Origin of the sequence: Actinoplanes sp. GCM10030250 (assembly GCF_042666575.1) — a bacterium.
GTDB lineage: Bacteria > Actinomycetota > Actinomycetes > Mycobacteriales > Micromonosporaceae > Actinoplanes.
The window spans coordinates 1-209,624 of the sequence record NZ_JBHTDO010000013.1 but is presented as its reverse complement, the minus strand read 5'-3'; the positions used below and the strand labels follow the sequence as shown (position 1 = coordinate 209,624).

Annotated in this window: 187 protein-coding genes and 1 riboswitch; of the genes, 77 read left to right on the top strand and 110 right to left on the bottom strand. The window is 70.9% G+C overall.

Translation table 11 applies throughout. The annotated features are described in order from the left end of the window. Positions 1-281: 281 nt before the first annotated feature. From tatC to ACFQV6_RS19195, 5 genes are all read right to left on the bottom strand, one after another. Positions 282-1,322, bottom strand: a complete 1,041-nt coding sequence (gene tatC / locus ACFQV6_RS19215; protein ID WP_378028867.1) for a twin-arginine translocase subunit TatC — start codon at positions 1,320-1,322, stop codon at positions 282-284. Between the two features lie 11 nt (positions 1,323-1,333). Next, entirely contained in the window at positions 1,334-1,717 is a 384-nt protein-coding gene (gene tatA, locus ACFQV6_RS19210; RefSeq protein ID WP_378028866.1) for a Sec-independent protein translocase subunit TatA, read from the bottom strand. A 131-nt stretch (positions 1,718-1,848) separates the two neighbouring features. Beyond that, positions 1,849-2,091 (bottom strand): hypothetical protein, encoded by a 243-nt coding sequence (locus ACFQV6_RS19205; protein WP_378028877.1) that lies wholly within the window; start codon positions 2,089-2,091, stop codon positions 1,849-1,851. 15 nt (positions 2,092-2,106) lie between these two features. After that, a complete protein-coding gene (locus ACFQV6_RS19200) occupies positions 2,107-3,138 on the bottom strand; it encodes a helix-turn-helix transcriptional regulator (protein ID WP_378028865.1) in 1,032 nt (343 codons plus the stop codon). Beyond that, on the bottom strand, positions 3,135-4,148 hold the full coding sequence (locus tag ACFQV6_RS19195) for a helix-turn-helix transcriptional regulator (RefSeq protein ID WP_378028864.1): 1,014 nt from the start codon (positions 4,146-4,148) through the stop codon (positions 3,135-3,137). The genes ACFQV6_RS19200 and ACFQV6_RS19195 overlap by 4 nt, the downstream gene beginning before the upstream one ends. Positions 4,149-4,215: 67 nt before the next feature. Between ACFQV6_RS19195 and ACFQV6_RS19190 the strand changes: the two genes are divergently transcribed. Next, entirely contained in the window at positions 4,216-5,193 is a 978-nt protein-coding gene (locus ACFQV6_RS19190) for a cation diffusion facilitator family transporter (RefSeq protein WP_378028863.1), read from the top strand. A 10-nt stretch (positions 5,194-5,203) separates the two neighbouring features. Continuing rightward, entirely contained in the window at positions 5,204-6,286 is a 1,083-nt protein-coding gene (locus ACFQV6_RS19185; protein ID WP_378028862.1) for a DUF3866 family protein, read from the top strand. Here ACFQV6_RS19185 and ACFQV6_RS19180 read toward each other — a convergent pair. The 10 genes from ACFQV6_RS19180 to arc all read right to left on the bottom strand — a co-directional run bounded on the left by ACFQV6_RS19180 (position 6,262) and on the right by arc (position 17,218). Next, entirely contained in the window at positions 6,262-7,707 is a 1,446-nt protein-coding gene (locus ACFQV6_RS19180; RefSeq protein ID WP_378028861.1) for a diguanylate cyclase, read from the bottom strand. The two genes, ACFQV6_RS19185 and ACFQV6_RS19180, sit on opposite strands and share 25 nt — an antisense overlap. A 90-nt stretch (positions 7,708-7,797) precedes the next feature. Further along, the gene (locus ACFQV6_RS19175) at positions 7,798-8,010 is read right to left on the bottom strand and encodes a hypothetical protein (RefSeq protein ID WP_378028860.1); all 213 of its coding nucleotides are present in this window, start codon (positions 8,008-8,010) and stop codon (positions 7,798-7,800) included. 126 nt (positions 8,011-8,136) lie between these two features. Beyond that, positions 8,137-9,495 (bottom strand): Pup--protein ligase, encoded by a 1,359-nt coding sequence (gene pafA, locus ACFQV6_RS19170; RefSeq protein ID WP_378028859.1) that lies wholly within the window; start codon positions 9,493-9,495, stop codon positions 8,137-8,139. 390 nt (positions 9,496-9,885) lie between these two features. Next, positions 9,886-10,767, bottom strand: a complete 882-nt coding sequence (prcA, locus tag ACFQV6_RS19165) for a proteasome subunit alpha (protein ID WP_378028858.1) — start codon at positions 10,765-10,767, stop codon at positions 9,886-9,888. A 32-nt stretch (positions 10,768-10,799) separates the two neighbouring features. Beyond that, positions 10,800-11,639: a proteasome subunit beta gene (prcB, locus tag ACFQV6_RS19160; RefSeq protein ID WP_378028857.1), complete on the bottom strand. Its 840-nt coding sequence runs from the start codon at positions 11,637-11,639 to the stop codon at positions 10,800-10,802. Beyond that, positions 11,558-12,229 carry an endonuclease VII domain-containing protein gene (locus tag ACFQV6_RS19155; protein WP_378028856.1) on the bottom strand — a complete coding sequence of 224 codons (672 nt, stop codon included), beginning with the start codon at positions 12,227-12,229 and terminating at the stop codon, positions 11,558-11,560. The genes prcB and ACFQV6_RS19155 overlap by 82 nt, the downstream gene beginning before the upstream one ends. 5 nt (positions 12,230-12,234) lie before the next feature. Beyond that, positions 12,235-12,450 carry a ubiquitin-like protein Pup gene (locus ACFQV6_RS19150; protein ID WP_229076444.1) on the bottom strand — a complete coding sequence of 72 codons (216 nt, stop codon included), beginning with the start codon at positions 12,448-12,450 and terminating at the stop codon, positions 12,235-12,237. Positions 12,451-12,550: 100 nt separating this feature from the next. Further along, positions 12,551-14,068, bottom strand: a complete 1,518-nt coding sequence (gene dop / locus ACFQV6_RS19145) for a depupylase/deamidase Dop (protein WP_378028855.1) — start codon at positions 14,066-14,068, stop codon at positions 12,551-12,553. A 47-nt stretch (positions 14,069-14,115) separates the two neighbouring features. Beyond that, positions 14,116-15,378, bottom strand: a complete 1,263-nt coding sequence (locus ACFQV6_RS19140; protein ID WP_378028854.1) for an acyltransferase family protein — start codon at positions 15,376-15,378, stop codon at positions 14,116-14,118. Between the two features lie 58 nt (positions 15,379-15,436). Further along, entirely contained in the window at positions 15,437-17,218 is a 1,782-nt protein-coding gene (gene arc, locus ACFQV6_RS19135; protein WP_378028853.1) for a proteasome ATPase, read from the bottom strand. Positions 17,219-17,392: 174 nt separating this feature from the next. On the opposite strand from arc, the gene ACFQV6_RS19130 reads away from it, so the two are divergent. After that, positions 17,393-17,683 (top strand): ferredoxin, encoded by a 291-nt coding sequence (locus ACFQV6_RS19130; protein ID WP_378028852.1) that lies wholly within the window; start codon positions 17,393-17,395, stop codon positions 17,681-17,683. 11 nt (positions 17,684-17,694) lie between these two features. Here the strand turns inward: ACFQV6_RS19130 and ACFQV6_RS19125 are convergent, their stop codons facing one another. The 3 genes from ACFQV6_RS19125 to ACFQV6_RS19115 form a co-directional block, all read right to left on the bottom strand. Further along, a complete protein-coding gene (locus ACFQV6_RS19125) occupies positions 17,695-18,285 on the bottom strand; it encodes a hypothetical protein (RefSeq protein ID WP_378028851.1) in 591 nt (196 codons plus the stop codon). A gap of 62 nt (positions 18,286-18,347) precedes the next feature. Then, entirely contained in the window at positions 18,348-19,415 is a 1,068-nt protein-coding gene (locus ACFQV6_RS19120; protein ID WP_378028850.1) for an SAM-dependent methyltransferase, read from the bottom strand. A 67-nt stretch (positions 19,416-19,482) separates the two neighbouring features. After that, positions 19,483-20,559 carry a site-2 protease family protein gene (locus tag ACFQV6_RS19115; protein WP_378028876.1) on the bottom strand — a complete coding sequence of 359 codons (1,077 nt, stop codon included), beginning with the start codon at positions 20,557-20,559 and terminating at the stop codon, positions 19,483-19,485. Positions 20,560-20,766: 207 nt separating this feature from the next. Here ACFQV6_RS19115 and ACFQV6_RS19110 point away from each other — a divergent pair, with 207 nt between their 5' ends. Together ACFQV6_RS19110 and ACFQV6_RS19105 are read left to right on the top strand one after the other, a co-directional pair. Then, positions 20,767-21,891, top strand: a complete 1,125-nt coding sequence (locus tag ACFQV6_RS19110; RefSeq protein ID WP_378028875.1) for a RecB family exonuclease — start codon at positions 20,767-20,769, stop codon at positions 21,889-21,891. Between the two features lie 64 nt (positions 21,892-21,955). Further along, entirely contained in the window at positions 21,956-22,654 is a 699-nt protein-coding gene (locus tag ACFQV6_RS19105; RefSeq protein WP_378028849.1) for a response regulator, read from the top strand. A gap of 144 nt (positions 22,655-22,798) precedes the next feature. On the opposite strand, the gene ACFQV6_RS19100 is transcribed toward ACFQV6_RS19105, so the two are convergent. Together ACFQV6_RS19100 and ACFQV6_RS19095 are read right to left on the bottom strand one after the other, a co-directional pair. After that, on the bottom strand, positions 22,799-23,440 hold the full coding sequence (locus tag ACFQV6_RS19100) for an HAD family hydrolase (RefSeq protein WP_378028874.1): 642 nt from the start codon (positions 23,438-23,440) through the stop codon (positions 22,799-22,801). A 199-nt stretch (positions 23,441-23,639) separates the two neighbouring features. Next, positions 23,640-24,350, bottom strand: coding sequence for a neutral zinc metallopeptidase (locus ACFQV6_RS19095; protein WP_378028848.1), 711 nt, complete (start codon positions 24,348-24,350; stop codon positions 23,640-23,642). Positions 24,351-24,582: 232 nt separating this feature from the next. On the opposite strand from ACFQV6_RS19095, the gene ACFQV6_RS19090 reads away from it, so the two are divergent. Together ACFQV6_RS19090 and ACFQV6_RS19085 are read left to right on the top strand one after the other, a co-directional pair. Further along, positions 24,583-25,344: an ABC transporter ATP-binding protein gene (locus tag ACFQV6_RS19090; protein WP_378028847.1), complete on the top strand. Its 762-nt coding sequence runs from the start codon at positions 24,583-24,585 to the stop codon at positions 25,342-25,344. Further along, on the top strand, positions 25,344-27,881 hold the full coding sequence (locus ACFQV6_RS19085; protein ID WP_378028846.1) for an ABC transporter permease: 2,538 nt from the start codon (positions 25,344-25,346) through the stop codon (positions 27,879-27,881). Before ACFQV6_RS19090 ends, ACFQV6_RS19085 begins: the two co-directional genes overlap by 1 nt. A 125-nt stretch (positions 27,882-28,006) precedes the next feature. Here the strand turns inward: ACFQV6_RS19085 and ACFQV6_RS19080 are convergent, their stop codons facing one another. The 3 genes from ACFQV6_RS19080 to ACFQV6_RS19070 form a co-directional block, all read right to left on the bottom strand. Then, a complete protein-coding gene (locus ACFQV6_RS19080) occupies positions 28,007-28,450 on the bottom strand; it encodes an SRPBCC domain-containing protein (protein ID WP_378028845.1) in 444 nt (147 codons plus the stop codon). Next, entirely contained in the window at positions 28,447-28,776 is a 330-nt protein-coding gene (locus ACFQV6_RS19075; protein WP_378028844.1) for an ArsR/SmtB family transcription factor, read from the bottom strand. Before ACFQV6_RS19075 ends, ACFQV6_RS19080 begins: the two co-directional genes overlap by 4 nt. A gap of 84 nt (positions 28,777-28,860) precedes the next feature. Then, positions 28,861-29,415, bottom strand: a complete 555-nt coding sequence (locus ACFQV6_RS19070; protein ID WP_378028843.1) for a hypothetical protein — start codon at positions 29,413-29,415, stop codon at positions 28,861-28,863. 140 nt (positions 29,416-29,555) lie between these two features. Here ACFQV6_RS19070 and ACFQV6_RS19065 point away from each other — a divergent pair, with 140 nt between their 5' ends. Next, positions 29,556-30,425 carry a PAC2 family protein gene (locus tag ACFQV6_RS19065; protein ID WP_378028842.1) on the top strand — a complete coding sequence of 290 codons (870 nt, stop codon included), beginning with the start codon at positions 29,556-29,558 and terminating at the stop codon, positions 30,423-30,425. A gap of 63 nt (positions 30,426-30,488) precedes the next feature. Here the strand turns inward: ACFQV6_RS19065 and ACFQV6_RS19060 are convergent, their stop codons facing one another. From ACFQV6_RS19060 to ACFQV6_RS19050, 3 genes are all read right to left on the bottom strand, one after another. Next, on the bottom strand, positions 30,489-30,695 hold the full coding sequence (locus ACFQV6_RS19060; protein WP_378028841.1) for a DUF397 domain-containing protein: 207 nt from the start codon (positions 30,693-30,695) through the stop codon (positions 30,489-30,491). Between the two features lie 145 nt (positions 30,696-30,840). Continuing rightward, entirely contained in the window at positions 30,841-31,056 is a 216-nt protein-coding gene (locus ACFQV6_RS19055; protein WP_378028840.1) for a DUF397 domain-containing protein, read from the bottom strand. Positions 31,057-31,278: 222 nt separating this feature from the next. Next, positions 31,279-32,166 (bottom strand): helix-turn-helix domain-containing protein, encoded by an 888-nt coding sequence (locus ACFQV6_RS19050; protein ID WP_378028839.1) that lies wholly within the window; start codon positions 32,164-32,166, stop codon positions 31,279-31,281. Here ACFQV6_RS19050 and ACFQV6_RS19045 point away from each other — a divergent pair. Further along, positions 32,068-32,298: a hypothetical protein gene (locus ACFQV6_RS19045; protein ID WP_378028878.1), complete on the top strand. Its 231-nt coding sequence runs from the start codon at positions 32,068-32,070 to the stop codon at positions 32,296-32,298. The two genes, ACFQV6_RS19050 and ACFQV6_RS19045, sit on opposite strands and share 99 nt — an antisense overlap. A 97-nt stretch (positions 32,299-32,395) precedes the next feature. On the opposite strand, the gene ACFQV6_RS19040 is transcribed toward ACFQV6_RS19045, so the two are convergent. Next, the gene (locus ACFQV6_RS19040; RefSeq protein ID WP_378028838.1) at positions 32,396-32,806 is read right to left on the bottom strand and encodes a DUF6232 family protein; all 411 of its coding nucleotides are present in this window, start codon (positions 32,804-32,806) and stop codon (positions 32,396-32,398) included. Between the two features lie 327 nt (positions 32,807-33,133). On the opposite strand from ACFQV6_RS19040, the gene ACFQV6_RS19035 reads away from it, so the two are divergent. Further along, positions 33,134-33,925: a GntR family transcriptional regulator gene (locus tag ACFQV6_RS19035; RefSeq protein ID WP_378028837.1), complete on the top strand. Its 792-nt coding sequence runs from the start codon at positions 33,134-33,136 to the stop codon at positions 33,923-33,925. A 28-nt stretch (positions 33,926-33,953) separates the two neighbouring features. Here ACFQV6_RS19035 and ACFQV6_RS19030 read toward each other — a convergent pair whose 3' ends face one another. Continuing rightward, positions 33,954-35,318: an alpha/beta fold hydrolase gene (locus tag ACFQV6_RS19030; RefSeq protein WP_378028836.1), complete on the bottom strand. Its 1,365-nt coding sequence runs from the start codon at positions 35,316-35,318 to the stop codon at positions 33,954-33,956. Between the two features lie 109 nt (positions 35,319-35,427). Between ACFQV6_RS19030 and ACFQV6_RS19025 the strand changes: the two genes are divergently transcribed. Beyond that, the gene (locus ACFQV6_RS19025; protein WP_378028835.1) at positions 35,428-36,585 is read left to right on the top strand and encodes a sensor histidine kinase; all 1,158 of its coding nucleotides are present in this window, start codon (positions 35,428-35,430) and stop codon (positions 36,583-36,585) included. Beyond that, positions 36,573-37,262 (top strand): response regulator, encoded by a 690-nt coding sequence (locus tag ACFQV6_RS19020; RefSeq protein ID WP_378028834.1) that lies wholly within the window; start codon positions 36,573-36,575, stop codon positions 37,260-37,262. Before ACFQV6_RS19025 ends, ACFQV6_RS19020 begins: the two co-directional genes overlap by 13 nt. A gap of 91 nt (positions 37,263-37,353) precedes the next feature. Here the strand turns inward: ACFQV6_RS19020 and ACFQV6_RS19015 are convergent, their stop codons facing one another. The 6 genes from ACFQV6_RS19015 to ACFQV6_RS18990 all read right to left on the bottom strand — a co-directional run bounded on the left by ACFQV6_RS19015 (position 37,354) and on the right by ACFQV6_RS18990 (position 42,580). After that, positions 37,354-37,734, bottom strand: a complete 381-nt coding sequence (locus ACFQV6_RS19015; protein ID WP_378028833.1) for a hypothetical protein — start codon at positions 37,732-37,734, stop codon at positions 37,354-37,356. Between the two features lie 256 nt (positions 37,735-37,990). Beyond that, a complete protein-coding gene (gene mshC, locus ACFQV6_RS19010) occupies positions 37,991-39,235 on the bottom strand; it encodes a cysteine--1-D-myo-inosityl 2-amino-2-deoxy-alpha-D-glucopyranoside ligase (RefSeq protein WP_378028832.1) in 1,245 nt (414 codons plus the stop codon). A gap of 54 nt (positions 39,236-39,289) precedes the next feature. Beyond that, entirely contained in the window at positions 39,290-40,105 is an 816-nt protein-coding gene (locus tag ACFQV6_RS19005) for an SCO1664 family protein (RefSeq protein ID WP_378028831.1), read from the bottom strand. After that, positions 40,102-40,704, bottom strand: a complete 603-nt coding sequence (locus ACFQV6_RS19000) for a DUF3090 domain-containing protein (RefSeq protein WP_378028830.1) — start codon at positions 40,702-40,704, stop codon at positions 40,102-40,104. Before ACFQV6_RS19000 ends, ACFQV6_RS19005 begins: the two co-directional genes overlap by 4 nt. A gap of 131 nt (positions 40,705-40,835) precedes the next feature. Beyond that, positions 40,836-41,528 carry a histidine phosphatase family protein gene (locus ACFQV6_RS18995; RefSeq protein WP_378028829.1) on the bottom strand — a complete coding sequence of 231 codons (693 nt, stop codon included), beginning with the start codon at positions 41,526-41,528 and terminating at the stop codon, positions 40,836-40,838. Next, complete coding sequence (locus ACFQV6_RS18990; protein ID WP_378028828.1) at positions 41,528-42,580, bottom strand: LLM class F420-dependent oxidoreductase; 1,053 nt, start codon at positions 42,578-42,580, stop codon at positions 41,528-41,530. Before ACFQV6_RS18990 ends, ACFQV6_RS18995 begins: the two co-directional genes overlap by 1 nt. 131 nt (positions 42,581-42,711) lie before the next feature. On the opposite strand from ACFQV6_RS18990, the gene ACFQV6_RS18985 reads away from it, so the two are divergent. The 5 genes from ACFQV6_RS18985 to ACFQV6_RS18965 are packed head-to-tail and all read left to right on the top strand — an operon-like array spanning position 42,712 to position 46,869. After that, positions 42,712-43,707, top strand: a complete 996-nt coding sequence (locus ACFQV6_RS18985; protein ID WP_378028827.1) for an aldo/keto reductase — start codon at positions 42,712-42,714, stop codon at positions 43,705-43,707. Beyond that, the gene (locus ACFQV6_RS18980; RefSeq protein ID WP_378028826.1) at positions 43,707-44,861 is read left to right on the top strand and encodes a sensor histidine kinase; all 1,155 of its coding nucleotides are present in this window, start codon (positions 43,707-43,709) and stop codon (positions 44,859-44,861) included. Before ACFQV6_RS18985 ends, ACFQV6_RS18980 begins: the two co-directional genes overlap by 1 nt. Then, a complete protein-coding gene (locus ACFQV6_RS18975) occupies positions 44,858-45,499 on the top strand; it encodes a response regulator (RefSeq protein ID WP_378028825.1) in 642 nt (213 codons plus the stop codon). The genes ACFQV6_RS18980 and ACFQV6_RS18975 overlap by 4 nt, the downstream gene beginning before the upstream one ends. Positions 45,500-45,535: 36 nt before the next feature. Beyond that, positions 45,536-46,672: a hypothetical protein gene (locus tag ACFQV6_RS18970; protein ID WP_378028824.1), complete on the top strand. Its 1,137-nt coding sequence runs from the start codon at positions 45,536-45,538 to the stop codon at positions 46,670-46,672. Positions 46,673-46,677: 5 nt separating this feature from the next. After that, the gene (locus tag ACFQV6_RS18965; protein WP_378028823.1) at positions 46,678-46,869 is read left to right on the top strand and encodes a DUF5703 family protein; all 192 of its coding nucleotides are present in this window, start codon (positions 46,678-46,680) and stop codon (positions 46,867-46,869) included. Positions 46,870-46,954: 85 nt separating this feature from the next. Here ACFQV6_RS18965 and ACFQV6_RS18960 read toward each other — a convergent pair whose 3' ends face one another. Then, positions 46,955-47,641: a hypothetical protein gene (locus ACFQV6_RS18960; protein WP_378028822.1), complete on the bottom strand. Its 687-nt coding sequence runs from the start codon at positions 47,639-47,641 to the stop codon at positions 46,955-46,957. Positions 47,642-47,663: 22 nt separating this feature from the next. Next, positions 47,664-48,974, bottom strand: coding sequence for a M20/M25/M40 family metallo-hydrolase (locus ACFQV6_RS18955; protein WP_378028821.1), 1,311 nt, complete (start codon positions 48,972-48,974; stop codon positions 47,664-47,666). Positions 48,975-49,050: 76 nt separating this feature from the next. Here ACFQV6_RS18955 and ACFQV6_RS18950 point away from each other — a divergent pair, with 76 nt between their 5' ends. Both ACFQV6_RS18950 and ACFQV6_RS18945 read left to right on the top strand, forming a co-directional pair. Beyond that, the gene (locus ACFQV6_RS18950) at positions 49,051-49,620 is read left to right on the top strand and encodes a hemerythrin domain-containing protein (protein WP_378028873.1); all 570 of its coding nucleotides are present in this window, start codon (positions 49,051-49,053) and stop codon (positions 49,618-49,620) included. 126 nt (positions 49,621-49,746) lie between these two features. Next, positions 49,747-50,739, top strand: coding sequence for a LysR family transcriptional regulator (locus ACFQV6_RS18945; protein ID WP_378028820.1), 993 nt, complete (start codon positions 49,747-49,749; stop codon positions 50,737-50,739). A 26-nt stretch (positions 50,740-50,765) separates the two neighbouring features. Here the strand turns inward: ACFQV6_RS18945 and ACFQV6_RS18940 are convergent, their stop codons facing one another. Beyond that, the gene (locus ACFQV6_RS18940; RefSeq protein ID WP_378028819.1) at positions 50,766-53,366 is read right to left on the bottom strand and encodes an ATP-dependent Clp protease ATP-binding subunit; all 2,601 of its coding nucleotides are present in this window, start codon (positions 53,364-53,366) and stop codon (positions 50,766-50,768) included. A gap of 311 nt (positions 53,367-53,677) precedes the next feature. Between ACFQV6_RS18940 and ACFQV6_RS18935 the strand changes: the two genes are divergently transcribed. The 5 genes from ACFQV6_RS18935 (at position 53,678) to ACFQV6_RS18915 (ending at position 59,112) form a co-directional block, all read left to right on the top strand. Then, positions 53,678-54,064: a hypothetical protein gene (locus ACFQV6_RS18935; RefSeq protein WP_378028872.1), complete on the top strand. Its 387-nt coding sequence runs from the start codon at positions 53,678-53,680 to the stop codon at positions 54,062-54,064. Positions 54,065-54,414: 350 nt separating this feature from the next. After that, positions 54,415-54,675, top strand: coding sequence for a hypothetical protein (locus ACFQV6_RS18930; RefSeq protein ID WP_378028818.1), 261 nt, complete (start codon positions 54,415-54,417; stop codon positions 54,673-54,675). 4 nt (positions 54,676-54,679) lie between these two features. After that, positions 54,680-55,582, top strand: a complete 903-nt coding sequence (locus tag ACFQV6_RS18925) for a hypothetical protein (protein ID WP_378028817.1) — start codon at positions 54,680-54,682, stop codon at positions 55,580-55,582. Positions 55,583-55,639: 57 nt separating this feature from the next. Continuing rightward, complete coding sequence (locus ACFQV6_RS18920) at positions 55,640-58,399, top strand: FtsK/SpoIIIE domain-containing protein (RefSeq protein WP_378028816.1); 2,760 nt, start codon at positions 55,640-55,642, stop codon at positions 58,397-58,399. After that, on the top strand, positions 58,396-59,112 hold the full coding sequence (locus ACFQV6_RS18915; protein ID WP_378028815.1) for a hypothetical protein: 717 nt from the start codon (positions 58,396-58,398) through the stop codon (positions 59,110-59,112). Before ACFQV6_RS18920 ends, ACFQV6_RS18915 begins: the two co-directional genes overlap by 4 nt. A gap of 135 nt (positions 59,113-59,247) precedes the next feature. Here ACFQV6_RS18915 and ACFQV6_RS18910 read toward each other — a convergent pair whose 3' ends face one another. From ACFQV6_RS18910 to ACFQV6_RS18900, 3 genes are read right to left on the bottom strand one after another with little or no spacing between them, the layout of a single operon-like run. Further along, positions 59,248-59,424 carry a hypothetical protein gene (locus ACFQV6_RS18910; protein ID WP_378028814.1) on the bottom strand — a complete coding sequence of 59 codons (177 nt, stop codon included), beginning with the start codon at positions 59,422-59,424 and terminating at the stop codon, positions 59,248-59,250. A gap of 40 nt (positions 59,425-59,464) precedes the next feature. Next, positions 59,465-60,700 (bottom strand): cupin domain-containing protein, encoded by a 1,236-nt coding sequence (locus tag ACFQV6_RS18905; protein ID WP_378028813.1) that lies wholly within the window; start codon positions 60,698-60,700, stop codon positions 59,465-59,467. A 2-nt stretch (positions 60,701-60,702) separates the two neighbouring features. Continuing rightward, positions 60,703-60,963, bottom strand: coding sequence for a BatC protein (locus ACFQV6_RS18900; RefSeq protein WP_378028812.1), 261 nt, complete (start codon positions 60,961-60,963; stop codon positions 60,703-60,705). Positions 60,964-61,061: 98 nt separating this feature from the next. Here ACFQV6_RS18900 and ACFQV6_RS18895 point away from each other — a divergent pair, with 98 nt between their 5' ends. After that, the gene (locus tag ACFQV6_RS18895; protein ID WP_378028811.1) at positions 61,062-61,838 is read left to right on the top strand and encodes a DUF72 domain-containing protein; all 777 of its coding nucleotides are present in this window, start codon (positions 61,062-61,064) and stop codon (positions 61,836-61,838) included. Between the two features lie 234 nt (positions 61,839-62,072). Here ACFQV6_RS18895 and ACFQV6_RS18890 read toward each other — a convergent pair whose 3' ends face one another. From ACFQV6_RS18890 to ACFQV6_RS18880, 3 genes are all read right to left on the bottom strand, one after another. Further along, positions 62,073-62,495 (bottom strand): TraR/DksA family transcriptional regulator, encoded by a 423-nt coding sequence (locus ACFQV6_RS18890; RefSeq protein WP_378028810.1) that lies wholly within the window; start codon positions 62,493-62,495, stop codon positions 62,073-62,075. A gap of 201 nt (positions 62,496-62,696) precedes the next feature. Then, positions 62,697-63,329, bottom strand: a complete 633-nt coding sequence (locus ACFQV6_RS18885) for a uridine kinase (protein WP_378028809.1) — start codon at positions 63,327-63,329, stop codon at positions 62,697-62,699. A gap of 145 nt (positions 63,330-63,474) precedes the next feature. Then, positions 63,475-64,032 carry a winged helix-turn-helix domain-containing protein gene (locus ACFQV6_RS18880; RefSeq protein WP_378028808.1) on the bottom strand — a complete coding sequence of 186 codons (558 nt, stop codon included), beginning with the start codon at positions 64,030-64,032 and terminating at the stop codon, positions 63,475-63,477. A gap of 259 nt (positions 64,033-64,291) precedes the next feature. Between ACFQV6_RS18880 and ACFQV6_RS18875 the strand changes: the two genes are divergently transcribed. Continuing rightward, positions 64,292-64,639 carry an ankyrin repeat domain-containing protein gene (locus ACFQV6_RS18875; protein WP_378028871.1) on the top strand — a complete coding sequence of 116 codons (348 nt, stop codon included), beginning with the start codon at positions 64,292-64,294 and terminating at the stop codon, positions 64,637-64,639. 97 nt (positions 64,640-64,736) lie between these two features. Here ACFQV6_RS18875 and secA2 read toward each other — a convergent pair whose 3' ends face one another. Then, positions 64,737-67,028: an accessory Sec system translocase SecA2 gene (secA2, locus tag ACFQV6_RS18870; protein WP_378028807.1), complete on the bottom strand. Its 2,292-nt coding sequence runs from the start codon at positions 67,026-67,028 to the stop codon at positions 64,737-64,739. A 191-nt stretch (positions 67,029-67,219) separates the two neighbouring features. Between secA2 and ACFQV6_RS18865 the strand changes: the two genes are divergently transcribed. The 4 genes from ACFQV6_RS18865 (at position 67,220) to ACFQV6_RS18850 (ending at position 71,635) form a co-directional block, all read left to right on the top strand. Beyond that, positions 67,220-67,960 (top strand): ATP-binding protein, encoded by a 741-nt coding sequence (locus ACFQV6_RS18865; protein WP_378028806.1) that lies wholly within the window; start codon positions 67,220-67,222, stop codon positions 67,958-67,960. Beyond that, entirely contained in the window at positions 67,957-68,991 is a 1,035-nt protein-coding gene (locus tag ACFQV6_RS18860) for a chemotaxis protein CheB (RefSeq protein ID WP_378028805.1), read from the top strand. Before ACFQV6_RS18865 ends, ACFQV6_RS18860 begins: the two co-directional genes overlap by 4 nt. A 10-nt stretch (positions 68,992-69,001) precedes the next feature. Next, on the top strand, positions 69,002-70,834 hold the full coding sequence (locus ACFQV6_RS18855) for a CheR family methyltransferase (RefSeq protein WP_378028804.1): 1,833 nt from the start codon (positions 69,002-69,004) through the stop codon (positions 70,832-70,834). A 72-nt stretch (positions 70,835-70,906) separates the two neighbouring features. Continuing rightward, positions 70,907-71,635 carry an STAS domain-containing protein gene (locus tag ACFQV6_RS18850; protein ID WP_378028803.1) on the top strand — a complete coding sequence of 243 codons (729 nt, stop codon included), beginning with the start codon at positions 70,907-70,909 and terminating at the stop codon, positions 71,633-71,635. 54 nt (positions 71,636-71,689) lie between these two features. On the opposite strand, the gene ACFQV6_RS18845 is transcribed toward ACFQV6_RS18850, so the two are convergent. Next, on the bottom strand, positions 71,690-72,829 hold the full coding sequence (locus ACFQV6_RS18845) for a SigB/SigF/SigG family RNA polymerase sigma factor (RefSeq protein WP_378028802.1): 1,140 nt from the start codon (positions 72,827-72,829) through the stop codon (positions 71,690-71,692). Between the two features lie 103 nt (positions 72,830-72,932). After that, on the bottom strand, positions 72,933-75,104 hold the full coding sequence (locus ACFQV6_RS18840; protein ID WP_378028801.1) for a hypothetical protein: 2,172 nt from the start codon (positions 75,102-75,104) through the stop codon (positions 72,933-72,935). A gap of 285 nt (positions 75,105-75,389) precedes the next feature. On the opposite strand from ACFQV6_RS18840, the gene ACFQV6_RS18835 reads away from it, so the two are divergent. Both ACFQV6_RS18835 and ACFQV6_RS18830 read left to right on the top strand, forming a co-directional pair. Further along, on the top strand, positions 75,390-75,911 hold the full coding sequence (locus tag ACFQV6_RS18835; RefSeq protein ID WP_378028800.1) for a hypothetical protein: 522 nt from the start codon (positions 75,390-75,392) through the stop codon (positions 75,909-75,911). Between the two features lie 269 nt (positions 75,912-76,180). Next, positions 76,181-77,659: a glutamate--cysteine ligase gene (locus tag ACFQV6_RS18830; protein ID WP_378028799.1), complete on the top strand. Its 1,479-nt coding sequence runs from the start codon at positions 76,181-76,183 to the stop codon at positions 77,657-77,659. Here the strand turns inward: ACFQV6_RS18830 and ACFQV6_RS18825 are convergent. The 13 genes from ACFQV6_RS18825 to ACFQV6_RS18765 form a co-directional block, all read right to left on the bottom strand. After that, a complete protein-coding gene (locus ACFQV6_RS18825) occupies positions 77,602-78,012 on the bottom strand; it encodes a cobalamin biosynthesis protein (RefSeq protein ID WP_378028798.1) in 411 nt (136 codons plus the stop codon). The genes ACFQV6_RS18830 and ACFQV6_RS18825 overlap by 58 nt on opposite strands. Beyond that, entirely contained in the window at positions 78,009-79,346 is a 1,338-nt protein-coding gene (locus ACFQV6_RS18820; protein ID WP_378028797.1) for a cobyrinate a,c-diamide synthase, read from the bottom strand. Before ACFQV6_RS18820 ends, ACFQV6_RS18825 begins: the two co-directional genes overlap by 4 nt. Further along, positions 79,340-79,939: a cob(I)yrinic acid a,c-diamide adenosyltransferase gene (gene cobO, locus ACFQV6_RS18815; protein WP_378028796.1), complete on the bottom strand. Its 600-nt coding sequence runs from the start codon at positions 79,937-79,939 to the stop codon at positions 79,340-79,342. The genes ACFQV6_RS18820 and cobO overlap by 7 nt, the downstream gene beginning before the upstream one ends. A gap of 198 nt (positions 79,940-80,137) precedes the next feature. Then, positions 80,138-82,480 (bottom strand): VWA domain-containing protein, encoded by a 2,343-nt coding sequence (locus ACFQV6_RS18810; RefSeq protein WP_378028795.1) that lies wholly within the window; start codon positions 82,478-82,480, stop codon positions 80,138-80,140. 56 nt (positions 82,481-82,536) lie between these two features. Further along, positions 82,537-82,662, bottom strand: a riboswitch (cobalamin riboswitch). 193 nt (positions 82,663-82,855) lie between these two features. Beyond that, positions 82,856-84,157, bottom strand: a complete 1,302-nt coding sequence (locus ACFQV6_RS18805; protein WP_378028794.1) for an ABC transporter permease — start codon at positions 84,155-84,157, stop codon at positions 82,856-82,858. Between the two features lie 8 nt (positions 84,158-84,165). Further along, positions 84,166-84,861 carry an ABC transporter ATP-binding protein gene (locus tag ACFQV6_RS18800; RefSeq protein ID WP_378028793.1) on the bottom strand — a complete coding sequence of 232 codons (696 nt, stop codon included), beginning with the start codon at positions 84,859-84,861 and terminating at the stop codon, positions 84,166-84,168. After that, complete coding sequence (locus ACFQV6_RS18795; protein ID WP_378028792.1) at positions 84,861-86,153, bottom strand: peptidoglycan-binding protein; 1,293 nt, start codon at positions 86,151-86,153, stop codon at positions 84,861-84,863. The genes ACFQV6_RS18800 and ACFQV6_RS18795 overlap by 1 nt, the downstream gene beginning before the upstream one ends. After that, the gene (locus ACFQV6_RS18790; protein ID WP_378028791.1) at positions 86,150-87,124 is read right to left on the bottom strand and encodes a hypothetical protein; all 975 of its coding nucleotides are present in this window, start codon (positions 87,122-87,124) and stop codon (positions 86,150-86,152) included. The genes ACFQV6_RS18795 and ACFQV6_RS18790 overlap by 4 nt, the downstream gene beginning before the upstream one ends. Before the next feature lie 106 nt (positions 87,125-87,230). Then, positions 87,231-87,662, bottom strand: a complete 432-nt coding sequence (locus ACFQV6_RS18785; RefSeq protein WP_378028790.1) for a hypothetical protein — start codon at positions 87,660-87,662, stop codon at positions 87,231-87,233. A gap of 199 nt (positions 87,663-87,861) precedes the next feature. After that, a complete protein-coding gene (locus ACFQV6_RS18780; protein WP_378028789.1) occupies positions 87,862-89,427 on the bottom strand; it encodes a gluconokinase in 1,566 nt (521 codons plus the stop codon). 34 nt (positions 89,428-89,461) lie between these two features. Next, a complete protein-coding gene (locus ACFQV6_RS18775) occupies positions 89,462-89,959 on the bottom strand; it encodes an SRPBCC family protein (RefSeq protein WP_378028788.1) in 498 nt (165 codons plus the stop codon). Continuing rightward, positions 89,956-90,255 carry an ArsR/SmtB family transcription factor gene (locus tag ACFQV6_RS18770; protein ID WP_378028787.1) on the bottom strand — a complete coding sequence of 100 codons (300 nt, stop codon included), beginning with the start codon at positions 90,253-90,255 and terminating at the stop codon, positions 89,956-89,958. Before ACFQV6_RS18770 ends, ACFQV6_RS18775 begins: the two co-directional genes overlap by 4 nt. Positions 90,256-90,352: 97 nt before the next feature. Continuing rightward, the gene (locus ACFQV6_RS18765) at positions 90,353-91,636 is read right to left on the bottom strand and encodes a citrate synthase (RefSeq protein WP_378028786.1); all 1,284 of its coding nucleotides are present in this window, start codon (positions 91,634-91,636) and stop codon (positions 90,353-90,355) included. A 173-nt stretch (positions 91,637-91,809) separates the two neighbouring features. On the opposite strand from ACFQV6_RS18765, the gene ACFQV6_RS18760 reads away from it, so the two are divergent. Then, positions 91,810-92,670 carry a universal stress protein gene (locus tag ACFQV6_RS18760; protein ID WP_378028785.1) on the top strand — a complete coding sequence of 287 codons (861 nt, stop codon included), beginning with the start codon at positions 91,810-91,812 and terminating at the stop codon, positions 92,668-92,670. A gap of 111 nt (positions 92,671-92,781) precedes the next feature. After that, positions 92,782-95,115 carry a putative bifunctional diguanylate cyclase/phosphodiesterase gene (locus ACFQV6_RS18755; protein WP_378028784.1) on the top strand — a complete coding sequence of 778 codons (2,334 nt, stop codon included), beginning with the start codon at positions 92,782-92,784 and terminating at the stop codon, positions 95,113-95,115. Positions 95,116-95,294: 179 nt separating this feature from the next. Here ACFQV6_RS18755 and ACFQV6_RS18750 read toward each other — a convergent pair whose 3' ends face one another. Beyond that, on the bottom strand, positions 95,295-95,918 hold the full coding sequence (locus ACFQV6_RS18750) for a hypothetical protein (protein WP_378028783.1): 624 nt from the start codon (positions 95,916-95,918) through the stop codon (positions 95,295-95,297). 314 nt (positions 95,919-96,232) lie between these two features. On the opposite strand from ACFQV6_RS18750, the gene ACFQV6_RS18745 reads away from it, so the two are divergent. The 4 genes from ACFQV6_RS18745 (at position 96,233) to ACFQV6_RS18730 (ending at position 100,440) form a co-directional block, all read left to right on the top strand. Next, positions 96,233-97,006 (top strand): exodeoxyribonuclease III, encoded by a 774-nt coding sequence (locus tag ACFQV6_RS18745; RefSeq protein ID WP_378028782.1) that lies wholly within the window; start codon positions 96,233-96,235, stop codon positions 97,004-97,006. Positions 97,007-97,118: 112 nt separating this feature from the next. Then, positions 97,119-98,834 (top strand): PP2C family protein-serine/threonine phosphatase, encoded by a 1,716-nt coding sequence (locus ACFQV6_RS18740; protein ID WP_378028781.1) that lies wholly within the window; start codon positions 97,119-97,121, stop codon positions 98,832-98,834. After that, a complete protein-coding gene (locus ACFQV6_RS18735; RefSeq protein WP_378028780.1) occupies positions 98,831-99,889 on the top strand; it encodes a B12-binding domain-containing protein in 1,059 nt (352 codons plus the stop codon). Before ACFQV6_RS18740 ends, ACFQV6_RS18735 begins: the two co-directional genes overlap by 4 nt. Positions 99,890-100,170: 281 nt before the next feature. After that, positions 100,171-100,440, top strand: coding sequence for a hypothetical protein (locus ACFQV6_RS18730; RefSeq protein WP_378028779.1), 270 nt, complete (start codon positions 100,171-100,173; stop codon positions 100,438-100,440). A 75-nt stretch (positions 100,441-100,515) separates the two neighbouring features. Here ACFQV6_RS18730 and ACFQV6_RS18725 read toward each other — a convergent pair whose 3' ends face one another. The 3 genes from ACFQV6_RS18725 to hrpA form a co-directional block, all read right to left on the bottom strand. After that, the gene (locus tag ACFQV6_RS18725) at positions 100,516-101,250 is read right to left on the bottom strand and encodes a LamG-like jellyroll fold domain-containing protein (protein WP_378028778.1); all 735 of its coding nucleotides are present in this window, start codon (positions 101,248-101,250) and stop codon (positions 100,516-100,518) included. A gap of 454 nt (positions 101,251-101,704) precedes the next feature. Next, positions 101,705-102,085, bottom strand: a complete 381-nt coding sequence (locus ACFQV6_RS18720) for a DUF6401 family natural product biosynthesis protein (RefSeq protein ID WP_378028777.1) — start codon at positions 102,083-102,085, stop codon at positions 101,705-101,707. Between the two features lie 352 nt (positions 102,086-102,437). After that, positions 102,438-106,367, bottom strand: a complete 3,930-nt coding sequence (hrpA, locus tag ACFQV6_RS18715; protein WP_378028776.1) for an ATP-dependent RNA helicase HrpA — start codon at positions 106,365-106,367, stop codon at positions 102,438-102,440. Positions 106,368-106,488: 121 nt separating this feature from the next. Between hrpA and ACFQV6_RS18710 the strand changes: the two genes are divergently transcribed. Further along, positions 106,489-106,863: a response regulator gene (locus tag ACFQV6_RS18710; RefSeq protein ID WP_378028775.1), complete on the top strand. Its 375-nt coding sequence runs from the start codon at positions 106,489-106,491 to the stop codon at positions 106,861-106,863. 8 nt (positions 106,864-106,871) lie between these two features. On the opposite strand, the gene ACFQV6_RS18705 is transcribed toward ACFQV6_RS18710, so the two are convergent. After that, on the bottom strand, positions 106,872-109,202 hold the full coding sequence (locus ACFQV6_RS18705; protein WP_378028774.1) for an ATP-binding protein: 2,331 nt from the start codon (positions 109,200-109,202) through the stop codon (positions 106,872-106,874). 34 nt (positions 109,203-109,236) lie between these two features. Then, entirely contained in the window at positions 109,237-110,364 is a 1,128-nt protein-coding gene (gsmA, locus tag ACFQV6_RS18700) for a sporangiospore maturation cell wall hydrolase GsmA (RefSeq protein ID WP_378028773.1), read from the bottom strand. A gap of 238 nt (positions 110,365-110,602) precedes the next feature. Here gsmA and ACFQV6_RS18695 point away from each other — a divergent pair, with 238 nt between their 5' ends. Beyond that, complete coding sequence (locus tag ACFQV6_RS18695) at positions 110,603-111,523, top strand: phosphatase PAP2 family protein (protein WP_378028772.1); 921 nt, start codon at positions 110,603-110,605, stop codon at positions 111,521-111,523. Between the two features lie 167 nt (positions 111,524-111,690). Next, positions 111,691-112,227: a general stress protein gene (locus ACFQV6_RS18690; RefSeq protein WP_378028870.1), complete on the top strand. Its 537-nt coding sequence runs from the start codon at positions 111,691-111,693 to the stop codon at positions 112,225-112,227. A 95-nt stretch (positions 112,228-112,322) separates the two neighbouring features. Here the strand turns inward: ACFQV6_RS18690 and ACFQV6_RS18685 are convergent, their stop codons facing one another. Continuing rightward, on the bottom strand, positions 112,323-113,114 hold the full coding sequence (locus ACFQV6_RS18685; RefSeq protein WP_378028771.1) for an RNA polymerase sigma factor SigF: 792 nt from the start codon (positions 113,112-113,114) through the stop codon (positions 112,323-112,325). A gap of 234 nt (positions 113,115-113,348) precedes the next feature. On the opposite strand from ACFQV6_RS18685, the gene ppgK reads away from it, so the two are divergent. After that, positions 113,349-114,173, top strand: coding sequence for a polyphosphate--glucose phosphotransferase (ppgK, locus tag ACFQV6_RS18680; RefSeq protein ID WP_378028770.1), 825 nt, complete (start codon positions 113,349-113,351; stop codon positions 114,171-114,173). A gap of 71 nt (positions 114,174-114,244) precedes the next feature. Then, positions 114,245-114,712: a PPOX class F420-dependent oxidoreductase gene (locus tag ACFQV6_RS18675; RefSeq protein WP_378028769.1), complete on the top strand. Its 468-nt coding sequence runs from the start codon at positions 114,245-114,247 to the stop codon at positions 114,710-114,712. A 280-nt stretch (positions 114,713-114,992) separates the two neighbouring features. Here ACFQV6_RS18675 and ACFQV6_RS18670 read toward each other — a convergent pair whose 3' ends face one another. Continuing rightward, entirely contained in the window at positions 114,993-115,574 is a 582-nt protein-coding gene (locus tag ACFQV6_RS18670) for a hypothetical protein (RefSeq protein WP_378028768.1), read from the bottom strand. A 517-nt stretch (positions 115,575-116,091) separates the two neighbouring features. On the opposite strand from ACFQV6_RS18670, the gene ACFQV6_RS18665 reads away from it, so the two are divergent. The 4 genes from ACFQV6_RS18665 to glgB are packed head-to-tail and all read left to right on the top strand — an operon-like array spanning position 116,092 to position 123,305. Next, on the top strand, positions 116,092-118,056 hold the full coding sequence (locus ACFQV6_RS18665) for an alpha-1,4-glucan--maltose-1-phosphate maltosyltransferase (protein ID WP_378028767.1): 1,965 nt from the start codon (positions 116,092-116,094) through the stop codon (positions 118,054-118,056). Between the two features lie 10 nt (positions 118,057-118,066). Beyond that, positions 118,067-119,824, top strand: a complete 1,758-nt coding sequence (gene treS, locus ACFQV6_RS18660) for a maltose alpha-D-glucosyltransferase (protein ID WP_378028766.1) — start codon at positions 118,067-118,069, stop codon at positions 119,822-119,824. Then, positions 119,821-121,158, top strand: a complete 1,338-nt coding sequence (locus tag ACFQV6_RS18655) for a maltokinase (RefSeq protein WP_378028765.1) — start codon at positions 119,821-119,823, stop codon at positions 121,156-121,158. Before treS ends, ACFQV6_RS18655 begins: the two co-directional genes overlap by 4 nt. Next, the gene (glgB, locus tag ACFQV6_RS18650; RefSeq protein ID WP_378028764.1) at positions 121,155-123,305 is read left to right on the top strand and encodes a 1,4-alpha-glucan branching protein GlgB; all 2,151 of its coding nucleotides are present in this window, start codon (positions 121,155-121,157) and stop codon (positions 123,303-123,305) included. The genes ACFQV6_RS18655 and glgB overlap by 4 nt, the downstream gene beginning before the upstream one ends. A 50-nt stretch (positions 123,306-123,355) precedes the next feature. On the opposite strand, the gene ACFQV6_RS18645 is transcribed toward glgB, so the two are convergent. Both ACFQV6_RS18645 and ACFQV6_RS18640 read right to left on the bottom strand, forming a co-directional pair. Beyond that, positions 123,356-123,880 carry a GNAT family N-acetyltransferase gene (locus ACFQV6_RS18645; RefSeq protein ID WP_378028869.1) on the bottom strand — a complete coding sequence of 175 codons (525 nt, stop codon included), beginning with the start codon at positions 123,878-123,880 and terminating at the stop codon, positions 123,356-123,358. 20 nt (positions 123,881-123,900) lie between these two features. Then, entirely contained in the window at positions 123,901-124,620 is a 720-nt protein-coding gene (locus ACFQV6_RS18640; RefSeq protein WP_378028763.1) for a PP2C family protein-serine/threonine phosphatase, read from the bottom strand. A 328-nt stretch (positions 124,621-124,948) separates the two neighbouring features. Here ACFQV6_RS18640 and ACFQV6_RS18635 point away from each other — a divergent pair, with 328 nt between their 5' ends. After that, a complete protein-coding gene (locus tag ACFQV6_RS18635) occupies positions 124,949-127,366 on the top strand; it encodes a Tex family protein (protein WP_378028762.1) in 2,418 nt (805 codons plus the stop codon). 50 nt (positions 127,367-127,416) lie between these two features. Here the strand turns inward: ACFQV6_RS18635 and ACFQV6_RS18630 are convergent, their stop codons facing one another. Continuing rightward, positions 127,417-129,207, bottom strand: coding sequence for a serine/threonine protein kinase (locus tag ACFQV6_RS18630; RefSeq protein ID WP_378028761.1), 1,791 nt, complete (start codon positions 129,205-129,207; stop codon positions 127,417-127,419). 379 nt (positions 129,208-129,586) lie between these two features. On the opposite strand from ACFQV6_RS18630, the gene ACFQV6_RS18625 reads away from it, so the two are divergent. Beyond that, a complete protein-coding gene (locus ACFQV6_RS18625; protein ID WP_378028760.1) occupies positions 129,587-129,835 on the top strand; it encodes a PspC domain-containing protein in 249 nt (82 codons plus the stop codon). Between the two features lie 21 nt (positions 129,836-129,856). Here the strand turns inward: ACFQV6_RS18625 and ACFQV6_RS18620 are convergent, their stop codons facing one another. From ACFQV6_RS18620 to ACFQV6_RS18610, 3 genes are read right to left on the bottom strand one after another with little or no spacing between them, the layout of a single operon-like run. Then, positions 129,857-130,408, bottom strand: a complete 552-nt coding sequence (locus ACFQV6_RS18620; protein WP_378028759.1) for a TlpA family protein disulfide reductase — start codon at positions 130,406-130,408, stop codon at positions 129,857-129,859. 7 nt (positions 130,409-130,415) lie between these two features. Further along, entirely contained in the window at positions 130,416-131,891 is a 1,476-nt protein-coding gene (locus tag ACFQV6_RS18615) for an NADH-ubiquinone oxidoreductase-F iron-sulfur binding region domain-containing protein (protein WP_378028758.1), read from the bottom strand. Beyond that, positions 131,888-133,597, bottom strand: coding sequence for a translation initiation factor III (locus ACFQV6_RS18610; protein WP_378028757.1), 1,710 nt, complete (start codon positions 133,595-133,597; stop codon positions 131,888-131,890). The genes ACFQV6_RS18615 and ACFQV6_RS18610 overlap by 4 nt, the downstream gene beginning before the upstream one ends. 370 nt (positions 133,598-133,967) lie before the next feature. On the opposite strand from ACFQV6_RS18610, the gene ACFQV6_RS18605 reads away from it, so the two are divergent. Further along, positions 133,968-134,768: a hypothetical protein gene (locus ACFQV6_RS18605; protein WP_378028756.1), complete on the top strand. Its 801-nt coding sequence runs from the start codon at positions 133,968-133,970 to the stop codon at positions 134,766-134,768. Between the two features lie 4 nt (positions 134,769-134,772). On the opposite strand, the gene ACFQV6_RS18600 is transcribed toward ACFQV6_RS18605, so the two are convergent. Continuing rightward, on the bottom strand, positions 134,773-135,387 hold the full coding sequence (locus tag ACFQV6_RS18600) for a hypothetical protein (RefSeq protein WP_378028755.1): 615 nt from the start codon (positions 135,385-135,387) through the stop codon (positions 134,773-134,775). Positions 135,388-135,500: 113 nt separating this feature from the next. After that, entirely contained in the window at positions 135,501-137,270 is a 1,770-nt protein-coding gene (locus ACFQV6_RS18595; protein WP_378028754.1) for a glycoside hydrolase family 6 protein, read from the bottom strand. Positions 137,271-137,534: 264 nt separating this feature from the next. On the opposite strand from ACFQV6_RS18595, the gene ACFQV6_RS18590 reads away from it, so the two are divergent. The 4 genes from ACFQV6_RS18590 to ACFQV6_RS18575 all read left to right on the top strand — a co-directional run bounded on the left by ACFQV6_RS18590 (position 137,535) and on the right by ACFQV6_RS18575 (position 142,072). Continuing rightward, positions 137,535-138,152, top strand: coding sequence for an RNA polymerase sigma factor (locus ACFQV6_RS18590; protein WP_378028753.1), 618 nt, complete (start codon positions 137,535-137,537; stop codon positions 138,150-138,152). Beyond that, positions 138,149-139,120 carry a hypothetical protein gene (locus tag ACFQV6_RS18585; protein WP_378028752.1) on the top strand — a complete coding sequence of 324 codons (972 nt, stop codon included), beginning with the start codon at positions 138,149-138,151 and terminating at the stop codon, positions 139,118-139,120. Before ACFQV6_RS18590 ends, ACFQV6_RS18585 begins: the two co-directional genes overlap by 4 nt. A 348-nt stretch (positions 139,121-139,468) precedes the next feature. Beyond that, positions 139,469-140,932 carry a diguanylate cyclase domain-containing protein gene (locus ACFQV6_RS18580; protein WP_378028751.1) on the top strand — a complete coding sequence of 488 codons (1,464 nt, stop codon included), beginning with the start codon at positions 139,469-139,471 and terminating at the stop codon, positions 140,930-140,932. A 96-nt stretch (positions 140,933-141,028) separates the two neighbouring features. Next, the gene (locus ACFQV6_RS18575; protein ID WP_378028750.1) at positions 141,029-142,072 is read left to right on the top strand and encodes a hypothetical protein; all 1,044 of its coding nucleotides are present in this window, start codon (positions 141,029-141,031) and stop codon (positions 142,070-142,072) included. Between the two features lie 281 nt (positions 142,073-142,353). Here the strand turns inward: ACFQV6_RS18575 and ACFQV6_RS18570 are convergent, their stop codons facing one another. Beyond that, positions 142,354-143,496, bottom strand: a complete 1,143-nt coding sequence (locus ACFQV6_RS18570) for an acyl-CoA dehydrogenase family protein (RefSeq protein ID WP_378028749.1) — start codon at positions 143,494-143,496, stop codon at positions 142,354-142,356. 45 nt (positions 143,497-143,541) lie between these two features. Here ACFQV6_RS18570 and ACFQV6_RS18565 point away from each other — a divergent pair, with 45 nt between their 5' ends. Continuing rightward, entirely contained in the window at positions 143,542-146,490 is a 2,949-nt protein-coding gene (locus ACFQV6_RS18565; RefSeq protein WP_378028748.1) for a glycine--tRNA ligase, read from the top strand. Positions 146,491-146,625: 135 nt separating this feature from the next. Continuing rightward, positions 146,626-147,738, top strand: a complete 1,113-nt coding sequence (locus ACFQV6_RS18560) for a glycerophosphodiester phosphodiesterase (protein ID WP_378028747.1) — start codon at positions 146,626-146,628, stop codon at positions 147,736-147,738. A gap of 95 nt (positions 147,739-147,833) precedes the next feature. On the opposite strand, the gene ACFQV6_RS18555 is transcribed toward ACFQV6_RS18560, so the two are convergent. The 6 genes from ACFQV6_RS18555 to ACFQV6_RS18530 all read right to left on the bottom strand — a co-directional run bounded on the left by ACFQV6_RS18555 (position 147,834) and on the right by ACFQV6_RS18530 (position 155,704). Continuing rightward, a complete protein-coding gene (locus tag ACFQV6_RS18555) occupies positions 147,834-148,142 on the bottom strand; it encodes a hypothetical protein (RefSeq protein ID WP_378028746.1) in 309 nt (102 codons plus the stop codon). 11 nt (positions 148,143-148,153) lie between these two features. Further along, the gene (locus tag ACFQV6_RS18550; RefSeq protein ID WP_378028745.1) at positions 148,154-149,383 is read right to left on the bottom strand and encodes an anion permease; all 1,230 of its coding nucleotides are present in this window, start codon (positions 149,381-149,383) and stop codon (positions 148,154-148,156) included. Between the two features lie 226 nt (positions 149,384-149,609). Beyond that, on the bottom strand, positions 149,610-151,679 hold the full coding sequence (locus tag ACFQV6_RS18545; RefSeq protein ID WP_378028744.1) for a PQQ-dependent sugar dehydrogenase: 2,070 nt from the start codon (positions 151,677-151,679) through the stop codon (positions 149,610-149,612). Next, on the bottom strand, positions 151,679-152,446 hold the full coding sequence (locus tag ACFQV6_RS18540; RefSeq protein ID WP_378028743.1) for a sugar phosphate isomerase/epimerase family protein: 768 nt from the start codon (positions 152,444-152,446) through the stop codon (positions 151,679-151,681). Before ACFQV6_RS18540 ends, ACFQV6_RS18545 begins: the two co-directional genes overlap by 1 nt. A gap of 565 nt (positions 152,447-153,011) precedes the next feature. Then, positions 153,012-154,304: an aspartate aminotransferase family protein gene (locus ACFQV6_RS18535; RefSeq protein WP_378028742.1), complete on the bottom strand. Its 1,293-nt coding sequence runs from the start codon at positions 154,302-154,304 to the stop codon at positions 153,012-153,014. A gap of 23 nt (positions 154,305-154,327) precedes the next feature. Continuing rightward, positions 154,328-155,704: a PLP-dependent aminotransferase family protein gene (locus ACFQV6_RS18530; protein ID WP_378028741.1), complete on the bottom strand. Its 1,377-nt coding sequence runs from the start codon at positions 155,702-155,704 to the stop codon at positions 154,328-154,330. 162 nt (positions 155,705-155,866) lie between these two features. Here ACFQV6_RS18530 and ACFQV6_RS18525 point away from each other — a divergent pair, with 162 nt between their 5' ends. Genes ACFQV6_RS18525 through ACFQV6_RS18495 form a run of 7 tightly spaced genes read left to right on the top strand, consistent with a single transcriptional unit; the run spans position 155,867 to position 162,644 of the window. Next, complete coding sequence (locus tag ACFQV6_RS18525; protein WP_378028740.1) at positions 155,867-156,709, top strand: nitrilase-related carbon-nitrogen hydrolase; 843 nt, start codon at positions 155,867-155,869, stop codon at positions 156,707-156,709. After that, complete coding sequence (hydA, locus tag ACFQV6_RS18520; protein ID WP_378028739.1) at positions 156,706-158,106, top strand: dihydropyrimidinase; 1,401 nt, start codon at positions 156,706-156,708, stop codon at positions 158,104-158,106. Before ACFQV6_RS18525 ends, hydA begins: the two co-directional genes overlap by 4 nt. Before the next feature lie 10 nt (positions 158,107-158,116). After that, positions 158,117-159,112: a TIGR03842 family LLM class F420-dependent oxidoreductase gene (locus ACFQV6_RS18515; RefSeq protein WP_378028738.1), complete on the top strand. Its 996-nt coding sequence runs from the start codon at positions 158,117-158,119 to the stop codon at positions 159,110-159,112. Next, positions 159,109-159,951, top strand: a complete 843-nt coding sequence (locus ACFQV6_RS18510; RefSeq protein ID WP_378028737.1) for an ABC transporter permease — start codon at positions 159,109-159,111, stop codon at positions 159,949-159,951. Before ACFQV6_RS18515 ends, ACFQV6_RS18510 begins: the two co-directional genes overlap by 4 nt. After that, entirely contained in the window at positions 159,948-160,739 is a 792-nt protein-coding gene (locus ACFQV6_RS18505) for an ABC transporter ATP-binding protein (protein WP_378028736.1), read from the top strand. The genes ACFQV6_RS18510 and ACFQV6_RS18505 overlap by 4 nt, the downstream gene beginning before the upstream one ends. Further along, positions 160,739-161,503, top strand: a complete 765-nt coding sequence (locus tag ACFQV6_RS18500; protein ID WP_378028735.1) for an ABC transporter permease — start codon at positions 160,739-160,741, stop codon at positions 161,501-161,503. Before ACFQV6_RS18505 ends, ACFQV6_RS18500 begins: the two co-directional genes overlap by 1 nt. Before the next feature lie 13 nt (positions 161,504-161,516). Then, entirely contained in the window at positions 161,517-162,644 is a 1,128-nt protein-coding gene (locus tag ACFQV6_RS18495) for an ABC transporter substrate-binding protein (RefSeq protein ID WP_378028734.1), read from the top strand. Positions 162,645-162,648: 4 nt separating this feature from the next. Here the strand turns inward: ACFQV6_RS18495 and ACFQV6_RS18490 are convergent, their stop codons facing one another. The 5 genes from ACFQV6_RS18490 to ACFQV6_RS18470 form a co-directional block, all read right to left on the bottom strand. Beyond that, a complete protein-coding gene (locus ACFQV6_RS18490) occupies positions 162,649-163,422 on the bottom strand; it encodes a hypothetical protein (RefSeq protein ID WP_378028733.1) in 774 nt (257 codons plus the stop codon). A 67-nt stretch (positions 163,423-163,489) separates the two neighbouring features. Beyond that, entirely contained in the window at positions 163,490-164,347 is an 858-nt protein-coding gene (locus ACFQV6_RS18485) for a hypothetical protein (RefSeq protein ID WP_378028732.1), read from the bottom strand. Then, positions 164,344-164,850, bottom strand: coding sequence for a hypothetical protein (locus ACFQV6_RS18480; RefSeq protein WP_378028731.1), 507 nt, complete (start codon positions 164,848-164,850; stop codon positions 164,344-164,346). The genes ACFQV6_RS18485 and ACFQV6_RS18480 overlap by 4 nt, the downstream gene beginning before the upstream one ends. Positions 164,851-164,932: 82 nt before the next feature. Then, positions 164,933-167,239, bottom strand: coding sequence for a putative bifunctional diguanylate cyclase/phosphodiesterase (locus tag ACFQV6_RS18475; protein ID WP_378028730.1), 2,307 nt, complete (start codon positions 167,237-167,239; stop codon positions 164,933-164,935). After that, complete coding sequence (locus ACFQV6_RS18470) at positions 167,236-169,104, bottom strand: diguanylate cyclase domain-containing protein (RefSeq protein WP_378028729.1); 1,869 nt, start codon at positions 169,102-169,104, stop codon at positions 167,236-167,238. The genes ACFQV6_RS18475 and ACFQV6_RS18470 overlap by 4 nt, the downstream gene beginning before the upstream one ends. 159 nt (positions 169,105-169,263) lie before the next feature. Here ACFQV6_RS18470 and ACFQV6_RS18465 point away from each other — a divergent pair, with 159 nt between their 5' ends. After that, complete coding sequence (locus ACFQV6_RS18465; RefSeq protein WP_378028728.1) at positions 169,264-170,352, top strand: hypothetical protein; 1,089 nt, start codon at positions 169,264-169,266, stop codon at positions 170,350-170,352. A 57-nt stretch (positions 170,353-170,409) separates the two neighbouring features. Here the strand turns inward: ACFQV6_RS18465 and ACFQV6_RS18460 are convergent, their stop codons facing one another. Further along, complete coding sequence (locus ACFQV6_RS18460) at positions 170,410-171,039, bottom strand: hypothetical protein (protein WP_378028727.1); 630 nt, start codon at positions 171,037-171,039, stop codon at positions 170,410-170,412. 288 nt (positions 171,040-171,327) lie between these two features. Here ACFQV6_RS18460 and ACFQV6_RS18455 point away from each other — a divergent pair, with 288 nt between their 5' ends. Beyond that, complete coding sequence (locus ACFQV6_RS18455; protein WP_378028726.1) at positions 171,328-172,653, top strand: protein kinase; 1,326 nt, start codon at positions 171,328-171,330, stop codon at positions 172,651-172,653. A 57-nt stretch (positions 172,654-172,710) separates the two neighbouring features. Here ACFQV6_RS18455 and ACFQV6_RS18450 read toward each other — a convergent pair whose 3' ends face one another. After that, positions 172,711-173,721 (bottom strand): LacI family DNA-binding transcriptional regulator, encoded by a 1,011-nt coding sequence (locus ACFQV6_RS18450; protein WP_378028725.1) that lies wholly within the window; start codon positions 173,719-173,721, stop codon positions 172,711-172,713. Between the two features lie 227 nt (positions 173,722-173,948). On the opposite strand from ACFQV6_RS18450, the gene ACFQV6_RS18445 reads away from it, so the two are divergent. From ACFQV6_RS18445 to ACFQV6_RS18435, 3 genes are all read left to right on the top strand, one after another. Then, entirely contained in the window at positions 173,949-174,881 is a 933-nt protein-coding gene (locus ACFQV6_RS18445; protein WP_378028724.1) for a GlxA family transcriptional regulator, read from the top strand. A 64-nt stretch (positions 174,882-174,945) separates the two neighbouring features. Further along, positions 174,946-175,938, top strand: coding sequence for a type I glyceraldehyde-3-phosphate dehydrogenase (gene gap / locus ACFQV6_RS18440; RefSeq protein ID WP_378028723.1), 993 nt, complete (start codon positions 174,946-174,948; stop codon positions 175,936-175,938). A gap of 21 nt (positions 175,939-175,959) precedes the next feature. After that, positions 175,960-176,973 carry a LacI family DNA-binding transcriptional regulator gene (locus ACFQV6_RS18435; protein WP_378028722.1) on the top strand — a complete coding sequence of 338 codons (1,014 nt, stop codon included), beginning with the start codon at positions 175,960-175,962 and terminating at the stop codon, positions 176,971-176,973. Positions 176,974-177,024: 51 nt separating this feature from the next. Here ACFQV6_RS18435 and ACFQV6_RS18430 read toward each other — a convergent pair whose 3' ends face one another. Then, a complete protein-coding gene (locus ACFQV6_RS18430; RefSeq protein ID WP_378028721.1) occupies positions 177,025-177,597 on the bottom strand; it encodes a helix-turn-helix domain-containing protein in 573 nt (190 codons plus the stop codon). A gap of 47 nt (positions 177,598-177,644) precedes the next feature. Here ACFQV6_RS18430 and ACFQV6_RS18425 point away from each other — a divergent pair, with 47 nt between their 5' ends. Continuing rightward, positions 177,645-178,664: a class I SAM-dependent methyltransferase gene (locus ACFQV6_RS18425; RefSeq protein ID WP_378028720.1), complete on the top strand. Its 1,020-nt coding sequence runs from the start codon at positions 177,645-177,647 to the stop codon at positions 178,662-178,664. A 233-nt stretch (positions 178,665-178,897) separates the two neighbouring features. Here ACFQV6_RS18425 and ACFQV6_RS18420 read toward each other — a convergent pair whose 3' ends face one another. Both ACFQV6_RS18420 and ACFQV6_RS18415 read right to left on the bottom strand, forming a co-directional pair. Then, positions 178,898-181,042, bottom strand: a complete 2,145-nt coding sequence (locus tag ACFQV6_RS18420; RefSeq protein WP_378028719.1) for an MFS transporter — start codon at positions 181,040-181,042, stop codon at positions 178,898-178,900. Continuing rightward, entirely contained in the window at positions 181,039-181,437 is a 399-nt protein-coding gene (locus ACFQV6_RS18415) for a hypothetical protein (protein WP_378028718.1), read from the bottom strand. Before ACFQV6_RS18415 ends, ACFQV6_RS18420 begins: the two co-directional genes overlap by 4 nt. 196 nt (positions 181,438-181,633) lie before the next feature. On the opposite strand from ACFQV6_RS18415, the gene ACFQV6_RS18410 reads away from it, so the two are divergent. Further along, positions 181,634-182,314 carry a hypothetical protein gene (locus tag ACFQV6_RS18410; protein WP_378028717.1) on the top strand — a complete coding sequence of 227 codons (681 nt, stop codon included), beginning with the start codon at positions 181,634-181,636 and terminating at the stop codon, positions 182,312-182,314. A gap of 118 nt (positions 182,315-182,432) precedes the next feature. Here ACFQV6_RS18410 and ACFQV6_RS18405 read toward each other — a convergent pair whose 3' ends face one another. From ACFQV6_RS18405 to ACFQV6_RS18365, 9 genes are all read right to left on the bottom strand, one after another. Continuing rightward, positions 182,433-183,599: a hypothetical protein gene (locus ACFQV6_RS18405; protein ID WP_378028716.1), complete on the bottom strand. Its 1,167-nt coding sequence runs from the start codon at positions 183,597-183,599 to the stop codon at positions 182,433-182,435. A gap of 356 nt (positions 183,600-183,955) precedes the next feature. After that, positions 183,956-185,551, bottom strand: coding sequence for a serine/threonine-protein kinase (locus ACFQV6_RS18400; protein WP_378028715.1), 1,596 nt, complete (start codon positions 185,549-185,551; stop codon positions 183,956-183,958). Positions 185,552-185,923: 372 nt separating this feature from the next. Next, complete coding sequence (locus ACFQV6_RS18395; protein ID WP_378028714.1) at positions 185,924-187,258, bottom strand: polysaccharide lyase family 1 protein; 1,335 nt, start codon at positions 187,256-187,258, stop codon at positions 185,924-185,926. 4 nt (positions 187,259-187,262) lie between these two features. Further along, a complete protein-coding gene (locus ACFQV6_RS18390; RefSeq protein WP_378028713.1) occupies positions 187,263-187,598 on the bottom strand; it encodes a cupin domain-containing protein in 336 nt (111 codons plus the stop codon). Between the two features lie 38 nt (positions 187,599-187,636). Then, complete coding sequence (locus tag ACFQV6_RS18385) at positions 187,637-188,755, bottom strand: Gfo/Idh/MocA family protein (RefSeq protein ID WP_378028712.1); 1,119 nt, start codon at positions 188,753-188,755, stop codon at positions 187,637-187,639. Further along, a complete protein-coding gene (locus ACFQV6_RS18380) occupies positions 188,752-190,215 on the bottom strand; it encodes a mannitol dehydrogenase family protein (protein WP_378028711.1) in 1,464 nt (487 codons plus the stop codon). Before ACFQV6_RS18380 ends, ACFQV6_RS18385 begins: the two co-directional genes overlap by 4 nt. Continuing rightward, positions 190,206-191,495, bottom strand: coding sequence for an enolase C-terminal domain-like protein (locus ACFQV6_RS18375; protein ID WP_378028710.1), 1,290 nt, complete (start codon positions 191,493-191,495; stop codon positions 190,206-190,208). The genes ACFQV6_RS18380 and ACFQV6_RS18375 overlap by 10 nt, the downstream gene beginning before the upstream one ends. Beyond that, on the bottom strand, positions 191,492-192,922 hold the full coding sequence (uxaC, locus tag ACFQV6_RS18370; protein ID WP_378028709.1) for a glucuronate isomerase: 1,431 nt from the start codon (positions 192,920-192,922) through the stop codon (positions 191,492-191,494). The genes ACFQV6_RS18375 and uxaC overlap by 4 nt, the downstream gene beginning before the upstream one ends. 8 nt (positions 192,923-192,930) lie before the next feature. Next, the gene (locus ACFQV6_RS18365; RefSeq protein WP_378028708.1) at positions 192,931-194,265 is read right to left on the bottom strand and encodes a Gfo/Idh/MocA family protein; all 1,335 of its coding nucleotides are present in this window, start codon (positions 194,263-194,265) and stop codon (positions 192,931-192,933) included. A 213-nt stretch (positions 194,266-194,478) separates the two neighbouring features. On the opposite strand from ACFQV6_RS18365, the gene ACFQV6_RS18360 reads away from it, so the two are divergent. Genes ACFQV6_RS18360 through ACFQV6_RS18340 form a run of 5 tightly spaced genes read left to right on the top strand, consistent with a single transcriptional unit; the run spans position 194,479 to position 199,244 of the window. Further along, positions 194,479-195,504, top strand: a complete 1,026-nt coding sequence (locus tag ACFQV6_RS18360; RefSeq protein ID WP_378028707.1) for a LacI family DNA-binding transcriptional regulator — start codon at positions 194,479-194,481, stop codon at positions 195,502-195,504. 8 nt (positions 195,505-195,512) lie between these two features. Next, positions 195,513-196,820: an ABC transporter substrate-binding protein gene (locus ACFQV6_RS18355; protein WP_378028706.1), complete on the top strand. Its 1,308-nt coding sequence runs from the start codon at positions 195,513-195,515 to the stop codon at positions 196,818-196,820. 5 nt (positions 196,821-196,825) lie between these two features. Then, positions 196,826-197,803: a carbohydrate ABC transporter permease gene (locus ACFQV6_RS18350; protein ID WP_378028705.1), complete on the top strand. Its 978-nt coding sequence runs from the start codon at positions 196,826-196,828 to the stop codon at positions 197,801-197,803. Further along, on the top strand, positions 197,803-198,639 hold the full coding sequence (locus ACFQV6_RS18345; protein ID WP_378028704.1) for a carbohydrate ABC transporter permease: 837 nt from the start codon (positions 197,803-197,805) through the stop codon (positions 198,637-198,639). Before ACFQV6_RS18350 ends, ACFQV6_RS18345 begins: the two co-directional genes overlap by 1 nt. 11 nt (positions 198,640-198,650) lie before the next feature. Next, on the top strand, positions 198,651-199,244 hold the full coding sequence (locus tag ACFQV6_RS18340) for a hypothetical protein (protein ID WP_378028703.1): 594 nt from the start codon (positions 198,651-198,653) through the stop codon (positions 199,242-199,244). 233 nt (positions 199,245-199,477) lie between these two features. Here the strand turns inward: ACFQV6_RS18340 and ACFQV6_RS18335 are convergent, their stop codons facing one another. After that, positions 199,478-199,945: an Lrp/AsnC family transcriptional regulator gene (locus tag ACFQV6_RS18335; RefSeq protein WP_378028702.1), complete on the bottom strand. Its 468-nt coding sequence runs from the start codon at positions 199,943-199,945 to the stop codon at positions 199,478-199,480. 131 nt (positions 199,946-200,076) lie between these two features. On the opposite strand from ACFQV6_RS18335, the gene ald reads away from it, so the two are divergent. Then, positions 200,077-201,192 carry an alanine dehydrogenase gene (ald, locus tag ACFQV6_RS18330; protein ID WP_378028701.1) on the top strand — a complete coding sequence of 372 codons (1,116 nt, stop codon included), beginning with the start codon at positions 200,077-200,079 and terminating at the stop codon, positions 201,190-201,192. A gap of 107 nt (positions 201,193-201,299) precedes the next feature. Here the strand turns inward: ald and ACFQV6_RS18325 are convergent, their stop codons facing one another. Continuing rightward, positions 201,300-201,488 (bottom strand): hypothetical protein, encoded by a 189-nt coding sequence (locus ACFQV6_RS18325; protein WP_378028700.1) that lies wholly within the window; start codon positions 201,486-201,488, stop codon positions 201,300-201,302. Positions 201,489-201,577: 89 nt separating this feature from the next. Next, a complete protein-coding gene (locus ACFQV6_RS18320) occupies positions 201,578-203,137 on the bottom strand; it encodes a beta-1,3-glucanase family protein (protein WP_378028868.1) in 1,560 nt (519 codons plus the stop codon). Between the two features lie 237 nt (positions 203,138-203,374). Between ACFQV6_RS18320 and ACFQV6_RS18315 the strand changes: the two genes are divergently transcribed. Then, positions 203,375-204,106 (top strand): lytic polysaccharide monooxygenase, encoded by a 732-nt coding sequence (locus ACFQV6_RS18315; protein ID WP_378028699.1) that lies wholly within the window; start codon positions 203,375-203,377, stop codon positions 204,104-204,106. A gap of 131 nt (positions 204,107-204,237) precedes the next feature. Here the strand turns inward: ACFQV6_RS18315 and ACFQV6_RS18310 are convergent, their stop codons facing one another. The 6 genes from ACFQV6_RS18310 to ACFQV6_RS18285 all read right to left on the bottom strand — a co-directional run bounded on the left by ACFQV6_RS18310 (position 204,238) and on the right by ACFQV6_RS18285 (position 209,538). Beyond that, positions 204,238-205,065: a MetQ/NlpA family ABC transporter substrate-binding protein gene (locus ACFQV6_RS18310; RefSeq protein WP_378028698.1), complete on the bottom strand. Its 828-nt coding sequence runs from the start codon at positions 205,063-205,065 to the stop codon at positions 204,238-204,240. 71 nt (positions 205,066-205,136) lie between these two features. Beyond that, positions 205,137-205,793, bottom strand: coding sequence for a methionine ABC transporter permease (locus ACFQV6_RS18305; RefSeq protein WP_378028697.1), 657 nt, complete (start codon positions 205,791-205,793; stop codon positions 205,137-205,139). Beyond that, complete coding sequence (locus ACFQV6_RS18300; RefSeq protein WP_378028696.1) at positions 205,790-206,773, bottom strand: methionine ABC transporter ATP-binding protein; 984 nt, start codon at positions 206,771-206,773, stop codon at positions 205,790-205,792. The genes ACFQV6_RS18305 and ACFQV6_RS18300 overlap by 4 nt, the downstream gene beginning before the upstream one ends. Before the next feature lie 137 nt (positions 206,774-206,910). Continuing rightward, the gene (locus ACFQV6_RS18295; RefSeq protein ID WP_378028695.1) at positions 206,911-207,579 is read right to left on the bottom strand and encodes a response regulator; all 669 of its coding nucleotides are present in this window, start codon (positions 207,577-207,579) and stop codon (positions 206,911-206,913) included. A 16-nt stretch (positions 207,580-207,595) separates the two neighbouring features. After that, positions 207,596-208,831, bottom strand: a complete 1,236-nt coding sequence (locus ACFQV6_RS18290) for a sensor histidine kinase (RefSeq protein WP_378028694.1) — start codon at positions 208,829-208,831, stop codon at positions 207,596-207,598. After that, entirely contained in the window at positions 208,828-209,538 is a 711-nt protein-coding gene (locus ACFQV6_RS18285) for a hypothetical protein (RefSeq protein WP_378028693.1), read from the bottom strand. The genes ACFQV6_RS18290 and ACFQV6_RS18285 overlap by 4 nt, the downstream gene beginning before the upstream one ends. Positions 209,539-209,624 lie beyond the last annotated feature (86 nt).

The following is a 209,624-nucleotide window of genomic DNA, read 5'->3' as shown; positions in this document are numbered from 1 at the left end:
CCAGGCATCCCTCCGCCACCCCCAGGCCCGTCCCCGCTCCCATCCGAGCATGGCCAGCCGCACACATCGGCGTTACGTGTGCGCCGACAAGGCCCCTGACGTGCCTGAACGCGCACACAACCTCAACGTGTGCGCCTAACTCCCAGAAGGCGATAACCGCGGCGAAGGCGACCCGCGACGCGCAGCCGAAGCCCCGAAGCGGAACCACCGCCGCCACCGCGAAACGAAACGACCGCCGCCCCGGCAACAGGGCGGCGGTCATCAGTTCCGAACGAACGAACTCAGGTCATGTCGTCAAAACGGCGTTCCAGCGGCGCAGGCTTAGCCACCGGTGCGGGCCCGTCGATAGGCGCCCGCCCATCAATCGGGGACCGCCCATCAATCGGGGACCGCCCATCAATCGGCGTGCGCCCGTCAATCGGCGTAGGCCCGTCGATCGAGGTCGGCGCCTCGATCGGGTCCGATGCCCCGACCGGCACACGTTCCTCGGCGAGCGGCGAGATCTCGTCGTCGTCAAGCCCGGCGTAGATCTCCTTGCCCCGGCCCTTGCGCCTGTCGTTGAGGAAGGCGACACCGACGGCGATGAAGTACAGCAGGGTGATGCAGCCCGCCAGCAGCGTCATCCCGAACGGCCCCGGGTCGGGGGTGGCGATCGCCGCGAACACGAACGACAGGAACACCACCGCACGCCACCAGCTGAGGAGCCGGGCCGCACTGACCACGCCGGTGAAGTTCAGCATCAGCAGGAGCAGCGGGAACTCGAACGCCGCGCCGAACAGCAGCAGCATGTTCATCACAAAGCCGACGTACGACGTGACCTCGAGTTTGGTCGGCTCGCCGATGACACCGGCCTGCATGATGAAGGCCAGGCTGTGGCCGATCACGAAGTAGGCGAGGACCACGCCGGCGCTGAAGAGCGGCGTGGCGAGTGCCACGAAGATGTATGCCCATTTGCGCTCGTGCCGGTGCAGGCCCGGAGCGACGAACGCCCAGAGCTGGTAGAGCCAGACCGGGGCGCTGACGACCAGGCCCACCCACAGCGCGATCTTCAGCCGCAGCATGAGCTGGTCGGTCACCGCGAGCGTGATGAACTCGCAGCTGCCCGACTGGTCGGCGGAGCTGGGCAGGTCACAGTAGGGAGCCTTGAGGATCCCGAAGACCCACTGGGAGATGACGAAGCCGACGATCAGACCCACGACGACGGCCACCGACGCCACGAAGAGCCGGTTACGCAGCTCCCGGACGTGCTCGATGAGTGTCATCGAGCCGTCGGCGGCCTGCTCGAACTTGGTCGGCCCCGGGCGGCGCAGACTCAGACGCATCGGCCCGGGGGTCAGCGGTCGTTGGTGCGCTGCACCGGGTCGACGAACGGCTGCGCCTGCGGCTGCTGGTAGCCCGCGGGCGGCGGCTGGTAACCGGCCGGCGGCTGCTGCTCATAACCGGCGGGCGGGGCCTGCTGGTAGCCGGGGGGCGGCGCCTGCTGGTAGCCCTGTTGCTGGTACGGCTGCTGCACCTCACCCTGAAGCGGCGTGCGGCTGTGCTGCGGCTCGGCCTTCTCCGCGACGTTGTCGTCGTCGACGAGACCCTTGGTCTCCGCCTTGATGATGCGCAGCGAGCGCCCGAGGGAGCGGGCCGCGTCAGGCAGCCGCTTCGCGCCGAAGAGCAGCACGAGGACCACGACGAGAACGATGATGTGCCATGGCTTCAGCACGCCCATGGGATGACTCCAGTCGGTCGGATCAGGTTGCGGGGTCCATCGTACGTGTGGTTTCTGGAGAAGTTGCCCGCCGGAGGGCCCATGATTCTTATGATCTTGAGAAGTCCCGGGCAACCGGGCACGAACAGCCGTTAGCGTCCCAGTCCGGCCTGGATCTGAGCGACCCGGCCCTGCGCGATCTCAGCACGGTCCTGCAAGCCCTGCACGGTCTGCTGCAGGGACTCGGCCCCCGCCTGCAGCCGCAGCGCCTCCTCCTGCCGCCGCTGCAACCGGCGCGCCGCACGCTGCAACCCGGACAACCGCCCGAGCAGGCGCACAGCAAGGGACACCAGCACGACCAGCGCGATCGCCACCACCGCGATCCAGACCCACATCACCACCCGGCCACCCTACCGGCCCGGCTCGGCCCCGGCCCCATCCGGCGCGGAAAGAAGCCCCGGCGAGGGCGGGGACGCGACCGGGGGAGGACCCGGCGCCGCGTACTGATCCAGGGCGGTCGTCGCCTGGGCACGGATCCGCTCCACCAGCTCGGGCGGCCCGAGCACGGTCACCTCCGGCCCGACCCCGGCCAGGAACCGCTGCGCCCACCCCAGATCGGTCACCCGCATCGTGACCAGCCACTCCGGCGAATCCCGCCGCACCTCTTCGACCGGGTAGTACTCGGTGATCCACCGCCCGCCCCGGGCCACCCGCAGCGTCACCAGCGGCAACTCCGGCCCCGGCCGGAAAACCCCGTCGCTCACGTCGTGCGGCACCGCCTCGACCGGCGGCACCGAGGGCTCCGGCAGCTCGGCCAGCGCGTCGATCCGGTCGATCCGGAACATCCGGGTGCCCTCGGCGCGGCGGCACCACGCTTCCAGGTAGGCGAAGCCCTCCACCATCAGCATCCGCATCGGGTCGACGACCCGCTCGGTGGTCTCGTCGCGGGCCGCGGTGTAGTAGGTGAGGCGCAGTGCGTGTCCCGAATCCACTGCCGCCCGTACCTCAGCGAGTTTCTTCTGATTGGCGGGAAGGCGCACGGCGACCGGTGCGTCCGCCAGATCGCCCGCCGCGCTCTCGATCTTCGCCAGGGCGCGCTCGATGGCGTCGCGGGTGCCGATGCCGGGTGTCTCGGCGAGCATCCGCAGCGCCACCACCAGGGCCAGGGCCTCGTCCGGGTTGAGGCGCAACGGCTTGTCGATGCCGGCGTCGTGGCTGATCGTCACCCGGTCGCCGTCGAACGCCATGTCGATCAGGTCGCCGGGGCCGTACCCGGGAAGCCCGCACACCCAGAGCAGCTCCAGGTCCTCACGCAGCTGCTTGTCGGTCACGCCCAGGTCAGCGGCTGCCTCGGCCACCGCGATGCCGGGCCGGGCCAGCAGGTAGGGCACCAGGTTGAGCAGCCGCCCGAGACGATCAGCCGACGTCCGCGGAGGCGTCACGAGGTCACCGCCGGAGCCACCCGAGCCGCCGGAACCACCGGCTCGTAGCGGACGACCAGCTCCTTGAGCTGCTGGATCACCGCGTCCCGCAGCTCCGGCGGCCCCTCGGCACGAACGTCCGGCCCGTACCCGGCGATCCGGGAGGCCAGCCACTCGGCGTCACCGTACGCAATGGTCAGCCGATCTCCCCCGGGCAGCGCGACAGTCTCGCTCGCCATCCGCCGCAACCCGGCCGCGCGGCCCGGCCGGACCGTGACGATGGCCCGCCCGTTGCGGGCGATCGGCCCCGACGAACGGGCCACATGGCTGATCAGGTCGGCGTCCGCGGGCGGCGCGAAGGCGCCTTCGCGCCCGACCAGGCGCACGTCGCCGACGATCCGGGACAGCCGGAAGCAGCGGGTGGCGGCGCGGTCCCGGTCGTGACCCACCACATACCACCGGCCGCGCCAGCAGACCACGCCCCACGGCTCGAGGCGGCGGGCGCTGGGCTCGTCGCCCTCGGGACGCCGGTATTTGAAGGTCACGGCGCGGCGCTGCCGGGCGGCGGCGGTGAGCGGGCCGAACGACGGGTCGACGGTCACCACCGGCTCGACACCGAGGGTGGCCTGCGGATCGACCTCGACGCCGGCGGCGCGCAGCTTGGCCAGCCCGGAGGAGGCGGCCGCGGCGAGCCCGGCGTGCTGCCAGAGCCGGGCGGCGATGCCGACGGCGGCCGCCTCGTCCGGTTCGAGCAGGATGTCGGGCAGCGCGTACTCCCGCTGGGCGATGCGGTATCCGGGCTCCTGGTCGAAGATGCTCGCCGTACCGGTTTCCAGGGGCACACCCAGCTCGCGCAGCTCGGCCTTGTCCCGCTCGAACTTGCGCTGGAACGCCTCGTGGTCGCGTGGGTCGGAGGGGTCGTGCTCATAACCGGGCACGGTCGCGGCGATCTGGGCGGCAGTCAGGAACCGCCGCGTGGACAGAAGGCAGATCACCAGGTTAACCAGGCGCTCCGTACGAGTGCGCGACACGGCCGCAACGCTAGCAGCCCGCGCCCCCGGGCGGTTATCCCCGCGTCGCCCGGGGAACACCGCGTCGGTGACCCACACCGAGAGCCCCCCGCTCCCCGCTCCCGCCGAACCCTCGAACGGCAAGTCGGAGAGCGTCGGCACCGTCCTGGTGGCCGGTGCCGCCAACCTCGCCATCGCGATCGCCAAGCTGGTCGCGGGGCTGTTGTCCGGCTCGGCCGCGATGCTGTCCGAGGCCGCGCACTCGCTCGCCGACACGGTGACCGAGGTGTTCCTGTACGTGGCCCTGCGCCGCGGCACCAAGCCCGCCGACGAGGAGCACCCGTTCGGGTACGGCAAGGAGAGTTACGTCTGGGCCTTCATCGCCGCCCTGTTCACGTTCGTCGGCGGTGCCGGCTTCTCCATCTATCACGGCGTCACCACGATCCTCAGCGGTGAGCACACCGGCCAGTACCTGGTGTCGTACATCGTCCTCGCGGTCGCCTTCATCGCCGAGGGCGCCTCGTTCCTCAAGGCCGTGCGCCAGGTGCGCAACGCGTCCCAGCGCTGGCACACCTCGCCGCGGCGGTTCCTGCGGCTCACCTCGGACACCACGGTCAAGGCGGTGTTCTTCGAGGACGCGGCAGCGCTGATCGGCCTGCTGCTGGCCGCCGCCGGTCTCGGCCTGGCCCAGGCCACCGGCTCGGAGGTCTGGGACGGGGTGGCCTCGATCCTGATCGGCCTGCTCCTGCTGGTGGTCGCCTCGGTGCTGGCCCTGAGCAACGTGTCGCTGCTGGTCGGCCGGTCGGTGCCGCGGCGGGTGCACAACGAGATCGCCCGGGACATCGCCGCGATCCCGGTCGTCACGGCGGTGCCGACGCTGTTCACCATGCAGATCGGACCCGGCGAGATCCTGGTGGCGGCGAAGGTGGACTTCGCCGACGAGGTGAGCGGCGCGGCGATCGAGGAGGCGTCCGACGAGGCCGAACGGCGGCTGCAGGAGCGCTTTCCGGAGATCCGCTACGTGTTCCTCGACCCGACGAGGTCCAGGCAGCACGGCTCCTTATAAAGTCCCCGCCATGGTGCGGTGGCGGTCCGGGACGGTCCTTGCGGTGCGGCGCAGCTGGCGCGGCGCCGTCGAACTCGATGTGGAGACCGAGGGCGGGCCGCTGCGCGCCCTGGCCTATCCCGGCCTGGTCGGATCGCCCGAACCGGGCGACCGGGTGCTACTCAACGTGGGTGCGCTGGTGATGGGTCTGGGCACTGGGGGGTACGCCCTGGTCGTCGCCATTCCCGACCGGCTCCCGCCCGACCCGCCCGCCGACGGCTCCACTCGCGACGGCGGTCACCTGGTGAAAGCCCGCTACACCCCGCTCCAGCCGATCCTGCTCGGCGTCGACGAGGAGGCGTCACCGCACCGCGCGGTGATGGCCGCCGCCACCTCGATCGACGGCATGCCGGTGGTCACCGCCGACCTGCACTCGGCGCTCCCGGCGATCCTCGCGGGTGTCCACGCCGACCGCCCGGACGCCCGGGTCGCCTACCTGATGACCGACGGCGGTGCGCTGCCGGCGTGGTTCTCCCGGACGCTCGACGGCCTGCGCGACCACCTCGCCGGGACTGTGACCACGGGTCAGGCATTCGGCGGTGACCTGGAGGCGAGCACCGTGCACACCGGCCTGCTCGCCGCGCGCCACGTGCTCGGTGCGGACGTCACCGTCGTGGCGCAGGGCCCCGGCAACCTGGGTACCGGCACGACCTGGGGGTTCTCCGGGGTGGCGCTCGGCGAGGCGATCAACGCGATCGGGGTGCTGGGCGGGCGGCCGGTCGGCTCGCTGCGGATCTCCGGCGGGGACGGGCGGGAGCGGCACCGCGGCGTGTCGCATCACAGCCTCACGGCGTACGGAAGAATTGCTCTTGTCCGCACCGACCTGCCGGTGCCCGACGGCCTGGACCCCGCCCTGGCCGCCGCGGTCGACGCCGCGCTCGCGCCGCTGAGCGCGCGGCACCGCCTGATCCGCGTCCCGAGCGACGGCCTCGACCAGGCCTTACGCGCGAGCCCGGTGCCGCTCTCCACGATGGGCCGCAGACTCGACCAGGACCACGGCTACTTCCTGTCCGCCGCCGCGGCGGGCCGTCACGCCGCCGCGCTGCTCGCCTGAGAGATCTGGTTCCGGCCGGCCGCCTTTGCTTCATACAATGCCGCGTCCGCACGTTGCAGCAGCTCGTCGGACGTCTCGATGCCGTCCCACACCGCAAGCCCGGCCGAGAACGTCTGCCCCAGCGGCGTGACCGCCAGCGCCCGGTCCAGTGCCTGACGGCCCTCACCGGCGTCCGCCCCCGGCAGCAGGACCACGAACTCCTCACCGCCGTACCGCGCGATCACATCGACCTCCCGCAGCGTCGCGTGCCACGCCGCGCTGGCCTCCTTCAGCAACCGGTCACCAGCCGGGTGACCGTGGGCGTCGTTGAAACCCTTGAAATGGTCGAGGTCGAGGATCGCCACCGACACCGGCGTCCGGTCACGGCGGGCCCGTTCCAGGGCGCGGGGCAGCTCGTCGTTCCAGGCGCGCCGGTTGGGCAGGCCGGTCAGCTCGTCCGAACGGGCCAGGTCGCGCACCTGGCGGGCGTGCCGCTCCACCTCCCGGACCAGCAGCGCCATCCGGGACACGACCAGCAGGAACAGCGCCGCCGAGCCGAACACGAACGCCCAGCCGTTGCGCACATACCCGGCTTCCAGCTGCACACCCAGCAGCGCCGGTGCGATCAGCGAGGCACCGGCGAGCAGCGCGAGCAGGCCCGGACCGAGCCGGACCGGCGGCGTCTCCGCGCGGGTGGCGACACGGCGGGCGTCGGCGTGCAGCGCCGCGATGCCGAACAGCAGGAACGCCACCAGGAACACCGACTCGAGCGGGCGGCGGAACCAGCGGGCACCCTCCAGAGCGACGCCGAGATCACCGAGATTGCCGAGCACCACCCACGCCGTGTCACCGATCAGGAACGCCGCCAGCCCGCCGGTGATCCACCAGAACGAGGCACCGCGACTGCCACCGCTGCGCAGCAGGCGGGTCATCATGCCGATCAAAAGAAGATCACCGATCGGGTACGCCACTTGCGTCGCATGCGCCCACCGGGTCATCTGATCGCCGGCGTCCTCCGGCGCGATCACGTAGACCCAGGCCAGCAGCCCGAACCCGATCGTGATGGTGGCCGCGTCGATCAGCGCGGTCCAGTCCCGCCGCCGGTCGCGCCGCCGCACCAGGACGGCGAGCCCCAGCGCGCAGGCCGGGTAGAGACTCAGGAACAGCGGATCGGCCGGGGTCGGCAGGTCGACCAGGCCGAAGTACTCCTCGCTGACGATCGCGACGCCGATGCCGGTCGCGTTCAGGAGGATTCCGGTGGCGAAACACCACCAGGGCAACCGGTCGGCACGGGGCAGCCGGCGAGCGCCCAGCAGGATCGCGGCGGTGGCCGCCCAGCCGATCGCCACCTGCCAGGCGGCCGTCCACCAGCCGGTGTCCGGCAGAACCTGATAGCCCGCGACGGCCAGGACCGCCACCACTGTGAACCGCGCACTCGCCACGGACTCAGCACACGGCATCGCGGTTGACGGCGGGTTGCCCGCTCAGTTGCAAACGGGTTGTTCTCAGGAGGTGATGATCAGGTGTCGTTCTCAGGAGGTGATGATCAGGTACAGCCAGCCGGCGACGAGCAGGCCCAGCACTGCGGCGAGCAGCCACGTCGGTACCCAGTGCCGGCCGTGTTTGGCCTGCTGAACCTGCTGGTAGACCTTCTCCCGGCGGCGCTCGACACGGCGGAAACGGACTTCGGAGTCGGTGCGCTCGGGAGGATCGGGAAGGTCGGGCTGGCCGGGTGCTGAAGTCATAACCCGGCCAGCCTAGCCCGCCGTCACATGCCGGCGATCAGCCGCTCCGCTCCGTCGATCACATGCTGGCGATCAACCGCTCCACCCGCTCGTCACATGCTGGCGATCAACCGCTCCACCCGCTCGTCACATGCTGGCGATCAACCGCTCCACCCGCTCGTCATAGGCCCGGAACGGGTCCTTGCACAACACGGTCCGCTGCGCCTGGTCGTTGAGCTTCAGATGCACCCAGTCGACGGTGAAGTCGCGCCGCTTCTCCTGCGCGTGCTTGATGAACTCGCCGCGCAGACGGGCCCGCGTGGTCTGCGGCGGCGTCTCCTTCGCCTCGTAGATCTGCAGGTCGTTGGCGATCCGGTCGACCTGCTTGCGCTTCTCCATCAACGCGTACAGCCCGCGGCCGCGGCGCACGTCGTGGTACGCCAGGTCCAGCTGAGCGATCCGCGGGTGCGACATCGGGATCTCGTGCTTGGCCTGGTACCGCTCGATCAACTTGTACTTCGACACCCAGTCGATCTCCCGCGAGACCGAGTCGAGGTTGCCCGACTCGACCGCGTTGAGCACCCGGCCCCACAGCTCCACCACGCGCTTGGCGACCGGGTCGCCGCCACGCCGCTCGACGAACTCGGTCGCCTTCGACAGGTATTCCTGCTGGATCTCCAGCGCGGAGACCTCTTTGTTGTTCGCCAGTCGGATCTTGCGGCGGCCGGTGATGTCGTGGCTGACCTCGCGGATCGCCCGGATCGGGTTCTCCAGGGTCAGGTCACGCATCACCACACCCGCCTCGATCATCCGCAGCACGATGTCCGCGGCGCCGACCTTGAGCAGGGTGGTGACCTCGTTCATGTTCGAGTCGCCGACGATCACGTGCAACCGCCGGTAACGCTCGGCGTCGGCGTGCGGCTCGTCCCTGGTGTTGATGATCGGCCGGGACCGGGTGGTGGCGCTGGAGACGCCCTCCCAGATGTGCTCGGCCCGCTGCGACAGGCAGAACACCGCGCCGCGCGGCGTCTGCAGCACCTTGCCCGCGCCGCAGATCAGCTGACGCGTGACCAGGAACGGGATCAGCACATCAGCCAGCCGCCCGAACTCGCCGTGCCTGCTGACCAGGTAGTTCTCGTGGCAACCATACGAGTTGCCGGCCGAGTCGGTGTTGTTCTTGAAGAGATAGATCTCCCCCGCGATCCCCTCGTCGTGCAGCCGCTTCTCAGCGTCGACGAGCAGACCTTCCAGAATCCGCTCCCCGGCCCGGTCGTGCGCGACCAGGTCGGTGACGGAATCGCACTCGGGGGTCGCGTATTCAGGGTGGGAACCGACATCGAGGTAGAGGCGTGCGCCGTTGCGGAGGAACACATTGCTGCTGCGTCCCCAGGACACCACTCGGCGGAACAGGTAGCGGGCCACCTCATCCGGCGACAGCCGCCGCTGCCCCCGATAGGTGCACGTGACTCCGTACTCGGTCTCGAGGCCGAAAATTCGCCGTTCCATGACGAAACACTAGCCGTAAGAAACGGTTCAGCGGCAGTCACAACTCGCGCTTTCCCGTTTACTCCCGGTCGACCCGCCCCACAAACCCTCACCCCACCACGCCACGGGCTCTGCCACGCCGCACGCCTCGCACCCGCACAGGGCCGCACGCCATCGCCGCAGCTGCCACGAACGTCCGCGTAAGCCCGAGCCCAGCGGGGGTAGCCGCACACATTGGCCTTACGTGTGCCGCGACAAGGCCCCTGACGTGGGTAAACGCGCACACAACCTCAACGTGTGCGCCCATCAACGCCCGTCCCAGCACCTCCCGGCCGCCGAGCCTCAATCCCGAGCCACCGCAACCCGAGCCCCCGAAAAGCGATGGGCGCGGCCCCCGGCCGCGCCCATCGATCACTTCTTCTTCTCAGGCCCCGAATTCTTGCCCGGCCCCGAACTCGCCGGCCCCGAACTCGCCGGCCCGGCACTCGCCGGCCCAGCACTCTCCTTGTCAGCCGAAGCCGCCGAGATCGTCGGCTTGGCCTCAGCCGGTGCCGGCGGCGCCGAGTCCACGTCCCCCAGATCCGCCTCCGCCACCGACTCGTGCCCCAGCAGACTGGTCAGAGACGCCCCGGCGATCCGCCGGAACGCCCGCCCCTGCCGGCGCCGGTCCAGCACCGCCACCTCGAGCTGCTTGGCCTCCAGCGTGCGGGTCTGCCCGTTCTCCCCGCCGACCGACCCGAGCGCCTCCCGCGCCAGCGTCAGCGCGGTGGTCAGGTCGGCCGCACCGTCGTGCCGCTCGCGCAGCATGTTCGCGATGGCCTCGGCCTGGCCGCCCATCGCCATGAAGCCCGGCTCGTCCATGACCGAACCGTCATACGTGATCCGGTAGAGCTCGTCCTGCTCGGCCGAGGCACCGACCTGCGCGACGCAGATCTCCACCTCGTACGGCTTCTGCGTCTCCGAGAAGATCGCACCGAGCGTCTGCGTGTACGTGTTAGCCAGCGCCCGCGCCGTCACGTCCCGCCGGTCGTAGCTCAGGCCGACCATGTCAGCCATCCGCACGCCGCCGCGCCGCAGCGCTTCGAACTCGTTGTACCGCCCCACGGCGGCGAACGCGATCTTGTCGTAGATCTCGCTGATCTTGCGAAGGGTGGTGATGTTCTCGGCGACGAGCAGGATGCCGCCCTCGTACGTCAGCACCACGGCCGAGCGGCCACGGGCGATGCCCTTGCGGGCGTACTCCGAGCGGTCCCGCTGAACCTGCTCGGGTGATGCGTAGAACTGCATGGCCACGGGTGGCTACTCCTTCTCCTCAGTAGTGCGGATCAACCGCCCGGGTTGTCCATGCGTGCCTGGACGACCTGCTCGGCCACCGAGGTGATCTCTTCGTCGCTCAGCCGGTGCGTACCGTTAGCCGTCGCGGTCATCACCACCGGATAGATCTTGCGGGTCACATCCGGACCGCCGGTCGCCGTGTCGTCGTCGGCCGCGTCGTAGAGCGCCTCCACAGCGAGCCGGATGGCGTCCTCGGTGCTCACGCCCACCCGGTAACGCTTCTTCAGCGCCGACTTCGCGAACAGCGAACCCGACCCGATCGCCTCGTAACCGGTCTCCTCGTAGAGGCCACCGGCCACGTCGAAGCTGAAGATCCGGCCGGCCCTCGACGCGTCGACGGGCGACAGGTCGAACCCGGCGAAGAGCGGGACCACCGCGAGACCCTGCATCGCGGCACCGAGGTTGCCGCGCACCATGGCCGCGAGGCGGTTCGCCTTGCCGTCGAGGGAGAGCATCGCCCCCTCGATCTTCTCGTAGTGCTCCAGCTCCACCTGGAACAGGCGGATCAGCTCGATACCGATGCCGGCGGTGCCGGCGATACCGATGAGCGAGTACGAGTCGGCGGGGTGCACCTTCTTGATGTCCCGGCTGGCGATCAGGTTGCCCATGGTCGCGCGCCGGTCACCGGCCATCACCACACCGTCGGCAGTCGCGATCGCGACGATCGTGGTGCCGTGCGGCGCGATGTCGGCGGAGAGCCCCGGCGGGAGCGGCCGACGGCCCGGCAACAGCTCCGGGGCGGCCTGACTCAGGAACTGCGTGAAGGAAGACGTCCCCGTGCTGGTGAAGAAATCCGGTAGACGCCCGGATGGATCAAAGCCCGTCGCCACGTGGTTCCTTTCAGGTACGTGATCGCATTGGCAAGGAGAACCGGGTCGTCCCGGAACTGCCCGAGTCCGCCGTTGCAGTTGAAGCACAATATCCCGCGCACCCACCCGGTGCGATGACCGTGATCTACGTGTTGCGGGTCGTTCGCGCCACAAATCGCACAGACACCCCCTTGCTCCGCGAGCAGCTCGGCGACAACGGCGCCGTCGATGCCGTAACGCCGCCGGAGATGGTACTCACGAGATCCGCCGTAGAGCCGGTCCCTCGTCTCCCTCCCGCGGGCGCTGTGGCAGACAAGGCAGTACGTGTGGTATCCGTCAGCCCGCGCTTTGGCGCGCGCGAATTCGGCGAGCGTCTTGACAGACCCGCAATCGGGGCACCACTTCGATCCGTCGGGCACCGGTCCGGGAGGCTTCCTGGCCGGCCGGATGCCACGATTTCGACGGCTCTGCTCGGACCGCTCGGCAGCACACTGCTTGCAGTAGTACGCCAAGCCGTCCGAGCGCCGCTGGTTCTTATGGAACTCAGTGGTGCGAAGAAAGCGCCCACACTGCGGGCACTCCTTTTCGTCCGATCCCCCCGAAACGGACATTTGCCTCATTGACCCCCTTTTTGCACGTACCCTCTCACGAACTCTTCCGCGTTCTCCTCGAGAACGGAGTCGATCTCGTCCAGCAGATCGTCCACATCCTCGGTGATCTCCGCGTGCCGCTCGGCGACCTCGGGATTGGCCTCGACGGTGACGTCCTCGGTCTCCTGGTCGCTGCGGCCCTTGCCACTCTGCGACTGACCACCTGTGTCTCGGGTTGCCATGGATGTCCCCCTTCTCAGCCACCCGAAGTCCTGCAACATCGGGTTGGGAAAAACCTACCTCGCGCCTGTGACAAAACAGTCCACCGGTCCGGCTGTTTTCTCAGCGGCTGGTGATGACCTCGAGCAGGTCCTTCGCACTCTCACAGGTGTCGAAGAGAGCACCGACGTGCTTCTTCGTGCCGCGTTCCGGTTCCATCATCGGCACCCGGACGAGCGACTCCCGGCCCACATCGAAGATCACCGAGTCCCAGCTGGCGGCGACCACTTCGGAGGCGTACTGCGCGAGGCAGCGGCCCCGGAAGTAGGCCCGGGTGTCCTCCGGCGGCTCGTACATGGCGCGCTCGGTGGCCTCCGGCTCGAGCAGGGTCTTCATCGAGCCCCGCGCGACGAGCCGGTGGTAGAGGCCCTTCTCCGGGCGCACGTCGGAGTACTGAAGGTCGACGAGCTGGAGTTTCGGCGACGACCACCCGAGGTCCTCGCGGTCGCGGTAGCCCTCGAGCAGCCGCAGCTTGGCGACCCAGTCGAGGGTGTCGGAGCAGAGCATCGGGTCGCGGCCGAGCTTGTCGAGGGCGTCCTCCCAGCGGTCGAGCACGTCGGCGGTCTGCTCGTCGATGTCGGCGCCGTAGCGCTCGTCGACGAACTGCCGAGCCCGCTCGAAGTAGGCCCACTGCAGGTCGAGCGCGGTGAGCCGGCGCCCGTCGCGGAGCCGCATGAGGTGCTTGAGGGTCGGGTCGTGGCTGACCGCCTTGAGCTCGGAGACCGGGTCGGCGATGCCGAGCTCCCCGGTGAACACCTTCTCCTCGATCATGTTGAGCACCAGGGCCGTGGTGCCCATCTTGAGATAGCTGGCGATCTCGGACAGGTTGGCGTCGCCGATGATGACGTGCAGCCGCCGGTACTTGTCGGCGTCGGCGTGCGGCTCGTCACGGGTGTTGATGATCGGCCGCTTGAGGGTGGTCTCGAGCCCGACCTCGACCTCGAAGAAGTCGGCGCGCGAGGAGATCTGGAAACCCGCACCCGTACCGTCTTGGCCGATGCCGACCCGGCCGACGCCGGTGAAGATCTGCCGGGTCACGAAGAACGGCGTCAGGTGGGCCACGATGTCGGCGAAGGCGGTCTGCCTGCGCATCAGGTAGTTCTCGTGCGACCCGTACGATGCGCCCTTGTTGTCGGTGTTGTTCTTGTAGAGCTGAATCCGGTGGGCGCCCGGGATGGTGGCGGCGCGGCGGGACGCCTCGGCCATGACCCGTTCGCCTGCCTTGTCCCACTTGACGACGTCGAGCGGGTTGGTGCACTCGGGGGTGCTGTATTCCGGGTGAGCGTGGTCGACGTAGAGGCGGGCACCGTTGGTCAGTATTACGTTCGCCAGGCCCAGGTCCTCGTCGGCGAGGGCTTCGGCCGGGTCGTAGGCGGCACCGGAGTAGGTGAAACCGCGGGCGTCGCGCAGCGGCGACTCCTCCTCGTAGTCCCAGCGCGCACGGCCGCCCCGGGTCAGTTCCGGGCGGGCGCCGTAGGCGTTGACCACCTGCGACGAGGTGACCATCGGGTTGGCACCGGGCTGGCCGGGCACCGAAATCCCATATTCGACCTCGGTCCCCATAATCCGTCGAACGCTCATGCGACCACCCTGTCCGCCACGAAGCCAAGCCTGCTCATGCATCGAGCCTAGACGCTCTCACGTTGCTTTCCGAAGCCGCTTGTGCGCGGCGTGCCACCTTGGGTGGCAATGTTGATCACCGGAAAGCGCTCCCCGATCCGGCGGCCGAGCGCCTGCCCGGGCAGTTCCACCCATCGGTGGGCAAGCCAGGCGACCGAAAGCGTTCCCCCCGCGAAGGCCGCCACGATGATCGCGGGATCGCCGGAGAGGCGCACGGCGAGGCCGAGGACGAGCAGGTGCAGCAGGTAGAGCGAGTAGCTCACCGCGCCGAGCCAGGTCAGCACGACCGGCACACGACGGTGGCGCAGCGCGAAGGCGATCGCGAACGTGCCGCTCACCGCACCCGCCATCACCGTCCAGCGCAGCAGCCCGGTGCCGGTGCCGGCCCATTGGTGCAGGGCCACGCCGGCGAAGACCAGCATCAGGGCCGCCACCGCGCCGAACCGCCCGATCTGCCGGTGCTGAACGCGGTGGATCACGGTCCCGGCGAACATCACCGCGAGCATCAGCGCGGCCTGAGCCGAGGACGCGCTGGTCACGAAATGGGTGGCGTGGCCGTTGGCCACGACGAGAAAGACCAGGCAGATGCCCAGGGCGCCGGCCACCGGTGCGAGACGCAGACGACCCATGAGGTACGCGGAAAAGCTCACCGCCATCAGGACAGCGACCACGGCAGCGGTGATCCGCCGCTGCCCCGCCGTGGCGCCCAGCAGGTCACCCGGCAGCCCGCCGCCGGCCAGCGCGACGATCGTCAGGCCCGCCGCCCACCAGGCACTGGCCCGGTGCCACCGCCACGCGAACAGTCCCGCCACCACGAGGTAGAACAGCATCTCGAAGGAGAGCGTCCAGAACGGCCGGACGATCCCGCGTACGCCCAGCAGGTCCACCAGCATCGTGGCGTGTCCGAGAACGGTCGTGGTGGTCTCGGTACCGACTTGCTCCGGCAGCCGGTACAGCCCCGCCGCCGCGAGTCCGAAGGCGATCACGATGGTGAACAGATAGGCGGGATAGATCCGGAAGATCCGGCCGATCCAGAACCGGCGCAGCGAGCCGTGCCGCTCCAGCGACATCGGGATCACGTATCCGCTGACGAGAAAAAAGAGCAGGACGCCGTATTTGCCGAGATCGAACTGCCGGTAGACGTCGAGGTGCCGGGGAGAACCGAGCACCACCGGGCTCAGATGGAACAGGGCGACGACCACCGCCGCATACCCGCGCAGGGCGTCGAGCCAGGCCAGGCGGGGTCCGGTGGGGCGGGGTCCGGTGCGCACACAGGGGTGAACGACAGCAGGGGCGGAGGGAAACCCCTCCGCCCCTGCCGGACGTTCCTTACAGGTACTGGCCGGTGTTGCTGGCGGTCTCGATGGACCGGCCGGCCTCGGCGCCCTTGCCGCCGGAGACGAGCGTGCGGATGTAGACGATCCGCTCGCCCTTCTTGCCGGAGATGCGGGCCCAGTCGTCGGGGTTGGTGGTGTTGGGCAGGTCCTCGTTCTCCCGGAACTCGTCGACGCAGCTGTCGAGCAGGTGCTGCAGCCGGAGGCCCTTCTTGCCGGAGGTGAGGAACTCCTTGATCGCCATCTTCTTGCCGCGGTCCACGATGTTCTGGATCATCGCGCCGGAGTTGAAGTCCTTGAAGTACAGAACTTCCTTGTCACCGTTGGCGTAGGTGACCTCGAGGAAGCGGTTCTCCTCGGTCTCCGTGTACATCCGGAGCACGACCGCCTCGATCATGGCAGCCACCGTGGCGTCACGGTTGCCGCCGTGCTCGGTCAGGTCGTCCCCGCTCAGCGGCAGGTCGGCCAGGATGTACTTGGCGAAGATGTCCTTCGCGGCCTCGGCGTCCGGGCGCTCGATCTTGATCTTCACGTCGAGACGTCCGGGGCGCAGGATGGCCGGGTCGATCATGTCTTCCCGGTTGGAGGCGCCGATGACGATCACGTTCTCCAGGCCCTCGACGCCGTCGATCTCGCTGAGGAGCTGGGGAACGATGGTGTTCTCCACGTCACTGGAGACACCGGAGCCACGGGTCCGGAAGATCGAGTCCATCTCGTCGAAGAACACGATCACCGGCGTGCCTTCGCCGGCCTTCTCCCGAGCCCGCTGGAAGACCAGGCGGATGTGCCGCTCGGTCTCACCCACATACTTGTTCAGCAGCTCCGGGCCCTTGATGTTGAGGAAGTAGCTGGTGTGCTTCTCCTCGCCGCGCCGCTCGGCGATCTTCTTCGCCAGCGAGTTGGCCACCGCCTTGGCGATGAGGGTCTTGCCACAGCCGGGCGGGCCGTAGAGCAGGATGCCCTTCGGCGGGCGCAGCTGGTGCTCCCGGAAGAGGTCGGCGTGCAGGAACGGCAGCTCCACCGCGTCGCGGATCTGCTCGATCTGCGAGTGCAGCCCGCCGATGTCGGTGTAGTCGACGTCGGGGACCTCCTCGAGGACGAGCTCCTCGACCTCGCTCTTCGGAATGCGCTCGTAGGCGTACGCCGAACGGGGTTCGATCATGAGCGAGTCACCGGCGCGCAGCTTGCTGATCTCGAGGGAGTCGGCAAGGAACACGATGCGTTCCTCGTCGGCGTGCGAGACCACCAGCGCCCGGTCACCGAGCGCTCCGTCCGGGCCGGCCAGGACCTCCTTGAGCAGGACGACCTCACCGGACCGCTCGAAGCCGAACGCGTCGACCACGTTGAGCGCGTCGTTGAGCAGGACCTCCTGGCCCCGCTGGAGCTCCTCGACGGCCAGTGACGGCGAGACCGCCACACGGAGCTTGCGCCCGCCGGTGAACACGTCCACCGTGCCGTCCTCGTGCGCTGTCAGGAACACGCCGTAACCGCTGGGCGGCTGGGCGAGCCGGTCAATCTCTTCCTTGAGAGTGACGATCTGGGCCCGGGCTTCCTTGAGGGTCGCCACGAGCCGCTCGTTGTTCTCGGTCACTCGGGCCAGCTGCGCCTGCGTTGCCGCGAGCCGTTCCTCAAGCTGCCGGACGTGTCGGGGGCTCTCCGTCAACTTCCTCCGGACCAGGGCGAGTTCCTCTTGCAGGAACGCAACCTGGCTCGAGAGATCGTTGGCTTCCTTCTCCCATCGTGCGGCGCGGGAGTCCGCTTCGTCGCTACGTGCCACGTCCCACCTCCCCGGGGGGCTCGAACGTCTTGGGATAACACTAGCTGTTGCGAGGCGGTTTTCGACCCATGCAACACCCTCGTCACCGACTCTTGATCGATTGGAACGAACGCCACTGAGCCGGTCGGACAGTGTTCGGGTACCGTCGGGCCGGACCAGTTGTGGGAGGTAGATGTGGCGGCGGACACTGATGAGCTGCAGGTCTGGATAGATCAGGACTTGTGCACCGGTGACGGCCTCTGTGCGCAGTACGCCCCAGAAGTGTTCGAGCTGGACATCGACGGCCTGGCGTACGTAAAAGGTGACGAGGGCGAGCTGTTGCAGGCGCCCGGGATCCGCGCCGGCGTGCCGGCTCGCCTGTTGCTCGAGGTCATCGACTCGGCGAAGGAGTGCCCCGGCGACTGCATCCACGTCGTGCGGGCCTCCGACGACGTCGCGGTCGCCGGCCCCGACGCGATGGAGTGAATCTGAGGGAACTACAGGGTGGGGCGGCCCACGAGGGACGCCACCACCCTGGAGAACTCCTCAAGACGCCCGATCTGACCGGGGCCGCCGTCGTCCAGGGTCTTGCCGAACCGCAGCGCGTCGTGGCGCAGCGGGGCGCGACCCTCCTCCTCGCCGACACCGGGCGGGGGCACGGCGTCGTCGACCGAGCTGAGCAGCAGGTAGACGTCGATGCTGTCGACCCGGGCCTGCCCGTTCGGCGTCCGCGTCAGGCGCCGGCGGCAGCCCACCTCGGTGACCGTTGACAGCGGAACCACCCGCAGGGAGGAGGTCATCGCGCCGACCGGCCCGTCACCCGGTGCCACATCCTCGCCGTGCCACAGGACCAGCCGGCTGCCGTCGCAGACCACGACCTCCTGCCAGACGCCGTTCACCTCGTTGACGAACCGCTCCAGGGTGAAACACAGCACAGAGGCGCCCCGCAGCACCCCGAACAGCGCCTCCAGGGCCACGTCGGGGTCTCGCAGGTAGGCCCGGGCCGCCGAGTCCAGGTCCGGGTAGGGCGACCAGTCGGGGAACACCGCCGGCATCTCGTTGCTGCCGCCGAACGGCGGAGAACTCATCGCGCCCACCCCTGCCCTCCCAATCAGCCCTACCGGAACCTACCGGACTCCAGCGGTGACGGTCACTCCCCGGTGGGTTCCTCGCGCCGCGCGGCCGGTTCCTCGCGCTGAGCGGTGAAAGCCGGTTCCGCGGGTTCCTCACTCTGAGCGATGACGGGCGACTCGGCGAGCGACTCGGCAGGCGACTCGGCGAGCGGCTCGGCGGGTTCCTCGCGCTGGGCGGCGAGTGCGGCCAGGGTCGCCTTGCGTGCCGCGTACGCCTCAGCGCCCTTGCTCGGTTTGCGGCGCCGCGGCGGTGCCGTGACGCCCGGCGCGAGCTTGCGCGCCGACACCAGGAAGGCGGTGTGCGCGATCATCCGGTGATCCGGCCGGACCGCCAGGCCGTCGGCGTGCCAGTCGCGGACCAGCGACTCCCAGGCCCGCGGCTCGGTCCAGCCGCCCCGTTCGCGCAGCGCCTCGACCAGCTCGGACAGCTGAGGGGTGGTGGCCACGTACCCGATGAAGACACCGCCGGGCACCAGCGACCGCTCGACCATCTCGAGCGCCTCCCACGGGGTGAGCATGTCCAGGACGATCCGGTCGAACCCGGTGATCTTGTTGCCCGCCACGTCACCGTTGTGCAGGTGCCAGGCCGGGTGCGGTCCGCCGAAGAAGGCCTCGACGTTCTTGCGGGCGATCACGGCGAAGTCGTCGCGCAGCTCGTAGCTGTGCACCTCACCGGTGCTGCCGACGGCCCGCAGCAGCGAGCAGGTCAGCGCACCGGAACCGGCACCGGCCTCCAGCACCTTCGCCCCCGGGAAGACGTCACCCATGGCGACGATCTGCGCCGCGTCCTTCGGGTAGATGACCTGCGCACCGCGCGGCATCGACAGGACGTAGTCGGAGAGCAGGGGACGCAGAGCGAGGTACGCCGTACCGCTGGTCGCCGTGATGACACTGCCGTCCGGCAGCCCGATCAGCGCGTCGTGCTCCAGGGCGCCGCGGTGGGTGTGGAACGCCTTGCCGGGTTCCAGCACGATCGTGTGCATCCGCCCTTTCGGGTCGGTGAGCTGGACACGGTCCCCCTCCCGGAACGGCCCGCGGTGGGCGGGCAGCGGCTGGTCGACGGCGGGAACGGGAATTGTGGTCACTGATCTTCTCTCAGGTGTCGCTTCGCGGGTCAGGTGTCGCTTCGCGGGTCGGGTGTCGCTTCGCGGGTCAGGTGTTGTCGCTTCGCGGGCTCGGTGCGGCACGCCGCGGTTCGAGCACGGCGGCCACGTCGGCGACCCGCAGAACGCCCACGACATCCTCGCCTGCGGTCACCAGGTAGTGCGCACCCGGGTGCGCCTGCAACGCCCGGACCACCTGCTCCCCGGTCAGCCCGAGCGGCAGGGTGGTCAGCGCGTCCCTCGATCGGGCCACGCTCTCCACGCTCACCCAGGGCCGCCGGTCGACCGGCACCCGCTCGGCGGCGACCGGGTCGACCAGTGCGGTGAGGCTACCCGCCGAGTCGGCGACAGCGAGCACCACGTCCGGCCGCGGGTCCTCGGCCCGCCGCCGCTGCGCCTCACCGAGCGGTGTCCCGGCCGGCACCGCGAGCACCGGTCGCGCCAGCCGGCCCAGATCGATCAGCGGGAACCGCCGGGTCATCCGGCCCAGCCGGATCGACTGACCGGCACCCTGCCAGAGCGTCAGCACCACCAGCAGAACGAAGACGAGACCGAAAACGGTCAGCACCCCGATCTGGTAGAGGAAGAACACCGTCGCCGCTGTCAGCACCGCCAGGATCCGGCCCGCCCAGCCGGCCACCTCGGTTGCCCGATTCCGGTCCTTCAGCACCGCCCAGAGCGCCGCGCGCAACGCCCGGCCACCGTCCAGCGGGAGGCCCGGCAGCACGTTGAAGACCGCCACCAGCACGTTGCTCACCGCCAGCTGGAACGCGATCTGCCCGGGCACGGTCCGCTCCGGCATCAGCAGCGCGGCACCCGTCGCGATCGCGCCGAGCACCAGCGACACCGCCGGACCGGCCAGCGACACCAGGGCGTCGACACGCGGGGTGGGCGCGTCGCGGTCCATCTCCGTCCAGCCGCTCAGCAGCTCCAGAGTGATCCGCCGCACGCCGATTCCGAAGCGCCGCGCGGTCAGCGCGTGGCCCAGCTCGTGCAGCAGGACCGAACCAAGAAGACAAATCACAAAGCCAAGCCCCACGAGGTACGCCCACGGGTCGCCCAGATTCAACTCCGTCCGGGCGTAGTTCCCGTACACCACGGTGACCAGCACAGCGAGCAATACCATCGACGCGTTCGCATGCACCGGGATGCCCAGCACCCGCCCGACCGGCCGGCCGGCACCCGGCGGACGCGGATCCCGCGGTGCGCGATCCTGCGACGCTCGCCTCTCCTCCACGCGTCCGATGCTACGGACACGACAGCTGCGGGACCCACCCCGGCTTTTTCGTCGTACCCCTGGCCTAGCCTTTCTGACATGACGGCCCCCATTCCCATGACCGCCCAACCGGCCTCCGCCCCCCAGCCACCGGCCGGCCCGGCAGGTCAGGTCCCCACCGGTCAGGTCCCCGCCCCGCGCGCCCGGCGCCCGGAGGCACCGGCCGGGCCCTCGCTCTCGCCGTCACGGGCCGCCGACTTCAAGACCTGCCCGCTGCTGTTCCGCTTCCGCACCATCGACAAGCTCCCCGAGAGCCCGTCAGCCGACCAGGTCCGCGGCACCCTCGTCCACGCCGTCCTGGAGCGCCTGTTCGACCTGCCCGCCGCCGAGCGCACCCCCGAGGCCGCGGTCGCGCTCGTCGAGCCCGAGTGGCGCCGCCTGCTCGACCAGGAGCCCGCCCTGGCCACCCTCTTCGCCGACCCCGCCACCCCTCCCGCCGGCCCGTCCGCTGACGCCGCTTCCGCCGCACCCGGCGACGCCGGGCTGGTGCGTGACCCGGCGGCCGTTGCCGCGGAGGCCGACGCGACCGGCCAGCAGGCTCTCATCGACATTCCCGGCGGCGCCGAGGCCGCCCGCATCGCCGCGTTCCTGGCCGGCGCCGGCAACCTGCTCACCGGCTACTTCGCCGTCGAGGACCCGCAGCGCCTCCAGCCCGCCGAGCGCGAAACCCTGATCTCCACCCTGATCGGCGACGAGCTCCTGCTCCGCGGTTACATCGACCGCCTCGACGTCTCCCCCGCCGGCGACATGCGCGTCGTCGACTACAAAACCGGCGGCGCACCGCGCGAGGCGTTCGAGGGCCGGGCCCTGTTCCAGCTGAAGTTCTACGCCCTGGTGCTCTGGCGCACCCGCGGCATCGTCCCGCGAGTCCTGCGCCTGCTCTACCTCAAGGACGCCGAGGTCTGCGACTACAGCCCCGAGGCCGCCGAGCTCGAACGTTTCGAACGCACCCTGATCGCCCTCTCCGACGCCATCGAACGCGCCAAACGCGACCGCGACTTCCGCCCCAAGCCCAGCCGTCTCTGCGGCTGGTGCAGTCACCAGGCACTCTGCCCCGAGTTCGGCGGCACTCCCCCGCCCTTCCCGGAAACCGCACCCACCACCCCCTTCACCCCCGACTCCGAACCAGACTCCGAACCCGACCGCCTCTCCACCTCCCGCCGAGACGCCACCCTCAACTGACGCCCACGTCTCGTCATCCGACCGCGGGCACCACCGATTTGGCCTCGCATCGGACAATGCGGGGATGAGACCGCTGCGCGTCCTGATCGCGGATCCGGCGCCCCTGCAACGCGCCGGCCTGCGCGCGATCCTGACCGCGGCCAACAGCCCGGCTCCCGGCACCCCGTCGCCGGAAGCCGAGATCGTGGTGGCCGGGGAAGCCGCCGACGGCGTGGAAGCGATCGAACTGACCCGCCGCCTCCTGCCCGACGTACTGATCGCCGACCTGACACTCCCCCGCACCGACGGCCTCGCCGTGACGCGGGCGATCACCCAGGCGAGTCTGCCCGTCCGCGTACTGATCCTGACCGTCCGCGACAGCAACGACGAAATTCTGGCCGCGATAGCCGCCGGAGCCACCGGCTACCTGTGCAAAGACGCCCCCCGCGAGGAACTCGTCGCCGCGGTCCGAGCACTGGCAGCCGGCGGAGCAGTGATCACCCCAACGCTTCTGGCCCGTATCCTCACCCGGGTAGCCGCCGCCTTCCCCGACAAACCCGACAACGGCGCCGCCCGCCTCGACGCGCTCACCGGCCGCGAGCGGGAGGTCCTCGTCCACGTGGCCCGCGGCCGCACCAACGCCGAGATCGCCGACCGCCTGCGGGTGAGCGAGACCACCGTCAAAACCCACGTCGGCCACGTACTCACCAAGCTCCGCCTCCGCGACCGCACCCAGGCAGTGGTCCTCGCCTACGAAACCGGCCTGATAACCCCCGGCACCTGACCCCGCCAACCCCCAGCTGGCCGTGAGAGGTGCCTCCCGCCCCAAAACACCCCGCTCACGTCCAGCCGCGCAAACCAGCTGGGCGTGAGAGGTGCCTCCCGCCGCGCGAGGCAGCACCCAGAGCCAGCCGGGGACGAGGGCCGGTTAGAAGAGGCGGAGGAGGAAGGCGGGGTCGACACCGACGAGCGAGGACCGCAGATGCACGCCGTCCGTAGGCGGCAACTCCAGCTCAGCCGGCACCGCGAGCACCACCGCACCCGCCGCGACAGCACTGGCCATGCCGCTGGCCGAGTCCTCGATCGCCACGCACCGCCCGACCGGCACCCCGAGCAGCGAGGCGGCCAGAAGATACGGCTCCGGGTCCGGCTTGGGCCGGGTCACCTCGTCACCGCAGACGACCACGTCGAAGTTCTCCGCGCCGAGGGTCTTCAGCGCTACCTCCACGAGCCGCCGCCCGGTCGACGTCACCAGAGCCGTGGGAATCCCCGCCGCCCGTACCGCCGCCAGCAGCTCGGCCGCACCGGGCCGCCACACCAGACCCTCGGTGAACAGTTCGCAGACCCGATCGATCAGCCAGGCGACGTCGGGTTCCTCGGGCCGGTCCGGCTGGCCGAGATCGTCGCGGAACACCCGCATGCTGACCGCCATGCTGGTCCCGACCATCGCGAGCCGCGCCGTCTCGGAAAGCGTGCCGCCGGCCCGGACCGCCAGCTCGCCGAGCGCCATGCCCCACACCCGCTCACTGTCGACGAGCGTGCCGTCCATGTCGAAGAGTACGGCGTCCAGAACAGCCCCCCAGGTCGATCCGCCGCGCCCATTCTGCGCCGGGTCCGCGCTCCGGGCCGATCGAATGTGACGGACGTAGCAACCCCGGAATGGGACGGACGCAGCAACCCCGGAATGAGACGGACGCAGCAACCCCGGAATGAGACGGACGCAGCAACCCCGGAATGGGACGGACGTAGCAACCCCGAGCAGAGGCAGCTCAGAGCCCGCAGCTCGACAGCGAGTTCTGGTAACCGTTGGTGAACGAGTCCATCCGCTGCTCAGCCGTCCCGTGCGACCCCTCCGCGAACCACGGCTGCCCCGGCTCGTCGCCGACCGCCGCCAGCCCTTCGGCGAGTTCCTTGGTGTCACCCTCGTCCATGACCAGGTCACCGTCGCGGGCCTTGTCCCCGATGTACGCCCCCGCCATGCAGTCGGCCTGCAACTCCTGCTCGATGGTGAACTGCTTCTGAATGCCGAGCCGCGCCTGAATGCCGTGCGCGTACTCATGCCCGAGCAGGTAGTACACGAACGCGTCACCGACCTGCTGGAACGCCGCGTACGCCCAGTTCACGTCGTACGCGATGAAGTCACCCGCCGAGCAGTACACCGCGTTGTTCCGGGGCAGTGGTTCTCCACCGCAGTCCACTTCGCCGCTTCGCTCGTACGGAATCAGCTGCCGGACCGGCTCGAAGCCGGCGCCGAGGCTCTCGCCCCAGTAGGCGTCGGCGACCGCCTGCGCGCCGCGGATGTCGCGGGTGAACTCCTCCGGAGTGTCTGTTCCGTCCTCGGGATCGACGGCCTCGCCGGTGGTGCGACCGGGTGCGGTGGCGGGGCCCTGGCCGGGGTCGTCCTCGACCGGGGCGAGGCACCCGGCGGTGAGGCCCGCGGTGAGCAGGGCAGCGGTCAGCAGGGGCAGGAGACGTCGCATGCGGCCCTCCAGGACGGGGATTCCACGGTAGACGTGCATACCAATCCGGGCTGTCGACGAAACGTCACCTCGGGGGTGTCCCTGAGCCGGCGTGGGTGGTCACCCTCAGCGAAATCTCCGTCCGCGCTCCCCCGCCGGGCTGACGTTTCCGGCCCGGACCGCCGCAACACTGAGCTGGCCGGCCGGGGCGTCCACGTCCCGGCCGGACCACAGAGGCTTACGAGGGGGAGACGTGACAGCGACGGAGACCGGCGGTGGAGTGGCCGCGCGGGCGGACGAGGTCTGGAAGATCTACGGATCGGGTGAGGCCCAGGTCACCGCGCTGCGGGGGGTCAGCGCGGATTTCGGCCGCGGCCGGTTCACGGCGATCATGGGGCCGTCCGGCAGTGGCAAGTCGACACTGATGCACTGCCTGGCCGGGCTGGACACGGTCGACCGCGGGACCGTGCACATCGGCGGTACCGAGATCAGCAAGCTCGGTGACAAGGCGCTGACACGGCTGCGCCGGGACCGGATCGGCTTCATCTTCCAGCAGTTCAACCTGCTGCCGACGCTGAGCGCCGCGGAGAACATCAGGCTGCCGCTGGACATCGCCGGCCGCAAGCCGGACCCGCACTGGTGGGACACCGTGATCAAGACCGTGGGCCTGGAGGACCGGCTCAAGCACCGGCCCAGCCAGCTCTCCGGCGGTCAGCAGCAGCGGGTGGCGTGCGCGCGGGCGCTGATGGGCCGCCCGGACGTCGTCTTCGCCGACGAGCCGACCGGCAACCTGGACTCGCGCTCCGGCGCCGAGGTGCTCTCGTTCCTGCGGGACAGCGTGCGTGCGCACGGCCAGACCATCGTGATGGTCACCCACGATCCGGTCGCCGCCGGGTACGCCGACCGGGTGGTCTTCCTGGCCGACGGCGCGATCGTCGACGAGCTGGCGAACCCGACCGCCGAGACCGTGCTGGACACGATGAAGCGTCTCGACACCGCCCCGGTGATGCTCTGATGTTGCGCGCCACGCTGAAGAGCCTGCTCGCCCGCAAGCTGCGACTCATCCTCTCCGGCCTGGCCGTGGTGCTCGGGGTGATGTTCGTGTCGGGCGCGCTGGTGCTCACCGACACGCTCAACCGCACGTTCGACTCGATCTTCGCGGACGCCTACTCGACGACCGACGTCTCGGTCTCCGCGAAACCCAAGATCGAGGTCGCCGAGTTCGAGGGTGAGGAGGTCGCCGCGCCGCTGCCGGCGTCGGTCGTGGACAAGATCAAGAGCCAGGCGGGCGTACGGTCAGCCACCGGCCGTGTCGACACGGATGGCGCCCGGGTGATCGGCTCCGACGGCAAGGTGCTCACCTCGATGGGCCCGCCCCGCATCGGCTCCAATTGGACCGGCACCGACGAGTTCCTGCAGCTGCGGGACGGCCGGGGCCCCGACGCAGCCGGCGAGATCGCCATGAACGCGACCACCGCCGAGCTGTCCGGCTACCGGATCGGTGATCGCGTACCGGTGCTCACCCAGCAGCCGAAGCGCGAGTTCACCCTGGTCGGCATCTGGGGTTACGCCGGCGATCGGGACAGCATCGGCGGCCTCCAGGAGGTCGCGTTCACCACACCGGTCGCCCAGGAGCTCATGCTCGGCGAGAAGGACGTCTTCACCTCGGTGACCGTGCGCACGGCCGACGGCGTGAGCCCGGACGAGCTGCGGGACCGGCTCGCCCCGGTGCTCGGCGGCGACTACCAGGTGCGTACCGGTGAGCAGCTGGCCGCGGAGAACTCGGCGAGCATCAAGGAGGGCCTCGGCTTCTTCAACCAGATCCTGCTCGGTTTCGCGGGAATCGCCCTGTTCGTGGGGATCTTCCTGATCCTGAACACCTTCTCGATCGTGGTGGCCCAGCGCACCCGGGAGCTCGCCCTGCTCCGGGCGATGGGCGCGAGCCGCCGCCAGGTGATCAACTCGGTGCTGGTCGAGGCCGTGATCGTCGGCCTGATCGCCGCGGTCCTCGGCCTGGCCGCGGGCGTCGGTGCCGGAGCCGGGCTGGGTGCCCTGTTCAGCAGCGCGGGCGGCGGCGGGCTGAACCTGGCGCCGATCGGCGTACCGCTCTCCGCGGTGATCAGCTCGTTCCTGGTCGGTGTGCTGGTGACGGTGGTCGCGGCGGTGCTGCCCGCCCTGCGCGCCTCGCGGATCGCCCCGGTCGCCGCGATGCAGGACGTCGCCACCCCGGACCGCCCCCTCACCAAGATCACGGTGGCCGGCGGCCTGGTCACCTCGGCCGGTGCTGCCGCTCTCGGCGTGGGCCTGTTCGCCGACGCCGGCGACGCCACGCTCTACCTCATCCTCGGCGGCGTCCTGGTCACGTTCCTCGGCATCGCCCTGCTCACCCCGCTGATCAGCCGTCCGGTGGTGTCCCTGCTCGGCCGGCTCTTCGCCTGGTCCGTGCCGGGCAAGCTGGGCCGCCTCAACTCGGGCCGCAACCCCCGGCGCACCGCGATCACGGCGGCCGCGCTGATGGTGGGCATCGCATTGGTCACCGGCGTCACCGTGGTGATGGACTCGGCCAAGGGCAGCCTCAAGTCCGAGGCTGCCAAGATCCTCAAGGCCCAGATCATGATCAGCGGCGATCAGAACGGTCCGCGCCCGCCGACCTTCGACCCGGCCGTCGTGGACAAAATCGCGAAGATCTCCGGGGTACGCGCCTCCGCCGGCCTCTACAACGACCTGGTCTCCATCGACGGGGAGCAGCAGTACGTGACCGCCAGCGAGGACCTCGCCGTCATGGCGCAGGCCTACGGGACGACCGCTCCGGCCCTGCGCGACAACCAGATCGCGGTCAGCACACCGGAGGCTACCGAGCAGGGCTGGCGTACCGGTTCCCAGGTGACGATCCAAGCGTCCCGCGGTGAGCAGCACACGTACACCGTGGCCCTTGTCTTCGCGGAGAACAGCCTGCCCGGCAGCATCGTGCTCCCGGCCGCCGCGATCAAGGACTTCGGCATCACCCAGCCGGTCCTCGGCTTCGTCCGCCTCGACGACGGCGTCGCGGTCTCCTCGGTGCTGCCGCAGGTGAAGGACCTCCTCGCGGACAGTCCTGAGGTCTCCGCCACCGACCAGCAGACCTTCGTCAACGCGCAGGCCGCCCAGTTCGACCAGATCATCACGATGATCCAGATCCTGCTGGGGCTGGCCATCCTGATCGCCGTCCTCGGCGTGGTCAACACCCTCGCCCTGTCGGTCCTGGAACGCACCCGCGAACTCGGCCTGCTCCGGGCGGTGGGCCTCGGCCGCGCACAGACCATGCGCATGGTCACCGTCGAGGCCGTGGTCATCTCGGTCTTCGGCGCCCTGCTCGGCGTCGTCGTCGGTGCCGGCATGGGCAGCGCCGTGGCACACGCCCTGGAGAACGACGGCATCACCCAGATCGTCCTGCCGTGGGCCCGCATGGGCACCTACCTCGGCCTGGCCGCCCTGGTCGGCGTCATCGCCGCCGTCGCACCCGCCATCCGCGCCGCCCGCCTCAACGTCCTGGGCGCCATCGCCCACGACTGACCCCACCCAGCCCCCGGCACCCGCAACCAACGCACCACAACGTGCACGAGCGCCGGCCGAGCGGCTCACCACCGACCCGGCCGGCGCTCACGCATGTGATCAAGGAGTCATGACCCGCGTGGGCTTCAGCCGGCGAGGATCTTGTCGAGCTTGGTGAAGCTGGAGCCCCAGCCCTCGCGGGCGCCCTCGGCCATCGGCTCCGGGAACGGTGTCTGGGTGAGGACCAGGCGGGTCCGGCCACCCTCCTCGTCGAAGAACTCGATGCGCATCCGGAGCACCTCGGCACCGAACTCGGGGATGTGGGCGACCGACTCCTCGCCGACGAGCAGCTCGTTCTCGATGACCTCGACGAACGTGGCGTCGACCGGGGAGGTCATGGTGGGGTCGTCGTCGTTGACCATGGCGAAGCGCTGGTGCCCGCCCTGGCGCACGTCGAGGTCGACGGTGTCGCGGGGCACCGACCAGCCGACCGGGCCGAACCAGGCGGCGATCTGGTCGGGGTCGGTGAACGCGCGGTAGACCATTTCGCGGGGCGCGTCGAAGATGCGGGTGATCACGAGCTCGGTCATTGCTTCTCCTCCTGGAGGCGTCTGAGGTGGGCGTCGAGGCGGGCGAAGTTGTCGTCCCAGAACCGGCGATAACGATCCATCCACGCGGTGGCCTCGCGCAGCGGCGCGGCCTCCAGGCGGCTGGATCGCCACTGCGCGGAGCGGCTGCGGGAGATCAGGCCCGCGTTCTCCAGCACCTTCAGGTGCCGGGAGATCGCCGGAAGGCTGATGTCGAACGGCTCAGCGAGCTCGGTCACCGTCGCCTCACCCTCGGCGAGCCGCGCCAGGATGGCACGCCGCGTCGGGTCGGCGAGAGCCGCGAAGATCACGCTCAACCGATCGGTCATTTAACCCTCCCGTTAATTAACGGACTGGTTAAAAGCTAGACGCCACCACGAGCGCTGTCAACACGCCAGGGTGATCAGCAGGCCTCAGACCTTGCTGGGCACGCGTCTGTGGAGTTCGGCGAGCAGAACCTCCGGCCCGGGCGACATCAGGCCGACGTCCACCACGTACGCGACCTCGGCACCCCGCCGCCGCACCCGCGGAGGACCGCCCTTACCGGGCAGCACGGTCACGTAGTCCTCGGCCACCGGCGTGACGATCAGCTCGGTGAACGGGCCCCACCCGTGCAGCGCCACCGACCCGATGCCGGACCAGGGCAGGTGCACCGGGCGCCGGCCGGTCGCGGCGAAGTCGATCCCGTGCACCGACGTGTGCAGCCAGCCCAGCCGGCGCCAGAACAGCAGCAGCACCAGCCCCGACACCACCGCCGGGACGACGAGGGTGGCCTCCGCGTACACCACGATGTCGCCACCGCCCGGCCGGTACCCGGCGGCCATCTTGATCAGCATCGAGATGGCGAGCATCGGCACCCAGCAGGCGGCCATCACCCAGAGGGTGGTCACGTAGAACATGCCCCGCGCCTGGATGAAGCTCACGGTGTCGTCGGTGGGCCCGAGCACCTGGTCGACATGTTCATTCATATGCGGATTATGCTCGCGTTTCCCCTTCCCTCGCGGCGAGAACCAGCCAATGCCCGCGCGCAGCCGGATCAGGCCCTACGGCGCGGCACACCGACCACGCCGACGGGTGAGTGCCCGGCAGCGCACGTAGGCTGTCTCCCATGACTGAGTTCGACGGCCTCCCGCTGCTCCGCTCCCCCGTGGCCATCGCCGCCTTCGAGGGCTGGAACGACGCTGCGGACGCTTCGACCGCGGCCGTGGAGCACCTCGAGCAGGTCTGGGAGGCCCGTGAGGTCACCAGCATCGACCCCGAGGACTTTTACGACTTCCAGGTCAGCCGGCCCACCATCACCATGGCCGAGGGCGAGACCCGCAAGATCGAGTGGCCGACCACCCGTTTCATGGTGGCCAGCCCGCCCGGCGCCGACCGCGACGTCGTTCTGATCCGCGGCATCGAGCCCAGCATGCGGTGGCGTACCTTCTGCGAATCGGTGCTGGAGATCTGCCACAGCCTCGAGGTCAACCGCATCGTGCTGCTCGGTGCCCTGCTCGCCGACGTCCCGTACACCCGGCCCCTCCCGATCAGCGGCAGCGCCTCGGACCGCGAGATCGCCGAGAAGTACAAGGTGGTGCCCACCCGGTACGACGGGCCCACCGGCATCGTCGGTGTCCTGCAGGAGGCGAGCAGCCGCGCCGAGCTGGACGCCCTGTCGTTCTGGGTGCACGTGCCGCACTACGCCAACAACCCGCCCTGCCCCAAGGCGACCCTGGCCCTGCTGAGCCGCATCGAGGACGTCCTCGACCTGCCGGTCCCGATGGCCGACCTGGCCGAGCAGGCCGACGAGTGGGAGAAGCGGGTCCGGGTGGCGGCCGAGCAGGACGCCGAGCTCGGTGAGTACGTGCGAGAGCTCGAGGAGCGCGTCGGCGACGCCGGCATACAGCCCCTGACCGGCGACGAGATCGCCAGCGAGTTCGAGAAGTACCTGCGCCGCCGCGGCGGCTCCGCCGGCCCCACGGCGGGCTCCTGGTAAACCAAAGACCTGGTGAAACAACCGGCCCCGCCCGAGGGCGGGGCCGCCGTCACTGCTGGAAGATCACCCGTCGAAGTGCCCCGCGTTCACGTCGGACATGAAAGCCTTCCAGTTGTCGGCGGGGAAACTCAGAACGGGACCGTCCGGGTGCTTCCCGTCCCGGACGGAAACGATGTCGTGGCCGTCGTCGGCGACTTCCACACAGGCATTGTCAGCGCAATAGCGGCTACGCTTCCAGTCGAGGTCTCGGCTGTAGCCGAAGGCACCCATCGCGTCCCCCTTCTCGGTCAGACACCACGAATGTACGTGTGCTGAACGATCGTTAGCGCCTTGCTGTGCGCCACGACGCCCCGGAAGACGACGAATGGCGCATGCCCGGGGACATGCGCCATTCCATCAGTTTTGATCGACAGTCTTAAATGTCTCGGTACCCGCCGGCCGTCACCTCGTCGAGGAAGGCGTGCCAGTCCTCGCGGCCGAAGGACAGATGCGGCAGGTCCGGATACTTGGCGTCGCGGAGGCCGATGTCGCCACTTTCGAGTGGCGCCACCTCCACGCACGCGCTGTCGGCACAGAACGAACTCCGGGTCCACGTCGACGTGGACGACGCCATCTGCCGCTTCACTTCCATTGCCTGAATCGTACCAATCTGGGAGAATAGGGACAAAAAGTGCGTTGCGTTACGCGCGAGAAGCAACGCAGTCTTTCACCCCAGGTGACGCGTAGTCATCCATACCAGTGGGTAATAATCGGATTCGGTAGTCCGGATCCTGGCCCCAACGTAGCTGACACGGAGCAAGGGGGCAGCCGAACGCGAAAACGCTTCGGGTTCAACCCTCCGAACCGTAGGCGTTCAGCCGCCGGGCGGCCGGCGCAGGCTCGCGAGCTCGGCGTGCATGATGAGGCGGCTGGCCTGCTCGTCCAGGCACTGCGCCCACAGCTCCTCGAAGACCTCGTGATGGAAGTGGATCTCCGCCGCGTCATGGGTCACGTTGTCGCGGTTGAACGACTCCCGGTACAGCACGGAGTCCTCGGTGAGGTCCGGCCCCAGCTGGAGGATCTGGAACGGCCCGATCGCCCCGCCGAGAGCCCCCTCGGAGAGCGGGAGCACACGGATCCTCATCTGCGGCAGCCGCGAGACACTCTCCAGCGCTTCCAGCTGCTCCGCCATGATCTGCGGGCCGCCGGTCCGCCGCATCACGACCGACTCGTCAAGGATCAGGTGATAGTCGGGGCCGTCCACTCGCTCGAAGATCTGCCGGCGGCGCAGCATCCGGACGTCGTGCCGGACGCGGCGGTCGTCGTCCGACAGCTTCTTGTCCTTCCACCAGCTCAGCACGGCCTCGGCGAAGGCGGGGGTCTGCAACTGCCCGGGAACCAGGACCGGCTGGAAGGCGTAGATCGCCGTGGCCTCGGACTCGAACTGGAGCAGCTGCCGCAGGCTCTTGGTCACGTGCCTGCGGTATTCCGGTGCCTCGTACCACCGCTGGCGCCGGGACACCTTCGAGTCCTCGACGAGGCGCTGGATCTCGTCGGTGTCGTCCACCTCGTACACCTGGAGCAGGGCTCGCAGGTCGGTGACCGAAACACCGACCTCGCCGCTCTCGATCCTCTGCACTTTGGAGAGTGACCAGCCCAGACGGTGCGCGACCTCGGTCTGATTGAGGTCGACAGCCTGACGGTGGCCACGCAGTGCGAATCGGACACGCCGCCGCGCGACAGCGGGTGGTTCTCCGTGCATGGCAACCATGCCATCCCGTTTCCCGGCCGGATACGGAGGTTCAGCCGTACATCAGGGGTGCAGCCAGACTTCGAGGTGGAGCAGCAGAACGAGGTGGATCAGCCGCAAATCAATCTGCTATATGGACGATAGGAAAGTAGCATCGCCGCCCACTACCGGAAACCCTAGCTCCGCCAGGCGAACAGAACGGCATCGGCACCCTCACGTGTGAGTGAGGGTGCCGAAGGAGTCAGCCGAGGAGCTGGCGGTAGTCCAGGCACCGTGCGAGCCCCCGGCACATCTGGTCGAACTCCTGCCGGTCGGACGAGGCGAAGACGACCTCCACCCGGCCCTGGTAGACCGCGACCAGTTGCCACCGCACCCGGCGCGGCCAGAGGAAGTACGCCGCCTGCAACGCCAGGACGGCGAGGATCAGGGCGGTCAGCAGGTGGGACATGGGCCCGACCACCGGCACCACCATCAGGCCCGCGACCAGCGCCGAGATGCCGATGACCGGGCGGTCGGCACTTGCGCGGCGCTCGTTGCGGACCACCCGGACGGACGTCAGCTGCCCGACCGCGAACCTGCGCGAATGCACCCCGCGCATCTCGAAGACATCGGTGGTTATGCGGGCTCTCGGCCCGCGGTAGAACTCCAACACGTGACCCTCCCCAGGACCCGGGACTTGCCGATGGAGGGGAGAAGCGATAAGGATGAACGTGAGTGAGTCCCCTCCACAGGAGGCTGGACCTGAGCGGCGCCCAGTTGCAGCTGGGTGCCGCTTTTCTGCTTTCGCGGCTTTCCGTCAGGGATCGATACGCCAGGTCCACTCGCTGTAACGCCAGTATGTCGTTCAGTAGGCTTGATCGCTATATACCTATCAGCTGTACAGCAGATAGCCGACTCAGCGTGTCTCGCGTGCTATCTCACTCCCCGTGCTTCATCCTAGGAACCTAGCTGAGTAGGAATCCCATTCAGGAGGGGCGACATGACGATCAACCCCGGCGCGGCGGAGTTCCCCCACCGGCAGATCGCGTCCCAGCTCCGCGAGCGGATCCGGCGCGGTGACTGGCAGCCCGGCGAGCGGCTACCGTCCATCCCGGCCATGGCGGAGATGTTCGGCGTCGCGAAACAGACGGTCCAGCGCACCGTCGACCAGCTGCGGGTCGAGGGCATCCTGATCACCAAGCCAGGCTCCGGTACGTATGTGCGGGGCACCCGCCGCCGGCTGAACCGCCTGTCCCGGGGCCGGTACGGGGCACACCGCGGTTACCACGCCGACCTGGCCGCCCGGTACCGGCAGCAGCTCGTCAGCGTCGCCCGGGAACCCGCCCCGCCCGAGGTGGCCGACGCCTTCGGGGTGCGCGACGGCACCGAGATGCTGGTCCGCCGCCACCTGGTGCGCACCGACGACGCCACCGTCGAGGTGGGCGCCTCCTGGTTCCGGGTGGTCGACGCGAGCGGCACGTCGCTGGAGCGGATGGAGGCCTTCGGGCGGCCCCTCTACCAGGAGGCCGAGGACGTCCTCAGCCGCCGGTACGCCTCGGCGACCGACACCATCAGCGCACGCCAGCCCAGCCGGGAGGAGGCGGAGATCCTCCAGATCCGGCCGGACACCCCGGTGCTGCACCTGCTGCACGTCGCTTTCGACGAGACCCGCAAGCCGATCGAGGTGGCCCAGGCGACCTGGCCCGGCCCGATGACCACGCTCACCGAGGAGTACCGCATCCCGGCGCCGGCACCCGATCCCGACCCGGATCCGGGCCTGACCCTGGCCTGAGGACCAGTAATGCAGAAAGGCCTGAGGATCAGGAGTCCAGAAGGCCACGCAGGGCGGCGACGAAAAGATCCGGCTCCTCGAACATCGCCCGATGGCCCGCGCCGGGAATCACCTCGAGACGCTTCTCCGGCGCCCGCAACCCGGAATACCACTGCGAGAAGAGCACAGAAAGCCCCCGCATCTCCCGCTCCCCCTGCACGAAATACGCCGGAATCGTCAGGCGGGGCAGATCACGCCGCAGGTCGACACCCTGCATCCGGGGGTACAGCACACTCCACGTGTCCATCATCGCGGTGAGCGTGTGCGCCTTCTGCAGCACCGTGTACTCCGGCACGCCGATGTCGAAGGCCGGAGCCTGCTGCCCGTACGCCTCGTTCTCGTGCAGGAGGAACACCTCGTAGCTCCAGAAGTCCGGGTACGGCGGCGGGCCCTGCTCCATCAGCGTCGCCGCCACGTCGTCGCGGCCGTTCACCCGTGCCCAAGCCAGGATGTCGGTGTAGAAGATCTGGTCACTCGCCCGCAGGTCGACGGCCTGCCCGGTGCCGACGAAGGCCCGGAACCTCTCCGGCGCCCGCTGTGCCGCCAGCGCACCGAGGATCGACCCGCCGGAGAACGCGAGCAGGAAGATCCGGTCCTGCCGGAACCGTTCCCGCAGGTGGTCGGCGACGGCCACGATGTCGGCGACGGCGCCGTCCACAGTGACGGTCCCCGCCGGGTCGAGCGCCGGATAGGACGCCCCGCCGCCGCGCCGGTCCAGGGTGGCCACCACGAAGTGCTGCTCCAGCGCCGCGAGACGCCGCCGCATCGCACCGGTCTCCGAGCCGCCCGGCGCGCCGGGGACGAACAGCAGCACCGGCCCGCGGCCCCGGATCATCACGCCGAGCCGGTGACCGTTCGCGGGTACGAGGGCCATCTCCGCGACACCGCCCGGCACCGGCGCGGTCCGGGCCGGGATCGCGACCAGCACGGTCACCCCCAGCAGGACCGCGGTCGCCAGGCCGATCATGATCCGGCCGGTCGTACGGCGGACCCCACGGCCGTACGCGGCGCCGGCCATCATCGGGAACAGCGACAGCACGCCGTGCACCCCTCGCCCGCTGACCAGCGCCACCACCCCCAACGCGCTGGCGTGCGGCGCGTCGACCGAGGGGCCCGGCACACCGATCCGGGCCAGTTCGAGCGCTGCCGCGTACACCAGAGGGGTTGTCAGGATCGCCAGGCGTGAGCGTGTCGCCCAGCCCGCGGCGACGCCTGCCGCGATGCTGATCGTTATCGACCAGAGCGCCTGCGTGCCGGTGAGCGGGCCGCGTGGCATCCACCAGGCGGTGGCCAGGCCCCACCCGGCCGCGACCAGCGATGCGGCCGTCCATCGGATCATTGTTGTCGATGTCATGGGGCCGAGGATCACCTCCGGCGGCGGTACGGCGCACCGGCCCGCGGAACCGTACCGGGCCCTACTTTGGTAGGTGCCGCGCCACGGGCGTACCTCATAGGCTGCCCGCATGCTCTTCGCGCTGCTGGTGCCCGACCCGGGCGGGCGCCGCGCCGCCCGGCGCGACCGGCTGGCCGATGCCCTCGCCGTGGTGATCGCGGTCGGTTACGGGTCACTGATGGTGATGCTCGGCGACGCCACCGACCCGGCCGCGTTCCTGCCCTGGCAGGCCGATGTGGCGCTCGGCCTGGCCTGTGCCGCGGCGCTGCTGCTGCGCCGGCGGCATCCGCTGGGCCTGGCTGTCGCGCTGCTGCCGTTCGGCGCGGTCTCGGTGATGGCGACCGGTGCGATCGTGATGGCGCTGTTCACCGCCGCGATCCGCTTCCGGCCGCCACTGTTGCTGCTGCTGGGCGCGGTCAACGTGTGCACCGCCGCTGTCTATTTCGTGCTGCACGGGCACCCGGCCTACGACATCTGGGTCGACTTCGTGATGCGGGCGGTGATCACCGCGGCGGCGCTCGGGTGGGGGCTGTTCATGCAGGCGTACCGGCGCCTCACCGCGTCGCTGCGTGAGCAGGCCGCCCGCCTGGTGGCCGAGCAGCAGCTGCGCGAGGATCAGGCGAGGCTCACCGAGCGTGCCCGGATCGCCCGCGAGATGCACGACGTGCTCGCACACCGGATGTCGTTGATCAGCCTGCACGCCGGTGCCCTCGAGGTGCGCGGTCAGGTCTCCCCCGCCGAGCTCGGCATCGCCGCCGGCGCGATCCGGACCAGCGCGCACGAGGCCCTGGAGGAGTTGCGCACGGTGATCGGCGTGCCGAGCGGGCGCCCCGAACCGCCCCAGCCCGGGCTTGCCGACATGACCGAGCTGGTGGAGAGCGCGCGGGCGGCGGGCATGGCGGTCGACTACACGACCACTGTCGCCCCGGGGGAACCACCGATCGTTCTCGGTCGCACCGCCTACCGGATCGTCCAGGAGGGACTGACCAACGCGCGCAAGCACGGTGCGAGGCCGGCCGCGTCGGTGCGCCTGGCGGGCGAGGCCGGTCGCGGCCTGCGCATCACGATCATCAACCCTTTCTCCGGTACGGCCGGAGCACTCCCCCGCGACGGCGGTCTCGGTCTGGTCGGCATCGGGGAGCGGGTGGCGCTCGCCGGCGGGCAGTTCCGTTACGGCCCTGCCGGGGGTGAGTTCCGGCTGGAGGCGGAGCTGCCGTGGCCGGCTTGAACGGGCATGGGCCCGCGCCGGAGCGGCCGATCCGGCTGGCGATCGTGGACGACGATCCGCTGGTCCGGGCCGGTCTGCGGATCCTGGTCGGCGGGTCGCCCGACATCGAGGTGGTGGCCGAGGCCGGCGACGGCGCGCAGGCGATCACCGTGGCCGGCGCGCACTGGCCGGACGTGATCCTGATGGACATCCGGATGCCGGGGGTGGACGGCCTGGTCGCCACCCGCCGGATCCGGGCCCGGCCGGGCGCGCCGCAGGTGATCGTGCTGACGACGTTCGACGCCGACGAGTACGTGCTCGAGGCTCTGCGCGGCGGCGCGAGCGGTTTCCTGCTCAAGGACACGCCGCCGCTGGAGATTCTGGCGGCCGTGCGATCCGTGGCGGGCGGCGCGGCGAGCCTCTCCCCCGCGGTGATCCGCCGGCTGATCGATCACGTCGCCGATCCGGAGGCCGGAACCCGGCGAGCCCGCGCCCGCGCCCGGCTCTCCGTGCTCACCGAGCGGGAGAGCGAGGTGGCGGTGATGCTCGGTCACGGTCGTTCCAACGCCGGGATCGGCGCGGAACTCGGAATGAGCCTGCCGACGGTGAAAGGACACGTGTCCCGGCTGCTGGTCAAACTGGACCTGAACAATCGGGTCCAGATCGCTCTGCTGGTCCACGACGCCGAACTGATCTGACGTTCGTTCTAATACCACGCGAAACGACCGGACCCGGAACACCCACGAAGGGCGTTCCGGGTCCGGCCGTCAATGCTGTATCCGCGACCTATCAGTCGAAGATGCCGGCCAGCTGCAGGTTCGTGTTGATGAACCCGCTCTGGTTGTTGCTCTGGCTGATGATGTTGTTGTCCTCGAAGTCGCCGAAGCTGCTGGCGCCGAAGCGGTGGTAGGGGCGGTAGCCGCCACCGCGGACGTAGTAGCCGTCGTCCTCGAAGCTGCTGATGCGCAGGCCGGAGCCGCGCTCGTAGTAGCAGTCGTCATCCTCGCTGAAGATGACGACGGGGCGCTCGACCTGGCGGACAACGGCGACAGCGTCACCGCGGTCGCAGTCCCGCCGGCAGTTGTCGGCAGCCGCGGCCGGACCGGCCATGGCCAGGCTCGCGCCGGTGGCGAGGAGGAGGCCGCCGAGGTACAGAGCCGTACGACGCATGATATTTCCTTTCGGACGTTTGGTGTGTCGAGAAAGAGTTTGCCGAAAACGCCACCAAAAATCTCCAGATTTGAACCCGTAACATACGACTGGTCAGGATTTAGTGGTATTCGCCCGCAGCCTGTCGATCACGAGTTAAGGTCGCGCGGGGCGATCACTACTCAGCGCGAAAATGACGCCCGGAAACGCGAAAAAGTCTGCTTTATAAACGCGAAAAGCCCCCGCCCACAACCGAGGGCGAGGGCATTGTGGAATGCTACAAACGCACTCCGAGCAGGGCATTCACCGTCAAGGCCATCAGCGCCGGCGAATCGGGGTCGTCGCCCGCCCCGGCGAGGGCCGCTTCCGCCCACGCGTCCACCAGAGCCAACACGCCCGGCGTGTCGAGATCGTCGGCCAACGCCGCACGCACCGCGCCGAGCAGACCGGCACCCGACGGGCCGGACGGCGCGGCTGCCGCCTCACCCCAGCGGGCCAGGCGCTGCAGCCCCGCCTTCAGCACCTCGTCGGTCCAGTTCCGGTCGGCGCGGTAGTGCCCGGAGAGCAGGCCCAGCCGGACCGCCATCGGGTCCACGCCGTCGCCGCGCAGGCGCGACACGAAGACCAGGTTGCCGCGCGACTTCGACATCTTCTCGCCGTCGAGCCCGATCATCCCGGCGTGCGAGTAGTGCCGGGCGAACGGCTCCGCTCCGGTGAGCACCTCGGCGTGCGCGGCCGAGCACTCGTGATGCGGGTAGAGCAGGTCGCTGCCGCCGCCCTGCACGTCAATCGTGTCGCCCAGCAGGTCCAGCGCGATCGTGGCGCACTCGATGTGCCAGCCGGGGCGGCCCGGGCCGAGCTCACCGCCGTCCCAGACCGGCTCGCCCTCGCGGGCGCCACGCCACAGCAGCGGGTCGAGCGGGTCACGCTTGCCGGCCCGGTCCGGGTCGCCGCCGCGCTCGGCGGAGAGCGCCGTCATCTCCTCGCGGGACAGGTGCGACTCGTAACCGAACCGGGGTGCCGCGCTGATGTCGAAGTAGACGTCGCCGGTGCCGTCCTCCAGCCGGTACGCCGCGCCCTTGGCGACGAGCTCGTCGACGTGCCGGACGATCTTCGGGATGGACTCGACGGCACCGACGTAGTGCGCCGGCGGAATGATCCGCAGAGCCTCCATGTCCTCGCGGAACAGGGCGGTCTCCCGCATCGCCAGGACCACCCAGTCCTCGCCGTCGCGCTGCGCCCGCTCCAGCAGCGGATCGTCGATGTCGGTGACGTTCTGCACATACCCGACGTCGTGGCCGGCGTCCCGCCACATCCGGTTGACCAGGTCGAACGCGATCATCGTCGCGGCGTGACCGAGGTGGGTGGCGTCGTAGGGCGTGATGCCGCAGACATACATCGTCGCCGTCGGGCCCGGCGTGCTGGGCTGCACCGAGCCCCGCGCCGTGTCGTAGAGCCGCAGCGGGGAGCGCCCCGGCGTATCCGGCAGGCTGGGTACCTCGTGCCCGGTCCAAGCATCCATTCCCGGAGCCTATCCAGAGACAACGCCCGGCAAGCGGGCGCGTGATCTAAACCTCTAGATCGGTGGCCATGGAATTGCCGGCCACTCGGTGGGCGGGTTCGGGAACCGGCAGACGCGCAGGAGCCGTTTGATCCGCAGGGCGACGTGCTGCACCTCGGAGATCGTCAGGTGCTCCTCGAGGGCCTCGCCGAGCGGGCCGGACAGCTGCGAGCTGAGCCCCTTGAGCACCGCCGCGGCGTCGTCCGGCAGGGGTTTGCCGGTCCAGCCCCAGAGCACCGTGCGCAGCTTGTTCTCCACGTGGAAGCTGACGCCGTGGTCGACGCCGTGCACCGAGCCGGAGGCCGGGTAGAGCACGTGGCCGCCCTTGCGGTCGGCGTTGTTGATCACCGCGTCGAAGATCGCCAGCCGGGCCAGGCGCGGGTCGTCGGCGTGCGCGAGGGCGTACGCGTCGCCGTCGTCGTCGCGGGCCGCGGCCACCGGGAACCAGCCCTGCGGCACGTCATAGGCCGGGACGAAGCCGATCAGGGACGAGGCGTCCTCCGGCTCGTCGATCCAGAGCTGGAGCGCACCGGGGCCGAGCGGGCCGTCCCGCAGGATCGTCGGCGGCACCAGGTCCCAGCCGGTCGCCCGGGAGACCAGATAGGCAGAGACCTCACGGCCGGCCAGGGTGCCGTCGGGAAAGTCCCACAGCGGGCGCTCGCCGCGAACCGGTTTGTAGACGCAGCGCCGGGTCAGCCCGCCGAGGCTGATCTCCGCCCGCAGCGTCGTGTTGGAGGCGTCCACCAGGCGCCCCTCTATCTCGATCCGGCCCCGGCCGAGCAGTTCGAGGGCGTCCGCCTCCGCGAGCACGGCCGTGGGCTCGGCAGTCACCGGTGGTAACCGTTGTGCCGGGGGCAGAGGTGTCCGGCCGGATCCAGCGGCTGGCCGCAGAGCGGGCACGGTGGCCGGCCGGCGGCCACCACACGGCGAGCCCGGTCGATGAACGCGCGGGTCGCCTCGGGGGTCAGCCGGACCCGGAGCCGGTCCAGGTCGTCGTCGGGCTCGTCCTCGTCGTCATCGTCGTCCTCGACGGTCTCCTCGTCCTCGTCCTCCAGAGGACTGGCGGAGATGTCCGCCTCGGGCTCACCGGCCTCGATCGCCTCGATCACCACGGTGCCGGTGTCCACGTCGAAGGCCAGGCCCAGCGTGCCGACCCGGAACTCCTCGTCGACCGGCGTGTCCAGCGGCTCGTTGTCGTGCACGGCCGGCAGGGCGGCCTCGGGCAGGCTGACGCCGAACCGCTTGTTCGCCTCGAGGAGGAGCTCCTCCAGCTTCTCGGCGAGGAGGGACACCTGGACCTTCTCCAGCGCGACACTGATCACCCGGCCGCCGCCGCGGGCCTGGAGGAAGAAAGTGCGGTCCCCCGGCTCGCCCACCGTTCCGGCGACGAATCGCTCGGGCGGCTCGAAGGCATGCACTTGGTGGGTCATGGGGACAACCCTAGCCATCACCGCGCCCGCCCGCGCCAGTCAGCTCGGCGGGTTCGCCGAGGGCGCAACGAGGCATACGCTGCGACTATCGGCCGATCACACTGCGTGACTCAAGCACCGCCACCACCCATTCAGGCACCGCCGCCGGCGCCGCCACCCACTGCCGCGTCGCTCTGCGCGGCCACGTCACCCTTCTCGGTCTTCGGGGGTACGAGCGAACCCAGCTCACCCGTTTCGTTGAGGCGGACAAGGAACGGGCGGGTAGGCGTGTACCGGATCACGGTGATCGAGGCCGGATCCGCCACGATCCGCTGGAACTGGTCCAGGTGCAGGCCGAGCGCGTCGGCCACGATGGCCTTGATCACATCGCCGTGGCTGCACGCCAGCCAGACCGCCTCCGGCCCGTGCTCGGCGGTGACCCGGGCGTCCCACGCCCGGACCGCGGTGATCGCGCGGGCGGACATCTCCGCCATCGCCTCGCCGTTCGGGAACACCGCGGCGCTGGGATGCTGCTGGACGACCGGCCAGAGCGGCTCCTTGGCCAGCTCCTTCAGCGGCCGGCCCTCCCAGTCGCCGTACCCGCACTCGATCAGACCGTCCTCGGTCACCGGCGTCACGCCGGGCACCGCGAGCTCGAGGGTCTGCCGGCAGCGGATCAGCGGGCTGGTCACCACCGCGGCGAGCGGCAGCACCCGCAGCCGCTCACCGACCCGGGCCGCCTGGTCGCGCCCGGTGCCGTCGAGTTCGACGGGCTGCCGGCCGGCCAGCCCGCCGGAGGCGTTGGCGGTGGTACGGCCGTGCCGCAGCAGCAGCAGCGTCGCCACTAGCCGGCCAGGCCCGACTCGCGGTACGCCTCGGCGACCACCCGCAGCGTGGTGATCCCGCCGTCCAGGTCACCCACGTACGGGCTGATCGACAGCGTGCCGACGCCCGCCGCCGCGTACTCCTGGAGGCGCTTCTTCACCTGCTCCTTGCCGCCGATGATCGAGGTGCGCTCGATGAACTCCTGCGGCACCGCTGCGGCCGCCTCGGCGACCTGCTTGCTCAGGTAGAGGTCCTGGACCAGCTTCGCCTCCTCGGCGTAGCCCATCCGGACCGCGAGCTTGTTGTAGAAGTTCTGCTCCCGGCTGCCCATCCCGCCGATGTAGAGCGCCGCGTACCAGCGGATCACGTCGGCGCAGGCGGCCGGATCGTCGCCGAGGACCACCGGCACGGTCGGCGCCACGTCGAAACCGTCCATGGTCAGGCCGCGCTTCTGCCGCCCGCGCTCGATGTGGCTCAGATGGTCGGCGGCCGCGTCCGGCGCGAAGAAGATGGCCAGCCAGCCGTCACCGATCTCACCGGCCAGCTCAAGGTTTTTCGGGCCGACCGCGGCCAGATAGACCGGCACCTCGGCGCGGGGCGGGTGGAAACCCAGCTTGATGGCCTTGCCGGCGCCACCGGGCAGCGGCAGGCGGTAGTGCTCGCCGTCGTACGACACCGGGTCGCGGCGCAGCGCCATCCGGACGATGTCCACGTATTCCCTGGTCCGGGCGAGCGGCTTGGCGAACGGGACACCGTGCCAGCCCTCGGAGACCTGCGGGCCGGACACGCCCAGGCCGAGCCGGAACCGGCCGCCGGAGAGCGTGTCGATCGTCGCGGCTGTCATCGCGGTCATCGCCGGGGTCCGGGCCGGGATCTGCATCACGGCGGCACCGAGGTCGATCCGCTCGGTCTGCCCGGCGATCCACGCGAGCATGCTGACGGTGTCCGAGCCGTACGCCTCCGCTGCCCACACCGCCGCATAACCGAGGCGATCGGCCTCCTGGGCCATGGCGAGATGGTCGGCGGGCGTGCTCCACGCCGTCTGGTAACCGAGGTTGAGTCCGAGCCGCACGTACCCTCCCGAGATCTTGTGTCCGGTGCAAGCGTACTGATCGGCTACGCGCGGGTTTCGGTCCGGTAACCGACGAACCCCGCGGCCACCGGAGCATTTCGCGGACGAAGCACTCTGAATAAGGTTCACTCATGCATCAGCGACCGCTCGGCCGAAGCGGGCTAGCGGTTTCGCGGCTCGCGCTCGGCACCATGACCTGGGGACGGGACACCGACCCGGACGACGCGGCCGACCAGCTCAAGATCTTTCTCGAGGCCGGCGGGACGCTGATCGACACCGCCGACGTCTACGGTGACGGCGACGCCGAGTCGGTGATCGGCTCCCTGCTGGACCACCTTCTCCCCCGCGACGAGGTGGTGATCGCCACCAAGGCCGGTCTCACCCCGCACGGCTTCCGCCCGCGCGACGCCTCCCGGGGCAACCTGCTGCGCTCGCTCGACGCGTCGCTGCGCCGGCTCGGCACCGACTACGTGGACCTGTGGCAGGTGCACGGCTACGACGCGCAGACACCGTTCGAGGAGACCCTCGGCGCCCTCGACCACGCCGTGACCAGCGGACGCGTGCGCTATGTGGGGCTGTCCAACTACGCCGCCTGGCAGACCGCGCGGGCGGCGACCTGGCAGTCGGCGTACCCCGGTCGCGCACCGATCGTCGCCGCCCAGATGGAGTATTCCCTTCTTGAACGCGGCATCGAGCGCGAGCTGCTGCCGGCCGCCGCGACCCTCGGTTTCGGTGTCCTGGCCTGGTCCCCGCTCGGCCGCGGCGTGCTCACCGGCAAATATCGCAACGGCCGCCCGCTGGACTCCCGGGCCGCCTCCGAGCACATGGCCCCGTTCGTGCAGACCTACCTCGAGCCACGCAGCTCCAGCATCGTGGAGGCGGTGGTGATCGCGGCGGGTGGCCTCGGTGTCTCCCCGCTCGAGGTGGCGCTCGCCTGGATCCGGGACCGGCCCGGGGTCGCCGCGCCGATACTCGGCGCCCGCACCGCCGGCCAGCTGCAGGGTGCCCTGCGCAGCGAGCAGCTCACGCTGCCGGCCGAGATCGCCCGAGCCCTCGACGACGTCTCCGCCATCGACGTGGGTTACCCGGAGCGTGAGGGCACCGGCCACCCGCACGGCGACCTGTAGTGCTGCTGCGCCCCCTCACCGACGCCGCGACCTACCGGCGTGCCGTGTTCCTGCTGCTCGGCGCGGTGCTCGCCCTGCCCTACCTGATGAGCGTCGGCCTGCTGGCCAACACCGTGTTCGGCGACGTCGAGGACCGGGCCGCCATGTTCGCCGTCCTCGCGGTGGCCGTGGTGATCGCGCTGGTCCCGCCGTTCCTGGGCGGCACCCGGGAGCTGGAGATCGCCGCGGCGCGATCGCTGCTCGGCGTGGACCTGCCCGGCCACGACCGCGATCACCCGCCGGAGCTGGAGACCCGGCTGCGTGCCGCGCTCTGGTTCGGCCTGCACCTGCTCACCGGCGTGGCGATCGGCGCGCTGGTGCTGATCGCGATGCCGGTCGCGGTCCTCGCGCTGTTCGGTGGCGACGGGCTGGGCACCGGGCCGAGCTGGTGGTGGCTGCCGGCCGGGCCGGTGCTGCTGATCGCCTCGATCTACGCGACAGCGGGCCTGGGGCGGCTCGCCGCGACGATGGCGCCGGTGCTGCTCGGCCCGTCGGCCGCCGAGCGCGACGCCGAGTCGCGCGAGCGGGAACGACGGCTCGCCGAGCGCAACCGCCTCGCCCGGGAGCTGCACGACTCGGTCGGTCACGCGCTGACCTCGATGACGCTGCAGGCGGGCGCCGCACGGGCGGTCTTCGACGCCGATCCGGCCTTCGCCCGGCGGGCCCTCGCGGCGATCGAGGAGACCGGCCGGGCCGCCGCCGGTGAGCTCGACAGCGTGCTGGGAATCCTGCGCGACGATGCCGCCGACCGGGCGCCCGCACCCACCCTGGCCGACCTGGAACGGCTGCTCGGCGGCGAGGTGCGGGCCGACGTCGCCGCGGTGGACGCGCTGCCGCCGCCGGTGTCCCGCGAGGCGTACCGGATCGTGCAGGAGTCACTGACCAACGCCGCGCGGCACGGGTCCGGCCCGGCCACGCTGCGGATCAGGCAGGAGGAGGACCTGGTGATAGAGGTGAGCAACAGCCAGGCGGCGGGAGCGGCCCGGCGGTCCGGTGGCGGGCACGGGATCGAGGGCATGCGGGAGCGCGTACGGCTGCTCGGCGGCATGCTGTCGGCCGGGCCTGACGGCGGGACCTGGCGGGTCGTCGCGCGGCTCCCGGTGGAGCGGCAGTGACCGGGGTCCTGATCGCCGACGACGACGACCTGGTGCGCGCCGGCCTGCGGGCGATCCTCGGCGCCGAGGACGATCTCACGGTCACCGGTGAGGTCACCGACGGCGCCGACGTGGTCCAGGCCGCGGTCCGGCGGCGGCCCGACGTCGTGCTGATGGACGTACGGATGCCGCGTCTCGACGGCATCCAGGCCACCCGCCTGCTGCTGGACAGGTTCACCGCGGATGCGCCGAAGGTGCTGGTGGTGACGACCTTCGCCAACGACGAGTACGTCTACGAGGCGCTGCGGGCCGGAGCCAGCGGCTTCCTGCTGAAGCGGGCCCGCCCGGAACAGATCGTCGAGGCGGTCCGGGTCGTCGCGCGCGGCGACTCGCTGCTCTTCCCGGCGGCGGTGCGGCGGCTCGCCGCGTCGTACGGCCGCCCCGACGGCCGGATCGGGCGGGCCGAACTCACCGCCCGGGAGGCCGAGGTGCTGACCCTGATGGCCGACGGCCTGTCGAACGCGGAGATCGCCGCTCGGCTGGTGCTCGGCGTCGAGACGGTCAAGTCGCACGTCGGCAGCATCCTGGGCAAGCTGGGAGTACGGGATCGCACGCAGGCTGTCGTCGTCGCGTACAAATCAGGCTTTGTCTCTCTCTGAAAGCTCTTTCTCGGGGCAGCTCCCTCGCAGGAGGGAGTGGGTCCCCTCCTCGCGGGGATCTCGGTGGCGCTCGCGGCGACGAGCCTCGAAGGCATGACGAACACGGCACAGAAGGTGGCGGCCGGATGGGCCGCCACGACCGGCACCATGGCCCTGACCTGGGCGATCACCGGTCGCGGATTCCCGTTCGGGCCGGGCGACGAGCGCAACTCGGCCAGTCCGCTGCGGGCGCTTCCCGCGGACATCGGCGCCCCGCTGTTCGCCGGCGTGCTGCTCACCGCGGCGGTGGCGCTGATCGCGATGGCCGGGACCGACCGGCCGCACCGGTACGCCCGGCCGGTCCTGCTCGGTTACCTGGGCCTGGTCGTGGCCGCGCTGCTGGCGGTGGTGCCGGACGGGCGGGTGCTGACCTTCGCCGGCTACCTGCCGATGATGATCGGCGGACTGCCGTTCGGCTGGCCGCCGGTCGACTACAGCACGATCTTCACCTGGCCGCTGGCCGTCATGGTCTGGTCGATCCTCGGCGGGGTCCTGATCGCCCGGGCCGCGGTGCGGTGGAACCGCCGGACCCGCCGGTCCTGTGAGGAGTGCGGCCGCACGCCGGACGGTGGCGGCTGGACGAGCGCGGAGTCGGCCCGGCGCTGGGGCCGGGTCGCGGTGTGGGTCGCGGCTGTCATCCCGGCCATGTACGCCGCGGTGCGCATCGCCTGGGCGCTCGGCTTCCCGCTCGGCATCGACAGCGGCTTCCTCGACGAGATGCACCGCACCGGCCTGGTCTGGGCCGGCCTCGGGCTCGCGGCGTTCGCGCTGGCCGGCTCGGTGCTGACGCTCGGCCTGACCCAGCGCTGGGGCGAGGTCTTCCCCCGCTGGATCCCGTTCGCCCGCGGGCACCGGGTCCCGATCAGGCTGGCCACGATCCCGGCGAGCCTGGTGTCGGTGTTCGTGCTCTCCGGCTCGGTGTCGCTGCTGACCGCGGACGGCTCGGAAGCGCTCTTCGACCGCCAGGACCTGGCGGCACGCCTGCCGATGATGCTGTGGCCGCTCTGGGCGGTCGCGCTGGGCGCCGCCGCCTACGGTTACCACCTGCGCCGCCGCGGCGCCTGCCCGCGATGTGACGAGGAAAGCAGGCCCGCCCCGGGTCTGGTGCGGGGATCGCGGCCGGGAGCATATTAGATCGCATGGACTACGAATACGCGCCGCTACGGTTGCCTTCGAATGTCGATCGTCTGACCGCGGCGGCGCAGCTCGCCATCCAGGCGGAGTTCTCCGGATGGGAGCTGGCCACCGTCCAGCTCTTCCGGGACGGCACCCGCAAGGTGATGCTCCGCCGCAGGGTGCAGCCCACCCCGCAGCCCAATCTGAGTTACTGAAGCCCGCCCGGGGCACACCCGGACGGGCTTCATCTTCTCGACTCTGCGCGTCGCCGGCGCGGAGTCAGCGGTGGTGCGCTCAGCGTCAGTGGTTGTGCCCCGAGTGGTCGTGCCCCGAGTGGTCGTGCTCGTCCTCGTCGGGCAGGAACGGGTGCTCGTCGAGGCGGCCGACGAGCAGGTCGCCGTCCACCGGTGAGAACGGGCCGCTGCCGTCGGCGTCGTCGAACGCCTCCAGGTTGAGCGGCTCGGTGACCTCGGTGACCGTCAGCAGGCCGTCGAGCGGCTCCAGCTCCGGCACGTCGAGCGACGAGAGCGAGCCGTCGCCGGCCTGCAGCAGCTCCAGCACGGCCTCACCGACCGACTCGACCGGGCCGGCGTCCTCGTCCTCCGGCACCGAGCTGCGGCGCGCCGTCTCGGCGACCTGGAGCAGGGCGGCCACGCTGGGCACGCGGTAGTCGCGGCGCTGGCGGACCGAGACGACCTGCGGGTACGGGTCGGCGCCGGCGCCGTCCGCCGAGCCGGTGACCTGTGCGAACCGCTTGTCCGCCTCGTCCGGGTCGATCGACTCGACGTCCCACGGTGTGACTTCGCCGAACGCGTCGAGCAGCTTCTCGTCGTACGCGTACGACGTGTTGTTCAGGTGGACATACGCCTGCCAGACGTCGTCGTCATCGATCCGCCCCGCTGCCGCCTTGACGGCCGCGAGGTGCGCCCGCGCCGCCTCGACGACCCGTTCGAGGGCGACGTCGAGCTCGGCGTTGTGATCGGTCATGAAATGGGGGTCCTTCCGCAACTCAGCTGTTTCGGAGCAATCGGTCGAGCACACGCACGCCGAACTTTAGTCCCTCCACCGGAACTCTCTCGTCGATGCCGTGGAAGAGCGCACTGAAGTTGAGGTCCGGCGGCAGGCGCAGCGGGGCGAAGCCGAAGCAGCGGATACCGAGCGTCGAGAAGGCCTTCGCGTCCGTGCCACCGGACATCAGGTACGGCACTGTCCGGGCGCCCGGATCCTCGGCGCGCAGCGCGGCACCCATCGCGTCGACGAGCGCGCCGTCGAAGGCCGTCTCCACCGCCGGCTGCTGGTGCACGTGCTCGATCTCCACGTCCGGGCCGATCACCTCGCGCAGCTCGGCGAGGAACGCGTCGGCGTGGCCCGGCAGCGTACGGCAGTCCACCGTGGCCGACGCCTTGCCCGGGATGACGTTGTCCTTGTACCCGGCCTCGAGGCGGGTCGGGTTGGCGGTGTTGCGGATGGTCGCGCCGATCAGGTTGGCGATCGGGCCGAGCTTGGCGATCGCGATCTCCGGGTCGTCCGGGTTCAGGTCGATCTCCAGGGCCTCGCTGACCTGCTCCAAGAACGCCCGTACGGTCGGGGTGACGACCACCGGGAAGCGGTGCCGCCCCACCCGGGCGACCGCCTCGGCGAGCGCGGTGACCGCGTTGTCGTCGTGGATGAACGAGCCGTGCCCGGGGCGGCCGTGCGCGTGCAGGCGCAGCCAGTCGAGGCCCTTCTCGGCGGTCTGCACCAGATAGAGCCGCAGGTCGTTGCTGACCGTGTACGAGTACCCGCCGACCTCGCCGATCGCCTCGGTGCACCCCTCGAACAGCTCGGGGTGGTTGCGGACCAGCCACTGCGACCCGTACTCCATGCCCGCTTCCTCGTCGGCGGTGTACGCCAGGACGATGTCGCGGGGCGGCGTATAGCCAACCCGCTGCCACTGGCGGACCACGGCGAGCACCATCGCGTCGAAGTCCTTCATGTCCACCGCGCCCCGGCCCCAGAGGTAGCCGTCCTTCTCCTCGCCGGCGAACGGCGGCACCGACCACTCGCTCGCGTCGGCCGGCACCACGTCGAGGTGGCCGTGCACCAGCAGCGCACCGCGCGAGGAGTCCACGCCGGGGATGCGGGCCACCAGGTTCGCCCGGGTCGGCGCGGACTCGAGCAGCCGGGTCTCGACGCCGACATCGGCCAGGCGCTCGGCGACGTACTCAGCGGCGGCGCGCTCGCCCACGGTGGTGCGCGGGTCGCCGGTGTTGGTGGTGTCGATCCGGATCAGATCACGGCAGAGGCCGACGACCTCGTCCACTGCGGCGGTGGTGTTCATCCGCCCTTCTTACCAGCAGATTGTCACCGGCGTTTGGGGGGACAGGGGTAACGGGTACACCGCGGCCGTGTCTGAAGTGAATCTTCCCCCGCTCCCGCCGGTCGGCGGCGAGATCTCCGGGCGCAGCGTCGTGGACGTGCTCAGCGAGCAGCACCGCGACCTGCTGGCCCTCACCGACCGCCTGACCACCGGCGAGTACCAGCCGGAGGTCGCGTCCGTGCTCGTCGCGACACTGTCGCGGCACCTCTCCGCCGAGGAGCAGTACCTGTACCCGGCGATCCGCGCCGTGGTTCCCGGTGGCGACGCCATCGCCGAGCGCGAGCTCGCCGAGGATCGCGACCTGCTGGTGCTGCTGTCCGCCCTGGAGCGCGACCGTGAGCCCGGCCCGGTCGCCGAGGCCGTCCGCCGGCACGTCGCCGCCGACGCCGAGGAGTTGTTTCCGCTCCTGATGCAGATGGTCCCGGCCGAGGATATGATCCGGCTCGGCAACCGGGTGGAGACCGCCGAAGAGGCGGCACCGACCCGGCCCCATCCGCGTACGCCGTCCACCCCACCCTGGAACAAGGTGGTCGACCCGGCACTGGGCGTGGTGGACAAACTCCGGGACATGATCACGGCGCGAAAGACGTATGTGCGCGATCTGTAACCAAAAGTCGGAACATGCCAGTTAGCGACGTCTGTCCTGTTCGTTAATATGTTTGTCACGGGTTGCGGATCTTTACCAGGCGTCCAGGGCTAGCCTTCGATCCCGTTCTAGTCCTAACGTCACGCTATGAACCTCGAGCTGCGGCATCTGAAGGTGGTCTGCGCCATCGCGGAGACCGGCAGCGTGACCAAGGCCGCGTCCCAGCTGGGCCTCGCCCAGCCGGCGCTCACCGCGCAACTCCAGCGCATCGAGCGGACGCTGGGTGGGCCGCTGTTCGACCGTGACCGCCGGGGCGCACGCCCCACCGCACTGGGAGAGCTGGTGCTCTCCCGTGCCAGGGTGCTGCTGCCCGCAATGAAGGGCCTGCAGGACGAGGCCGCCCGGCTCGCTGCCGGCGGCGACGAGATGATGATGAGCCGATACCGGATCGGCGCGGTCGGCGGCCCGGTGGTCGCGCACCTCGTGCACCGCCTCGCCGAGGCGCAGCCCGACGCGCAGATCACCACGCACGCGTCGTACTACGTGGAGGAACTGGCGGGCATGGTGCTCGCCGGCAAACTCGACTACGCCCAGGTCGGTGTCTGCGGCGACGCCCTGCCGTCGGCCGAGTTCGGGCTGGTCTGGCAGACCATCGCGGTGAACGCCGTCTGCGTGCTGATGCCGGAGGACCACCCCCAGGCGAAGAACCGTGAGGTCGACCTCGCCGAGCTCGGTGACGAGCACTGGGTGGCGGGTGCCGGCGACACGTGCTTCGCCGACTGCTTCGCCGCGGCCTGCGCCCGGGCCGGCTTCGCACCCCTGAAGATGCTCGAGACCGACGCGCGAGCCTGCGTCGACATGGTCGAGCTGGGTCTCGCGATCGGGCTCTGCCAGGCCACCTTCCGGCCACCCGCCGGGCTCACCAGCCGTCCGCTGCGGGGTGCCCCGCTGCGCTGGCGCCTGATCCTCGGCTGGCACCCCGACTCCCCCGCGGCCCGCAGCGCCCCGAAGCTGATGGCACTGGCCGACGAGGCGTACCAGGACGTGATCGCGCGCAACGAGGCGTACCAGGAGTGGATGCGCTCCGGCCCGGACGTCAGCGGCATCACCGGCGTCGAGCTGGCCCAGGAGGCCGCCTGAGACTCAGGCAGCCTCCCGGGGACATCTCAGCGGGCGGAGGCACCCAGCGGGGTGGACTCCACCTCGAAGGTGAGCTCACCGTCGCGGGCGTCGACGCGGACCGTGCGGCCCGGCGCCAGGTCGGCGGCGAGCAGCATCTTCGACAGCCGGTTGTCCAGCTCCCGCTGGATCGTCCGGCGCAGCGGCCGGGCGCCGAACTCGGGCTGGAAGCCCCGCTCGGCCAGCCAGTCCACCGCCGCATCGGTGATGTCCAGCTGGACGTCCTGCGCCTGCAACCGGCGCCGGGTCGCCTCCAGCAGCATCTCGGTGATGCGGTGCAGCTGATCCGTCTCCAGCTGCCGGAAGATGATGATCTCGTCGATCCGGTTGATGAACTCCGGCCGCAGCTGCTCCTTGAGCCGCCGGTCGAGGCGGTCACGCAGCTCCTCGCCGGGTGAGCGCCCGTTCTCCGAGGCGCCGAACCCGACGCTGCGGGTGGTGCCGCTGATCAGATCCGACCCGAGGTTGCTGGTCATGATCAGTACGGTGTTCTTGAAGCTCACCGTCCGGCCCTGGCTGTCGGTCAGCCGCCCGTCGTCGAGCACCTGCAACAGCATGTTGAAGACGTCCGGGTGCGCCTTCTCGATCTCGTCCAGCAGCACCACGCTGTACGGCCGCCGCCGCACCGCCTCGGTCAGCTGCCCCGCCTCGTCGTAGCCGACGTATCCGGGCGGCGCCCCGACCAGCCGCGACACGGTGTGCCGCTCCTGGAACTCGCTCATGTCCAGCCGGATCATCCGGTCCGGCTCACCGAACAGCGCCTCCGCCAGGGAACGCGCCAGCTCGGTCTTGCCGACACCGGTCGGGCCGAGGAACAGGAAGCTGCCGACCGGCCGGTCCGGGTCACCCAGCCCGGCCCGCGAGCGGCGGACCGCCTCGGCGACCGCCTCGACCGCGTCGTCCTGGCCGATCACGTGCCCGTGCAGGTGTTCCTCGAGCCGCAGCAGGCGGTCCCGCTCGGCCTCGGTCAGCTGCGCCACCGGAATCCCGGTGGCCCGCGACACCACCTCGGCCACGTCCGCGTCGGTCACCCGCGGCACCCCGCCCGGACCGGCGCCCACACCCGCGATCTGCGCCTTCAGCTCGTTGATCTGGTCACGCAGCTGGGACGCCTGCTCGTAGTGCTCGGCGGCCACCGCCTGGTCCCGGTCCCGGTTGAGCTGCTCCAGCCGGCGCTCCCGCTCGCGCAGGCCGGCGTCCGGCGTCTTCATCCGCAGCCGGACCCGCGCGCCGGCCTGGTCGACCAGGTCGATCGCCTTGTCCGGCAGGAACCGGTCGGTGATGTAGCGGTCGGACAGGACCGCGGCGGCGTCCAGCGCCTCGTCCGTGATCCGTACCTGATGGTGTGCCTCGTAGTTGTCCCTGAGCCCGCGAAGGATCGCCACGGTGTCCTCGACGGTCGGCTCGCCCACCACCACCGGCTGGAAGCGCCGCGCCAGCGCGGCGTCCTTCTCGATGTTCTTGCGGTACTCGTCGAGCGTGGTCGCACCGATCACCCGCAGCTTGCCGCGGGCCAGCGCCGGCTTGAGCATGTTGCTCGCGTCCATCCCGCCGCCCTCGCCACCGCCACCGGCGCCGACCAGGGTGTGGATCTCGTCGAGGAAGACGATCAGGCCGTCGCCGGACGCCTGGATCTCGTCGATCACCTTGCGCAGGCGCTCCTCGAAGTCGCCGCGGTACTTGGTACCGGCCACCAGACCGGCCAGGTCCAGCTGCACCACCCGCTTGTCCTGCAGGGTCAGCGGCACCTCGCCGTCCACGATCCGCTGGGCCAGGCCCTCCACGATCGCGGTCTTGCCGACACCGGCCTCACCGATCAGGACCGGGTTGTTCTTGGTACGCCGGGACAGGATCTCCACGGCCTGCTCGATCTCGTCGGCCCGCCCGATCACCGGGTCGATCTCGCCGCGCCGGGCCGACTCGGTCAGGTCCGTGCCGAACTGCTCCAGCGTCGGGGTCGACGCCAGCGAGCCGCGCGAACCGCCCTGGCCACCGCCGGCGGCCGCCGACGGCGTCTCCGGGTGCGGAATGGCGCGGGCGTCGAGGCGCCCGGCGAGCATCCGCCCGGCCACCGAGTCGGTGTTCAGGCCGAGCGCCATCAGAATGTGCTCCGGCCCGATGTAGGAGGCGCCGACCGCCCGCGAGATCTGCAGACTGTCCAGCAGCGCCCGCTTGGCGGCCGGGGTCAGGGCGACCTGCTCCGGCTGCTCCCGGCCCGCGGCGCCCATCTCGGCCCGCCGGTTCGCCGCGGCGGTGCGTGCCACCTCGCCGCCGGCCTGCGTCTCCAGCTCGGCGAGCAGGACCTCCGGGTCGGTGCCCGCCTTGCGGACGGTCTGCTGCATGGCGTCCTGCTGGAGCACCGCCCACAGCAGGTCGTCGGTGTCCAGATCGGCGAGCTCCCGCTCACCGGTCGCCAGATCGGCGGCCCGGCGCGCCGCCTCGGTGAGCACCTGCCGGGCGTCGTTGCTCATGTACCGCGCGATGTCGAAGCGCTGCGCCGCCCGGCGCGGCTCGGCCGCACCGAAGAAGCGCGCGAACAGGTCGTCCCACTGACCGGGCCCTGACGGCCCGAACGGTCCGATGCTCATCAGTCTCTCTTCTCCTGGGGTACCTCATGGACGGCCGGTAACGCGCCGCCGAGTGTTAGAAGCGCGTCCGGCGGCCCCCTGATTCCCCGATCGCGCCGAAAGTTGACAGGAGTAGGCTCAACTTCATGGCCGTTCCGTTCGCTGACGCCGATCCCTCGTCCCTGGCACCGGCCTTCCAGCCGCCGGAGCCGTCGTCGCCGGAGCCGCCGTCGCCGGAGCCCGAGTTGCGCGCGCCGGGCCGTCACGTGCCGCCGGTCCCGGACGCGACACCCCCGCAGCCAGCATCGCAGCAGGCGGGCCGGTCGGCGGCGATATCCGGCGAGGCGGTCCCTCTGCTCGTCGTCGACGGCGCCAACGTCGTCGGTTCCGTGCCGGACGGCTGGTGGCGGGACCGGGCGGGCGCGGCGGTCCGGCTCCGCGACCGCCTGGCACCGATCTCCGCCGCCGGCCTGACCGACCTCCCGGGCCCGATCGAGGTGGTCCTGGTGGTCGAGGGCAAGGCGCGGGACATCCCGCAGGCTCCGGGCGGCGTCCGCGTGGAGCGCGCGTCAGGCTCAGGTGATGACAAAATCATAGATATCGTACGATCGGCGGCTCCCACCCGCCGGATAGTCGTCGTCACGGCCGACCGGGGGCTCCGAGCGCGAGCCACCGCCCTGGGCGCCGAGCTGCGCGGCCCCTCCTCGGTCCCCCGCTGACCGAGGGCGGGCAGCCGGGCAGCGCGGGGCGGGCCGGTGACGGGCGGTGGGGGAAGATCGCTGGGGCGGGGGTATCGGCGTACACGCTCGGGTGTAACCGGAGGAAAGGGCGGAGCGGGCGGCCGGCGGGCCCCGGAGTGGCGGGCGACGAGCGCATGATCCACAATGGACGACCGTCGGGTGTGGCGATCACCAGGGCGATCTCCGTCGCTCCTCGCCGGTCCGGTGCGGACGGTGTAAGGGCTGCTCGTTCGTCAGGTGCTGCCAAATCGGGGCATGCGGACACGGCGGTACCGGAACCGGGCGGTATTCTCGACGGAAAGCAAGGATTCCTACAGGAGGCTGCACGGGTGGCCAGTGTCGCCGAGGTGAGAGCTGCCGTGGACGCCGCGCTTCAGCAGGTGAACGAGGGGCAGGCGGCGATTCAGGCGGCTCGGGAGAAGCTCGGGGAGGCCCAGCAGAGCCTGGCAGCCGCTCTCGACGGCAGTGCCCATGACGCGGTCGGCGCGGCGCACGCGTCGCTGTCGCAGGCCGATCAGCAACTGGAGGAGTGCCTGAGCGCAACCCTGCTGGCCGTTGAACAGGCGCAGACCTACACGGCGATGCTCTGACGCGATGTCGCTGCTGCAGGAACTCGGCGCCCAGCTTCGCGCCACCTCCGACGAGCTACCCACCGGGCTGATCACGGCCGCGATGGAACGGCTGCGCAGCGCCACCGAGATTCTGAACTGGGTGCGCGAGGAGTCACATCAGCAGATGGGCGTACCCCAACTCGGTAATGCCACCGAGCATGTTGAACGCGCCGCGGCGGCCCTGCGTGCCGCTCAGGACGCGATCGCGGCCTATCTGGCCGCGGCCGGCCTGGCCGGGCAGCCGGGTGCCGCGCCGGGTCAGGAGTGGCGTGCCGGGCTGAAGCCGGAGCAGGCGCCGCGCGCGGCCGCCGAGGAGGGTGAGTCGCCCGGTGCCGAGGCGCTCGGCCCGTGGTGGCAGGAGCGTGTGGCCAAGCTGACCGGGGAGCCCGCGCCGGACGGGGAGCAGGCCGGCCGGGAGGGCACCGACACGGCTGAGCTGCTGCGCCGGGTCGCCGCCGGGGTCCGGGCGGGTGACCGGGCCCGGCTCGGGCGGGAGCTGCACTCGGTGAACGCGTCGACCGGGCTGGGACTGTCGGCTGTCACCTCGCCGGTGCTGCACCGGCTCGCCGGTGACCTGCTGGGGCACGAGCCGCGCCCGGAGGACGTGCAGCGGCTGCGACAGGCCGCCGAGGGGCGGGTGCGATCGCTGCTGCCGGGTACCGCGCCGGCGATTCTGGAGACGCTCATCGACCGGATCTGCCGGGTGCCGGCCCAGCAACAGCAGCAGAAGAACCGGCCGCCGGGGCATCCCGCCGACAACGCGGTGACCGCGAGCGTCCTGACCGGTGTGCTGCTCGCGCGGCTCGGCCGGGACGCCGAGACGCTGCGCCCGGACGCGCCGGAGCCGGTCCGCCGCGACGCCGAGAACGGCGAGCGGCCCCGATGAGCCCTCGAGCGCTGTGCCTACGAAGCCCCCGAACAACTGCGTCGATGCCGGCAGGTCATGGCTGAATCCACCAAACAGCGGGTGATGGAGATCCGGGCCGGGCTGTCGCACGCGCTCGGCGCCGCTCAGACAGCTCTGCAAGCCGCCCGGCGGGCGGAGACCTCAGCGGTCGCCCGCTGGGAGAAGATCAGCGCGGCGGCCTCGGCCCGGCGGCGCAAGCTCGCGGCCGCCCGGGACGAGCGGCTGCGGGAGATCGACACCTGGCACGACACCGAGCTGGCGGCGCTGGCCGGAGCGGCGGCGGGTGCTGCCGACCGGGCCGCGCCGGGTGCTGCCGGTGAACTGTGGCACAGCTGGGAGCCGACGCCGCTGGCCAAGGTGGCCGAGCTGCGGATCGGCAGGTTGATGCTGCCCGAGCCGCCGGTGCCGCACCCGGAGCGGACCAGGCGGCCGGAGGGACCGTGGGCGAGCGCGCCGGGCACGCCCCGGGAGGACGGCGAGGACGAGGACGAGCCGGTCGCGCCGGTCGAGGACGAGGCGCCGCCGGAGGTTCCGGCGCTGGTCCGGCTGCTCGACCACGGGCACATCGTGGTCGAGGGCGACCAGCGGCTCGGCGACAACGTGGTGGCGGGCCTGCTGCTGCGCGCGCTGGGGACGAGCGCGCCGGGTGCGGTGCGGCTGATCGGGTACGACCCTGAGCATCTCGGTGGCGGACTTGCCGGGTTCGCGCCGCTGGCCTCGGCCGGTGTGCTGACGTTCACCGGACCGCAGGACCTCGGCCCGCTTCTCGACGAGCTGGTCGGCCACGTCCGGCGGATCAACGAGAAGGTGCTGGCCGGTGAGTACACGTCGTTGCGGGAACTGCACGCGGCGACCCGGCGGCGACCGGAACCGTGGCGGGTGGCGGTGCTGCTCGGCGGCGGGGAGCTGTCCCGGCACGAGCGGACCCAGCTGGACCGGCTCCTGCGTACCGGGGCGGCGTGCGGGGTGCACCTGGTGATCCGGGGGCTGGCGGTGGAGCCGGCGCCGGGTGTCGAGTTCGTCACGGCGGCGCCGGGTGAACAGGCCCGGGTGAAGCGGGCCGGTGCATTGCCCGTACGTCTCGATCCTGGTCCTCCCGCGGCTGTCCTGACCGCGACCTGCCGCCAGATTGCTGAGGCCGTGGCCGCCGGGCCCGCGCCGGTGGCGCTGGACAGCCTGCTGCCGGAGGCCGGTGACGAGTGGCGGGAGAGCTCGGCTGCCGGGCTGACCGCGCCGCTCGGTGACAGTCCGCAGGGTGCTCGCGTGCTGGTGACGCTGAGCGACTACCCGCCGCACGCGCTGATCGCCGGGCCGTCCGGCACCGGCAAGACCAACTTCATCTACGCCTGGATGGGCGCGCTCGCCTCCCGCTACTCCCCCGCCGAGCTGGCGTTCTACCTGCTCGACTTCAAGGAGGGTGTGTCGTTCGCCCGGTTCGCGCCGGGCCGCCGGGACCCGAGCTGGCTGCCGCACGTCCGCCTGGTCGGGGTGAACGTCAACACGGACCGTGAGTTCGGGCTGGCGCTGCTGCGGTTCCTCAGCGGGGAGCTGCGGCGTCGCGCGGACGCGGCCAAGCAGTATGAGGTGACGAACCTGGCCGAGCTGCGCACCGAGAACCCGGAGGGCAACTGGCCGCGGATCGTGGCGGTGGTCGACGAGTTCCAGGTGCTGCTCGCCGGCCGGGACGCGGTCGCCGCCGAGGCCGTCGACCTGCTCGAGGACCTGGCCCGGCGTGGCCGTTCGCAGGGCATCCACCTGATCCTGGCCAGCCAGGACGTCTCCGGCATCGAGGCGCTCTGGGGCCGGCCGGCGCTCGTCGCCCAGTTCTCGCTGCGGATCGCCCTGCCCCGCGCCCGGCGGGTGCTCGCCGAGACGAACCAGGCAGCCGAATCGCTGCCCCGCTACCACGCGGTGGTCAACGCCGACTCCGGTGCGGCCGAGGCGAACCAGGTGGTGCGCGTCCCGGCCGCCGGTGACCGGGACCAGTGGAGCGCCCTGCAGCACCGGTTGTGGCGCCGCCGCCCGGCCGATCCGGGTCCGCCGCGCCTCTTCGACGGTGACGTGGTCCCGCGTCTGGCGGAGAGCCCCGACTTCCGGGCGCTGGTGCCGTCCGAGTCGCCGGCCGCGCCGATGGCGATGCTCGGCGAGACCATCGACGTCTCGTCGCGGTCGGCGCGTACCCTGCTGCGGCGCGCGCCCGGCCGCAACATCGCGGTGCTCGGCACCCGGGTCGACGAGGCCTGCGCGGTGCTGGCCACCGCCGGCCGGTCGCTGGCGGCCCAGTTCGAGCCGGACGGCGCCCGCTTCTCGGTGGTCTGCCTCGACCAGGACGCCCGGGCCGCGGCGGAGGCGCTGCACGCCCGGATCCCGGAGTGCGGCTGGTACGACTCGGAGAACGTGGACTGGCTGCTCGAGGACGCCGCCGCTGAGGCGACCGCCGCATGGCCCGCGGACCGGCCGCACTTCATCCTGATCTACGCGGCGGACGCGCTGCCGGGCGGGCGGGCCGCGGCCGAGCAGTTGCGCACCGTCCTGCGGCAGGGGCCGGAGCGGCGGCTGCACGTGCTGGGCTGGTGGCGCAGCGCCGGACTGCTGCGCGACAGCCTGGGCGGGCACGGTGTGCGGACCGACGCGATCGGCGCCTGGGTGGCGCTCGACGTGCACGGCAGCGAACTGGCACCGTTCTACCCCGGTACGGGTGCGCCGAACTGGTATCCGCGCCCGTGGCGAGCCCTGCATTTCGACCGCTCGGTGCATCGTGGCACCGAGGTGATGATCCCCTACGGAACCTCATGAGCGAACTGGAACCGGCCGACTTCGAGCGCGCCGACTACCGTACCGTCCTCCAGCGCCTGACGACGCTGGACCAGCGGGCCACCACGCTGCGCGAGGAGGCGCAGCGATGGCACGCCGACCGGGAGACCGCGGCGGAGGCGGCGGTCCGGGAGGCGGAGGACGAGGTACGGGAGGCGCAGCACGCCGTACGCCTGGCCCAGCGCGATCTGGAGCAGGTGGACGCCCGGGCGGCCGGACTGTGGTCGGACTTCGTGCACCGGGTCGGTCCGGCGGCGGAGCGGTTCGGGCGTACGCTGCCGGCGGCCAGCATCCCCCGGCAGCGCACCGAGCGGGACGCCGCCGACTACCTCGACGAGGTGGAGTCCCGGGTCAAGTACACGCCGCCGGCCCGTCCGCTGACCTTCGGCACCCAGGTGCTCTTCGGTGCCTTCGGTGTGGCGGGCGGCGTGCTCGGCGTGATCGGCAACCTGGTGGTCCGGCAGACGGCCGCCGACGCGGGCGGCGACTGGCTGGCGGCCTCGCCGGTGGTGGCACTGCTGGTGCTGCTGCTGTTCCCGGTGCTGGCCGTGGTCACCGCGAAGCTGGTGGCCGACCGGCGCGGCGTCGGGCTGGACACCGCGGCGGTGGCCACCGTGCTGATCGCGGGCCTGGTCACGGCGGGGTTGCTGTTCACCGCCGTGACGCTCTCCCAGCCCACCGCCGGGACCGGTTGAGTCATCTCGCCCAGCTGAGCCATCTCGCCCAGCTGAGCCATCTCGCCCAGCTGAGCCATCTCGCCCAGCTGAGCCATCTCGCCCAGCTAAGCCATCTCGCCCAGCCGAGCCATCTCGCCCAGCCGAGCCATCTCGTCAGTGGGGCTGGGTGAGTTTGAGGCGCTGCTGTGCCTCGTCCTGGAGGGCGGCGGGCACGTCGAGGTGCTCGCCGGCGCCGTGGGCCTCGTCGTAACCGAAGTCGCCGGCCTCGTCGAACTCGGGTCCGGTCGCTTCGACTTCCGGGGTGGGGCGGTCGTCCTGCGGGTCCGTCATGGACTCACGGTACCCACGCCGGGCCGGGCAGACCACGGGATCAGCGGGACGCGACGACCAGGCCCTCGGTGAGCAGGCGCCGGGCCAGCACCAGCCGGTCGTCGTCATCGGCGAGCGGCAGCTCACCCACGGCGTGCGCCTCGCCGTCCAGCGCCATCCGGATCGCCGGCTCGCAGTAGGAGGGGAAGCGCAGTGCCCGGCCGGGGAGCCGCAGCACCACCTGGTCCTCCCCCTCCGCCTGCTCGTCCCCCGCCGCGGCGAGTTCCCGGTGCAGGCCGGGCCGGACGACGATCCGGTCGGCCGGGGTGAGCGCGGCGGCGAAGTCGAGCTGCGCGAGCGGGCTGATCGGCGCCGGGCGGGCCGCCGTCCAGGAACGGTCCCGCAGGCGGGCGGCGACCTCTGCCGGGTCGGCGGTGGTGAGCCAGTCCCGCAGGGCGGTGACGGTCTCGGTCAGCTCCTTGCCGATCGCCTCCGGGTCGCCCGGGTCGAGCCCGTACGGCAGCCCGGCCCGCAGCCGCGGATCCGCCACGGCGAGCGCGAGCAGCTCCTCGACCAGGGCGTACCGGGTCAACCCCCGGATACCGACGGTGAGGTGCAGGGACCGGCCGCCCAGCGCCCGCGCCGAGTGCAGCCAGCCGCGCGGCAGGTAGAGGGCGTCGCCGGGCTCGAGCACGACGTCGAGGGCGGGTTCACCCCGCGCGGTGGCGGCGACCTCGTCGGCCCGGCCGCCCCACGCCTGCCGTTCGAGCGGATCGGGCAGCACCGGCGGGTGGATGCACCACCGCTTGCGGCCGTCCACCTGGAGCACGAAGACGTCGTGGGTGTCGTAGTGGGTGGCGAAACCCTGGCTGGCCGGCGGCGTCAGGTACGCGTTGACCTGCAACGGCCGGTTCAACTCGGTGCCCAGCTCGCCCGCGAAGTCGATCAGCGGCGGCCAGATCCGGTGCAGGCCCTGCAGGACCAGCGTGGCACCGTCGGCGTAGAGCCGCATCACCTGCTCGTCGATCACCTGGTCGGCGATCTCCGCACCGGCGCCGCCACCGCCGGTGAAACGGCCGGCGGGCAGCACGCTGCCCTGCTGTGCGACCCGCAGGAACGGGGTGCGCAGACCGCGCCGGCTGAGCAGCTCGTCGACCGCCGCGGCCGACAGCAGGCCGGTGAAGCCGTCCGGGCCGCCGAGGTCGGCGGCCCGGGACAGCAGAGGCGTGCGGCCCCAGTGGGTGTCAGCGAAGGTGCTGACCGGCCCGACGACGCGGGCCAGAGCCGTCCCCGTCATTGTCAGGAGGCGCTGCCGTCGGCACCGCCGTCGTGGCCGGCCGCGTTGGCGCCGCCGTCCGCGGGTCCCTCGCCGGAGGCACCGCCGTCAGCGCCGCCGTCGACCGCGTTCGGGTTCGCGCCGCCGTCGGCCGGGCCCTCGCCCGAGGCGCCGCCGTCAGCACCGCCGTCGTGGCCCGCCGGGTTGGCGCCGCCGTCGGCCGGGCCCTCGCCGCTCGCACCGGCCGGGTCGGAGCTGATGATGTCGTCGTTGCTGAGTCCCATGTCTTCTCCAAATTGGATGAGTGCCGCGGAAATCGACGGTCTCCGACTACCCGGCAAGATCAGGTCTAATCCCTCCGGGTCAGGGGTAACCCGGCGGCATGCTGTGGATCGGGACGTCGGGATGGCAGTACCGGGACTGGCGGCCGGAGAAGGGCGCCGGCGACACCGGGTTCCTGTACCCCGCCGGGCTGCCGCAGCGGCTCTGGCTGGAGCACTACGCGGAGCGGTTCGACACGGTCGAGGTGAACAACGCGTTCTACCGGCTGCCGGAGCGGCACACCTTCGAGCAGTGGCGCCGGCGCACCCCGGCCGGGTTCCGGGTCGCGGTGAAGATGAGCCGGTACCTGACCCACATCAAACGGCTGCGGGAGCCGGCCGAGCCGGTGGCGCGGTTCCTGGACCGGGCGAGCGGGCTCGGCGACAAGCTGGGGCCGGTGCTGCTGCAACTGCCGCCGACGCTGAAGGCCGACTTGGGAGCGCTTGACGAGACGCTGCGGCAGTTCCCGGCCGGGGTGCGGGTGGCGGTGGAGCCCCGGCACGAGACCTGGTTCACCGGCGAGTGCGAGGAACTGCTGCGGCGGCACGGTGCCGCGCTCTGCTGGGCGGACCGGCGGGGACGCCCGGTCACGCCACTGTGGCGTACGGCCGACTGGGCCTATCTCCGGCTGCACGAGGGCGGCGCCAAGCCGTGGCCGCGGTACGGGCGGCGGGCGCTGCGGACGTGGGTGGAGCGCGTAGGCGTACCGGAGACCTTTGTCTTCTTCAACAACGACCCGGGCGGTGCCGCGGTGATCGACGCCGCCGTGCTGGCGAAGGAGGCCGCGCGCAGCGGCCGTACGGTCAGCCGGGTTCCGGAGATGCGGCCGCGTCCCTGACGGAGGTCGATGGCCGTCGCAGCATTTCGTTGCGCGAAATGGCGGCCGAAGTTGTTCGGCCGCACCTGTGTGACATTCGCCTCGCCGACTGGCGACCGCCGTTTCGGCGGGCCATTCCGGCGAGTTCCCCGCCGGAATGGCGATAACCGATTTCCGGCGCGGCGGCGGAATCGCACCACGGCGGCGGTGGAACCTGTGCCCGGGGCCTGCCGGCGGCAGACCCCGGGAAGGTGGTCAGCTGGCGCGCCGCTCGCGGTTCTGCTTGCAGTGCACGCACGTGGTGGCGGACGGGAAGACCTCCAGCCGCTCCACCGGGATCGGGTTGGAGCAGCCCTCGCAGTTGCCGTAGGTGCCTTCGTCCAGGCGCTGCATGGCGTGCTCCGCCTGGGTCCGCCGGTCGAGCAGGGTCCGCAGCAGCGAGGTCGCGGCGTCGCGCTCGGCCGTCTTGGACCCGCTGTCGGCCTGGTCGTCGCCGGCGGCGTCGCCGATCTCGACCAGACGCAGACGATGGTTCTGCGTGACGGCCTCTTCGTACTCCGTGTTCAGCTCCTCGAACCGGCTCCGCAGGAGTACCCGGATCTGGTCGATCTCATCGGTCGAGCGCCCCTTCGCCGTGCTCGCGCCCTTACCAGTAACAACCGCTCCGTTGACGAGCATGCAGTCCCCCTGCCCTTCACTCAGCCCCAGCTGGTGGCCATCCCCCGGGTCACCCTCGTCCCGAGCCGGTTCCACATGTGGAGCCGGACGATACCCACCGCTGGAGATCCCAAACGGGACCCCCCGCGAAAAAGTAACCGGAGCATAACTGTCAGTGGTCGAATCCGCCACGGACTCCGCGAGCGGGTCTTGTGCCGGTGATCACCAACCGCTCTCGACGAGGGCCGGGCGCGCCGGGTCGTCCACGCGTACGACCACGTCAGCGAAGGTTTCCGGGGCCACCTCACCGGCGTACCGCCGGTACGCCGGAAGGGTCCAGCGGTCCTCGGGACCGGTGCGGCGGTCGAGGGCGGCGGTGGAGAGCTCAAGGTGGACGGTGAAGTCGAACGGCAGACCCGAACCGAGCAGTAACGGGCCGCTGACCAGCACGATCGCGTTCTCCGGGAGCTCCGAATAGGGCTCGCGGGCGGACCGGTCCACCGCCGCGTTCCACAGGCGCAGCAGAATGCGGCCTGACCCGCCGGGGCCGGACGGGGTGAGCACTTCGCGGATCAGCCCCGCCTCGTCGAACCAGCCGGTGTAGAAAGTGTCGGGGTTGGTGCGCCCGAACTCCAGGCGCAGCGAGGCCGGGCGCAGGAAGTCCCTGGTGTCGACGTGCACCGCCGGGCGGCCGCGGACCCGGAGCGGGTCCACGAGCGCGGCGGCGAGACGGGCGGGATCGGCGGCCGGGGCGCCGTCGACGGCCACCCGGAGCCGGTTGTCGGATTCCCGACTCGCCAGCCGGTCGGCCAGATCGTCGACGAGGACGGGGAACGAGATGGGACGGACGCGCATCCGTCGATTATCAGCAGCCCCCGCCAGGCCGTTGCTTGTCAGGCCGCCCGACAGGGCGTCGATTGCCTGCTGCCGCGACCGGCTCAGTCATGCGGCCCTGCTGCCGCGACCGGCTCAGTCGTGCGGCCCTGCTGCCGCGACCGGCTCAGTCGTGCGGCAGGATCGAGATGCGGGCGTCGTCGGCCAGCCGATAGCCGACACCGTAGACCGTGGTGATCAGCGGTAGGCTGCCGCCCAGCTTGAGCCGCAGGCGGCGGACGTGGACGTCCACGGTGCGCTCGCCGGCCCGCTCGTAACCCCACACGGCAGCCAGCAGCTGCGCCCGGGTGAAGACCCGGCGGGGCCGCTCGGCGAGGTAGAGCAGCAGATCGAATTCCAGCCGCGTCAGGGGCAGCGCCGCCTCCTCGAGCAGCGCCTGGCGCGACCCGGTCAGCAACCGGACCTCCGGGCCGTCTGCGAGCGGCTCAGCGGGCTCGGCGAGGTCGGTGGTCGTGGCCGCCTCGACGGTCACCGTGCCACGGCTCAGCTCCACCAGCTCCCGGACGGCCGCCAGCAGCCGGTGAGCCTGTGGGGAGACCGCGTCCCCGGTGAGGGGAATGGCGAGCGTCACGGTCAGCGCCGGTTCGGCGGAGCGCCGGCCGGAGCCTCGGCCCGGCCCCGCGGAACGGCGATCGGCACGCGGCGACAAAGCGCTGACCGGCATTGATTTCATCCCCCAGGAATTTGTTACGGCAAGCGAATACGACTGATCACGGAGCGTAAAGCGGGGACGATATTTCCGGTCCGCCGCGCGGCGGGTCAAGTCGCCAACCACACTGTGGGAAACACGTTCCATATTGTTCACCGTCACACAAATGCATTCCGGGAACGTTTTCTGTCAGCCTCATTAAAGATTGCCGAACGTGGGTAGCAACGATCCCGTGGCAGAGCTGGATGAAGAGACGATCGCGTTCGCGCACCGCATGTTCGACCTGGCCCGCTCCGGCGGCACCGGCGAACTGGCCGCCAATACGGCGGCGGGACTACCGGCGAACCTCACCAACGACAAGGGCGACACCCTGCTGATCCTGGCGGCGTACCACAACCACCCGGACACCGTCGCGGCGCTGCTGGAATCCGGCGCCGATCCGGACCGGGTCAACGACCGGGGTCAGACCGCCCTGTCGGCGGCGGTGTTCCGGCAGAACCCGGACACGGTTCGGGCACTGCTCAAGGCGGGCGCTGATCCGGGCGCCGGCAAACCGACGGCGGTGGAGACGGCGGCGTTCTTCGACCTGCCGGAGATGGCCGCACTGCTGCGCGGCGAGTGAGAGCACCGTCACGAAGCCTGGTAAGGCCTGGGGATGCCGTCGCGGCGTCCGGTGAGGGCCCGGGGGCGCCGTCGCGGCGGTGCCCCCGGGCTGAGGCTCAGCCGCCCGAGGTGAGGCGCCGGCCGACCGCCGCGATGAGGCGGTCCAGCTCGGACCCGAACGGGTTGTCGTGCACCAGGTAGGTCCAGGTGGCGCTGGGCCGGACGATCTCGGCGCGCTCCGGCTGCCAGCCGTCGCTGAAGTCCGCCTCGTCGAAGGTCTCGATGGTCCGCGACTCGACCTTGGTGAGCAGCTCCTGGAACGCCGGCACGGCGGCCCGGTGGAACTCGTCGAGCGGGTCGAGCTTGCCCAGCGCCCGCAGGTGCACACCCTCGCGCACCTCGGTGAGGAACGCCAGATGGCCGACCCAGAGCCGGTCCAGGTGGTAGAGGGCGATGGCCCGGGCCGAGTCGGACAGGACGTCCTCGTCGATCTCCTTGGCCTTCTCCGGCGACTTCTCCAGCAGCATGATCGCGGCGACCTCGGAGGTCAGCAGCCGCTCGCGGCGCTCGGCGAGCAGCAGGCGCTGCTGCTCGATCACCACGCTGTAGCGCCAGGTGTTGCGGTGGATCTCGTAGTTGACACCCTCGGCGACCCGCTGGGCGTGCTCGACCGCGTAGTCGACCTGCGGGTCGTGGACCACACCGTCCATGTCCATCCGGGGTGAGGCCGGGATGATGTCGCCGGCGTGCCGGGAGACCAGCTCGTCCTCCAGGCTGACGAAGAAGACCGAGGCACCCGGGTCGCCCTGCCGGCCGGCCCGGCCGCGGAGCTGGTCGTCGACCCGGCGGCTGTCGTGCCGGCCGGAACCGATCACATAGAGCCCGCCGAGCTCGACCACCTTCTCGCGGTCCTTCTCGTCGCTGCCGCCGAGGCGGATGTCGACACCGCGGCCGGCCATCTGGGTGGAGACGGTGACCGCGCCGAGCGCGCCCGCCTCCGCGATGATCGAGGCTTCCTCGGCGTCGTTCTTCGCGTTCAGCACGTTCGACGGGACGCCCGCGTCGGCGAGCTGCTGTGCCAGCCGCTCGGACGCCTTCACGTCCAGCGTGCCGATCAGCACCGGCCGGCCCTTGTCGTGGGCGATCTTGATTTCCTCGACCAGGGCCTCGTCACGCATGTCGTGCGCGGAGTAGATCCGGTCGGGGTCGTCCTCACGGATGTTCGGGGTGTTCGGCGGGATCACCGCGACCTCGAGCTTGAAATACTCCCGGAGCTGCTCGCCGACATGTACGGCGGTCGCGGTCATGCCGCAGACCGTCTTGTAGAGGGCGATGTAGGCCTGCACGGTGATGGTGTCGAGGACCTCGCCCTCGGCGGTGGCGGAGACACCCTCCTTCGCCTCCACGGCGGCCTGCAGGCCGTCCGGCCAGCGGCGGCGCTGGGCGACCCGGCCACGCATCTCGTCGATCAGCTCGACCGAGCCGTTGCGGACGATGTAGTCGACGTCGCGGCGCAGCAGGGCGTGCGCGTGCAGCGCCACGTTGACCGCGGACAGGTGCTCGACCTGATCGTCGGCATACAGGTCGATGCCGCCGAGCTCCTCCTCGAGGTGCTTGAGGCCCTCGTCGGTGAAGGCGACGCTGCGGCCGTCCTCGGCGACCTCGTAGTGCTTGCCCTTGCGCAGGCCGCGCATCAGCTCGGCGGCCTCGTGCACCGGGTCGCTGTCGTCGGCGGTGCTGCCGGCGAGGACCATCGGCACGCGGGCCTCGTCGATCAGGATCGAGTCGGCCTCGTCGACGATCGCCGTGGCCAGGTCGCGCTGGACCCGGTCGGCCACGTCGGTGACCAGCTGGTCGCGCAGGTAGTCGAAGCCGGCCTCGCTGACCGAGACATAGGTGATGTCAGCCTCGTACGCCTCGCGGCGCTCCTCCGGCGTCATCGACTCGGTCACCCAGCCGACCGTCAGGCCGAGCAGCGTGTAGATCGGCTCCATCCACGTGGCGTCGCGCTTGGCCAGGTAGTCGTTGACCGTGAGCACGTGCACCGGGCCGTTGCCGAGGCGGGTGTGCCCGTAGGCCGCGACGGCGGCGGTTAGCGTCTTGCCCTCACCGGTGGCCATCTCGGCGACCCGCTTGTCGAGCAGCGCCATCGCGCCGAGCAGCTGAACGTCATACGGCCGCTGGCCGATACCCCGCCGCGCCGCTTCCCGGCCGATCGCGCAGATCTCGGCGTAGTCGGTCGCCTCGCGCGCGGCCTCGGTCAGCGCCGCGTCGTCCAGCTCCTTCAGCGCGTCCTCACGTGCTTCGATCGCACCGAGTCGTCGCGACAGCGGCCCGAGGTCCACCGTCGCGCCCGGACGCTGGAGAAACTTACGGAACCGGCTCTTCATGCGTTGCGACACACCCATGGCGCGCAACGGTACTTCATTTTGTCCCGTGTCAGGGGACGGACTCCCGGCGGGCGCCCGGTCGTGCGCCATGGTCCGAATTCTGCCCGGTTCCCGTACCGCGCCAACGGCCTTCCCGCGATCGGCCCGACGTTTGCCCGGCCGGATGCCCGGGCATCTGTCTGATCGTCCTACACCCGGAGGGGAGACGCATGCCGAGCCAGCTGGTCTGCCGGCCGGAGCAGGATCTCCCCGTGGCGGTCCTGACCGTCAGCGGGACCCTCGACCACCTCACCGGCGACGCGCTGGGCACGGCGGTCCGCCGCAGCCTCTCCGTACAGCCGGCGAGACTGCTGCTCGACGTCACCCGCCTGCGGATCAACGACCCCGCCGCCCTCACCGCATTCGGCTCGGTCGTCTGCCAGGCGGAGGAGTTCCCGGCCGTACCGATCGTGGTCTGCGGCGCGGACCGGCCGACCCGGCAGGCGCTGGCCGCCGCCCCCGACTGCGCCGGCCTGGAGATGGCCCCGGACTGCTCCCGTGCCCTCGACGACGCCGGCGCCCAGCCCGGCTTCCCCGGCGTCCGGGTCCGGCTGCGCCCGGTGCCGGAGGCCTGCCGTCAGGTCCGCGCCCTGGTCGCGCAGACCTGCGCCGGCTGGCAGCGTGGCGACGTCAGCGCGACCGTGGCCCTGGTCGCCACCGAACTGGTGGCGAACGTGGTCCGGCACGCGCACACCACGATGGAGTTCACCCTGGCCCTGCGCGACGGGCGGCTCACCGTGGCGGTCCGCGACGGCAGCCGCCGGATGCCCCGCCGTCTCGATCCCGGTGTCTCCGAGGCCGGTGGACGCGGACTGCGCCTCGTGCACGATCTGACCGACGCGTGGGGTGTATTACCTGTGACCGACGGTAAGGTGGTGTGGAGTCAACTCACCACCGGAGCCGCCGCGTGACCCTTCCCTCGCACGCTCCTCTGCCTGCCGCCGCCGATCGCCGCGACCTTGTCGCGGTCGGGGCTTCCGCAGGCGGGGTCGAGGCGCTGCGGGCGCTTGTCGGCGGCCTTCCCCCGGACTATCCCGGTGCGGTGCTCGTCGTTCTGCACGTGCCGCCGTCGGCACCGAGCGCGCTCCCGATAATCCTGAGCCGCAGCGGGCCGCTGCCGGCCGCCATGGCCGTCGACGGCGAGGTGCCGCAGGGCGGGCGGATCTACGTCGCCCCGGCCGACCACCACCTTCTGCTGATGGACGGGCACCTGCGGCTCAGCCGCGGCCCGGCAGAGAACGGCCACCGGCCGGCCATCGACCCGCTGTTCCGGTCGGTCGCCAGGGCCGCCGGCCGGCGCGCGATCGGCGTGGTGCTCTCCGGTTCCCGCGACGACGGCGCGGCGGGGCTGTCCGCCATCGCCGCCGCCGGCGGTGCCACCGTGGTCCAGGATCCGGTCGACGCCCTCGTCCCCTGGATGCCGCGGGCGGCACTGGACCGCGTCGTCGCCGATCATGTGGCACCCGCCGTCAAGATCGGCGCCCTGATCAGCGACATCACCGCGACCACCCTGCTGCCCGCGCCCGGCGCCGTCGTTGTCGATCCCGTCCTCGAGGCCGAGGTCAAGATGTCCACACTCACCCATTTGGGCACGGAGCGCATCGCCGAGCCCGCCGGATACGGCTGCCCCGACTGCGGCGGAAGCCTGTTCCTGATCGAGGACCGCCCACTGCCGCGGTTCCGCTGCCGGGTCGGGCACGCATGGTCGCCGGAGAGCCTGCTCGACGAGCAGACCCAGGTGCTGGAGAGTGCCCTCTGGGTCGCGCTGCGGTCCCTGAAGGAGAAGTCGGCGCTGAGCCGGCGGATGGCGGCCGGGCTGTCCGCGGGCGGCGGAGCCGCGAAGTTCCGGGCCACGGCCGACGACGCGGAGAGCGCGAGCGAGACCATCCGAGAGCTGATCGACCGGCTCGGCTCCACAGCCGCGCCCGGCGACGTACGGTAGCGTTCCGTCCGTGCAAGCGACCGACCCCCGCTTCGAAGCCCTGCTGGTGTACCTCAAGGAGTCACGCGGCTTCGACTTCACCGGATACAAGCGGTCCAGCCTGATGCGGCGGGTCAGCCGCCGGATGAGCCAGGTCGGGATCGGCGACTACCTGGAGTACCTGGATCACCTCCAGGTGCATCCGGACGAGTTCACCGCGCTGTTCAACACCATCCTGATCAACGTCACGGCGTTCTTCAGGGACGTCGACGCCTGGGACTACCTGCGCTCCGACGTGCTCGAACCGATGGTGGCGGCGAAACCGGCCGACTCCATGATCCGGATCTGGTCGGCCGGGTGCGCGTCCGGCGAGGAGGCGTACACGCTGGCCATGGCCCTGGCCGAGCTGATCGGTGTCGAGGCGTTCAAGGACCGGGTCAAGATCTACGCGACTGACGTGGACGAGGAGCAACTCAACGAGGCCAGGCAGGCGGCGTACAGCGAACGCCAGGTGCAGAGCCTGCCCCCGGACCTGCTGGAGCGGTACTTCGAACCGGTGAACGGGCGGTACACCTTCCGCAAGGATCTGCGCCGTTCGGTGATCTTCGGGCGCAACGACCTGGTGCAGGACGCCCCGATCTCCCGGATCGACCTGCTGACCTGCCGCAACACGCTGATGTACTTCAACGCCGAGACCCAGTCGAAGATCCTCGGCCGGTTCCACTTCGCGCTCACCGAGACCGGGGTGCTCTTCCTCGGCAAGGCCGAGATGCTGCTCAGCCACTCCAGCCTGTTCACCCCGATCGACCTCAAGCGCCGCGTCTTCAGCCGGGTCCCCCGCCTCTACGCCCCGCCCGGAGTGGCCTTCGCGGACCCGCCGCCGGCCGCCGGCAGCGCCGTGACCGGCCTCGACGAGCTGCGTAACGAGGTCTTCGCGGCCAGCCCGCTGGCACAGCTCTCGCTCACCTCCGACGGCCTGGTCGCGCTCTCCAACCGCCAGCTGGAGAAGCTGTTCGGCGTCTCCTCCCGCGACATCGGCAGGCCCTTCCGCGACCTGGAGATCTCCTACCGGCCGGTCGAGCTGCGCCGCTTCATCGAGCAGGCCCAGCTGGAGCGCCGCACGCTGCGGGTCAGCGACGTGGAATTCCACCGCGGCTCCGAGGTCACCTACCTGGAGGTGCAGATCAGCCCGCTCAGCGGCGCCGACGGCAGCCTCCTCGGCGTGAACCTGATCTTCCACGACGTCACCGCCGCGCGGCGCCTCCAGGACGACCTGGAACACGCCAACCAGCAGCTCGAGGCGGCGTACGAGGAGCTTCAGTCCACGAACGAGGAACTGGAGACGACGAACGAGGAACTCCAGTCCACGGTCGAGGAACTGGAGACCACCAACGAGGAACTCCAGTCCACGAACGAGGAACTGGAAACCATGAACGAGGAGCTCCAGTCGACGAACGACGAGCTCCAGAGCATCAACGACCAGCTGCGGATCAGCACCAGCCGGCTGGACGAGGCGAACGTCTTCCTGGAGACCGTGCTGACCAGCCTCCAAGCCGGCGTCGCCGTGGTCGACCTGGACCTGCGGATCCGGATGTGGAACCGGCACGCCGAGGACCTGTGGGGGCTGCGCGCGGGCGAGGCGATCGGCCAGCACTTCCTGAACCTGGACATCGGCCTGCCGATAGACCAGCTCCGGCCCCTGCTGCGCAGCGCGCTGGCACCGGACGGCGCCTCGGCCGAGATCAAGCTCGACGCGGTCAACCGGCGCGGCCGGGCGATCACCGTCCGGGTCGCCTGCACCCCGCTGCGCCAGCACGACGGCGGCCAGGGCGACGGGGCGATAGTCGTGATGGAGACTGACTGACTATGGAGACTGACTGACTGACGTTTCCGGGCCCGCCCGCTGGGTATCCGTGCTTCCTCAGAAGGGCATGTGATGACGGTTCAGTGTGTGGTACACGGTGACGGTGCCATCCTGACCGTCGCCGTGACCGGCAGGCTCTGCCTGGCCGACGCTCCACACCTGCGCGAGCAGCTGCTCAAGTGCCTGGCCGAGCAGCCTGACGCCATCCTCGCCGACCTCAGCGGCCTGGAGGTGGAGCAGCCGCTCGCCCTCGCGGTGTTCACCGCCGTGCTGCGGCAGGCGGCCCGCTGGCCCGGAACCCGGATCCTGCTCTGCGCGCCGCCTCCGGCGACCCTGGCACATCTGCTCTCCGGTGCCTACCACCGGCTGCCGTTGTTCGACAGCGTGGCGGCCGCCCGGGAACACCTGAATGACGACCGCCTGACCATGCCGGGGATCCAGGAGGAACTGCTGCCGCTGGCCGGCTCCACCCGGCACGCCCGCGACGTCGTCACCGACGCCTGCCTGCGCTGGGATCTGCCCGGCCTGGTCGCCCCGGCCAGCCTGATCGTCACCGAGCTGGTCGGCAACGTCATCGACCACGCCGACACGATGATGACGCTGCGCCTGTCGTTGCGGCCCCGCTATCTGAACATGGCCGTCGCGGACGGTTCCGCGCTCCTGCCGGTCCTCAGCGCGCCTGCCGCGCCGGACAGCAACGGGCGCGGGCGCGGGCTCCTGCTGGTGGGCGCGGTCGCGGCCGCGTGGGGCTGCATGCCGTCGCGCGAGGGCAAGGTGGTCTGGGCAGCACTGCGCCGCTGACCAGGGCCATCGGCGCCGATCAGCGGCGGCTTTCGTTCGGGGAGCGGGCTCCGGTCAGCAGCGGCGCAGGACTCCGGCGAGGCCGGAGACGGCAAGGATCCGGGCGACGTACGGCTGAGCGCCGCTCACGCAGATCTCCACCTCTTTCGCGGCCGCCAGTTGCACGATGTCCACGAGCACGGCGACACCCGCGGCGTCGACGAGCGGCACACCGGCGAGATCCACCACCACGGTGGCGACACCCGCCGCGTCGACGGCGTGCCGCAGGCCGATCCGCAGCCGCTCGGCGGTGTCCCGGTCGACCTCGCCGCGGACCCGCACGACCAGCGATCCGCCCTCGCGGGAGACCGACACCTGCATGCCGTGGTGGGTGGGGCCCTCGCCGGCCTCCCAGCGCGGCGGGACGTCGCTGAGCATCGCCTCACGCAGCCAGCCGAGGGCCCGGCTGAGCAGCCGCGACACGTGCATCTGGGAGATGCCGAGCTCAGTCGCGATCTCGGCCTGGGTGCGGTTGCCGTAGAACCGCATCGCCAGCATCCGGCGTTCCCGGGCGGGCAGCCGCAGCAGCAGGTCGGTGACGGTGAGCTTGTCGGTGAGCGTCTCCAGCTCCTCGTCGACGCCACCGATCAGGTCACCGAACTCGATGGCCCCGTCGGCGGCACCCACCGGCGCGTTCAGCGAGGAGGGCGAGTACCCGGCGGCTGAGCCGATCGCCTCCCGCACCGCGTCCTCGCTGACACCGAGGCGCTCGGCGAGCTCCGCGTGGGTGGGTGTGCGCGCGAGCACGCTGGTCAGCACCATCGACGCGTGCCCCACCTCGAGGCTCAGGTCCTGCACCCGGCGGGGGACGTGGACACCCCAGGTGCGGTCGCGGAAGTGCCGCTTCAGCTCGCCGGAGATCGTGATGACCGCGTATGCCGTGAAGGATCCGCGCTCCGGATCGTACCGATCGACGGCCTTGACCAGGCCGAGCCGGGCCACCTGCTCGAGATCCTCGAGGTACTCACCGCGGCCGCGGTAACGCCGGGCCAGCCGGCCGGCGAACGGCAGGCAGTAGCGGAGGAGATCCTCACGCAGCGCGCTCAGCTCGCCCGGGGACGCACCGGCCCGTCGCTGCGCGTAGGCCAGGGCGGCCGCGTCCAGGTCTTCCAGGACGTGCTCGGTCGGTGCGCCGGTCTGGTTGCGCGCGGGCATGTCATCCCTTTCCGGAACCACCGCGGCTGCGGCGAAAGCCCCGTGAACGAAAGGCTATTGCCCAACCTGTCCCGGGCGAAACCAATGTCCGCCTACCGGGGAATCATCCCTGGCCGGCGCGGCGCGACGGAAGCCCGCTGGGTGCCTGCGACGGATCCTCCAGAGCCTCGGGCACAACGGCCGGGCGCTCGGGCCGCAGCGTGGGCGCCGCGACCCGGGACGGCAGGCCGGACGGCGCGGCGCTCTCGTCCACCGGCGGGCCGTCGGGAGCGGCGGCAGCCTGCGGTGCGCCTACCTGCGGTGCGGCTGCCTGCGGTGCGGCTGGCTGCGGCACGGCAGCGGGCGGCGGGGCGCTCGCCGGGTTCTGCTGGCCCATGTCAGGGGCCTGCAAGGGTGGCCGGCCGGGGTTCTGCTGGCCCATGTCCGGAGCCTGCAGCCGCGGCCGGGCGGCAGGCTGCTGGGCGACAGGCTGCACGGCGGGCTGCTGCACGGCGGGCTGGGCGACAGGCTGCTGGGCGGCGGGCTGCTGGGCGACAGGCTGCTGGGCGGCGGGCGCGTTGTGCTGACCCATGTCCGGCGCTTGTAACGGCGAGCGGACAGGGGGCTGCTGCGCGGCGGCATTCTGCTGGCCCATGTCGGGAGCTTGCAGCGGCGAGCGGGCGGCGGGCTGCTGCACGGGTGGGCCGGCTTGGCCCTGGCCGGGCCCTTGCAGGGGCGCGAGCGGAGCGGGTGCCGGCGGCGGTGGCGCGGTGGCAGCCTGGGCGATCAACGGAACAGAGGGCATTTCGGGTACGGGCGACGCGGCGCCCACGGCCGGAGGCGCACCGAGCGGCGGCTGCGGTGGCGTACCCATGATGATCTCCGAGGGGCGGGCCGGGCCAGCCTCGGACGCCGGGCGGGCGGACCGGGTGAACCGGGGCGCGTCGAGCGGAGTGTTCTGCTGGCTGTACGCCGGCGGCCTGCTCAGCAGCGCATCGATGTCGCCCACCGGGGGCGCGGCCGGCGGCGGCATGGCGGCACTCGGTGACGCGGCGGGCATCATCCCGGTCGCGGCGTGCCCGGGAGCAGGCGGGAGAGCCGACGGCGCCGGGCTCGGCGCGGGCTGGTCGAACGACGGGGCGGTGGGCCCGGCCGGACTGGGCTGCCAGGGCGGCTGGGCCTCAGCGGAGGGCTGCGCCTGCTGCCACTGGCCGGTACCGCCCGGCTGGACCATCGCCGCAGCGTCCGGCGGTGGCCAGGCCTGGTTGTCGGCCGTCCAGGGCTGCGGCGGGGAGCCGGCGGGACCGGTGGACGGCGGCCAGGTCTGCCCGGAGCTGACGGCGGTGCCGGCAGCGGGTGGCGGCCAGGACTGAGCTGGAGCGGCAGCGCTACCCGTGAAGGTGCCACCCGCGGCGCCGGGGGTGGCCGGATCATCGGTGGACTGCGGTGGCCACATCTTGCGCTGGGAACCGACCGGCCCCGGGCCACCAGCCTCTCCCGCGAACGGAAGGCTGGGCCCTCCGGCCGCGGGTGCGCCTCCTTGCGTACCCGAAAAGCCGGAATCCGCGCCCAGCGCGGCACCTGCCTGCCCCGCACCGGCAGCGGCTCCGGCTCCAGGTCCGGTGACGCGCGGCGGCCAGGCCTCACCGGCAGACTTCTCACCGGCGGTCTGCTCACCGGGCACCTCCCAGGGCGGAACCGGCGAACCCTGAGCCGGGAGATCTCCCTGCGCATGCCGGGCCACCCGGGTAGCGGCCTCGCCCGGCATCGGCGGGAGCGGCGGTAGCGGGTTCACGCCGGGCCCGCTCGCCGGCAGCGGCGGCAGGGGGATGGCACCCGAAGCGGGCGGCTGTGAGATGTCCGGGACCGGACCCGCCGAGGTCACGCCCGGTGCAATCGGTTCGCTGCCCGCGAGATCCGTCAGCGGCGGCAGCGCGACGGCGACAGCCCGCTCCGGAAGAGCCCACGGCGGCAACGGCTCAGCCGGGGAAGCAGCAGGCGAGTACGGCTGGGCTGACGAGAAAGGTTCAGCGGGCGGGAACGGCTCAGCAGAAGGGAACGGTTCAACGGGCGGCGCGTACGCCGGACGGCTCGCCGCCACCAGCCCGGACGCCTCAGCGAGCCCCGCGGCGGCCAGCACCTCGATCGCGGACTGCCCGATCCGGCACGGAAGCAGCTCACCGCACGCCGGGCACTCGATCATCCCGTCCCGGGGCCCGAGCCCGCCGCCGTGCGCGTCGACCATGTCGCGTGCGGTGCGCGCCAGCAAGCTCTCCGGTTTCACGTACACCTTCATCGACGCCACTGGTCTCGCCCCCCGTCCCCGCCTGTCCGCACGCCGGACCCGGCACGGCCGGCCCCGCCGGTTCCCCGCGGCCGGTAACCCAGTGGACCCCGTCAGGCCCGCCTGTCGGGCGGCTTTCCGCAGATCAGTGGGTTGTGACGGCAATTCGGCGCGAACCGCCGCCGAGGCGGGCCGGCACGAGGTAAGCAGAGGTGATCCCCATCCGCGAATTCACTCACGGTGCTTACGCGTGTTCTCTCCGTAGCATTGAAAGGGACATCCAGGAGGTGATCCCCCATGGACGACACCGAACTGCACCGCGAGCGAATCCTCCGGCACGTCAGTCCGATCATCACCGGCCGCTTCCTCGGCTTCCAGGCCTCCTACACCCGCGAGGTCCGGGTCGGGCGGCCACTCGCCGTCGCCGTGTTCGTCATGGCCGGCATCGTGCAGCTGATCAGTTCCGTGCTGCGGATGAAACCGGCCCGGCGCACGCTCAAGGAGCTGCGCAAAGGGCCGGAGTTCCTGGTGACGCCGGTCCGGCTGCGCGACGACCTGGGACAGACGTACGAGATCGAGATGCACGGGCAGTTGCCGCAGTCGGCGCTGCACCGCGGCGATCTGGTCCAGGTGCGCACGCAGCCGCAGGCCGACCACACGCTGCCGGTGAAGCTGCTCCAGGTGGTGAACCTGACCACCATGCAGCCGCTCACACCACGCATCCCGACCCGCTGGTCGCACCTCGGTCCCGCGCTGCTGCTGCAGGCCGCGGCCGGGATCACCATCATCGGCGCGGTGCTGGCAGCCTGGCTGCGGTAGGCGAGGGCCGGGCCGGGCGTGATCGAATCCGCGCGGCGAGGGTAGAACCCGGGCCCGAGCGGGTAAACGGCCCGTCCATGTTCGACGAACACGAGCGCCTCCCGCGCGCAACCAGCCGAGAGCCGTTGGCCATCTGGCGAGAATGGACGGCCGGTGCGATGGGAACCGGGGTGGACAGCGGTCATCATGAGGCCGAGGGGATCCCCGGCGGGCCGCTCACGGCTCCGCGCGATCTCCCGCGTCGCTGACGGCTCGAGAGGTGGTGCGCAGTGGGCGAGAAAGTCGATCAGACCGACTTCACCCGTGAGGACCGGACCCGCTATCGGCAGAAGATCCGGCGCAGCCTGGACGTCTTCGCCACCATGTTGCGCGAGTCCCGCTTCGATTTCGAGCGGCCACTCACCGGCATGGAGATCGAGCTCAACCTCATCGACGACGCGGCCGATCCGGCCATGCGCAACGCCGAGGTGCTGGGCGCGATCGCCGATCCGGATTTCCAGACCGAGCTGGGCCAGTTCAACATCGAGATCAACCTGCCACCGCGCAGGCTCGCCGGTGACGACTTCGCCGAGCTGGAGCGCAGCCTGCGTGCCAGCCTGAACCACGCGGAGCGGCAGGCGCGCACGGCCGGGACGCACATGGTGACCATCGGCATCCTGCCGACGCTGCGCCGCGAGCACCTGACCGGCGAATCGCTGACCGTGAACCCGCGCTACCAGCTGCTCAACGAGCAGATCTTCGCCGCCCGCGGCGAGGACCTGGACATCCGGATCGACGGTGTGGACCGGCTGGCGGTCACCACCGACAGCATCGCGCCCGAGGCCGCCTGCACCAGCACCCAGTTCCACCTGCAGGTGAGCCCGGCGCAGTTCGCGGCGTACTGGAACGCCTCTCAGCTGGTGGCCGGCATCCAGGTCGCGCTGGGCGCGAACTCGCCGCTGCTGCTCGGCCGGGAACTGTGGCGGGAGACCCGGATCCCGCTGTTCGAGCAGGCCACCGACACCCGGTCGGAAGAGATCCAGGCGCAGGGCGTCCGGCCCCGGGTGTGGTTCGGGGAGCGCTGGATCACCAGCGTCTTCGACCTGTTCGAGGAGAACGTGCGCTACTTCCCGGCGCTGCTGCCGATCTGCGACGCCGACGATCCGTCGGACATCCTGGAACGCGGGGAGATTCCCGAGCTCAGCGAGCTGCGGCTGCACAACGGCACGGTCTACCGCTGGAACCGGCCGATCTACGCGGTGGTCAACGGCCGGCCGCACCTGCGCGTGGAGAACCGGGTGATGCCGGCCGGCCCCACGGTCGCCGACACCATCGCGAACGCCGCGTTCTACTACGGCCTGGTGCGGGCCCTGGCCGAGGCGGAGCGCCCGCTCTGGAGCCAGATGAGCTTCCAGGCGGCGGAGGAGAACTTCCACAACTGCGCCCGGCACGGCATCGACGCCAGCGTGTTCTGGCCCGGCCACGGCACCGTACCGGTGACTGAGCTCGTGCTGCGCCGCCTCCTGCCGCTGGCCGCCGACGGCCTTGACCGGTGGGGTGTCTCCCCCGCACAGCGCGACCGGCTGCTCGGCATCATCGAGCAGCGCTGCCTGCTGCACCGCAACGGCGCGTCCTGGCAGGTGGAGACGCTGCACGCGCTGGAGGCGCAGGGTCAGGACCGGCAGCGGGCCCTGCACGAGATGCTGCGCCGCTATCTGCCGCCGATGCACGAGAACGTCCCCGTGCACGAGTGGCCGTCCGCCAAGTAGACAGCGACTGCCACGGTCGCCCCGGGGAACACCCGTTTCGGAACGATCAGCCGGGCCCCCGGGCCCGCGGCGAGCAGGGCGGCCGCCTCGGCAACACTGGGCGAGCCGACGGCTGCCTCGGCGGCCCGGCCGGGGTTCGGAACCGGTACGGCGGCCAGTTCCGCCGCCGGGAAGGCCACCAGCCGCCACCCGTACGCCTCGGCCAGCGCCCGGACCCGCTCCTCCCCGGCCCGCCGGTCGATGGTCGCGAGGACCGTCACCCGCTCCACCGGAATCCCGGCCGCGTCGAGGACCGCTCTCACCGGCCCGTCAACCTCGGCCCCACCGCGGGCGCCGAGACCGACAACGATCACACTGCCGCCTGCACCAGGCGGTACGCGAGTCCCGGCGCACCCGCCCAGTGCAGGTGCAGATAGGACGCGTGCAGGGACGGCGTCGCGAAGCCCTCCGGATCCGCGCCACGCCACGCCCACGCCGCTCCCCCGGCGGGCGAGAGCAGCAGACCCGACCGGGGATGCACAGTGGTGCGGTGGAACTCGTGCCCGGTGACCCGGGTGCCGGCCGGGCCGAGCGGGCTGTCCGAGAGGGCGACGGCGTCGCGGTATCCGAGGGTCAGCGTCGGTGTCATCGCCGCGTCCGCGTCCAGGATGCCGCACATCGGGGCGCCGTCGAGGGTGCGGCACAGCCAGAGCAGGCCGGCGCACTCGGCGGCGATCGGGCCCTTCAGGGCGGCGACGCTCGCTCGTAGTGACGCGTTGGCGGAGAGCTCGGAGGCGTACACCTCGGGAAAGCCGCCGCCGACCACCAGCGCCCGCGTGCCCTCGGGCAGCTTCTCGTCGCGCAGCGGATCGACAGTGACCACCTCGGCGCCCGCCGCGGCGAGCAGTTCCGGCGTCTCCGCGTAGGAGAACGAGAACGCCGGCCCGCCCGCCAGGGCCACCACCGGACGTCCCGCGACCGGCTCGGCCACCGCCGGGCTCCACGGTTCGGCGTCCAGCGGCGGCGCCGACCGCGCGAGCGCCGCCACCGCCTCCAGGTCCACCGACGCCGCGATGAGCTCCGCGAGCGCCGCCACCGACTCCCGTGCCTCCGCACGCCGCTCGGCCGCCGGGATCAGACCGAGGTGCCGCGACGGGGCCGCCACCGCGTCCGCCCGGCGCAGCGCGCCCAGCACCGGCGTGCCGACCTCCTCGCACGCCTCCCGCAGGATCGACTCGTGCCGGTCCGACCCGACCCGGTTGAGGATCACCCCGTCCATCCGCACGTTGCCGAAGCTGCGGAACCCGTGCACCACCGCCGCGATCGAGCGCCCCTGCGCCGCCGCGTCCACCACCAGGATCACCGGCGCGTTCAGCAGCCTCGCGACCTGCGCGGTCGATCCGGCGTCACCGGCACCGGTACGCCCGTCGTAGAGCCCCATCACCCCTTCGACGATCGCCAGCTCGGCACCCGCCGCACCGTGCGCGAAGAGCGGCCCGATCAGCTGCTCACCCACCATCACCGGGTCCAGGTTGCGCCCCGGCCGGCCGGCGGCCAGGGCGTGATAACCCGGGTCGATGTAGTCCGGCCCCACCTTGAACGGCGCCACCACCACCCCGCGCCGCGCGAACGCCGCCAGCAGCCCCGTCGTCACGGTCGTCTTCCCGTGCCCACTGGCCGGCGCCGCGATCACTACGCGATTCACCATTCGATGCCCTGCTGCCCCTTGCGCCCCGCGTCCATCGGATGCTTCACCTTCGTCATCTCGGTCACCAGATCCGCCGCCGCCACCAGATCCGGGTGCGCGTCCCGCCCGGTGATCACCACGTGCTGCGTACCCGGCCGGTTCGCCAGCGTCTCGATCACGTCCGCGACGTCCACCCAGCCCCATTTCATCGGATAGGTGAACTCGTCCAGCACATAGAAGGTGTAGCTCTCCGCCGCCAGGTCCCGCTTGATCTGCGCCCAGCCCTCCGCGGCCTCGGCGGCATGGTCACGCTCCGTGCCGGGCCGCTGAATCCAGGACCAGCCCTCACCCATCTTGTGCCACGTCACCGGCGTCCGGTTCAGATCACCCAGCGCCTTCAGCGCGGTCTCCTCGCCGACCTTCCACTTCTGCGACTTCACGAACTGGAAGACGCCGATCGGCCAGCCGGCACTCCAGGCGCGCAACGCCATCCCGAACGCCGCCGTCGACTTACCCTTCCCCGGCCCGGTGTGCACCGCGAACACCGCCTGCCGCCGCCTCTGCCGCGTCGTAAGCCCATCGTCAGGCAAATTTGAAACTCTTCCCTGCGGCATCAGCGCCTCCGTTGACCTCTACGACCTCTACGACCTCTACGACCTCTACGACCCCTACGACCTCTACGACCTTTTTACGAACTTTTTTCGTACGGCCGACGGGGAGTTCCGCCCCCACGACTCCCCCTGCGGGTCCGCCCGGCTCACTCCGCCCACCCCCTTGCGGTGGTCAGGCTTCAACCCTTACGGGCTGGAGCCTCAGGCCGCGCGCCGGTAAGCCCGGTCTTCCGGATCCGCCGTGGTCGCCGCGGGGGTGGCGCCGGGGGTTGCCGCGGTTCGCTGGCTGGTGACTGCCTCGAGTTGGTCGAGGGGCATCACGTCGGCGTTCAGCGCGGTGGCCAGGCGGCGAGCCTGACCGAGACGGATCGGGCCCGACTCGCAGTCGACCACCACTGTGGACACGCCGGTGAGTGCGGGCGCCATCAGTACGGGGTCCGGGCCGCTCGTCGACCGGCCGTCGGTGACCAGGATCAGCAGCGGGCGGCGGCGCGGGTCACGGCGGCGTTCGGTGGCGATCGTGGTGGCCGCGGTGCGCAGGCCCGCGGCGAGCGGGGTGCGCCCACCGGTACGCAGCGCCGCCAGCCGCATCACCCCGACCTCGTGGCTGGACGTCGGCGGGAGTACCACCTCGGCCCCAATTCCCCGGAAAGTGATCATCCCGACCCGGTCCCGCCGCTGGTAGGCGTCCCGCAGCAGCGACAGCACCGCCGTTTTAACGAGCGTCATCCGCTTGCGAGCGGCCATCGAGCCGGAGGCGTCCACGACGAACAGAACCAGGTTCGCCTCCCGCCCGACATGCACTGACTCCCGCAGATCGCGTGGCTGCACCCGCACCACCGCACGCCCCGCACGCCCCGCACCCCCTTCATCCCCGGCACGGTCCAGGGCTGCGCGGTCCAGGGCTGCGCGGTCCAGGCCGGCGCGTTCCAGGCCGGTGCGTTCCAGGGCTGCGCGGAGGGTGGCGGGCAGGTGGGGGGCGCCGGAGAGTTTGCCGCGGGGGGTGCGGCTGCCGACCACGCGGCCGCGGCGGGCGAAGGCGGGAGAGCGGCGCCCGGCGTGGCCGCCCTCGCCGCGGGCGGAGATGCGCAGCGTGCGGGTGCGGTAGGCGGCACCGGCACCGGCCGCGGCACCCGCCTTCTCCGGCTGGGCGGGCTGATCGGTGGGGGCCGGGTCGGGACCGTCCGGGGATTGGCTGCTGAGGTCCGTACCGTCGGAATGCGAGCCTGCGCCCTGCGGCCCGGCGCCGTCACTCGGGCCTTGCGGACCGCCTCCGCCATCGGGTGGTCCGTCGCCCTCCGGGTCGGGATCGTCATCGTCGCGACGGTCGTCGGCGGCCCGGCGTTCGGCTTCGGCGCGACGTTCGGCTTCGGCGCGGCGGTCATCCTCGGCCTGACGTTCGGCTTCGGCGCGGCGGTCGTCCTCGGCCTGGCGTTCGGCTTCGGCGCGGCGATCGTCCTCGGCCTGGCGTTCGGCTTCGGCCAGGGCTTCCTCGAGTTTCTGCTCGTCGGTGCCGGGTGGGTCGAGGGGGTCGGTGCGGCGGCGGTGCGGGAGGGCGAGGCGGGCGGCGTCGCGTACGTCGCCGGCGGTGACCGTGGGGCGGCCGTGCCAGGCGGCCAGGGCTACCGCGCAGCGGGCGACGACGATGTCGGCTCGCATGCCGTCGACGCCGTAGGCGAGGCAGACGCGGGCGATGCGGTCCAGTTCGGTGTCGGGCAGCGAAACCGCGGCGAGCCGGGCGCGGGCGGCGGCGATGCGGGTGGCGTAGTCCTGCTCGGCGGGGGTGAAGCGGGCGGCGAAACCGGCCGGGTCGGCCTCGTAGGCGAGGCGGCGGCGCACCACCTCGGCACGCTGGACGGCGTCGCGGGGCGCGGCCACGGTGACGACCAGCCCGAACCGGTCGACGAGCTGGGGGCGGGGCTCGCCCTCCTCCGGGTTCATCGTGCCGACCAGCATGAACCGGGCGGCGTGCTTCACCGAGACACCGTCCCGCTCGACGTGCGCCCGGCCCATCGCGGCGGCGTCCAGCAGCAGGTCGACCAGGTGGTCGGGAAGCAGGTTGACCTCGTCGACGTAGAGAACCCCACGGTGTGCGGCGGCGAGCAGGCCCGGCTCGTAGGCTTTGACGCCGTCGCTGAGCGCCCGCTGCAGATCGAGCGTGCCCACTACCCGGTCCTCGGTGGCGCCGACCGGCAGCTCGACCAGGGTCGCCGGCCGCGACATCCGCCCGCCGGCCCCGTTCCGCGAGGCCCCGTCCGTCGTGCCGGTGCCGTTTCGGGAGGGCCCGGACGGCGCGTCGGCGTCGTGTGGGCCGTCGGGGCAATCGGGGTCGGGGGCGCCGGGGTCGCAGGCGAACCGGCAGCCGCGCACCACGGCGACCTCCGGCAGCAGGCCGGCGAGGGCGCGGACCACGGTGCTCTTGGCGGTGCCCTTCTCGCCGCGGACCAGCACCCCGCCGACCGCCGGGGAGACGGCGGTGAGCAGCAGTGCCAGGCGCAGGTCGTCGAGGCCGACTACGGCCGAGAACGGGTACGGGCTCGTCACGGGTGGATCCCTTCCGGCGGGTGTCCACGCCCGCGCGTCGGTGGCACGAGCGGCAGGAGTCTCCTGACTCCCGGATCGACGTTTCCCGCTCGCCTTCCGGCCGATCAGGGCCGTGGCGCTGGGTAGCGGGTCGCTCCCCGGTCACAGTGGCGGGACCGTCCCGGACTCGCACCGGGTTCCTCCGCAACCGCTCGCCGGTCACTCTTTCCTACGGCACGGCTGATCGTCAACGCACCCCCGCCAACAGTGGCTCCCGTCGCAGCGCCCAGGCCCGCGTGCACCACCGCAGCGCGCGAGCCGCCCCCGCCACGGCGCTCGGGCCAGGGCCGGCGGCAAGGCGCGGGCCAGGGCCCCTGTCGCAGACGCGGCCCGGGCTCACCGCCGCAGGGCCTCGACCGGCTCGATCGTGGCGGCGCGCACCGCCGGATAGGCGCCCGCCAGCATTCCCGTGATCGCACCGACCAGCGGCGCCGGCAGCACGGTCACCGGGTCCAGCACCACCGTCCACTCCTGGTGCAGGGCGACCGCCAGCACCACACCCACCCCCAGCGACGTGCCAATCAGCCCACCGAGGGCCCCCAGCGCCGTCGACTCGCACAGGAACTGGACGGCGACATGTCTGCGCCGCGCGCCGAGCGCCCGCCGGAGACCGATCTCGCCCACCCGTTCCATCACCGCGACCAGCGTCGTGTTGGTGATGCTGACCGCACCGATCACCAGGCAGATCCCGGCCAGGGCCAGAAAGAGCCCGGACAGCTCGGTGCTCACGCCGTCCCGCAGGCTGCGCGGGTCGGGCGGCGCCACCGCCCGCAGCACGCCGGCCCGGTCCGGCCGCAGAGCCACCGGGGCCTGGCGAGCGATCAGCCCGGCCGCGCCCAGCCGCGTCTCGATCACCATCCGGGCCGGGTTGGAGACCGGGTCGGGCGGCGGGTAGAGCCGTTCCGCTGTGGTGCGCGGGAGAAGTACGCCGAGGAGCAACTCGGGCAGGCGCCGGGTGTCCGAGATGATGCCGACCACGGTGAACGCCGCACCGTCGATGAACACCGCGGGACGGCCGCTGAGCTGGTGGATGTTGAGCCGCCGGGCGGCGGCCGCACCGAGAACGGCAACCGGTTCCCCGCGGCTGTCGTGAAAGGCGTCGTAGAGCCGCCCGGTGCTCACGGTGCTCTCCACGGCACCGAAGACACCCGCCGAGGCGGCGTAGACCGGCAGGTCACCGGCGTTGGCCCGGGACCCGGCGGCGACACCCGGCGAACCGGCGATCACCGGGTTCCGCAGCGGCACCTGCCAGTAGACACCGGCGGCCTCCGCACCGTTGAGCGCGGTGATCCGCCGATCGGCATCCGCCGGAAAGTTGATCTCCGCGGCGGCACCCGCGGACGCGGCAGCACCCGCGGCGGCAGCACCCGCGGCGGCAGCACCCGCGGCGGCGGAATCGGCCGGGGCGTCGGCGGAAGCACCGGTATCGGTGACCGTCACGGTCGTCTCGGCCAGCGCGTCGAACCGCTTGCTGATCTGCCCGGTGGCCGTCGAGGTCAGCCCGAGCACCGCAACGAACGCACCGACACCGAGGACCGTGCCGATCGTGGTCAGCACCGAACGGGCGGGCCGCTGCAGCACCCCGGCGACCGCCTCGGCAACCAGGTCGAGCAGCCCGAAGACCGAGCGCTCAGGCACCGCCCGCCTCACGGCACGGCTGCGATCGGCGTGCCGTCCGAGATCAGCGTCCCGTCGACGATCCGCACCAGCCGCCGCGCCCGCCCCGCCACCGCCGCGTCGTGCGTGATCACCACGATGGTCAGGCCCGCCGCGTGCAGCTCGTCGAACAACTCCATCAGCCGCTGGGACGTGGCCGAGTCCAGGTTTCCGGTCGGCTCGTCGCACAGCAGGATCGCGGGTTCGTTGACGAGCGCACGAGCGATCGCCACCCGCTGCCGCTCCCCGCCGGACATCGTGGTGGGCATCGCGAACGCCCGGTGCCCCACACCCACCCGGCCGAGGGCCGTCAGCGCGAGCCGCCGGCGGTCGCGGCGCGGCGCACCGTTGTAGACCTGGGCCAGCATCACGTTCTCCACGGCGGTGCGGTGCGCCAGCAGATGGAAGGACTGGAAGACGAAGCCGATCCGCCCGCCGCGCAACGCCGTGCGGTCGCGTTCGCTGAGCCCCGCCACGTCGATCCCGTCCAGCCGGTAGACGCCGCTCGTCGGCCGGTCGAGCAGCCCGAGCAGGTTGAGCAGCGTGGACTTGCCGGATCCGGAGGGCCCGACGACGGCCAGGTAGTCACCCCGCTCCACCACCAGCGTGGCGTCGTGCAGCGCGGTCACCGCCGGCGGCCCCGGGTGCACGCGGCCCACCCGGTCCAGGTGCAGGACCGCGGTCATCAGCCGGTGCCCCCGTCCGCGCCGGTGACCACCCGGTCGCCGGCGCGCAGCGTCCCGTCGACGGCCTCGACCGCCACCATGCCGGCCGCCGACACGCCCGGGATCACCTCGACCTGGGACTGTCTGCCGTCGGCCGCGACGACGGTCACCGTGGTGCGCCCGTCGGCCGACGACGAGACGGCGGCCTCGGGCACGGCGAGAACGTCTCCGTCGCTGCTGGCGGTGGTCACCGTGATGCGCAGGTCCTCACCTTCGAGGGCGGAGGGCCAGCCGCCGCTGCGGGTGACGCGTACCGGAAGGTAGGTCTTGTCGTTCTGGGTGACGCGTTTGCCGATGCTCTCGATGGTGCCGTCGCTCTCGTAGCCGGTCACCTCGGAGCTGACCTCGACCGGCATGCCCGCCTCGATCAGCTGCTCCGACTCGGGGCCGAGCTGACCGATCAGCGAGAGCCCGCCGGACGTGAACGAGATGAGCGGCACCGCGACCTGGTCACCGACGCGGGCCGGCAGGGCCGAGACCTGGGCGGGCAGGCTCGGCAGGAAGGCCACCTCGGACATCGGGACCATCGGGTCGAGACGTGGCTGCGCCGGTCCGGCCTCCGGGGCCGCGGGGGCCTGCTGGGTGGGCCGCGCCGACGGGTTCGCCGGCGGCTGTGCGGCGGGTTCACCATCAGTCACCGGTACGGCGTAACCACGTGCCTCGTAGAACCGGCGTACCGCACGCTTCGTACCCTCGCCGAAGTAGCCCTTCCGGTCCCCGCTGCGATATCCCAGGTCACGCAGCGCCGACTGCAACTGGGCGATGTCCTTGCCGGTCTGCCCCGGCAGCATGTCCCGGTAGGCCGGAAAGGCGCCCTCCAGCGCGTAGACCGGCCGCTCGGAGACCTCGACCAGCACCTTGCCCGCCTTCACCCGCGCACCCGCCTTGGTCTTCACCGCGGTGACGATCAGCAGGCTGCCGCCGGCACCGTTGGCGGTGCGCGCGACCGAGATCGGCGTGAACGGGAACTGCCGCCCGCGGGCCGGCTTGCCCCGCATGGCGACGGTGGTCTGCAGCGTCTGCTCGACCACCTCGGCGGTGAGCAGGCTGGCCTCCGGCGCCTCGGTCTCGGCGGCCACCTGCTGCGGGCTCTTGATCCGGGTGGCCAGGATCAGGCCGGTGGTGGAGACCAGCGCGGCGACCAGGGCCACGGCCGTCAGCACGCGCTGGCGCCGGGCCAGCGGCGACCGCGGTGTCTCCTCGTGCGTCTCCGGTGCCGTCTCCCGCGTGTCCGGTCCGGCCGTCGTGCTCACTGCCCGACCACGGCCGCGGCGCGCTTCACCTTGGCGTCCCGGTCGGTCTTCGCGGTCTGCAACTCCTGCACGTGCCGCTCGATCTGCTCGCGCTGGAAGTTCACCTCGTACGCCTGCCACACCTCGAGAACCCGGTGCTCACGCTTGCACGTGACATCGGTCCTGGCGACCGTGATCTCCTGCGCCGAAACCGTTCGCGTGGCGGTGTCGAAATCGCCGCCGGCCTCCATCGGCATCGGATAGTCGAAGCCCTTCGCCTTCATGCAGGCGGACCATTTCCCGAAGACGTCGGCCACCGCCGGGTCGTTCACCGAACGGTCGTAGGAGTCGCGCGCGATCTGCGACACGATGTTGTTCTCGCCGAGATTCCCGTCGGGGCTCAGCGCGGTGTTCACCTCGCCCTGGCATCCACCTTTCGGCAGCGCCTTTCCGGCGGTGTCGACCGGCGCTTTCTGGCCGGCCTGGAGGTTGCCTTTCAGCACCAGTTTCAGCGCCGCGGAGGAGCTCACGCTCTTCTCCTTCGCCACGTCGACAGCCGGGCGGGTGCCGTTGACGTCGGACGGCGAGTGGTATCCGTACTTCGCCGCGGCGGTCATGTCGGACACGCCGTACCGGCGCTTGTTGCCGTACATCCCGAGGTCCTCGACGAGCGCCGCCTCGCGCTTCTTGTCGCGGTCCAGGTCGAGCGGTACGTCGAAGCCGAAGCGCTGGATGCAGGTGCGCACCAGCATCTGCCGGGCGCGTTCCACGAGGGAGCTCTGCGGGAGGGTGAGGGCGTAGTCGTCGATCGGCAGGATGACCTCACCGTCGGCGGCGCGCGCGGGCACCGCCGGCTGCCCGGCACCGGGCTTGCCACTGTCGGCCCCGCCGGGCGCGGCGTCGCCGGAACAGCCCGCCGCGAACGCGGTGACCAGCAGAAACACCGTAGCGATCGACGCCGCGCGCCGGGGGCGCGACAACACCTGAGCCATGGTCGGTGATCTCCCTCGAGGTTGCTAGATTGGCCGGCACCGGTGCTGTGCCCAGTTCCGATGGGCACAGCACCGGCCGTTTTCACGCCGGATACCGGCGCGAGCCTCAGATGATCTCGGCCGAGGCCCCGTTGTTCCAGGTGTAGTAGAGCTGGCCGGCGTTGCCCGGCGGCAGGTAGTCGTAGTTGCCGCCGCGGTTCACGTAGACCCAGCTGTAGCCGGTCAGGGCGAAGCTGTCGTTGGCCATCGACGCCGCGTTGTTCCGCACGACGACGCCACTACCGTCGCCGGAGCCGAACCGTGCGTTGTTCAGGTTGGCGACGTAGCCACGCATGCTGTACAGCGCACCGCCGAGCGAGCCCCTGTAGTAGAAGCAGAGCAGACCCGAGGAATTGCTGCAGCTGGCCGGAACCGACCACGAATTGTTGGTGATGTTCCTGCTCGCGGCGGTCGCCGGAGCGACAGTGGCGAACAGGCTCGCGGTAATCGCGAGAAGGGTTGCCAGCACCAGGCCGGCAGACCGCTTCACAGAAGCCATTCACACCTCTTCTCACAGGCACGTGAGAAGACGACACAATTTCTCAATTTGAGCCCCCGCTCACGTACCGTCCGAAATGGATCGGCGCGCCACGGTCACTCTGGCACCCATCGATCTTCACCGCAAGACCCGCCCGGTTGCGGAACATCGACGATGATCATCTCGGGGCCCACCCCGGCGGCGATCGCCGGAGTGGGCGCTAGGAGCGGACCGCCTTCTCGGTGGCGGGCAGCGGCTCGGGGGCGATCTTGTCGAGCTCGGACACCACGTCGAGGACGGCGAGGGCGGAGCGTTCCACCAGGGGACGCAGGCGGCGGTAGAGGTCGGCCGCCTCCGGGTCCGGGCGGGTGTGCCGGCCGGTGGGAACGAGGGCGGCGGACCGGTCGAGGTCGGGCAGCTCGCCGAGGGCGTGCCAGCCGAGCAGGCAGGCGCCCAGGCCGGTGCCCTCCGGGGTGTCGGCGACCGAGACCGGCAGGTTCAGCGCGCCGGCGAGCACGTCGACCCACAGCTGGGAGGCGACCGCGCCACCGGTGGCCCGGATCTCGGTCAGCTCGATGCCCTCGGCGTCGAACGAGTCGCGGACCAGCGCGAGTTGCTGGCAGACGCCCTCCACGGCGGCGCGCACCAGATGCGGCCGGCCGTGCTCGCGGCGCAACCCCAGGTAGGCCCCGCGCATCCCGGACCGCCACCACGGCGCCCGCTCCCCCAGCAGGTACGGCAGGCAGAGCAGTCCCTCGCTGCCGGGCACCACCCCGGCGGCCTCCTCCAGCAGCGCCGCGTCGCGCTCGTCGGCGTCCTCGCCCTCGGCGCCGGGCCGCTCGAAGCCGGACGCGAAGCTCTGCGCGGCCCAGCGGATCACCGAGCCGGCGTTGTTCACCGCGCCACCGATCACCCAGCGGTCCTCGGTGAGCGCGTAGCAGAACAGGCGCCCGGCGGTGTCGTTGGTGGGCCGGTCGACGACCGTACGCAAAGCGCCGCTCGTGCCGAGCGAGACAGCCGCGACACCCGGCGGGGTCGCGCCGACACCGAGGTTCGCGAGCGGCCCGTCGGCGGCCCCGATGATCAGCGGAGTGTCCGCCGGCAGCCCCGCGGCCGAGGCGACCCCGGGACGCAGACCCAGACGGGTCACGGTGGGTACGACCTCGGCGAGCTGGTTCACCCGTACCCCAGCGATCTTCACGGCCTCGTCGTCCCACCGCCGCGAGTGAATGTCGTAGAGGCCGGTGCCCGAGGCGACCGACAGGTCGACGAGGAAGGGCGCGTCGCTGAGCGCGGCGACGATCAGCTCCTTGACCCCGCCCCAGCGTGGCGTGCCGCGCAGCGTCTCCGGATCGTTCTCGGCCCACCAGGCCAGCTTGGTCAGCGGTGACATCGGGTGCACCGGCGTGCCGGTGCGGGCCTGCAACTCGGCCGCGCCGCCCGACGCCACGATCCGCTCCTGCTGCTCCGCGGACCGCCCGTCGGCCCAGGTGATCACCGGGCCGAGCGGGCGACCGGTCTCGTCCATCGGGACCAGCGCGTGCAGGAAGGCGCTGAGGCTCACCGCGACCACCCGGTCACCGCGCCGCGCGCACTCGGCCGCCACGTCGGTGAGCGCCTTGACCGCCGCGGCGGTGAGCTGATCGGGGTCGAGCTCGGCGCGGCCCGGCCCGGGCACCGAGAGTGGATAGTGCACGCTGGTCACCGCCCGCAGTTCGCCGGCCGCCCCGGCGGCCACGCCCTTGGTCGCGGTGGTCCCGGTGTCGATCCCGATCACGACGTCCATGCGTGCCCTCCTCGATGCGGCTGCTGCGTCTCTCCTACCCGGTGAACATCTTCGCGTACCGGTTACGCAGATCTTCCCAGCCGTGCTCGCGCGCCGCCTCGCCACGGATTGCCACGACCGGCTCGCCCGCCAGCAGCCGCTCCAGGGTGTCCGCGCAGAGGTGCCAGCCGGCCGCGACCATCGCCTCGATGCCCTTCTCCGCGGAGGTGTGCCGCAGGGTGAGCCGGGTGCCGGTGCCGGACGCCTCCAGCTCCCAGCGCAGCAGGTCGTCACCCCAGGTGTGCTCCAGCAGGTGGGGCGGCTCGGCCGCCAGGACGGTGCAGGCCATGGGGGTACGGTCGTCGCCGTCCACCATGGTCAGGGTCACCGCGCCGGGGGTGCCGAGATCCCGGTCGGCGGTGAACGGCGCCCACCGGTCGAGCCGCTCCGGGTCGATCAGCGCGGGCCACACCTGCTCCGGCGGTTTGCGCAGCTCACGGATGAAGACGAGGGTCCAGCGGTCGCCCGCGGGCACCAGTGTCGCTTGGGTCATGACTCCTCCAGATGGCGTTCCAGCGCGTCGAGGTGGTGTGTCCAGAGCCGCCGGTAGGGCGCCAGCCACGCGTCGAGCTCGCGGAACGGGCCCGGCTCCAGCCGGTAGATCCGCTGCTGGGCCCGCACGGTGGCGGTGACGACGCCGGCCTCGCGCAGCACCCGCAGGTGCTTGGAGACCGCCGGCTGGCTCATGCCGAGCGCCTCCACCAGGTCGCCGACACTCGCCGCGCCGGTGCGCAGCACGTCGGCGATCCGGCGGCGGGCCGGTTCGGCGAGTACTTCCAGGACGTCCACGCCCTGAGCATTCCCGCCAGGTTATATGCCTGTCAAGGCATGCACGGCGGACAAAATTGCCCCGCCGGCTTTCCGGCGGGGCAATTTCGCGGATATTTCAGCGCTGTTCGACAGGCACGAAATCCCGGACCGGCGCACCGGTGTAGATCTGCCGCGGGCGGCCGATCTTGTTGGCCGGGTCCACCATCATCTCGCGGTACTGCGCGATCCAGCCGGGGAGCCGGCCGATCGCGAAGAGAACGGTGAACATCTTCGTCGGGAAGCCCATCGCCTTGTAGATCAGGCCGGTGTAGAAGTCGACGTTCGGGTACAGCTTGCGGGAGATGAAGTAGTCGTCGGAGAGGGCGATCTCCTCGAGCTTGAAGGCGATCTCCAGCAGCGGGTCCGGCGTGTCCAGGGTGGACAGCATCTCCTGGGCGGCCTTCTTCACGATGGCGGCGCGCGGGTCGTAGTTCTTGTAGACCCGGTGGCCGAAGCCCATGAGCTTGACGCCCTTTTCCTTGTTCTTCACCCGGGTGACGAACGCGTTGACGTCTCCGCCGTCCTTGCGGATCTGCTCGAGCATCTCGAGCACCGCCGCGTTGGCGCCGCCGTGCAGCGGGCCGGACAGGGCGTTGATGCCCGCCGACACCGACGCGAACAGGTTGGCCTGCGAGGAGCCGACCAGCCGCACGCTCGACGTGGAGCAGTTTTGCTCGTGGTCGGCGTGCAGGATGAAGAGCATGTCGAGGATCTTCGCGACCTTGGGATCGACGTTGTACTGCACGGTGGGCAGGCCGAACGTCAGGCGCAGGAAGTTGTCGACGTAGTCGAGGGAGTTGTCCGGGTACGGCAGCGGGTGGCCGATCGACTTCTTGTAGGCGTACGCCGCAATCGTCGGAAGTTTCGCCATCAGGCGGATTGCGGAGATATCGACCTGCTCCTCGTCGAGCGGGTCGAGCGCGTCCTGATAGAAGGTGGAGAGCGCGGTGACGGCCGAGGAGAGCACCGCCATCGGGTGCGCGTCGCGCGGGAAACCGGAGAAGAAGGTGCGCATCTCCTCCTGGAGCAGGGTGTGCACGCGGATCCGGTCCGCGAAGTCACGCAGCTGGGCGGAGGTCGGCAGTTCGCCGTTCATCAGGAGGTAGGACACCTCCAGGAACGTCGACTTCTCGGCCAGCTGATCGATCGGGTATCCCCGGTAACGGAGGATGCCCTGGTCACCGTCGATGTACGTGATGGCCGACGTGGTCGACGCCGTGTTCACGAACCCCTGGTCGAGGGTGACGTAGCCGGTCTCCTTCAGCAGAGCACTGACGTCGATGCCGCCCGGCCCGTCGACGGCCTTGCGGACCGACATCGACAATTGACCACCCGGATGGTCGAGCTTGACATCCGTCATGTATTTCCCTCACTTCACCGGCAGATGTCTCGAAGATTTTGCCGTTCACCGTAAACCCTCAACCTGAATGGGTCATCAGGCGGCCACCCGTTGAGGCATTGGTCACCAGTACGTATGGACCGTTGCGCCATAGACAATGGTCGGTATATTGCCGCCGCGTTACGGGAGGACCCATGCAGATCCCCGCTCAGGGACCGGTGGTGGTGGGCGTCGACGGGACCCCGGCCGCCCTCGCAGCCGTGCGTCTGGCCGCTCGGGAGGCAGTCTCCCGCGGCCGGGATCTGTTCGTCGTGCATGCTTTCACCTGGCCCGATCCGCGGCCGGGAGCCGGTGGCACCGACTACGCCCCGGCCCGCCGGGCCGCCTCGCGCGTCCTGGATGAGGCGGTCGCCACCGCCCAGCGTTCCACACCGGGCGTCCACGCGCGTGGTCAACTCCTGGATGGGCTGCCGGGACCGGTGTTGTTGCGGCTCAGCCGTGGTGCCGTCCTGCTCGTCATGGGTACCGGCGACCGGACCGGGACCGACGGGCTGTCACCCGGCTCACCCCTGGTCCAGGTGGTCGCGCGGGCCTGGTGCCCGGTCGCGGTGGCCCGCGGTACACGGCCGCCGTCCGGGCCGGTGCTCGCCGCTGTCGACGGCTCGGCCTGCTCGCTGCTCGCGCTGCGTTTCGCGGCCGAGGAGGCGGCGCGGCGCGGTGGCGCGGTGCACGCCGTGCACGTGGCCAGGGAAGGCGGCCGGGCCGCCGCGGACCATCTTCTTGACGAGGCGCTCGCGGCAGTGCCGGACATCACCGGGGTACGCCGGCGCGTGCTGGTCGGCTCTCCGCAGGAGGCCCTGCTGCGCGTGTCCCGCAGGGCCGGGCTGCTCGTGCTGGGACCCCGGGGTTCCCGGGCGAGATCACGCCTGGGCACGGTCGCCGGTGAGGTGCTGCGCCACGGCAGCGGCCCGGCCGTGTTCGTGCACGGCCCGCGTACCCCGGCCCGCCGGGTGCCACCGCCGCCGGGGCGGCCCGCCGGGGCCGTACGCGGCTGAAGCAGCTTCCGGAAGCGAGGCAGTTCCCGGAAAGGAAGGTCGCACGACGTGCCCGGATTGCTACGGTTGATCCCGACATAGGTATTCGGGTAGATCGGAAGGAATGCCCCGGTGCGGTCCGTGCTTCCGCCCGCGATCGCCCGCCGGCTGTGGCAAGCCATGGCCGCGGGTGGCGTTCTGGCCACAGTGCTCTACATGCTGTACTCGTCGTCGGCCCTCGGCACGGTCAGCTTCCTGCTGCTCGGCGTCGCCGGCGTCACGGCGTGCTTCTTCGGGCCCCGCCGGTGGGGTGCCGAGCCGCCCACGGCCTGGCTGATGATGGGCGTGTCGGCGCTGTTCTTCCTGATCGGCGTGCTGATCCGGCCCACCGTCACCGAGATGGCCATGCCGGCACCGCTGATCGCCGACGTCGCCAGCTTCAGCGGGTACGTCCTGCTCGCCGTCTTCCTCTCGATGCTGCTGCGCAGCCGCAAGAGCGTGGACCGGCACGCGATAATCGATGGACTGATCGTCTGCCTGGCGACCGGCCTGACCAGCACCCTTCTGCTGGCGCTGCCCGCCGCACAGGTGGCGAACCGGCCGCCGGCGCTCTCGATCATCCAGGGGCTGTACCCGCTTCTCGACGTGATGGTGCTCCTGCTGATCGTCAACCTGACCTTCACCGCGAAGACCTGGCCGATCAGCCTGCTCTGCCTGACCGGCGCGCTCGTCGGGATCTTCGTCGGGGACGCGGCCTACGCGATCGAGGGCGTGAAGGGTCTGATCTACGCCTCGCCGCTGCTCAACGTGCCGTTCCTGCTGGCTTACACGGCCATGGGAATGAGCGCGCTGCATCCGTCCGTGGTGGAGATGAGCCGGGCATCCCGGCCGCCGGTCCAGGCCTGGTCCTGGCAGCGGATGGCCTTGCTGCTGCCGGCCCTGGTCCTCCCGTTCGCCCTGCTGCTGACGTCCGGCTCGGACGGCGGCCTCGAGCGTTTCCTGATCGCCCTCATCGGTTCGGCGATCGTCGGCCTGCTGCTGCTCCGCGCCAAGTCCGCGGTGCGGGCGCAGGTCGCCGCCCAGCTGCACTCGGAACACCAGGCCATGCACGACCCGCTGACCGCACTGCCCAACCGGACGTCGATGTCGGCCGAGATCGAGCGCCTCGTGACCGTGGTGGAGCCGGAGGGCACCGACCGGGTCTGGGTCTACATGCTCGACCTGGACGGCTTCAAGTGGGTCAACGACTCCTGGGGACACGACACCGGTGACCAGCTGGTCATCGAGGTCGGGCGCCGGCTGCGCGCCGCGGTGCCGCAAGCCATCCCGGTGGCCCGGGTCGGCGGCGACGAGTTCCTGCTCACCTTCGTCGGCGAGAAGGGCGGCGCGCTGCGCCTGGTCGACGACATCCGCGGCTGCTTCGCCAAGCCCTTCCCGGTACGCGACACCGAAGTGGTGATCAGCGCGTCGATCGGCATCGCCCACGCGGCCGGCGACCCGGCCCGCGCCGCGGTGACCGCCGAGGCCCTGATGCGCGACGCCGACACCGCCATGTACCGGGCCAAGGGTGAGGGGCCGGGCCGGTCCACCATCTTCGACACCTCGATGCACGCCCAGGTCCGGGAGCGCATCGAGCTCGAGGTGGCGCTGCGGGCGGCACTCGCCGACGACCAGCTGTACGTGGCGTACCAGCCGATCGTGCGCCTGGAGACCGGCATCCCGGTGGGCGCCGAGGCGCTGGTCCGGTGGGTGCACCCGGAGCGCGGCTCGATCCCGCCGATGACGTTCATCCCGATCGCCGAGGACGCCGGCCTGATCGGCAGCATCGGCACCTGGGTCCGCAAGGAGGCGCTGCGCCAGCTCGGCGTGTGGCGTTCCGAGGGCGTGGTCAGCGAGGACTTCTACCTGTCGATCAACGTGTCGCCGCGTCAGCTCACCGACCCCGAGCTGCCGCTGATCGTGTCCGGCGAGATGCTGCGGTACGGCGTACCGTCGCAGTGCGTCGCGCTGGAGATGACCGAGTCGGTGATGGTCGACGGTTCCAGCGTCACCTCCCGGGTGCTGTTCGAACTGCGCGAGCTCGGCGTGAAGCTGCTGGTCGACGACTTCGGCACGGGGTTCTCGGCGCTCGGCTACCTGCGCCGCTTCCCGGTCACCGGCGTCAAGATCGACCGGTCGTTCGTGACCGGGCTCGGCGTGAACGTCGAGGACGACGAGATCGTGCGTGCTGTCGTCGCGATGAGCCACGCGCTCGGTCTCAGCGTGATCGCCGAGGGTGTCGAGACGCCGCTGCAGCGCGAGGCCCTGCACGCGGTCGGCGTCGTCAACGGGCAGGGCTGGCTCTGGGGTGCGGCGGTGACGGCGCCGGAGTTCTCCGAGCGCTGGCGGCGCAGCGCGATCGCGGCGGCCGAGATCGCGCAGATCGAGGCGGCGGACCTGGGGCGGCACCGGCGGACCGCCGACTGAGCTTGTTCTCCGGGCCCGGCTTGCTCTCCGGGCCCGGCTTGCTCTCCGGGCCCGGCTTCCTTTCGTGGCCCGGCTTCCTTTCGTGGCCCGGCTTCCTTTCGTGGCCCGGGCTTCCTTTCGTGGCCCGGGCTTCCTTTCGTGGCCCGGGCTTCCTTTCGTGGCCGGGTCTGCGGCCGGGGTCAGGCCCGGTCGCGCAGGTGCTCGCGGCGCTCGGGAAGGCCGGCGCGGCGCTCGCGGAAGCCCGTGCGCCGCTCCTCCCGCCGGACCGGCGCGCTGCCGAGGGGGAACTCGTACATCCAGAACGACTGGGCGTCGAGCCGGGTCGGCTGAGCGCGGCCGGCGACCCGGCCCAGGATCATCGAGATCATCCGGGGCAGGGCGTGCCGCTCCTCGTTGAACGAGCAGATGTCCACGAACACCCGGCCCTCGGCGGCGCCGATCGCGGCGTACATGGCGCGGAGCAGTGCGATGAAGACACCGGCACCGCGGGTTGTCTTCTGAGACCCTACGAACAGCACGTAGAACAGCCGTTTCGCCTGGTAAAGGTCCGGCCAGTGGTGCTCGAAGTAGTCCGGCGAGATCAGCGTCACCGAATCCAGGTCGGTGGTCATCACGCCCATGCCGACAACCGTGCCGTCCTCGTCGACCGAGACGTACTTGTCGGCCCGCGGATCGGTCATCAGCTCGTCGAACTCCTCGCGGTACAGCAGGTGCCGGTTGGCAGCCAGATACCGCAGCTCGTCGAAGGTCTCCCGATAGAAGGCCCACGCCGCGTCCAGCATCTCCGCCGGCAGTACCGGCATGATTTCCACTCGCATCGTCGCCCCCGGTGCACATCGCCTCTCTCGCTGACAAACCTGTCAGGAGCACTGGTGCCGCGAGGGCAACTCGGGCATTATTCGCCCCGGGAATCCTGGGGTAAGCCACGTCACACCAAGCTGGGAGGGACGACCATGGCGGCGCTGATCGGTACCGAGACAGGTGCTCTCTGGCTCGTCATGCTGCTCCTGGTCCTGGCCGCCGGTCTCGGCGCGGCGCTGCTCGCCGCCACGCGCCGCCGGTAGGACGCCGGGCCGGTGGACGCGCACACCCCCGGCGGATGCGGCAGGCTGTGCTGATGCGCTTCGCGACGTGGAACGTCAACTCGGTCAAGGCCCGGCTGCCCCGCCTGCTCGACTGGCTCGCCGGCACCTCACCGGACGTCGTCTGCCTCCAGGAGACCAAGGTGGCCGAGGACGGCTTCCCGGAGAAAGAGGTGGCCGAGCTGGGGTATGAGACCGCCGCGTACGGTCAAGGTCGCTGGAACGGCGTAGCGATCCTCTCCCGCACAGGTCTCGACGACGTGCGCCGGGGCTTCGCCGGCGAGCCCGGCTATCCCGGGCCGGAGGCCCGCGCGATCAGCGCGCGCTGCGGTGGCATCCGCTTCATGTCGGTGTACGTGCCGAACGGCCGCACCCCCGACGACCCGCACTACACCTACAAGCTGGAGTGGCTCGCCGCCCTGCGCACCGCGCTCGTCCCCGACCTGGCGGCCGGTCCTCTGGTCGTGGCCGGCGACTACAACGTGGCGCCCACCGACGACGACGTGTGGGACCGCGCGGTGTTCAACGGGTCCACCCACGTGACCCCGCCGGAGCGGGCCGCGCTCGCCGCGATCCGGGACCTCGGGCTCGCCGACGTGCCCGCGCGGCCGCTCAAGGGCGACCGGCCGTTCACCTATTGGGATTACCGGGCCGGCATGTTCCATCAGAACAAGGGCATGCGGATCGACCTCGTCTACGCGAGCCCGGACGTCACCGCACGGGTGACGGATGCCGTGGTGGATCGCGAGGCCCGCAAGGGCAAGGGCCCCTCGGATCACGCTCCGATCGTCGTCGATCTGGACGGCTGACGGCCAAGATCACCAGGAGCTGTCCCAGCCGCCGGTGCGGTGAAGCCGTAGGCTGGGTGGGATTCTGCACGGTGCACGCGTATTGACCGGCGGGGAGAGACGGGAGGCGATGATGACAGCGCGAACGCCGGCCGGGGCCGGCGAGCCGCTGACGGCCACAGTCCCGGTCACGCCCACACCGGCCCTGCTCGGGGCGGTCTTCGAGGCGGCGACCGAGGCCATGCTGCTGTGCTCGGCCGACGACCACCGGGTGCTGATGGCGAACGCCGCAGCACGCCGGCTCCTGCCCGGCTTGCTGCCTCACCACGACCTCGCCACCGCTCCCCTGCCCGCGCTCAGCCGGGCCACCGCGGAGAACGCGGACTCGTTCCGGGCCGAGCACGACGGCCGCTGCGTCTACGGGATGCGGCGCGAACTCGACGACCGGCACTACGCCTGGTTCGTCCGCGACCACACCGACGAGCGTGAGCGCGAGGCGGCCCTGGAGGTCGAGCGCTCCCGGACGGCGTTCCTCGCCGAGGCGGGACGGCGGCTCTCCGCGTCGCTGAACGTGCAGCGCTGCGCCCGGACCACTGTCGAGCTCGCGGTGGCACACCTCGCCGACGCCGCCGTCGTGGTCCAGCCGGCCAGCCACCGGCAGAGTGCCTGGACCCGGCTCGTGCCGGGCAAGGCCGTCGAGACCGATGCCCTGCGCGAGAAACGGCTCGCCGAGGTTCCCGGCCTGCTGGAGGCGCTCGGCGGCTTCCCGCCGATCCCGAGCCGCTGGATCGACGCCGGGCAGGCACCCGCATGGCTGTTCCCGGGCGACGCGGGCCCGGTCGGCGCCCTGCTCGTGGTGCCGCTCCCGGGCAACGCCGAGCCCGCCGGCGCGCTGATCCTGGCCCGGTTCGGTGCCGGTGCCGCGTTCACCGGGGAGGACGAGTTGCTGGCCCGGGTCTTCGCTGCCCGCGCCGGCGCCGCGATCTCCGCCGCCATGCTCTACCGGGAGCAGGTGGACACCACCGCCGTGCTCCAGGCCGACCTGCTGCCGCCGGAGCTGCCCGCCGCCGAGGGCTTCGAGCTGACCGGTTCCTATCAGGCGGCCCGCGAGGCGCTGCGGATCGGCGGCGACTTCTACGACGTGTTCGGCCCGGCCGGCGACAGCACCGACACCGTGATCGCGCTCGGCGACGTGTGCGGCAGCGGCCCCGAGGCCGCGGTGCTCACCGGCAAGGTCCGCCAGACGCTGCGCGCCCTGCGGCTCATGCAGGCCGCACCCGAGGCGATGCTGAAGGTGCTCAACGAGGCGCTGCTCCAGTCGAGCCGCCAGCACCGGTTCGTCACGATGGTGATCGGGTCGATCACCCGGATCGACCACGGGCGGGTCCGTCTCCACCTGGCCAGCGGCGGGCACCCGGCACCGCTGGTCCTGCGCGGCGACGGCACCGTCGAGGAGGTGCCGACCAGCGGCACCCTGATCGGCGTGATGCGGCGGACCGTGGTGCGCCCGGCCTCCGTCGATCTGGCACCCGGCGAGCTGTGCCTGCTCTACAGCGACGGCCTCACCGAGGCCCGCGGCGGCCCCACCGGCACCGAGCAGTACGGCGAGGCACGCCTGCACCAGGCCCTCGCCGAATGCCAGGGCCTGCCCGGCGCGGCCACCGTCGAACGCATCCGCCAGCTCGTGTCCGACTGGGCCCGCGGCGGCAACCAGGACGACATCGCCATGCTCGCGGTCCGCGCACCCAGCCGGACACCGCTGAGCCTGCGCGGCGGCGGCAAACCCGCCACCTCGCCCTACGTGATCGCCGCCCGGCTCGGCGACCGGCGGACCCGGGCCCACTCGTGACCGCCTCCACCCGGCCGCTCTCGCTCGCCGACCCCGGCCTCGCCGACCACTACCTCACCCTGATCGGTGACGGCGACGAACACGGTGCGACAGCGCTCGTCGGCGCCCTGCTCGACAGCGGAACGGCGGCACAGCGCGTCATCGTCGACCTGATCGCTCCCACCCAGGGCCGGGTCGGCGAACTGTGGGCGGCCAACGAGTGGTCCGTCGCCCGCGAGCACGCGGCCACCGCCGTGAGCGAGCGTGCCCTGGCCGCCGTCGCCGTGCGTACCACAGTGCCGCCGGCCCGCGGCCGGATCACGCTCGCCTGCGTCGACGGCGAGTGGCACGGCCTGCCCGCCCGGATGCTCGCCGAACTGCTGCGCCTCGACGGCTGGCGGGTCGACTTCCTCGGCGCCAGCGTGCCCGGCCGGCACCTGATCACCCACCTGCACCAGACCGGCCCCGACGCCGTCGCACTGAGCTGCATGATCCCCACCCGCCTGCCCCGGGCACACGCCGCGATCACCGCCTGCCGCGCCGCCGGTGTCCCGGTGATCGCCGGCGGCCGCGGCTTCGGCCCCGACGGCCGGTACGCCCAGCGCCTCGGCGCCGACGCCTGGGCCGCCACCGGCGAGGAGGCGGTCGTCCTGCTCGCCACCGACTGGCCCCCGCCGTACGTGCCCGACGTCCCGTTCCTCGACGCCGACAGCTTCCTCGGCGACGAGGAGTACACGCACCTCGTCCGCTCCCGCCCCCAGCTGATCGCGACAGCGATGGGGCGGCTCGCCGCCGCCTATCCGGTGGCCCACCACTACGACCACGGCCAGCTGGAAGCCACCGCGGAGGACCTGGGGCACATCGCCGACTTCCTGGCGGCGGCCCTCTACGTCGGCGAGGAACAGATCTTCACCGGCTTCGTCGACTGGACCCGGGACGTGCTGGCCGCCCGCGGGGTGCCGCTGGCCGCGCTGCGCGCCGGGATGCGGCTGATCCGCGACCAGCTGATCGATTTCCCCGCCGCGATCACCATGCTTGACGCGGCTGCTGGACGGCTGGCTGAGCAGGGCGAATAAATCGGTTGGCAGGGTTCGCGGGCGTGACTACCGTGAGCGCCATGCTGTGATGGTTCCCGGATCCGCCCGCCCCGCCTTCTGTCGCGGGTGGCGTGTCCTTACAGGTCAGCCCGCCGGCCGGCCGTTCCCGGGGATCGTCGCGTTCCCGCCCGCTCGCTGCGGGCGTGGGTTTACGCAGGTGTGCCGTCCCCGTTTGCGGTGCTGGTCATTCGCTTCGTGCTCCCTGTGCCGTCGCCGCTTCTTCGAAACCGGCCCGCCGGGAGCCCTCCGGAGGTATCGATATGCCTGCCACGCCGTTTTCCGTACATCTGAACCTCGACGACATCGCGCGCCGCGACATCGCGGCGGCCCTGCAACGCCCGGCTGCGGCCGGCTCGCCTTCATCGCCCGGCTCGCCTTCATCGCCTGACGCGCCGCAGGCCACCGTCGAGGCCGGCCATCACGGTGCCCGGGACAGCCGCCAGGCAGCCCGGGAGCGCTCCGGCCGTGACCGGTCGGGCCGGGCCGCCGGAGCCGCCGGTGGCCGCAGCTACGCCTTCCGCCGCAGCTGACCGAACAAGCCCCGGGTGACATCACCCGGGGCTTGTCTCTCAGCCTCGCCTTGTCTCTCAGCCTCGCCTTGTCTCTTAGCCGAGCTGGGCGTATACGTCGTCGACCTGGCCGTGGTACATGTCGCCGTTGCGGGCGAAGTTCGGCCCGCCCACACGCAGCGGCAGGTTGTTGTCGACCGACAGCGTGCTCGGCACCGTGGCGCGCTCGCCCGGCACACCGTCCACCGAGATCGTCAGCACCGTGCCGGACCGCTGGCACACCACCCGGTGCCACCCGCCGTCGATGACCGGCTTCGCGGAGAGCGCCGTGTACGCCTGCCCGCTGCCCTTGGCCACCATCACACACTGGGCCCGCCCGGTCGGGCCGCCGATCTGCATCTTCCACTGGCTGTCCGTGGTCGCGACGCCCTTCTGCACGACGTTCGCCGAGCCGGTTAGCTGCGCCCGGGTCAGCCGGACCGCCGCCGCCCACCGGAACCCACGGGTACCCGGGTCCAGATCGGCGTCGTCCGGCGCCTCGAGGAGCGCCTTCGCACAGCTCGGAGCGGTGGCCGCACACGGCGCCGGGAACGCGGCGAACCGCCCGGCACCCATCGCGACGAAGCTGACCAGACCGTTGCCGACCCCACGGACGGCGAGCGGACTTCCCCGCCCGGAGAGCTCGGCGACCCGCCCGGAGACAGCCCCGCCGTCGAAGTTGTACCGGGCGACGAGCGCCGGCCCGGGAACGACCACGGGTGCGGCGACCGCCGGGGCGGCCATGACCGGGACGGCGAGAACAGCGAGAAGCGAGAGCCTAGGGATCTTCATGAGACGAAGATGCCTTGGAATCCGGTTTGGTGCATTAGTGCCCATAAAAAGTAGATCGTACGGGTTGATCCGCTCACCCTGCCGCAGCGCCACTCCCCCGCCCGAGCCCAGCCGGCTCCGAAACACCCCCCAACATGCCTGCCCGCCAGCCGAGCTGGCACCCGGACCCCGTTCACGCGCTCAGAACACGCCTCACCGCCAGCCGGGCAACCCCGAGCTGGCACTCAGACACCCTTCACGGCCCCCATAACGTGTCTGAGCGCCAGCCGAGAAGATCGGGCTGGCGCTCAGATACGTAATCGGACGGCGGAAAGGTGCCTCAGCGCCAGCCGGGGCGGCGGGCCAGGGGGCCGCGGGTCAGGGGGCTGCGGGTCAGAGGCGGACGGCGGGTCAGAGGCGGACTGCGGAAAGGTGCCTCAGCGCCAGCCGGGGCGGCGGGCCAGGGGGCCGCGGGTCAGAGGAGGTCGGCGGCGTCGGCGAGGAGGCAGACCGCGACCAGGCGGAGCAACGGCCATCCCGCCCGGAGCCACTCCCCCGTGGTCGTCGGGGCGAAGCCGGGCTCCGGGATCGGGCGGCCCATCCGGACCGAACCGGCGGCGATGGATCGCGCATAGGACGCGAGCCCGTCAGCATCGGCCGCGCGGCCGGCGCTGTGCAGGGCGTCGCGGACAGCCGCCGCGTGCTGGTCGATCCGTGCCAGCAGGGCGGGTTCGGCGAACGCGGCGGTCAGCCCGTCGACACCAACCCGCGCCATCATCTCGTCGAGGTACGCACCAGCGGGAAGAGCGGCAGCGACGGCGGCGATCGGGGCGAAGGCGAGGTTCTCGTTCGTCATGCGGAAGACGCTAGAGGGCCGGGAACAGCCGGGACAGGGGCGTAACCGAACGGCACCTCAAGCGCCACCCGCTCCGCAACCGGGGCAACCGGACGGCACCCGCCGCAACCTCCCAGCAGCCTGAACTCCCCGAAAACCGCCCTGTTCACGCCTCCGCGAGGCGCCCCTCCGCACGCTCACCACAGGCGCACACCGTGTGGCGGCATGCGCCCCCGGGTGCCCAAAAATCACACACTAGGGGACGTCGCGCGGTTGAGCGGAGCGGCGATGCGGCTAGGAGCGAGGGCAGGCGCACACGTTCCGGAGCACCCTCCCCAAGGCGGGTGCTCACGGCGTACCTCTGAACTGGTCTTCAAAGGGGCAGCGCGTCCATCGCCTTGTAGATCCGCTTGTCGGAGACCGGATAGGCGGTGCCCAGGCTCTGGGCGAAGTAGTTGATCCGCAGCTCCTCGATCATCCAGCGGATCTCGCGCAAACCCTCCTCGGCGGGGCCGCCCGTGTTGGCCTCGGCGCGCAGTTCGCGGTACTCGGATTCGATCTCGTGGATTCCGGTGGTGAGCTGGCGGTCGCGGCCCAGGCTGCCGCCGAGGCGGTCGAGGCGGTGGACGATGCCGCGCAGGTAACGCGGAAGGTGGTGGAGCTGCCGCCAGCCGGTCTCGGTGACGAAGCCGGGGTGGACCAGGCCTTTGAGCTGCTGGCGGATGTCGGCGAGGGCGGGCAGCAGGGCGGGGTCGCGCAGGGTTCGCAGGCGCTGGTCGACGTCGTAGGCGGTGGCGAGGACAGCCTGGATCTGGGTGACGACGTTGGCGACGGCGTCGACTAGGTCCTGGCGGACGGTGTCGCGCAGGGAGGCGAATTCGATCGAGGAGAAGACCGGGCCACCGGCGTCGGCGACCAGCTTGTCGACGGCCGCGCCGGCGCAGTCGTCGAGGAGGTCGGCGATGGAGCGGTACGGGTTGCCGCGCGACAGTTCGAGTTTGGCCCGGTTGTCGAGGCGGCCCTGCAGGTAGCGGGCGGCCGGTGGCAGGGTCAGCAGCAGGAGCTTGCGGGTGCCGGCGGCCATCGCCGCGCGCTGGGAGGCCTCGTCCTCGAAGACCCTGATCGCCACGCTGTCGCCCTCGTCGACCAGCGCCGGCCAGACGTTGACCTCGTATCCGCCGCGCACCTGGGCGACCCGGCGCGGCAGCACACCGAAGTCGTTGGTGGTGATGCCGCGGCGTTCCAGGTTGCCGGCCGCCTTGGAGATGGTGGCCTGCACCTTCGGGGCGAGCTGTTTGCGCAGCACGTCGAGGTCGCGGCCCTCGGCGACGACCTCGCCGGCCTCGCTGACGATCCGGAAGTTCATCCGCAGATGGCCGGGGACCTGGTCGGGGCGCCACGCGTCGCGGGGTACGACGGTGCCGGTGAGGCGGCGCAGCTCGGTGCCGATGGCGTCGGGCAGCGGGCCGCGCCGGGCGGGCACCCGGTCGAGGACGGCCTCGGCCCAGTCGGGGACCGGGACGAAGCTGGTGCGCAGGGCTTTCGGCAGGGCGCGGATCAGGGCGATCACGACCTCCTTGCGGAAGCCGGGGACGGACCAGCCGAAATCCTCCGCGTCGACCTTGTTGATCAGGTCGAGCGGCAGCCTGACGGTGACGCCGTCGGCGTGCGAGTTGGGCTCGAACTCGTACGACAGCGGCAGTTTGATGCCGCCGGCCAGCCAGGCGTCCGGGAAGGCGTTCGGGTCGACGGTGTCACGGCCCGCGTTGACCAGGTCGTCACGGGTGAAGGTGAGCAGGTCGGGATTTTCCCGGCGGGCGTTCTTCCACCAGCCGTCGAAATGGCGGGAGGAGATGACGTCGGCGGGAATGCGGGCGTCGTAGAGCGCGTACACGGTCTCGTCGTCGACGGCGATGTCGCGGCGCCGGGCCCGGTTCTCGATCTCGGTGATCTGCTTGAGAAGACGGTTGTTGGTGTCGAAGAACTTGTGGTGGGTCTCCCAGTCACCTTCGACGAGCGCGTGCCTGATGAACAGTTCCCGGGAGACGACCGGGTCGACCTTTCCGTAACCGACGCGGCGGCGCGGAACGATCGGCAGACCGTAGAGGGTGACCTTTTCGAACGCCATCACGGCGCCCATCTTGCGGTCCCAGTGCGGTTCGCTGTAACTGTGTTTGACCAGGTGCGGGGCGAGTTTCTCGGCCCATTCCGGCTCGATGCGGGCATTCACCCGGGCCCACAGGCGGCTGGTCTCCACCAGTTCCGCGGACATCACCCAGCGGGGCTGGCGCTTGAACAGGGCGGAGCCCGGGAAAATGGCGAACTTCCCGCCGCGGGCACCGATGTACTCGCGCTTCTCCTGGTCCTTCATGCCGATGTGGCTGAGCAGGCCCGCGAGCAGGGCGGTGTGCACGGCCGGTGTCGCGACCCCGGCTTCCCAGTCCTCTTTCACCGCCAGATTCAGCGTACGGGCGACCTGCTTCAGCTGCGAGTAGATGTCCTGCCACTCGCGGACCCGCAGGTAGTTCAGATATTCCGCACGGCACAGCCGCCGGAACTGGTTCCCGGACAGTTCCTGCTGTTTCTCCCGCAGGTAGCGCCAGAGGTTGAGGAAGGTGAAGAAATCCGATTCCTTGTCGGTGAACCGGGCGTGTTTCTCGTCGGCCTGCTGCTGTTTGTCGGCGGGGCGCTCGCGCGGGTCCTGGATCGACAGGGCGGCCGTGATCACCATGACCTCGGCGACGCACTCCTGCCGGTCGGCCTCGATCACCATGCGGGCGAGCCGCGGATCGACGGGCAGCGCGGCGAGCTGGCGGCCCATCGGGGTGAGCTTGCGGTCGTCGAGCGCGCCGAGCTCTTCGAGCAGCTTGATGCCGTCGTTGATGTTGCGCCGGTCCGGCGGGTCGATGAACGGGAACTTCTGCAGGTCGCCGAGGCCCAGGCTGGTCATCTGCAGGATGACGCTGGCCAGGTTGGTCCGCAGGATCTCCGGCTCGGTGAACTCGGGCCGCTGCTCGAAGTCCTCCTCGGTGTAGAGCCGGATGCAGATGCCGTCGGACGTCCGCCCGCAGCGGCCCTTGCGCTGGTTGGCGCTGGCCTGCGAGATGGGCTCGATGGGCAGCCGCTGCACCTTGAGGCGGTGCGAGTACCGGCTGATCCGCGCGGTGCCGGGGTCGATCACGTAGCGGATGCCGGGGACGGTCAGCGAGGTCTCGGCGACGTTGGTGGCGAGCACGACCCGGCGGCCGGTGTGCCGCTCGAAGACCCGGTGCTGTTCGGCGGCGGAGAGCCGGCCGTAGAGCGGGACGATCTCGGTGTTGCGCAGGTCGCGCTTGGCCAGCGCGTCGGCGGTGTCGCGGATGTCGCGCTCGCCGGAGAGGAAGACCAGGATGTCGCCGTCGCGGGGCAGCTCGTCGACGGCCGCGGCGATGCCGTCGATCTGGTCGATGGGCTCCTCACGGATCTCGTCGTCGGTGAGGACGGTGGCCGTCACGAGGGGCCGGTAGCGCACCTCCACCGGATAGGTACGCCCGGACACCTCGATCACCGGGGCGGGCTTGCCCCCGGCGTCGGCGAAGTGCTCGGCGAACCGCGCGGTCTCGATCGTCGCCGACGTGATGATCAGCTTGAGGTCGGGGCGCTTGGGCAGCAGCTCCCGCAGGTAGCCGAGGATGAAGTCGATGTTGAGGCTGCGCTCGTGCGCCTCGTCGATGATCAGCGTGTCGTAACGGCGCAGCATCCGGTCGTTCTGGATCTCGGCGAGCAGGATGCCGTCGGTCATCACCTTGACCATGGTGTCGTCGCTGACCTGGTCGGTGAAGCGCACCTTGTAACCGACTGTCGAGCCGAGCGGCCGGTCCAGCTCCTCGGCGATCCGCTCGGCCACGGTCCGGGCCGCGATCCGGCGCGGCTGGGTGTGCCCGATCTGCCCGCGCACACCCCGCCCCAGCTCCAGGCAGATCTTCGGCAGCTGGGTGGTCTTGCCGGACCCGGTCTCGCCGGCGACGACAACCACCTGGTGGTCACGGATCGCCGCGGCGATGTCGTCCTTGCGGATGCTGACCGGCAGCGACTGCGGATAGACGATCCGGGGAACGCTGGTCAGGCGGCTCTCGAGCCGCAGCTGAGCGGCCTCGACCTCGGCCGCGATCTCGGCGAGCGCGGCGGAGCGGGCCGCGTCGTCGCGGATCCGCCGGGTCCCGTCGAGGCGGCGCTGCAGGCGCCGCTCGTCACGGGGAAGCAGCTGGGAGATACGTCGGCGCAGCTCGGGCACGGCCGGAGCGGGAGAAGGCGATATCGACATGGCGCGCCAAGGATAGGCGGAACCGGCCCGAAACGCCTGGTGATTAACACCGCCCGTGTCCCGGGGGCCGGGTGGATCGATATCCCCCTTGAAAACACGAGCTTCAGAGACGAGGTCAACGGTGATCGTTGTCGCGGAAGATCACGACGACATCAGGTACGTGCTGCAACGCTCCCTGGAACGGGCCGGGCACCGCGTCGTGGCGGCGGCTGACGGCGCGGCGGCTCTCGCGGCGATCCGCGAGCACCGGCCGGATCTGGTCGTCACGGACGTCGACATGCCGAAGATGACCGGCCTGGACCTGTGCCGCGCCATCCGGGCCGACGTGGACCTGCGGCACATCCCGGTGGTGGTGGCCAGCGGTTCGCTGATGCCGGGCGACGGCCGGGCCGAGGACGCGGGAGCCTCGGCGACGCTGCTGAAGCCGTTCGTGCCGGCCCAGCTGCTGGCGCTGATCGCGACCCTGCTCCCGCACACCGCCCAGGGGCTGCCCTGAGGACGGGCCTAGTCCTGGTGCTGCCGGTCCCGGGACGGTGCCGGTACCGGGTGCTCGGCGGGTAGCGGCGGGCCGCCCATGCCGGGCAGGTGGGCGGCCTCCAGGATGGCGGCACGCTCGGCGAGCGCACGGTCCAGGGCGGCGCGTACGGCTTCGTCCTCCTGCGGTTCACCGGTGGACATCGCGGGTTCCTCCTGCTGGTGCGGGGTGGCGGCGGCGGGCAGCGTGAAGTGGAAGCGCGTACCCCCGCCGTGGTTGTCGGCGACGCCGATCTCGCCGCCGTGACGTTCCACGATGCGCTTGCAGATCGCCAGGCCCAGGCCGGTTCCGGCGTAGCCGGCGGCCTGCTCGGTACGGTGGAACGACTCGAAAACGTGCGGCTTCTCGCCGTCCGGGATGCCGATGCCGCAGTCGGCGATCTCGATCCGCACCCGGTCCGGCCCCTCGGCCCGCCCGGTCACCTCGACCCGCGGCGCGCTGCCCGGGCGAACGTACTTGACCGCGTTGCCGATCAGGTTGTCCAGGACGTGCCGCAGCATCCGGGCGTCCGCCTCCACCCGCGGCAGCCTGCCGACCGACCACTGCGCCGCCGGCTGGCCCGCACCGGCCCGGTGCGCGACCCGGTCCTCGATCACCTCGTGGACCAGCGGTTCCAGCTCCACCGGGGCGAGACGCAGCGGCGCGTGCCGGGCGGTGGTGTACGCCAGCAGCGTCTCGATCAGCGCGTCCATCCGGTCGAGGGCCTGCACCACCCGCCGCACCGACTCCTGCGCGTCGGCGACCGCCGTCAGATCGCCGAGCAGGTCCTCCAGCGCCAGTTCGGCGTGTCCCCGGGCCACCGACAGCGGCGCCTTGAGGTCGTGCGCCACCACGCCCGCGAAGATGGTCAGGTCGGTCTCGTAGCGGCGCAGCTCGGTGATGTCCCGGAACACCGCGACCGCGCCCCGCGCCCCGGCGCTGAGGTCGAGCGGCCGCCCGTCGACGCTGAGCAGCACCCCTTCCGGCCGTCCCGCGTTGCGGATGACCACCTCGACACCGTCCGACGACTCGCCGCGCAATCCCCGGATCAGCGGCATCTCGTCGAGCGGCAGCGGGGTCTTGCCGTCCGCCCGATAGGCGCCGTAGTGCTCCTGCCACAGCTCGGGCTCGTCGCTGTCCTCGGACACGCCCTGCAGGCGCCGCCCGGCGGGGTTGTGCAGCAGCACCGAGCCGTCCTGGTCCACCACGACCACGCCGTCGCTGATCCCGGTCAGGATCGCGCCGAGCAGGTCGGCCTGGCTGCGGCTCTCCGCCTCGGCCTCGCGCAGCTCGGCGGTGGCCACCGCAACCTGGTCGCGGGCCCGGGACCGGCCGGTAGCCAGCACGTGCACCAGCCAGGCCAGCAACAGGGTGAGCAGCAGGCCGCCGATCAGGGCGATCGCGGCGGGGTGCCCACCGGCGCCGGGAAGCCGGCCGGAGTCCGCCCGGGTCTGCAGCGTCCAAAGGCGGTCACCCACCTCGAACTCCGAGGTGCGGGAGAGGTCCGGCTTGCCGGGCACCCGCCAGTCGGCGATGGTGACCCGGCTGCCGTCGCTGTTCGCCGCGGTCAGGGTGCCGAAGAGGTGCCCCTGGCTGGTGGTGTCCAGGATGCCGGAGAGGAAGCTGCGGCCGCGCAGGCCCAGGACCATCCAGCCGACGAACCTCGGCGTGTTGGCCCGGGTCCACATCGGCGCGGCGAAGACGAAGGACTCCTGCTGCTCGGCGACGGGCCGCCCGCGGTCGCGCAGCAGGACGTAGGTGTCGGAGGCGGTGGTCTGGTGGAGCCGGCGGGCCTCCTGCAGGGCGGTCCGCAACTCCGGGAGCGTGATCAGGTCGGTGCCTGTCACGCCGCCTTCCTCGGAGTCGTTCAGCAGCTGGGTGTAGATCGTGAAGAAGTGCTCGCCGGTACCGACCGGCCGCATGGTCAGGCCGGAGGCACCGAGGTCGCGCCACTTCTTCTCCTCGGCGGGCACGTCCCCGGTCCGGACCGGGACGACGAACGCCAGCGCGGCCGCCCCGATCAGGTGGGCGTCGGCGAGCGCGGAACTGGACACGTCGAAGTCGTCCCAGGTCAGCGTGGTCTGGCTGGCCGCACCAGCGGCGAGGGTCTCCAGGACGGCGCGGTAACGGCCGATCTCGGTCTCCACCGCGGCGAGGGTCATCGCGTGACGCTGGTCCATCACGCGCTCGGCCTTGTCCTGCTGGCCCGCGTGCAGGCCGGCGGCCACCAGTGCGGTCACGAGAAGGCCCGTGACCAGCACGGCAGCGGCGAGCAGCGGGCCGGTGGCCCGCCGCTCGCTCCTCTTCCGACCCTCCACCATAAAGAGCGTATGCCGCAAAACGCCCTCGTTGGTGTTACTTCCAGGTGTCGTAGCGGTACAGGTTGTAGGTGGCCATGATGCCGGTGACCTTGGTGTAGTACTTCGGGTCGGTGGCGTACCCGGCCTTCCACACGGTCCAGATGAACTTGTTGGCGTCCCGGGTGTAGGTGAACGCCGGGCCGTACCGCTTGTTGTCGCGCAGGAAGTGGCCGTGGTCGCGGAACGAGCGCGCCATCGTGGCGTAGGTGCGGAACGCGTCAGCCGTCTCGAAGCACTTGCCGGCCTTGGTGCACTCGTCGGTCCGGTAGACGTGGCAGCCGGTGGCGTGCGGGCCGTAGTAGCCGTTCTGGCACTTGATCCCGAAGTAGTTGCGGTCCGTCGCGGACAGGCTGCTGCGGCCCCAGCCGGACTCCAGGATCGACTGGGCGATGGTCACTGACGGCGGGACGCCGTACTGGCGCCAGCCCTGCTGGGCACCGGGCACGGCGGCGGCGATGAACTGGTCGGGCGTCAGGGCGGGCTGCGCCGGTGCGGGCACGGGGACGGGCGCCGGGCAGGCCTTGACGGCCGGGGAGACGACGTACGCGTGAGAGATGTACTTACCGTCGGTGAGCCGGTCCCACTGTGTGGTGGTCCGGACGGTCCCGGCAACCCGGGCACCCTGTACGGCACACGACACCTTCACCGTCGCACCGTTGGCGACCTTGCGGGCCACGCCGCTCACGGTGGACGAGCCGGTGCGCACGTTGACCACACCGTCGGCGCTGCGCACCCGGCCGGTCACGAACGTCGCGGTCTTGGCATCGCGAGGTGCCACCGGTCCGGCGGCAGTGCAAGAGGAAACCTTGGCTTTGGTACGGACGTAAGCGTGCGAAATGTAGGACCCGTCACTGAGCCGGTCCCAGGTGGCCGTGGTGCGGACCTTTCCCCGGACCGGCTGGCCGGTCACCGAGCAGTCGACGGTGACCTTCTGCCCGTCGCGCAGCGAGCCGACCACCTTGGCGGTCAGGGTGGGCGCCGAGCGGGCCTTCAGCGCGCTGCCGACGTCGATGGTGGCCGCGGAACCGGCCGCGGACGCCGCGACCGGCGACACACCCACCCCGGTCCCGGCGGCAAGCACCAGCAGAGCGCCGGTGAGCAGTCGTCGGGTGCTGTGCGACATGAAAGAACGTCCCCTCGTTGCGGCAGCCATCGCCTATGAAGGTCCGTTCCGGGCGTTGCGCCCCCGGAGCCGAAAAGGGTGCGGGCGCGTTGCGATGATCCGGCGGGCGCCGGAAAGGGTGCGGGCGCGTTGCAGTGACTCAGGCAACGCCGGGGAGGATGATCGCCCGTGCTTGGAAAATCACGCCACGGGGAAAGGCGTGACGACATCGCCAGCGCCAGTCGCTATGGAGGACGACATGACGGCCGTCGAGCCGCGCCCCGCCCGTGTCAGGACCGCTCCCGTGCCCTCGGGCCGGAGCACCTGGCACACGGTCTCGCCACTGTTCGTCTCCATCACCGCGGCCGCCGGTGCCGCCGCCGTCTGGTACGGCTTCATACGCACCCCGCTGGGCCAGCAGATCGACACCGCGGCGATGCGGGGCGGCGACGTCGACCATCCCCAGGTGACCGACGTGCTCTCCCGTACGCTCAACGCCACCCAGCTGGTGATCCTCGCCCTGGTCTGCGTGCTCGCCGCGGCCCTCGGCGCCCTGCGGCGCCGCCTCGATCTGTCCGTCGCGGCCACCCTCACGGTGATCGCCGCGAACGTCACCGTGCAGATGCTCAAGGCCGGGCTGGACCGGCCGGACCTGGACGGCACCGGGATGCCCAACTCGTTCCCGAGCGGGCACACCGCGGCCGCCGCCTCGGTCGCGTTCGTGCTGGTGCTGGTCTTCCCGCGGGCACTGCGCGGCACTGTCGGGCTGGCCGGCGCCGCCTACGTCGCGGTCGTCGCGGTCGCCACCGTGTGGGCCGAGTGGCACCGCCCCAGCGACGCGGTCGCCGCCCTGCTCATCGTGCTGGCCTGGGGATCGCTGGCGGTGTGGGGCGTACGCCTGCGCCTGTCCGGCGGCACCCGGCCGCTGCACCTCCCGAACCGCCTGGTGATGCTGGTCCTCGGCATCACCGGCGCGGTCACCGCGGCGGCCGCCATGGTCGGCCTGGTCGCCGTGGCCCTGTCCGAGCGGGTCTTCCCGGACTTCGTGTCCGGCAAGTACGCGTTCCTCGCCGGCGCGGCGGGCATCGTCGCCTGCGTCGCCGGCACCTTCATTCTGTGGGTCCGGCTCACCGCGGGCGAACCGCCCGCCGGCCGGCCCGTCCAGGGAGGCAAGAAATGACCACCACCCCCTCCGGCACTCCCTCCGATTCTCCCTCCGGCACCTCTTCCGGTGCTCCTTCCGGTGCTCCTTCCGGCACCTCTTCCGGTGCTCCTTCCGGGCCTCCGGCCGGTGCTTCCTCCGGTCTTCCGGCCGGTGCTGGGCCCGCTGACAACCCGGCGGCCGCGGTGCCCGGTTCGTCGGTGCCGCCCGGTCCGGCCGGGGTTCCCGACCTGCCCAGCAAGGCCGCCGGGCTGGGCCGGAACACCGGCCCGACGGTGGTCGTCGGTTCCTACCCGGACTACGCGCTCGCCCAGCAGGCCGTCGACTACCTGTCGGACAACAAGTTCCCGGTTCAGCGGACCTCGATCGTCGGAACCGACCTGCGCCTGGTCGAGAACGTGCTCGGCCGCCTCACCGTCGGGCGGGCCGCCGTCGCCGGCGCGGCCAGCGGTGCCTGGTTCGGCCTCTTCATCGGGCTGCTCTTCGGCCTGTTCAGCGACTCCGGATGGATCGCGGTCATTCTCACCACGGTGCTGATCGGTGCCGTGTGGGGCGCCATCTTCGGAGCCATCGCGCACGCCGCGACCGGCGGGCGCCGCGACTTCACGTCGCGCAGCTCACTGCAGGCCGCCCAGTACGCGGTACTCGCCGACGCCGAGGTCGCGGACGAGGCACGTCACCTGCTGATCCAGCTGAACTGGCGGGCCAGCGGCGCCCAGTGATCCGGCGGCGGCGCCTCGGCACAGCAACGTGGGGAATCCGCACCTGGATTCCCCACGGTTCGTGCTTCCCTTCGTCCGCGCCGGCGGCTTGGGGCCTAGAGGACGAGCTGGTTGCGCAGCTTGCTGAGTGCCTTGGTGAGCAGCCGGGACACGTGCATCTGGGAGATACCGACCTGATCGGCGATCTGCGACTGGGTGAGGTTGCCGTAGAACCGCAGCGTCAGGATCTTCTGCTCGCGCTCGTCCAGCGTCGCCATCGCGGGGCCCAGGGCGACCCGGGTCTCGGCGATCTCGTACTCGTGGTCGACGCCGCCGAGCGTGTCACCCAGCTCGGTGCTGCCGTCCGCGCTGATCGGCGTGGACAGGGAGGTCGCGTTGTACGCCCGGGCGCCCTCCAGGCCCTCGAGCACGTCCTCCTCGCTGATGCCCAGGTGGACCGCGATGTCGGGGACTGTCGGCGAGCGGCCGAGGCTGTGCGTGAGCGTGCTGTTCGCCTCGGTGATCGCCAGGCGCAGCTCCTGCAGCCGGCGGGGCACACGGACCGACCAGGTGCGGTCCCGGAAGTGCCGCTTGATCTCGCCGATGATGGTCGGGATCGCGTAACCGGCGAAGTCGACGCCACGTTCCGGGTCGAACTTGTCGACAGCTTTGATCAGGCCCACGGTGGCGGTCTGGACCAGGTCGTCGGTGGGCTCGCCACGGCCGGAGTACCGGTGGGCGAGGTGACGGGCGAGAGGAAGCCAGGCCTCGATCGCCCGGTCCCGGAGTCTCGCCCGCTGCTCGGGTGGCGCGACGGCCATCAGGTCGAGCAGGTCGGAAGCGCTGGTCTCCGGACTGATCCGGGTGGTTCGTGGTGTGGTTGGCGGTGAGGTCTCGATGAGCGTCATGGACAGGTCCTCCATCAGCGGGCAGAGAGCCGTGCCCGCGCGCGGCGACCGTTCTTTGAGGCAACGCTAGCCGAGGAGACGACAAGCGACTAGCCGAAAGTATGAGTGACGATGCGTGAATACGGGAACTACGGAGCGGGTTCATCCTATGGTGTCGGTCGCTCACGATCCGTCGGAGCGCAAGATTTACTGTCGGTGCGGCGTGGTAGACACCAATCCGGGAAAGCACCCGAAATGAAGAACGGAAGACGGATGAGCATCCTCGGCATCGACATCGGCGGCTCCGGAGTGAAGGGCGCCCCGGTCGACACCGTCCGCGGCGACCTGCTCGAGGAGCGGTTCCGTGTGCCCACCCCACAGCCCGCCGACGTGGAGAGCGTCGTCGAGGCGGTCGCCGAGGTGGCCGGCAAGTTCGACGGGATCGAGCGGGTCGGCATCACCTTCCCCGGCGTGGTGGTCGACGGCGTGACCCTCACCGCGGCGAATGTCGACAAGTCCTGGCTCAACGCGCCCGCCGCCCAGCTGTTCACCGAGCGCCTCGGCATGCCGGTGACCGTGCTCAACGACGCCGACGCCGCCGGTGCGGCCGAGGTCGCGTTCGGCGCCGGCCGCGACCAGTCCGGCCTGATCATGATGCTGACCTTCGGCACCGGCATCGGCAGCGCCCTGTTCCTCGACGGCGTCCTGCTGCCCAACACCGAGCTGGGCCACCTCGAGCTCGACGGCCGCGACGCCGAGTTGCTCGCCTCCGACCGCGTCCGCGAGTCCGAGGAGCTGAGCTGGGAGCAGTGGGCCCCCCGCGTCGAGCGCTACCTGCGGCACGTCGAGATGCTGCTCTCACCGCGGCTGTTCATCATCGGCGGCGGCGTGAGCAAGAAGTCGGAGAAGTTCTTCCCCCTGCTCGACCTGCGCACCCCGATCGTCGCCGCCACCCTGCTCAACAACGCCGGCATCATCGGCGCCGCGGTCAGCGCCGAACAGGCCGCCGCCGGCCCCGGCCCCCAGGACCCCGGCGCCATCCAGGTCGACGCAGCCGCCCAGTCCCACCAGATCCACTAGCCCACCCGGCCCGTCCAAGACCAGCAGCCGACGCGGCCCGCACGGGCCCCATCCGAACCGGTAGGGAAAAAATGGCACGCACCATCGCGACGAACAGCCGCGTCGGGCGGGAGGAGCTGATCGAGTTCCTGCGCCCCCGGCACCACGCGATCCTGATGACGACCCGCAAGGACGGCCGCCCGCAGTCCTCGCCCAACTCGTGCGGTGTGGACACCGAGGGCCGGATCGTGATCTCCAGCTACCCGGAGCGCGCCAAGGTGGCGAACATCCGCCGCGACCCGCGGGTCAGCCTCTGCGTCCTCTCCGAGGAGTGGAACGGTCCGTGGGTGCAGGTCGACGGCGTCGCCGAGGTGATCGACCTGCCCGAGGCGGTGGAGCCCCTGGTCGACTACTTCCGCTCCATCTCCGGCGAGCACCCCCACTGGGACGAATACCGTCAAGCAATGCGCGACCAGGGCAAATGCCTGATCCGAGTCACCATCGAGTCGTGGGGCCCGATCGCCACCGGCGGCTTCCCACCCCGCCTCGCCAACGGCTGAACACCACCCCCCCCCCTCGCCATCCGACCGACAGACGCGGCCAAGGTCGGCGGGCGCGGTGGCCGACCGGCGGCGAAGCGGTGCGCTGGCCAAGCCGCGTGGCGGGACGAGGAGAACAGAGAGAGGCCGCAAGACCGGCGCCCAGGAGGACAGGGCAGCACCGGTCTTGCGGCCTCTCAGTCCCTCCCGTCCCGCTGAGTCACGAGGGTGCGTGACCCACCGGGATCCGGCCGGAAGGGGCGAACAGGGAACACCTCAAACAGCGGCGGCGGAAAGCGCCTTACGCGGCAAGCGGCGCGCGGTCCTGCTCAGCGTCCAGCAGGTAGAGCAGAGTGTCGCGGTGCATCGACGCGATCGGGTCCAGCAGATCAGGGTGGCGCAGCAGCGCGGCAGCGTCCCGGTCGCGGGTGTCCGGCTGGAGCAGGCGGCGGAACTCGGTGGGCAGGCCACCGGGGCGGCGGGCGTGCGGGCGGGGCCGGGGGTCGGTGATCGGCATCGCGGCGATCACCGAGTCGACCCCGCGGCGGGCCAGCATCGGGTCGGCGAGCAGGCAGGCGGCCCAGCTCACGACGACCTCGTCGACCCAGGTGCGCCAGCCCTCGCCGTCGGCGAACTCGTCCTCGGGCTCGCTGCCGGCCTTCCAGTCGAGCAGTGCGGAACCGCCGGGCCCGGCGATCGCGACGAGCGCGGCGTCGACCTCGGTGGGGTACCGCAGCCAGGCGGCGACGGTCACCGCCTGGCGGGCCTGGAGCTCGGCGAGGGTGTGCGCGACCGTGTTGGAGTCTCCCCCGGGGTAGGCGCGGGCCAGCCAGTGCGTACTGGCGGCGATCACCGGCGAGAGTGCGGTGGATGGTCCGGCCACGGTGGGATTCCCCTCCCTCAGGCGCTTGCCGTGTCCGGCTCGCGTCAGGGATATAGCTCGGGAGCCGGAGCCCGGTCTTGAGCAGGGTCACCCGATGGCAACCGGCGGCAACCGACACACTCCCCGGGCCGCCCGGGCCGGGCGTTGCGGGCCAGGTCGAGCGCTTCAGGCGTACCGGAAAGGATTGTGAATCGGGGTGGTGGTTCGCTGTGGCACTGCTGGGCGGAAGCGGGGTGTTGAGGGGACGCCGGGCGGGCGATGTGGTACTGCTCGCCGGAGCGGTCCCGGAGCTGCGGCCGCCGCACGATGAACGCCTGTTGCGATCAGGTGAACTTGTCGTGTTTTCCGGTGGCGCGCGGCCGCGTCCGGATGGGCCGCGCTGAGCGCGCTCCGGTAGGTTGAGGTGCATCGGCTCTCGGCCGGTTTCATTTCCTCCACTGCGGAGAAGTCAAAGGACGACGGCGGTGGTTTTCCGGTCGCCGAGTCCTCCCGCGCCCCTCTGACTACGGTGGAGATCATGACCGGTCGCTTCCCCATCGAAGACGTGACACCGGCTGTTTCCGGTGGCCGCTACCCCGCGAAAGCGGTGGTCGGCGAACTCGTGCCGGTCTCGGCGGTGTCCTATCGCGAAGGCCACCACGCCCTCGGTGTGAACGTGGTATGGCGTGGCCCCGACGGCGAGACCAAGCCGTTCACCCGGATGACCCCGGGCGAGCCGGGTCTCGACCAGTGGCATGCCGCCATCAAGCCCGACGTGGTGGGCCGCTGGACCTTCACCGTCGAGGCGTTCGACGATCCTTACCGGACATGGCGCGACGCGGTGGTGAAGAAGATCGGCGCCGGGCAGGGTGCCGAGGACCTCGCCAACGACCTGGCCGAGGGCGCCGACGTCATCGACCTGGCCGCCAAGATCGTGCCGCCCGGCGACGAGGACCGGGTCCGTGACGCGGCCGCGGCCCTGCGCGACGGGCAGCGTTCCCTGTTCGCCCGGGTCACCCCGGCGCTGGACCTGGAGGAGCTGCTCTGGCACCACCCGGTGCGGCAGCTGGTCACCACGACCCGCTCGTTCGCGCTCTGGGTGGACCGCAAGCGCGCCCTCTACTCCGCGTGGTACGAGTTCTTCCCGCGCTCCGAGGGCGCCGAGGTCGGCCCGGACGCCACCCCGATCAAGCACGGCACCTTCCGGACCGCGGCGGAGCGGCTGCCCGCCATCGCGGCGATGGGCTTCAACGTCGTCTACCTCCCTCCGATCCACCCCATCGGAAAGATCAACCGCAAGGGCCGGAACAACACCCTGGTCGCCCGTCCGGAGGACGTCGGCTCGCCGTGGGCGATCGGCTCGGACGAGGGCGGTCACGACGCGATCCACCCCGAGCTGGGGACCCTCGACGACTTCAAGGCGTTCCGCGAGCGCGCCGAGGAGCTGGGCATGGAGGTTGCGCTGGACCTCGCCCTGCAGGCCGCACCGGACCACCCGTGGGTCAAGTCGCACCCGCAGTTCTTCACCACCCGCGCCGACGGCTCCATCGCGTACGCCGAGAACCCGCCCAAGAAGTACCAGGACATCTACCCGATCAACTGGGACAACGACTACCGCACGCTGCGCGACGAGGTCTACCGCGTGGTCATGCACTGGGTCAGCGCGGGCGTCAAGATCTTCCGGGTCGACAACCCGCACACCAAGGCCGTCAACTTCTGGCAGTGGCTGATCCCGAAGGTGAAGGAAACCGACCCGGACGTGCTGTTCCTGGCCGAGGCGTTCACCCGGCCTGCCATGATGAACGGGCTCGGGAAGATCGGTTTCAGCCAGTCGTACACGTACTTCACCTGGCGCACCACGGCCGGCGAGATGCGTGAGTACATGCAGCAGCTGCTCACCACGGTGGACTGGATGCGGCCGAACTTCTGGCCGAACACGCCGGACATCCTGCACGAGTCGCTGCAGCGCGGCGGGCCGCCGATGTTCAAGATCCGCGCGGTGCTGGCGGCGATGCTCACCCCGTCCTGGGGTATGTATTCGGGCTACGAGCTCTTCGAGCACGTGCCGCGTCCCGGCGCCGAGGAGTACATCGACAACGAGAAGTTCGAACTCAAGCCGCGGGACTGGGCGGCGGCCGAGCGGGCCGGCCGGTCCCTGGCGCCGTACCTCACCCGGCTGAACCGGCTCCGCGACGAGAATCCCGCCCTGCACTGGCTGCGCAACCTGCGATTCCACGAGATCGACAACGGCGCCCTGCTCTGCTTCTCCAAGCGGGATCCCGACACCGGCAACACCGTCCTGGTGATCTGCTCGTTCGACTCGAGCAACGTCCAATGGGGCAACACCACTCTCGACATGCCGGCGCTGGGCATGGACTGGCACGACCGTTTCACGGTCGTCGACCAGATCAGCGGGGCGACGTACGAGTGGGGACAGTACAACGCGGTCCGGATCGACCCGTACGTCGAGCCGGCGCACATCTTCGTCGTGCAGACGGGGTAGGGGGAACTCGATGGAGTTGACGAGCGAGCACGATCCGGCGGAGGGCAGCCACATCGAGGACGGTGTGGTCGAGCACCCGACGTCCGGCGACTTCGGCCACGCCCGGGCACTCCCGGCGGATCGCACCTGGTTCCAGCGTGCCGTCTTCTACGAGGTTCTGGTCCGGGCGTTCTACGACTCCGGGTCGGACGGCGGCGGCGACCTGCGGGGCCTGATCGAGCGCCTCGACTACCTGCAATGGCTGGGCGTCGACTGCCTGTGGCTGCCGCCGTTCTACGACTCGCCGCTGCGTGACGGCGGGTACGACATCCGCGACTTCTACAAGGTGCTGCCGGAGTTCGGCACGGTCGAGGACTTCGTGGCGCTGCTGGACGCGGCGCACAAGCGGGGCATCCGGGTCATCACCGACCTGGTCATGAACCACACCTCCGACTCGCACCCGTGGTTCCAGGCGTCGCGGCACGACCCGGAGGGGCCGTACGGCGACTTCTACGTCTGGAGCGACACCAGCGACAAGTACAAGGACGCGCGGATCATCTTCGTCGACACCGAGGAGTCGAACTGGACGTTCGACCCGGTGCGGCGGCAGTTCTACTGGCACCGGTTCTTCTCGCACCAGCCGGACCTCAACTACGAGAACCCGGCCGTGCAGGAGGCGATGCTCGACGTCCTGCGGTTCTGGCTGGACCTGGGTATCGACGGGTTCCGGCTGGACGCGGTGCCGTACCTCTTCGAGGAGGAGGGCACGAACTGCGAGAACCTGCCGGCCACCCACGCGTTCCTCAAGCACTGCCGCAAGGTGATCGACGACGAGTTCCCGGGCCGGGTGCTGCTGGCCGAGGCGAACCAGTGGCCGGCCGACGTGGTGGAGTACTTCGGCGATCCCCGCTCCGGCGGCGACGAGTGCCACATGGCGTTCCACTTCCCGCTGATGCCGCGCATCTTCATGGCGGTCCGGCGCGAGTCGCGCTTCCCGATCTCGGAGATCCTGGCGCAGACACCCGCGATTCCGGACAACACCCAGTGGGGCATCTTCCTGCGGAACCACGACGAGCTGACGCTCGAGATGGTCACCGACGAAGAGCGCGACTACATGTACTCCGAGTACGCCAAGGACCCGCGGATGAAGGCGAACGTCGGCATCCGCCGCCGGCTCGCCCCGCTGCTGGAGAACGACCGGAACCAGATCGAGCTGTTCACCGCGCTGCTGCTGTCGCTGCCCGGTTCACCGGTGCTGTACTACGGCGACGAGATCGGCATGGGCGACAACATCTGGCTCGGTGACCGCGACGGTGTGCGCACGCCGATGCAGTGGACGCCGGACCGCAACGCCGGTTTCTCCACTGCCACGCCAGGACGGCTCTACCTGCCGGTCAACCAGGACCCGGTCTACGGCTACCAGGCCGTGAACGTGGAGGCGCAGCGCGACAGCGCCACGTCGCTGCTCAACTGGACGCGGACGATGCTGGCTGTTCGCCGCCGGCACGAGGCGTTCGCCGTCGGCACGTTCCGCGAGCTGGGCGGCTCCAACCCGTCGGTGCTGGCGTTCCTGCGGGAGATCGGCGACGACGTGGTGCTCTGCGTCAACAACCTGTCACGCTTCCCGCAGCCGATCGAGCTCAACCTTCAGCACTGGAACGGGTACACACCGGTGGAGCTGACCGGGCACGTCAACTTTCCCCGGATCGGCCAGTTGCCGTACCTGCTGACCCTCCCGGGACACGGCTTCTACTGGTTCCAGTTGTGCGGGTCAGAGGAGAAGCAATGACTTTGCCTTACGCCGAGTGGTTACCGAAACAACGCTGGTACGCGGGACGCAGCCGGGAGCTCGCGTCCGTCAAGGAGGCCTCGGCCACCGCGCTCGGTGAGGACCTGGAGCTGGTCCTGGTCGACGTCGAGTACACCGACGGCAGCTCCGAGCGGTACCAGATCATGGTCGGCTGGGGCTCCTCCCCGGTCGCCGAGTACAACACCGTGGCCACGATCGGCACCGCCGACGACGGCCGGGTGGGCTACGACGCGCTCTACGACGCGGAGGCCGCGCGCTACCTTCTCGGGCTGGTGGAAGGCTCCGAGACCAGGGGCGACGTCACCTTCGAGAAGGAGCCCGGCATCACGCTGCCGCTCGAGGCGTGGCCGCGGGTCTTCGACGCCGAGCAGAGCAACACCAGCGTGATCTTCAACGAGGACGCGATCCTCAAGGTGTTCCGCCGGGTCACCTGCGGCATCAACCCGGACATCGAGCTGAACCGGGTGCTCGGCCGGGCCGGCAACGTCCACGTGGCCCGGCTGCTCGGCTCGTTCCAGAGCGCCGACGAGGGCGGGTCCTGCTCGCTCGGCATGGTGACCGAGTACGCGGCCAACTCCGCCGAGGGCTGGGCGATGGCCACCGCGTCGGCCCGGGACCTGTTCGCCGACGCCGCGTTCGCCGCGGACGAGGTGGGCGGCGACTTCCAGGGCGAGTCGTACCGGCTCGGTGAGTCCGTCGCGTCGGTGCACCTGACCCTCGCCGAGGAGCTGGGCACCGGCCCGGCGCCGTTCCCGCTGGACGCGGTGCTGGCCCGGCTGCGCAGCGCCGCCGCCGCGGTGCCCGAGCTCGAGCAGTACGTCCCGGCGATCACCGGCCGGTTCACCGCGCTCACCGGCGAGCAGGTCGTCGTCCAGCGGGTGCACGGCGACCTGCACCTGGGCCAGGTGCTGCGCACGCCGGAGGCCTGGCTGCTGATCGACTTCGAGGGTGAGCCGGGCCAGCCGCTCGACGAGCGCCGCCTGCCCGACTCGCCGCTGCGCGACGTGGCCGGCGTGCTGCGCTCCTACGAGTACGCCGCGTACCAGCTGCTCGTGGACCAGGACGAGGACGAGCACCTGGCGGCGCGGGCCCGCGAGTGGGTGGACCGCAACCGGACCGCCTTCTGCGACGGGTACGCGCACGTGGCCGGCGTCGACCCCCGGGACCGGGGCGAGCTGCTGGCAGCGTACGAACTGGACAAGGCGGTCTACGAGGCCGCGTACGAGTCGCGCCACCGGCCCGGATGGCTGCGTATCCCGCTGCGGTCCATCGCCCGCTTGATAGACACCCCCGGAGGAGACCCTCAGCCATGATCGGGCACACCACCTCACCGCTGGCCGCCGACAAGCGCGCCATGAACAGCGTGATCGCCGGAGAGACCCACGATCCGCACGCCATCCTGGGCGCGCACCCGCACGGCGGGCGCACCGTCATCCGTACGCTGCGCAAAGGCGCGTCGGCGGTGGCGATCCTGCACGACGGTGAACGGTACGAGGCGACGCGGGTGCACGACGACGGCATCTTCGCCGCCGAGCTGCCCGGTACGGTGCTCGACTACCGGGTCGACGTGGACGGCACCCAGTGCGACGACCCGTACCGGCACCTGCCCACCCTCGGTGAGCTCGACCTGCACCTGATCGGTGAGGGCCGGCACGAGAAGCTGTGGAAGGTCCTCGGCGCCCAGCCGAAGGGCACCGGCGTGGCGTTCTCGGTGTGGGCGCCCGCGGCGAACGGTGTGCAGGTGGTCGGCGACTTCGCCGGCTGGGGCCCGTTCGACGGGTGGCCGATGCGCTCGCTCGGCTCCAGCGGCGTCTGGGAGCTGTACGTGCCGAACGCCCACATCGGCACCCGGTACAAGTTCAAGATCCTCGGCCGGGACGGCGTCTGGCGTGAGCACGCCGACCCGCTCGCCCAGCACACCGAGGTCCCGCCGGCCACCGCGTCGGTGGTGTTCCAGTCCGAGTACCAGTGGCACGACGAGCAGTGGATGCGGGACCGTTCCCGCAAGTCCTGGCACCAGGAGCCGATCAGCTGCTACGAGGTGCATCTGGGCTCGTGGCGGCCCGGCCTGTCGTACACCGAGCTGGCCGACCAGCTCGTCGAGTACGTCGTGGAGACCGGTTTCACGCACGTCGAGCTGATGCCGGTGATGGAGCACCCGTTCGGCGGGTCCTGGGGATACCAGGTCACCGGCTACTTCGCACCGACCTCGCGGTTCGGCACCCCGGACGAGTTCCGGCACCTGGTCGACAAGCTGCACCAGGCCGGCATCGGCGTGATCCTGGACTGGGTTCCGGCGCACTTCCCGAAGGACGAGTGGGCCCTGGCCCGCTTCGACGGCACCCCGCTCTACGAGCACGGCGACTGGCGGCGCGGCGAGCACCCCGACTGGGGCACGTACGTCTTCGACTACGGCCGCAAGGAGGTCCGCAACTTCCTGGTGGCCAACGCCCTCTACTGGTGCGAGGAGTTCCACGCCGACGGCCTGCGGGTCGACGCCGTCGCCTCGATGCTCTACCTGGACTACTCGCGCAAGGAAGGCGAGTGGACCCCCAACCAGTACGGCGGCCGGGAGAACCTGGACGCGATCAGCTTCCTCCAGGAGATGAACGCGACCGTCTACAAGAACCACCCCGGCGTGATGACCATCGCCGAGGAGTCCACCGCCTGGCCCGGCGTCACCCGCCCCACCCACCTGGGCGGTCTCGGCTTCGGCTTCAAGTGGAACATGGGCTGGATGAACGACACCCTCTCCTACATGGAGAAGGAGCCGATCTACCGGCAGTGGCACCACCACCAGATGACCTTCGCCACGGTGTACGCGTGGAGCGAGAACTACATGCTCCCGATCAGCCACGACGAGGTGGTGCACGGCAAGGGCTCGTTCACCGGCAAGATGCCCGGCGACCTGTGGCAGAAGCTGGCGAACACCCGGGCGCTGCTCGGCTTCATGTGGGCGTTCACCGGCAAGCAGCTGCTCTTCATGGGCGCCGAGATGGGCGACGAGCGGGAGTGGAACGAGGGCGAGGGCCTGCACTGGGACCTGCTCCAGGACCCGCAGTTCGGCGGCATCAAGGGCCTGGTCACCGACCTGAACCGGGTGTACCGGGACACGCCGGCCCTGTGGACCCAGGACACCTCACCGTCCGGCTTCCGGTGGATCACCAGCGAGGACTCGCAGCACAACACGTTCTCGTTCGTCCGCTTCGCACCGGACGGCGGCGCGCTGGCCTGCGTGGTCAACTTCGCCGCCGTACCGCACGACGGCTACCGCGTCGGCCTGCCCCGCCCCGGCCGCTGGTCCGAGGTGATCAACACCGACAGCGAGCTGTACGGCGGCTCGGGCGTCGGCAACCTCGGCGCGGTCGACGCGGAGAACCTGGCCTGGCACGGCTTTGACGCCTCGGCGTCGCTGCGGGTGCCGCCACTCGGCGCGGTCTGGCTGCGCTACGAGGGCTGATTACGCTGATCCCCGGCTGTGCGGATCCACCTCGCGCAGCCGGGGCCCGGTCACTTCCACTCGGTGGACAGCAGGCCGTAGAGCAGGTCGTCGGTCCACTCGCCCTTGATGAAGGTCTGCTGCCGCAGGTGGCCCTCCCGCGTGAACCCCAGCCGCTCCAGCAGGGCCGCTGACGGCTTGTTGCGGGCGTCGCACTCCCCCGTGACCTTGTGCAGCCCCTGGCGGCGGAACAGCCGGTCCAGGACGGCACTGACGGCTTCAGTCGCAAAACCCTTTCTCTGGTACGCGGGATCCAGCGTGAAACCGATCTCGGCCTGCCGGAGATTGTCGTGCAGCCGTACCGCGACGTCACCGATCAGCACCCGTTCGGCGGTGAGCTCGATCGCGTACTGGAACCAGCCCGCCTTCTCCGGCGAGCCGGCGGCGAAGTTGCGGACCGCGACCTCCGCCTTCTCCACCGGGAACGGCGCGTCCCACGACTGGTAGCGCGCCACCTCCGGCACCGACCGGTACGCCGCCAGCGTCACCGCGTCCGAAGCCCGGAATCGCCGCAGAACCAGACGCTCGGTAGCCATCAACACGCGCCGAGAATATGTCAGGCCTCGACGACGTCGGCGACGATGACGGTGACGTTGTCGGGGGCGCCGTTCTCGAGGGTGCGGTTGACCAGTTCGGCGGCGCACGACTTGCGGTCGGCCACGTCGCGCAGGGTCTGTGCGATCACCGCGTCCTCGACGTAATCGGAGAGGCCGTCGCTGCAGAGCAGGTAACGGTCGCCCAGCTTGGCCGGGATCATGCGGCCGGCCGGGCGGAACGGGCCGCCCTGCACCGCCTGCGTGACCAGCGCCCGCTGCGGGTGGCGGCGGGCGTCGTCGGGGGTGAGCACGCCCTGGTCGACGAGCGCCTGGACGTAGGTGTCGTCGCGGGTCAGCTGCTGGAAGTCGCCGTCGCGCAGCAGGTAACAGCGGGAGTCGCCGACGTTGAGGGCGGCCAGGCGGTCGCCGGAGAGCAGCAGGGCGGTCACCGTCGTACCCATGCCGTCGCGGGCGTCGTCGTCGGCGACGGCCGCCTCGATGCGCTGGTTGGCGGTCTGCAGGGCGGTGATCAGGTCCTGCAGCGGCTCACCGGTGTCCGGCGTGGTGTCGACCGTGCTCAGGGTCTGCACCAGGATGTCGCTCGCCAGCTCCCCGGCGGGCAGCCCGCCCATGCCGTCCGCCACCACGAACAGTCGATTACCGACGAAGACCGCGTCTTCGTTGTTGGACCGGACCAGGCCCTGATCAGTGGCGGCGACCGCCCGGACAGCAAGCGTCATGTGACAAGAGTGCCAAAGCCCCAAACGGTTGTCTCTAGTACCTCCTACGTAGTGTTGTTTTCCCGGGGCGGGGACAATGGTGGGTCGCCCCCGCGACGAACAGCTGATCGCCCTGGTCAGGGGCCATCCGGTGCCCGCGAGCGACCCCGGCCCGCGCTGGACCAGGACGAACCGGCCAGGCGTGACATCAGGGACACCAGGGCGCTTATCACATCGTGGCAGTGGTGAGCCGGAGTCGGTGCCGGCACCGCCCGCCGGGTGAAGACTCGGCGACCGGCTCTGCGGGGCGGCGCGACAACGCACAGAGTCCTCGGTAACAATCGACGTCGTGACGACAGCAATCCATCAACGCATTGCCTCTGAGCTAGGGGTTCGGGACGGTCAGGTGACCGCCGCGGTCGAGCTTCTCGACGGCGGGGCCACCGTGCCGTTCATCGCCCGCTACCGCAAGGAGGTGACCGGCACGCTCGACGACGCCCAGCTGCGCACGCTCGAGGAGCGCCTGGGCTACCTGCGGGAGCTGGAGGAGCGGCGCGCCGCGGTGCTGGAGTCGATCCGGTCCCAGGGCAAGCTGGACGAGGCGCTCGAACAACAGATCCTCGAGGCCGACACGAAGGCCCGGCTGGAGGACATCTACCTGCCGTTCAAGCCGAAACGGCGGACCAAGGCGCAGATCGCCCGTGAGGCCGGCCTGGAGCCACTCGCCGACCAACTCCTGGGCGACCCCTCCCTGGACCCCCGCGCGGCCGCTGAGGGCTTCGTGGACGCCGAGAAGGGGGTCGCCGACGCACCGGCCGCCCTGGACGGCGCGCGCGCCATCCTGATCGAGCGGTTCGCCGAGGACGCCGACCTGATCGGCGAGCTGCGTGAGCAGATGTGGACCCGCGGCCGGCTGGTCGCCAAGGTCCGCGACGGCAAGCAGACCGACGGTGCCAAGTTCGCCGACTACTTCGACTTCGCCGAGCCGTACGCGAAGCTGCCCTCGCACCGCATCCTGGCCATGCTGCGCGGCGAGAAGGAGGACGTCCTCGAGCTCACCATGGAGCCGCACCCCGAGGAGGACGAGGGGTACTTCGAGGGGCGCATCGCCGGTCGCAACCGGATCAGCAACCAGGGCCGGCCGGGCGACAAGTGGCTGATCGACACGGTGCGCTGGGCCTGGCGTACCCGGATCCTCATCCACCTCGGCGCCGACCTGCGGGTCCGGCTGCGCGAGGCGGCCGAGGACGAGGCGGTCCGCGTCTTCGCCGCCAACCTGCGCGACCTGCTCCTGGCCGCACCCGCCGGTACGCGGACGACGATGGGCCTCGACCCGGGTTTCCGCACCGGTGTGAAGGTCGCGGTGGTCGACTCGACCGGCAAGGCCGTGGCGACCGACACGATCTACCCGCACGTGCCGCAGAACAAGTGGGACGAGTCGATCCACCGGCTCGCCGCGCTCGCCTCGATGCACAAGGTGGACCTGATCGCGATCGGCAACGGCACCGCGTCCCGGGAGACCGACCGGCTCGCCACCGAGCTGATCAAGCGGCACCCCGAGGCGAACCTGACCAAGGTGATGGTCTCCGAGGCCGGCGCGTCGGTCTACTCCGCCTCCGCGTACGCCTCGCAGGAACTGCCCGGCATGGACGTCTCGCTGCGCGGCGCGGTCTCCATCGCCCGCCGCCTGCAGGACCCCCTCGCCGAGCTGGTGAAGATCGACCCGCGCTCGATCGGCGTCGGCCAGTACCAGCACGACATCTCCGAGGTGAAGCTGGCCCGCTCGCTGGACGCCGTCGTCGAGGACTGTGTGAACGGCGTCGGGGTCGACGTGAACACCGCGTCGGCCCCGCTGCTCACGCGGGTCTCCGGGATCAGCGCCGGGCTGGCCGAGAACATCGTGCTGCACCGCGACCAGAACGGCCCGTTCCGCAGCCGCCAGGAGATCAGGAAGGTGGCCCGGCTGGGCCCGAAGGCGTTCGAGCAGTGCGCCGGCTTCCTGCGGATCCGCGACGGCGAGGACCCGCTCGATTTCTCCAGCGTGCACCCCGAGTCGTACCCGGTGGTCCGCACGATCGCCGCCGAGGCCGGCGCCGACATCAAGACGCTGATCGGCAACAGCCCGCTGCTGCGCGGCATCCGGCCGGACCGGTTCGTCACCGACACGGTCGGCCTGCCGACCATCACGGACATCCTCAAGGAGCTGGAGAAGCCGGGCCGCGACCCGCGCCCGGCGTTCACCACGGCGACCTTCGCCGAGGGTGTCGAGAAGATCGCCCACCTGAAGCCGGGCATGATCCTCGAGGGTGTGGTGACGAACGTGGCGGCGTTCGGCGCGTTCGTCGACGTCGGCGTGCACCAGGACGGTCTCGTGCACGTCTCGGCGCTGTCCGAGAAGTTCGTGCAGGACCCGCGCGAGGTCGTCAAGTCCGGTGACGTGGTGAAGGTGCGGGTCCTCGAGGTCGACGAGGCCCGCAAGCGGATCTCGCTGACCATGCGCCTGTCCGACGAGCCGAAGGGCGGCGGCCGCAACCGGGACGACCGCGGCGGCCAGGCTGCCGGTCAGGGCGGCGGTCAGCAGCGCCAGGGCGGTCAGGGCCAGCCACGGCAGCAGGGCGGCGGCCAGCGCGGCAGCGACCGTGGTGGTCAGCGCGGCGGCGGCCAGCGGGGCGGTCAGGGCGGCGGCCAGCGGGGCGGTCAAAGCGGTGGCATCGCCAACAGCGCGATGGCGGACGCCCTGCGCCGGGCGGGCCTGACCCGCGACTGAGCAGGCGAACGAGAGCGGCCCGGGGTGCGATCGCCCCGGGCCGTTGTCGTCTACAGATTCCAGATCGCGATGTCGGTGAAGGCCACCGAGTACGGCCCCTGCTTGGGAGCGTCCCGCTCGCAGAAGACACCGAGCAGCAGGCGACCGGACCGGATCTCCTCCTCGGTCAGCGACGCCGTGCCGAGCACGGCGCCGTCCCGCGACACCCGCACCGTGTCGCCCTCCATCCGCAGGGCGATCCGGGCCGGAGCGGCACCCACCGCGATCGGGGTGTCCAGCGGCATCGTCTGGAGCACTGTCACCTTGCCGCTGGCGTAGTGGACGCCGACGTAGATGTTGCGCTCGCAGACCCGTACCTGATAGCCGCCGATGTTGCTGTCGTTGCGCAGCCAGATCGCCGCGCAGCTGTTCGGGGTGAGCAGCTTGACGCTCACCTCGGCCCGCAGGTCGTCCGGCAGCTGGTCCTGCAGGCCCTTGCACTTGAACGGGCCCTCGTTGTCCCGGCGCGCCACGAGCGCGTCCTCGAAGAAGCAGCTGGCGCCCTGGCTGGCCAGTTGCGAGGGGTGCCAGAAGCGTTCCGCGCGCAGCGAGTCGGCCATCCGGGGCTGGTCGGCGGGTGCCGCCGTGCCCTCCGAGGTGGATGCGCCGCCGGGCGTGATCTCGCCACCCCGGGGCGGCCGCAGCGAGAGGGCCAGCATGACGGCACCGGCCACCACCGCAACGATCAGGAACGCCACCGCGCCGGGCAGCACCCAGCGGCGGGCACCCTCCGGCGCCGGTGCCGTGGTCAGCTCGTCTCCCGGTGCCGCGGAGATCGGCACCGTGATGATCGAGTTCTCGTCGTAGCCGATCAGCCCCGCCGGGATGTCCAGGGTCGGTGCGACGCTCGTCGTACCGTCCGCGGGTGCCTCCGCGAAGCCCGTCACGGCCTGCGCCTCGACTGCCGCCGCACGCAGTGCGGGCTGGTCGGCGAGCGCCGCCGCCGCGGCGGCCGGGCGGTCTCCGGAGATCAGCAGGTCGAGGAGCTCCCGCGCGCTGGGCCGGTTGCCGGGCTCCTTCTCCAGCGCGTGCCCGACCAGCTCGCGCAGCGGGCCGCTCAGCCCGTCCAGGCGGGGCGGCTGGGTGAGGATGCGCGCCGCGGTGGCCGGCGGCGAGTCGGCGTTGAACGGTGTGGTGCCGGTTCCCGCATACGCCACCACGCTCCCCCAGGCGAACACGTCGGCGGCGGGTGTCACCGGTGTGTCCGGGTCGGAGCTGAACCGTTCCGGCGCCATGTACGCCACCGTGCCGACCATCTGATCGGTACGCGTGTTCGCGCTCGTCGCCTCCATGGCCCGGGCGATCCCGAAGTCGATCACCTTGGGGCTGCCGGGTGCCAGCAGCACGTTGCGCGGTTTGAGGTCACGGTGGATCACGCCGGCGCCGTGGATCGCGGTCAACGCGGTGGCCACCCCGATCGCCACGCCGTGCAGGTTCGACTTGGTCAGCGGGCCGCGCTGCTCGACCACCTCGGCCAGGGTGGGCCCGTCGACGAACTCCACAACGAGATAGGGGTGGTCGTGGTCGGGGTCGGCGTCGAGCACCTCGGCGGTGCAGAACGGCGGCACCTGGCGGGCCCGGTTCACCTCGCTGCGGAAGCGGCGGCGGAACTCGTCGTCGTGGGCGAGGTCGGCGCGGACCATCTTGACCGCGACCAGGACACCGCCCGCGGTACGGGCGAGATAGACCGTACCCATGCCGCCCTCACCGAGGCGGCCCATCAGCTCGTAGTCGCCGAGGGCGCGCGGGTCACGCGGGCGCAGTGGCTGCGTCCGCTCACCCGGCAGTGTGCCGTCGACCATGCTCAGTGCCCCCCGGACCGCCCGTGGCCGGCCTCATCCTCGCCGCTGGCACTGTATCGGGCGCTGTCTCTGCCCGAACAGGCCAGGTGGCGGAACCCGACACCAGGCCAGGTGGCGGAACCCGACACCAGGCCAGGTGGCGGAAGCCGACACCAGGCCAGGTGGCGGAAGCCGGCACCCCGCACGGGCTGACCATGATCACCCGCGGAGTGACGAATGCTAACCCACGGGTGGCCGCCGCCCTCCCGGTCATCCCGGAGACCGATCTCGGGGTCGGCTCCGGGCCTCGCCGGATGGTTCCCGCGGTGACGAGGCGTCACAGTTGAGTCACCGGTTCCTCACCGCGAGGGATCGACACCCAGCGAAAGCGAGACCCACCATGAACGCCGTGCACGACTCGATGGCCCGTCAGGGCCTGGTCCGCCCGCAGGACGGCCGGATGGTCGCCGGTGTGTGCGCGGGCCTCGGGCGCCGATTCGGCATCGACCCGTGGATCGCCCGGTTGCTCTTCGTACTCATCCTCTTCGTGGTCCCCGGCAGCCAGATCCTGATCTACCCGCTGCTGTGGGTCCTGATGCCGGCCGAGAAGCCGGAGTGGTCCCCGGTCACCCCGCCCACGACCTACTGAGGGTCGACGCTCACCGCCCGATCAGGCGGTGAGCGTCCGCACCTTCTCGGTGAGCTGCAGGTCGTCGAGGTATCCCCGGTAGACGATGCTGCCGGCCGGATCGATCATGACGTACCAGCTCTGCTGCGCGATACCGAACCGCTGCCAGATCTTGCCGGCGGCGTCGTCGAGGTGCGGCACCTTCTCCACCTCGAGGTCGCGGACGAACTCGTGCATGGCCTCGGTCGTGCCCAGACCCCCGATGCCGAGGATCCCGAGCCGGTCGCTGTACTCGTCGTACAGGTCAGCGACCGACTGCGCCTCGCTCGCGCAGGTGGCGCACCAGGGTGCCCAGAACCAGAGCAGGGCCGGCTTGCCGGCGAGCGAGGCCGCGTCGAACGCGGCACCATCCAGGGTCTTTCCGGTGAAGGTCAGCGCCACCGGCGTGCCGGCGGCCTTCTCGGTGGCCGCGACCGGCCCGGCGGCCGAGGGTTGATGCAGCGTGGTGCAGCCGGTCGCCGCGAGCGCGGCAGCAAGCAACACACCCAACAGCAGGGGTACGCGGAAAGCGTGCCGCCGGCGACCGCTGATCATCCTCGGCTCATTTCGTCGTCGTGGGTTCGGTCAGTCGCAGGGCCAGGGCGGGGCACACGTTCACGGCCTTGCGGGCGCCGTTCTCCAGCCACGGCGGCAGCGGCGTCTGGGGGAACGCCGGGAAGCCGTTCTGGTCCAGGCGGATGATCTCGGGCGCGACCGCCGAGCAGAGCCCGTGACCGTCGCACCGCGACCAGTCCAGGGCCAGCCTGCGGGCACCCTTCTCGGCCGTGTACGGCAGCGGCAGGATGCCGCGTACCGGCTTGCCGCAGCCCTCGCCGTTGGCGTGCGCCTCGACGTCCTTGTGGAACACCTCCAGCGCGGAGAGCGCGAACCGTGAGGTGCCGTCCGGGTGGCTGCACGCGCCACGGCCCTTGACCATGCCGGCCGCCTGCCGCACGTTCTCCAGCGCGCTGCCGCCGAGCGAGACCAGGGTGACCGCCCGGGCCAGGTCGGGCAGGCCCATCCGGCACGGGCCGCACTGGCCGGCCGACTCGCCGGCGAGGTACTGCACAACCTGGGCGACCTCGCCCAGCGGGCAGGTCTTGGCGCCGATCGGAATCAGTATTCCGGCGCCCAGCGTGCCGCCGACCTTGGCGAAGCCCTTGCGGGAGATGGTGATGGTCTTCGCGGCCTCGGCGGTGACCCACTTGCCGTGGTAACCGCCGACCAGCAGGCCGGGGCCGAGGTCGGCACCGCACATCTCGAGGACGTCCATGAGCGGGGTACCACTCGGTGCCTCCACCACGGCCGGCGCGGTCGCCGAGCCGCCGACGGTCAGCATCACCGTGCCCGGCTCTTCCGGGATGCCGACCGCGTTGTACTCCCACGGGCCGAGCCGGGCCGCGATCGCCAGCTGGGAGAAGGTCTCCGCGTTGGACAGCAGCGTCGGCAGGCCCATCACGCCGTTGTCGCTGGACCGGACCTTGCGGCCGGGCGGGATGTGCGCCTCGCCGTTGATCCCGCGGACCAGGGCACCGCCCTCACCGGAGATGAACCGGTGCGGGACCGTCACGATCCGGGTCGGGCACGGCATCTTGCGCTCGGCGAGGGCGGCCGTGATCGAGTTCTGGCCGACACCGTCGTCGGCGATGCCGATGACGATCTCCTCGGCGTCCAGGGCGGCGGCGGCCAGGGCCGCGCCGTCCAGGATCAGGTGCGGTGCCCGGGTCAGGACCGCCTTGTCCTTCCACGACGGCGGCTCGCCCTCGGTGCCGTTGACCACGATCACCGGGGGCAGTTCCTGCCGCCGGCAGGAGTCGATCACCGCGCGGACCTTGCGGGCGAACGGGAAGCCCGCACCACCCCGGCCGCGCAACTCGATCCGGTCGGCGAGACCGACCAGCTCACCCGAGCTGAGCGCGGCGAACCCGCCGTGCACCTCCTGGTGTGCGATCAGGTCGAGGCGGCCGTACTCGTCGAAGCCCGCCGTGATCCGTGGCGTGCCGATCGCGGTGACGGGTGGAACCTGTGCCGTACTCAATTCGTTTCACCGCGCAACTGGGAGAAGTACGCCTCGTCCTCGTCGGCCCGGCCACGGGCACGACGGCCACCGCGGGGCTCGTAGTCCGGCTCGGGTGCCCGGCGGGACCGGCGCGGGGCGGCGTCGACGAGGGTCGGGCTCTCGTCGTAGCCGTCGGTGGCGAGGTCGACGAACTGGCTGCGGCTGCCACGGCGGCCCTCGGACCGGCGGGGCGGCTCCTCGTCGGCGTACCGGCCGCGCTGGCGGGGCACGTCGTCGTAGACGTCTCCGGTGCGGGCGGCGGGCTCGTCGTCGTACTCGGGCTCACGGCGGCGCGACCGCGGGGGCGGCTCGTCGTCGGCGTACCGGCGCATACGGGTGCCGGTGGACTCGATGTCGTCACGGCGCATACGGGTGCCCGTCGACTCGATGTCGTCACGGCGCATCCGCGTACCGGTGGACTCGATGTCGTCGCGGCGCATGCGGGTGCCGGTGGTCTCCCGCGGGTCGGGCTCGTCGTCGTCGAAGCGGCGGGCGCGGCGCGGGCCGGCGTCGTAGATTTCCTGCGAACGGTTTCCCCGGGTGCGCGGTGCCGGCTCGTCGTCGTACCGGTAACGCTCGTCCTCGACCTCACGCCGGTCCTCGATGTCACGCCGCGAGATGGCGCGGGTGGAGGTGTCGTAGAGGTCGTCGTCGTCGGCGGCGCGGCGCGGCCGGGGTGCCGGTGCCTCCAGCTCGGGCTGGCGGCGGCCACGGGCCTGCGGGTAGTCGGCCGTCGGGTAGTCGGCCTCCGGCGCCATGGCGGGCGGCCGGGGCGCGGCGACCGGTGCCGGGCTGACCGGGCGGGGCGGCGGGGCCGCCGGCACCCAGGTGTCCGCGGCCGGGCCGGCCGGGGCGAGCAGGTCAACCGGCGGTTCGGCGCCGCGGCGTCCACCGCGGCGGATCGGTGCCGCGCTGGTGGGCACCAGCTTGCCGATCTCGGCCGTCTTGGGGCCGCCCATGCCGGCGGGCGAGGCGAAGTTCTTCTTGCGGTTCAGGCTCACCGACAGCCGGACGGCGAGGCCGACCAGGACGGCCAGCACGCAGACGACGTAGCTGACGGTCACCCAGGTGGCGGCCGGGCGGCCGGCCGAGAGGCCGTGCATCAGGGCGATCGGCCACATCAGGTACGAGATGGCGTGAATGCCCCGCCACATCCACGGCTTGCCGTGGCCGACGAACCGGGAACGGGCGATACCGGTCCACATCACCATGACCATGATCCAGGCGGAGATGGTGCCGAGGCCGACGTAGACCTTGTTGAGTCCCGGGTACAGGAACGGGACGAAGATGTCGATGAGGCCGATGTGGTCCTCGGCGAACTTCGTCCAGACGTGCAGGAACAGGGACGAGACGGCGACCACACCGGTGGTGCGGTGCGCGGACTGGAGCAGCACCCGCTGGCGGATGCTCAGCACCAGCCGGTCGGTGGCGACCAGGCCGACCATGATCGTGACGGAGAGCGCCACCAGGCTGATGACGCCCATGAAGTACTCGGCGTACAGAAAGAAGTAGTAGTACGCGACTCGGCCGGGTTTGGTCATCATCGCGACGGCCCATACCGCGGCCAGGACACTCAAGACGAGCAGGAGAACCGCGGAAGCCGGCGCCTGACGCGTTCCCGTGGACTCGACATCGACGGCCACCCGAGTGGCGGCGGCTCGCTGGTTGTTCTTCGACCGGGCCATTGACTCCTCGTTCCTTGGTGCGGTCACGTCCCGGTGGGCGGTGGGACGCCGGTGTCCGTGGGGAACACCCCGCGCTCAAGCTCTGCCGGACCCGATCCGTGGCTGTGCTTTCCCCTGCGAAGCCACAGTCCGTGTCCTCCCCGGATTACGCAGGCGGCCCGAGTTCGGATGAACGCCGCCGAAAGTTTTTGCGTAGTCGTCCGGCTACTTTTCGCACAGGGCTCCTGACCTGCGACGACGCCGGAGCGTATGCATCCCTAAGGAAGATTTAAAGTGTTACGGGGAGTGATGCGGAGCACCCGGTGAACCATTACCGGCCTGGCGGCGAACTATGTGATGCAGGTTCATGCCTGGGAGATGGGGGATCACCATGCGTCACCGTGTCACCGTACTGACCGGTGTGGTGCTGACCGGCCTGACCGGCGCCGTAGTGAATCCGGTGTGGGGGTCACCGGCCGTCGCGGACGAACCGGGCTTCAGCGTAGCCGTGGACGCCCCGGACGAGTTCGCCGTCGGCGGAAACGCGAAGACGATCACCGCGGTGGTCACCTCACAGAACCGGCAGTGCCGCAAGGTGCGCTGGGCGCTGCTCGTGCACACCAGCATCGACCGTAAGCAGTTCGAGGTCACGCGGGTGGAGCAGGAGCGGGAGTTCGCCGTCGGGACGCGTACCGAGGGGATCACGACCCGGTTCCTCGACGAGGCTGTGGACCCGGGGGTGCTGTGCCGTGGGCGTACGGTCACCGGCAACTGGCAGATCGAGTTCGACGGCCCGGACGCCGACGAGGTTCAGTTCGAGGTCCAGGCATTTGACGTACGCGACCGGCTGCTCACCGCCGGCGGAGCAGCCGCCGAGGTGACCGGTGGCAAGGAGCCTTCCGAATCCGCCGCTCCCTCCGCCCCCTCCGCTCCTGAGGCGGGAGATTCGGAGGAGGACGCCGCACCGCCGGCGGCCGCGGGCAACGGCGGGACGGCCGGCCGGGACGGCACCGAGAAGGCTCTGGCCTCCGAGGACTCCGCACTGCTCGGTCCCGGCCTGATCGTCGGCGGCGTCTTCGTCTTCCTCGGCGTGGGCCTGCTGCTGCGGATCCGCGCACGGGCGAGCAAGGCCCGCCGTCAGGCCGAGGCGCTGCCGACCGGCTTCTACTCGATGCCCGGCGCCCGCCGGTAGGACGTCATCCGGCCCGCGCCGCCGCCAGGTGGGTGCGGGCCGCGGCGACCAGCGCCTCCGGGTCGTCGGCGTGGAAGCGGATCACGCTGACCGGCTCGCCACCGGTCTTGCGGACCGGCACCACCAGGGGAGCGGCGAGGCGTACGTCGACGCTGGTCTGGCTACCCATGCCGAGCGAGAGCACGCCGTCCTCCACCTGGGTCTGCCCGCCCGGCGGCATCGAGCGGCGGCGCACGTCGACCGCCGCGATCGCGTCCCAGTCCAGCGGCAGGTCGAGGGTGATGCTGTTGCGGATGCGCAGCCCGGCCGGGCCGGCCAGGTGCGGGTACACCCGCATCGTGGCGAGCAGCCCGAACATCCAGATCAGGCCGTAGACGCCGATGCCCAGCAGGGTCAGCCGGACGGCCTCCCACGGCACCATGAGGTGCAGGATCGGGATCTCCACGGCCGAGACGCCGATGAACGCGCCGAGGATCAGCTTGACGGCGCCCACGTACTCGAAGCGCAGGGTGCCCGGCGCGACCGGGATCGGCCGCCGGGCGATCCAGCGGAACAGGGCCGCCCAGAGCCGCAGCTCGTAGACCACCACGAATCGGATCAGTCCCCAGATCTTCGCCATGCGGTAACGGTACGTTACGATGCACTCGTATTGCAATCATCGTGGGACAGCGCACAACCGGCCGGCACCCGTTGCGGGGTGCCGGCCGGTTGCCGGATGGAGCTAGTCGCTCATCAGAGCGCCGGGTAGGCGTTCTGCATCAGCTGGGAGAACTGCGCGGCGAACCAGGCGCCCGAGATCGGCGCACCGTCCAGCGCACCCGACATGCTGTTCCCGTTCCGGGCGTTACCGGAGTAGGTGGGGTCGCACATCTGGTCGAAGCCCTTGCCCTCGTTGTTCGGGATGAGCTTGCTGGAGCCGTCCGACTCACCCGGCGGCTTCACCCAGACGTAGGCGTCGATACCGGTCGCCGGAGCGGCGGTCGGACGCTCGCCCAGGCCGGCACCGGCCTGGTTGCACCAGTTACCGGCGTGGATCCGGCGGTCGATGCGGGACTCGTTCACGAACGTGTCGACGTTGGTCGAGGTGCTCGCTCCGGTGGGCCGGGCCGAGCCGCCCCAGCCGTTGCGGGAGGTGTCGATCAGCATGCCGATGCCCGAGTCGAAACCGATCGAGACCAGCCGGTTCCGGAACGCCTGGGCGAACGTGAGCTCGTCGACGTAGAAGTTCCAGTCAACCCACTTCGACTGCCGCACCGAGGTGCCGCCCACCGAGGTGTTGATGTTGAAGTTGGTCTCCCGCAGGGCCGAGTAGTTGGCCGTGTTGGTGATGAAGCCGTGCACGTTGCGCACGTTGCCGGAGGCACGGGCGGCCTCGAGCATGATGTCGGCGGTCGGGTTGAAGTTCGAGTCCCAGCCGATCCAGCCGTGGTGCGCGGCGTCCACGTAGTTGTACGTGTTGCCGAGCGCGCCGAGCTTCTGCAGGGCGTAACCGATGCCCTGCACGTAGCCGCCGTTGGCCTTCATCGTGTCGCAGGTCGCGGTGGCACCGGCCTGGCTGCCCACGTTCGTGACCAGGTTCGGCAGCGAGTCGATCTCGACGATGTTGATGATCCGGAGGCTGCGGTACTTCGCGTCGCTCTGGATCGCCGCGATCGGGTCGATGTAGTCCGTCTTGTACTTCGGCAGGTCGTTGACGCCGAGCTCACCGTTGGAGGCGAGCGCCGCGCAGTCCCGGCCGGGGAGGTTGTAGATGACGAACTGGATGTAGCCGACACCCTGGGCGAGTGCCGCGTCCAGGTGGGCACGCACGCCCATGGCACCGTTGGAGCTGCTGTCCGTGCTGCCGTTGATGGCGGCGATCCGGTCGATCCAGACGGCGGTCGGGTTGTTCGACACCCGGTTGCCACCGGAGACCGACTCCGCCTTCGCCTTCCACTCCGGGTTCACGTAGCCGCGCACCCCGGCGTACGGGTTGTCGACCTTGGTGCCCGGCTGGGTGGAGGTGGACGGTGACGCGGACGGCGAACCCGACGGCGAACCGGAGGGAGAGCCGGACGGCGAGCTCGACGGACTGGTCGGGACGCCACCGTTGCAGACCGTGCCGTTGAGCGAGAAGCTCGTCGGCGCGGTGTTGGTGCCCGAGTAGTTCGCGTTGAACCCGAAGTTCGCCGTACCGTTGGTGGCCAGCGAGGCCGCCCAGGACGGGTTCGCCGCGGTCACGTTCTGACCGGACTGGGTGATCGTGGCGCTCCAGCCCTGCGTGATGGTCTGGTTGCCCGCGTAGGACCAGGTCAGACGCCAGCCGCCGCTGATCGCGTCGCCCAGGTTGGTGACCGTCACGTTGCCGGTGAAGCCGTTGCTCCACTGGTTGACCGAGTAATTGACGCTACAGCCGGCGGCAGCGCTCGCGCTGCTCGCCACGGCGACAGCACCAGCGCCGGCCATGATGCTCACGGCGGCCGCTGCCGTGAGCGCCCGGGCACGGGTGGGGATGGGTCTCATGAGGACTCCTCGAGACGGGGGTGGCGCGGGAGCGCGCCGAGGGAACGACCGGCCAAACATCGGTGGGGATCGTTGGCCGATGTGGACAGCATTGCATGGGAGCGCTCCCAGCGCAATGATCCGGAAACACCGGAGCAACCGAGAGTTCACGCTGCCCCGGACGTGCAGCGCGGGGACCCCGGGCCGCGACAGGACGTGCAACACGGGAGCCCCGGGCGGCGACAGGACGTGCAACACGGGAGCCCCGGGCGGCGATAGGTAGATGTGACCATCCAGCACGACGCCCTCTGGCAGACCGGCGACCAGGACGACTTCGGCGCCGTGTTCGACCGCTTCGCGAAAGCGGTCTACAACCACGCTTTCCGGCTGACCGGTTCCTGGTCGGTCGCCGAGGACGTCACTCAGGCCACCTTCCTGACCGCCTGGCGCCGGCGCACCGAGGTCCGGCTCGTCGACGGCTCCCCCCTGCCCTGGCTCCTCGTCACCGCCGGCCACCTCGCCCGCACCGAGCAGCGCACCCTCACCCGCTGGCGCAACCGCCTGTTCCGGGCCCACCTCGACGACACGGTCGCCGACCCGGCCGACGACGTGGCCGGCCGCCTCGACGACGAGCGCCGGATGCGCGACGTCCTCGCCGCCGTCGGCAAACTGCCCCCGGCCGAGCGCGAGGCCGTCGCGCTCTGCCTCTGGTCCGGCCTCTCCTATCCCCAGGCCGCCACCGCCCTCGGCATCACCGAAACCGCCGTCCGCAGCCGCGTCAGCCGCGCCCGCGCCCGCCTCGCCCGCCTGCTCACCGCCCACCAGCCTGCGGACCGCCAGCCCTCGGACCACCAGCCCTCAAACAAGCAGCCCTCGGACCGCCAGCCCTCGGAGGAGTCATGATCACCGACCTCGACCCGCCCGCCGAGCGTGACCTGCCCCCAGCCCGCGCCGCCCGGATCCGCGCCGACCTCCTCGCCGGCATCGCCGCCCACGAGCGCTCCCACCGCCCCGGCCGGGTGCGCTCCGCCCTCACCGCCCTCGCCCAGCGGCCGGGCCACGTGGGTTCCGCGTTCACCGCCCTCTCCCAGCGGCCGGGCCACGTGGGTTCCGCGTTCACCGCCCTCGCCCAGCGGCCGGGCCGGGTGCGGTTCGCCCTGGCCGCCGCGGTGGTGCTGGCAGCCGCCGGCGTGACGTCAGCGACCCAGCTAGGCCCCGGGGATCCACCGGTCACCACCATCGCGATGGGCCCGTCCGAACTCACCCCCTCTCTCGCCGACACGGTGCGCGACTGCGGTGCCCGTTTCCCGGAGGAGGCGGCCCTCGACAAGGTGCACCAGGCCCTCATCGACACCGGCGAGCTCGCGGTCGCCCTGGAGCACGACGGCAAGGCGACGGCACTCTTCCTCGGTCCCGACGGCTATGTCACCTGCGACGAGGTGCGCGCCCCGTTCGGCGCGAGCAGCAGCGGTTTCGGCGCCGACCTCTGGCACGGCCAGCGCGACTGGCTGCCCGGACCGGTGCAGCGGCTGAGCGTCGCCTCCTCCGGGCTGGAGCGCGGCTGGGCCTTCGCCGCCGGCCGGGTCAGCTACCGGGTGGACCGCCTCGTGCTCGAGCACGGCACCGGCAACCGCACCGAGGCACGCCTGGCAAACGGCGCCTTCGGCCTGATCACCGCCACCGACGACGTACAACCCGACGCCCAGCTCATCGCCTACGACGCCGCCGGCAAGGTGATCGAGCGCGAACCGTTCTTCGAACCGCTCTCCGCCCCCGCCCAGTGTTACACCGACCCGTCCGGCAAGGTCATCTACTCGCGCGAGGTGACACCCGACCGCGACTGCCTGCCGGCCGAGCCCTGGAAACGCTGATCACCGACCCGGCTCCGGCCGGCCGTGAGTGCTGCTTCAACAGCCGCGAGACAGCACCAGACACCAGCCACGGTGATCCAGCTGGCCGTGAGTGCTGCCTCGGCCAACCGCGAGGCAGCACCGGAAGCCAGCCGCCGTGATCCAGCTGGCCGTGGGCGCAGGCCGGCCGGTGCCCTCGCTCGGCGACGGCTGTCTCCGGTGAGCGACCACCCCGCACCCGGATTGCGACCACCGGGATAGGGCCGGCGGCTCAACCTCGGCGCCGGAGTGCCGACCTCTAGGGCTATGAGCGTGGGCAGCGGATTGCACCCAGCCGGACCCGTGGTGGACGGGCCCGGAGAGTTGGACATGACCCCGGACCGGCAGGGACTCCTGCTGGCCGAGCTGGTGGCGTTCATGACCAAGGACACCCCGTCGGTGCAGCATGTGCTGGACCTGAGCGGGCCACATCTGCGGGACGTGGCGGGGTTGACCGCCGCCACCGTCTTCGAGCTGGACTCGGAGACCGGCATGATGACGGCGACCGCCCAGCTGGGTGAGGCGGGCCGGCGCGACCTGATGGTGGCCGGCAAGGTGTTCCGCGCCCCGGCCGGCGGCAAGCCGGTGATCAACGGTGAGCAGATGGCGATCCGGCTCCGCATCGGCGGTCAGACGGTGGGTGTCCTCCTGCTGACCGGCACCGCGCTGACCGAACTGCGCGACGACACCATCTCGACGATGTCCCTGCATTTCGCCACCACGCTGCAGGGGCTCGCTGCGGAGAAGGCGCGGCAGTTCGTCGCGCACAGCAGCGCCACCATCCGGGAGCTGTTCGAGCAGGGCATGACGGCGGGCGACGTGGAGACCGCCGCGGAGTTGCTGGCCAAGTCCTTCGCGGCCGCGTTCCGTACCGAGCACGCCGCGCTGCACCTGATCGACGATGAAGGCCACATCCGGTACGTGCACGGTGTCGGCTTCCCGGCGGAGACCAGGCGGGCCCTGGCCGACAACCTGCTCGGCAAGTCCGCCGCGGACTCGCCGGTGTGGCGTGCCTTCGGCGAGTCCGGCGAGCCGGTGATGATCAGCGACGTCGCGACGACCAAGATCCGCACCGGCGGGTTCGTGCAGACGATCGGCGTACGGTCCTTCATCGCCATGCCGCTGATGTCCGGGCAGGGACCGGTCGGCATGGTGATGTGCGGCGACTCCAGCGGCACCCGCGAGTGGAGTGCCCGGGACCGGATCCTGGCACAGCAACTCGCCGTCGAGGGTGCCCTGATCATGGACAGCGCCCGGATGCGAGAGGCCGCCCAGGTGCACGTCGACGAGCTGACCCACCAGGCGTTCCACGACTCCTTGACCGGACTGCCGAACCGCAAGCACCTGCTCGACCGCGCCGAGGAGGCGGTCCAGATCGCCGCCGCCACCGGCACCCGGGTGGCCCTGCTGCTGCTCGACCTGAACGGGTTCAAGCAGGTCAACGACACCGTCGGCCACCACGCCGGCGACGTGCTACTGCAACTGGTGGCCAAGCGGCTGCAGTCCTCGATCCGCCGCCCCGACCTGGTGGCCCGGCTCGGCGGCGACGAGTTCTCGGTGCTGCTCACCGGCGACCCGGACGGTCAGAACGCGCTCGCGGCCGGCGAGCGGATCTGCGAGCGGCTGCGTGAGCCGTTCGACATCGAGGGTCAGGAAGTCAAGATCGGTGCGAGCATCGGCGTGGCTCTCTTCCCGGACCACGCCACCGAGTTCGGCGCCCTGATGCGCGACGCCGACGCCTCGATGTACCAGGCCAAGCGCGCCGGTGGCGGGGTGCGCCTGGCCGGCGACTGACGCGCCGCCAACCACCGGTAAACCTCGTGGACCCATGTCCGTCCTGGTAGTTTTCGTGCGTAAATATCCTCGAAAATGCTGGATAGGAACCACGACATGGTGGGCACAAAAGCCCTTCTCTCGGCCGGGGTGGCGATGATCGCCGGGCTGGGCGGCACCGCACCGGCCCACGCCGCACCGCCCCCGCTGATTCCGCCGACGCTGGACTTCATGGCCGGGCCGAAAACCGACGAGGTCAAGGCCGGAACGAAGATCAACATGACCGGCAAGGTCACGTATTACACCGGCTGGGGCACCGGCCGGGTGGACATCTACTTCAAGAAGAAGGGTACGGAGGACAGGGCCCGAATCGGATCGGCCCGAACCCCGCGCTCCGGCCGCTTCAGCCTCGCCACGACCGCCAACGGTTCGGGCACGTACATCGCCGAGTTCCGCAGCGACCAGAAGATCAACGGCAAGGTACGCGACACGGCCGACGCCGAGGACGAGCTCAACGTCTACAAGACCCGGACCTCGAGCCGCATGGTGTACAAGTGGCTGGCCACCGACCTGGACTGCCGGCTCACCTGCCGTAACGCCGAACGCAAGGTGGAGCTCAGCCCCGGCCCGGTCCAGGTCCGCTTCGACCGCGACTGCAAGCAGCCGAAATCCGGCGGCCGCGTCGGCTTCTACACCGACCCGGCACCCGCACCGGCCAAACCCACGCTCCCGGCGCCCGCAACTGCGCCCGCCGGCCCGGTGCCAACACCCGCGCCCACGGTCCCGGCAACCACACCCGCGCCCACGGTCCCGGCAACCACACCGGCGCCCACGGTCCCGGTAGCCACCATCGCGCCTACCGCCCCCGCGTCCGCGCCCTCTGGCCCCGCGACCGTAGCCGCAGCCGCGACCGCCACGAACAGCGCGACGGCCGCGGCCAAGCCCACCGCCCCGGCAGTTGTGGTCAAGCCGGGCGACCCCGGGTGGCGAGTCTTCCCGAGCGGGACCGGACCGGCCACGTTCAGCCTGAAGCCGGCTACCCGCGCCGGAAGGTTCGTCATCGAGTGGACCAGCCCGGCCGGCGCCACCGCCACCGCGCCCACCACGTGCGGGCTGTCGTTCACGGCGACCCAGCAGCAGACCGTCAGGGATTACGTCTGACCCACAGGCCGGCCCCGCTCACCACGGGGCCGGTGGGTCACACGACCGCCGGGCAACCGAAGGCGGCTGCGCGAAGGCCGCGGCTGGCGCGGCTGAGGCAGCGCGTCGGCACGGCGGCACGGCGGCACAGCAGCGCAGCGCGGGACGGCGCAGACGGCGCGGGACGGCGCGGACGGCGCGGGACGGCGCGGACGGCGCGGCGCGGTGGCACGGCGGGAGACGGCACCGCGAGTCGGCACCGCGCGAGACGGCACCGCGCGAGGCTGGGTGGCTGGAGGCGGTCAGACGAAGGCGCCGTGGCCGGTGATCGCGCGGCCCACAATCAGGGAGTTGATTTCGCGGGTGCCTTCGTAGGAGTAGAGGGCCTCGGCGTCGGCCACGAAGCGGCCGATGTTGTATTCCAGGACGATGCCGTTGCCGGCCAGTAGTTCGCGGGCCCAGCCGACGACCTCGCGCATGCGGGTGGTGCAGTAGGCCTTGGCCAGGGCGGAGTGCTCGTCCTTGTAGACGCCGGTGTCCTGGAGCTGGGCGAGCCGGACGCACATGCCCAGCGAGGCGGTCACGTTGCCGACCATGCGCACGAGCAGGTCCTGGACCAGCTGGAACTTGGCGATCGGGCGGCCGAACTGCTCGCGCTCACCGGCATATGCCAGGGCGATCTCGTAGGCCGCGAGCATGACGCCGACGGCCTGCCAGGCGACCCCGGCGCGGGTCTCGCGCAGGACCTTGGCGGTGTCCTTGAACGAGTTCGCATGCTGGAGACGGTCGGTTTCGGGGATCCGGACGTCGGCCAGTTCGATGTCGGCGTTCTGCACGATCCGCAGGGCGATCTTGTTTTCGATCTTGGTGGCGGTGAAGCCGGGTGCGTCGCCCGGCACCACGAAGCCCTTGACCTGGTCGTCCTCGACGTCGCGGGCCCACACCACGATCAGGTCGGCGAACGTGGCGTTGCCGATCCAGCGCTTGCTGCCGTTGAGCACCCAGGTGTCGCCGTCGCGCCGTGCCGTCGTCCGCAGGCCGGCCGCCACATCCGATCCGCCGGTCGGCTCGGTGAGCGCGAACGCACCGACCTGGTCGAACGCGGTCATCGCCGGCAGCCAGCGCTCCTGCTGCTCCGGCGAGCCGCAGGTGGCGATGCTGCCCATGGCGAGCCCGGCGTGCACGCCGTAGAACGTCGCCATCGACGCGTCCGCGTGACCCATCTCCAGGGCGAGCCATCCGTTGAGCAGCGACGACCGTTCGTGACCCGCGAGGCCGAGGCCGGCGAACTGCTTGATCAGGTGGGTCGGGAACTCGGCCCGGGCCCAGTAGTCGTTGGCGATCGGCGTCACCTCGGCGCTCAGGAATTCGCGCACGCGGCGCACGGTCGCGGCCTCCTCCTCGGTGAGAAGGTCCTGAAAGGCGTAAAGATCTCCGGCAAGCATGATTGAGTTCGTACCCCCGCGGCGCCACACCTAGACTTCGGTCCCATGCTCACCATGCAGGACGCTCTCGCCCGGTTGACCACGTATTGGACGGATCAGGGTGCCCTGGTCGTCCAGCCGATGAACACCGAGGTCGGAGCCGGCACGCTGAACCCGGCGACCTTCCTGCGTGTGCTGGGCCCGGAGCCGTGGCGGGTCGTTTACGTCGAGCCCTCGGTGCGGCCGGACGACTCTCGTTACGGCGAGAACCCGAACCGCCTTCAGACACACACCCAGCTCCAGGTCATCCTCAAGCCCGACCCCGGCAACCCGCAGGAGCTTTACCTCGGGAGCCTGCGCGCGCTCGGCATCGACGTGGCGGCCCACGACGTGCGGTTCGTCGAGGACAACTGGGCCTCCCCCGCGCTCGGCGCCTGGGGACTGGGCTGGGAGGTCTGGCTGGACGGCCTGGAGATCACCCAGTTCACCTATTTCCAGCAGGCGGGCGGCCTGAACCTCGACCCGGTGTCCGTGGAGATCACTTACGGTATCGAGCGGATCATCATGGCGCTCCAGGACAAGACCCACTTCAAGAAGATCGAATACTCCCCCGGTGTGAGTTACGGCGAGGTCTTCGGCCAGTCCGAATACGAGATGTCGCGCTATTACCTCGACGACGCCGACGTCGAGGCGAACAAGCGGCTCCTGGAAATTTACGCCGGTGAGGCGCAGCGCATGATCGACGCCGGGCTGCCCGTCCCGGCGCACAGTTTCGTCCTGAAGTGCTCGCAGGCCTTCAACGTCCTGGATGCCCGGGGTGCGGTCTCGACCGCCGAGCGGGCCGCCGAGTTCGGCCGGATGCGCCGGCTCGCCGGTGAGGTGGCCAAGCTCTGGGTGGCCCGGCGCGCCGAGCTGGAGCATCCCCTCGGCATCGCGGAGGCCCGCGAGCCCGCCCGGCCGGTCGGCGCGGTGCAGACCAGCACCGGGGCGCGCACCCTGGTCTTCGAGATCGGCACGGAGGAGCTCCCGCCCGCCGAGCTGCGATCGGCGCGCGAGCAGGTGGCGCGCCTGGTCACCGAGGGGCTGGCGGCGACCCGGCTCACGCACGGCGAACCGCGCGTCTTCGGCACGCCGCGGCGGCTCATCGCCGTCGTGCCCGAGGTGGCGGCCCGCGAGGACGACCACGAGCGCACGGTGAAGGGACCGAAGGCCCAGCAGGCATACGGGCCGGACGGCGCGCCCACCCGGGCGCTCGAGGGATTCCTCCGCGGCCAGGGCGCCACGATCGCCGACGCCGAGACGGTGGAGCTGGCCGGTGTGGCCCACGTCGTGGTGAAGAAGCACGAAGCCGGGCGCGCGGCGCCGGAGGTGCTGGCGACAGTGCTCGCGCAGGTCGTGACCGGGCTGCGCGCGGCCAAGAACATGCGGTGGAACGACCCGAAGCTGGCGTTCAGCCGGCCGATCCGCTGGCTCGCGGCCCTCTGGGGCGACGACGTGGTGCCGGTGACCGTGTCGGCGCTGGCCGCCGGGCGCGAGACCCGGCTGCTGCGCACGGCCTCCCCCGCCGTCGTCGAGATCGAGTCGGCCGAGGCCTTCATGGAAACGCTCGGGGTGAACGGGATCGTCGCCGACCACGAGGACCGCCGCGAGCTGATCGTGATCGGCGCCCAGGACCTCGTCTATCCGGACGGGCGCATCGACGTGACGGGCGAGGCCGCGCTGATCGACCAGGTGACCGACCTGGTGGAGCAGCCGTTGCCGCTGCTGGGCACGTTCGACGAGTCCTACCTGGAGTTGCCGGACGCGGTGCTGACGACAGTGATGCGCAAACATCAGCGTTACCTGCCGGTGCGCGACGCGGACGGCGCGCTGCTGCCCATGTTCGTCACGGTGGCGAACGGGCCGGTGGACGTGGAGCTGGTGCGGGCGGGCAACGAGGCCGTGCTGCGGGCCCGTTACGAGGATGCGGCGTTCTTCTACCGCGCCGACCTCGCGAAACCGATCACCGAGATGCAGGCTCACCTGGACCGCCTCACCTTCACCGACAAGCTCGGGTCGATGGCCGACCGGGCCCGCCGCATCGCGGCCCTTGCCTCACTTATCGCCGAGCGCCTCGGATTCGGTTCACCGGTTCTCGATCGCGCCGCCGCCCTGGTCAAGTTCGATCTCGGATCGCAGCTGGTCACCGAGATGACGAGCCTCGCCGGGGTGATGGCCAGGGACTACGCCCTGAACGCCGGGGAGGACCGGGCGGTCGCGCAGGCGGTCTACGAGGCGGAGCTGCCCCGGAGCACGGGTGACGACCTTCCGCGTACGCTGCCCGGGTCTTTGCTGTCCCTCGCCGACCGCCTCGACCTGGTCGCCGGCCTGGCCGCCACCGTCGGTCTGCCCACCGGCAGCAGCGACCCGTTCGCGGTCCGCCGGGCCGTCCTCGGCCTGCTCGCCGTGCACCGCGCCACGCCCGCGCTGGCCGCCCTGGACCTCAACGAGGCGCTCGCCCTGGCCACCCAGCCGGTCCCGGTGCCCGCCGAGGTGCTGACCGCCTGCGGCGACTTCATCGCCAAGCGCCTGGAGCAGGTGCTCACCGAGGAGGGGCAGCCGGTGGACCGGGTCCGGGCCGTGCTGCCGCACGCCGGGCGCCCGTCCGTCGCCGACTCGCTGCTGCGGGAGCTGGACACGGCCGTCGCCGACCCCGATTTCCGGGCGGTGGCCGAGGCGATCCAGCGGGCCCGGCGGATCGTTCCGGCCGGCACCACCGCGGGGTACGACGTCACGGCGCTGAAGGAGCCCGCCGAGCTGGCCCTGCACGAGGCCATCCCGGCTGCCGGGTTCGCGGACCTGTCCGCCTTCGTGACGGCGACGCGGCCGCTCGTCGCACCGCTGAACACGTTCTTCGACGAGGTGTTCGTGATGGCGGACGACCCGGCGCTGCGGGCCGCCCGGCTCGGCCTGCTGGCCACCGTCCGCGACCTCGGTGACGGGCTGCTCGACTGGTCCCACCTGCGGCTGCAGTAGAGCGCCGCGGCAGGACCGTTGGCCGGGCGTTCGCGGACACGCCACGGTCTCTTCTCCTCTCCGACGAGTCGATCACGTCGACTGCCATGGGATGCCCGGCGAGCCTCGCCGGGCACGGGAACGGTGGAGGAGAACGTGGCAGATCGCCGTCAGGTGCTGCGCTTCGGCGCGGTGGCCGCCGCCACGCCGGTGCTGGCCGGGACCATGGCCGCGCCCGCGAGGGCCGGAACGGGTGGGCACGGTGGGAACGAAGGGCACCGGCCGGCACCGCTGGTGGTGGGGCACCGGGGTGCTTCCGGGTACCGGCCGGAGCACACGCTGGCGTCGTACGAGCTGGCGGCCCGGATGGGTGCCGACTACATGGAGCCGGACCTGGTCATCACGAAGGACGGCGTGCTCGTCTGCCGCCACGAGCCGGAGATCGGCGGCACCACGGACGTGGCGTCGCGGCCCGAGTTCGCGAGCCGGAAGAGGACGGTCTCGCTCGACGGGGTGAGCGTCACCGGCTGGTTCACCCACGATTTCACCCTGGCCGAGCTGAAGACGCTGCGCGCCACCGAGCGGATCCCGGCCGTACGGCAGCGGAACACCCTGTACGACGGATACTTCGAGGTGCCGACCTTCCAGGAGGTCCTCGACCTGCGCAAGCGGCTCTCCCGGGAGCTGGACCGGGAGCTGGGCGTGTTCCCGGAGACCAAGCACCCGACCTATTTCCGGCGCCTCGGCCTGGAGCTGGAGAAGCCGCTCGTCCGCGCGCTGCGGCGCAACGGGCTGGACCGGCGGGGCGCGAAGGTGTTCGTGCAGTCGTTCGAGGCGGCGAACCTGCGGGATCTCGCCGGTGAGTACCGCCTGCAGGTGCCGCTGGTCTTCCTGAGCAGCGCGGCGGGCAACCCGTTCAACGACCCGCGGTCCTACGCCGATCACCTGGCGCCGGCCGGGCTCAAGGAGCTGTCCGAGTACGTGGACGGCCTCGGCCCGGAGAAGAGCCAGATCATCCCGCGGAAGGCGGACGGCACGCTGGGCACACCGACCAGCCTGGTCACCGACGCCCACGCGAACGGGCTCAAGGTCATCCCGTACACGTTCCGGGCGGAGAACTCGTTCCTGCCGGCCGAGCTGCGGGTGGGTGCGGACGTCACCGCGTACGGGAAGGCTGTCGACGAGCAGATCACTTTCCTGCGTACCGGAATCGACGGCCTCTTCACCGACAACCCGGACGTCGGCGTCCTGGCCCGCGCCCTTCTCTGATCCTTCCGCGACAAAAGCCTTCCGCGACAAAAGCCTTCCGCGACAAGAGTGCCCCCGGCGATCTTCGCCGGGGGCGACGGAAGGAGGACGAAGGGCTACTTCGCGACGAGCGTCGGGTAGAAGTGGGAGAACTCCAGCTTGTAACCGAAGCCGTTGGCGACGATGAACGTCAGGCCCAGCAGTACGCCGAGCACCACGACAGCGAAGAGCGCGTACCCGATGGCCGTGCCGATCGGGCGGCGCTCACCCGCGGTGACGCCGCTGCCGGTGACCGCTGCCTCGCCCGCGCCCCAGGCCAGCGACCGGATGCCGAGGGCGAACAGGACCGGAAGGCCCGCGCCGAGGATGAGGCCGGCGAGCAGCACCTGCCACGCGCCGTCGAGCGCGAATCCCAGGTTGTGCATGACGATCCCTCTCAGCTTGCCGCGACGGCGGGAACGGGTGCGGTGACGGCTGGGCCGGGCGTGCCGTCCCAGTCGTCGTTGACGTTCTCGTGGTCGACGCGGCCGGTACGCGACCGCAGGTACATCGCGCCGGATGCCAGGACCAGCAGGGTGAAGACGACCAGGGCGCCGGCCATGCCGCCGACCGTGTCGCCGACATACCAGGTTCCGGCGCCGATCAGGCCGGCCGCGGGCAGGGTGATCATCCAGGCGGCGACCATCCGGCCGGCAACGGCCCAGCGGACCGTGGCGCCGGGGCGGCCGAGGCCGGAGCCCAGGACCGAGCCGGTGGCGACGTGGGTGGTGGAGAGCGCGAAGCCGAGGTGGCTGGAGGCCAGGATGACCGCCGCCGCGCCGGACTGCGCCGCGGTGCCCTGCGGCGGGTTGATGTCGGTGAGGCCCTTGCCGAGGGTACGGATGATGCGCCAGCCGCCCAGGTAGGTGCCCGCGGCGATGGCGAGGGCGGCCGAGACCTTGACCCAGAGCGGGATGTTCTCGGTGTCGCTCCAGTCGCCGCTGGCGATCAGGGCGAGCGTGATGACACCCATGGTCTTCTGCGCGTCGTTGGTGCCGTGTGCCAGGGAGACCAGCGAGGCGCTGCCGATCTGGCCCCAGCGGAAGCCCTTGTCGGTGAAACGGGCCGCGACCCCGGCCGTGATCTTGAAGATCACCCAGGTGCCGAGTGCCGCGACGAGCGCGGCGATGACCGGGGAGATCACCGCGGGCAGCAGAACCTTGCCGACGACGCCGTCGAGTTTCGAGCCGTCGCCGTTCCAGTTGACCCCGGCCCAGCCGAGGCCGGCGACCGTGGCGCCGACGAGACCGCCGAAGAGGGCGTGCGACGAGCTGGACGGCAGACCGAACAACCAGGTCAGGAGGTTCCAGATGATGCCGCCGACCAGACCGGCCAGGATGATCATCAGGAGCCCGCTGCCGCCGTCGGCGAGCAGTTCGGACTTGGGAGCGCCGCTCTTGTCCTGGATCTTGACAACGGCGTTGGTGACGGTGAGCGCGACCTCCACCGAGAGGAAAGCGCCGACCAGGTTCAGAACACCCGAGAGGGCGACCGCGGTCTTGGGCCGCAGTGCCTTCGTCGCGATGGAGGTCGCCATCGCGTTCGCGGTGTCGTGGAACCCGTTGGTGAAATCGAAGGCCAGGGCTGTGAGGACCACCAGCGCCAAGATCACGGATGTTTCAGTCACGCCGTGATCGTGACGGAGCAACACCACCGACGGCCAGAGGCCGAACGAGACATGTACAAGATTCGGCCCTCGTTAACCTGGCGTTTCCCTAACTTCACCGTGAAGTGACGAATCAACTACAAAACGCGTTCGTCAGCCCACCGCGGAGAAACAGAGTTCCACAGCCGTTCATGTGATATTCGTCTCCGGTCACCGGCCGGGCCGAGGGGCCCGGCCGGTGATTCCGTCACGGTGCGGGGGTCAGTACGACCTGATCCGTCCCGGTCTGCGGCGGAGTGCCGGTGTCGGTGTACGACGCGACGAACACTGCCGTCAGGTTGTCGGCGCCCGCGTGGCCGCCGTCGAGGAAGGTGGTGATCGAGCCGGTGCAGCCCTGCGAGGTGGAGAGCGGGTGACCGTGCTCGTCGTGCCCGAGGATGTAGGAAACGGTCACCCGGGCGCAGTCCACCGGGGCGTCGTCGACCACCGACACCTCGTAGGTCACCGTGTCACCGAACTCGAACGGCTGGTCCTCGACGGGTGTCACGAAGGTGACCACCGGTGCGAGGGTTCCGACCGGCAGGATCACCTCGGCCGAGGCGGACCGGCCGGTGCTGTCGGTGACCTTCAGGGTCGGGCGGTAGTTGCCGTTCGCCGTGAACGTGTACGTGGCGTTCGGCTGGCGGGAGTCGACCCGGCCGTCGGCGTTGAAGTCCCAGGCGTACGACAGGGTGTCGCCGTCGGGGTCGACGGTGCCGGCGCTGCTGAACGTGACGGTCAGCGGTGCCTGCCCCGAGGTGGGTGTGGCAGACGCACGAGGGATCGGGGTGCGGTTGCCGCGGACGAAGTCGAACCGGGACAGCTGCGCGTCCGGGTTCTCGGCGAAGTAGCCGTCGCCGTACTCCAGGACGTAGAGGGCGCCGTCCGGGCCGAACTCCAGGTCCATCGGGTTGTCGAAGACCAGCTCCGGCAGGACCGCATCGATCTGCGTGACCTGGTTGTCGCGGTCCAGGTGCAGGGCCTTGACCCAGTCACGGGTCCACTCGGCGAACAGCGGCAGCCCGTCGAACGTCTCCGGCCACTTGATCTGCGAGCGGGACTTGCGGGAGTAGTCGTAGACCGGCCCGCCCATCGGGCCGATGCCGCCGGTGCCCAGTTCGGGCCATTGAGCGCTCGCGCCGTACGAATAAATGATCTCGGCCTTGGCAACCGGCGGCAGATTGCGCAGCCCGGTGTTGCGAGGCGACTCGTTGACCGGTGCCGCACAGTTGAACGGCGCGCCGGAGACCCCGGTGGCGAAGTCGTAGTCGACGTAGGGCATGTCGGGCGCCACGCAGTACGGCCAGCCGTAGTTCGCCGGCTTGTCGATCGCCATCCAGCGCCCGTGCCCGGCCGGGCCACGCGCCGGGTTCGGAGTCCTCGCGTCCGGCGAGTAATCGCCCATGTAGACCACGCTGGTGTCCGGGTCGACGGTGAACCGGAACGGGTTCCGCAGGCCCATCGCGTAGATCTCCGGGCGGGTCTTCGGCGTGCCGGGCCGGAACAGGTTGCCCCGCGGGATCGTGTAGCGACCGTTGTGGCCCACCTTGATCCGCAGCAGCTTTCCGCGCAGATCGTTGGTGTTGGCGGCCGTTCGCTGGGCGTCGAAGACCGGGTTGCGGTTCGGGCGCTCGTCGATCGGCGCGAAGCCGTCGGAGAAGAACGGGTTGCTGTCGTCGCCGGTGGACAGGAACAGGTTGCCGTGCCGGTCGAAGTCGATCTTGCCGCCGACGTGGCAGCACTGACCACGATCGGTCGCCACCTCGAGGATCTTCTGCTCGGTGCCAAGCTTCAGCGTGTTCCCGTGCAGCTTGAAACGGGACAGCCGCAGCGCGCCCTTGAAGGGGGCGAAATCAGCGGCGGTGCCCTCGTTCGGCGCGTCACCCTCGTTGATCGTCGGGGTCGCCGGGTTGTCGGCGGGCGTGTTCAGCGGCGGCGAGTAGTAGACGTACACCCAGTTGTTGTGCTTGAAGTCCGGGTCGATGGCGATGCCCTGCACACCCTCCTCGTCGTGCTGGTAGACCGGAATGGTCGCGGCCAGCACGTTGCGGCCGGTGGACGGCTCGTGGATGCGGACCTGACCGGTGCGGGCGGTGTGCAGCACCCGCCGGTCCGGCAGCACGGCGAGCGCGATCGGCTCGCCCGGGAAGTCGTTGAGGGTGACCTTCTGGAAGTCGGACGCGGGCGGCAGCTCGTGGCCCGGGTGCGCCACGGCTGCGGCCGGTGCGGCCAGGACGGCCACACCGGCGATGCTGATCAGAGCCCGGCGGCGGAACATCAGAACCGCAGCCCGGCGAGGTAGTCGTAACCGACCCTCGCGGTCACGAGCGCGTCGGCGGGGGTCCGCGGCGGACTGCCCGCGTCGTCGCGCTCCACGATGTACTCCACCAGGCCCGCCTCTCTCGACCGCTCGAAGATTCGCCCGAAATCGATCAGCCCGGCGCCGGGGTCGGCGAAGCTGCCGTTCTCGTTGAGGTCCTTGACGTGCACCTGCTTGATCCGGCCGCGGTGCTTCTTGATCAGGTCGACCGGGTCGCTGGCGCCGCGGAACGCCCAGAAGAGGTCCACCTCGAGGTGCACCAGACGCGGGTCGGTGTCGCCGGTGAGGATGTCAAAACCGGTCACGTTGGTGCCGGACTGACGGAAGAACTCGTTCTGGTGGTTGTGGTAGCCGAAGCTCAGCCCGGCACGGCGGGCCAGCTCACCGGCCCGGTTCAGGTCACGGGCGAACGCGCGGTAGACCGCGGCGTCGCGGATCGGGCCGGTCGGCCCGGCACCGAAATAGGGGTGCACGATGAACTTGTTGCCGACGATCGCGGAGTCCTCCAGGGCCCGCTTCCAGATCTCGGCGTCGAACGGCTGCGGGATCCCGACGTGGCCGGAGGTCGCGCGCAGACCGGCATTGTTCAGCGCGGCCCGGAACTGGGCGGCGGTCCGGCCGACGAAACCGGCGTGCTCCACGCGGGTGTAGCCGATCTCCGCGAGCTCGGCGAGGCTGCCCTCGAGGTCGATGTTGAGCTGGTTGCGCAGCGTGTACAGCTGCACGCTGATCTGACTTCGCGGCACACGGTGGGCGGAGCCGCCCCCGCCCGCCGCTGCGCTTGCTGGTACTGCGAGCGTGCCGGCGGCGCCTGCCGCGGCGGCAGCGCCCAGTAGCCGACGACGGCTGAGTGACTGCGGCATTGCGGTCTCCTCCACATAGATGCATCTACATGGTTGAGCACGTTACCGAGGTGTTTCGTCCAAAGTGAAGCTAAGTTTCTTCAGATCAAGCGAAAGTTCGCCTGTCCATGACAAAACCTGGCATCGGCGGAAACAACGTCCGGGCGTCGATTAAAAGGACCCAACCGCGGGGTACCGATCAAGGGCCCGGCCGCAAGGGCGCAGGTCAAAAGGATCCAACGGCAGGGGTACGGCCGAACGGTCCCGCCGGATCTCCGGGGCGCTGCCGTCACGCCGGCGATCTCACCGCGGGGTCCGGGCCGCACAAGCCACCGCCGGGCGTGAGCGTGTGGTCACGCTTCAAGCGAACCACGCACCCGGTGGCGGCTCAGATGTGCAACTCGGCGGCAGTGGCGGCTCAGATGTGCAACTCGGCGGCAGTGGCGGCTCAGATGTGCGACTCGGCGGCAGCCGTGGCGATGGCGTCGCTGAGGATCGCCAGGCCCTCGCGGGCCTCGTCCTCCGTCAGCGTCAGGGCGGGACCGATGCGGATCACGTTGCCGTACAGGCCACCCTTGCCGACCAGCAGCCCGCCCTCCCGGCACAGGTCGAAGACCCGCACGGTAGCTGCCGGATCGGGCTCTGCGGTGCCGGGACGGACGAACTCGAGTCCGATCATCAGCCCGCGTCCCCGTACCTCCGCAAGGATCTCGTGCCGCAGCGAGCGCAACCCGCCCAGCAGGATCTCGCCCACCCGGCGCGCGTTGCCCTGAAGATCGTGGTCGAGGACGTAGTCGAGGACCGCGTTGCCCGCCGCCGCACTCACCGGGTTCCCGCCGAAGGTGGAGAAACTGATCGCCGGCACCGCGTTCATCACCGACGCCCGGCCGACCACCCCGCCGAGCGCGAAGCCGTTGCCGATGCCCTTGGCGAAAGTGATCAGGTCCGGGGTGACGTCGTGCGCCTGGTAGCCCCAGAAGTGATCACCGGTGCGGCCCCAGCCGGTCTGCACCTCGTCGGCGATCAGCAGGATGCCGTGTTCGGCGAGGACCTTGGAGTAGGCGCCGAGCAGGCCGTCCGGCCCGTGCACGAAGCCGCCGACACCCTGGATCGGCTCGGCGATCAGCGCCGCCACGTCACCGGCCGTGACCGTGGCGAGGACCTCGCGCAGGTCGTCGACAGCGGCGTCGAGCAGGTCGCTCTCGGAGAGCCCGGCCATCCGGCCGCGCAGCCGGTCGGCGGAGGCCAGCCAGTTGACCGAGACCGGGCTGAGCGAGCTGGACGACCAGCTGCGGTGCCCGGTGACGGCCATGGTCGCGAAGGTACGGCCGTGATAGCTGTTCTTGATCGCCAGGATCTGGTTCGAGCGCCGCACGTTGGTGGCGAACAGCAGCGCCGACTCGTTGGCCTCGCTGCCGGAGTTGGTGAAGAACACCCGGGCGTCCGGGATGCCGGAGAGCCGGGCGATCTTCTCGGCGAGCTCGACCTGCTGCCGGATGAGGTACAGCGTCGAGGTGTGCGCGACGCCAGTGCTGATCTGGCGGCGGACGGCGTCGCTGATCTCGGCGACGTCGTACCCGATCATGGTGGTCAGCACGCCGCCGAAGAAGTCCAGATAGCTGCGGCCGGTACCGTCGGTGACCCGGCGGCCGCTCCCGGAGACGATCTCCAGGGCGTCGTCGCCGTAGTAGACGGGCATCCAGCCGGGCATGACCGCGCGGTGCCGGTCCAGCAGTTCCATCGGTGCCTCCTCGAAGAAGATGTTCAGCGCCAGCCGTGTGGGTGCCCGAGGCCGCGCCGGCCGCTGCCGCGGCTGTTCCCCAACGCCGCCGACGCGAGCACGTCGGCCAGTTCGTCGTAGCCGCCGGAGACCAGGCCCGCGGTGATCCGGAGGTGATCGTCACTCAGAGGAGTGACACAGAACGGCGCGCCGGGTGCCGCCGCCACACCGCAGGCCGCGAGCACCACCAGGGCGTTCTGCTGATCAGGAACGGTCATCCAGAGGTTGATCCCGTCGGCCGCTGTCGCGGTCACCCCGCGGGCGTGCAGCGCGGCCAGCAGCGCCGCGCGCCGGGCCGCGTAGGCGGCCCGGGCGGCGGCGACCTGGTCGATCGCGCCGCTGTCGGTGAGCAGGTCGAGCAGTACGCCCTGGAGCAGCCGGCTCGACCACCCGGGCCCGAGCAGCCGCCGGTCGGCCACCGCGTCGACCACGTGGGCCGGTCCGCCGATCGCGGCGAGCCGCAAATCCGGGCCGTGGCTCTTGGAGAAGCTCGACACGTGCACGGTGCGGTCGCCGAGGTGGCGGCCGATGCTGACCGGCGGTGCCGAGGCGATGTCCCCGGCGTGGTCGTCCTCGACGACGAGCAGGTTCGGGACCTCCAGCAGGATGTCGGCGAGGGCCAGCGCGCGGGCCTGGCTCATGCTGGTGCCGGTCGGGTTCTGCGCCCGGGGCTGCAGGAACAGGGCGACCGGCCGGTAGTCGCGCAGCATCTGACGCAGCGCCACCGGGTCGAGCCCCTCGTCGTCCATCGGCACCCCGATGACTGTCGCGCCGACCGCCTGGAGCAGGTCGAGCAGCGGCGCGAAGGCCGGGTTCTCCACCAGCACGTGGTCGCCGAAGCGCAGGGTGGCGCCGGCGATCCGGTCCAGCGCGTCCATGGCGCCGTCGACCACGGTCAGCCGCTCGGGCGGGAACGGCCACCGCCGCCGCAGCAGTGCCTCCAGCTCGGGCAGCACCGGCGCGTCGAGATAGCTGCCCGCCCAGCGCCCGTCGCCGATGCGGTGCAGCGACTCGCTCAGGTCGGGCAGCAGCGCCGGGTCCGGTACGCCGGTGGACAGGTCCCGCGGCAGCGTCACGTGCCCGCTGCCGAGCTGGGTGTAGCGCAGCCGCTCGCGGGGTGGCAGCGGCCCGGAGACGTAGGTGCCGGAGCGTCCCCGGGTCTGGATGGCCCCGGCGTGGATCAGGCTGCGCCACGCCTCGCTCACCGTGGTGGGGCTGACCCCGAGCTCGCCGGCGACCGAGCGCACGGTGGGCAGCCGGATCCCGGCCGGCAGCCGGCCGGCGGTGATCAGGCGGCTGACGGCCGCGGCGATGCCCCGGGCGCTGCGGTCCTGGACCGCCCCGGTGATCAGGGTGAGCAAATTACCTCTCCGAAACAATCAGTTACGTAACGGCAATTGTTCGCTTCAATGTGTGTCGTTAGTGTCCTACGGCATCCGGCGTTCTCAAGCAACCCCTGGCGCAGGACGTATGACGGGGAGTAGACACACGATCACAGGCGTGACCCATTCGGGAGGACACCGATGTCAACTGAAGTCGTCCGCGCCGCCCTTGTCCAGACGACCTGGACGGGCGACAAGGAATCCATGATCAAGGCGCACGAGGACTACGCCCGTGACGCCGCCGCCCAGGGCGCGAAAGTGATCTGCTTCCAGGAGCTGTTCTACGGCCCGTACTTCTGCCAGGTGCAGGACGCGGCCTACTACGAGTACGCCGAGTCGATCCCCGGCCCGACCACCGAGCGCTTCCAGGCGCTGGCGGCGGAGCTGGGCATGGTGATGATCCTGCCGATGTACGAGCAGGAGCAGCCCGGCGTCCTCTACAACACCGCGGCGGTCGTCGACGCCGACGGCAGCTACCTCGGCAAGTACCGGAAGAACCACATCCCGCAGGTCAAGGGCTTCTGGGAGAAGTTCTACTTCCGCCCCGGCAACCTCGGCTATCCGGTCTTCGACACCGCGGTCGGCAAGGTCGGCGTCTACATCTGCTACGACAGGCACTTCCCCGAGGGCTGGCGGGCGCTCGGGCTGAACGGCGCCCAGATCGTCTTCAACCCGTCGGCAACCAGCCGTGGCCTCTCGTCGTACCTGTGGCAGCTGGAGCAGCCGGCCAGCGCGGTGGCCAACGAGTACTTCATCGGCGCGATCAACCGGGTGGGCGTGGAGTCGCTGGGTGACAACGACTTCTACGGCCAGACGTACTTCGTCGACCCGGAGGGCAAGTTCGTCGGCGACGTCGGCGACACCCACAACCCCGAGCTGATCGTCCGCGACCTGGACCTGGGCCTGCTGGCCACGGTCCGCGACCGGTGGCAGTTCTACCGCGACCGCCGCCCGGACAGCTACGACGGGCTGGTGGCGCCGTGACCAAGCTGATCAAGGGCGGGACGGTGGTCGGGCCGACCGGCCCGATCGCGGCCGACGTGCTGATCGACGGCGAGACGATCGCCGCGATCTTCGCGCCCGGCCAGGCCCCACAGATCGACCACACCATCGACGCCACCGGCAAGTACGTCATCCCCGGCGCGGTCGACGCGCACACCCACATGGAGTTGCCGTTCGGCGGCACCCACGCCAGCGACACCTTCGACACCGGCACCCGGGCGGCCGCGATCGGCGGGACCACCACGATCGTCGACTTCGCGGTGCAGCGGACCGGCGAGGTGGTGCAGGACGGGCTGGCCGCCTGGCACGGCAAGGCCGACGGTAACTGCCACATCGACTACGCCTTCCACATGATCCTCGGCGGGGTCGACGACGACTCGCTCAAGGCGATGGACCAACTGGTCGCCACCGAGGGCATCAGCAGCTTCAAGCTGTTCATGGCGTACCCCGGGGTGTTCTACTCCGACGACGGCCAGATCCTGCGCGCCATGCAGAAGGCCCGCGACAACGGCGCGATGATCATGATGCACGCGGAGAACGGCCCGGCCATCGACGTGCTGGTCAAGCAGGCCCTGGAGCGCGGCGAGACCGACCCGATCCACCACGGCCTGACCCGGCCGCAGGAGCTGGAGGCGGAAGCCACCAGCCGGGCCATCTGGCTGGCCGCTGTCGCCGCGGACTGCCCGCTCTACATCGTGCACCTGTCCGCTTCAAAGGCGTTGGAACAGGTGGCCGCGGCAAGAAACAGCGGCCGCAACGTGTTCGCCGAGACCTGCCCGCAGTACCTCTACCTGACCCTGGAGGACCAGCTCGGCGCACCGGGATTCGAGGGCGCCAAGTGGGTCTGCTCCACGCCGCTGCGGAGCAAGCACGAGTCGCACCGGGCCGACCTGTGGCAGGGCCTGCGCACCAACGACCTGTCGGTGGTCTCGACCGACCACTGCCCGTTCTGCTTCAAGGACCAGAAGGAGCTCGGCCTGGGCGACTTCTCCAAGATCCCGAACGGCATCGGCAGCGTCGAGCACCGGGTGGACCTGCTCTACCAGGGTGTTGTCGACAAGAAGCTGTCGCTGGGCCGCTGGGTGGAGACCATCGCCACCACGCCGGCGCGGATGTTCGGCCTCTACCCGCGCAAGGGGATCATCGCGGTCGGCTCGGACGCCGACATCGTGCTCTACGACCCGGCCGGGCGGACCCGGATCAGCGCCGAGACGCACCACATGAACATGGACCACTCCGCCTGGGAGGGCTGGGAGATCGACGGCAAGGTCGACACCGTCATCTCCCGCGGCGAGGTGATCGCGTCCGGTGGCGAGTACACCGGGCGGGCCGGTCGCGGGCAGTACCTCAAGCGCGGCCTCAGCGACTACCTGATCTAAGGCGGCGATCATGGACATCGGCGTGGTGCTCCAGAACGACCCACCCGCTCGCACCGTGGTGGAGTGGGCCAGGAAAGCGGAAGAAAAGGGCTTCAGCCACTTCTGGACGTTCGACTCGCACGTGCTCTGGCAGGAGCCGTTCGTCGTCTACTCGAAGATCCTGGACGCGACCGAGCGGATCGTCGTCGGCCCGATGGTGACCAACCCCGGCACCCGGGACTGGACGGTCACCGCCTCGATGTTCGCCACGCTCAACGAGATGTACGGCAACCGGACCGTCTGCGGCATCGGCCGGGGCGACTCGGCGCTGCGGGTACTCGGGCTGACACCGCAGACCCTCGGCCAGCTGCGCGAGAGCGTGCGGGTGATCAAGGGGCTGGGCAACGGCGAGAGGGTCACCGTCCGGGGCAACGAGATCCAGTTCGCCTGGGCGCCGGACAGCCGCCTGGAGGTCTGGGTGGCGGCGTACGGCCCGAAGGCGCTCGCGGTGACCGGGGAGGTGGGCGACGGCTACATCCTCCAGCTCGCCGACCCGGACATCGCCGAGTGGATGATCACCGCGGTGCGCAAGGCCGCCGAGAACAAGGGCCGGGACCCGGACGCGATCAAGTTCTGCGTGGCGGCGCCCGCCTACGTCGGTGACGACCTGGCGCACCAGCGGGAACAGACCCGCTGGTTCGGCGGGATGGTCGGCAACCACGTGGCGGACATCGTCGCGCGCTACGGCGAGGGCGGCGCGGTGCCGCAGGCGCTGACCGACTACGTCAGGGCGCGGCAGAGCTACGACTACGCCGAGCACGGGCGGGCCGGAAACAGCCACGCCACGTTCGTGCCGGACGAGATCGTGGACCGGTTCTGCGTGCTGGGCCCGGTGGAGAACCACGTCAAGCGGCTCCAGGAGCTCAAGGCGCTCGGCGTCGACCAGTTCGCCGTCTACCTCCAGCACGACGCCAAGGACGAGACCCTCGCCGCGTACGGCGAGCAGATCATCCCGGCGTTCCGGTGAGACGGGCCCTCTCGGCACTGGCCGGGCTGGTCGTGGCCGCTCTGGTCTGGGAGGGCTACAAGGCCGCCGGGAATCCCGAGGGGACGGTGGTGTTCGGCGTGCGGGTGCTCCCGCGCGCCGACGACCTCTCCATGCCGCACCTGGCGACCATCGTGCAGCGGCTGGCCGACCCGGAGATGACGGGCGGCCGGCCGGTGTGGCTCGTGGTGCTCCAGGCCTGCCTGTTCACGCTCGGGATCACGGTGGCCGGCTTCCTCGCCGGTGCGCTCGTCGGGCTGGCCCTGGCGGTGGGCATGCAACGTTTCCGGATCGTCGAGCGCGGGCTTCTCCCGTACGTCATCCTTTCCCAGACCGTGCCCCTGGTGGCGCTCGCGCCACTGATCGCCGGCTGGTCCGGCAGCATCATGCCCGCCTGGGCGACCGTCGCGGTGATCGCCGCCTACCTGGCGTTCTTCCCGGTGGCGGTGGGCATGCTGCGCGGCCTGCAGTCGCCGGGCGCGGCGGGCGTCGAGCTGATGCGCAGCTACGCGGCGAGCTGGTGGCGCACCCTCGTGACGCTGCGCTTCCCCTCGGCGCTGCCCTATCTCTTCCCGGCGCTGCGCCTGGCCGGTGCGGCGGCGGTGGTCGGCGCGGTGGTCGGCGAGATCTCCACCGGTACGCGGGGCGGCATCGGCCGTCTGATCATCGAGTACTCCCGGGAGGCCACCTCGGATCCTGCCAAGGTCTACACGGCCATGCTCGGCGCGGCGCTGCTCGGCCTGCTGGTGGCGGCCGCCGTCTCGTTGTTGGAGGTGCCCTTGATGCGGCACCGGCGCCACGTGGAGGTGGTGACGCTATGACCGCGGTGGTGATCGAGAACGTGACCAAGGTCTTCAACCAGGGGCGCGACGATGAGGTGACAGCGCTCGCCGAGGTGGATCTGACGGTCGGTGACGGCGAGTTCGTCTCGCTGATCGGGCCGTCCGGCTGCGGCAAGAGCACCCTGCTGCGGCTGATCGCCGACCTGATCCCGCCGACCACCGGCACGGTCACCGTCGCCGGCAGGCCGGCCGCGCAGGCGCGCCGCGAGCAGGAGTACGGCATCGCCTTCCAGCATGCCGGCCTCTTCGAGTGGCGGACCGTGCGGCGCAACGTCGAGCTACCCCTGGAGCTGCGCGGTATCGGTCGGGCCGAGCGCCGCGCCAAGGCCGCCGAGATGCTCGAGCTGGTCGGTCTCGGCGACTTCGCCGGGCACTACCCGGGTCAGCTCTCCGGCGGCATGCAGCAGCGGGTCGCGATCGCCCGGGCCCTCGCCGTGCAGCCGCCGCTGCTGCTGATGGACGAGCCGTTCGGCGCGCTCGACGAGATGACCCGGGAGCGGCTCCAGTCGGAGCTGCTCGCGATCTGCGCCAAGACCCGGACCAGCGCGGTCTTCGTCACCCACTCGATCTCCGAGGCGGTGTTCCTCTCCGACCGCGTGGTGGTGATGTCGCCCCGGCCCGGCCGGATCACCGCGTCGATCGAGGTCGAGCTGCCGTCGCGGGACGAGGCAGGACGCCAGGCGCCGGCCTACTTCGACAAGATCACCCAGGTGCGTCAAGCTCTGCGCGGCACACCGGCGCCGGTCGTTTCCGAGGCCAACCCCTGATGGGTACGGTCAAACGCGTCCTGCCGCCACTGGTCTTCGGTGTCCTCGCCCTGGTCCTGTGGGAGCTCACCGTCACGCTCGGCCGGATCGCACCGTTCATCCTGCCGGCGCCGTCGGCGATCTGGGCGCAGGTCGTCGAGCAACGCGGCAACATCGGGGACGCAGCCCTGGCGAGCGGCGCGAACGCCCTGGCCGGCCTGATCGGCGGCAGCCTGGTGGCGATCCTGGCCGCGCTGGCCGCCAGCCGGTTCCGGGCGCTCGGCGAGGTGTCCATCCCGTTCGCCGCCCTGATCAACGCGCTGCCGATCATCGCGCTCGCCCCGATCCTCAACAACATGTTCGAGTCGACGAGCAGCGTCCCGCGCCGCCTGGTCACCGGCATCGTGGTGTTCTTCCCGGTCTTCCTGAACCTGCTGCGCGGCCTGCGCGAGGTCAGCCCGGTGCACCAGGAGCTGATGCACTCGTACGCGGCCGGCGGCTGGACCTTCGCCCGCAAGGTGCGCCTGCCCGGTGCACTCCCCCACCTGTTCACCGGCCTGCGGCAGGCGTCGTCGCTGGCCGTCATCGCAGCGGTCGTCGCCGAGTACTTCGGCGGGCTGCAGGACGGGCTCGGCGCGCGGATCACCTCCGCCGCGGCGTTCACCGCCTACCCCCGTGCCTGGGCCTACGTGGCCGGCGCCTGCCTCCTCGGACTCACCTTCTACCTGGTCACGCTCCTTGCCGAACGCGTGGCCATGCCGTGGAAACAACGCCTCATCAGCTAGTTAGGGGTTCGCGTTGAAGATCTCCCGGATATTCCTGGCCTCGGTTCTCGCCCTGGCCGCCTGTGGCACCGCCGACACACCGTCGACTCCCGCGCCCGGCGGCAGCGGCACCCTCACCCCGATCAAACTCCAGCTCCAGTGGTTCTTCCAGGCCCAGTTCGGCGGCTACATCGCCGCCGTCGACCAGGGCTTCTACCGAGAGCAGGGTCTCGACGTCGAGCTGCTCGAAGGCGGCGTCGACATCGTCCCGCAGACCGTGCTCGCCCAGGGCAAGGCCGACTACGCGGTGGCCTGGGTGCCGAAGGCGCTCGCCTCCCGCGAGCAGGGCGCCGGCATCACCGACGTCGGGCAGATCTTCGCCCGCTCCGGCACCTACCAGGTGGCGTGGAAGGACAGCGGCATCACGAAGGCCGCCGATCTGGCGGGCAAGAAGGTCGGCAACTGGGGCTTCGGCAACGAGTTCGAGCTGTTCGCCGGGATGACCAAGGCCGGGCTGGACCCGGGCAAGGACGTCACCCTGGTGCAGCAGCAGTTCGACATGCAGGCGCTGCTCAAGAGGGAGATCGACGCCGCACAGGCGATGAGCTACAACGAGTACGCCCAGCTGCTCGAGGCCAAGAACCCGGCCACCGGCAAGCTCTACACCGCCGACGACTTCGCGATCATCGACTGGAAGACCGAGGGGTCGTCGATGCTCCAGGACGCGGTGTGGGCGAACACCGAGAAGCTGAACGATCCGGCGTACCAGCAGCAGACGGTCAAGTTCCTGACCGCCACGATCAAGGGCTGGGCGTTCTGCCGGGACAACGCGGAGAAGTGCCGCGACCTGGTGGTGGCGAAGGGCTCGAAGCTCGGCAAGAGCCACCAGCTGTGGCAGATGAACGAGACCAGCAAGCTGATCTGGCCGTCACCGGCCGGCGTCGGCGTGATCAACGAGGCCGCCTGGAAGCAGACCGTGGACATCTCGATGACCACGAAGAACCAGACCGGCGACACGGTGCTGACCAAGACACCGGAGGGCCTGGCCTTCACCAACGACTACATCAACCAGGCCCTGGAGCAGGCGAAGGCCGCGGGGATCGACGTGACCGGCAGCGCGTTCCAGCCGGCCACGGTCACCCTGTCGGAAGGCGGCGCCTGAGCTGCTAGATCGGGATCAGGCGGGCGGCGAGGGCGACAGCTGTCAGGTCGCCCTTGCGCAGCTTTTCGGCCGCGTCGGCCTCGCCGAGCCCTTCCAGCCGGACCGCGGACGCGTCGACCAGGGCGTCCTCCCCGGCGAGCAGGCGGCGGGCGATGCGGGCCTGCGCGGGCGACAGGTCGGCGTACGCGCACCGGTCCAGTGCCGAGACCGTGTCGTCGTCGAGCTGGCCGGCGAGGGCCCGCTCGGTGACGATGGTCAGGAGCCAGTTCGGCCACCAGCTGTACTTGCCGATCACCTGTCCGGAGTGCAGCGCGGCGGCCGGCGGCTGCCCGGCGGCGAGCATCTTCACGGCCACGTCGCCGTCGAACCGCTCCATCCGGAGCGCGCCGACGAAGACCCGCAGGATCGACTGTGTCTTGACAAACGCCTCGGCCTCCTCCGCCGCCTCACCGTAGCGGCCCTGCAGCAGGTGGCAGAGCGCGTGCGGCTCGTCGAGCGAGAAGGCCTCGCCGGATCGCTCCCCGAGGCGTTCCACCGTGGCGATCAGCCGCTCGACACCCTTGGTGGCGCGTTCGCCCAGCTCATGGCTGTTCGGCTTGTTCAGATGCCGCACCTGGACGTCGGTGGCGATCTCCGCCTCCCGCCGCAGAAGCGGTGAGGCGATCTTGGCGAGGATCAGGTCGCCCAGCCCCTCGGTGAGATAGGCGGCGTCGAACCGCTCGGAGGCCTCCTGGAACTGCGCCCACCACGACGCCGGGTGTCTCCGCTGCTGTGTCACCAACCCAGCGTGACCGATCGATCACGCTCCGGCAAAGGATTTGACGTACTTGGACCCGTGGGGCTCCTCACGACCACCTTTTCGTCAGCTGACTGGGATCCAGCAGGCCGGCTTTCACCAGCGTACGGCTCAGCGGCCGGGTCAGGGCGGCCAGCCGCGCACTGCCGTCCTCGCCGAGCACCCGGTAGGCCGGTTCGGCGAGCCGGTCGGTCTGCTCCTCGATGCCGGCCCGCAACTCACGGCCGGCCTCGGTCAGCCCGTCCTCGCCGATCAGCCCGCGTCCCCGGAGGTCGTCGGCCGTCGCCGCCCAGGCCTCCCGGCTCCAGCCGCGGGTCGGCCGCAGGAACCGCTCGTCGACCTGCCCGGAGGCCACGTGCAGGACGATCGCCTCCAGGCCGGTCAGCCCGGCCGTCAGCAGCGCCGCGATGTGCCCGTCACCGCGGAACTCGCGGAGCAGCATCTGCGCGTGGAAGAGCACCAGGTGCGGCTGCTCCGGCCAGGGCAGATCGGCGTGCGCGGCGAAGAGCGGGCGGCCGTGCGGCAACTCGGTCGCCGCCAGCGCCGCCGTACGCGCCAACTCCGCCGCCTCGGCCACCTCGGGACCGGCCAGCACCTCGGCGCCGAGGGCCCGGGTAAGTGCCGCGCCGGCCCCGTCCAGGCGGGCCGCCAGCATCGCGGCCGGAGTGGTCTTCTCCCACACCGCCGGCAGCACCCGGGCCACCAGGGCCGGGTTGAAGTTGTAGAAGGTCGCGGTCACGGCACCCGGTCCGACCGGGCCGAACGCGGCGCCACGGGACGCGAAGTATCCGGCGGTGGCGTCCAGGCCGCACTCGGCGTACCGCTCCGCGGCCTCGGGGACGAAGTACACCATCGCGTGCAGCGGCTCGGTGACCCGCCAGGCGAGACGGTACGGGCTCTCGGTCATGCGTTCCCCCAAGGAAGTTCCTCGACCTCGCCCGCGGTGGCGACGGTGCTGGAGTGTTGCGGTGCGGGCCGGTCGGCCACGGTGTGCCAGCGTCCCGACTGCCGCGCGGCCTCGCGGGTCACCAGGTGCACCGGGAGCGGTGGCGGCGGGAACGGCCCGGTGCCCCAGCGCACCCAGATGGCGACCCGGCCGGCCGCCGCCTCGGCGAGGAGCTTGTCGACAGTGCGCTGCCGGTCCAGCCGGTCCACCTCGACGGCGATCGGCGGGGCGCCGGGGCGCGCGCAGGCCACGTCGAGCACCGAGTTGCCGCGCAGCGGGGGCGGCAGCGGGAAGACGCTCGGCGCCCGCCGGTAGACCCGCCAGCCGCGGGCCTCACCCCACTCCACGACGGCGCCGAGGATCCGCGCCGTCGCCTGGTCGGCCGTCAGGTCGGCGAAGGTGACCTCGTCCAGCCAGCCCGCGAGCGATTGCGCGGTGCTGGTGCCGTCGTCCGCCGTGTCCATCGCCGTACCCTAACCGGCGAATGATCCCTCGTGCCGCGACGGCTGCCTGGGCCCGCGTTTGATCGTGCCGGGCCGACCCTGCTCATGCCGCCGCGGCGGTGCGCTGGCCGGCGAGACGGGCGGTCAGGTCCTCGGCACTGCCCGGGCGGCCGAGGTGGTAACCCTGGCCGACGGTGTAACCGAGCCGTAGCAGCCGTTCCACCTGCTCCTGGCTCTCGATGCCCTCGGCCACCGTGTCCAGGCCGAGCGCGTCGGCGAGCTGGATGACCGCCCGCGCCACCGCCTGCCGGGCGTCGGCCGCCGGGGTTCCCGGCTCGTCGAGCTCGATGCCGTCGACGAACGACTTGTCCAGCTTGACGATGGCCGCCGGGAACGAGCGCAGCAGGCTCAGCGACGACTCGCCGGTGCCGAAGTCGTCGAGCGCGAGGCGTACGCCCATGTCGTGCAGCTCGTGCAGCACCCGCAGCACCTGCTGGCCCCGCAGCACCGCCGACTCGGTCAGCTCCAGGACGAGACGCTCCGGCGGCAGCCCGTAGTCGTCGAGGGCGGCCCGGACGTCGGCGACGAAGTCGGGGTCGTGCAGCTGGCGTACCGAGACGTTCGGCGCGATCTTGGTGAGGGCGTCCGGCCCGAACTCGGCCAGCCACTGCGCGGCCTGCCGGCAGGTCTCCCGGAGCACGTAGCGGCCCAGCGGCACGATCAGGCCGGTGCGCTCGGCGGCCGGGATGAACTCGGCGGGCGACACCAGGCCGCGCTCCGGGTGCGCCCAGCGGACCAGCGCCTCGGCACCGAGCACCCGCCCGTCGGCCAGCCCCACGATCGGCTGGTAGACGACCCGGAACTCGCCGGCGTCCAGGGCCCGGCGCAGGTCGCCGCCGAGCCGGGCGTGCGCCTGGGCGGGCTGTTCCATGCCGCTGGCGTAGCGGACCCAGTTCGCCTTGCCGCGCTGCTTGGCCGCGTGCATGGCGGCGTCCGCGTCGCGCAGCACCTGGCTCGGCACGGTGCCCGGCAGCGCCGAGGCGAGACCGGCGCTGACGTGGACCAGCAGCCGGTGCGTGCTGATCGGCACGGTCGTCGCGGCCATCACCCGCTCGGCCACGCACTCACCCGCCTCGGGCGTGGTGACCAGCACCGCGAACTCGTCACCGGCGAGCCGGGCCGCCTCACCGTCGGCGCCCGCCGCGTCCGACAGCGCACCGGCGAACGCCACCAGCAGCGTGTCGCCCACGTCGTGGCCGAGCGAGTCGTTGACGGTCTTGAAGTCGTCCAGGTCGACGAGCAGCACCGTGGCGCTGCCCGAGCCGAGGGCCGTCTCCAGGCGCTGCTTGAACAGCGCCCGGTTGGCCAGCCCGGTCAGCGGGTCGTGGGTCGCCTCGTGCCGCAGCCGCTCCTCGTCCGCCTGTTTCTCCCGCAGCAGCCGGGAGTTCTCCCGGAACGCCACGTACTGCCGGACGGCGACCAGGGCGGTGACGGTCACCGCCGAGACCACCACGAGCCGGCCCTCCCACTTGCCCGGCCCCCAGTGCTCGGCCCGGAACAGCACGTCCGCGACCGGCACGTCCACGGCGAGCACGGCCAGGTACGGCAGCCAGACGTTGCCGGTCCGCTGCGGCGCGGCGCTCGCACCCTGCTGCCGGCGGGCGCCGAGCGCGATCAGCAGCCCGGACAGCGGCATGCAGGCCGCCTGGCCCGGGAGGATGCCGTCGTAACCGCCGAGCACGGCGAGCAGGGCGACCCCGGCCGCGGTCAGCCCGGTGGAGGCGATCAGGCGCATCGCCGTACGGTCGACCGGCCCGCCCGCGATGTAGGACACCTTGGTGATCGCCCCGGCCGCGAATCCGCAGGCGAGCAGCAGGATCGACAGCGCCGAGGTGGTCCACGGCTCGGGTGCCAGGACCATCGGGGCGACGCCGAAGTGCCAGAGCACGGTGCAGCAGCCGAGCAGCGCGATGGTCCGGTCGAGCCACTGCTTGCCGCGCTCGTACCAGCTGGTCACGCCGAGCGGCACCTGGACGACGCCCCACATCGCCAGCACCACGCCGGAGCCGATCAGCACCGCACCGGCCGGCGGCATCGAGGGCGCCACCGGAGCGAACCGGAACGCGTCGACGGCGAGCAGCGTGAACCCGGCCGAGAACAGGTAGCAGCAGGCCTCCAGGAGCAGCCAGAACCGGCGCCCGGCCCGGACCAGCGGTACGGCGCGGCGCATCGATCGCACGGCCATCGCGCCGACCGTCATGACGGCGGGCATGAACAGGTAGCCGACGGCCATCGTGCCCATGCCGGTGCCACCGGTGAGCACCCACGCCAGGTACCAGAGCACGCCGAGCAGCACGATCGTCGCGGCGGTGAGCACGAAGCGCCGCGGCGGGCGGACGGCCGCGGTCATGACGGCACCGCCCGCGAGCGCTGCTTCTCGTCGTACATCCGCAGGTCCGCAGCGTTGAGCAGCTGGTCCGGGTCGCAGGCGGCGCCGGTTGCGACGCCGATGCTGACGCCGACCGCCAGCTCCCGCCCGGCGATCACCGCCGGCTCGGCGAGAGCCGCCCGGATTCGTCCGGCGAGCCCCTCGGCGGCCGCCGGGTCAGCGGCGAGCACCGCGAACTCGTCCCCGCCGAGCCGGGCCGGTACGTCACCCGGGCCGGCACACGAGAGCAGCCGCTCCGCGACGTGCCTCAGCACCGCGTCACCGGCGCCGTGCCCGTACGTGTCGTTGATCTGCTTGAAGCCGTTGAGGTCGATCAGCAGCACCGAGGCACGCCCGCCGCCGTCGTCACCGGCCGTCGCGGCGAGCGCGGCGGTGAACTGGCGCCGGTTGGCCAGCCCGGTCAGGTCGTCGTGCCCGGCCTGGAAGGTCAGCCGCTCGTGCAGCTCCCGCGACTCGGTGATGTCGCGCGAGTTGGAGACCACGCCGCCGATGGCGGGTTCGTGGGTGAGGTTCACCGCGACCACCTCCAGCCAGCGCCAGCTGCCGTCCGCCCGCCGATAACGACCCTGATAGGTCAGTTGCGCACCCGGCGTCGAGTGGAGCACCTCGAGGTCCGGCGCCAGGCGGGCCCGGTCCTCGGCATGCAGCGTCTCCAGCCAGTTGCGGCCGAGCGCGACCGGGACGGGGATGCCGAGCACCTTCTCCACGGCCGGGCTGAGGTAGCGGAACTCGCCGTCCGGGCCGGAGATCGAGGTGATCTCCGAGGCGTGCCGCAGCAGCGATTCCAGGCGGCGCTCACGCTCGTCCAGCCGGCCGAGCAGGCGGTTGTTCTCGGCGAGCGCGAGGAGCTGCCGGGCGACCACCAGGGCCACGTTCACCAGCAGACCGGCCAGAGCACCCCAGGCAGGCAGGCCGAGACCTCCGGAGAGCAGGGCGGCCACCAGGGCGGCCGCGCAGATCACAGTCGCAGCGTACGGGAGAACGCTGTACCGCCGGCGGCTGTTCGCCCGTCCCGCCGCACCGGCCGAGCGGCCGGTACCGAAGCGCAGCAGCTGGATCCGGGGAGCCGCCAGCACGACCATGCCCGGTGCGACGGCCACCACCATCTGAACCCCGGAGTGCATCGCCGCGGCGCTCGGCAGGACCGCGTTGGCCGCCGCCTGCAGCACCAGCGAGAGACCGAGCGGCACCGCCGCCGCGCCGAGGACCGGGCTGTTGCCGCTGAGCACCATCTTCACCGAGAGCAGCACACCGCAGAGCATCACGCCGCAGCCGACGAGCGCGGTGATGTAGTCGGCGCTGCCCAGTGACACCAGGTTCGGCCTGGTCATCAGGCACCAGGCGATCACCACGGCGGCCGAGTTCACGATCGCCGCGTCCATCACGAACCGGACGCGGTCACCGCGCCGCCAGATGCCGAGCGGATGCATCACGCCGACGGCGTACACCATGATCACGCCGAACAGCGCCGTCGCGGTCTGCACCGGGTGCGTGCCGGTCCGGTCGAGGGACGGGTCGCCGAGGATGGTGACCAGCAGCGCGACGTCCCCGGCGAAGAAGGTCAGACCGGCCAGAGAGATCGCCCGCCAGAAGCGGCGGGTGTCGGCCGGCAGGCCCGGCAGGCGGCACACCTGGTGGCACAGCCAGAACAGCAGGACGTCCATCACCGGCGCGACCGTCCAGCCGAGCACCAGCTGGGTACGGGCGCCGGCCAGGTCCAGCGCGAACCAGCCGCACAGGCCCACCCCGGCCACCAGGAGCACCATCAGCACCGGATCGCGCCGAAGCGGAACCGGGCGGGCGGCTTCGGTGACCGCTGGGGGCATGTCGTTTCTTCCTTTCCCTGTCCACGCCAGCGATCGGCAGCAAGCCAGGGTCGGCTTAGCTTTCCGGGCGGATCGATCAAACGCCATCCGAGCGTCGCCGCGAGGTCACCCGCCGAACTTATATTGACGTTTCTTTATTGAATGCGGAGAGGGGCATCGATGGCTGGTACGGGTACGAGTGCGGGACGGCGCCGGGTGGCGTCGGCAGCGGTGTGGCTGCTCGCGGCGGCGGGCGCGGCGGTTCTGGCACCGCCGGCGGCGGGCGCGGCGGTTCTGGCACCGCCGGCGGCACAGGCGGCGGTGAGCCGGGCGGAGCTCGCGCTGCGCTGGGCCCCGGTCCACCACCAGGACGTGGACGCCACGGGATCGCACGCCCTCGGCGGCAAGGCCGACATGATCACCCGGTACGACTTCGACGGCAACCTCAACGGCCGCGACAACTGGGACAACGCGGGCAGCGACACCTCCGCGCACGCCTACTACTCGATCGCCGAGACCGCCACCCACTGGTACCTGACGTACCTGTTCTTCCACCCCCGCGACTGGGTCGACCACCCGTTCTTCGAGACCGAGCACGAGAACGACGGCGAGGGCGTGATGGTCGCCGTCGAGCGGGACGGGTCGGACTACGGGGTGCTCCGGGGTGCAATGACGGTGGCGCACAGCGACTTCTTCTCGTACGCGCCGGCCGGCAGTACCTGGACGAACGGTGCGGAGACGATCGACGGGACGCTCCAGCTCCAGCCGTCGCCGCACGACGCGTTCCAGCACCCGGTGACCGCGCAGGAGGCGAAGGGGCACGGGCTCAAGGCGTACCCGCAGTACACGATCAACGGGGACGGGATCGTGTACTACCCGTCGTCGTCGGTGGCCGAGTCGCCGTCGGGGGGCAACGACCGGGACGTGCGCTACAAGCTCGTCGACATCTTCGCCGGCGGCGGGCTGTGGGCGCAGCGCGACAACGGCAGCCTCTTCGCCGGCCTCGGCACCTTCGCCGGTGACACCAGCGGGGGCTGCGGCACCGGTACGTTCTCGTGCGGCACGAACTCGGCGAACGCGCCGTGGGGCTGGGACGACGGCAACGACACCGTTGGGCGCGGTGAGATCGCCACGGACCCGGCGAAGCTGGCGACGGCTTACTTCAGCGTGCCAGGGGCGCCGTCGCGGTCGTACACGTTCAATCCGTACACGGCTGCTGCCGCCGCTCTGAAGGAGGCCGCGCGGACGCTGCCGCCGACCGTGGACTGACCGGTGGCCGGCCCGCCCTTCTCTGTCATGGCGAAAGGGCGGGCCGGGGGGCCGGCGTTACTCGGGGCTCTCGGTCGGCTCGGGCGCCTCGGTGGGCTCGTCCTCGGGGCTGTCCGTGGGGTCCTCGTCCGGGGCGCTCGGCGAGGCGCTCGGGGCGCTCGGCGAGGCGCTCGGGGCACTGGGCGAGGCGCTCGGAGCACTGGGCGAAGCGGTCGGGGTCGCTGAGGGGCTCGGCGCCGGCTTGGTGGGTGCGGGCTTGACCGCCTTGCCGGACGCCTGGATCTTGGCGGCGGTGTAGACGGAGTCGATCCGCGTACCGGTAACGGTGATCTTGTGCCCGGCGGCGAGCGCGCCCACCTGCACCTTCCTGCCGTTCAGGACGATCCTGGCGCTCGACGGTACGGAGATCGTCACCGTGCGGCCGCGAACGTCCTTGGCGCCGCCCTTCACGGTCATCGTGATCGTGCCCTTGGCGGCGTCGGCGGCGGTGACCGTGCCGGACGCCGAGAAGGCGACCTTGACCTTCTTCTCCTTGCTGGGCGCCACCGACGGTTTCTTCTTGAGTGTGGAAACCGCCCCGGCGGACGGCGCGCTGGAGTGGGCGAACGCGACCACGCCGGTGGTGACGCTGGTGACGGTGCCCGCGGCGGCCAGGGCGACGGCGGCGGCTGTGCGGCGGATGCGCATGGGTGGAGCTCCTCGAACTGGGGGGAGTTCCCATCCTTCGACCGGCCGGGTTCAGGCCGGTTGCGCCTCCGGGAGCGAACCGGTTGCCGGCGACGCTTTGATGGAGTTGTGCCGCTTTTCACGGATAGCGACGGGTAACCCCTGCTGGGGCCGTGTTCCCGCGAGATGCCCGCAGAAGGAAGGAACGCGGGAGTTGACATGCCCGGCGGACTGGGTGAATGTCCTGGGATGCACGATGTTTGGCCGGCCCCTGGCGTCCTCCTCGCCTCGCGGTATCGCCTCGTCACGTTGATCGAGACAGGCGGCATGGCGCAGGTGTGGCGGGCGGTGGACGAGTTGCTGGACCGCCCTGTCGCGGTCAAGCTCCCGGCCGGCGACACCAGAGCGGCGCACCTGGCCTGGCGGGAGGCCCGCCTGGCTGCCCGTCTCTCCCATCCGGGCATCGCCGCCGTGCACGACTACCGCGAGGCGGTCCGCCCGGACGGCTCGGTCGCCCCGTTCGTGGTGATGGAGCTGCTCGCCGGCGAGACCGTGGCCGCGCGCCTGGTCGACGGCCCGATGCCGTGGGGCGAGGCGGTCTCGATCGGCACCGCCGTCGCCGAGGCGCTGGCCGCCGCCCACGCCGCCGGTGTCGTGCACCGCGACATCAAACCGGGCAACGTCATGCTCTGCCCCGGCGGCGTCAAGCTGCTCGACTTCGGGATCAGCGCGGCCGCCGGCGAGCCCGACGACGACGACACCGGTGCGACGTTCGGCACCCCGGCCTACGCGGCACCCGAGCGGCTCGACGGCAAGCCCGCCGAACCGGCCACCGACCTGTACGGGCTGGGAGTCCTGCTCTTCGAGATGGTCGCCGGGCAGCCGCCCTACAGCGTGGACACCTGGGAGGAGCTGGCCGCCGCACAGGCCTCCGGTCCGGCCCGGCTGCCCGACGGGCTCCCGGCCCGCCTGCGTGACCTGATCAGCCGCTGCCTGGAGGACAACCCGTTCCGCCGGCCGTCGGCCGCTGAGGCCCGCCGCGCCCTGTCCCGGCTGATCCCGTCCGCACCGGCCCGCAGCACCATCCCGCTGCCGGAGCCACCACCGACCGGGCTGGCCCGGGTCGTCCCGATGGGCGGCGGCGGGCCGGGGCTCGGCCGCCGCATCGGTGCGGTCGCCGGGCTGGTCCTGACGATCGCCGCGTTCATCCTGCTGGTCAACACGGTCAGCTCGCCGGACGGAGGCAGCGGGGAGCTGGCCCAGCCGCCCGCCGGTACGCCGTCCACCGACTCCTCACCGCAGGTGACCACCGAGCCGCCGTCACCGCCCGCACCCCGGATCGAGAGCACCACCGAGCCGACCGCCGCGGCGACGCTGACCGTGGACGCCGCCCTGAGCCGGGTGCGCGCGGCGGTCGAGCGCGGGGAGCAGCTCGGCGAGATCCGGCCGGACGTCGCGCTCGACTTCATGAACCTGCTACGCCAGATGCAGGCCGGCGACAGCGTCGTCAGTGATCAGGTGGACCAGTTGAGCTCGAAAGTCCGGCAGCGGCTCGCTGAGGGCGCTCTGACCGAGGCTCAGGCCTCCGCCCTGCAGGAACGGCTCACCGATCTTCGCGACGTCTCCGGCGCCTGAGCCGTACCGTCGCGGACGAGACGGCGGAACGCTGCGCCGACCGTACGATGAAATCTCTCAGGCCGACCCGCGAAGGATCAGGCGCGTAGGCAGCACGGTCTCGTGTTCGACCGGTTCGTCGCCGTCGAGTTTGGTCAGCAGAAGCCGGACCATCTCCTGGCCCATCTGCTCGATCGGCTGATAAACGCTGGTCAGCGGCGGGTCGGTGTGGCGCGCGATGCCCGAGTCGTCGAAACCGATCACGGCGACGTCCTGCGGCACGCGGCGGCCGGCCCGGCGCAGCACCCGCAGCGCACCCGCCGCCATCATGTCGGAGGCGGCGAAGACGGCGTCGATCTGCGGATGCTGGGACAGCAGCCACTCCATCGCCGTCGCGCCGCTCAGCTCGCCGAAGTCGCCGCGGGCGGCCGGGCCCTCGCCGACCACGTCGCGATAGCCGTCGTACCGCGAGATGCCGGCGGCCATGTCGAGCGGGCCGGTGATCGTCGCGATGCAGCGGCGGCCCTGGTCACGCAGGTAGGAGGCGGCGGCGCGGGCACCACCGCGGTTGTCGGCGTCGACGAAGCTGACCGGCTCGGGGTGCACCGGGCGGCCCACCCGGACCGTCGGCACGCCGCGTTCCTCGAGCAGCGCGGGCAGCGGGTCGTCACCGTGCAGCGACAGCAGCAACGCTCCGTCGACGTGCTGGCGGGTGAGATAGCCTTCGAGCTGGCGGCGTTCCTCCGGGGCCTGCGCGATCATCAGCAGCATCTGCAGGTTCCGCGCCACCAGCACGGAGGAGATCGACTGCACGATGCGCCCGAAGAACGGCTCGGCGAAGAATCGCTCCCCCGACTCGAAGACCACGAGTGCGATCGAATCGGTCCGCTGGGTGACGAGCGCCCGCGCGGCGCGGTTCGGCACGTAACCGAGCGCGTCGATCGCGTCCTGCACCGCCTGCCGCGCCTTGGGGCTGACCTGCGCCGATCCGTTGACGACACGCGACACTGTCCCGCGGCCGACCCCCGCACGGGCCGCGACCTCCTCGAGCGTCGGCCGCCCCGCCGTGCGGCTACGTTCGTCCCTCATCGCCGGCCGTCCTTTCCGCGCCGCTTCGCCGGTGGTCACGCCGCGGATTTCGCGTCGTCATACACGCCCGACACAACCTACACGTCCCAGGCCAAGGGCTCGGGTATGCGTCAAGAGGGTAATCCGCCGGCTTCGGCCGCAGATAGGCCCGGGGCTGTCCGGATCCTTGCGCACCGTGGCGGGACCGCCAGTTCCGGCCCGGCCCGCGGCCCGGCAGAGTGGACGGCATGCATCAGATCGCTGTCCTCGTGCTCGGCGGCGCCGCACCGATGGACGTCGGTATCGCCGCGCAGGTCTTCGCGCCACGGCACGGTCTGCCCTACCACCTGCGGCACTGTTCGCTGGAGGCCGGCCCGGTGGAGGGCCGCGACGGTCTGGGGTTCGTCGTCGACGCCGGGCTCGAGGCGATCGCGGCGGCGGACACCGTCATCGTCCCCGGCTACCGGAACCCGCTTCAGCAGCTGAACCCGCGCCTGGTGGACGCGATGCGAGAGGCCGCCTTCCGCGGTGCCCGGATGATCTCCATCTGCACCGGCGCGTTCGCGCTGGCGGCGGCCGGTCTGCTGGACGGGCGCCGGGCCACCACGCACTGGCTGATGGCGCCGGCCCTGGCCCGCGAATATCCGAAGGTGCAGGTCGACGGCGGGGTGCTGTTCGTGGACGAGGGCCCGGTGCTGACGTCCGCGGGCGTGGCCGCCGGTATCGACGTGTGCCTGCACGTGATCCGCCGCGATCACGGGGTGCGTGCCTCCAACGCGGTGGCCCGGGTGATGGTCGCCGCGCCGTACCGCAGCGGCGGCCAGTCCCAGTTCGTGCCACGCTCGCTGCCCGAGCCCCTCGGTGACGTGTTCGCGGCCACCCGCGAGTGGGCGCTGCTGCACCTGGACCAGCCGCTGACCGTGGAGGCGCTGGCCCGGCACGCCCGCGTGTCGGCCCGCACGTTCGGGCGGCGGTTCGTCGAGGACACCGGCTACACGCCCATGCAGTGGATCCTGCGGGCCCGCATCGACCTCGCCCGTGAGCTGCTCGAAGGCTCCGCCCTCGGCGTGGACCAGGTGGCGGCGCGGGTCGGGCTGGGCACCGGCGCCAACCTGCGGCTGCACTTCCAGCGGGTCCTGGGCACGTCGCCGAGCTCGTACCGCCGTACGTTCAGCGGCTGAATCCTTGCGGAGCCTGGCGCTGCGCCACCTGCTGCCCGGCCCCGGTGCTCGCCAGAGTTGAGGCATGACCACTCGCATCGCGATCAACGGATTCGGCCGCATCGGGCGCAGCGTGCTCCGGGCCGCCGGCCCCGATCTGGAGATCGTCGCCATCAACGACCTGACCGACCCGCGGACCCTGGCTCACCTGCTGCGCTACGACAGCACCCTGGGCCGTTTCGACCGGCGGGTCGAGGCGCACGACGACCACCTGATCGTCGACGGGCGGCGGATCGAGGTGTCCGCCGGGCGTGATCCGCTGTCGCTGCCGTGGAAGGACCTGGGTGTCGACATCGCCCTCGAATCCACCGGCCGGTTCACCGCCGCCGACGACGCCCGGGCCCACCTGACCGCCGGCGCGCGCAAGGTGCTGGTCAGCGCACCGTCGAAGGGCGCCGACATCACCGTCGCGTACGGCCTGAACCACGGCGACTACGACCCCGGCCGCCACGACGTGATCTCCAACGCGTCCTGCACCACGAACGGGCTCGCCCCGCTGGCGTCGGTCCTCGACGAACTCGCCGGGATCGAGACCGGTTCGATGACGACGATCCACGCGTACACCCAGGAGCAGAACCTCCAGGACGGCCCGCACCGGGACCTGCGCCGGGCCCGCGCCGCCGCGCTCAACATCGCGCCCACCACGACCGGCGCCGCCACCGCGATCGGCACCGTGCTGCCCCGGTTGAACGGGCGGCTGACCGGCTATTCGGTGCGCGTACCGGTCCCGGTCGGCTCGCTCGTCGAGCTGAACGCCCTGGTCGAGCGCCCGGTCACGGCCGAGGAGGTGAACAGCGCCTTCGAGGCGGCGGCGGCCGGCCCGTTGCGCGGAATCCTCGAGTTCTCCACCGACCCGCTGGTCTCCAGCGACATCACCGGCAACCCGGCGTCCTCCATCTTCGACTCGCTGCTCACCGCCGCGCAGGGCCGCCTGGTCAAGGTCGTGGCCTGGTACGACAACGAGTGGGGCTTCGCCAACCGGGTGGCCGACACGCTCACCTTGATCGGGCGGGGCTGACAAGACCCCTATGCTGTGCCGATGGCGGTCACTCTCGCAGATGTGGCCCGGCTAGCCGGGGTCTCCCCGGCAACCGTCTCCCGTGTGATCAACGACAGCTCGAAACGAGTGAACGAGGATCTGCGCGAGCGGGTCCTGGCCGCGGTCGCACAGTTGCACTTCGTGCCCAACGCGCACGCCCAGCACGTCGCCCGGCCCCGCAAGTCGGCCGTCGGCGTGATCGTGCACGACGTCTCCGACCCGTACTTCGCCGAGATCACCCGCGGGCTGCAACGCCAGGCGGGCGCGCACGACCGGCTCCTGGTGATCTGCAACAGCTATCGGGAGCCGGAGCGCGAACTCGCGTACGTCGCCCTGCTGCGCGCCCAGCAGGTGCACGCGCTGATCCTGGCCGGCTCCGGCTACCACGACGACGCGTTCACCGAACGGCTCAACGCCGAGCTGGGCGCGTACCAGCAGGCGGGCGGCCGGGTAGCGGTGATCGGCCGGCACCGGCTGGTCGGCAGCGCCGTCCTACCGGCCAACGAGGACGGCGCACACGCCCTCGGCCTGCGCCTCTTCGGCCTCGGACACCGCCGGGTAGCGATCATCGCCGGCCCGCGCCGCCTCACCACCACCACCGACCGCCTGACCGGCTTCCGCCGCGCCGCCGACGAATGCGGCGTCGAACTGCCCAGCTCCCGCATCCTCTACACCGACTTCACCCGCGACGGTGGCGCGACCGCCGCCGCGGAGCTGCTGGACTCCCAGCCCGGCCTGACCGCCCTGATCGCCCTCAACGACTCGATGGCCGTCGGCACGCTCGCCACCCTGCGTGAGCGCGGCGTGCGCGTCCCCGACGACATCTCGGTCACCGGTTTCGACGACATGCCCATCGCCCGCGACGTCACGCCGTCCCTCACGACGGTCAAGCTGCCGCTCGTGGAGATGGGCGAGCGGGCGATGGCGCTCGCTCTGGGTGACGACGACGGACCGCGGGCTGAGCCCGCAGAGGCGACGATCATCTGGCGGGAGAGCGTGGGTCCGTCTCGCTGAAACCATGCTTCCGTACGCCTACGTGCTCCGCCGGCCCCGCGCTCTGCCTGCTCACATGTGCGCGTTGAGGTGTTCTCGCTCGCCATCATGATCAAGAATGGCGATCACCTCGGCCGGCCCCCCTCGTGAACCGAAGGCGTGCGGAATCATCGTGCTGAACGCCGCGGCCTGCCCCGCCTCGACAACGATCGTCCGGTTGCCCAGCACCAGCTCGATCGTCCCGGACAGCACCGTGAACCAGTCCCGCCCCGGGTGAACCCGCAGCGCATCCGGATCACGCGACGCCGGCTGCGTGACCCGCACCCGGGACACCGTCATCCCCTTCTGCCCCGGCTCGTGACTGAGCACCCAGGTGGTGATCCCCCGCTCCGGGTGATGATGCGGCTTGATCACCACCTCGTCGCCACCGGTCTCCACCAGGTGGTCAAGGCTGGCACCGAGCGCACGCGCGATAGCCGTCAGCTGATCCAGCCCGATCCGCCGATGCCCGGTCTCGATCCGGCTCAGCGTGGACGGACTCAGGTAACACCGCCCCGCCAGGTCCTCGAGCGACCACCCCTTGGCGATCCGCAACGCCCGAATCCGCGCCCGGACCAGCCCGTCGATCTCAGCGTCTTGCGTCATACGCAATAGTGTATGCGCTTGGCGCAATCCCGCTCTACAGTCGTGCCATGGCACACGAACATCCCCACCACACGCCCCCCACCTCGGCCGCCCACACCTCAGCCGCTCCCACCTCAGCCACCCACAGCGCGGGCGGTCACGGCGCGGACGGCCACGGCGCGGGCGGTCACGGCGCGGGCGGCCACGGCGCGGGCGGCCACGGCGACATGCTGGACCTGGACGCCGAGGTCGCCGCGCCTCAACTGGCCGACCTGACCTCCCGGGTCGCCGCCATGGCCGGGCCGGTGCGGCACATCCTCGACCTCGGCGCCGGAACCGGCACCGGCACGTTCGCCCTGCTGCGACAGTTCCCCGAGGCGACGGTCACGGCCGTGGACACCTCCGACGAAATGCTGCACCACCTGGCGAAGAGCGCAAGCCGCCACGGCCTGACCGACCGCATCCGCCCCCTGCTCTTCAACCTCGACAGCGGCCGGCCGGCAACCGACCCCGCCGACCTGATCTGGGCATCCTCGTCGATGCACCACATGGCCGACCCGGATCAGGTACTCCGCAACATCCACGCCACCCTGCGCCCCGGCGGCCTCTTCGTGATGCTGGAGATGGAGCACCTCCCCCGCTTCCTCCCCGACACCCTCAACCCCGATCCCGCCATCGGCCCCGATCCCGCCATCGGCCCCGATCCCGGACCTGGCGTTGATCCCGCCCTCGGAGTCGTTTCCGAGCCCGGCCTGGAGGCCCGCCTGCACGCCGCCGCCGAAAAGATGCGCAACGAGCACCTCCCCCACATCGGCGCCGACTGGACCACCCGCCTGGCCTCCGCCGGCTTCACCGTGCGCGAACACCGCACCCTCAACGTAGAACTGGCCGCGCCCCTGCCCGCCCCGGCACTCCGCTACGCCCGCGCGACCCTCCACCGCTTCGCAAGCCAGGTAGCCGACCACCTCAGCGAGAACGACCGCACCGCCCTCCGCCAACTGCTCGACGCCGAAGGCCCCCACGCCCTCGAACGCCGCACCGACCTGACGGTCCGCAGTTCCCGCGACGTCTGGATCAGCACCACCTGAACAACGCCCGCCAAAGGCCCCTCGATCGGCCCCTCAAGCGACAGTAGGCGCGCACACAACCCGACCGTGCGCGTCTACTCACGCCATGACGACCACCAGATCGCACTCAACCTCAATGTGTGCGCTGACTATGCCCGCCCCCGCGACAACTCAGGACAAACCGCCGCGCCTTACGACATCGCGCACGACCGATGAGACCGATCGTGCACGACCAGCGAGACCGTACGACGCGCTCAGAGCCCCGCGGAAGCCGACGCCGCCGCCCGGTCCTCCACCACAGCTTTGATCCGATCGGCCTGGATGCGGCTCTTCACGCCGGTGACGGCCTGAACCTTGTACCGGCTCAACCGCCCGGTAGCCCGCAAATGCTCATCCAACAGCTCGCCATAGACGTCGAGCAGCTCCTCATCGGTAGCCCCCCGGCCGGCGTGCGGTCGCGGCAACAGGTGCTGCCAGGGTTCGGCACTGCCCGGACCGGTCTGGCCACCCAGCGCCAGCAAGTAGTCGGCGATGAACCCGTGGATCGTCACGTCGTCGAGGCGGGGTGCGGTCGGCGTCAGGAGCTGCGCGAGCTCCCGGGCGTCGCGCGGTTCGCCGTGCCCGAGCTCCTCCATGAGGGCGTCCCGCAGTTCCTCCAGCGCGGCCAGCCAGGCCGGCGAGCCGGGCGGGGCGGTCGCGGGTTCCGGGAGGAGATCACGCCAGGGGTACGCGGACTCCACGTGCTCCCCACCCAACTCCCTCACATAATCGTTGACGAACGCCCGCACCACACCCTCGCCGAGCTCCGAGACCCGCGGGGCGAGCGCCCGCGCCAACTCGGTGACCCGCAGATAGGTCATGTCCGGCAGATCCTCCGGACTGATCTCGGCCGCCACCAGCCGCGCCAGCCGCTCCACCGCGAGCCGCCACCACGGCGACCCCACGATCGTCACCGCCGGCCGCGCCCCTGTCCCGGTAGAAGCCCACGCCGGAACAGCAGGCGAAACCGGCACCGCCGAAACCGGAGCGATCGAAACAGGAGTCGTCGTCGACGTGCCCTCGATGTCCTCCGCGAACTCATTCGAAGAAGGCGTCAGCTCCGAAGAGGGCCTCAACGAAACCTCGTTGGAAGGGACAGGCCGGGTGAAGGTCTCCGGCCGCCGCTGCGCCGGAACCTCCATGACCGCATCCCGCGCCGCGTTCTCCGGCACTCCCTCACCGAACCGGCTGGTGTCCGCCGGCCCGAACCCGTTCGCACTCACACCGTTCATCCCCGGAACAGCAGCCTCGGCGACGGAGGAATCCGCGGCAGAAGGATCCGCATCCGAATAGATGGCCGGCATCCCGGCGTCCACCGGCGGCACGAACCGCACCGGCTGCACGACAGACACCGACTGCACGGCAGGCACAGTTCCCTCGGCAACCGCCTGCGGCCCGACCGCCGACCCGTTCAGGCCCACCTCAGCAGGCACCGCGGGAACGCCCGGCACCGCGGGAACGCCCGGCACCGCGGGAACGCCCGGCACCGCGGGAACAACCGGCACCGGAGCCTGCCGAACCGGAACACTCAACCGCTCCCGGTCGAACGCCGGCACCCCCGAACCGCCCGGCACCAGCAGATCCATCACCCGCTGAATCCGGGCGAGCTGCTCGATCACATCCTCGACAACCGGCTCCCCGGCCGTACGGGCGTCCTTCAGCAAACGTGACCGCCACCAGGACCGTGGCCACCGCGCCCCGCTCACCCGGTGGTAGTTGACGACCATCCGCCGGACCTGGCGATCAGCCGCCATCCGTACCAGATCGGGGTCGTCGTCCGGAATCAGCCAGCCCCAGCGCTCCGCGAGCCGTCGCGGGCTGTAGGCGAACCGGCCGCGGCGGATCCTCTGCCCGGCGGCGGTCAGCGCCGCCCACCACATCAGGAAGATCACGCACGGTACGGCCAGCCGCAGCAGTTTCTCGGTGCCCGTGACCGCGTTGCTCGCCACGATGACACCGGAGATCACCGCGATCAGGGCGGCGATGTAGAGCATCGGGCCGGGGTGACCCGGGCTCACGATCTCGCCGCCGGGCCCGTAGGTCGTGGTACGCCGGTACTGCTCGGCCGCCAGCGAGGTGGCCGTCAGGAAGCAGATCTCGAACACGGCGAACACCAGGACCGCGAAGACCGGCGGCAGCCGGAGCTGGTCGATCGCGATGACCCACATGCCCTCGGCGTTGAGCAGCAGGGCCAGGTTCATGCTGACCGCGAGGGCGATCGGGCGCAGCGGCTTCTTCGACCGCTTCGCCCAGATGCCGAGGCTGATCAGCGCGATGACGCCGATCAGGCCGGCGCCGAGCAGGAGCAGCGCCGCGTAGTCGCGCCAGAAGTCCGCGATCAGATCGTTGTACTGCTTCACGCGGGAACGCCTTTCGCAACAGCCGGGAGGAACTCGTCGAGCGCGACAGCGATCAACGCGGATCGGTTGCCGGTAGTGTGCCGTGCCGCCAGCCGGTCGATGACGGCGAGGTTGGCAGGATTGGGACGGATGGACACCTGGACCTGGTCCTCGCTGTGCTGCCGCCGGCCCGTACGCTGAGCCACGAAGATCCCGTCGGCGCTCGCCGCCACCGCGCCACCGCCCGCCACCAGGTCGGGAAGCCGGTCGTGGGTCGCGTTGAGGGCGTCGAAGACGAGCTGCGTGTGTGACCGGCCGGTCGCCGTGGCCTGCGCCCGGAGCCGGGCGCGGAGGCTCACCGACAGGTAGACCACGACGCTGCTACCGGATCGGACGGCACCCTCGGCGATCGGCACTGACGACTCCTCCCACTGAACCGGACGGAGCTTTCTACCACGCCGGTATGACACCCCGACTGAGGCGCGCGCGAGATTCACGCGAGGGGCAAGCGGAGGTGCACGCTATCGGATAGCACTGGTGGATAGCACAGTGCCCCCGCCTGGCGATACCGATTTTGATCACCCTACGGTCGAGATCCGACGAAGATCGTGAATGGGAGGCGTGCTGGTGCCGGGTTGGATGGGCTGGATCCTGGTGTTCGCGGTGCTGGTGGCCGCAGCGTTCGGCGGCGCGGCAGTGCTGGCGGGCCGGCGGGTCCAGGAGACCGGCCGACGGCCCGAAGACGCAGCCCGGCAACCCGCCGCGACGGACCCACCCGCTGTCGAACCGGAGGTCCAGGCCGCGGAACTGGCCGCCGACGCGGACGCGGTACGAGCAGCCGCCGAACACGCGGCCGGCGCGGCGGACGAGGCGCGGGACCGGGCCGAGCAGGTCGCCGGCCTGCGGGACGAGGCCGAGATGCGCTACCTCCAGGCTCGCTGGCAGGCACGCACCGCAGCCGTCGACGAGACCCAGCGGCTGGTCCAGCGGGCGGCCCTGGACGCGTACCGGCGCGGCGAGATCACCGTGGCCCAGCTGAACGGGATCTGGCAGCACACCGGCGGCGACGGCGAGGTGGAACCACCCGACGACGACGTGCTGGTGCGGGCCGCGCTCGACGACTACGAGCGGGTGGTGGCCGAGACCGCCGACATCCGCCGCGAGGCACACGTCGCCGAGGTGGCAGCCGAGGTCCTGGCCGAGGAGGTCCGCATCGCGGAGCAGGACGTCCTCGCCGCCGAGCAGGCAGTCCGCGCCGGCTCAGGCTTGGACGGCCTGCTGGGCAGGCCCTGAACAAAGGCCCTGAACAAAGGCCCTGAACAAAGGCCCCGAACGAAAGGCCCCGAACGAAAGGCCCCGAACGCACAACGGCCCGGCTGCTGAGCAGCCGGGCCGGAGCGGGAAGTAACTACTACTGGTTCAGCGAGCAGGTCGACAGCCCCTCAGCGTTCAGGTTCGGCTTGGCCGCGGTGCGCCCGATCGCCGTCTCCATCCGGTTGATCGTCGAGAACCGCTTGTCCTTCAGCGGGCCGAGGATCGCGTTCTGGATGAAGTTGGCGCCACCCTGGCCGACCGAGTTCTTGATCCGGTTGTTCGCCTCCTGGATCTGGGTGTCCAGCAGGGCCAGGTTGCGGTCGATCTCGGCCTGGGCCGACGCCGGTACGGCCACGGCGATGTTGACCGCCGGGCAGTTCACGGTCGGCAGGTTCGCGGCCACGTCCTCCGGGTTCGCCGTGGCGACCTGGGTGGGCTCGGGTGCCGCGTTGCCGCCACCGTTCTCGTTCAGCGAGCAGACCGAGAGCGCTTCGGCGTTGAGGTCCGGTTTGGCGGCGGCCCGGCCGATCGCCGTCTCCATCCGGTTGATCGCCGCGAACCGCTTACCCTGCAGCGGGCCGAGGATCGCGTTCTGGATGAAGTTCGCGCCACCCTGACCGACAGTGCTCGCGATCCGGTTGTTCGCCTCCTGGATCTGCGTGTTCAGCAGCTCCAGGTTCCGCTGGATCTCCGCCTGCGCCGACGCCGGCACCGCCGGAAGCTTGTCCGCGACACTCGGGCAGTTCACGGTCGCCACGCCCGCGTTGCCACCACCGGCGTTCTCGCCACCACCGGCGTTCTCGCCACCACCGGCGTTGTCACCACCACCGTTACCGGCCGGCACCTCGCTCGGCTCCGGCGCGGCGTTTCCGCCACCGTCCTCGTTGAGGCTGCACGGTGCGAGACCTTCGGCGTTCAGGTCCGGCTTCGCCGCGGCGCGGCCGATCGCCGTCTCCATCCGGTTGATCGTCGCGAACCGCTTGTCCTCCAGGGGGCCGAGGATCGCGTTCTGGATGAAGTTCGCTCCACCCTGGCCGACCGAGCTCGCGATCCGGCTGTTCGCCTCCTGGATCTGCGTGTTCAGCAGCGCGAGGTTCCGCTGGATCTCCGCCGCCGCCGATGCCGGCACGACGGGAAGCTTGTCCGCGACGGACTGGCAGTTGACCGTCGGCACCGAGGAGTCCGCAGCGGCAGCGACACCCAGTCCCACACCGACCATGGCCACCGCGACACCCGCCACGCCGGCCACGCGCCAGCGCCGCACGTTCGATCCTCCAGCGTTGCTCCGGTAGCGCTTCATCTGCGTGCCTTCCTTTTGGACCGGGTTCTCAACCCGTCCTTACGGGAACGCTCCCACGCCGGATCGATCTAAAGAAAAACTTAAGAATCAAGGGGAAGCCGTCTTAAGGTCGCACCCTTTCCAACCTTGATCAAAGCCGTTCCGGCCTGCGAAGACCCTCACCATGAGACCTGATCGACAAGCATCCATCTCTCCACAAACCTTTTTTGTACGGTCCACGAAGGGCACCGCCGGACCCGGCCGCGAGCACGCGACACGAACGCCCGGAGCGCGACCGCCGGCCGGGTCGGTGGTCACCGGCCACCCCCGCCGCGCGAACCTCAGATCGGCTCGATCACCACGCCGGAAAAGGTCACGACAGCCCGCCCGCCACCCGCCGCCGCACCCGCCGTCATGCCCAGCACCACCGCCCCACGGGTCGGCGACGTCTCCACCGGCGCATTGAGCACCTTCCGGTCCCCGAGGATCACTTCCAAATCCGAGCCCCCGGCCCGGATCTCCACATGCCGCCAGGCAGCCACGTCCCCGGACGGCCGCAGCGACTGGAACGCGAGCATCCGCACGAGCCGCCCGGTCTCCGCCTCCAGAACGATCCGCCCGTCGCACGCCGTCACCCGATAGGCGCCACTCTTCGCCAGCACCCGCACCACCGCACACGCGTCCCGCTCCCCCAGCGCGAAGTCGGCCACCACCGACCAGCCGCCCGGCGTGCGAGCCGGCGGGCAAGCGGGCTTCGCCGACACCTCCACGCTCAGCTCCACCCGGCCGCCGACGGAGCACCGTGGCCGCTGCTCGTCCCGGCTCGCGGGCCCGGAGATCCGCCCGTCCAGAGCAATGCTGCTCCTCAGCGGCGCGGGCACCGGCCCGGACGGCCGCCCCGATCGCAGCACCGCCGCGAGCCCGGCACCGCAGGTCAGCGCCACCACCGCGGCCAGAACCCCGGTGCCGACCCGCCGGTCCGCGACCCACTTCTCCGGCCCCCGGTCAACCGCCCGGCGCGGGATCACCATCCGGACCGTGTGCCGCACCGCCGCGGCGGCCCGGCTCAGCTCCGGCCGCCGCGCCAGTCCGGCTCGGATCTCGAGGTCACCGGCCGCCCCCGCCCGTAGCAACCGTTCGAGCAGCTCATGCGCCGTGGGCCGACCGTCCGGGTCCGCGCGCAGGGCCATGCCGACAAGGTCGAGCAGTGGCTGCGGCAGCCCCACCAGGTCCGGTTCCGGCAGCGGCACCCCGGCCGCCGCCGCGATCATCTCCTCCGCCCCGTACGGGGTGTGACCGGTAGCCGCGTACGTGATCACGGCACCCCAGGCGAAGACGTCGGTGGCCGGGCCGACGCTCCGCGAGGTCACCGTGTCGAACCGCTCCGGCCCCATGTAGGCGATGGTGCCCAGCACCTGACCGGGCTCGGTGTGCTCATCAGTGCTGCCCAGCCCTTTGGCGATCCCGAAGTCGATCACCTTCGGCGCGGTCAGCGCGAACAGCACGTTCGCCGGCTTGAGATCGCGGTGCACGACACCGGCGTCGTGGATCGCGACGAGCGCCGTCGCCACACCGATGGCGACGCTGTGCAGGCTGCCACCGGCGAGCGGGCCGCGCTCTTGCACGACCTCGGCCAGGCTGGGCCCCTCGACCAGCTCCACCACCAGATAGGGGGTCTCGTGGTCGGCGTCCGCGTCCAGCACCTCCGCGGTGCAGAACGGCGGCACCTGCCGGGCGCGGAGTACCTCGCTGCGGAAGCGGGCCCGGAACTCCGGATCGGACGACAGCTCGGGCCGCACGACCTTCACCGCCACCCGGCGACCCGTCGCGCTCTGTCCGAGAAAGACCGAGCCCATGCCGCCCTCACCGAGGCGGCCGAGCAGGTGATAGGTACCGATTCGTCGAGGATCGCCGGGGTGCAGAGGACTCAGGGCCATGGACCGGCACCTATCACTGAGAGTTTCCTGTGGGCCGATTCGCACCGTACACATCGCATTCCACCCGCAGCTTTACCAGGAGAGGAATCAGTGCCCGGCTACGCATGACCAAGCAAGTAAATTCCCAGGCCAGAGCGCTAACCGCAATTCTTTACAACGGTTCCATATACAGAGATCGACCGCTATTCAGTGAGCAATTCTCATGAATGCCGAGAATGTTTAGGTGAACACACAGCGTGATCGATGCCCGGAAAAGACACAGTCGATCACCGCAACGTGCCCGCGTGACCGAAAACGGCCGGACAACGGCGGACAACGGCGGACAACGGCGAGCGCCGGGCGGCATCACCGCCCGGCGCTCGTCGCAGAAGGTCAGATCCGGCCCGCGCCCGCCTGGGCGTTGACCACCGCCGGCACCTGCGCCGTCGGTGTGATCGGACCGGGCCGCAGGACCGGGGTCCACCCCGCGTCCGTACCCAGATCGGGGTCGTGCGCCGCGTTGTACTCGGCGAGCAGGTCGACCGCCCGCACCGGGCCGGTGCCGACCCGGGTCAGGGTGCCGATCTCGGTGATCGCGGTGCCGCCCCAGTCGTAGACGAAGTCCTCGAAGGCGAGGTCCGCGCTGCGCAGCAGGAAGTTGTTCTCCGCGTAGATCGCCGACTGGACGCCGACACCCCACGAGTACGAGTACGTGTCCTCGTCCGTCAGGTAGTAGTAGTTGTTGTAGACGTCCACCTGCCCGAACCGGACCCGCGGCACCCGCTGCCCGACGTTGGCGAACTTGTTGTGGTGCACCGTGACGCGCAGCTTGCCGACGTCCGCGCCGACCGTGTTCGTCGACCCGATCAGCATCGTCTTGTCGTGCTCCTGGAACACGTTGTACGAGATCGTCACGTAGTCGGACGCCCGGATCACGTCGAGCGCCCCGTCGTGCACCTGGTACGGCCGCCCGAAGTACAGCGGCTGGTTCTCGTCCACGTTGTTGCCGTCGCTGAGCGTGTTGTGGTCGGCCCACACATGGGTCGCCCCGGTCAGCGTGATCAGGTCGTACGCCGAGTTCCAGTTGCCTGCCGACCCGTCAGTGGGGTCCCAGGACGGAAAGCAGTCGGCGGCGTCCTCGAGGCGCAGGTTCCGCACGATCACGTTGTCCACGTTCTGGATCAGCAGGTTCCCGCCGACGATCCGGGCGTTCGGCAGTCCGTAGATCGTGGTGTTGGCGCCGACCCGCAGGTTGATGCGGGCGCCCTGGTTACGCGCCGACCGGGCCCGGGCCTCCTCGAGAGGACCGGTGGGCCGGGTGGCCCGCCCCCACACCGCCGGATCGTAGGCGGCGAGGTAGGCGTCCAGGCTGTACGCCGGGTCCGCGTAGTCCGCGCAGGTCAGCGGCGCGCCGGAGTCGTCCTCGTTGGCACGGATGGTGCCGGCGATCAGGACGATCCGCGGTGTCGGGTCGGTTCCGCCGGCCAGGGCGGCGGCCAGTTCGGCACGGTTGCGCACCACGAACACGTGCGCGTCGTCGGCAGCGGCACCACCGGTGGTCCCGGTGGTGGCAGCCGCCCACCCGTCGTCCGGTGCGAGCACCTGGCGAGCAGCGGCGGGCACCGCGGCGGAGGCGGGCACCGCGGGGACAGCCGCGGAGGCGGGTACGGTGGCGACGCCGGCGAGGAGAACGCCGATCGTCACGGCGAGAGCGGTTTTGGACGGCATGGCGTTACGACACCGGTTCCAGGTGCATCCACACGAAGACCAGCGGCTGGTCGCCCCGGCTGATCAGGTGGTGGTCCTCGCCCGGTTCGAAGACGACGGCCTCACCGGCCTGGAACTTGTCGACCTCGGCACCGTCGATCTCGATCGCACCGCTGCCCTGCACGATCACGAAGACCTCGGGAACGGTGTGCACGTGCCGGCCTGGCTCGTCGTGGGTGCGAAAGTTCGGGTCCGCGTACACCCGGAAGCCGCCCTTCTGGACGACGTGGCCGGGCAGGACGCTGGTGAACTGCGGACCGCGGTGATGGTCCGCCAGCTCGGCGACGCTCAGTTTGCGCATGGGTCTCTCCTTTCCTTCTCAAAAGATGGAGATGAGGGTTACTCCTTCAACGTCACCCGGTGCGGGCCGGCCGCCCAGGTGACGCCGCTCTCGGACGGCAGGTCTCCGGTGGAGGCGACCTGCCGGACGAGCTCGTCGATGCCGTCCACGACCATGCCGCCACCGTCCGGGTGCGGTCGCAGCACGCTCTGCGGGATCGCCGCCGGCGGCGGCGCGGCGATGATGGCCTCGGCCACCGCGGTGAAGGTCCGGGTCCGTTCCAACGGCACAATCAGGGGTACGCCTGAGTCGCTCCGATGGTCGAGCAGGTTCTCCAGCAGCCCGGCCCGGCCCGGCACATGCCGCGCCTCGGTGTCGCCGGGCAGCCGGAGGCGGTCCGTCGGATACTCCAGCAGCGCCTCACCGATCCGGATCTCCCCGGCGATGAAGACCGGCGAGGCGAGCGTCACCGCCGCGGTGATCCGCTGCCCGTCCGCCCCGGTCAGCCGCACGAACGTGACGTCGTCGGTCTCGATCTCCCGGGACCGGTAACGCTCCGCCTCCAGCAGCTCGGGCCGGAAACCGCCGCCGGTCGCGTCCGCGATGACCAGCGACTGCATCAGCGCGTGGGCGAACGGGTTGACCAGGGCACCGTCGAGGACGGCGCGGCCGGCGACCGCCCGCCGCCCGGCCCACGGCGCCCGCAGGAAGTAGCTGTCCGGCCGCCACCACGCCCCGGCGACGCCGATCGGGCCGCTGGGAGCCGCCACGCACAGCTCGGCGAGGGCCGCCGACCCGAGTGCCTGGAAGCCCACCTGGCACAGCCGCCCGGTCTCCGCGACCGCCGCCGCCAGCCGGTCGTGTTCGCCGGCCGACATCACCGGCGGCTTCTCCAGCAGCAGGTCCGCGCCGGACGCGAGGACGTCGAGCGCGAGCGGCAGGTGGGTGTGCGGCGGGGTGCAGATGACGACCACCTCGGGGCGGGTGGCCGCCAGCATCTCCGCGTGATCGGCGAAGAACGGGACACCGTCGAGCGGCGCGTCCGGGTGCGGCTCCACCGGCTGCCGGTCGCAGAGCCCGGCCACGGTCACCCGCCCGGCGTCCGACAGCCGCTGGAGGGTGCGCCGGTGCCAGAGCCCGTGCCCGCCCGCCCCGATCAGCGCCACCCGTGTGCTCACGAGGAGAGCCCGCGGACCGTGGCCTCGACTCCGTGCCGGGCCAGTTCGCCGTACCAGCGGATCAGCTCGGCGCGCAGCACGTCGTCGCCGGCCAGTGACGGCGGGAACACCTCGCTGAGGCCGAGCAGGGCGTCGACAGTGCCGGCCGGGGTGTCCGGCGCGCCGGCGAGCACGGCCCGGATCCGGTCGGCCAGCGGGTCGTCCAGCGGCAGGCTCGCGCCGCTGTCACCGTACCCCCGCGCGAAGCGCATCCACGCGGCCAGGACCAATGCCGCCCAGACCGGGACGGCACCCGCCTCTCGCCGGTCGGCGATCGAGCCGAGCAGCCGGTGCGGCAGTTTCTGTGAACCGTCCATCGCCACCTGGATGTTGCGATGTCCCAGCTCGCGGTTGGCGAAGCGGGCGAGGGACGACTCGCCGTACTCGATCACGCTGACGCCCGGCGGCGGTTCGACGGTGGGCGCGATGTCCTCGGCGATGAACCGCCGCAGCAGGCCGGGCATGCCGGGCAGTTCGAGGGAGTCGGCGATCAGCTCGCGGCCGGCGAGGGCACCCAGATAGGCGCAGGCCGAGTGCACCGCGTTGAGGGCGCGCAGCTTGAGCGTCTCCCACGGGGTGACGTCGTCGGTGAGCACCGCACCGGCGGCGGCCCAATCGGGGCGCCCGCCGGGGAACCGGTCCTCGATCACCCACTGGGTGAACGGCTCCGCGACGACCGGGACCGCGTCGTCGGCACCCAGCGCCAGCGCCGCCCGCCGCCGGTGGTCCGGGCTGGTCGCCGGCACGATCCGGTCCACCATGGTGGCCGGGAAGGCCACGTCGGCCGGCAGCTGCGCGCCCGCCACCTCCAGGGCCTGGCTGACCAGCCCCTGGATCCGCGGGCCGTTGGCCATCAGGTTGTCGCAGCAGAGCACGGTGAGCGGGCCGCCGCCGGCCGCCTGCCGGCGGAGCAGCCCGCGGGCGAGAAGGGCCGGTACGGACACCGGCGGCGCCGCACCGGTGAGCTGGGCCCGCAGCTCGTCGTCGAGCAGCAGCCGCCCGTCCGGGTCCATCCGGTAGGCCTTCTCGGTCACGGTCATCGACACGATCCGGATGCCCGGGTCGGCGATCGCCGAGACCACGCCGTACGGGTCACCGGCGGCGTGCCCGAGACCGGCCAGGATGCCGATCGCGCGGGCCTCGTCCTCGGCTCCGCCGAGCGTGAGCACGCTGTAGAGCCCGTCCTGTTCGCGCAGCTGGTCGATGATCACCCGGGAGCGCGGCGCGACGCCGACGATGCCCCAGTCCCCGCCGGACGCGGCGACCGCGTCCTCGGTGAAGACCGCCTGGTGTGCGCGGTGGAAGGCGCCGAGCCCGAGGTGGACGATCCCCGGGCGGACCTCGCCGGGCTGCACCGCCGGACGGCTTCGCTGCGGCAGCGCGCTGATCGCGTCGCGGCCGAGGCGGTAGGTCACCGCCATGCCGGACCCTCCGGGAAGCTGAACTCGGCGATCGAGGCGGACTTCATCTCGACGCTGTAACCCGGCTTCGCGGGCAGCCGGTAGCGGCCCTCGACGACGGTGACCGGGTCGGTGAAGTGCTCGTGCAGGTGATCGACGTACTCGATCATGCGGCCCTCCAGGGACCGGCCGGCCCGCAGATAGTCGAAGATCGCCAGGTGCTGGACGTACTCGCAGAGGCCGACGCCGCCGGCGTGCGGGCAGACCGGCACACCGAACTTCGCGGCGAGCAGCAGGATGGCCAGCACCTCGTTGACGCCGGCGACCCGGCACGCGTCGACCTGGCAGACCTGGATCGCACCGGCCTGGAGCAGCTGCTTGAAGATCACCCGGTTGGCGGCAACCTCACCGGTGGCGACCCGGATCGGGTTCACCGCGCGCGCGATCCGGGCGTGGCCGAGCACGTCGTCGGCGTGGGTCGGCTCCTCGATCCAGTACGGGTCGTACGGCGCGAGCCGTTCCATCGCCGCGATCGCCTGGTCCACGTCCCACACCTGGTTCGCGTCCATCATCAGCAGCGCGCCCTGCGGCAGTTCCTCGCGGATGATGCGGGCCCGCCGCACGTCGTCCTCGAGCGGCCCGCCGACCTTCATCTTCACCGCGGTCCAGCCGTCGGCCACGGCTTGCCGGGTCAGGTCGCGCACCTTGGCGTCCGGGTAACCCAGCCAGCCGACGCTGGTGGTGTACGCCGGGAAACCGTTCTGCTCGAGATCGGCGAGGCGGTCGGCGTACCCGATGCTGTTCTTCTCCAGAAGCTCGCGGGCCTCGCCCGGGGTGAGCGCGTCGCTGATGTGCTGGAAGTCGATCGAGGCGACGATCTCGTCGGCGGAGAGCTCGGCCAGGTAGCGCCACATCGGCTTGCCCGCCAGCCGCGCCCGCAGGTCCCAGACCGCGTTGATCAGCGCGCCGGCCGCCATGTGGATGACGCCCTTCTCCGGGCCCAGCCAGCGCAGCTGCACGTCGGCGGTGATCGACCGGGAGAAGGCGACCTGATCGGCCTCGATCTCCTCAACGGTGCGGCCGGTGACGTGGTGCGCGAGGGCCTCGACGGCGGCGCAGGTGATCTCGTTGCCGCGGCCGTTGGTGAAGGTCAGGCCGCAGCCGGACACGCCGGCGTCGGTCGTCACCACGACGTAGGTGGCCGAGTAGTCGCCCTTGTTGATGGCGTCCGAGCCGTCGCCGGCGGCAGCGGTGGGGAACCGCACGTCGTGCACCTCGACCCCGGTGATCCGGACGGTCATGCGTTCGTCTCCTTCTGGTCCAGGCGGAAGACCTTCTTGGGCAGGTGGTAGGCCAGGTCGGCGATGGTCTCGGCGGCCTCGTCGAGCGGCAGGCGCCCCTCGGCGACCAGCCGGGCGAGGAAGCCGGCGTCGACCCGGCGGGACACGTCGTGCCGGGCCGGGATCGAGCAGAAGGCCCGGGTGTCGTCGACGAAGCCGGAGGTGTTGTAGAAGCCCGCCGTCTCGGTCACCGTCTCGCGGAACCGGCGCAGGCCCTCGGGGCTGTCCAGGAACCACCAGGGCGCACCCAGGTAGAGGGCCGCGTACCCGCCGGCGAGGGGCGCCAGCTCCCGGGTGAACGTGGTCTCGTCGAGGGTGTAGAGCACGACTCGCAGCCGTGGGTCGTCGCCGTAGCGGTCGAGCAGCGGCTGCAGGGCCCGGACGTATTCGGTGGGCGACGGGATGTCGCCGCCCACGTCGCGGCCGTGCCGGGCGTGCAGCGCCTTGTTGTGGTTGCGCATCGAACCGGGGTGCAGCTGCATGACCAGGCCGTCGTCGAGCGACATCCGGGCGAACTCGACGAGCATGTGCGCCCGGAACACCTCGGCGTCACGCTCGTCGGTCCCGCCGCCGAGCGCCTTGCGGTAGAGCACCGCGGCGTCGGCGTCGTCGAGCACCGCGGTCGCGGCGGTCGGGTGGCCGTGGTCGGAGCTGGTGGCGCCGGCCTCGATGAACGCGGCACGGCGCGAGCGGAGCGCGGCCAGGAAGCCGGGGAACGTGCCGACGTCCTGCCCGGTGAGCTCGCCCAGCGTGGCCACCCGGTCGCGCCAGCCGGCCCAGTCCAGGTCGACCAGGTTGTCCGGGCGGAACGTGGTGATCACCCGGCCGCCGGGGCCGCCCCAGCCGTCGGCGGCCAGCTTGGCGTGCGCGGACAGGTCGTCGATCGGGCTCTCGGTGGTCGCCAGGACCTCGATGTTGAACCGGGTGAACAGGGCCCGCGGCCGGAACTCCGCCTCGGTGAGGCGGGCGCTGAGCTCGTCGTAGATCTCGTCGGCGGTCGTGGCGTTCAGCGGCCTGGTGATGCCGAAGACGTCGGCGAACACCTTCTCGGTCCAGAGCCGGGACGGTGTGCCGCGGAACAGGTGCCAGTTGCCGGCGAGCAGGCGCCAGATCTCCCGGCCGTCGCTCTCCACCTCGGTGCCGTCGATGCTCGGCACACCGAGCCGGGCCGGCGGGATGCCCTGGCTGGCCAGCATCCGGGTCACGTAGTGATCGGGCACCACGAAGAGCCGGGCCGGGTCGGGGAACGGCCGGTCGTCGGCGAGCAGTGCCGGGTCCACGTGCCCGTGCGGGCTGATCAGGGGCAGGTCGCGGGCGTGCTGATAGAGCTCGCGCGCGATCTGCCGCTGCGTGGTCTCGGCGGGGAAGAGATGGTCTTCTTCGGGCACCGGGGCTCCTAGCGGTGGTTTGACAGGTCAAGAAGGTCGGTGACGCGTACGGCCTCGCCGGTGGCCAGCGATGCGTTGCCGGCCAGGCCGGTGAGCAGGGCACGGGCCCCGTCCACGGCGTCGGCCGAACGTCCCAGCGGATCGGCCGGGGCGTCGGGCCGGATGAGATCGGCGAGCATGCGCACGTCGCCGCCGCCGTGCCCGCCACGGGAATACCCTTCCACGGGCACCTCACGCGGCGGCGCCCAATAGGGCCGGACCAGCAGGCGCTTGAAGCCCTGCTCGGCCGTCGACTCGGCGCCCGGCTCACCCTTGACCCCGGCGGCCGCTGACGGTGCCACGTGGTCGCTCTCGACCACTTCGAACTCCAGGCGGCCCTTGCTGCCGTTGAACATCACCCGGTAGCCCTCCCACGGCGCGTACGCGGTGAGGTGGTAGCTCATCGAGGCGCCCCGGGAGTAGCGGACCAGCACGGCCATGTCGTCCTCGATGGACACACCGCCGGCGAACACGTTCTGGTCGCGGTGGTAGCCGTCGTGCTCCTCGGCCTCCAGGTAGAGCTCGCGCAGCCCGGGCTCGTCGGCGAGCCGCAGTGCGAACGGGTCTCCCTCGGCCTCGGCGGATCCGTGGGCACGCCGGTAGTCGCGGGCGTACCCGTGCCGGTGCCCCTGCTCGCCGTAGAAGAAGAGCCGGCCGGCCGCGAAGACCTGCTCGGGCTCGTCGGCGAGCCACCAGTTGACCAGGTCGAAGTGGTGGCTGGCCTTGTGCACCAGCAGGCCGCCGGAGTTGGCCTTGTCGCGGTGCCAGCGCCGGAAGTAGTCGGCGCCGTGGCGGACGTCGAGCAGCCACTCGAAGTGCACCGAGCCGATCTCCCCGATCTCGCCGGAGAGCAGGATCCGCTTCACCGCCTCGTGCAGCGGGTTGTAGCGGTAGTTGAACGTGACCTTGACCGACTTCCCGGGCGCGCGGCGCCCGGCGTCCAGGATGCGCCGGCAGCCGGCCACGTCCACGGTCATCGGCTTCTCGGTGATGGCGTCGCAGCCGGCGTCCAGCGCCGCCGCGACGTAGTGGTCGTGGTACCGGTCCACTGTGGTGACGAGGACGACGTCCACCCGCTCGCGCTTGAGCATCTCGGTGAAGTCCGCGGCGTCGTAGACCGGGACGGGCGGGACGCCGAGGGCGGCGAGCCGGGCATTGTGGACGGCTGGCCGGGCCGGGTTGGTATCGGCCAGGGCAACCAGTTCGGCCACGTCGGCGTGGTCGGTGGTGAGAGCCCGGAGAAAGAGACCGGCCCTGGCGCCGGCGCCCACGAGGGCGTACCGGCGGCGGGGTGACAACGACATTCCGTCGCCTCCATTCGGCAAACGTTTGCAACAGATTAGGGAGTAGACCGAGACGCAAGTCAATGGACAGTCTGCATTTGCCCGACTTTGTCAGGACTAGGACATCGGCACGCAACCACTTCGATATAGAAGGGCGTTGACATGCCAGCAACCGTTTGCATTAATGGCTCCACCGGAGAGATCCGGGTCACATCCGCAAGTCAGGGAGGCACCGTGGCCGTGACGATCCGGGACGTCGCTAGGGCGTCCGGCGTGCACATCTCCACGGTGTCGCGCACCTTCTCCGCACCGCACCTGGTCAACCCCGAGACCCGTTCCCGGGTGCTGGCCACCGCGGAGCAGCTCGGTTACCGCCCCAACCGGGCGGCCCGGGCCCTGATCACCGGACGCACGCACAACATCGGCCTGATCGTGGCCGACATCGCCAACCCGTTCTTCCCGCCCTTGATCAAGGCGGCCGAGACCCACGCCCGGCGGCGCGACTACCACGTCTTCGTCGCCGACACCGACGAGGACCCCATCGTCGAGGCCGACCTCGTGCAGGCCCTGGCCAAGCAGGTCGACGGGATCCTGCTCTGCAGCCCGCGGATGAGCGACGACCAGATAGAACAGCTGCGCCGCGAGGTGCCGCTGGTCGTCGTTAACCGCATGATCACCGGACTTCCCGCGGTGGTCATGGATGTGGGGCACGGCGCCCGTCAAGCCATCCGGCACCTGCTCGACCTGGGCCACCGCCACCTGGTCTACCTGGCCGGGCCGCGTGGCTCATGGACCAACCGGGAGATCCGCCGAGCCGCCGGGGCCACTGCCCGTGCGGCTGGTGCGGAGCTGACCGTCCTCGGTCCGCACCAGCCGGTCGAGGAGACCGGCGCCGCGGCAGCCGAGGCGGTTCTCGCCACCGGTGCCACAGCCGTCCTGGCCTACAACGACCTGATGGCGATCGGCCTACTCCAGGCACTGCAGGACCGCGACATCGCGGTGCCCGGACAGATCAGCGTCGTCGGCATCGACGACATCGCCTACAGCGGTCTGATCCGCCCGAAGCTCACCACCGTGGCGAACCCGACCGCCGCGGCCGGGCGCGCCGCCGTCGACATGCTGCTGCAGCAGGGCGACGACGGGGCAACCGGCCAGGTCACCCTCCGGACCGACCTGATCATTCGCAACTCCACCGGCCCCGGGCCGTACACCCCGGCCGCCGCGACCACCGCTGAGGTAGCCGCAACCGTCAAGGAGTGACGACAAGCATGACCGCACCCAAGTCCTTCGCCCGCCCCACACGACGCCGCCTGCTGAGCGGCCTCGTCGCCGGGATGATCGCCCTTCCCCTGGCGCTCGGCGCCTGCGGTGACGGGGAGGAGTCCGGCGGCGACGGCAAAGTCGAGCTGAGCTTCTTCTGGTGGGGTGGCGAGGCTCGCGCCGAACTCACCGAGAAGGCTCTCGACCTCTACACCGCCAAGAACCCCAACGTCACGTTCAAGAAGACCTGGCAGGCCAACCAGGGTTACTTCGACAAGCTGGCGACGCTCACCGCTGGTGACGACGCGCCGGACATCTTCCAGATCGACGACAACTTCCTCTCCGAGTACGCGACCCGCAACGTCACGCTCGACCTCACCACGTACCAGAACTCCGGCAAGCTCGACCTGACGAAGTTCCCCGAGGGCCTCTGGAAGTACGGCGTGGTCGACGGCAAGCTCGCCGGCGTGGCCATGGGCGAGAACACCCAGGGCCTGGTCTTCAACAAGACCAAGCTGGAGGCCGCCAAGCAGCCGCTGCCCACCACCGGCATGAGCTGGGACGACTTCATCACCTGGGCGAAGACCGCGGGACCGGCCACCAAGGTGGCGGGCACCATGGACCCGAGCGCCGACTACAAGGCCTTCTGGGTCTGGCTGCGCCAGAACAACAAGGACCTCTACGTGAACGGCCAGCTCGGCTTCACCAAGGAGGACGTGCAGGCCTGGTTCGAGCTGTGGAAGGGCGCCCGCGACAGCAAGGCCACCCCGACCGCGGACATCATCCACGAGGGCAACGCCACCGACATCACCAAGCAGCTCGTGGTGACCAACAAGGCGCTCACCTCCTGGGTCTGGGCCAACCAGATGCCCGAGCTCCAGAAGAACACCAAGGACGAGCTGGGCGTCGTCGCGTACCCGGGCAACCCGAGCGCGCAGTGGCCGCGGGCCTCGATGTACCTGTCGGTCTTCCGCGGCACCGAGCACAAGGACATCGCGGCGGACGTGCTGAACTTCCTCTCCAACGACCCGGAAGCCGGCGCGATCCTCGGCACCGACCGCGGCCTGCCGTCCAACCTGGACATCCGCAAGTCCGTGGCCGCCTCCACCGACAACCCCGCCATGAAGCTCTCGATCGCCTTCGAGGACGAGATGCAGGCGAAGTTCGGCCCGGCTCCCGCGGTGCCGCCGAAGGGCCACAGCACGGTCCGCTCCGAGCTGATCAAGGCCGCTGAGGAAGCTCAGTACGACCGCGCCACCCCCGCTGAGGCCGCCGAGCAGTTCTTCGCAGCCAGCCAGGCCGCGATCAGCCGGTGACCCCTGTGGCCGTCACCAGTACCCGGCCCGCACAGCATCGGCCGCCGGCCGGTCCCGCCGCCTCAGGGCGGCGGGGCCGGCCCGCCCGGCGCGACAGCGACGGCGCTGCCGGCTACGTCTTCCTCTCACCCTGGCTGCTCGGGTTCCTGGCGATCACCGCCATCCCGATGATGATGTCGCTCTACCTGAGCTTCACCAACTACGACGTCCTCAGCGACTGGTCGTCGATGGAGTGGATCGGGTTCGACAACTACCGCCAGATGTTCACCGAGGACCCGTCCTTCTGGCACGCGGTCCGGGTCACCCTCACGTTCGCGCTGGTGGCGACCCCGCTCAAGCTGGCCGCGGCGCTCGGCGTCGCGCTGCTGCTGAACCGCCCGTTCCGCGGCGCCGGCGTCTTCCGGGGCCTGTTCTACCTGCCGTCGCTGCTGGGCGGCAGCGTGGCGCTGGCCATCGTCTGGGTCAACATGTTCAACCGCGACGGTGCCTTCAACTCGTTCCTCGGCTGGTTCGGCATCGAGGGCAAGGCCTGGGTCAACGACCCGGACTACGCGCTCGGCACGCTGATCCTGCTGGCGGTGTGGCAGTTCGGCGCCCCGATGGTGATCTTCCTGGCCGGCCTGAAGCAGGTGCCCGTCGAGCTGTACGAGGCGGCCTCGGTGGACGGCGCCGGACCGGTCCGCAAGTTCTTCAACATCACGCTGCCGATCCTGTCGCCCGTCATCTTCTTCAACCTGGTGCTCGAGACCATCAACGGCTTCCAGGGCTTCACCTCGGCGTTCGTACTCAGCAACGGCACCGGCGGCCCGGTGGACTCCACGCTGATGTACACGCTGCACCTCTACATCAAGGGCTTCACCGAGTACCAGATGGGCTACGCCTCGGCGATGGCCTGGGTCTTCCTGCTCACCATCGGTCTGCTGACGGTGATCATCTTCCGTACCGGCAAGTTCTGGGTCCACTACTCGGACGGAGACGACTGATGCCACTCCGCAGGCTGTCGCGGCCGCTGGTGCTGCTCCTGCTGACCGCGATCGTCCTCTATCCGCTGGTCTGGATGCTCGGCAGCTCGTTCAAGTCGCCGCAAGAGGTCCTGAACAACATGTCGGTGTTCCCGGAGGTGTTCACCCCGGCCAACTACACCGACGGCTGGCACTACTTCGACGTCGCGTTCGGGCGGTTCTTCCTGAACAGCGCGCTCGTTGCCGGGCTCACCGTGGTCGCCAACTGCGTCTCGTGCCTGCTCGCCGCGTACGCGTTCGCCCGCCTGCGGTTCAAGCTGCGCGGCTTCTGGTTCGCGATCATGATCGGGACGCTGCTGCTGCCCGGCCACGTGCTGATCGTGCCGCAGTTCGTGATGTTCAAGACCTTCGGCTGGGTGGGCGGCGACTGGCCGTACCTGCCGCTGCTCGTACCGCAGCTGCTGGCCACCGAGGCGTTCTTCGTCTTCCTGATGGTCCAGTTCATGCGGGGTGTCCCCCGCGAACTCGACGACGCCGCGAAGATCGACGGCTGTACGCCGTACGGCGTGTTCCGCCACGTCATCCTGCCGCTGAGCCGGCCCGCTCTGGTCTCCACGGCGATCTTCTCGTTCATCTGGACCTGGAACGACTTCTTCCGCCAGCTGATCTTCCTGTCCGACCTGGAGAAGTACACCGCGCCGGTGGCACTGACCATGTTCATCGACTCGTCCGGCCAGTCCGCGGTCGGTCCGATGTTCGCGATGTCGGTGCTCTCGCTGGCACCGGTCTTCATCTTCTTCGTCGCCTTCCAGCGGATGCTCGTCGAGGGCATCAACACCTCGGGCCTGAAGGGATGACCGTGACCGGGATGCCGAACTGGCCTCGGGAGGAGGCGCCGGCCGTACGCCCGGACTGGCGTGAACGGCTGTCGCTCGCCACCGACCTGGCGCTGATCGGCTTCCTGGTGACACTCGCGGCGCTGCCGGTGCTGACCGCACCGGCGGCCCTCGCGGCGGGCTCGGCGGCGGTCCGGCACCGGTACGCCGACGGCGGCCTCCCCCGGGTGCGCCCGCTTCTCGGCCTCTACCGGCGGCTGATCCTGCCCGGCATCCCGGTGACACTGGTAGCGCTGGTTCTGCTGGTGGACCTGATGGCGATCAGCCGCGGCCGGGTCCCCGGCGGTCCGGTGCTGTTCTTCGGCACCGCCGCGGTGGCCGCCTGGCTCGGCGGGTTCGCCACCCTGGCGGTCGTGGCGATCGGCCGCGACCCCGACCGGCCGTTGCGCGAAGCGGCGGCCTGGGCCTGGCAGAGGGCCACCACCCGCCCCTGGTCGGCCGTCGCGCCGGCCCTTGCCGGCGTGCTCGCCTTCTTCCTGGCCCTGTCCGTCCCGGCGACGATCCCCCTGGTCGTCGGCTTCCAGCTGTTCGCCGCCCACGTGATCAGCGACCGCCTGTCCCCCTGAGCACCCGGCACACCAGCTGCCTCCCAGCGCTGCCTCCCAGCGCGCGAAAAGCACCGCCCAGCACCAGCCGAACCACCAGCTGGCAGTGAGCGGGGGGTTCGAGCGCGAAAAGCACCGCCCAGCACCAGCCGAACCAACCAGCTGGCAGTGAGCGGGGGGTTCGAGCGCGAAAAGCACCGCTCAGCACCAGCCGAACCACCCGTCTGGCCGTGAGCGGCGGGCCACCCCGGCGGCTAATTGCCCCTTCGGTGCTCGAAGATCAGGTAGGTCTCGGTGCCCGCGATCAGCCGCGTCCCGCTGAGCCGCTCGGTGATCACCGAGCGCAGGTCGTCGACGTCCGCGGCGGCCACGTGGAGAAGGAAGTCGTACGACCCGGAGACGAAGTAGACGTCGCGGACCGCGGGGATCCCGGCCAGGGACTCGGCGAACTTGCCGATCGCGTCGCGGGCGTCCGACCGGATCCGCACGGCGATCATCGCCTGGATGGGGCGGCCGATCCAGGCCGGGTCAACGTCGGCGTGGAAGCCGCGGATCGCGCCGATCTCGCGCAGCCGCCGAACCCGGGTCAGGCAGGTCGAGGGAGCGATGCCGACCCGGTCGGCCAGAGCGTTGTTGGGCATCCGGCCGTCGGCACGCAGCAGGCTCAGCAGCTCCAGATCGATCTCGTCGAGGCCTCGAAGATCCTTCGGCAGGTCGGTCATCGTGACGGCCTGGAATGCATAATCTGCGCCACAGACGTTACGAACAGAATCTCATTCGCTCGTCTTGCCTGTTCACTGCACATCGTTCCACCCTATCGCCAGTAGACGACGTGGTCGAAAGGGAAACCCCCATGCGCATCGGTGTGCCGAAAGAGGTCAAGAACCACGAGTACCGGGTGGCCATCACCCCGGCAGGCGTGGTCGAAGCGGTACGCCACGGCCACGAGGTGATCGTGCAGCAGGGCGCCGGAACCGGCTCGGCGATCACCGACGAGGACTACGTCGCGGCCGGCGCCCGGATCGCCCCCACAGCCGACGCCGTGTGGGACGCCGCTGACCTGGTCCTCAAGGTCAAGGAGCCGATCGCTGAGGAGTACCACCGCCTGCGCGCCGGCCAGACCCTCTTCACCTATCTGCACCTCGCCGCCGACGCCGAGGGCACCAAGGCACTGCTCAACAGCAGGACCACCGCCATCGCGTACGAGACTGTGCAACTCGCCGACGGATCGCTGCCGCTGCTCGCCCCGATGTCCGAGGTGGCCGGCCGCCTCGCCCCGCAGGTCGGCGCCTACAGCCTGATGCGCAACAGCGGCGGCCGCGGCGTCCTCCCGGGCGGCGTACCCGGCGTCGCGCCCGCCAAGGTCACCGTCATCGGCGGCGGTGTCTCCGGCGTGAACGCGGCGACCATCGCCCTCGGCCTGGGCGCCGACGTGACGATCCTCGACCTGAGCCTGCCCCGGCTGCGGCAGATCGACGCCCAGTTCGGCGGGCGGGTCAAGACGCTGGTCTCGAACGCGTACACGATCGAGCAGTCCGCCCTCGAGGCCGACATGGTGATCGGCGCCGTGCTGGTGCCCGGCGCGAAAGCGCCGACCCTGGTCAGCAACGACCTGGTCAAGCGGATGAAGCCCGGCTCGGTCCTGGTCGACATCGCCATCGACCAGGGCGGCTGCTTCGAGGACTCGCGCCCGACCACCCACCAGGACCCGGTCTACACCGTCCACGAGTCGGTCTTCTACTGCGTGGCGAACATGCCCGGCGCGGTCCCCAACACCTCGACCTTCGCCCTGACCAACGCCACGCTGCCCTACGTCCTGCGCCTGGCCGGCCTCGGCTGGCGCGAGGCGCTGCGCGCGGACCCGGCACTCGCCCTGGGCCTCAACACCCACGACGGAATGCTCACCAACGACCTGGTCGGCACGGCCCTCGGTCTCCCCACCGAAAGGATCGACACGATCCTGGCCTGACGCCGCCCCTCCCCGCGCGCCCTCCGCTCCCCCGGAGGGCCGCGTCATTTCGAGGTCAGCGCCATTTCGAGGTCAGCGCCATTTCCGGGGTCAGCGCACGGTCCCGGTCAGCCGCCGGTCTCGTAGATCGCCCGCTGCTGCGCCTCACTGGGCGCGCTGTACGGCCGTGACTCGCCCCGCCGTGTCTCCACCAGGCCGACGTGATCGTCCGGCAGGACCCGGGGCGGCAGCGTGCCGAAGTTCGCCGAGCGCTGGCGCTCGACTCCGGCCGTTTCCAGGTCTTCTTCCTCGCTCATCCGCCGATTATGCGCCGCCCGCGCCCGATCGGAACAGAGATCGCGCCCGCCGCGAGGATCCACGGCGGGCGCGACTGGCGAGCTCGGTGTCAGCCGCGGCGCCAGGTCTGGTTGGCGCCGCCGTGGCAGTCCCACTGGAGCAGCTTCGCTCCGTCGTTGGCGTTCCAGGCGTCGATGTCCACGCACCGGCCCGACTGCGGGTTGCGCAGCACGCCGTTCGACTCCAGGACGAACTGCTGCGCCGCGTTGCCGCTGCAGGTCGCCAGCTGGATGATCGCGCCGTTGGCGGTCGAGCCCCAGGCCACGTCCATGCACTTGTTGTTCTGGGTCTGCAGCGCCCCGCCGGTGAAGGTCCACTTCTGGGCGCTGGTGTTGTTGCAGGTCCACATCTGGAGCTGCACACCGTCGTTGAAGGTGGCGTTCGGTACGTCGATGCACTTGCTGTTCAGGTTGCTGATCAGCGAGACCGCGCCCGTGCCGGGGTTGCTCGGGCCGCCACCGCCGGTGAACGGCGAGAGGATGATGCCGGCCGAGCGCGGGTCACCGTCGTGGACCAGCGACTCGAACGCGCCGACGTCGTCGAAGGCGAACGCGTACGCCTTGCCGTCCGACATGTTCTGGTGCACGACCTTGGCGTACACATTTGTGGGGTTGCTCTTGTAGAAGTCGTTCGCGTTGGTGCTCGGCTGGGTGTCGATGGTGCCGAGCGTGCCGCGGTTGAGAGCGGCGCACAGCGTACGCGAGATCGGGCCGACCACCTGATCGTTCGGTGCCGGCAGGTCGCCGTCGCAGCCCCAGACGCTCGACGACGACGGCCGGTTGAACGAGGCGACCCGGGTGCCGGACGAGTTGGTGAAGTTCATGACGTTGCCCGAGGTCCGGCCGGTGTAGCGAACGTTGGGCTGGTCACCGAACGGCACCACGGTCAGATTCTTGCCGGTGTACGCGTTCCACGCCGACGCGATGTACGGGTCGAGGTAGTTCGCGGCCATCAGCCCGGCGCCGGCCGCCTTGCCCGGCGCGAGCACGCGCAGCACGGTGCCGTCGGAGCGGGTACGCACCGTGTTCTGCCACCCGGCGGTGTTGCGCAGCGTGTTGATGACGTTGTCCCGGCCGTTGGCGACCACGTCACCCGTGCGCTTGGTCTGGCCGCTCGCCCCGGTGACGGTCACCGCGTGCGGGATGGCGAACATGTCGACCTGCGAGCTGTTCAGCCACAGGCCGGCGTCGTTGTAGGTGAACTCGCTCCAGTCGAACAGGATGTTGGCGTTGGGGTCGCCGGCCGCCCACGGAGCGGGCTGCACCAGGCCGTCCGGGGTGAGGAAGAACTTCAGCTTCTCACCGAGGGCCATGTAGACCCGGCCGGAGAAGCCGCGCGGGAAGTTCAGCTGGCTGCTGCCGCCGTTGCCCGAACCTTGGATGGACACGTCGGGGGCGGGCACCGGCGGGTTCGCCCCGCCGCTCCAGGCGGTGAACGTGCCCGCCTGGTTGACGTAGCCGAGCCGGCCGGAGGAGAGCTGGACACCGATCACGTACAGGTACACCGCTTCGCCACGGCCGGAGCTGTTGGTGACGGTGACCGGCAGGATGTTCGGGCCGATGGCTTGCGCCGCTGGTGGGGATACCGCGGCCGCGACCGGGATGGCCATGGCCAGCGCGGCGAGGGCGCGCAGGGCTCTACGCACGAGGGGTACCTCTTTCCGCTGCAGAGAGGACGAGAGAGCGCTCTCAGCAACGGTGGTACTTGTTAACAACCTTTGTCAATAGATGCCGAGCGATGTGAACTCGAGAATCGGCACATACCGGCACAGCCCTTTTCTGTTAGGAAAGCTTGCTTTATATTCCTGTCACACCCATCAATCGACGTTCATCGCTGGAGGAGTGACATGCGCAAGTTGATCGTCACGTTAACCGCCGCCCTGTTGGGCGCCGCCGGGTCGCTCCTGGTGGTCTCCCCAGCCTCCGCACACGGATACGTCTCCTCACCGCCCAGCCGCCAGGCGCTCTGCGCGCAGAACAAGGTCTCCTGCGGGCAGATCAAGTACGAGCCGCAGAGCGTCGAAGGACCGAAGGGGCTGCGTAACTGCCACGGCAACAACGCCCAGTTCGCCGAGCTCAACGACGACAGCAAGGGCTGGCCGGCCACGAACGTCGGCACCTCGCTGACGCTGACCTGGATCAACACGGCGCGGCACGCCACGACCGGCTGGGAGTACTTCATCGGCGGCACCCGGGTGGCGTCGTTCAGCGGTAACAACCAGCAGCCGCCCGCCACGCTCTCCCACACGATCAACCTGGGCGGCTTCTCCGGCCGCCAGAAGATCCTCGCCGTCTGGACCATCTCGGACACGGCGAACGCCTTCTACTCCTGCATCGACGTGAACGTCGGCGGCAGCGGTGGCGGCGGTGGCACCACTCCCCCGCCGTCCGGCTGCTCGTCGGCGGCGTGGAGCAGCAGCGCGGTCTACGTCGGCGGCAACACGGTGTCGCACAACGGCCGCATCTGGCGGGCCAAGTGGTGGACGCAGGGCGAGACGCCCGGCGCGGCCGACGTCTGGGCCGACCAGGGCGCCTGCGCCTCCCTCACCACCGCACTCGCGGCAGCGAAAGCCGGCTGACGAACCGGCTGACAAAAAAGCCGCCGCGCTGACCCCGAGGGATCAGCGCGGCGGCACCAACAAGCGCGCGGCACCAACAAGCGCGCGGCACCAACAAGCGCGCGGCACCAAGAAGCGCGGTTACAAGACACTCAGAACGCGGCGAGCACCGACCCCTGGTACTTGTCCTCGATGAACTTCTTCACCTCGGCCGAGTGCAGCAGCTTCTCCAGCTTCACCACCCGGGCGTCACCCTCGTCACCGGTACGCACCACGACCAGGTTCGCGTACGGGTTGTCCTCACCGCTCTCCAGCGCGAGCGAGTCGGTGGCCGGCTTGAGACCGGTCTCGATCGCGTAGTTGCCGTTGATCACCGAGATCGCGGTGTCCTCCAGGCTGCGGGGCAGCTGAGCCGCCTCGAGGGCCTTGAACTCCAGGTTCTTCGGGTTCGCGACGATGTCCTTCTCGGTGGCCTTGACACCCACGCCGTCCTTGAGCGTGAGCAGGCCGTTCTTGGCGAGCAGGCTCAGGGCGCGACCCGAGTTGGACGGGTCGTTCGGGATGCCGACGACACCACCGGACGGCACCTCGGCGAGGGTCTTGACCTTCTTGGAGTACACGCCGAGCGGCTCGATGTGCACGGGCTTGAGCGCCGTGAACTTGTAGCCCTTGGACGCGACCTCCTCCTCCAGGTACGGGATGTGCTGGAAGTAGTTGGCGTCCAGCTGCTTCTCCTGGAGGGCCACGTTCGGCTGGATGTAGTCGTTGAACTCGACGATCTCCAGCTTGAGGCCTTCGGCAGCGGCGAGGTTGTCGGAGACGTACTTGAGGATCTCGGCGTGCGGGACCGGGCTGACCCCGACCTTGAGGGTGTCCGAGGAGGACGACGCTGACGAGTCGTCGTCGGACGAGCCGCAGGCGGCCAGTCCCAGGACGAGGGAGGCGGCGGCCAGGACGGCGGCTACGGAGCGGCGGCGCATGACTTTCCTTTCAGATCAATGGGAGATGCAGGAAATAGGGCACAGGGTGGCGCCGGAGCACCACACGGGTATCAGCGGTGGGAGAGCCGCCGGACGAGCAGGTCACCCACCATCTGGACGAGTTGGACGAAGACCACCAGCGCCACCACCGTGGCGATCATGACCTCGGTCTCGAAACGCTGGTAGCCGTACCGGATGGCCAGGTCACCGAGGCCGCCGCCGCCGACCACGCCCGCCATCGCCGAATAGCCGACGAGCGCGATCACCGTGATCGTCAGCCCGGCGACCAGCGCCGGCAGCGCCTCGCGGAACAGCACCTTGCCGACGATCTGGCGGCGGGTGGCGCCCATCGCGGTGGCCGCGGCGACCACGTCCGGCGGCACCTCACGCAGCGCCGACTCGACGATCCGGGCGAAGAACGGGATGGCACCGATGGTCAGCGGCACGATCGCCGCGTCGGTGCCGATGGTGGTACCGACGATCGCCCGGGTGAACGGGATGACCGCCACCAGCAGGATGATGAACGGCAGCGACCGGCCGACGTTCACGATCAGGCCGAGCACGGCGTTGAGCGGCGGCACGGGCAGCATGCCACCCCGGTCGGTGAGCACCAGCAGCACGCCGACGAGCAGGCCACCGACCGCGGTGAGCAGCGCGGAGACGAACACCATCCACGCCGTCTCCTGGAAGCCGACCTCCAGAAGCTCGAGAACCTCGGTCCAGGTCACTGTGAAACTCCTACCTGGGCGCCCCGCTCACGCAGGAAGTCGAGAGCTTCGCGGTTGTCCGACGGCGCGCCCGGCAGGGCGATTCGCAGCCGCCCCGCGCGCGTCGCGGCGAGCGTTTCCACAGAACCACCCAGGATGCGTACGTCAGTGTCGAACCGCCGAGCCAACTCCGCGATGATCGGCGCGTCTGCCTCGGCACCGCTGACTGTCAGGTCGACGATCGTCGAGCCCGGCACGTCGACCAGGCTGTCCAGCGGGAACAGGTCACGGGCCAGCTCGGAGCCGGGCTTGCGCAGCAGGTCCGCGACCGTACCGGCCTCGACGAACCGCCCGTCGCGCATCACCGCGGCCGAGGTGCAGATCCGCTTCACCACTGTCATCTCGTGGGTGATCAGCAGGATGGTCAGCCCGAGACGGCGGTTCAGGTCGAGCAGCAGCCGCAGGATCGACTCGGTGGTCTCCGGGTCGAGCGCCGAGGTGGCCTCGTCGGAGAGCAGCACCTTCGGCCGGGCGGCGAGCGCGCGGGCGATACCCACCCGCTGCTTCTGCCCGCCGGAGAGCTGAGCGGGGTACGCCTCCGCCCGCTCGGTCAGCCCCACCAAATCGAGCAGCTCGGCGACCCGCGACCGGCGCTCGGCCCGCGGCACCCCGGTCACCTCCAGGGCGAACGAGACGTTGCCGGCGACCGTCCGCGACGACAGCAGCGCGAAGTGCTGGTGGATCATCCCGATGCCGTGCCGGGCCAGGCGCAACTGCTTGCGGCGCAGCGAGGTCAGCTCGACACCCGCCACGGTGACCCGGCCCTCGTCCGGGCGCTCCAGCATGTTCACGCAGCGCAGCAGCGTGCTCTTGCCGGCGCCGCTCTGGCCGAGAACGCCGTAGACCTCGCCCTCGCCGACGGTCAGGTCGACCCCGTCGACAGCTTTGACGGAGCGTTTGCGGGAGCGGTACGTCTTGCGAAGACCGCTGATTTCGATCACGTGAACACCCTGCTCAGCCGTTTGTGACGGACGCCGCAAACCCTACTCGGATGATGGGCTTTACGGCGGGCCCAAATGTAGCCGCCGAAACGCGTCAAGGCCACTCGATGTAACGACCCTCACGGGTTGTGTAACTTTCAAGCAGATGCCTCGTGGACGAGGATCGCCACCTGCACCCGGTTCGCGCAGCCCAGCTTGTCGAGCAGGCGAGAGACGTACGCCTTCACGGTCGGCACGCTCATGTGCAGCTCAACTCCGATCTCCGCGTTGGACCGTCCCTTCGCCACCGCATCGGCCACCTCCCGCTCCCGCTCCGTGAGCCGGTCCAGCACCGTGCCGGCACGCGTCGCCCGGCTGTCGCGCTCACCCTCCGCGAACCGGCCCACCGCGTACCCGATCAGCCGCGGAACAACCGCCGGCGCCAGGATCGACTCACCGGCCGCCGCCCGCCGCACCGCGCTCAGGATCTCGGTCGGCGCGATGTCCTTCAGCAGGAAGCCGTTCGCACCCAGCCGCAGCGCGCCGAGCAGGTGCTCGTCGGTGTCGAACGTGGTCAGCACCACGATCGCCGGCCTCGGCCCGTCGCGGCGCAGCTCCGCGGTGGCGGCCAGGCCATCCATCCGTGGCATCCGGATGTCCATCAGCACCACGTCCGGATGCAGCCGCCGGGCCGCCTCGACCGCTTGAGCCCCGTCCCCCGCCTCGCCCACCAGCTGCAGGTCCGGGTCCGCACCGAGCACCATCGACAGCCCCACCCGCACCAGAGGGTCATCGTCAGCGATCAGCACACGAATCAGCTCGGCCACAAGCAATCACACTCCGTCAGGTCGGCCACGGCAACCACGCTTCCAGGTGGAAACTCAGCCCGGTCCGCGGGTCCGCCCGAACACCGTGCCGCAGCCGCCCACCGATCAATTCCACCCGCTCGGCCAGGCCGACAAGACCGGCACCAGCACCGGGAACCGCCGGCGCGGGCGTGCCCGGCAACGGATTGGAGACCTCCACGTGCAACTCACCCCGGGCGTTCCTTTCGAGGAGCAGATGCACGGGTACGCCTGGAGCGTGCTTGCTCGCGTTGGTCAACCCCTCCTGCACCAGGCGGTACACGGTGCGCCCGAGGGACGGCCCGACCGTGGCGCCGTCGAGAAGATTGGCGGCGTTCACCCGTACCCCCGCTGTTTGCGCGTCCGCAAGAAGCTCGCCCAGATGGTGCAGGTCGGGTTGCGGCCGCAGGCCGTCGCCGGCGCCCGCACGCAGCACGCCGAGGATCTCCCGCAGGTCCTCCAGTGCCTGGTGAGCGCTGTCCCGGATGGTTGCGGCGGCCTTGGCGACCTCGTCCGCGGTCAGGTCCGGGCGGATCTGCAGAGCGCCCGCGTGCAGGCTCACCATCGAGATCCGGTGAGCCAGCGAATCGTGCATCTCGCGCGCGATCCGCTCCCGCTCCAGCGATCGCAACCGGTCAGCGCGCAGCCGCGCCTCCTCCTCCGCGCGCACCGCCCGCTCCCGCAGCGAGGCGATGAGCTCGCGCCGCGACCGGACCGCGACACCGACCGCCACAGTGGCCGCCAGCAGAGCCACCGAGAGCACCAGCTCGGCGAAGAAGGACATCTGCGGGTCGGGGCGCAGCCACATGTACCCGATCCCGACAAGCAGGTGCACGGCCAGGACGAGCGCGATCACCCGTCCTCGGCGCAGCGTGACCAGGGTGTAGAGGACGACCGCTCCCGCGTAGGCGGACGAGTCGGTGAAGATCCCGACCGGCGCGATGAGCAGCGCCATCGCGACCGGATGGCTGCGCCGCCACCAGATCAGCAGCGCGGTGACCCACCCGATCATCAGCATCGGCAGAACGTCGCCGCTGCCGATCCGGCCGCCCTCCTCGGCCTCACCCACCAGCACCAGCGCGAAGAACCACGACAGCAGGATCGCCGCCACGTCCACGGCCCGGTAGTGCGCCACCGCCAGCATCCGCCGTCCGATACCGATCAGCGCGGCCGTCGTCCCCCGCGCCGGCCCCGCCACCGTCCTCCCCGTGCTCTCCGGGGCGGCCTCTGTCATGAGCGGACCAGGGGGCGCCAGAACTGCTCGTCACCGTCATCGCGTACCGCGTACCCCAGCTGCTGAAGCGCGTCCCTCAGCTCGCCCGCCTCCTTGCCGGCCTTCTTCCGCAACGCGACGTCCCGCGCCGCCAGCACCGCCTCCACCGCGACCGGCAACCGACCACCCTCCGGCGTCCACCGCTGATAGAGCCCGGCGAACGGATCCGCGTCCCGCCACGGATACCCGAACTCCCGGAACGCCCGCTCCAGCACCGCCGCCTCCGCCTGCGGCTCACCCCGGAACGCCTGCTTGGACTCACGATCCAGTACCACCAGAACGTCCCCGTCCAGATAGACCGCCTCGATGTCGGCCCGGGACAGCACCCGCTCCTCATCCCCGAGGTCCAGCCGCACCCGCTCGGCACCGATCGTCACCCGTACGGTCCGGCGCAGGATCTCAAAGCTCGCCACCATCCCGAGCACCCCCAGGATCACCGCCTGAACCGCCACCTCCCACCACTGATCCATCGCACCGGCCAGCCGCCACACCACCCCGAACGGCAACCCGATCCCCCAGCTCAGCCCCCACCGCGCCACCGGCGGCACCACCACGGCCAGCAGCACACCCAGCGTCACCGGCCCGAACATCACCAGCACACGACCCATACCGCCGAGCGTCAGCACCACCGGCTCGCGGGTTCCCTCATCCCGGACTTCCTCATCCACAGCTCCGACGCTAGGCCCGCCCCACCCCCCTTCCCAGACGACCGAAGTCTCCCCCCGCCCAACTTTGGTATACCCCCCACCCCACC

Excerpts from the sequence above, each read along its gene's own strand:
- ACFQV6_RS19175 (WP_378028860.1), bottom strand. The coding sequence starts at position 8,010 with ATGACTTCAGCACCCGGCCAGCCCGACCTTCCCGATCCTCCCGAGCGC.
- ACFQV6_RS18395 (WP_378028714.1), bottom strand. The coding sequence starts at position 187,258 with ATGCCGTCCAAAACCGCTCTCGCCGTGACGATCGGCGTTCTCCTCGCC.
- ACFQV6_RS19150 (WP_229076444.1), bottom strand. The coding sequence starts at position 12,450 with ATGGCAACCCGAGACACAGGTGGTCAGTCGCAGAGTGGCAAGGGCCGC.
- ACFQV6_RS19125 (WP_378028851.1), bottom strand. The coding sequence starts at position 18,285 with ATGAGTTCTCCGCCGTTCGGCGGCAGCAACGAGATGCCGGCGGTGTTC.
- ACFQV6_RS18760 (WP_378028785.1), top strand. The coding sequence starts at position 91,810 with ATGCAGATCCCCGCTCAGGGACCGGTGGTGGTGGGCGTCGACGGGACC.
- ACFQV6_RS18960 (WP_378028822.1), bottom strand. The coding sequence starts at position 47,641 with ATGACCGATCACAACGCCGAGCTCGACGTCGCCCTCGAACGGGTCGTC.
- glgB (WP_378028764.1), top strand. The coding sequence starts at position 121,155 with ATGATCGGGCACACCACCTCACCGCTGGCCGCCGACAAGCGCGCCATG.
- ACFQV6_RS19070 (WP_378028843.1), bottom strand. The coding sequence starts at position 29,415 with ATGAATGAACATGTCGACCAGGTGCTCGGGCCCACCGACGACACCGTG.
- ACFQV6_RS19085 (WP_378028846.1), top strand. The coding sequence starts at position 25,344 with ATGTTGCGCGCCACGCTGAAGAGCCTGCTCGCCCGCAAGCTGCGACTC.
- ACFQV6_RS18485 (WP_378028732.1), bottom strand. The coding sequence starts at position 164,347 with ATGACCGAGAGCCCGTACCGTCTCGCCTGGCGGGTCACCGAGCCGCTG.
- ACFQV6_RS18920 (WP_378028816.1), top strand. The coding sequence starts at position 55,640 with ATGGCTGAATCCACCAAACAGCGGGTGATGGAGATCCGGGCCGGGCTG.
- ACFQV6_RS18630 (WP_378028761.1), bottom strand. The coding sequence starts at position 129,207 with ATGGTCGACGGCACACTGCCGGGTGAGCGGACGCAGCCACTGCGCCCG.
- ACFQV6_RS18290 (WP_378028694.1), bottom strand. The coding sequence starts at position 208,831 with ATGACAGAGGCCGCCCCGGAGAGCACGGGGAGGACGGTGGCGGGGCCG.
- ACFQV6_RS18565 (WP_378028748.1), top strand. The coding sequence starts at position 143,542 with ATGCTCACCATGCAGGACGCTCTCGCCCGGTTGACCACGTATTGGACG.
- ACFQV6_RS19205 (WP_378028877.1), bottom strand. The coding sequence starts at position 2,091 with ATGTGGGTCTGGATCGCGGTGGTGGCGATCGCGCTGGTCGTGCTGGTG.
- ACFQV6_RS18835 (WP_378028800.1), top strand. The coding sequence starts at position 75,390 with ATGGACGACACCGAACTGCACCGCGAGCGAATCCTCCGGCACGTCAGT.
- ACFQV6_RS19055 (WP_378028840.1), bottom strand. The coding sequence starts at position 31,056 with ATGGAAGTGAAGCGGCAGATGGCGTCGTCCACGTCGACGTGGACCCGG.
- ACFQV6_RS18915 (WP_378028815.1), top strand. The coding sequence starts at position 58,396 with ATGAGCGAACTGGAACCGGCCGACTTCGAGCGCGCCGACTACCGTACC.
- ACFQV6_RS18685 (WP_378028771.1), bottom strand. The coding sequence starts at position 113,114 with ATGACGCTCATCGAGACCTCACCGCCAACCACACCACGAACCACCCGG.
- ACFQV6_RS18725 (WP_378028778.1), bottom strand. The coding sequence starts at position 101,250 with ATGAAGATCCCTAGGCTCTCGCTTCTCGCTGTTCTCGCCGTCCCGGTC.
- ACFQV6_RS18945 (WP_378028820.1), top strand. The coding sequence starts at position 49,747 with ATGAACCTCGAGCTGCGGCATCTGAAGGTGGTCTGCGCCATCGCGGAG.
- ACFQV6_RS18580 (WP_378028751.1), top strand. The coding sequence starts at position 139,469 with ATGACCCCGGACCGGCAGGGACTCCTGCTGGCCGAGCTGGTGGCGTTC.
- ACFQV6_RS18600 (WP_378028755.1), bottom strand. The coding sequence starts at position 135,387 with ATGGCGAAGATCTGGGGACTGATCCGATTCGTGGTGGTCTACGAGCTG.
- ACFQV6_RS19065 (WP_378028842.1), top strand. The coding sequence starts at position 29,556 with ATGACTGAGTTCGACGGCCTCCCGCTGCTCCGCTCCCCCGTGGCCATC.
- ACFQV6_RS19015 (WP_378028833.1), bottom strand. The coding sequence starts at position 37,734 with ATGCGTCGTACGGCTCTGTACCTCGGCGGCCTCCTCCTCGCCACCGGC.
- ACFQV6_RS18865 (WP_378028806.1), top strand. The coding sequence starts at position 67,220 with ATGCCGAGCCAGCTGGTCTGCCGGCCGGAGCAGGATCTCCCCGTGGCG.
- ACFQV6_RS18880 (WP_378028808.1), bottom strand. The coding sequence starts at position 64,032 with ATGCCGGTCAGCGCTTTGTCGCCGCGTGCCGATCGCCGTTCCGCGGGG.
- ACFQV6_RS18575 (WP_378028750.1), top strand. The coding sequence starts at position 141,029 with ATGGTGGGCACAAAAGCCCTTCTCTCGGCCGGGGTGGCGATGATCGCC.
- ACFQV6_RS18965 (WP_378028823.1), top strand. The coding sequence starts at position 46,678 with ATGGACTACGAATACGCGCCGCTACGGTTGCCTTCGAATGTCGATCGT.
- ACFQV6_RS18315 (WP_378028699.1), top strand. The coding sequence starts at position 203,375 with ATGCGCAAGTTGATCGTCACGTTAACCGCCGCCCTGTTGGGCGCCGCC.
- ACFQV6_RS18365 (WP_378028708.1), bottom strand. The coding sequence starts at position 194,265 with ATGTCGTTGTCACCCCGCCGCCGGTACGCCCTCGTGGGCGCCGGCGCC.
- ACFQV6_RS18435 (WP_378028722.1), top strand. The coding sequence starts at position 175,960 with ATGGCGGTCACTCTCGCAGATGTGGCCCGGCTAGCCGGGGTCTCCCCG.
- ACFQV6_RS18430 (WP_378028721.1), bottom strand. The coding sequence starts at position 177,597 with ATGACGCAAGACGCTGAGATCGACGGGCTGGTCCGGGCGCGGATTCGG.
- ACFQV6_RS19110 (WP_378028875.1), top strand. The coding sequence starts at position 20,767 with ATGACCGCCCAACCGGCCTCCGCCCCCCAGCCACCGGCCGGCCCGGCA.
- ACFQV6_RS18850 (WP_378028803.1), top strand. The coding sequence starts at position 70,907 with ATGACGGTTCAGTGTGTGGTACACGGTGACGGTGCCATCCTGACCGTC.
- ACFQV6_RS18425 (WP_378028720.1), top strand. The coding sequence starts at position 177,645 with ATGGCACACGAACATCCCCACCACACGCCCCCCACCTCGGCCGCCCAC.
- ACFQV6_RS18500 (WP_378028735.1), top strand. The coding sequence starts at position 160,739 with ATGGGTACGGTCAAACGCGTCCTGCCGCCACTGGTCTTCGGTGTCCTC.
- ACFQV6_RS18570 (WP_378028749.1), bottom strand. The coding sequence starts at position 143,496 with ATGCTTGCCGGAGATCTTTACGCCTTTCAGGACCTTCTCACCGAGGAG.
- ACFQV6_RS18375 (WP_378028710.1), bottom strand. The coding sequence starts at position 191,495 with ATGACCGTCCGGATCACCGGGGTCGAGGTGCACGACGTGCGGTTCCCC.
- ACFQV6_RS19155 (WP_378028856.1), bottom strand. The coding sequence starts at position 12,229 with ATGTCCGTTTCGGGGGGATCGGACGAAAAGGAGTGCCCGCAGTGTGGG.
- ACFQV6_RS18335 (WP_378028702.1), bottom strand. The coding sequence starts at position 199,945 with ATGACCGACCTGCCGAAGGATCTTCGAGGCCTCGACGAGATCGATCTG.
- ACFQV6_RS18910 (WP_378028814.1), bottom strand. The coding sequence starts at position 59,424 with ATGACGGACCCGCAGGACGACCGCCCCACCCCGGAAGTCGAAGCGACC.
- ACFQV6_RS18470 (WP_378028729.1), bottom strand. The coding sequence starts at position 169,104 with ATGCCCCCAGCGGTCACCGAAGCCGCCCGCCCGGTTCCGCTTCGGCGC.
- ACFQV6_RS18355 (WP_378028706.1), top strand. The coding sequence starts at position 195,513 with ATGACCGCACCCAAGTCCTTCGCCCGCCCCACACGACGCCGCCTGCTG.
- ACFQV6_RS18790 (WP_378028791.1), bottom strand. The coding sequence starts at position 87,124 with ATGGCTCAGGTGTTGTCGCGCCCCCGGCGCGCGGCGTCGATCGCTACG.
- ACFQV6_RS18515 (WP_378028738.1), top strand. The coding sequence starts at position 158,117 with ATGGACATCGGCGTGGTGCTCCAGAACGACCCACCCGCTCGCACCGTG.
- ACFQV6_RS19035 (WP_378028837.1), top strand. The coding sequence starts at position 33,134 with ATGACGATCAACCCCGGCGCGGCGGAGTTCCCCCACCGGCAGATCGCG.
- gsmA (WP_378028773.1), bottom strand. The coding sequence starts at position 110,364 with ATGTCGCACAGCACCCGACGACTGCTCACCGGCGCTCTGCTGGTGCTT.
- ACFQV6_RS18505 (WP_378028736.1), top strand. The coding sequence starts at position 159,948 with ATGACCGCGGTGGTGATCGAGAACGTGACCAAGGTCTTCAACCAGGGG.
- ACFQV6_RS18340 (WP_378028703.1), top strand. The coding sequence starts at position 198,651 with ATGCCGAACTGGCCTCGGGAGGAGGCGCCGGCCGTACGCCCGGACTGG.
- ACFQV6_RS18885 (WP_378028809.1), bottom strand. The coding sequence starts at position 63,329 with ATGCGCGTCCGTCCCATCTCGTTCCCCGTCCTCGTCGACGATCTGGCC.
- ACFQV6_RS18475 (WP_378028730.1), bottom strand. The coding sequence starts at position 167,239 with ATGACCGCGGCCGTCCGCCCGCCGCGGCGCTTCGTGCTCACCGCCGCG.
- ACFQV6_RS18545 (WP_378028744.1), bottom strand. The coding sequence starts at position 151,679 with ATGTTCCGCCGCCGGGCTCTGATCAGCATCGCCGGTGTGGCCGTCCTG.
- ACFQV6_RS18535 (WP_378028742.1), bottom strand. The coding sequence starts at position 154,304 with ATGGAACTGCTGGACCGGCACCGCGCGGTCATGCCCGGCTGGATGCCC.
- ACFQV6_RS18775 (WP_378028788.1), bottom strand. The coding sequence starts at position 89,959 with ATGACCCAAGCGACACTGGTGCCCGCGGGCGACCGCTGGACCCTCGTC.
- ACFQV6_RS18555 (WP_378028746.1), bottom strand. The coding sequence starts at position 148,142 with ATGCACAACCTGGGATTCGCGCTCGACGGCGCGTGGCAGGTGCTGCTC.
- ACFQV6_RS18525 (WP_378028740.1), top strand. The coding sequence starts at position 155,867 with ATGTCAACTGAAGTCGTCCGCGCCGCCCTTGTCCAGACGACCTGGACG.
- ACFQV6_RS19060 (WP_378028841.1), bottom strand. The coding sequence starts at position 30,695 with ATGGGTGCCTTCGGCTACAGCCGAGACCTCGACTGGAAGCGTAGCCGC.
- ACFQV6_RS18480 (WP_378028731.1), bottom strand. The coding sequence starts at position 164,850 with ATGGACACGGCGGACGACGGCACCAGCACCGCGCAATCGCTCGCGGGC.
- ppgK (WP_378028770.1), top strand. The coding sequence starts at position 113,349 with ATGAAGAACGGAAGACGGATGAGCATCCTCGGCATCGACATCGGCGGC.
- ACFQV6_RS18320 (WP_378028868.1), bottom strand. The coding sequence starts at position 203,137 with ATGGCCATCCCGGTCGCGGCCGCGGTATCCCCACCAGCGGCGCAAGCC.
- treS (WP_378028766.1), top strand. The coding sequence starts at position 118,067 with ATGGAGTTGACGAGCGAGCACGATCCGGCGGAGGGCAGCCACATCGAG.
- ACFQV6_RS19050 (WP_378028839.1), bottom strand. The coding sequence starts at position 32,166 with ATGCACGGAGAACCACCCGCTGTCGCGCGGCGGCGTGTCCGATTCGCA.
- ACFQV6_RS18800 (WP_378028793.1), bottom strand. The coding sequence starts at position 84,861 with ATGACCGCGGTCCTGCACCTGGACCGGGTGGGCCGCGTGCACCCGGGG.
- ACFQV6_RS18875 (WP_378028871.1), top strand. The coding sequence starts at position 64,292 with ATGTTCGACCTGGCCCGCTCCGGCGGCACCGGCGAACTGGCCGCCAAT.
- ACFQV6_RS18610 (WP_378028757.1), bottom strand. The coding sequence starts at position 133,597 with ATGGCCCGGTCGAAGAACAACCAGCGAGCCGCCGCCACTCGGGTGGCC.
- ACFQV6_RS18390 (WP_378028713.1), bottom strand. The coding sequence starts at position 187,598 with ATGCGCAAACTGAGCGTCGCCGAGCTGGCGGACCATCACCGCGGTCCG.
- ACFQV6_RS18740 (WP_378028781.1), top strand. The coding sequence starts at position 97,119 with ATGACAGCGCGAACGCCGGCCGGGGCCGGCGAGCCGCTGACGGCCACA.
- ACFQV6_RS18640 (WP_378028763.1), bottom strand. The coding sequence starts at position 124,620 with ATGACGCTTGCTGTCCGGGCGGTCGCCGCCACTGATCAGGGCCTGGTC.
- secA2 (WP_378028807.1), bottom strand. The coding sequence starts at position 67,028 with ATGGGTGTGTCGCAACGCATGAAGAGCCGGTTCCGTAAGTTTCTCCAG.
- ACFQV6_RS18845 (WP_378028802.1), bottom strand. The coding sequence starts at position 72,829 with ATGCCCGCGCGCAACCAGACCGGCGCACCGACCGAGCACGTCCTGGAA.
- mshC (WP_378028832.1), bottom strand. The coding sequence starts at position 39,235 with ATGGATGCTTGGACCGGGCACGAGGTACCCAGCCTGCCGGATACGCCG.
- ACFQV6_RS18325 (WP_378028700.1), bottom strand. The coding sequence starts at position 201,488 with ATGAGCGAGGAAGAAGACCTGGAAACGGCCGGAGTCGAGCGCCAGCGC.
- ACFQV6_RS18655 (WP_378028765.1), top strand. The coding sequence starts at position 119,821 with ATGACTTTGCCTTACGCCGAGTGGTTACCGAAACAACGCTGGTACGCG.
- ACFQV6_RS18465 (WP_378028728.1), top strand. The coding sequence starts at position 169,264 with ATGGCTGGTACGGGTACGAGTGCGGGACGGCGCCGGGTGGCGTCGGCA.
- ACFQV6_RS18940 (WP_378028819.1), bottom strand. The coding sequence starts at position 53,366 with ATGAGCATCGGACCGTTCGGGCCGTCAGGGCCCGGTCAGTGGGACGAC.
- ACFQV6_RS18985 (WP_378028827.1), top strand. The coding sequence starts at position 42,712 with ATGCATCAGCGACCGCTCGGCCGAAGCGGGCTAGCGGTTTCGCGGCTC.
- ACFQV6_RS18310 (WP_378028698.1), bottom strand. The coding sequence starts at position 205,065 with ATGCGCCGCCGCTCCGTAGCCGCCGTCCTGGCCGCCGCCTCCCTCGTC.
- ACFQV6_RS18445 (WP_378028724.1), top strand. The coding sequence starts at position 173,949 with ATGCATCAGATCGCTGTCCTCGTGCTCGGCGGCGCCGCACCGATGGAC.
- ACFQV6_RS19105 (WP_378028849.1), top strand. The coding sequence starts at position 21,956 with ATGAGACCGCTGCGCGTCCTGATCGCGGATCCGGCGCCCCTGCAACGC.
- ACFQV6_RS18595 (WP_378028754.1), bottom strand. The coding sequence starts at position 137,270 with ATGAGACCCATCCCCACCCGTGCCCGGGCGCTCACGGCAGCGGCCGCC.
- ACFQV6_RS18695 (WP_378028772.1), top strand. The coding sequence starts at position 110,603 with ATGACGGCCGTCGAGCCGCGCCCCGCCCGTGTCAGGACCGCTCCCGTG.
- ACFQV6_RS18665 (WP_378028767.1), top strand. The coding sequence starts at position 116,092 with ATGACCGGTCGCTTCCCCATCGAAGACGTGACACCGGCTGTTTCCGGT.
- ACFQV6_RS18450 (WP_378028725.1), bottom strand. The coding sequence starts at position 173,721 with ATGAGGGACGAACGTAGCCGCACGGCGGGGCGGCCGACGCTCGAGGAG.
- ACFQV6_RS19030 (WP_378028836.1), bottom strand. The coding sequence starts at position 35,318 with ATGACATCGACAACAATGATCCGATGGACGGCCGCATCGCTGGTCGCG.
- ACFQV6_RS18900 (WP_378028812.1), bottom strand. The coding sequence starts at position 60,963 with ATGGGACTCAGCAACGACGACATCATCAGCTCCGACCCGGCCGGTGCG.
- ACFQV6_RS18905 (WP_378028813.1), bottom strand. The coding sequence starts at position 60,700 with ATGACGGGGACGGCTCTGGCCCGCGTCGTCGGGCCGGTCAGCACCTTC.
- ACFQV6_RS18625 (WP_378028760.1), top strand. The coding sequence starts at position 129,587 with ATGAACGCCGTGCACGACTCGATGGCCCGTCAGGGCCTGGTCCGCCCG.
- ACFQV6_RS19095 (WP_378028848.1), bottom strand. The coding sequence starts at position 24,350 with ATGCGACGTCTCCTGCCCCTGCTGACCGCTGCCCTGCTCACCGCGGGC.
- ACFQV6_RS18585 (WP_378028752.1), top strand. The coding sequence starts at position 138,149 with ATGATCACCGACCTCGACCCGCCCGCCGAGCGTGACCTGCCCCCAGCC.
- ACFQV6_RS18460 (WP_378028727.1), bottom strand. The coding sequence starts at position 171,039 with ATGCGCATCCGCCGCACAGCCGCCGCCGTCGCCCTGGCCGCCGCGGGC.
- ACFQV6_RS18605 (WP_378028756.1), top strand. The coding sequence starts at position 133,968 with ATGCGTCACCGTGTCACCGTACTGACCGGTGTGGTGCTGACCGGCCTG.
- pafA (WP_378028859.1), bottom strand. The coding sequence starts at position 9,495 with ATGGAACGGCGAATTTTCGGCCTCGAGACCGAGTACGGAGTCACGTGC.
- ACFQV6_RS18720 (WP_378028777.1), bottom strand. The coding sequence starts at position 102,085 with ATGACGAACGAGAACCTCGCCTTCGCCCCGATCGCCGCCGTCGCTGCC.
- ACFQV6_RS18765 (WP_378028786.1), bottom strand. The coding sequence starts at position 91,636 with ATGACGGATGTCAAGCTCGACCATCCGGGTGGTCAATTGTCGATGTCG.
- ACFQV6_RS18895 (WP_378028811.1), top strand. The coding sequence starts at position 61,062 with ATGCTGTGGATCGGGACGTCGGGATGGCAGTACCGGGACTGGCGGCCG.
- ACFQV6_RS19075 (WP_378028844.1), bottom strand. The coding sequence starts at position 28,776 with ATGACCGATCGGTTGAGCGTGATCTTCGCGGCTCTCGCCGACCCGACG.
- ACFQV6_RS19080 (WP_378028845.1), bottom strand. The coding sequence starts at position 28,450 with ATGACCGAGCTCGTGATCACCCGCATCTTCGACGCGCCCCGCGAAATG.
- ACFQV6_RS18645 (WP_378028869.1), bottom strand. The coding sequence starts at position 123,880 with ATGGCTACCGAGCGTCTGGTTCTGCGGCGATTCCGGGCTTCGGACGCG.
- tatA (WP_378028866.1), bottom strand. The coding sequence starts at position 1,717 with ATGGGCGTGCTGAAGCCATGGCACATCATCGTTCTCGTCGTGGTCCTC.
- ACFQV6_RS18780 (WP_378028789.1), bottom strand. The coding sequence starts at position 89,427 with ATGGACGTCGTGATCGGGATCGACACCGGGACCACCGCGACCAAGGGC.
- gap (WP_378028723.1), top strand. The coding sequence starts at position 174,946 with ATGACCACTCGCATCGCGATCAACGGATTCGGCCGCATCGGGCGCAGC.
- ACFQV6_RS19000 (WP_378028830.1), bottom strand. The coding sequence starts at position 40,704 with ATGACCCACCAAGTGCATGCCTTCGAGCCGCCCGAGCGATTCGTCGCC.
- ACFQV6_RS18400 (WP_378028715.1), bottom strand. The coding sequence starts at position 185,551 with ATGGCCCTGAGTCCTCTGCACCCCGGCGATCCTCGACGAATCGGTACC.
- tatC (WP_378028867.1), bottom strand. The coding sequence starts at position 1,322 with ATGCGTCTGAGTCTGCGCCGCCCGGGGCCGACCAAGTTCGAGCAGGCC.
- ACFQV6_RS18820 (WP_378028797.1), bottom strand. The coding sequence starts at position 79,346 with ATGGTGAATCGCGTAGTGATCGCGGCGCCGGCCAGTGGGCACGGGAAG.
- ACFQV6_RS18620 (WP_378028759.1), bottom strand. The coding sequence starts at position 130,408 with ATGATCAGCGGTCGCCGGCGGCACGCTTTCCGCGTACCCCTGCTGTTG.
- ACFQV6_RS19115 (WP_378028876.1), bottom strand. The coding sequence starts at position 20,559 with ATGGTATTGCTCGCTGTGCTGGTCACCGTGGTGTACGGGAACTACGCC.
- ACFQV6_RS18955 (WP_378028821.1), bottom strand. The coding sequence starts at position 48,974 with ATGAACACCACCGCCGCAGTGGACGAGGTCGTCGGCCTCTGCCGTGAT.
- hrpA (WP_378028776.1), bottom strand. The coding sequence starts at position 106,367 with ATGTCGATATCGCCTTCTCCCGCTCCGGCCGTGCCCGAGCTGCGCCGA.
- ACFQV6_RS18345 (WP_378028704.1), top strand. The coding sequence starts at position 197,803 with ATGCCACTCCGCAGGCTGTCGCGGCCGCTGGTGCTGCTCCTGCTGACC.
- ACFQV6_RS18745 (WP_378028782.1), top strand. The coding sequence starts at position 96,233 with ATGCGCTTCGCGACGTGGAACGTCAACTCGGTCAAGGCCCGGCTGCCC.
- ACFQV6_RS19185 (WP_378028862.1), top strand. The coding sequence starts at position 5,204 with ATGGTGCGGTGGCGGTCCGGGACGGTCCTTGCGGTGCGGCGCAGCTGG.
- ACFQV6_RS18785 (WP_378028790.1), bottom strand. The coding sequence starts at position 87,662 with ATGGCTTCTGTGAAGCGGTCTGCCGGCCTGGTGCTGGCAACCCTTCTC.
- ACFQV6_RS18380 (WP_378028711.1), bottom strand. The coding sequence starts at position 190,215 with ATGGCGGTGACCTACCGCCTCGGCCGCGACGCGATCAGCGCGCTGCCG.
- ACFQV6_RS18410 (WP_378028717.1), top strand. The coding sequence starts at position 181,634 with ATGGGAGGCGTGCTGGTGCCGGGTTGGATGGGCTGGATCCTGGTGTTC.
- ACFQV6_RS18730 (WP_378028779.1), top strand. The coding sequence starts at position 100,171 with ATGCCTGCCACGCCGTTTTCCGTACATCTGAACCTCGACGACATCGCG.
- ACFQV6_RS18925 (WP_378028817.1), top strand. The coding sequence starts at position 54,680 with ATGTCGCTGCTGCAGGAACTCGGCGCCCAGCTTCGCGCCACCTCCGAC.
- ACFQV6_RS18840 (WP_378028801.1), bottom strand. The coding sequence starts at position 75,104 with ATGAAGGTGTACGTGAAACCGGAGAGCTTGCTGGCGCGCACCGCACGC.
- ACFQV6_RS19025 (WP_378028835.1), top strand. The coding sequence starts at position 35,428 with ATGCTCTTCGCGCTGCTGGTGCCCGACCCGGGCGGGCGCCGCGCCGCC.
- ACFQV6_RS18890 (WP_378028810.1), bottom strand. The coding sequence starts at position 62,495 with ATGCTCGTCAACGGAGCGGTTGTTACTGGTAAGGGCGCGAGCACGGCG.
- dop (WP_378028855.1), bottom strand. The coding sequence starts at position 14,068 with ATGAGCGTTCGACGGATTATGGGGACCGAGGTCGAATATGGGATTTCG.
- ACFQV6_RS18705 (WP_378028774.1), bottom strand. The coding sequence starts at position 109,202 with ATGGTGGAGGGTCGGAAGAGGAGCGAGCGGCGGGCCACCGGCCCGCTG.
- ACFQV6_RS18675 (WP_378028769.1), top strand. The coding sequence starts at position 114,245 with ATGGCACGCACCATCGCGACGAACAGCCGCGTCGGGCGGGAGGAGCTG.
- cobO (WP_378028796.1), bottom strand. The coding sequence starts at position 79,939 with ATGCCGCAGGGAAGAGTTTCAAATTTGCCTGACGATGGGCTTACGACG.
- ald (WP_378028701.1), top strand. The coding sequence starts at position 200,077 with ATGCGCATCGGTGTGCCGAAAGAGGTCAAGAACCACGAGTACCGGGTG.
- ACFQV6_RS18750 (WP_378028783.1), bottom strand. The coding sequence starts at position 95,918 with ATGCCGGTACTGCCGGCGGAGATGCTGGACGCGGCGTGGGCCTTCTAT.